This is a genomic window from Cypionkella sp. PAMC25878 (assembly GCF_058135695.1).
Map to the genome: position 1 here is coordinate 3,552,617 of NZ_CM176871.1, position 223,843 is coordinate 3,776,459.

A 223,843-nucleotide genomic window follows, 5' to 3' on the forward strand; every position below is an offset into this window, starting at 1 on the left:
AGGAGTTTAGCGCGCATTGGCAGGCGCGGGCTTTGAGTTTGGCGAATGGGCCGACGCTGGCTTATCGCGGGGTGAAAACCGCATTGCGGGCGTCGTTTGGCAATGATCTGGATCAGCAACTGGCGCTCGAGGCGCAGTTGCAGGGCGCTTGTGGGGCGACGGAAGATTTCCGCGAAGGCGTCGCGGCGTTTCTCGAGAAACGTGCGGCGAAGTTTCGCGGGGTTTAACGCCGCCCCGCCTTGCGGGTGGATAACAACAGGTTGGTTTCCGAGGTCAGCACACCGTCGATGTTGCGGATACGGTTGATCACCTCATCCAGTTCGATCAGAGTCTGCGTAGAAATCTCGGCGATCAGGCTCCATTTGCCATTGGTCGAATGCACCGCCATCACCGCAGGGATACCCGCCAGCCGCGCCATCACCTTTTCGCCACCCTTGCCCTCGATGATGATCATCATGAGCCCGCGCACCGGCGCTTCGGCGACATCCGAGCGGGTCAGCACGGTGAAACCCGCGATCTCGCCCTTGGCAGTCAACCGCTCCATCCGGGTTCGGACGGTGGCGCGCGACAGGCCCAAGCGTTCGGAAAGGTCGGACAAAGCCGCGCGGCCATCGCGGCGCAACTCGGCAATCAGGCGGGTATCGGTTTCGTCCAACATGGTCAATTTTCCTGCCATTATGCGAGGTGGATTATGCGGATCGCCATAAATATCTGTATGATTCGACGCAAGATGGAAAGAGTATCGCGCCAAAGGAGAATCTCATGCCCAACACCATTCTGATCGGTGCGCCGATTGACGAAGGCCAACGCCGTCCCGGTTGCGTAATGGGGCCGACCGCTTACCGCGTGGCGGGATTGGCGCAAGCCATCCGCGAATTGGGCCATGGCGTGGAAGATTGGGGCGATATGATGCTGCCCGCGTTGCAGGCGGTCAGATGCCCGAACCCGGCGGTGCACAGCTTGGCGGAAGTGCTGGGCTGGACCGAAGTGTTGGCCGATAAGGTGGACGATGCTTTGTCTCAGGGTGGTTTGCCGATCGTCTTGGGGGGCGATCATTCTTTGGCGTTGGGCTCGGTTGCAGGGGCTGCCAGCTTTGCCGCGCGGCAGGATCGTCCGCTGTTCCTGCTGTGGTTAGACGCCCATTCGGATTTTCACACTCCATTGACCACGCAAAGCGGCAATCTGCACGGAACACCTGTGGCCTATATCGCAGGTCGTGAGGGATTTGAGGCCTTCCCGCCCTTCCCCGCACCGGTCCCTGCAGCGCGGATTTGTCTTTATGGCATCCGCTCGGTTGATCCTGCCGAACATGCGGCACTGCTGAAACATGACATTGCGATCAATGACATGCGGGTGCTGGATGAACGCGGCATCGTGGCCCCCTTGCGCGAATTTCTGGATATGGTGCGCGATGCGGGCGGCATGCTGCATGTGTCTTTGGATGTAGATTTCCTCGATCCTTCGATTGCGCCCGCGGTGGGCACCACCGTTCCGGGCGGCACGACGTTCCGTGAGGCGCATCTGGTGATGGAGCTTTTGCACGAATCCGCACTGGTGACCTCGCTGGATCTGGTCGAGTTGAACCCGTTTCTCGATGAGCGTGGCCGCACCGCCAAACTGATGGTCGACTTGGTGGGCAGCCTGATGGGTCGCAAAGTCTTCGACCGTCCCACCCGGAGCTTCTGATGCGCCGCAATCTGCTGCAAGCCCCCGAAGCGGTGGTGATGATCCGCCCGCACGCTTTCCATTCCAACCCCGAAACCGCCGCCGATAATGCGTTTCAGCGTAAGGGCGACGGGGCGGCCAGCGTCCTTGCGGCTCGCGCTTTGGCCGAGTTTGATCTGTCGGTGAAAACCTTGCGCGATCAAGGCGTTGTGGTGCATGTGTTCGAGGATGACGGCAGCCGCGACACGCCGGATTCCGTCTTCCCGAACAACTGGTTTTCCACCCATATCGGCGGCCGTATCGCGATCTATCCGATGCATGCGGTGAACCGTCGTCGTGAGCGCCGCAGCGATGTGATTGAGATGCTGAAGGCGAAATATCGCGTGCAGGATGTGATAGATTACTCGGGGCTGGAGGCGGATGGGATTGCGCTGGAAGGCACCGGCGCGATGGTTTTGGACCATGTTGGCCGCATCGCCTATACGGTGAAATCCAACCGCGCCGATCCGGTGGCGCTCGAGCGGTTTTGCACACATTTTGGCTACGAGCCGATGGTGTTTGACGCGCATGACGAACAGGGCCGCGAAATTTACCACACCAATGTGCTGATGTGCATCGGCACCGAACTGGCGATGGTCGGGCTGGCGAGCGTGGTGAATCCGGCACGGCGGGTCGAGATTTCGCAGCGTCTGGCCGAGGGTGGGCGTGAAGTGATTGACCTGTCGCCCGCCGAAATCGCCGGTTTTGCCGGTAATGCGATTGAACTTTCCGGCACCCATGGCCGCTTTCTGGCTTTGTCGCGCACGGCTTTTGACAGCCTGACCCCGGTGAACCGCGACCGCATTGATGCGCTGCTGCCCTTGGTGCCGCTAGAGGTGCCCACTATCGAACTTGCCGGGGGATCGGTGCGCTGCATGATCGCTGGTATCCATCTGACACCTCGGAGCTAAGGAAGCCCCATGAACACGCCGTCGCATCAGGCCTATGTGCCCTTCGTCTCTGTCGATAACATGCTGAAACTGGTGCTGCATCTGGGGGTCGAGCGGGTTCTGCGCGACCTCGCCGCCGAGATTGAAGCCGATTTTCACCGCTGGCCGTTGTTCGACAAAACCCCGCGGGTGGCCAGCCATTCCGATGTCGGCGTGATCGAGTTGATGCCGACCTCGGATGGCGAAACCTATGGTTTTAAGTATGTCAACGGCCACCCCAGCAACATGAAGCAAGGCTTGCAAACCGTTACAGCCTTTGGACTTTTGGCCGATGTGGCGACGGGTTATCCGGTGCTGTTATCCGAGATGACCATCTTGACGGCTTTGCGCACGGCGGCGACGAGCGCGATGGCGGCGAAGTGGCTGGCTCCGGCTGGGTCGACTACGATGGCGCTGATTGGCAACGGCGCGCAGTCGGAATTTCAGGCTTTGGGCTTTAAAGCGATCTGCGGGATTACCGAGGTGCGGTTGTACGACATTGATCCCGCGGCGACGGCGAAATGTGCTTCGAATTTGGCGGGACGTGGTTTGAAGGTGGTGGCTTGTACGACGCCGGAAGATGCGATTTTGGGCGCGCAGATCATCACCACGGTGACCGCCGACAAGCAATATGCGACGATTTTGACGGATAATATGGTGGGTTCCGGCGTGCATATCAACGCAGTTGGCGGCGATTGCCCCGGCAAGACCGAGCTGCACAAGGATATCCTGCTGCGGTCTTCGATCTTCGTCGAATACCCCGAACAGACCCGGGTTGAGGGCGAGATTCAACAGCTTGCGCCCGATCATCCAGTGATCGAGTTGTGGCAGGTGATCAACGGTCAGGCCAAGGGGCGGACGGACGCGCGCGAGATCACGTTGTTTGACAGCGTTGGCTTTGCGGTCGAGGATTTCTCAGCTTTGCGGTATGTGCGCTCCAAACTGGCGGAAACCGGGCTGTTCACCCAGTTGGATATGATCGCCGATCCCGATGATCCGCGCGATCTGTTCGGAATGATCTTGCGCGCGGGCTAAGCGGGATCGCTGTAGCGGTGCCGCCTGCCCTGCCAATCGGTGATTTGGTAGGCGTCGCCTGTGGTCTCCACATAGCCTGGTCCAATTGGCACTTTGCCAAATCCGCCAGGAATATCCAGCACATAGGTCGGCAGGCCAATGCCGGACAGCCTGCCGCGCAAGGCGGCCATGATCGCCTGACCCGCCGCAATCGTGGTGCGGAAATGGCTGGTGCCACGGGCAAGATCGCAGTGATGCAGGTAATAGGGCGTCACGCGATGGCGCAGCAGAGTGCGGAACAGGCTTTCCAGCGTGGCGGCATCGTCGTTGATGCCTTTCAGCAAAACGGTTTGGGATAACAGCGGAATCCCGGCATCGGCGAGACGTTTCAGGGCAGCTTCAGCCGCTGGCGTGATTTCCTGCACGTGGTTGGTATGCAGCACGAGATAAGTGGTGGGGCGGGCGCGCAAAGCTTCGATCATCTCCGCCGTGATCCGTGCGGGGGCGACCACCGGCACGCGGGTGTGAAAGCGGATAATCTCGACATGCGGAATGGCGGATAGCCGCAGCATCAGCGCACTCAGGCGGCGCGGCGACAGCACCAAGGGGTCGCCGCCAGTCAAAATCACTTCCCAAATCGCGGGGGTGGCGGCGATATAGGCCAGCGCCGCTTCCAGATCGGCCTCGGGCAAGGCGCCTTCTTCGCCCACCGCCTCACGGCGGAAGCAGAAGCGACAATAGACCTCGCAGGTATGGGTGGCGGCGAGGATCACGCGATCCGGGTAGCGATGGGTCAGGCCGGGGGTGGGGCTGTACGTGGTGTCACCGATCGGGTCGTGCAGTTCCTCGGGGCGGATGGTTAACTCAGCCGTATCGGGCAGGAATTGGCGAGCGATTGGGTCATCGGCACGGATCATAGCTGCCTGCATCTCGGGCGAGACACGGATGCGAAAGGCCTCAGCGACCTGCTGCAAGGCATTGGCCTGATCGGCGGGGGCGAGCCCGGCCTCGATAAGATCTTCAACCCGCGTCAGGGCGCGCTGTGGCAGAATTGTCATTGTGGCCGCCTGCAAAACTCCAGCGGCGCTTATCCGCGCGCCGGGGCGGAATGGCAAGTCCGCCTAATGCAGCCGAAATTCGCCCACAACATTGCGCCATTCGCCCGGAGCAATCAGCTTGCGATGGGTGAATCGCACCGAATGCAGCGGCCCTTCGATCTGGCTTTGCCAAAACTCGATAAAGCCGAAAAGCTGCGGATAATCCGGGGCAAGATCATAGTCTTGCCAAGTGAAGCTATTGAGAACATTGCGATAATCTGGCATCCGGTAGTATAACTCTGCTGTTGTCAGCCCGTAACCTTTCAGCATCAATTCCGTCTCAGTGGCGTGCATGGGTTGCCTGCCTTTCCAAAGCCCACAAGCATATCCTGCGCTATACATATTAATTTTCAATAAAAACAGTATGTTATCACTCACACACCCCTGCTGCCAAAGCCATTTACGCACCTGCCTTGCACCCCAAATGCGGGATAGTGTAAGGTAGCGGCAACCATATCTAGACCCTATACAGGAAGGCGCGGCCCCAGTGACCGACACTCCGGAAACCCCTGAAACGGCAGACGAAAAACCGATCCGCATGCACCATGACGGGCCGCAGATCGACATCGCCGCCGAGATGAAAACCGCCTATCTCGATTACGCGATGAGCGTGATCGTGTCGCGGGCGATCCCTGACCTGCGCGATGGCTTGAAACCGGTGCATCGGCGGATTTTGTTCGCTATGCACGAAACCAACAACGGCCACGACAAGCCTTACCGCAAATCGGCGCGCCCGGTTGGCGATACGATGGGCAAATACCACCCGCACGGCGATTCTGCGATTTATGATGCGCTGGTGCGGATGGCGCAGCCGTTCTCGATGAGCCTGCCGCTGCTGGATGGGCAAGGCAACTTCGGCAGCATGGATGGCGATACCGCGGCGGCGATGCGCTATACTGAAGTGCGGATGGACAAGCCCGCGGCGTTCCTTTTGGCGGATATCGACAAAGACACCGTTGATTTCCAAGACAATTATGACGGCAAAGACCGTGAGCCCACCGTTCTGCCGGCACGCTTTCCCAACATGCTGGTCAATGGCGCGGGCGGTATTGCCGTGGGCATGGCCACCAACATTCCGCCGCATAACTTGGGCGAAGTGATTGACGGCACCTTGGCGATGATCGCCAATCCCGACATCAGCATTGAGCAGTTGATGGAGATCATCCCTGCCCCGGATTTCCCGACGGGGGCAACTATTTTAGGTAGGGCTGGCGCGCGCAAGGCCTATCTGGAGGGCCGTGGTTCGGTGATTATCCGCGCCAAAACCCGGATTGAGGAAATTCGGTCTGGCCGCTTTGCGATCATCATCGACGAGGTGCCCTATCAGGTCAACAAGGCCCGGATGATTGAGATTATCGCCGAGCAAGTGCGCGAGAAGAAGATCGAAGGCATCGCCCATGTGCAAGACGAATCCGACCGGATCGGCGTGCGGGTGGTGATTGAACTCAAGCGCGATGCGACGGCGGATGTGGTTTTGAACCAGCTCTATCGCTTCACGCCGATGCAAACCTCGTTCGGCTGCAACATGCTGGCGCTGAATGGCGGGCGGCCTGAACAGCTGACTTTGGCCGATTTCCTTAGACATTTCATAACCTTCCGCGAGGAAGTTGTGGCGCGCCGCACCGCCTATGAGTTGCGCCGCGCCCGTGAACGCAGCCATATCCTGTGCGGTCTGGCTGTTGCGGTTTCCAACGTCGATGAGGTCGTGGCAACCATCCGATCCTCCGCTGACCCGGCAGAAGCACGAGAACGGCTGATGACGCGGCGTTGGCCTGCGGGAGAAATCATCCCCTATATCAAGTTGATTGATGATCCCTCCCACCCGATCAACGACGATGGCACCTATAATCTGTCAGAACTACAAGCCCGCGCCATTCTGGATCTGCGCCTGCAACGCCTGACCGCGATGGGTGTGAAAGAGATCACCGACGAGTTGCAAGAACTGGCGGGTAAGATCAAGGATTACCTTGAGATTCTGGGCTCGCGCGAACGCATCATGGCGATCATCTCGGATGAATTGCGCGAAGTCCGCGCGATGTTTGCGGTGCCACGTCGCACCGAAATCGTCGACTGGGCCGGCGATATGGAAGACGAAGACCTGATCGAGCGCGAAGATATGGTCGTCACCATCACCTCTGGCGGCTATATCAAGCGCACCCCGCTGATCGAATTCCGCAGCCAGAACCGCGGCGGCAAGGGTTTGTCCTCGATGGCGACCAAAGAAGACGACGTTGTAACGACGCTTTTCGTCGCCAACACTCATACTAACCTCTTGTTCTTCACCACCGATGGCATGGTCTACAAGCTGAAAACCTGGCGGCTGCCCTTGGCAGGACGGACGGCGAAGGGTAAGGCGATGGTCAACATTTTGCCGATCACCCAAGGAGTTAGCATTGCGGCTTTGATGCCGGTGGATGCGCCGGAAGCCGAATGGGAAGACCTGCAAATCGTGTTTGCGACCAGCGACGGCGATGTGCGGCAGAACGATCTGTCGGATTTCACCAATGTGATGCGCAACGGCAAAATCGCGATGAAACTGCCCGAAGGCGTGTTCTTGGTGAACGCCGCGATTGCCGATGAGAACGACGATATCATGCTGGTCACCGCCTTGGGCCGCGCGATACGCTTCCCGACCACGGAAATCCGCGTGTTCAAATCGCGCGGCTCGACGGGTGTGCGCGGGATCCGGGTCGGCGCGGGCGACAAAGTAGTGTCGATGTCGATCATCCGGCATTTTGAGGCCGATCCGGCTGAACGCGAGGCTTACCTCAAGCAACGACGCTTGATGGCGGGTGCTGTAGATGAGGTTGAGGCAGATGACGACGAAGCAGCGGTAGAGGTGGGCCAGCTTTCCACCGAACGCTATGCTGAAATGTCTGCGGCCGAGGACCTGATCCTGACCATCACCACCTCTGGTTCCGGTAAGCTCAGCTCCAGCCATGATTATCCGGTGCGCGGGCGGGGCGGTATGGGCGTCAAAGCCATGGACGGTGCGATGCGTGGCGGGCCGCTGGTGGCCTCGTTCCCGGTCGATCTGTCAGACCAAATCATGCTTGCAACCTCCACGGGGCAATCCATCCGGGTGCCCGTTGATCAAATCTCATTCCGCTCGCGTTCCGCAGGCGGGGTGAAGGTATTCAACACCGGAAAAGGTGAAGAAGTGGTTTCCGTCGCACGGGTTGCAGAACAGGGCGATGAATAATCTTGAGGCGCGGCTGGCCGAACTGGCCGCGCTTCAGCAGACCAGCACCTACGGCGCACTGGCGCGCGATCTGGCGATTCCCGGCCCCGGCGCGATTGCCAAACTAACGCAAGCGCTTGAAATCCTGATGGAAACCGATGCCGCCGCAAACCAACCGTTGCGTGCGGCGCTCTGCGCGGGGCGGTTGGCGCAAGGCTTGCCCGCCCCCGGTTTTTTCGAGAAAGCCGCAAGTCTGGGATATGATCTGGGCGATAATCCCGCAGCATTTGTGCAACAGCATCGCCTGAAGCTTTGGGCGCGCCCCAAAAACTGACCGGTTCTCTGTGCATCAGCGCAGATCACAAGCGCGCTGATACCTATTTAATGCATAACTGCTGCAGGTTAAGCCCATTCAAATGCCGAAACCCAATATGGGGCTTGGCCCTAGCAAACGGATATCAGGATTAATCATGGATAAACTCTCTCCCTACGCCCCGCTGGTTGCCCGCATCTTGATCGGCGCACTGTTTTTGATCGCTGGCTTTGGCAAACTGAGCGACGTTGCCGGATTTGCAGGCTATATGGCCTCGGCTGGCCTGCCGACGATCTTGGCTTGGCCTGCGATTATTTTCGAATTGGCCTTGGGTGCGTCGATTGTTCTCGGCTTCCAGACCCGGATTATGGCGCTGCTGGGCGCTGGCTTCTGCATCGTCGCGGCTGTGTTGTATCACAACAACTTCGCGGACCAGAACCAAATGACCCACTTCTTGAAAAACTTCGCGATTGCAGGCGGTCTTCTGATGCTGTTCGCGCATGGCGCGGGCGCTGTGGCTGTCGACAAGCGCTAAATTTGGCGAAAATTGGCGGATGGGCCGGGGGAAACCCCGGCCCTTTTTCATTCCGGATTAACGGCTTGGCAAGGAATTTCTGCGTTTCTGATCGCGATCGGAGGCAGCATGAACATCTATCATTGCATGATCGAGCTGAAAGACGGCGCCCGCGCTTTGGCCTTTGCGGCGGCGGTTGAGGCTTGGATGAGCTATCTGCAAGCCCAAGGGTTGATCCTGAATTGGCGGTTGTTGCGGCGAAAATTCCGACTGGCCTCTGGGATGCATACCGATTTCCTGCTGGAAATTGACGTCGGTGGCTTGGCCGACCTCGATGCGGCTTTCGCAGCGCTCTCCACCCCGGATGAAGCCGCCGAGCGACGATATGACCACATGCATCAGATGATCGCGCAGATTGAGGTTGGGCTTTATCGCCGCTTCCCCGATGCAGCACAACGCGAACGCATTGCTCTGATCTAGTGTCGCCTTGATCTAGGCGGCGTGCAGGGCTACATCGCGCCTATGACACAAGAATTGCACATCATCGGCGGCGGCATGGCCGGATCAGAAGCGGCTTGGCAAGCGGCGGAACAAGGCGTGCGCGTGGTGATCCACGAGATGCGGCCTCAGGTGGGTACTTTCGCGCACCGGACCGGAAATTTTGCCGAAATGGTCTGCTCAAATTCGTTCCGCTCGGATGATGATGAACGCAATGCGGTCGGGCTTTTGCATTGGGAGATGCGAGCGGCCAATGGTTTGATCATGGCGATGGCCGAGACGCATCGTTTGCCCGCAGGCGGCGCGCTGGCGGTGGACCGTGACCCGTTTGCCGAGGCTGTGACGGCAAAGCTGAACGCGCATCCGCTGATTTCTTCCTCGTTTGAGGAAGTGACCGAACTGCCCGACGAAGGCAGTTGGATCATCGCCACCGGGCCGTTGACCTCTAGCGCCTTAGCGCAAAGCATTCGTGCCGCGACCGGGGCTGATGCTTTGGCGTTTTTCGATGCCATCGCGCCGATTGTCTATGCCGAGTCGGTGGATATGTCGCTGGCTTGGATGCAAAGTCGCTACGATAAGGGCGAGACGGTTGAAGAGCAGACCGCCTATATGAATTGCCCGATGACCAAGGACGAATACTACGCCTTCATCGACGCCCTGCTGGCCGCCGAGAAAACCGAATTCCATGAGGGCGAAACCGCAGGCTATTTCGACGGTTGCCTGCCGATTGAGGTGATGGCGGAACGCGGGCGTGAGACGTTGCGGTTTGGGCCGATGAAGCCGGTGGGGCTGACAAACCCGCATAACCCGATGAAGCCCTATGCCGTGGTGCAACTGCGCCGCGACAACAAACTCGGCACACTTTACAACATCGTCGGCTTTCAAACCAAGATGAAGTACGGCGCGCAAACCGCTGTTTTCAAAATGATTCCCGCGCTGCACAAAGCCAGTTTCGCCCGGTTGGGCGGCATCCACCGCAACACCTTCATCAACTCTCCCACCTTGCTGGATGATCAGATGCGGCTGAAATCGCGGCCCAATATCCGCTTTGCAGGCCAGATCACCGGGGTGGAAGGCTATGTCGAATCCTCGGCGATGGGTCTGCTGGCGGGCCGGATGGCCGCCGCCGAATTGCAGGGGCGGGTTTTACCGCCGCCGCCGCCCGACACTGCAATGGGCGCATTGATCACCCATATCACCGGCGGGGCCGAGGCGAAAACCTTCCAACCGATGAACGTCAACTTCGGGCTGTTTCCGCCGATTGACGCGCGCGGGGGCCGCAAGGGGCGCAAAGATCGCTACAAAGCCTACACCGACCGCGCGAAAGAATCGTTCACGGCATGGCTTTCGTAACCCGCTTCGCCCCCTCGCCCACCGGGCCGTTGCATCTGGGCCATGCCTATTCGGCGCTGCTGGCGCATGATATGGCGCGGGCAGAGGGCGGCAAATTTCTACTGCGGATCGAAGATATCGACCGCAGCCGCTGTCGGCCCGAGTGGGAACGCCAGATTTATGATGATTTGCAGTGGCTTGGCCTACGGTGGGATGCTGTGCCATTGCGCCAATCAGATCGCCGCGATACCTATCAGAAAGCGTTAGATGAGCTATGGGCGCTTGGTCTGATCTACCCTTGTATTTGCTCCCGCCGCGACATCGAGACAGCACAAGCTGCACCCCAAGAGGGCGCCAGCTTGCTTTTTGGGCTGGACGGTATGCCCTATCCTAGGACCTGTCGCAGCCGGATGGCCTACGAACGCCGCTTTCCTGAACAGTATCCAAGACCAACTAATACGACGCTTAGAATTGAACTCGATCGCGTCGCCGATTCGGTTTTTGAACATCGAACCAGCGGCGTGGGCAATGATTGGCAGAGTTATGCCTGCTACCATGAAACGGGAATTGGACCGCAGTTGACTCGTGGTCTTATTGAATTTTCAAGAGAAGAACTTGGAGTCTTTGTCGGCGACTTTGTGATCGCAGGCCGCGATACAAATACATCATATCACCTGTCTGTGGTGCTGGATGATGCAGCACAGGGCGTAACGCATGTGGTACGCGGAGCTGATTTAACAGAATATACGAAAATACATGCGCTTTTACAACGGCTTCTGGGTCTGCCCACCCCCATCTACCACCACCACCGCCTGATCCGTGATGATCAGGGCAAGCGTTTGGCCAAGCGCGACGACGCCCGCGCTTTGTCGAAATACCGGACAGAGGGCGCGACGCCCGCAGATATTCGCCGGATGGTCGGGCTATAGCGGCTCAGAAATCACCACGTCAACGCCATCTCGCACCGCCGTGTAAAAGCAACTGCGCCGATTGGTATGGCAGGCCGGACCCACTTGCGTCACCAGCGCTAACAGACAATCGCGGTCGCAATCAACCCGCAGCTCCACCAAACGCTGCACATGGCCGGAGGTTTCACCTTTCGCCCAAAAACTGGCTCGCGACCGCGACCAATAGGTCATCGCCCCCGTTTTCAGGGTGCGGGCCAGCGATTCCGCACTCATCCACGCCATCATCAGCACCTCGCCCGAGGCGTGATCCTGCGCGATGCAGGGAATCAGGCCGTTGGCATCGTAAGTCAGCGTTGTGGGGTCGAATTGCATCGGCTGCTCCTTGGCGAAGGCGTGCTGTCGGCTTATCTTGTGGGCAAGAAAAGGGGAAGCCATGAGCGACAGCGATCTCGTCAAACTCTACTCGGGGCGGATTTTGGCGCTGGCGGCCGAGATTCCGCATTTGGGCCGCCTGCCCGCCCCTACGGGAAGCGCGCGCAAACGCTCGCCGCTGTGTGGGTCAACCGTGACGGTTGATGTGGTGATGAAAGCGGGGCGGGTTGCGGATTTCGCCCAGGATGTGAAGGCCTGCGCGTTGGGCCAAGCGTCGGCTGCGATTTTAGGCGGGGTGATTCTGGGTCGCAGCCTTGCCGAGCTTATTGCCGCGCGCCAGATGCTGCTGGCGATGTTGAAAGACAATGGCCCGGTGCCTGCAGCACCGTTTGACGGTTACGAAGTATTAATCCCGGCGCGCGAATATAAGAATCGCCACGCCTCCATTCTTTTGGCGCTGGACGCCGCCTGCGAAGCTGCCGCCCAAGCAGAAGCCGCATAAAAAAACCGCCGCGCATCCCATCGGATGGCGGCGGAAAGTGGCGTTCTTTCACCAAGGCAGTGGCAGGGCAGCCACGCAGCGCATCACTTGGGGACAAATGCGCAGGCCCGGTTCAACAAGACCGCAGGCAGAACCTTCAAAGCGTGCCAGACATTCCCAATCCGGCGAAAAGCAGGGCAAACAGCGACACGACGCCAACGGCATCAGCGACAAGGCTGGTGTTGGAGCGTTTCAGGATTTCGATAATCTCGGTGAACATTGCGACCTCCGTTTGCTTGTTGCCATATTGTTCTCACACTCCTTACCACCTGTAAAGAACTTTATGGGAACATTTGTGAACTTAGGAGAACATAGCCCACGTGCGGTGCTTTGGTTCCCAGACCACAGACACAAGATTGTGAGGTTTCAGCCGACAGAAATCAGTTTTATCGCACGATCTTGATCAAGCAGCCACAAAAGCACTCGGGCAGCCTTGCCGCGCGGGCTGCTCAGATCGGGGTCAATCGCCAACAACGCCCGCGCGTCTGATTGTGCAACCGCCATTAACCCCGCTTGCCGCTCCAGATCCGCGACGCGAAAGCGCGGCAAGCCTGATTGCGCGGTGCCAATCAGATCACCCGCGCCGCGCATCGACAGGTCTTCTTCGGAGATGCGAAAGCCGTCCTCGGTATCACGGATCACTTTTAGCCGCCGCTCACCACTTTCCGAAAGCGGCGCTTGATAGACCAGCAAGCAGGTAGACTCCACGCTGCCGCGCCCGACCCTGCCGCGCAATTGGTGCAACTGCGCAAGGCCAAAGATTTCGGCGCGCTCGATCACCATGATCGAGGCATTCGGCACGTTCACCCCGACCTCGATCACCGTCGTGGCCACCAAAATCTTGGTCACCCCGCTGACAAACCGCGCCATCGCGGCGTCTTTTTCGGCCACCGGCATCTGGCCATGCACCAGCCCCACCACATCGCCCAAAGCCGCGCGCAGGGTTTCAAACCGCTCGACCGCGCTGGCGTAATCGACCAGTTCGGATTCCTCGACCAAAGGGCAGACCCAATAGGCCTGCCGCCCCTCGGCGACCGCACGGGCGAGGTGGTCCACCACCTCATCCATCCGCGCGCCGGAAATCATCACCGTCTTGATCGGCTTGCGCCCGGAGGGCTTTTCATCCAGCACCGAGACATCCATATCGCCGTAACTCGCCAGCGCCAGACTGCGCGGGATCGGCGTGGCGGTCATCACCAACACATCCGCCGCCTGCCCCTTCGCGCCCAGTTCCATGCGTTGTGCCACGCCAAAGCGATGCTGCTCATCGACCACGGCAAGGCGAAGATCTTGAAAATGCACATCCTTTTGAAACACCGCATGGGTGCCCAGCAGGATCTGGATTTGACCATCCTGCAATGCCGCCAGTTTGGCCGCACGATCTGCGCCCTTGTCGCGCCCGGTCAACAACTCCAACCGGATGCCTGCGGCTTCGGCCAAAGGCAGCAGGCCCTCACGGTGCTGGCGCGCCAAAATCTCGGTGGGCGCCATCAGCACGCCCTGCCCGCCCGCCTCAACCGCCGTCAGCAGCGCAAGGAAGGCCACCAAGGTTTTGCCCGAGCCGACATCGCCTTGCAGCAAGCGGTTCATCCGGAGCGGCTGGGCCATATCCTGCGTGATCTCGCCCACGGCGCGGGTTTGTGCCGCAGTCGGCGCATATGGCAGCGTGGCCAAGACTTTTGCGTGAAGCGCCCCGGTGCCGATACTTGCCACGCCGTTGCCCCTTCGCAGATGCGCTCGGGCCAGCGACAGGGTCAGTTGATGGGCAAAAAGTTCATCATAAGCAAGACGTTGCCGGGCGGGATGGGTGAACGCCAAGCCCGCTTGATCCTGCGGCGCATGGGCGGTTTCCAACGCCGTGCGCCAATCCGGCCATGCCTCACGCGCCTTCAGGTTGGGGTCGATCCACTCTGGCACCAGCGGAGCCCGTGCCAGCGCCGAGGCCGCAGCCTTGGCAACCTGCCGTTGGGTGACGCCAGCGGTCAGCGGATAGACCGGCTCAAACAGCGGCAGATCATCGGCTTCCTCGGGGCGCAAAACATGATCCGGGTGGACCATTTGCGCAATATTATCAAAGATTTCCACCTTTCCGGATACCAAGCGGCGCTGGCCAGTCGGCAGTAGTTTTTGCAGATAGTCGCCGCGCGCGTGGAAGAACACCAGTTGGAATTCCAGCGCCGCATCGCGCACCATCACCCGGTAGGGGCGGCCCTTTTGCCGGGGCGGGAAATGGCTGCCGACCTCAACCTCGACCGTCACCGTGCAGGGCGGCACCACATCGCGGAGTGAGGCTTTGCGGCTGCGGTCCACGGCGGAATGTGGCAGCAAAAACAGCAGGTCCTTCGGCTTTTCCACCCCCAACAGCGCAAAGGCCTGCGCGGTTTTCGGGCCGACGCCGTCCAAAGTCTCTAACCCGGCAAACAGCGGAAACAGAATTTCCGGGCGGCTCATGCCTGACCTATCAGGGTAAGCCATTGATCTTCATCAATCACCGTAACCCCATATTTTTCGGCATCTTTCGCCTTCGATCCCGCCCCTGGTCCGGCAATCAACAGATCGGTTTTGGCCGAGACCGAGCCCGCAACCTTCGCCCCTAAAGCCTCGGCCCGCGCTTTCGCTTCGGCCCGCGTCATCTTTTCCAGCGTGCCCGTGAACACCACGGTTTTCCCGGCGACCGGGCTGTCCACCGGCGCACGGGCTTGCACCGCTTGCACGTCAAGCTGCGCCACCAAAGCGTCAATCGCCGCGCGTTCCGAGCTGTTTTGAAATGCCGCCACCAGCGAACCCGCCAGCACCGCCCCCACTCCGTCAATCGAAATCAGTTCCGCCCATTCCGCGCTGCCCGGCAAAGCATGGGTGATCGCGGTCTCGAAGCCGTCCCATGTCGAATAATGTCGCGCAAGCAGGCTTGCCGCGGCCTCGCCGACATGGCGGATGCCAAGGCCAAAGATCAGCCGATCCAGCGGAATGGTGCGCTTGGCCTCAATCGCAGCAAGCAGCTTTTTCGCCGAAACTTCGCCAAATCCATCGCGATTCTTCAACCGTTTCAGACCATTGGCCGCATCCCGCGCCGCCAGCGTGAAAATATCGGCAGGGGTTTTCACCGGAAGATCTGCATCATGAAAAAACATTTCAATCTGCTTCGCGCCTAGGCCTTCGATGTCAAAAGCACCGCGCGCGACAAAATGCTTCAACCGCTCGACCGCTTGCGCGGGGCAGATCAGACCGCCCGTGCAGCGGCGCACCGCATCGCCGGGTTCGCGATGCGCGACCGAGCCACATTCCGGGCAAATGTCAGGAAAAACATAAGGTTGCGCATCATCGGGGCGACGCAGCAGATCGACATCGGCAATCTTCGGGATCACATCCCCCGCACGATACACCTGCACCCAATCGCCGACGCGAATATCGCGGCCCTCGCGGATCGGGTTGCCCTTGGCACCGCGCCCGGCGATGTAATCTTCGTTGTGCAGCGTCGCATTGGCGACCACGACGCCGCCGACAGTCACAGGTTGCAGCCGCGCCACAGGCGACAGCGCGCCAGTCCGACCCACCTGAATGTCAATCGCCTCCAGCCGGGTCCATGCCAGTTCCGCCGGGAATTTATGCGCAATCGCCCAGCGGGGGGTGGCGGAGCGGAACCCCAGCCGCGCTTGCAAGCCAAGATCGTTGACCTTGTAGACAACGCCGTCGATGTCATAGCCCAAAGTCGCCCGATTGGTCTCTATATGGCGATACTGCGTCAACATCTCATCGGGGCCTGCGCAAAGCACGGTGAGAGGATTTGTTTGAAATCCCAATTGGTTAAGTCGATCAATCGCGCCAAATTGGGTAGCTGCCAGCGGCGTTGACAAGGCCCCCCAAGCATAGGCGAAAAACCGCAACGGGCGCGCGGCGGTGATGCTGGCGTCCAGTTGCCGCAGACTGCCCGCTGCGGCATTGCGCGGATTGGCGAACAGTTTGTCGGTCTTTGCCGCCTGTCTTTGGTTCAAAGCGGCGAAATCGGCGTGGCTCATGTAAACCTCGCCGCGCACTTCCAAAAGCTGTGGGGCATCGGTCAGCTGCTGCGGAATATCCGCGATGGTGCGGGCATTCTCGGTGACATTCTCGCCAACCTCGCCATCGCCGCGTGTGGCCGCCTGCACCAGCACGCCATTTTCATAGCGCAAGGACAGCGACAGACCGTCAATTTTGGGCTCGGCGGTATAGGCCAAAGCGCTATCGCTGCCGAGATACTTGCGCACGCGTTCATCAAAATCGGCGATGTCGCTGTCTTCAAACGCATTCTCCAACGACAACATCCGAACCGCGTGCGCGACTTTGCCAAAGCCATCGGCCACGCCACTGCCGACCTGCTCGGACGGGCTATCGCTGCGTTTCAAGGCCGGAAACCGCGCCTCAAGCGCCAGATTCCGACGTTTCAGCCCATCAAACTCGGCGTCCGACATCTCGGGCGCATCCAGCGTATGATAGGCGCGGTTGGCCGCCGCAATCGCTTCAGCCAGCCGGGCGAGTTCCGCCCGAGCTTCGGCCTCGGTCAACTGCTCAAGATCCACCGCCATTGCCGCCCCCATTTCCGTTTCGCCCAAGTTATGCGGCGGGCCGGAAATGGGCAAGCGCAGGCAAAGGCTCGATCAAGCGCTGGCGGCGAGGCGCGGAGCCAAAGCTGGGCTCGGATCGCGCAGCACATAGCCGCGACCCCAGACAGTTTCGATGTAATTGGTGCCACCGGTCGCCTCTGCCAGCTTTTTGCGCAGCTTGCAGATGAAAACGTCGATGATCTTCAATTCAGGCTCGTCCATGCCGCCATAGAGATGATTGAGAAACATCTCTTTGGTCAGTGTGGTGCCTTTGCGCAACGAAAGCAGCTCCAACATCTGATATTCTTTGCCGGTCAGATGCACCGTCGAGCCTTCGACATCCACCGTCTTGGCATCAAGGTTCACATTGACCCGGCCGGTCTTGATCATCGACTGGCTGTGGCCTTTGGAGCGACGAATGATGGCATGAATGCGCGCCACCAATTCTTCGCGGTGGAACGGTTTGGTGAGGTAGTCATCGGCGCCAAAACCAAAGCCTTTGATCTTGTTCTCGGTATCGTCAGACCCCGAGAGAATCAAAATCGGCGTTTCGATTCGCGCAAGGCGGAGTTGCCGCAGCACCTCATGCCCGGACATATCTGGCAGGTTAAGATCCAAAAGAATCAGATCGTAATCATAAAGTTTCGCCAAATCGATGCCATCTTCACCCAAATCGGTGCAATAGACATTCAAGTTGGCGTGGGTCAGCATCAATTCGATACTACGGGATGTGGTGGGATCGTCCTCAACCAATAAGATTCGCATTCTGGGGGCTCCGGTCACAGGGTCTTGTTCGTTAATGACTTTGGCTGGCAATGGTTAACTACACGTTACTGTGACCATATGAATCCCAAAAACAATCTAAAGTTGTCGATACTTTTGAAGTGTTGTGACGCGCAGGGCTTTTTCGCCATGGGTTTCAACCGCTTGCCGCCAGAGCACGAATTCTTCTTCCGATAAGGCGTAGCGTTCCAAGGCTTCAGCCTCAGAAATCAGGCCGTAGATCACGGCCTTGACCACCACGACCTTGCGGCTGGCCACCCAACGTTGGGTGTCGGCCGGCGGTAAATCAGCGCGCGACAGGATGCTGCCGTCGGGCAGAGTGACCTGCCGGGGGCCGTCAACTTTCTTGAGATACATCTTGGGTTCCTCGTTCATACCAAGCCAGTTTGGCGGAACGGGCTTAAACAAGCGTAAAGCCGGGGGTTGAGAGTAGGTGGCATTTTCCTATATTGCGATCTAATGGCCTTAATGCCGCCCCATTCCCCGGAATTTTCGATGTTTGATCAGCCGCTGAACTCGCTTGGTTTCGCCAAGCCGCCCTCGGAGACCCGCGTGGTCGTCGCTATGTCTGGTGGCGTCGACAGTTCGGTCGTGGCCGCACAGCTGGCCGAGGAAGGCTATGACGTGGTCGGCGTCACCTTGCAGCTTTACGATCATGGCGCGGCACTGGCGAAAAAGGGCGCGTGCTGTGCCGGGCGCGACATACATGATGCGGCGCGGGTGGCGGAACTGATGGGGTTTCCGCATTATGTGTTGGATTACGAGAACACCTTTCGCGAGGCGGTGATTGAGGAGTTTGCCGACGCATATCTGGCGGGGGCGACTCCGGTGCCCTGTATCCGCTGCAATGAGCGGGTGAAGTTTAAGGATCTCCTCGCCACTGCGAAGGATTTGAACGCGGATTGTATGGCGACCGGGCATTATATTCAGCGCAAAGTTGGCGATGGGCCAGAGTTGCACATGGCAACGGATGCGAACCGGGATCAGAGCTATTTCCTGTTCTCAACCACGGTGGAGCAGTTGGCTTATCTGCGGTTCCCGTTGGGGCATTTGGGCTCAAAAGCCGAGACGCGGGCTTTGGCTGCGAAGTATGGGCTGTCGGTGGCGGATAAGCCGGACAGTCAGGATATTTGTTTCGTGCCGAATGGCAATTATGCGGCGGTGATTGAAAAGCTGAGGCCGGGATCAGCTGATCCGGGCGATATTGTCGATCAGGCGGGGCGCGTTCTGGGGCAGCATCGCGGGGTCATTCACTACACGATCGGGCAGCGCAAGGGGCTGGGGATTGGCGGGTTGGGTGATCCTTTGTATGTGGTGAAGCTGGACCCGGCTTTGCGGCAGGTGATTGTCGGGCCGAAGGAGGCTTTGTCGACGCGGGTGATACCGCTGCGCGAGATCAACTGGTTGGGGGATGAGCCGTTTGAAAGCCGCGATGAGTGGCATTTAAATGTGAAGGTGCGCTCGACGCGGCCACCTCGGCCCGCGGTGGTGCGGCCTATTTCCGCGACCGAGGCGATGGTGGAATTGCTCGATCCAGAGGATGGGGTGTCGCCGGGGCAGGCTTGTGTGTTTTATGCCCCTGAGGGCAGCCGGGTGTTTGGCGGCGGCTGGATTTGGCGGGGGCGGTGAGGGTCCCAACTCGGGACCATTGATAATATTGGGTTATTTCGGTGACACGGGTTCTTGGTTAACAAAATTTCTCAGTTTTCGCGCCTTTGGCTGGCCTTAGCCGGGGGTTTCACACCCCCGGACCCCTGTGGGATATTTTCGCCAAGATGAAAGCAATTTTAGATAAAGTTTAGCTACTTTGGCAGCACGGCGAGGACGGATTTTGCGGCCCGCAGGCCGGGGGGCTCGAAGCCCTGCCCCAAGCGCTGCATGGTGAGATGCATCGCTGCGTCTTGGCTGTGCGGGTTTTCCAGCAGGTTGAGCAGCGCCGGGGCGATCAGAGCGGCTCTGCAGTTTTCGCCGATGAATTCCGGGACGGTGCGGGTTTCTGAGACGAGGTTGACCAGCGTCACGGTGTCGATCAGCGCGGCGCGGCGCATCAGCCAGAGCGTGAGCGGATGCATGTCGTAGGCGATCACCATCGGGCAGCTGTTGGCCGCAAGTTCCAGCGAGACGGTGCCAGAGGCGGCAATCGCCACGTCTGCTGCAGCGAAGGCGGCGCGTTTCAGGGCGGGGTCGGTGATGATCTGTGGTTGGATCGGCCAAGTGGCGGTCAGGCTGCGGACCAGATCGGCGACGCCTCGGACGGTGGGCAGGGCGACGCGGGCGTTGGGGTGTTGGGCTTTGATCAGGGCGAGGACCTCGCCGATTACTGGGGCGAGGCGGGTGACTTCGCCTTTGCGCGAGCCGGGAAGCGTTAGGATCAGCGGGCCCTGGCCTGCGAGTTGGGCGGTTTCCGCTGGCGTGGCGAGGGGTTCTGACACCACCGGATGGCCGACGAAATCGCAACTCATACCTGCGGCGGTCATATAGGGCGGCTCGAACGGCAACAGGGCCAGAACGTGGTCGATGACTTTGGCCATTTTGGCGGCACGTCCCGGACGCCATGCCCAGACCGAAGGCGCGACGTAATGGATGGTGCGCAGCTTGGGGTTCGCCGCTTTGACGATTTTGGCGACGCGCAGACAGAAGTCGGGGGAGTCTATAGTGATCAAGGCGACGGGGCTGGCGGCGAGGGCGGCGGCGGCGGTCTCGCGGATACGGCGTTTGAGGTGGAAGTATTTCGGCAGCACTTCCGCGATGCCGATGATCGAGAGTTCTTCCATCGGGAACAGGCTGTTCAGCCCCTCGGCCTGCATCAAAGGGCCGCCAACGCCTTGAAAGCTCACCTCGGGGTGTAGAGTTTTCAGGCTTGCCATCAGGGCCGCGCCGAGGCGATCACCAGAGGGTTCGCCTGCGATCAAGAACAGCTTTAGCGCGCCCATAGCAACAGGCCGTTTGCCTGCGCTGCCGTGATCATTTGCGGCAAATCAAGGCAGATCACCGAGCCTGCTTGGAAGGCTATGCCGGACAGGCCCGCCTCCGTTGCAAGGCGGATGGTTTCGACGCCGATGGTGGGCAGATCAATGCGGCGGTCTTGGCCGGGTTTGGCGGCTTTATAGAACAGGCCGCCTTTCGGGCGCAGGCTGGCGGGGATTTGGCTGAGGCTGGTGAGCATGGCATCAGTGCCGGGCAGCGCCTCGACCGCGAGGCAGAGGCCAAGGGCCACGACGCAGCCTTGGCCTACATCGACGGCGCCGAGGGCGGCGGTGATGGTCGCGGCGCGGGCAGCGTCGGATTCGTGCTGCGGGGTGAGGGTTCCGGTGAGCACGCCTGCGGCGGGGAGGAGGGCGGGGGCGATGGCCTCGACGCCGACCACCTCAAAGCCCGCTTCCTCAAAGATCGCGATAACTGCGCGCAGGGTGGCGTCATCGCCTGCCTGCATGGCGGCGAGCAGGCGCGGCACCATTTGCGCGGTTTGCGGATCGAACAGTGAGGGGTCGAGGCGGGGACGTTGCACCGCGCCTGCAAAGATCACTTCGGTGATGCCTTGGTCTTCGAGCAGGCGCAGGAACAGAGCGAGGCGTTCGACGCGGAAGATTTGATCGACCTCTAGGCCCTCGGGCGCAAAACCGTCCAGCGCGCAGATCATCGGGTGATCCGGTAGGGCTGCGACCAAAGCCGCAGGCAGAGCGCCCTGCCCTGCGATGATCGCAAGCTTGCTCATTTCGGGGTCAGAAACGAGCGGTCGGTGGCGGACAGGATGAAATCGGTCATCTCACGCACGTAGTCGCTGTCAGTTTCATCGGCCAGACGGCGGGCGCGGTCGAGGAAAGAGCCCTCGCCCTGCGCCAAAGCCTGATAGGCGGCGCGCATGGCGGAGATGTCGCTGCGCTCGACGCCGCGACGTTTCAGGCCGACGAGGTTCAGGCCATCGAGCACGCCGCGCGGGCCTTGCACGAGGCCATAGGGCAGCACATCATTGGTGACCATGGTGACAGCGCCGATGATGGCCCCGCGCCCGATGCGCACCCATTGGTGGATGCCCGACAACCCACCAATGATCACATCATCGCCAATCTGGCAGTGCCCGGCGATGGCGACTTGGTTGGCGAGCACGATACGGTTGCCGAGCTGCGCATCATGGCCGATGTGCGAGCCTGTCATCAACAGGCAATCATCGCCGATGCGGGTGATGCCACCGCCACCCGCCGTGCCGGTGTTCAGGGTGGCGCCTTCGCGGATTTTGCAGCGCGCGCCGACGATCAGCCGGGTGCGTTCGCCGTTGAATTTCAGATCTTGCGGCACTTCGCCGACGCAGGCGAAGGGGAAGATTGTGGTGTCTTCGCCGATCTCCGTCCACCCCGTCACCACGGCATGGGATTTCACGGTGACGCCTTTGGCCAGAGTGACCTCGGCCCCGATCAACGCGAAAGGGCCGATGAAGCAATCGGGGCCAATCGTGGCACCTTCCTCGACAAAGGCCGATGGATGGACAAGGGCGGTTCCGTGGATGGCCATGCTCAGGCTTTCTTCGGCACGTCAAACATCGCCATGAATTCGGCCTCGCAGGCGAGTTCACCATCGACCATGGCGCGACCGGCGAATTTCCACACCCGACCGCCGCCGCGCAGGGCGGTGACATGGAGTTCCATCACATCGCCGGGCACGACTTTGCGGCGGAATTTCACCGCATCGACGCCCATGAAGAACACGGTGGCGTTTTTATCGACCAGGTCCATCGACAGGCCGACGAGGATGCCGCTTGTTTGCGCCATCGCCTCGATGATCATCACGCCGGGGAAGATCGGCATGCCGGGGAAATGGCCTTGGAATTGCGGCTCATTAAAGGTGACGTTCTTGATGCCGACGCAGGATTTGTTGGGGTAAATGTCGCGCACCTTATCGACCAAGAGGAAGGGATAGCGGTGCGGAATGATGCGCTGGATCAGCGCGAGGTCGGCGGACAGCGGGGCTGCGGGTTGGTCGGTCATGGGATCTCCGAGGGTGCGGCCCTCTTGGCGGGGCATGTGATCTGACTAGCGAAAACCGCCGGGTGAAACAAGCCTGCGGCCGTAAGGCTTAGGGCGCGGGGGTCGGAGGATTGGGTGGCGGGGGATTGGGTGGCGGGGGATTGGGAGCCGTTGGTTTGCTGCCGTCACCCAGTCTTGTGTCGATGCGGGCGATCACCTCTTTGGTGATGTCGATCGAACCGAGGCTGACCACGATGGCGGATTTATCCAAGATGGCGACTGCGCCGCGTTCCACCATGTAATCGCCCAAAATCGGGGCGACGGCCTGAAAGAACGCCTGCCTGTCCGCGTCACGTGACTTGGCAAGATCGGTGGATTTCAGGTCTTGAGCTTTGCGCAACTCATTGGCTTTATTGTCGAAAGCCTCTGCCAAGGGGCGGAAGTTTTGCGCGGTCATTGTGGCGCGCTTGGTGGTCAGGTCGCGTTCCTCAGCCTCAAGCGCCGCATCGATTTTGCGGTTTTCGGCCAGCAGAGCGGCGGATTCGGACTCGAATTTGGCCTGCAAAGCGCGGCCATATTGCGTGCCGAGATACAACTGATCCTGATCCAGCGTCACGATGGCGGTTTTTTGCACCACACTTTGCGCCGTTGAGGCCTGCGGGAACACGCCAAGCAGCAGCGCCAAAGCCAGCCCTGCCGCCTGCCGTTGCATCAGAATTTCGTCGCGATGGTCAGATCGAAGCTTTGTTCTTCGTCATAGCTTTCTTTCTTGATCGCATTCGAGAAGTTGAACCGCAGCGGGCCGATTGGCGTGGTCCACAGGATCGAAACACCGACGGCGGCGCGCAGATGGGCGCTGTCGTCTACGGCGTCGGGGTTGTTATCCAAGCCCCAGACCGAGCCCATGTCGTAGAACACGCCGCCGGTGATGCCATATTCTTCCGGCAGGCCCAGCGGGAACTCGGCCTCCAGCTTCATCGTGGCGTAGAAATTGCCGCCCAAGGCATCGCCTGCCGCCGTCCGCGGGCCGATGCCGTTGGTGTCAAAACCACGCATTTTGCCGTTAGCGAAATAGCGGTCGGTGACGCGGGTGTCATAGCCACCAAAGCTGTTGACCGCACCACCTTCAAACACCGCACGCAGCGTGACGTCTTCGTTGAAAACCTTGGTTTCAGCCACAGCCAACGCTGTGGTCTCAACGTATTTCGCATCGCCGCCCAGACCGACAAAATCCTGCCCGAAGCGGAACAACAGGCTGCTTTTCGGGTTCAGACCGGTGACGCGGTTGTCGAACGTGTAGCTATAGCCCAGACCCGAGCCGAATTCAGCGCCACGCTCGCCCTCGGCGATCAGCAACGCTGAGGTCGAAGTCACATCCTTCACGGTATCCTGAAACGCCTTATAGCGCAATTCCAGCCGCGACTGCTCGGACAGCGGGAATTCAAGCCCGGTGGTGATCCCGACAGCGCGGGTGTCATAGAGCGCGCTGGCGTTGTTGGTTTCGTTATACGAAGCACCCAGTTTCAGCTTCAGATCGCGGCCCAGCAAAGCCGGTTCCACAAACGAGATGCCGCTGTCTTTGGTATCCGAGGCGGTCGAGATATTGACCGCAAAAGCCTGCCCGCGCCCCAAGAAGTTGGTTTCCGAGAAGCCGAGGTTCAGACCCAAACCCGAGCTGGTGCCAAAGCTTGCGCCAAAGCTGATCGAGCCGGTGGGTTTTTCTTCGACATCGACGTTGACGACGATCTCATCCGGGTTGCTGCCGGGTTTGGCATCGACTTTGGCATCGGTGAAGAAGCCAAGCGCGCGGATGCGCTCGGCGGCCTGACGGATTTCGCGCGGGTTGAAGGGGTCGCCTTCGACGGTGCGGAACTGACGGCGCACCACTTGGTCGAGGGTTGTGGTATTGCCTTCAATATCAATGCGTTCAACGAAGACCTTCTGACCGCGCTTGATGACATATTCGACATCCAAAGTCTGGCCACGCTCATTGCGGATCAGACGCGGCTCGACGCTGACAAAGTTCAGCCCCTTGCGCAAAGCCAGATTTTCCATCCGGGCGATGTTGTTGTCGATGATCGAGGGCGAATAGGTGACGCCCGTGCGCATCTTTTGCACAGCGGCAAATTCGGCAGCATCGACGCCTTCAACCTCGGATACCGTGCTGACCTTGCCGATCTTCCAGCTTTGGCCTTCTTTGACGGTATAGGTCACAAAGGTCGCATCGCGTTCGCGTGACAACTGCCCGGTGGCATCCACCACTTGCACGTCGATATAACCACGCGACATATAGAAATCGCGCAGCATCTGCTTGTCGACTTGCAGCCGTTCCGGCACGAAAGTATCGGATTTGATCAACTGACGCAGGAAACCTGCTTGCTTGGTTTGCAGCACTTGCTTCAGGCGGCGATCGCTGAAAGAGCGGTTGCCGACAAAGGAAATGCCTTCGTTTTCAACGACTTTGCCTTCGGTGATCTCGAACACCAGATCGACGCGGTTGTCCGAGCGGCGGATGATTTTTGGATCAACCGTGGCGGCCAGACGGCCCTGCACCCGGTAGGCTTCCGAGATCTGTGCTGCATCTGCCTCAGCCTGCGCCGGATTGTAGACCAGCCGCGATTTCGATTTGACCAGTTCGGTCAGCTTTTCGTCTTTGACCAGTTTATTGCCCTGAAAATCGACAACATTCAGCATCGGCAGTTCTTTGACCTTGATCAACAGGGTGCTGCCCTGTGGCACAAGATCAACAGTTTCAAACAATCCCGAGGCAAAAATCCGTTGGTAGGCGTCATTCAACTGCCCGGCTTGCAAAGTCTCACCGCGGGCGATTCCCGCATATTTCAGGATCGTGGCGGCATCGACGCGCGCGTTGCCTTCCACGGTGACGCTGCTGAAGCTGTAGCTTTCGGCATGGGCAAGCGTGAGGAACGGTTCAGAAACCATTGCGCTGGAAAGCAGAATTGCAACAAGGGTTGGGCGCATGAGGCCTCGGAGCATCCCCTTGCGCGTGATACCTGCGCTTGCTGTTTCCCGCATGAGCCGCTCCTGAATGCACTAAATCCTGTGCATCTGACTACCTGTAACCGCAAGCAATGTCAAAAGGATGGCCGGGAAAATCGTAAGCAATGCGAGGATAATCTGGGCCGCAGTTTTGCGCCAAGATCAGCGGTGAAACAGCGCCGTGCCCAGGAAGGCACCTGCCAGCAGACCGACAACCACGGTGCCGACGGTGAACAGGCGGTCCCAGTTCAGCCAGACCAGCAGCGACAGGCCTTTGTAGCTTTTCATGACTGCTTGCATGGTCTTGCCCTTTCCGCATCAGATGATGGGGAAAATCTACGCCGGGAATGTGGCAGTACTGTGGCTGGTTGGGGGGGCCGGCGCTCTTTGCCCGGCCTTATTTGCAGGTTAAATCATTGCCCAAAGCGAAGAACATGAAGCTAAGCACCGCGACAAGGCCGATCAGCATCAGGATATTCATCACGGCAGGTGCCGGCGGGCGGCGGAACACAGCTTCATAGGCGAAGAACACCAGATGGCCGCCATCAAGCACCGGGATCGGGAACAGATTGAGCAGGCCAATGCCCAGCGACATCATGCCGAGATAGCCGACGAACTGCTCTAACCCTTGGCGGGCGGCGTCGCCCATCACCTCGGCCATACCGACCGGACCAGAGAGGTTGCAGGTGCTGATTTGGCCGGTGACGATGTGCCACAGCCCGGAAAGCGAGGATTTCGCAGTGAAATAAGCCTGATCGACGGCAAGGGTGACAGTTTCCCAAGGCCCCGGCTGGCGGGTTTGCGGCTGGAACAACATCCCACCCGACAGGCCGATCATCCAACGGGTTTCAAAGCCGCCGCCGTCTTTCGGCAGATCGCGGCGGTTGGGGGACAGGGTAATGTCGATGATCTGGCCTGCGCGCCAGATTTTCAGCGCGATGGGTTGGCCTGCACTGGCTTCAACCAAAGCGGGAAGCTGGCTGAAGGCGGTCACATCTTGGCCAGCGGCTTGGATGATCACATCGCCAACCTGAATGCCTGCATCGCCACCCGCGTTGCGCGGCATCACCGCACCGACCATCGGCAGGAACGGATGCGCGCCTTGCACGTCGAGCGTTTTGCCAGCGCGTTCAATGCTGTAGGTGACGGCAGCTGCGGGGGGCAGCGCGTTGGCGGTATTGGCGAAGGTTTCGATATCGGGGGTGGCGGTACCGTTCAGCGCCAGAATTTTATCGCCGGGTTGGATGGTCTCACCAACAAAGGGCGAGGCATTGACGTGGCCCACCACGGGGACTTCGGTAGCAACCCCGGTGTAGGTGATCAGGCCGATGAACACGATCAGCGCGAGGATGAAGTTGAAGACCGGCCCCGCGGCGACGGTGGCGGCACGCGCCCAAAGTGGTGCGCCAAACATGGTGTGGCGTTTTTCCTCGGGTGTCAGGCCCCCCAAAGCCGCCTGATCGGGGGCAGAGGCTGCATCCTTATCGCCAAGGAATTTCACATAGCCGCCAATCGGCAGCGCCGCGATCTGCCATCTGGTGCCGCGTTTATCGACCCGAGAATACACCACCGGGCCGAAGCCTAACGAGAACACCTCGGCATGGATGCCAGACCAGCGCCCGACGATGTAATGGCCGTATTCATGCACCGCGACGATCACCGCCACCGCGACGATGAAGAACAAGCCCGACCAAACCGCACCGCCAAATGACGCCGCAAAGCTGCTGAAATCCACGCTAGCTGCCCTTTACCATTTTCACCGCCTCGGCGGCCCTGATCCGTGCCAGATGATCCATTTGCAGCACATCCTCAAGGGTGAGGGCGGCGATTCCAAGGCTGCAATCTGACGAAACACGGTTAAGTGTAGCCTCAACTACGGCAGCCATCTGCATGAAGCCAAGCCCGCCTGCGATGAAATGATCCAAGGCGACCTCTTTGGCGGCGTTGAAGGCGGCCCCTGCCAGACCGCGTGTGGCCATCACCTCGCGCGCCAGACGCAGCGCAGGGAAGCGGGTCTCATCGGGCGCGCGGAAGGTCAGACCGCCCAAAGCGGCAAGGTCCAGACGCGCCACGGGCAGGGTTTGGCGATGGGGCCAGTGCAAGGCATAGCCGATCGGGTGGCGCATATCGGGCGCACCTAGGTGGGCCATCACCGCGCCGTCACGGAAACCGACCAGCGAGTGGATGATCGATTCGGGGTGAATGATCACCTCGATCTGCGCGGGATCTACGCCGAAAAACTCGCGCGTTTCAATGACTTCCAAGGCTTTGTTAAACATCGAAGCCGAGTCGATGGTGATGCGTGCGCCCATGCTCCAGTTCGGATGCGCCAAAGCTTCGGTCACGGTGGCATCGCAGAGGCGCTCCAGCGGCCAATCGCGCAACGCGCCACCCGAGGCGGTCAGGATGATGCGTTCTACCGCCGCCAGATCTTCGCCGACCAGCGCCTGAAAGATCGCGGAGTGCTCAGAATCCACCGGCAGCACCGTGGCTTCATTGGCCGCCGCCGTCGCCATCAGCAACTGACCAGCCGTCACCAAGCTTTCCTTATTCGCCAGCGCCAGCTTGCCGCCGTGACGCAAGGCGCGCATCCCCGGCACCAAACCAGCCGCGCCGACAATCGCGCTCATCACCCAATCGGCGGGGCGGTCGGCGGCGTCATGCACGGCCTGCGTGCCTGCGGCCACAGCAATGCCCGTGCCTGCCAAAGCGTCGCGCAGCGGGGCCAGGCAATCGTCAAAGGCCGTCACCGCGACTTCGGCGCGCAGGGCAATCGCCATCTGCGCCAGTCGCGCCACATTGCGCCCCCCTGTCAAAGCGACCGTGCGGTAGGCTTCCGCCCCGCCCTCGCGCATCAAAAGATCAAATGTGCTTTCCCCCACCGATCCGGTGGCACCAAAGACCGAAATCGAGCGCATCTAGCCCCCAATCGGCAGATCAAAGAAACGATTGCTGGTGAGGATCATCACCAGCACCATTGCCCCGGTCAACGCGTCAAAACGATCCAGCACGCCACCATGGCCGGGGATCAGGGCAGAGCTGTCTTTCGCGCCCACCCGGCGTTTCAGCCAGCTTTCCACAATATCCCCCATCTGGCCTGCGAAGGAAACAAAGGGAGACAACACAATCAGCCAGACGCTGCCGTGCCCGGCCACAACGAAGCAAGCGCCCAAAACTGCAGCGCCGATCCAGCCCGCAATGGTGCCAGACCATGTTTTCTTCGGGCTGATTGCGGGCCAGAATTTCGGCCCACCCAAGATACGGCCCGCAAAATAGCCCATCACATCCGAGACAATCACCACGCCCAGCAGCCACAGAAAGGCGATGGTGCCCTGCTCGTCGCGCAGCACGAACAAGCCGTGGCCCGAGACCAGAACCGCCACCGAAATCGCCGCGACTGCTTTTTGTTGGCGGCGCGGTGTGGCCATGAAAGCCAAGGGCACGAGGGGAAATACGATCCACGCCGAAACCGAGGGCCAACCCTCATCCGCGATCATGCAGAGGGCGGCAAGCGCGGCGATGGCCAGCGCGAGGCGGGGTTCAGCGGGCTGCGACAGCCGGGCGAGTTCCCAGATCATCACCGCCGTCAGCAGCGTGATCAGGATCAGGAACCACCACCCCCCCAGCCAAATCTCCACCGCGCCCACCGCCAGCATCACCGCCGCCGACAGCACGCGTGGCTTCAGATCGCCCCATTGCGCGGATTGCAGGCTCATGCCGTTGCCACGCCGCCGAAACGGCGGTCCCGATGGCCAAAGCGGGCAAGGATGGCGACCAACTCATCAATGGTGAAATCCGGCCACAGGGTTTCGGTGAATTCGTATTCGGCATAGGCGGCCTGCCATGGCAGGAAATTCGAGGTGCGGGTTTCTCCGCTGGTGCGGATCACCAGATCAGGGTCGGGGATATTGGCGGTATCAAGGTGCTGGCTGATCGTCGCGTCGGTGATCTGGGCCGGGTCAATGCGGCCAGCAGCCGCCTCGGCAGCAAGCGCGCGGATGGTGCGGGTGATCTCATCGCGGCCCCCGTAATTGATCGCCACGGTGAGGTTCAGCCGGGTGAGGCCAGCGGTGCGCGCCTCAATCCCGGTCATCAGGCGTTGCAATTTGGCGTCAAGCTTGCTGCGGTCGCCAATGAAGCGCATCCGCACGCCGTCAGCCGCCAGACGATCGGCCTCACGTTCGATGTAACGGGCGAAGATCGACATCAGGCCGAGGACTTCTTCGGTGGAGCGTTTCCAGTTCTCGGTGGAAAACGCGTAGATCGTCAGCCATTGGATGCCGATTTCGGGGGCGGCGCGGACGATTTGTTTGACCCGTTCGGCACCTTTGCGGTGACCGACCAGCCGGGGCCAGCCGCGATTGGTGGCCCAGCGGCCGTTCCCATCCATGATGATGGCGACATGCGCTGCCTCGCGGGTCTTTGTGTCGGATTTATCGCCCAAGGACCGCGCCCTACCTTGTGAAGTCGCCCGAATATGGGCTGGAAATTTGTACAGAATGTGGCGCGCAGTTGGCCTGCGCGCCAAGGCGTTAAACCTGCATGATCTCGGCTTGTTTGTGTTCCAGCGCACGATCGACGGCAAGGATGGCTTTGTCGGTGAGGTCTTGCACCTCATCCGACCACATCTTCTGGTCGTCCTCGCCCATGCCAGCGGCTTTGGCCTTTTTGATCTGGTCCATGCCATCGCGGCGCACGTTGCGGATCGAGACTTTGGTGTTCTCGGCATAGCCTGCGGCAACTTTGCTCAACTGCTTGCGGCGTTCTTCGTTCAGCTCCGGGATCGGCAGCCGGATCAGCGGGCCATCGGTCACCGGGTTGATGCCGATACCACTTTCGCGGATGGCTTTTTCGACCTTGGAAATCATCGCCTTATCCCAGACGTTGATCACCACCATGCGCGGTTCCGGCACGTTGACGGTGCCCAGCTGGTTGATCGGGGTCATTTGGCCGTAGGCATCGACCATGATCGGCTCGACGATCGAGGCCGAGGCGCGACCAGTGCGCAGCGAGGCAAATTCCACCTTCAGCGCGTTCATCGCACCGTCCATCCGGCGCTGGATGGCGTCGAGGTCAATTTCAAGATCGTCCGACATAGGGTCTTCCTTCGTGTCTTCGGCCCAAAGTGGTTGGGCTTTTGCCGTTCTATAACAGCAAGTGGTTTGGCAGGTATAGGGGTTTAGGCAGTGGCGGGGTGAACACCGCCCTACCCATGCACCCTTGTGTAGGTGCCCTGCCCCGCAAGGATGGTTTTGAAGCCACCGGGTTCGTCCAAGCTGAACACGATGATCGGCAGGTCGTTGTCGCGCGCCAAGGCGATGGCGGAAGCATCCATCACACCGAGGTGTTTTTGCAGCACTTCATCATAGGTCACGGTGTCGTAGCGCTTGGCGTCGGCGTGTTTCTTCGGGTCTTTGTCATAGACACCGTCAACCTTGGTGCCTTTGAAGATCGCTTGGCAGGCCATTTCATTGGCGCGCAGGGTGGCTGCGGTGTCGGTGGTGAAATACGGGTTGCCGGTGCCTGCGGCGAAGATGCAGACGCGCTTTTTCTCAAGGTGTCGCACGGCGCGGCGGCGGATGTAGGGCTCGCAGACCTGATCCATCGGGATGGCCGAGATGACGCGGGTAAAGACGCCGATGGATTCGAGTGCCGATTGCATGGCGAGGGCGTTCATCACCGTCGCCAACATGCCCATATAATCGGCGGTCGTCCGCTCCATGCCCTGAGCGCTGCCTGCCAGACCGCGGAAGATATTGCCGCCGCCGATCACCATGCAGATCTCGACCCCCAGATCGCGGACGGATTTTACTTCCTCGGCGATGCGTTGCACGGTGGGCGGATGCAGGCCATAGCCTTGGTCGCCCATCAGCGCCTCACCGGAGATTTTCAGCATGACCCGGTTGTAGGTCACTTTTGGCTCGCCGGGGTGAGACATGGGGTATCCTTAGGTTTAATAGCAGGAATGGATGGGCCGGATTGACTGGCGGCTAAAATGTCGCAAAACGGGGGCGGGTTCAACGGGGGAAGCGACATGGGGCGTCGCTTTGCTGCGCTAGCCGCTTGGGGGTTTCACACCCCCAAACCCCCGTGGGATATTTATGCCAATGTGAAAGGGCTGATGTGAGTTGTGATGTGAGCCGGATTTCGCGCGAGGCTCCGGTGTTGATTGCCGGACCTACGGCGAGTGGCAAATCCGCTTTGGCGCTGGAATTGGCGGCACGGGATGGCCGCATCATCGTCAATGCCGATGCGTTGCAGGTTTATGACTGCTGGCGGGTGTTGTCGGCGCGGCCATCGCGCGCGGATGAGGCGGTGGCGGAACACGCGCTTTATGGTCATGTCGGCCGCGATCAGGCCTATTCGGTGGGGCATTGGCTGCGGGAAGTGCAGGCGGTGCTGGATCGTCCGGTGGTGATTGTGGGCGGCACGGGCCTGTATTTCAGCGCTTTGACCGAAGGGTTGAGCGAGATACCCGCGACTCCGGTTGAAGTGCGCGCGCTGGCGGATCGGCGGTTGGCGGAGGAGGGGATTGCGGCCCTACTGGCCGAGTTGGACCCAGGTACTTCGGCGCGGATTGATCCGTTGAACCCCGCGCGGGTGCAGCGGGCTTGGGAGGTGCAGGCGAGCACCGGGCGGGGTTTGGCTGCGTGGCAGGACGCGACCGGGCCGGCGACCTTGCCGCTGGCCGGGGTGGAAGCGCTGGTGATCCGGCCCGATGTGGCTTGGCTCGATGCGCGAATCGCACGGCGGTTTGAGATCATGCTGGCCGAGGGCGCGCTGGACGAGGTGCGCGCGGCCCTGCCCCATTGGCAGCCCGTACAGGCTTGGGCGAAGGCGATTGGTGCGCCGGAGTTGGTGGCACATTTGCGCGGCCAGATCAGCTTGCGCGATGCCGCAGAGGCCGCGACTTTGGCAAGCCGCCAATATGCCAAGCGCCAGCGCACTTGGTTCCGGTCGCGGATGAAACACTGGCGCGAAATCACCCTGCCCTGAGCGCTTGATTTCCGCCCACAGAGTTCTCCACAGCTTTCCGCGCCCGCTGTGGATAACTTCCGCTGCCTGCCATCTTTTCGCTTGGGTTGTGTTGCAACCCTCGGTTACATGTTGGAAAAATACAAAAGCAGGCAGCGCATCATGAAGACCCCTCAACCCAAAACTGGCCCGAAAATTGACCCCAAAGCTGGCCCGAAGTCTGGTCCCGATACCGATCAAATGCGGTTGATCGCGATTCCACGTCTGGCGGCGGGCGGGCGCTGGCGGGTCGAGGCGATGCGGTCTTTGTCTGAGGGCTGTTTTCTGTGGTTCACCAAGGGTCAGGGCCGCATCACCATTGCAGGCCAGACCCGGGGCTATACCGCCAACAACGCGATCTACATTCCCCCCGGCGTGATGCATGGCTTTGAGGTTGGTCCGCAAGTGTTTGGCACAGCGGTATTTTTCGGCAAAAACTCCACCGTTACTTTGCCAGCGGAGCCGCTGCATCTGCGCATCCGTGAAGTGCATGCGCAGCAAGAGGTCAATGTCACGCTGGATATGATCCAGCGTGAGATGGACAGCGACACCCCTGCGCATGATCGCGCGACGCGGCATTATCTCGGGCTTTTGGGGGTGTGGATTGAGCGCCAAACCAGCAAAGCCAGCGCTGAAACCCCGCGCCCGGATGCGGCCAAGCGCTTGGTCGGGCGCTTCACCGCGCTGCTGGAGAAAGAATTTCGTCGCGGCAAGGGCGTGGGCGAATTGGCCTGCGATCTGGGTGTCACGGCCACTCATCTGACGCGCTGCTGTCGCGAGACCTGCGGGCGCTCGGCAATTGATCTGTTGCAGGATCGCCGGATCTTTGAGGCCCGCCGTCTGCTGGCGGAAACCGACATGGCGGTGGGGCAGATCGGAGCCAGCCTTGGCTTTACTTCGCCCGCCTATTTCACCCGCGCGTTTCAGCATCTGACCGGGTCTTCCCCCAGCGCTTTTCGCCGCGCGATTTGACCCAATCGACGCCTTTGGCGCGAAAGCTGTCGTGACTGCAACGATTCGTCCGCGATGGCGGACAATGTTCCGCGTGGGGCGGAAGTCATGGCACACTATGGTATGCCGGGGCGATGCCGGTTTTTGCAGCGGTTTGGGCACCGATTCCGGCAGGGCAATGTCGCTAACGTTACATGCAAGGGCGAATCCAGCCGTTGACGGATTGGCGGAAAAGGTGCCGAATAGGGGCGTGAGACGCATCAATGCCGTTGCGGAAGTTTCGGGTGCCCGTCGTGGGGAAGGGCCACCGAAAGCCGCATCGGTTCAAGCGCATCGCCAGATTAGAAACGGCCAAAAAAACGTAAAGGCTTTAGCCTTACAGGGAGATACCGATGACCGATACCCGCACCACCGAGCGCGCCTTGCACCCGGCTGCTTACATGCACGCGCAGGAAGTTCAGGACGGCAAGCTGAGCCGTCGTGAGTTTCTGTCGCGCACCACCGCTTTGGGCGTTTCCGCCGCTGCGGCTTATGGCCTGCTCGGGCTGTCTGCCCCCGCTAAGGCACAAGACGCCAAGGTTGGCGGCATTCTGCGCTGCGCCATGGAAGTCAAAGCCCAGAAAGACCCGCGCACCGCGGATTGGCCGCAGATCGCCAACATCTATCGCGGCTGGCTGGAATATCTGATCCAGTATAACGCTGACGGCACCTTCGAGGGTCGCCTGCTCGACAGCTGGGAAGCCAATGCGGATGCGACCGAATACACGCTGAAAGTCCGTCAGGGCGTCAAATGGAACAACGGCGACGCATTCACGGCTGATGACGTGGTGCGCATGTTCACCCGCTGGACCGATGGTTCGGTCGATGGAAACGCGATGGCGTCGCGCTTTGCCGGTCTGGTCGAGTCGGTGGCTGCGAAGAATGCCGATGGCACCGATAAGAAAGACGAAGCCGGCGCTGCCGTGATGATCAACAAGCTGCGCGATGGCGCTTTGGTCAAAGTGGATGACGCCACAGTCAAGCTGGTGATGTCGCAATCTGACATCGCCGTTGTAGCGAACCTTGCCGACTATCCGGCGGCTGTGGTGCACTCGTCCTATGTCGATGGCTCGGACCCGTCCACCAATGCGATCGGCACCGGGCCTTACATCCCGCAAGAAGTCTCGGTCGGCCAAAAGGTCGTGTTGGTGCGCGCGCCGAACCACACTTGGTGGGGTGGCACTGCTCCGCTTGACGAAGTGCATTACATCGACTTCGGCACCGACCCGTCTGCCATGGTGCAGCTTGCCGGTTCGGATGAGATCGACACCAACTACGAGACCACTGGCGACTTCATCGAGCAGATGGATGGTCTGGGTTGGAAGAAAATCGAAGCCGTTACCGCTTCGACCATCGTGGTGCGGATGAACTCGGCCAACGGCGATCTCTACAAGGACAAAGCCGTCCGGCAAGCGATCCAGAAAGCGGTTGATCCGAAGGTTGTGCTGGAGCTTGGCTATAACGGCCTGGGCACCACCGCAGAAAACCACCACGCCTGCCCGATCCACCCGGAATACGCCAAGATCCCGGCGCAAGTCATTGATCCGGCTGGTCTGATGCCTGCACTGACCGCTGCTGGCCTTGACAAGACCGAGTTCGAAATCATCTCGCTGGACGACGGTTTTGAAGCCGCCACCACCGATGCCGTCGCAGCCCAGCTGCGCGACGCCGGGGCGACGGTGAAGCGCACCGTGATGCCGGGCTCGACCTTCTGGAACGACTGGCAGAAATACCCGTTCTCCTCGACCACCTGGAACCACCGTCCGCTGGCCGTGCAGAACATGTCGCTGGCCTATACCTCGACCGGTTCGTGGAACGAATCCGGTATGGCGAACCCGGATTTCGACGCGGCAATGACCAAGGCTTTGGCGTTGGACAACGCTGACGCCCGCCGTGAAGTCATGGTGACACTGGAAACCATCCTGCAAGACGAAGGCTATATCATTCAGCCTTACTGGCGCTCGCTGTTCCGCCACGCCAAAGAAGGCGTGAATGTCGAGATGCATCCGTCGTTCGAGCATCACCACTACAAGTGGTCGCTGTCCTAAGCTGATACCGGTCCGGGCACCTCAGGTGCCCGGACCTTTTCGTCCCGACTACACTCGACCCGGACTTATAAAAGACTGAACGCAGGCAACAACGCACAGTCAGCGGCCCATCGTTTGGCGCATAGGGGAACCATTGATGTTGAAATTCGTGGCAAGGCGCTTAGGCGTCATGGTCTTGACTGCGCTGGCGCTGACCTTTGTCGTGTTCTACCTGACCAACCTGCCGCCGAATCTTGAGAAGCTGGCCCGCACCGAGGGCTCGGTTCGGATGACCGATCAGGCGGTGGCCTCTTGGATCGAAAACAACGGCCATGGTGGGTCGGTGTTTGGCCGCTATGCGCAGTGGCTTGGCGTCGCCCCCGGCTGGAAGCTAACCGATGGCAAGGGTGTCACGCGCGGCCGCTGCATCCAGAACAACGCGGACCCCGCCACCGCCGCCACATACTGCGGCGTGTTGCAGGGCGAATGGGGCTTTTCTACCGTGTTCAAGAAACCCGTGCTGGAATCTGTGCTGCAAAAGCTGGGCTCCACCGGTTGGCTGATGATGTGGGTGATGATCGTCATGGTCCCCGTCTCGCTGATCATGGGGGTGTTGTCGGGGATGCGCGAAGGCTCACGGCTTGACCGCAGCCTGTCGATTGTCGCCATCGCCACCACAGCCACACCGGAATATGTCTCGGGTGTGATCCTGGTGGCGATCTTCGCAAGCGCCACCGCAGGGATATCGCCGCTTCTGCATGAATGGGGCTGGATCAGCGGCAAGACGCTGTTCCTTGGCACCGCGACAAGCGCCATGGACAAGATCACCTTTTGGAACTTCGCTTTGCCGGTGCTGACCATCGCGCTTTATGGCATCGGCTATATCGCCCGGATGACCCGCGCCAGCATGACCGAGGTGATGACCCAGCAATACATCCGCACCGCGCGGCTGAAAGGTGTGCGGTTCCGCGATGTGGTGCTGAAGCACGCGTTGCGCAACGCTTTGATCGCGCCGTTCACCGTGATCATGCTGCAATTCCCGTGGCTGCTGAACGGCGTGGTGATCACCGAGGCTTTGTTCAACTACAAAGGCTTCGGCTGGACGCTGGTGCAAGCCGCTGGCAACAATGACATCGACCTGCTTCTCGGCTGTTCGGTGGTCGCGGTCCTCGTCGTTCTGGTCACACAGCTGATCTCCGACATTGGCTATGTATTCCTGAACCCCCGTATCCGGCTGGCATGAGGCAAGAATGAACACCGAACTGCTATCCTGGGGCCAGATCATTGCCCGCATCCTTCAGCAATTCCTGCCCGTCTGGATTGCGCTGATCATCACCTTCACCGTCTCGATCCGCTACAAACGCAAGCTGGGGCTTTACGGCAAATTGTTTGACAGCCCGGTGGGCATGATTGGCTTTATGCTGGTGATGTTCTGGGTCTATACCGCGATCTTCGCCGATGTCATCGTCACGATGGACCCGATTGCGCAATTTGGCCGGGTGAAAAACCCGTTGCCCGGCACGCCGCTGATTGATCCAAAACCCGGCCAATACGCCTACTTCCTGCTGGGCGGCGACCACCTTGCCCGCGATGTGTTCTCTCGCGTGGTGATGGGCGCGCGCCGGGTGCTGACGATTGCGCCAGCCGCCACCACCTTCGCCTTCATCATGGGGGTGACGTTGGGCCTGCCTGCGGGCTATTTCGGCGGCAAGCTCGACATCGCTTTGTCGTTCCTCGCCAACCTCGTGCTGGCCTTCCCGGTGATCTTGCTGTTCTACCTGCTGGTCACGCCGGAAATCCGCAACACGGGCATTCCGGTGGTGCTGGCGGCGGTGCTGTTCATCTTCCCGGTGATCTTCTTTTGCACCCTGTTCAACTCGCGCTTCTTCACCAACCCGCCGAAACGCAACCTCTATGTCGGCGTCACACTGGTGATCGGGCTCTGGGCCTATTTCGGCCTCGCCTTCAACTTGGACCCGTTGGGTGTGTGGTCGATGGACCCGAACCTGCTGAACGTCTTTGTCTCGGTGGTGTTCGTGAACTCGCCCACGGTGTTTCGCATCGTGCGCGGCATCGTGATGGATCTGAAAGCCCGCGATTACGTCGCCGCTGGCCAGACGAGGGGCGAGTCTGCGTGGTACATCATGCTTTGGGAAATCCTGCCCAACGCGCGGGGCCCTTTGATCGTCGATTTCTGCCTGCGGATCGGGTATACTACGATCCTGCTCGGGACCCTGGGTTTCTTCGGTCTGGGTGTGTCGCCGGAAAGTCCGGATTGGGGGTCCACCATTGACGATGGCCGCAAACTGTTGTCGCTCTACCTGCATCCCGCCATCACCCCTGCGCTTGCACTGATGAGCCTCGTGCTGGGTCTGAACCTGCTGGCCGATGGTCTGCGCGAAGAAAGCCTAAAGGACTGACCCTTTTGGTCATCCTCTGTGCTCAAATATCCTGGGGGTCCGGGGGCTAGCCCCCGGTCCTATCCCTCCCGTCAAAGCGAGGCTGCCATGACTGACACCACCTGGGATCCATCGAAACCGATACTTGAGATCGAAAACCTCTCGATCAGCTTTTTCACCAGGCTGCGCGAAATCCCGGCAGTGATGGATTTCTCCTGCTCAGTGATGGCGGGCGAGTCGATGGGCTTGGTGGGAGAGTCTGGGTGCGGCAAATCCACCGTCGCCTTGGCGGTGATGCGCGATCTGGGCAAGAACGGGCGGATTGTTGGTGGCACCATCAAATTCAAGGGCCGCGATCTGACCCATATGAACGACGAAGAGCTGCGCCACATTCGCGGCTCTGAAATCGCGATGATCTACCAAGAGCCGATGGCCTCGCTGAACCCCGCGATGAAGATCGGCGCGCAACTGGCCGAAGTGCCGATGATCCATCAGGGCATGGCCAAGGACGAGGCGTGGAAACTCGCGCGTCAAATCGTCGCCGATGTCCGCCTGCCCGACCCCGACCGCATCCTGCAAGCCTATCCGCACCAGCTTTCCGGCGGCCAGCAACAGCGCATCGTCATCGCGATGGCGCTGATGTCGAAACCCGCCCTTCTGATCCTCGATGAGCCGACCACCGCCTTGGATGTGACTGTTGAGGCCGGCATCGTCGATCTGGTCAAGGACTTGGGCCATAAATACGGCACCTCGATGCTGTTTATCTCCCACAACCTTGGCCTGATCCTCGACGTTTGTGATCGCCTCTGCGTGATGTATTCCGGCGAAGCGGTGGAAACCGGCAACGTGATCGAAGTCTTCGACAAGATGCGCCACCCCTATACCCAAGCCCTGTTCCGCTCGATCCCGCTGCCGGGGGCTGACAAAAACAGCCACCCCCTCGTCGCCATTCCTGGCAACTTCCCGCTGCCGCATGAGCGGCCAAAGGGCTGCAATTTCGGCCCACGCTGCGATTATTTCCAAGACGGCCGCTGCAACGCCGCCGAAGTGCCGATGTTCCCGGTGCCGGGCGATGACCGTCACGCCACCCGCTGTATCAAATGGACCGAGATCGACTGGGACGCCCCCATGACCTTGAAGGCCAGCAAGCCCAAGACCCCGATCGGCAAAGTCGTGCTGAAGATGGAGGATCTGAAGAAATACTATTCCGTCTCCTCGGGCGGCTTTGGCAGCGGCACGACAAAAGTGGTGAAGGCCAATGAAACCCTGTCGTTTGAGGCCCGCGAAGGCGAAACCCTCGCCATCGTCGGCGAATCTGGTTGCGGCAAATCCACCTTCGCCAAGGTGCTGATGGGGCTGGAAACCGCGACGTCGGGCTCGATCCTACTGTTCGATGAAAACGTGCAATCCACCCCGATCCAGCAGCGCAACACCGATACAGTGTCCTCGGTGCAGATGGTGTTCCAGAACCCGTTCGACACCCTGAACCCCTCGATGAATGTCGGCCGCCAGATCATCCGCGCCTTGGAGATTTTCAAGCAGGGCAAGTCGGACGAGGAACGCCACGCCCGGATGCTGGAACTGCTCGATCTGGTGAAACTCCCCCGCGCCTTTGCCGAGCGGATGCCGCGTCAGTTGTCGGGCGGGCAAAAGCAGCGCGTCGGCATCGCGCGGGCGTTTGCGGGCGGAGCCAAGGTTGTGGTCGCCGATGAACCTGTCAGCGCGCTTGATGTGTCGGTGCAAGCCGCCGTCACCGACCTTCTGATGGATATTCAGCGCGAGAACAAAACCACCCTCTTGTTCATCAGCCATGACCTTTCCATCGTGCGCTACCTGTCTGACCGGGTGATGGTGATGTATCTCGGCCATGTGGTGGAAATGGGCACCACCGATCAGGTGTTCCAGCCGCCCTACCACCCCTATACCGAGGCGTTGCTGTCCGCCGTGCCGATCGCCGACACCAAAGTCATCCGCAAACGCATCGTGCTGGAAGGCGATATTCCGTCGGCGATGAACCCGCCCCCCGGCTGCCCGTTCCAGACCCGCTGCCGCTGGAAATCTCAGGTGCCGGGTGGGCTGTGTGATATCGAGATGCCGCCGATGCGGACGCTGGAGGGCGGCCATCAGATCAAATGCCACCTGAGCGACGAATTGCTGGCCTCGATGGAGCCGGTGATCAAAATCGCGGCGGAGTGATTGAACGGAGCGGTGGGGTAAAACCCCACCCTACGCTGCTTTGGATCGGCTTTCGCGCCTCACCACGCGTGGATGCCTCCGGCGGGGATATTTAAACCAATGTGAAATGCTAAGCCATTCATCTTGGCTTAAATATCCCCTGCGGAGCGTTCTACGCGTAAACCAGCGCGGTGCTTACAAACTCGGCCCCGGCGCGATCTTGCTGCCGTCCGAGAATCGCGTCAGCCGGAAGCGCGTCAGATCGTGCACCTCGGTCTTGCCTGCCACCAGATCGGCCACCACCCGCCCCATGCCGGGGCCGATGCCAAAGCCGTGGCCGCTCATCCCTGTGGCGATCACAAGGCCGGGGATCGCCGCCACCCGATCGATGACGGGGACCACGTCGGGCATAGTGTCGATCATCCCAGCCCAGACGGCTTTCAGTTTCGGGCGACCCAATTCCGGCAGCGCTTTGGCGAAATTGTCCTGCACATCCGACAGGGCTTTCATATTCGGGCTTGGGTTCAACACGCGGAGACGTTCAAACGGTGATACCTGATCGGCCTGCCATTTGCGCCTTGTTCCCCAAGCGTCCGGGTAATCTTTCGGCGCCGCCGGGCGAAATTTGGTCGAGGTGAAATCTTTTTTCAAAACAGGAATATAGGCCCACATATGCCGGAAAGCATCCGGGCCGTTGAAGAAATCATGGCTGGCCCCCGGTGCAATCGTATAGCCGCCATCCAAACGGCGGCGGAAGGCAAAGCGATCATCCGCCACGTCACCGGCATAGACCTCGGGCATCGCTTCAGTCGCGGCCACGCTTGCCAGCACCGCCAGTTGCGGAATGGTCACGCCCTCGGCGCGCAGGAACAGCGACGACCACGCGCCGCCCGCCACCACCACCTGATCGCAGGCGATGCGGCCCTTTTCGGTATAGACCCCAGTGATGCGGCCCCCGGCCCGATCCAACCGCCGCACCGCACAACCTTCGATCAGTACCGCGCCGCGCGCCACGGCACCTTCCGCCAGCATTGGCACCGCCACCCAAGGCTCGGCCCGCGCATCGGAGGGCGTCAACAAGCCGCCAACCCATGGCGCTTCGGCACCTTTGATCGCCGCTTGCACCTGCCCCGGCGTCTGCATCATGGTGTCCAGACCGTGGGCTTTGGCATGAATAAGCCAATCGGCAAAACCCTGCATTTCGGCCTCGGATCGGGCGAGGTACATCACCCCTTCCTGTCGAAACCCCAAGCCCGCGCCGAACTCTTGCGACAGGGATTTCCAGATCCGCAGCGATTCGATCATGATCGGCAACTCGCCCAGATCGCGGCCTTGCTGCCTGATCCAACCCCAGTTGCGGCTGCTTTGCTCGCCGGCAATCCGGCCCTTTTCGCAGAGTACAACCTTCAATCCGGCCTCGGCCAGATGCCACGCCGTCATGACGCCAATCACACCACCGCCCAGCACCACCACATCGCAGGCGGCAGGTAACGCACTGGTAAAGCGTGGTTTATTGGCCTCGGAAATCGGAAATCGCATCAGGCGAGTTCCTTCAACAGGCCCTGCATAAAGCGCAATCCGGCGTCCCATTCCGACAATTCCAGATATTCATCGACCTGATGCGCTTGCGCGATATCGCCGGGGCCGCAGACCACCGCCGAATAGCCCGCCTCTTGGAATTGCCCGGCCTCGGTGCCGTAAGATACCACGCCAGTGCTGTTATCACCCGTGAGTTGCCGCACCAGATGTTCGGCAGCGCCGTCGATTTCAGGTTTCAACCCCGGCACGCCGAAAAACTTTTCCAGATGCACGCCAGCTTCAGGCCGCACGGCTTTCAGCGCTGCGTCCAAGCGGGCGGCTTCGGTCTCAAACTCAGCCGCCAACGCGTCAATATCCTCACCGGGAACCACCCGCATCTCGACGGCAAATGTGCAATCGCCAGCCGTGATGTTATGCGCGGTGCCGCCTGCAATCATGCCGACATGCAACGTGGTGAACGGCGGATAGAAGGTCGCAGCTACGGCGGAGGCCGGGCGGGCCTGAATTTCAGCGTTCTTGGCGTTGACCCAAGCGATCAGCCGCGCGCCCTCCATAATCGCCGAGACGCCGTAAGGCAGCAGCGAGCTATGCACCTCAAACCCCTTCACATGCACATGATAGCCGGTGCCGCCCTTGTGGCCGTGGATCAGCTTCATGCCGGAAGGCTCGCCGATCACCGCAGCTGAGGCTTGCGGCAACACCGCCTGCATCGCGGCGATCATCGGCGGAGCACCTGTGCAGCCGAGTTCCTCGTCATAAGACAGCGCCAGTTGCAAAGGACGGCTGACCCCTTGCTTTTGCGCGCGCACCAAAGCCCAGACCGATTGCGCCACATAGCCCTTCATGTCGCAGGTGCCGCGCCCGTAAAGCCGCCCGTCGCGTTCCGTCACCACCCAAGGGTCCGACGACCACGCCTGACCATCCACCGGAACCACATCGGAATGGCCCGACAGTACCACGCCGCCCGCTTCCCACGGCCCGACATGCGCGAACAAGGCGGCTTTCGTGCGATCTTCATTCCAATGCCGATGCGAGGCGATGTCATGGCTGGCGAGATAGCCTTCCAGCCAATCAATCAGATCGAGATTGCTGCCGCGACTCACCGTCGGGAAGCCGACGAGGTGGTCCAGCACTTGACGCGGCGTCAGTTCGATCATTTCTAGCCCCCATATGTTGTGGGCGAACGTGGCCTTGGCCACCGCCCCTGTCAATCCCAGCAAAATGCCGCCCCAACACTACAAATCGCCGGAAAAACAATCTGTATCGCGGCGAAAATTCAGGATTGATAGCTAAGGCGAAATCGTCAAGACTTGGCGTTACAACCGGAGGGGCATCGACCTACTTCGGACAAAAACAAAGAATAACAACGACCTGGGGAGTTACATATGCCCGATAGGGCCGCGCCCGTCCTTGATGTGAAGGGGCTGAAAACCGTATTCCGCACCCGTGGAGGCGAGATTCACGCCGTCAATGATGTCAGCTTCCATTTGGAACGCGGTGAACTTTTGGGCGTTGTCGGCGAAAGTGGTTCTGGCAAGTCGGTGACCATGATGTCGCTGATCGGTTTGCTGCCCTCGCCGCCCGCAGAAATCCGCTCAGGCTCGGTGATGTTGGGCGATCTTGATCTGCTAAAGATCACGCCGGAGCAGTTGCGCAATGTGCGCGGCGACAAGGTTGGCTTTATCTTTCAAGACCCGATGACCAGCCTGAACCCGGTGTTCAACATCGGCTTTCAGATTGCCGAACCCCTGCGCCGCCACATGGGGATGAACAAAGCGCAGGCCAAGGCGCGGGCGGTGGAGCTGCTGGAACTGGTTGGCATCCCTGATGCCGCCAAGCGCTTGGGCGATTATCCGCATCAGTTTTCCGGCGGCATGCGGCAGCGGGTGATGATTGCGATTGCGTTGGCCTGTGATCCTGATGTGTTGATCGCGGATGAGCCGACCACCGCGCTGGATGTAACGATTCAGGCGCAGATCCTTGAATTGGTGAAGGAGTTGCGAGTTAAACTCGGCATGGCGATCATCTGGATCACCCACGATCTGGGGGTGATTGCCGCCATCGCTGATCGGGTAATGGTGATGTATGGCGGGCAGATCGTCGAACAAGCCCCGGTGAAAGACCTGTTCGCCAATCCGCAGCACCCCTATACGCGGGCGCTTTTGAAAACCATTCCCTCGCTGACCGGGGTGCGCGAAAAGCGGTTGCAGGTGATCGAGGGCCAGCCGCCGATCATGACCACCGCCCCCAGTGCCTGCGCTTTCCGTGCGCGTTGCACCCATGCGTTTGACCGCTGCGAGGTGGAAAACCCCAAGCGCCACGGCATTGATCGGCTGCCCTTGGGCCAAGGCCATGATGTCGCCTGCCATTGGGTCGCAGCCCCCGTCCCAGCGGAGACTGCCCATGTTTGATGCCGCCACCGCACCGCTGGTTCAGGTTGACGGGCTGAAGATGTATTTCCCGATCTATTCCGGCATCCTGCGCCGCCATACCGGCAATGTGAAAGCCGTGGATGGGGTGTCGTTCGACATCCAAACCGGGGAGACCCTCGGTCTGGTGGGCGAATCCGGCTGCGGCAAATCCACCGTAGGCCGCGCGCTGTTGCGGCTCTATGAACCCACGGCGGGCGCTGTGGTGATTGAGGGCGAGGATATTGCCAAGCTTACGCCGGAAGCTTTGCGTCGCAAACGCCCGACGATGCAGATGGTGTTTCAAGACCCGCAGGCCAGCCTGAATCCAAGGATGACTTTGGCCGACATTATCTCGGAACCCTTGATCGAGCATACCAACTGGAACGCCGACCGCCGCCTTGAGCGGGTTTATGAGTTGATGGATGCGGTTGGTCTGAACCGCCGCTTTGCCAACCGCTTCCCGCATGAATTCTCGGGCGGTCAGCGTCAGCGCATCGGCATCGCCCGCGCTCTCGCCTTGAACCCGAAATTCATCGTCTGCGATGAACCTATCGCGGCGCTGGACGTTTCCATTCAGGCGCAAGTGGTCAACCTGCTGGAAGACCTGCAAGAAAAGCTGGGGCTGACCTATCTGTTCATCAGCCACGACCTTTCCATGGTCCGCCATATCGCCGACCGCGTGGCGGTGATGTATCTGGGCCGGATTGCCGAACTTAGCCCTCGCGATGCTTTGTTCGCCAAGCCGCTGCACCCCTATGCCGAGGCTTTGCTGTCAGCGGTGAATGAACCTGATCCTTCGCTGGCCCGCCGTCCCCGCATTATCCTCAAAGGTGATGTGCCCTCGCCAGCTCGGCCCCCGAAAGGCTGCAACTTTTCCACCCGTTGCCCAAAAGCCTTCGCGCGTTGCCACGAAGAAAAACCCGAATTGCAAGAGGTTGAACCGGGCCGCCACGTCGCCTGCTTCCTCTACGCCAGCCAAACCGGATCAACCGGAACACTTGAGGCCAAAGAGCACATTCAACAAGGAGAGTATAAATGAAGCTGAAAACAGCCCTTCTCGGGGCGGCCTGCGCGCTGTCTTTCGCGCCCGCCGCTTTCGCAGATCGTGGCACCGATGGCGAGGTGAAGTTCACCTTCCCGCAGGCGGTCTCGATCATGAACCCCTTCCTGTCCTCGGGCACCAAGGACGTCTATGCCGCGTCCCTCGTGCTGGAACCGCTGGCGGGCTTTGACGCCGATGGCGTTATCATCCCGAAACTTGTCACCGAAATCCCAACACTGGAAAACGGCGGCATCTCGGCCGATCTGACCAGCATCACTTGGAAGCTGCTGCCCGATCTGAAATGGTCGGATGGCTCGCCCGTCACCGCCGATGACGCCGTGTTCACCGCCGCTTATTGCATGGACCCGGCAGGCGGCTGCGCGCAGCTTTCCAAGTTCGACGGCGTGGCGAAGGTAGAGGCTGTCGATGCCTCGACCGTGAAAGTCACCTTCACCGGGCCAAAACCGAACCCCTACACCGCTTTCGTGGGCGCGCTGTCGCCGATCCTGCAAAAGGCACAATTCGCGGCTTGCCAAGGTGCTGCTGCCCCGACCTGCACCGATCCGAACAACATGCCCATCGGCACTGGCCCGTTCAAAGTCACCGGCTTTACCGTCAATGACACCGTGACCTTGGCGATGAACGAAAACTACCGCGATCCGGCGAAACCCGCGTTTGCCTCGGCTGTGATCAAAGGCGGCGGCGATGCTGAAGGTTCGGCACGCGCCGTGATGGAAACCGGCGAGTTCGACTACGCCTGGAACACCCAAATTCCGCCCGACAGCCAAGCCTCGATGACCGCCGCTGGTAAAGGTGAGTTCGTGGTGGCCTTCGGCACGCTGGTCGAGCGCATCGAGATGAACATGACCGACCCCGATCCGGCATTGCCGGAGGGCGAGCGTGCGACCGCAAAGCACCCCCACCCGATCCTGTCTGATATCAAGGTGCGCACCGCTTTGTCGAAAGCCATCGACCGTCAGATCCTGTCGGATGTCGGCTATGGCGCAGGCGGCAAGCCGACCTGCAACGTGGTCCCCGCGCCGGATGCTTGGGCCTCGGACAACACCGGCTGCATCGCGCAAGACATGGAAGGCGCGAAGAAACTGCTGGATGAGGCAGGCTGGGTTCCCGGTGCCGATGGCATCCGTGAGAAAGACGGCAAGAAGCTGCACATCCTCTATCAATCCACCGTCAACCCGATTCGCCAAGACTTCCAAGCCTTGGTCAAAGACTGGTGGACCGAGCTGGGTGTGGATGTTGAGCTGAAAGCCATCGACCCGTCGGTGTTCTTCGGCGGTGATGCGGGCTCGCCCGACACGTTCCAGAAGTTCTATGCCGATGTTGAGATGTATGCCAACAACTCGGACGGCACCGATCCGGAAACCTATCTCTCGCAATACCAATGCGTGAACGCGCCTTCGCCTGAGAACCAATGGCAGGGTGAGAACATGAACCGCTACTGTGACCCGGCCTATGATGCCAAGGTCAAGGTTCTGACCACCACGGTTGATGTGGCCGAGCGTCAGAAAATCGCCAAGGAACTCAACGACATGGTGACGAAAGACTCGATGACCGTGATCCCGTTGGTGCACCGCGGCACCTTGTCGGCCCATTCCAACACCCTTGGCGGCGTGAAAATCAACGCTTGGGATTCGGAAATGTGGAACGTCGCAGACTGGTTCCGCGTGAAGTAAATGCCTTTTGGCGGGGCCAGTGATTGGCCCCGCCACCTTGGTGCATTTGCTGCAAACTTCTCTGCTCACCCCTCCCCTAAGATCTGACCAAAGGCGTCGCCGCGTATGCTCACCTTCACGCTCCGCAGGTTATTACTGGCCATCCCGACGCTTTTCGTCATCTCTTTGGTGATCTTTCTGCTGGTCGATCTCGCCCCCGGCTCGCCGATGTCGGAAATCCCGCTGACCGTCCCGCCCGACGTGCGCCGCAAAATGATTGAGGCGTTGGGCGCCGATCAGCCCGTGTTCGTGCGCTATGTGCTGTGGCTGCGGCAGTTCTTTTGGGTGGAACCTGCCACTTTGTTCGACGGTTGGTTCGGCACCAACTGGGCGGGCGGTGAGCAACGCATCCTGTCGTGGCAATCGCGCGCGCCGGTGTTCACCATCATCGGCCAGCGCATCCCGCAGACCCTGACCGTGATCGGCACCGCTTATCTTGTCGGCATTCTGATCGCTCTGCCGATCGGCATCTATTCTGCCTACCGTCAATATTCGCTGTTCGACCAGTTGGGCACGCTGTTCGCGATGATTGGCTTTTCGGTGCCGACGTTCTTTTCCGGCACCCTGATCATCATCATCTTCGCCGTCACTTTGGGTTGGTTTCCGACCAAGTATGACACCAACCTGCATGTCACTGACTGGGCGAGTTTCGTCAAGCAACTGCAACAAATGGCGATGCCGGTGATGACTTTGGGTCTGGCGAATGCCGCCGTGATCAGCCGCTATATGCGATCATCTATGCTCGACAATATGGGGATGGATTACGTCCGCACTGCGCGGGCCAAGGGCATGTCTGAACGCGTCGTGGTGCTGAAACATGTGCTGCGCAACTCTATGATCCCGGTGGTCACGGTGATCGCTTTGGGCATCCCCTCGATTTTCGGCGGCGCGATTATCACCGAAAACCTATTCGGCGTGAACGGCATCGGCGCCGCGCTGATCGGCGCGATCCATGCCTCTGACCTGCCAATGGTGCAAACCCTCGCCTTCATCTTCGCCGTGCTGATCGTCAGCTTCAACCTGATTGCCGATGTGCTTTACGGCTTGCTCGACCCAAGGATTCGCTATGACTGAGGTGATCACCGCCATCGAGAAACCCGAAAGTGCGCTGCGCGCGATCTGGCACCAATTTCGCACCCACAAGGGCGCGGTGTTCGGCCTTATCGTGCTGTCCTTGCTGATCATCGCCGTGGTGATCGGCCCCTACCTGTGGCACCCCGAGAAGCTGACCGTGGTTGAGGCGCTGAAATCCAAGAACAAGGGCCCCAGCCTGCGCTTCCCGCTTGGCACCGATCAGTTAGGCCGCGACATGCTGCAAAGGATGATTGCAGCGGGCAAAGTTTCGTTGGCCGTGGGCTTTGTCGCCATGATGATCGCCATCATTTTCGGCACCTTGATCGGCGTGCTGGCAGGCTACTACCGCCGCTTGGACGGGCCGCTGATGCGGCTGACCGATATGTTCCTCGCTCTGCCCTTGGTGCCGCTGCTGCTGGTGATCATGATGCTGTTCCGCGACCGCACCGCGAGCATCCTTGGCCCGGAACTCGGCGCGTTTACCCTGATCGTGTTCGCCATCGGCATCACCTCATGGATGCAAGCCGCCCGCATCGTGCGCGGCGAGGTGTTGGCGCTGAAGGAACGCGAATATGTCCTCGCCGCGCGCTCCATCGGTTCGGCTTCAAGACGCATCATCACAAGGCACATCCTGCCCAACGTCGTCTCGCCGGTGATGGTCGCCGCCACCTTGGGCATTGCTGAGGCAATCATCACCGAATCCGTACTGTCCTTCCTTGGCCTCGGCTTCCCGCCAGATTTCCCAACATGGGGCCGGTTGCTGTTCGATGGGCTCAGCTACATGCAGGTCTACCCCGAGCGGGTGATCTGGCCCGGCCTTGCGATCTCGTTGACGGTGCTCTCGGTGAACTATATCGGAGACGGATTGCGCGACGCTTTGGACCCGCGCATCCGGGGGCGCTGATATTCTATGAAGTTACTGTTGATCCACACTGGCGGCACCATTGGCATGGTGGCGACGCCGACAGGTTTCGCCCCCGCTGAAGGCGTGATTGAGGCCGCCTTGGCCGATCTGGGCGCAAGCCATGTCACGCTGCTGCCCTTGCTGCCGCTGATTGATTCTTCGCAAGCGACGCCCGCCGATTGGAACCGCATCGCGGCAGAGATCTTCGACAATCACAATGATTACAACGGCTTCATCGTCACCCATGGCACGGATACGCTTGCTTTCACCGCAAGTGCGCTCTGCTTTGCGCTGGCAGGCCTGAAGCGTCCGGTGATCCTGACCGGGGCGATGCGCCCGCTGACGGTGGAGAAATCGGACGGGGTGCAAAACCTGTCAGACGCGCTGAAAGCCGCCGAAACCGCCCCGCCCGGCATCTGGGTGCAGTTCTCAGGCCAACTGCTGCACGGCGCGAGGGTCCGCAAAGCCCATAGCTCTGCGCTGGATGCTTTCACCGCCAGCCGCAGCGCGGTCCCGCCGCTGCAACCCGGGAAAACCCCCAGCTTCACCGCCTACAAGCCCGCCGAGACCGGCATTCTCAGCATGGCCCCCGGCCAGTCCGAAGCGTACCTCGCTCATGCCCTAACCACCCTCGATGCCGTGGTGCTGCGGGTGTTCGGCGCGGGCACCATTCCCGAAACCCCCGCCCTGCGCGCAGGCCTACTCGCCGCGCAAGCCCGCAACACGCCCGTAATCGCAATCAGCCAATCCCCCAAGGGCGGCATCGCTTTGGGCACCTATGCCGCTGGAAATCTGCTGCTGGAGGCGGGTGTGATCGACGGCCGCGATATGACCCCCGAGGCCGCCTATACCAAACTTGCACATGTGCTGAGCCTGCCTGCAGACCAGCGCCAAGCCGCCCTCGCCCGCACGCTCTGCGGTGAGGTCAGTGCATCCCGGCCTTGATCCGCCGGAGCGCGCCCCAAACCGCCAGCACCACCAAGGGCGTCAGCACCGCCATCGCCACGCCCTTGGACACCCCCAAACCCTCGATCAGCGGATAGGCGACATAACCCGCCAAAGACACTGCGTAATAGCTGATCGCCACCACGCTCAATCCCTCAACGGTATGCTGCAAGCGCAGGGCCAGATCCGCGCGCCTATCCATGCTTTCCAGCAGCTTCTGGTTCTGCGCCGAACGCTCGACATCGACCCGCGTGCGCAGCAATTCCGCCGCCCGTTGCGCCCGCTCGGCCATCGAGCCCAGCCGCGCCTCGGCAGATTTCACCGTCCGCATCGCCGGATCATAGCGCCGCATCATGAACTCGCCAAAGGTTTGCCGTCCCTGCACGCGCTCCTCACGCAGGGCCGAAATCCGCTGGTTCACAATCGCCTCATAGGCCCCGGTCGCGCCGAACCGGAAGCTATGCTGCACCGCCAGAGACTCCAATTCCGCCGAAATCGCCAGCAATTCATGCAAAGCCGCTTCCGCAGGCCGCGACACCCCGTCCAAGCCTGAAACCAAAGCTGACAGCCGTGGATCCAAAGCGTTCAGCCGCCCCGTCAGCCCGCGCGCCCGCATCAGCCCCAGCATCGACATGGCGCGATAGGTCTCAACCTCGCACAAACGCTGCACAATCCGGCCAATCCGCCGCGCACCCGCCTCGGGGCGCACGAATACCGCAAACCGCATATTCCCCGCCGGATCAATCCGAAAATCCCCGGCAATCAGGGCCGCACCATCCACCACCCGCGCCACCGCAAGGCTTTCGGGCACAAACCATTCCTCTAACTTGGCGAGCATGGCGGCCTCGTCCTCCATTATCTCCACCCGGATCAGCACCGCCGCCACCCGCTTGCCGGGGGCCGCCTCAACCCAATCCTCAGGAAAAACCTCCATCTCGGCAGGGTCAAACGCCCGCGCCGACAGCACTGGCGTGAAGGCGGAATAGGTGACGAACTCGGTATGGCTCTCCCATTTCACATCCGCCCGCCCCAAAGGCCCCGAGAAATGCGTCGCATCGGGCTGCGGATGCGCCGATCCATTGCGGTCCAGCAGGGCGAGCAAATGCGCGCGGTCTGCCCCCCGGTCGCGGTTTTGCGCCTCAACGGGTTCCTTGATCGCGATATAGGCCGCCACGCAGGGCGCAGCCAATGCCGGGAAAGGACGCGCGTGCAACTCGTTGACCAAAGCATAGCGCAGGGGGTGATCGGTCGTCATAGTTAAACCTTACGTCAGTAGAGGTGACCCATTTGGGCGCGTCGGCGCCGCGAGGGCCAGCATTTTCGCAGAATACCGGGGTATGCACCCACGCTGTTGCAGAAAAGCAAAACCCCGGCACAAAGGCCGGGGCTTCATGGGTAGGGTGCATGCTTGCACGCACCTTGCTCAATCAATCATCGGCAACAACGCGTCCAACGACTTCTTCGCATCACCATAGAACATCCGGGTGTTCTCTTTATAGAACAATGGGTTCTCGATCCCCGAATAGCCGGTGCCTTGGCCCCGCTTGCTGACAAACACCTGCTTTGCCTTCCAGCATTCCAACACCGGCATCCCGGCGATGGGGCTATTGGGATCTTCCTGCGCCGCCGGGTTAACGATGTCATTCGAGCCAATCACGATCGCCACATCCGTCGTCGGGAAATCCTCGTTGATCTCGTCCATCTCCATGACGATATCGTAAGGCACCTTCGCTTCGGCCAAGAGCACGTTCATATGCCCCGGCAAACGCCCCGCAACCGGGTGAATGGCAAAGCGCACGGTCTTGCCCGCCGCCCGCAGCTTCCGCGTCAACTCGCTGACCGATTGCTGCGCCTGCGCCACCGCCATGCCGTACCCCGGAATGATGATGATGCTGTCCGCATCGTTCAAAGCCGCCGCAACCCCTTCGGCATCAATCGCCACCTGTTCGCCGGTGACTTCCATCGCCGGGCCCGTGGTGCCGCCAAAGCCGCCCAAGATCACCGAAATGAACGAACGGTTCATCGCCTTGCACATGATGTAGCTCAGGATCGCACCCGAGGAACCCACCAAGGCCCCCACCACGATCAGCAAATCGTTCGACAGCGAGAACCCAATCGCCGCCGCCGCCCAGCCGGAATAGCTGTTCAGCATCGACACCACGACCGGCATATCCGCGCCGCCGATGCCCATGATCAAATGATAGCCGATGAACAGCGCAGCCACGGTCATGCCCAGCAGCGCAAAAGTCGATCCGGTTTGCAGGTAAACCACCAGCAGCACCAGCGAGACAATCGCCGCCGTGGCGTTCAGCAGATGCCCGCCCGGCAGCTTTTTCGCCTTGCCATCGACCTTGCCCGCCAGCTTGCCAAAGGCCACCACCGAGCCGGTAAAGGTCACCGCCCCGATGAACACGCCCAAGAACGTTTCCACCCGCAGGATCGACACCTCGACCCCGGATTTATGCGCGATGACCGCCGCAAAACCATCCAGCAACGCCCGTGCAGCCTCATCCAAGCCACCAACCCGCACCATCTCGATATGGGTGTTATAGCCGATGAACACCGCAGCCAAACCAACCAGCGAGTGCATCGCGGCGACCAACTGCGGCATCTCGGTCATCTGCACGCGCTGCGCGACAACCCAGCCAATAGCCCCCCCCGCGGCGATCATAACCAATGAGATCAGCCAGTTACTCGCACCCGGCCCGTACAACGTCGCCGCAACCGCCAGCGCCATGCCGACAATGCCATACCAAACCGCGCGCTTCGCACTTTCCTGCCCCGACAACCCGCCGAGCGATTGAATGAACAAAACGGCTGCGACCACATAGGCCGCCGTGGTGAATCCATATTCCATGACTTCCGCGCTCCCTTACGACTTCTGGAACATGGCAAGCATGCGCCGGGTGACCATAAAGCCACCGAAAATGTTGATCCCCGCCATGAACACCGCAAGCGCGCCCAGCACCATCACCAGCCAGCTGCCCGAGCCGATTTGCATCAGCGCGCCCAAGATGATGATGGATGAAATCGCATTGGTGATCGCCATCAGCGGCGTGTGCAAGCTGTGCGAAACGTTCCAGATCACCTGAACGCCGACATAAACCGACAGCACGAACACGATAAAATGCGACATAAAGGCGGCAGGCGCATACAGCCCGGCGAGCAGGATCAACCCGCCGCCGATCACCAACATGCCAACCTGAGAGCGAGTCTGCGCCTTGAACGCCACGACCTCTGCGGCGCGCTTTTCATCATGGGTCAATTCCTTGACCTTTTCCTTCGGCTTTTGCACCGCAATCGCCGCGATTTTCGGCGGCGGTGGCGGGAAGGTGATCTCGTGATCTTTGGCGACAGTCGCGCCCCGGATCACGTCATCACCCATATTGTGATCAATCACACCGTCTTTCTTTGGTGTAAGATCGGTCAGCATGTGCCTGATATTGGTGGAGTAAAGCGTCGAGGCCTGTGCGGCCATCCGGCTGGGGAAATCGGTGTAGCCAACAATCGTCACACCGTTATCCGACACGATCTTCTGATCCATCACCGTCAGATCACAGTTGCCGCCCCGCTCGGCGGCCAAATCCACCACGACCGAACCCGGCTTCATCATCGCCACCATATCGGCGGTCCACAGCTTCGGCGCAGGCCGTCCGGGGATCAGCGCGGTGGTGATCACGATATCCATCTCAGGTGCCAACTCACGAAATTTCGCCAGTTGCTTGGCCGCAAACGCGGGGCTGGAGGGGGCCGCATAGCCGCCCGTCGCCGCGCCATCCGGCAATTCGCTGGCATCAAACTCCAGATAGACAAACGAAGCGCCCATCGACTCGATCTGCTCGGCCACTTCTGGGCGCACGTCAAACGCATGCACAATCGCGCCCAAAGACACCGAGGTGCCAATCGCCGCCAACCCCGCCACGCCCGCGCCCACAACCAGCACCTTCGCCGGGGGCACCTTGCCCGCCGCCGTCACCTGCCCGGTGAAAAACCGCCCGAAATTCGAGCCCGCCTCGATCACCGCGCGATAGCCCGCGATGTTGGCCATCGACGACAAAGCGTCCATCTTCTGGGCGCGCGAAATCCGCGGCACCATATCCATCGCCACCACGGTTGCACCGCGCGCCTTGACGATTTCCAAGAGCTCCGGGTTCTGCGCTGGCCAGAACATCGAGATCAGCGTCTGGCCCTCGCGCAAAGCCTGCGCCTCGGCAATTTCCGGCCCGCGCACCTTCACCAGCACGTCGGCGGCGGCAACCACATCGGCAGCCGAGGCGAGAACCTCAACCCCTGCCTTGGCATAAAGCGCGTCGGAAAACCCCGCCTTCGTCCCCGCCCCGGCCTGAATGACGCATGTGTGCCCCAGTTTCACCAGTTGCAGCGCCGAATCCGGGGTCATCGCCACCCGGTTCTCGCCTGCAAAAATCTCGCTCAACGCACCTATTTTCACTGTGTTCCCCCGTAGTTTGCGCGGTTCAAGGAGCAACCGTGACCGCCAAATCCTTGCCGAGCCTTAACATTGCAGGCCCAGAGATCAACGTCTGATTGCCGCTTCCGGTGAAAAACCTGTCGGCAATGGGCGATTGCGGCGCGAAAACCCACGGGCGCACGAGCGTGCAGGTCGATTTTTCCACGCGAAGCGAGAAGCGCAGACATTTTTCCCGCCCTCTGGTTAAGCTCACAAAATCAACGGCATAGGTATCAGAATCATTGATAGCGCAAACATGCTCGGTCCAGGTGGCGAGCGCCCGTCCGCAAATCATTTCAAGCTTGAAATTTCAACCGTTCCCAGCTATTGCTTCGCGCAAAGCAAACTTGCAACCTGCCCGCACAGGAGCCGCCATGACCGATTTCGCCGCCACCAAAGCCCAGTTCCAACTGCCTGCGGGTATGATCTATCTGGACGGCAACTCGCTGGGGCCACTGCCGCGCGCCACAGCCGCACGGGTGGCGCAAACGGTCACCGCCGAATGGGGCGAGATGCTGATCACCGCTTGGAACAAAGCCGCGTGGATGGACAAACCGATGCGCGTCGGCGACCGCATCGCGCGCCTGATCGGGGCCGAGGCTGGCCATGTGGTGATGGGCGACACCCTGTCAATCAAGGTCTATCAGGCGCTTGCCTCGTGTTTGGAGATGAACCCGACCCGGAAAGTGATCCTGTCGGACACCGGCAACTTCCCCTCTGATCTCTACATGGCCGAGGGCCTCTGCCGCACCTTGGGCAACGGCTACACGCTGAAAACCGTCGCCCCCGAGGACGTTCTGGACGCAATCGACGACAGCGTGGCCGTCACCATGATCACCGAAGTCGATTACCGCACCGGACGCCGTCACGACATGGCCGCGATCACCGCCCGCGCCCACCAGCATGGCGCGCTCACCATCTGGGATCTGGCGCACTCCGCAGGGGCCTTCCAAGTCGAACTGGCCAAATGCAACGCCGACTTCGCGGTCGGCTGCACCTATAAATACCTCAACTCCGGCCCCGGCGGCCCGGCGTTTATCTACGTCGCCCCCCGTCATGCCGACACCGCCCGCCCCGCCCTATCCGGCTGGCAAGGCCACGCCGCCCCCTTCGCCTTCGATCTCGACTACCGCCCCGCGACGGGGGCCGAGCGGATGCGCGTCGGCACTCCGCCGATCCTGCAACTCGCTGCCCTAGAGGCCTCGCTGGATATCTGGGACACGGTGGATATGCAGGACCTGCGGGCAGCCTCTCTCAAACTACAAGACCAATACATCGCAGGCATTGAAGCCGCCTGCCCCAGCCTGACCCTCGCCACGCCCCGCAACCACCAAGATCGCGGCAGCCAAGTCTCGTTCCGCCACCCGGAAGGCTACGCCATCATGCAAGCCATGATCGCGCGCGGCGTGATCGGTGACTTCCGCGCCCCCGACATCATCCGCTGCGGCTTCACCCCCTTGTTCATCGACGAAGCCGACGTGGCAAAAGCCATCGCCATAATCGCCGACATCATGCAAAACAACCTCTGGGACCGCCCAGACTACAAAACCCGCGCGAAAGTCACCTGATGCCTTCGGCTTTCATCTTGGCAAAAATATCCCCGCCGGAGGCTCCCCGGCCCATCGCCGAAGCCTCCGGCGGGGATATTTTGACCAATGTGAGAGCCACAAGTGCAGCCCTCTGCCGCCCCGCTGGCTGGATCGCCCAGTGGCGCACCATTGGCAATCTTTCGGTGCTGAACTGCCAAACTCATTCCTGCGCCTGACGCCCCATTCGGGGAAAACCCAAATGACAGGAGAGAATGACCATGACCCCCAATCCAAAATCTGGCGATCCCAAATCCACCGACGAAAAATCCGGCTGCCCGATACATCCGGCCCCCTACAACCCGGCAACCGAAGGCGCGCAAATGTCGTTCGACGGGAGGATGTCCTACGGCGACTATCTGCACATCGACCAGATCCTATCCGCCCAGCGGCAACTGACCCCGGCGCATGACGAGATGTTGTTCATCATCCAGCACCAAACCTCCGAGCTCTGGATGAAGCTGGCGCTGCACGAGTTGAACGCCGCCCGCCAAACCATCGCCGCAGGCCGCGCGCCGGAAGCGTTCAAGATGCTCGCCCGGATTTCCCGGATTTTTGAGCAGTTGAACAACGCTTGGGACGTGCTGCGCACCATGACGCCGTCGGATTACACCACGTTCCGCGAAGGTTTGGGGCAGTCGTCGGGGTTTCAGAGCTGGCAATACCGCCTGATCGAATACGCCGTCGGCAACCGCAACCTGGCGATGCTGAAACCGCACGCCCACCGCGCCGACCTCACCGCCCTGTTGGAAGCCGAACTCGCCCGCCCCAGCCTGTACGACGAAGCCCTGCGCCACCTCGCTCGCGCGGGCCTGCCGGTGCCCGAAGACGTGCTGAACCGCGATCTGCGCCAGCCTTGGGTGGTGCATGAAGGTGTGCAGCGGGTGTGGGAAACCGTCTACCGCGATCCCACGCAATACTGGCAGGCCTATGAACTGGCCGAGAAACTGGTCGATTTCGAAGATTATTTCCGCCGCTGGCGCTTCAATCATGTGACCACGGTTGAACGCGTCATCGGGTTGAAACGCGGTACAGGTGGCACTGGCGGCGTGAGTTACCTGCGCCGGATGCTGGATGTAGAGCTGTTCCCCGAACTCTGGCATCTGCGCACGACTCTGTAACGGCGCACCATATGCTCGAGCCTGTGGCGCGGCCCTGATGCAAGCCATCCCACGACCTTGTGATTATACATATATTGGAAACAAGGGCTTTGACCTTGCTTTTCAGCTCCACTAGCGTCTTTACAAGAGAATCTGGGCGGCACCTCTCTGCCGCCCCATTTTGTGATAGGCTGACGGATGCGTTTTTTGACGGTTAAACTTCTGGCAGCGACAGCTTTGTCGCTGACACTCGCGGCCTGCGTGCCGGGCACAACCCTTCCCGGAGCGCCCGCCGCTGTCGCACAAGCCCCGGTGCCAACCGACAATGCGCTGCATTATGCGGGCGTCAGCGATGACGGCATAACTGTGCCGACGGTGCCGGTCGAGAAAGTGCCGCCGGAATTCCAGGTGCAGCAGGTCGATTATACCAGCGCCGAAGCGGTCGGCACCATCATCATCGCGCCGTCAGAGCGCCACCTCTATTATGTCAACGGCAAGAACACCGCGCTGCGCTACGGCATCGCTGTCGGTCGGGCGGGCTTCCAATGGGCAGGCGTCGCCAATATCACCAGCCGCACGCATTGGCCGAAATGGACGCCGCCGCCAGAAATGATCGACCGTCACCCCGAGCTTGCGAAATGGGAAAAGGGCCAGCCCGGCGGGCCGACCAACCCGTTGGGCGCGCGGGCTTTGTATCTGACCACCAATGGGGTGGATTACGGCTACCGCATCCACGGCACACCGGAATGGTTTTCGATCGGCAAAAACGCCTCGTCCGGCTGTATCCGCATGATCAACCAAGACGTGATGGATCTCTACAACCGCGTGCAGGATGGCGCCAAGGTTGTGGTGCTGAACGCCGACGGCAGCTATCCCGACAAACTGAAACTGCCGCCGCCTGCGCCGAAAAAGAAAAAACCAGCACCCGCCCCGGTTGAGGCCGTGGCCCCCGTGCTGAGCGCGACCCCAACCATGCTGCCGGGTGCCACGACCTTGCCCGCAGCACCTGCGGCGACGATTGCCCCGGCTGAGGCATCGCCTGCCGCAACCATGGCCCCGGATGCGACCATGGCTCCCGCCGCGACGATGGCCCCTGCGGCAGCGACCACCGCTCCGGCGGCAACTGCTCCGGTGGTTACAGCGCCAGATGCAACCGCTCCCGTGGCGACAGCGCCAGCAGTGACCGCTCCGGCAGCGACAACCGCGCCTGCGGTGACGGCTCCAGCCCCTGCCGTCTGCGCCGTGCCCTTGGTCAACGGCCTCTGCCCACAGCCGTAAGCGGAACACCCCAGCCAACAAAAAAACCCGCCTCAGACTGAGGCGGGTTTTTTCATGCTTAGATTTCCGACAGGCTCACAACCACTTATCGTAATCGCTGACCAGCAGATGCGCCGGCGCGACGTCTTCCTCAATATCGGCAAAGCGCCCAATCGGTTCGCGGAACACGTTGTCGGTGACATCGTCATTGACGGTGGAAACCTCGCCAATCAACACATCACCGCCTTCGCCCCAGAACGCATGCCAATCGCCCGGCATCAACGTCACAGATTCCCCCGGCGCGAGTTTCAGCTTGTCGCCCGGCTTGTAAGGCCGCTCAATCCCATCGCAGCGCACCAGCCCACCGCGATCCGCCGCCCAGTTGCCCGCATCATCCGATCCGTAGAGCTCAACCACCAAAGTCGCACCGCCCCGGTTGATGATATCCTCGGCTTTGATGACATGGGTGTGCATCGGCGACAGCTGGTCCTGCCGCGAAATCAATAGCTTCTCAGCATAACACATGCCGCCGCCACGTTGCAGATCGGCCAGCGAGCCATTGCGCAGGGTGAACAGAAACAGCCCCATCTGGTCAAACCGACCTTGGCCATAATCGGTGATATCCCAGCCGCAGCGCCCGTCAATCACCCGCGATGCAATCGGTTTATTGGCCTTGAACTCACCCGGCGACCAGTTGGCAAACGGCGGCAAGACAAAGCCATACTGGCGCACCATATCCTCTGCCCCAGCCATAATCTCATTGATACGCGACCGCTTCATCTTCACCCTCCCAAGAATCTGCCCGCAGTATACCGCCAATGTTTGCGCCAACAACGGCAAACCGGGCGCGGAATTCGCGCGAATTCCGGCACGATTTTCGCGCGAAAATCGCCTACGTTAAACGCCGGATCGGTTCATTGTTGCAGAAAATCACAAACTGCCCGGCATTTTCCACCACCGGAAATCCCCGCCGCTTGGCTTCGCTCAGAAATGCCTCACGTCCAATGTAACGCTCGACATCGCGCACCTTGCGCCGAATGATCGCGCCACTCGCCGCAGCTTGCGAGCCAAAAAGCTCCAAGAAAAACTGCTGCGCACTGATCGGAGGCAAAGCGGACATGCAAACATCCTGCCGCGCTTTGGTTAATAAATCCTAAACGCCTATCCCCGCGCCGCCCAAGCCCTGACAGCATCGCCAAACGCGGTGAACAAAGGCCGCGACACCGGATCATTCGCTGCATTCCACTCCGGGTGCCACTGCACCGACAGCGTAAACCCCGGCGCGCCCTGCACATACAAAGCCTCCGGCGTGCCATCCGGTGCCACCCCGTCAATCACAATCCGGCCGCCCACCCGCGCCACACCCTGCCCGTGCAGCGTGTTGGTCATCACTTCGGACGCCCCCATCAGCCGCGCAAACACCCCGCCTTCGGTGAATTTCACCACATGGCGATGCGCGAACACCTCCTCCATCGTGCCATCCGGCGGCATCCGGTGGTTCAAACGCCCCGGCAGATCGCGGATCTCGGGGTAAAGCGAGCCGCCCATTGCGACATTGACCTCTTGAAACCCCCGGCACACACCCAAAAACGGCTGGCCACTTTCAACACAAGCCCGGATCAGCGGCAAAGTGATCGCATCGCGCCCGCGGTCAAAGGCGCCATGCGCCGGAGTTTCCGGCTCGCCATATTCATCGGGATGCACATTGGGCCGCCCGCCGGTCAACAAAAACCCATCACAGACCGCCATCAGATCAGCGACCGAGACAAACCTAGGATCAGCCGGCACGATAAGCGGCACACAGCCCGCCACCTCCGCCACCGCTTCCGAGTTGATGTGCCCGGCGGCATGCACCTCATAGCGCTCGTTCATGGTATGGGCGTTGCCGATGATCCCGACAACGGGGCGGCGCGCGGCATTTGACGTAGCGGAGGGCATGACGGGCCTGCATTGCAATTTCACCCTATCATAGCAGCGCCCCCGGCAGGGTGAAGGCCGAAACTCCCCGCAACCGGGCTCCATCCGCAAATCCGCGTGATTTTTCAGCAGACCGCCCGAAACCGCAGCACAACAGCCATCCGCCACAACCGGAATCTATAGTTTCAACCCAAGCCCATCCCCGGCAGAATGTCGCAAACAGGCTGGACCGCCGCAGCCCGCGCCCCTAGACAGAGCCAAACGCCCCTCCGGGCAATCCCGCTGCAGGACGCCAGACCATGCCCCGCCCGCCCACCGCGCCGCTGATTGGCGTTGCCTTCATGCTGGGGCGATGGCCAGCCTGCCTTTCATCGACGTGTTCGCCAAGTTCCTCGGCCAGCAAGGCGTGCCGGTGCTGCAAATCGTCTGGGCCCGGCTCAGCGTCGGCGCGCTGGTGGCCCTGCCCTTCGCGCTCAGCCATCGCGGCCCAAAAGGCCTGATCCCCGACCGCCCAGCCTATCACGGATTGCGTGCCACCTTCCTGATCCTCGCCACCTTCTGCTTCTTTCTATCGCTGAAATTCCTGCCCATCGCCGATGCGCTGGCGATCTTCTTTGTGCAGCCGCTGGTGGTCACCGTTCTGTCGGCGCTGGTGCTGAAAGAAGCCGTGCCGCGCAACCGCTGGGCCGCCGTCGCCGTGGGCTTTATCGGCACGCTGATCATCATCCGCCCCGGCTTTGTCGCGCTGAACCCCGGCAGCCTTTTGGCCCTCGCCGCAGGCACCTTCCTTGCGATCTATTTCGTGATGACCCGCCACATCTCGGGCCGCGCCCCAGCCATGGTCACCACCTTCCAAACCAATGCGGTGGGTGCGGTGTTTCTCAGCCTCGCGATGCCCTTCATCTGGCACACTCCAACGCCCGGCCAATGGCTGATGTGCGCAGGCCTCGGCGCCATCGCTACCTTCGGCCACTACCTGATCGTGCGCGCCTATGATTATTCCGAGGCCTCACTGCTGGCCCCACTGGCCTACACCGAGATGGTGGTCGCCACCGCCGTCGGCTGGTATTTCTTCGGCGATTTCCCCGATGCCCTGACCTTCCTCGGCGTCGCCGTGCTGATCGCCTGCGCGCTGTACATCACAATGACCGAGCGTAACCGAGTCACTCCCGACGCGATAGAGCAGCCATAGTTACCTCATGTAATGCATAAAGATAAATCCGCAAGATATTGATATTTAAAACAATATCAATACCAAAAAAACCGCCCCGGCTTTCACATTGGCGCAAATACCCAGACCGGAATGCCAAAGCATTCCGGTTAGCAGGTGGCGCACCTCCCCGCAAACACCCCCGCTAAAATCCAATCCCACAGCAGCGCAGCCTCTGCCACATGCTCAAACCTGCGCCGCCAAATCCAACCAATACCGCCGCATCCAGTCCGCACTCACCGCATCCGCCAGCTTCTCCACCCCCGGTCGCAGACTGCCCGCGACAGGCTCCGCCACGCCCAAAGCCGCGCAAATCCGCGCCACCTCTGCCACCGGGTCAGTGTAGGGGGGGACTACCTTTGTCATCTCAAGTGAAAAGAGCCCACGGCTACCCAAGCCATTGATAACGACAGATATAAAGGCGGCAAAAGCTGACGGTGGCCGTGTGTGGCGATGAAAGATGGTGGGTGAAAATGCGGGGAAACTGTGCATCTAGCGCGCAGAATCTTTCATTGTGCTGGCAGAGTCCGCGCATTGCCTAGCACCCGGCTAACATTCAATGAAATAAGGGGATTGGCGGGAATGGGCGGCTGCAAACTTGATGGCACAGGCGCGCATGAGGGAGGCTTAGCAGCGGCGACTGGCACCCCAAGGTCGGAAATTCGTGCCGACCTTGGGGTGCCAGTTCCGACCTTGGGCAAGCCATTGAATAGGCTTAATAAAAACGCACTACCTTGCGAGCGATAAATTTAGTGAGGTCGGAACAGGCCAAGCGTTAGAAATTCAACCAAGCGCCGCGTTTCTAACGCCCAGCGGCCAGTTGGAAATCAGCAGTTCGGCCCGATCACTGCCGTCGCCAGTTCGGTTGGCGATGCTGTAAGTGGTCGTCACCGCCTCGATATGGAAGGCGGCGAATATCTCGCGGATTTCGGGCACATCGTTGATCGAGAGGATGAACCGACCTTGGATGTGGCCGAGCTGGTCGGCCATGCGCGCGAAGCAGGCGCGGTCGAACATCGCCTTGCTGTAGGGGGGGACTACCTTTGTCATCTCAAGTGAAAAGAGCCCACGGCTACCCAAGCCATTGATAACGACAGATATAAAGGCGGCAAAAGCTGACGGTGGCCGTGTGTGGCGATGAAAGATGGTGGGTGAAAATGCGGGGAAACTGTGCATCTAGCGCGCAGAATCTTTCATTGTGCTGGCAGAGTCCGCGCATTGCCTAGCACCCGGCTAACATTCAATGAAATAAGGGGATTGGCGGGAATGGGCGGCTGCAAACTTGATGGCACAGGCGCGCATGAGGGAGGCTTAGCAGCGGCGACTGGCACCCCAAGGTCGGAAATTCGTGCCGACCTTGGGGTGCCAGTTCCGACCTTGGGCAAGCCATTGAATAGGCTTAATAAAAACGCACTACCTTGCGAGCGATAAATTTAGTGAGGTCGGAACAGGCCAAGCGTTAGAAATTCAACCAAGCGCCGCGTTTCTAACGCCCAGCGGCCAGTTGGAAATCAGCAGTTCGGCCCGATCACTGCCGTCGCCAGTTCGGTTGGCGATGCTGTAAGTGGTCGTCACCGCCTCGATATGGAAGGCGGCGAATATCTCGCGGATTTCGGGCACATCGTTGATCGAGAGGATGAACCGACCTTGGATGTGGCCGAGCTGGTCGGCCATGCGCGCGAAGCAGGCGCGGTCGAACATCGCCTTGCCGTAGTCCGTTTCGCAACCCCAATAGGGTGGGTCGCAATAAAACAGCGTGCCCGGCCCGTCGTATCTGCGGATGAAGTCAGACCAGTCCAAACACTCGATCACAACGCCAGAGAGGCGGCTGTGCAGGTCTTCGAGCATCGGCTCCAAAGTGGTCAGGTTGAAGCGGCTGGGGCGGTCTTTTGACACGCCGAAGTTGCGGCCTGAAACCTTGCCGCCGAAAGCTGTGCGCTGGAGGTAAAGGAAGCGCGCGGCGCGTTCGAGATCGGTTAGGGTTTCCGGGTTTGTATCGACCAAGCGGTTGAACTCAGCCCGCGTGGTCAACTGGAACCGCAGCACCTCGAGAAATTGCGGATAGTGGCGCTGAAGAATTCGGAAAAGGTTCGCAACATCCCGACCAAAGTCATTAATCACCTCGGCCTTGGGGCGCTGGGTTCTGCGCAGGAAAATGCCCCCCATGCCGACGAATGGCTCTGCATAAGTGGTGCAAGGCGTGGCGTCGATAACCGCGCATATGCGCTTCGCCAGATTGCGTTTTCCGCCCAGCCAAGGGGCGACGGGGGTTGTCGGTTCGACGTTGGTCAAGGGCACGTTCATGTCTGTCCTGCATGATTTGGGTTACCCAGAACATAGCAGGAACAGTAGATCATGTCAGCCAAGAAGCGGTGTGCAAATACTCAGCGCCGGAAGTCGAACAACACACTTCCTGTGCGGCCGTTGTCCAGCTTGAATGCCCCGTGTTGCTGCAGTTGGATATTATCCCAAGTCACGAGAATTGTCCCCTTAGCTCCGTCCGAGCAGTTCATCGGGAAAGTTCTGCGCACGGGAACAGGTTGGCCAGCAGGTCCGTTCTCAAATACGCTGCGGCAGCTCCATCCGGCGGGGCTTGCAATGTCCAAGGTTATCGTCGTCCCGGCGGCGGCGGGGCTAACATCCATCAGCACAGAGAGCGGCTCACCATTACTTAACTGACCTTGGCCGCCGATCTGACCACCACACCCTGATACTATTGCCAAAGCGATTACGGGGAGCGTTGAACGAAGAATATGACGTGACATGGATAACCTTTCAGGGTGTTCGGCAAAAATAGATGACACGACCGATGATGCGCAGATGATCAAGGCGTTCGGCTGGGATGGTCTCGATGGGATATGCAGGATTGTCCGAGGCCAATTCGATCATGCCGTCTAGGCGTCGACGTATGCGTTTTACCAGCAAATCATCGCCGATACCGATCACAGTGATGTAGCCGTTGGATACCTCACGCTGACTGTGGTCCACGATAAGTAATGATCCGTCTGGAATGGTTGGCGTCATGCTGTCGCCGCGCGCTTTGATCACGGTGCAGTGATCTGGTGATGCGCCCTTGTCGCGCAAAAACTGACGGTCGAAGGCGATGACATCAATCTGGTGCTCCGCTTGCAAAGCTACTCCAGGGCCAGCTGAGGCGCTTATTTCATAGCGCGGCAAGCGTATGAAATCTACACGTTCAAGATCGCTGATTGCTGGATCGGTCTTACTGACCGGCTTTGATGCCCCCTCGTAGGTCGCGACGATAGTTCCGTCAGCCCGGCGCACCTTTGTGCCTACTCGTGGATCAATATCTTGAGCAATACGCCCTGTCAGGACAAAAACAATATCTGCTCCAATATCCCCAATTTTCACCAAATAATCAGAGGTCGGCGCGCTTCCCTTCTCGTAAAGCCGTTGCGACCCCTTTGAAACGCCTGTTTTTGCGGCAAAATCCACAAGGGTGTAGCCGAGCCTCTCACGTTCAGACCGAATCCTGCCCCCCCTGTCAATATCTTGATTTTTTGGCGTTGACGAAATCAATATCTTAACCTAACTTCACTGTATGCAGCCGCCTGTTAGCCGCTGCTGTTGTCCATGTGTCACCAATAAAAAGCGGGTGTTCGCGCACCCGCCTTCCACTGGAGGAATTCCAATGAACCAACGCCCGAGCCCGGCGCTGGACTGGCCCGGCATTGTCGCCGAGCTCCACCGCCGGGGTATGACCCTGACTGAACTTGCCCGCCGGAGTGGCCTTCACGCTGCCGTCTGTCGGCAGGTCAAAGATCGCACCAACTACAAGGGCCAGAAGGTCATTGCTGAGTTCCTCGAGTTGAAACCCGAGGCGCTCTGGCCCGACCGCTATCCCAAGGGAAAACCTCGTATTCTCGATACCAACAAATATCCGCCAATGGCGAGTCAAAAAGCACAACCGGACGCTGACAAGAGGGCCGCAGCATGACCCTCCGTTTGTCAGTAAACCGCTGCGGCTTTGACATGAATTCGGGCGAATTGCGCGATGCGATTGCCGACCTGACCCGCACGGCTGGCGAGATCGGCGAGGTAATCGGCATGATCAACGCGAGCGTCTCTGCCCCTCCGGCAGCGGTTCGTGCTCGTGCATCCGCTCTTCGTATCCATCGTGGCTGGCTGATCGATCAGGCCGAACTGCTAAAGGCCAAGCTGCGGCAGTGCGAAGATCGTGCCCGCCAACAGTTGATCCGTCGCGCCATCGATAGTCGTACTGTGACGCTGCTTCCCAGTCCCTACGCATCGCAAATCAAGGCCCGCGAAGAACGGGCGGTGCTGTGATGGGTGAGGTTTTGCAGCTGCGCGTCCCAGCCATCAAACTCGGGCATGACGACGTGATCCTCGTGCCACGTGAAACCAACACGGAAACCGCGCGGGCGGTGCTGGCGCGACCCGACCAGCATACCGAAAGCATGATGCGCGCCGCATGTATCTGGCTGCGCGACAATAGCGACTGGGTCGATCAAGAGCGGGCGCGGCATGTCTTGAAGGTGCTGGACCGCCAAAAGATCGAAGATGCCTGCTGGGCACGTGAGAAGCGCGAAATGTACGTCATCGGCCTGTTTGCTTTGGTCTGCGTGATCGGGATTTCGGTCTTTGACGCGGCATGGGGCCAGCATCTGGCGGCGGGGTTGGCGCGATGAAAATGACACCGCAGCAAGCTCATCTTCAAATGCTGATTTTTCAGCAAATTACGGGTGAATTTGATGGCGGGCCGCAGTGGCCCCATGGACGCCCTCAAACGTGGGATGACGTCGTCGCCGTCCTGTCGAGATGCCTCGAAATTGCCCAGTCGAACGAGGAATTTGGCCTGAGTTTCCCCCTGGGGATGGCCTTACCAACCTAAAATAACAATGGCACTGCGCGGCCAACGCGCAGGCATTAATTCGTGTTTACAGGCACCTGAATGAACAACTTACTCTGTCTTCCCCTCGATCAGATCGAGGTCCCGTCCGACCGTGCGCGGGATTTTGACCCGACATGGGCGGAAGCCTTGGCCGCGATCATTGCAAAGCAAGGATTGCAGCATCCGATCCGTGTTCGAATGATTGGCAACACCTACCGCCTCATCGCAGGCCGGGTACGCCTTGAAGCCTACCGCCTGCTCAACCTTCACGAAATCGCCGCAACGCTTTCGCTTGCTAAATCAGACGACGAGGCACGTTTGGAGGAGGTGATGGAAAACCTCGGGCGGGCGGAACCCATCGCTCTGGATCATTGCCATCACCTTTACGAATTGAAGCAAGTCTGGGAGCGGATGTATCCCCAAGCCAAGCGCGGTGGCGATCATGGGAACCAGCATACGGGAGGCAAACTGCCAACTTGGCAGTTTGGCACGGACGGTCAGAAAGCCCCGGAGGTATTCGGTTTTGCGGAGGTGACAGCGCATAAGATCGGACTGTCGTGGCGCTCGATTATGCGTGGTGTCAAAATCTGGTCCGACCTGACGCCCGACAGCCGCCAGCGGCTTGCAGGCACGTCTTGGGCGGAAAAGCAGTCGGAACTTGTGCTGCTCTCCGGCGAAAAGCCCAAACGGCAAGCAGAAATCCTCGACAAGCTGTTGGCGCAAAATGCCCGTGTTTCCTCGGTGGCCGATGCGATGGGGCTGCTCAACAATGGCGTCATCTTTGATGACATTGAGCGCAAATTCCTGACGGCCAACAAGGTTTTCGGGAAGTTGGCCGATCCGGTGCTTGATCGCCTTATCGCCGCCAACGAAGAGCGCATCGTCGCGTCCTTGCAGCGTCAGGGCCGCATCTGATGGCCCGGCACCGCGACCCTTTGACAAAAGACCTGTTCAGTTGGCAGCCGCCTAAGGTGGCAGTTGGCTATGGTCCTGATGTTGCTGGGCGCGGTGCCTTGGAAAACAAGATTGCGCGGCTGATTTCGCGTGCGCTGCGCGATGCCAGAGCAGAGGGGCGACTGGACCGCGCTGATATTGCAGGCCGCATGTCGCTGTATCTGGGGCGCACGGTTTCAGAGGCAATGTTGAACAAATGGTCGTCAGAAGGCTCTGAAGATCACCGTATTCCACTGGATGCGTTCATCGCCCTTGTTGATGCCACAGGCGCGCAGGATTTGCTGGGCTTTGTGCCGGGTGAGTTCGGGCTGACCGTCATTGAAAGCGAATACGCTGAAATGATCGAAGAGCAGCTATTGGACGAGCATATCGAAGAAATGCAGTCGCGCAGGCAAGTGCTTTCAGCGCGTCGGAAGGTGCGGAAATGACGCAGGTTTTCTTCACAGCGCGCGAGCTGGCCGAGATCGCCACCAAGCGTGGGGTTATCGCCTTCCCACAAAGCGAACGCGGCGTTCGAATTTACGCGGATCGAGAGGGATGGAGTGATCTACCACCGAACCTTTGCCGCAAACGGGTAGGAACGGCTGGCGGCGGTGGGCGCGAATATCATCAATCGCTGCTGCCATTTGAATTGCAGCAGGCCTTGGCCAGCAGAGATATGAAAGTGCATCGGGCTGCAGAAATCCTGCAGCGTCAGGAATCTGACGGTCGTAAGCTCGCAGCCCTGAAAACCGCCTCGCTCTCGGCCAATCAGCGCGGGGTGATGGAGGCGCGGTCGCAGGTTCTGCTCGCGATTGAAGCCTATCAAAACATTGACAATAAATCGCGCCCATCGGCGGTCCGCGATTTTGACTTGGCGCAGAAAGAATTTCGTCACTGGCTCACTGATCCCGAGATGTTCGGTCTGTCTGACGCAGTGCTGAAAATGGCCAATGACCGATCCAAAGGTGATGGCTTGATCAGCACTCGCACCATCCAGCGTTGGTTTGCAGCCCGTGAGGCACGCGGCGTTGCGGGTCTTGCTCCGGTCGTCAGTAAAGAAGCCGATCCCGTGCCTCCGGGTTTTGTGGATTTCCTGAAGCACTATGCCATCGGCTCCAAACCACACGCGACCGAGGCGCTCGCCGCCTATCTGGACACCAAACCACCGTTTCCGCTGACCATTGATCAGGTGCGCCACACTCTGAAGGTCAAGCTGAACGACATCGAAAAGAACGTCGGTCGTGAAGGATTGCTGACGCTGCGGTCGCGCATGGCCTACATCCAGCGGACGACCGAGGGCCTTTGGCCGACCACGATTTACACTGCCGATGGCAAAACTTTTGACGCCGAAATCGCCGATCCGGTCAGCGGCAACGCTATCCGCCCGGAAATCACCTCGGTGCTGGACGTCGCCACCCGCAAATGTGTCGGCATCGCGATCTCGCGCAAGGAAAACGTCATAGCGGTGGTTGAGGCGCTGCGTCGGTCCTGCACCAGCAACGGCATTTGTGCCATTTTCTACACGGATCGTGGTCCGGGATACAAAAACAAGACGGTTGACGGCGATGTTGGCGGGTTGATGGGTCGTCTCAGCATCACCAAAATGCACGCCCTGCCTTACAATTCGCAGGCGAAGGGCATCATCGAACGCTTCAACGGCACCTGTTGGAACCCGCTGGCCCGCCGTCTCCCCACCTACATCGGCGAGACGATGGATAAGCAGGCCGGAAACGCAATCCACAAGCTGACCCGTTCGGAAATCAAGCAGTTCGGTCGATCCAACAGCCTGCCGACGTGGGAACATTTCCTTGCGATGTGCGAACAGACGGTCGCGGAATACAACGATGCGCCGCACAGCGGCCTGCCGAAGATCGAAGATCCTGCCACAGGCAAGATGCGGCATATGTCGCCCAATGAATGCTGGGCCTCGCATGTCGCATCCGGATTTGAGCCGGTCATGGTTGACACCGACGAGGAAGATGACCTGTTCCGACCCTACGAGGTGCGGATTTGCCGCCGTGCCTTGGTTGAGTGGAACAAAAACCAGTATTTTCACATCGATCTCGAGGCTTGGCACAGCCGCAAGGTTTGGGTCGGCTATGATCTGCATCAAGCCGACAAGGTTTGGGTGCGTGAGTTCGAGGAAGAGGATGGTCAGCCGGGTCGCTTGATCTGTGTGGCCGAATTCTCGGGCAACAAAGAGCGTTACATCCCGCAAACCTATCAGCGCGAGGCTGAAGAGAAGCGTGTCAAAGGTCAGCTGAAGCGCGTCGACAAGAAGCGCCAGCAGATCATTGAGCAGTTGGATGATGACCGCCTGATTGATCTTGGCGTCGTCATGCCGATGCCGTTCCTCACGCCGGAGCCGGAGCTGGCCGAGATGGCGCGCCCGATGCACTTCCCGAAACCGAAGGCAGTGCCGCGCGCGCAGCACCCCGATGTCGAACTGGCATTTGATGTGCTGGCCGACCCGTCGAAGCTCACCAGTGGGCGGCGTCAGCTTTTGCTGGAGCTAACGGCGGGCCGGGCGGGGCGTGAACTTTTGAGAATATCAGGCGTGGACCTTGCCATGTTGGACGACCTGCTGAGGTCCGCCGCCTGATCACTGACGAGCAGTAGAAGAGAGGACAGACTACATGAGACCGACCTTTGTTGAAACCAGAAACTACCTCGAGTTCATCGGGGCTATGACCGCAATGCAGGCGCGTGGCGCGGATGAATGCCTTTTCGTCATCGTTGATGGAGAGCCGGGCTTGGGCAAAACTACCATTTTGCAACGATGGGCTGCAATGGAAACCTGCGTCTATTTGCGCGCAAAGACCGAGTGGAAGCCCTATTGGATGCTGGGCGAACTGCTTGTGGGGCTCGGCGTCCAAAAAGTACCAAACGGCTATGAAAATCGTTTCCGCGCCTGCATCGGCGCGCTGGGTGAACGGCGGTTGGCTGCTCAAACAAGCCGTCAGCAATTTGCCATCATCATCGACGAAGCCGATCACGTCTCATCCAAGGGCTCGTTGATCGAAAACCTGCGCGATCTGACTGATTTGACGCATGTGCCCTTCGTCCTCGTTGGCATGGGCAGTATCCGGGACAACCTCACAAAGCACCCGGCGACGGCGAGTCGCGTCAGTCGCTATGTGAAATTTCAACCGGCTGATCTTGACGGCGTTTCGCAATTTCTCGCCGCCAAATGCGAGATTCCGGTGGCTCCAGATTTGGCGGCTTTCGTCACTCAGGCCACGCGTGGTTTCAATCGCGAAATTCTCGAAGCGATCCGAGCAATCGAACGGTTTGGCCAGCGCAATGCACCGGAAGAGCCGAAGGGCCTGACCTTGCGCGAAATGGCCGGGCAACTGCTGTCCAATGACCGCAAGGGTCGTGAAATCTTTGTGCCGGGGCGCTGAGATGAAAGAGGCAAGGGTTCAAACGGAGATTATTGCTGCAACAAAATGCGCATGTCTCAACATCGACGAACTGACCACGGCTTTAGGCTATCATCGCTGTTTTTTGGTGCGGTCTCTGTCTGGCATGGTTCTTCGCGGTATCGTGGAACGGCGCGAAAAGGGTTGTTACTCCGCCACGAAATTCGGGCTCGACCTACTGGAAAAGCACGGTTTCATACCCTTCGGGTCGCCAACCACAAAGAGGGCAAGCCGTGCGCCCGTGCGGGGCACTTTGCGTCAGCGGGCTTGGAACGTCATGCGTATCCAATCACCGTTCACAGTTCGCGGCGTTGCGGCTTTAGCGTCGAAGGATAGGTCTGGTGCCGAACATAGCCTCTATAAATGGTTTAGCGCCTTAGAGGCGGCAGGCTACATCCGCCGCGAACCCCGCAGAGACCCGTCTGAAGTTCATGGTAGCAACGGCTTGCTGCGTTTTCGACTGGTGCAAAATACCGGCATGGCCGCGCCAATCCACAGCGTAGAGCATGGCTGCATCCGCGACCCGAATACCGGGAAGGATACGCCATGCAAAAAGTAGCGCTTGGCCTTGATCTTCCCGATCCTGAGTGGGTGCAGCTGCTGCGCTCGGAGGTCGATGTAAAGCGCCGCAGCATTGCAGCAGTCGCCCGTGACATCGACATGCCACGCCCTTCGCTTTCGATGCTGTTGGCGGGCACATATCCGGCTGGGCTCGACAAGGTTTCAGCGAAATACGCCGCAAAGGTTGTCTCGCTGTTTCGTGGTCAGGTTCTTTGCCCCCACCTCCGCACCGGCATCGGCATCGACGTCTGCAAGCGCCACGCAGCAGCGCCGATGATGATGTCCAGCCCGGACCAACTGAAATTCTGGGCGGCATGCCGCGCGTGCCCCCTCAACCCCTTCACCCCCATCAAAAAGGAGGCCTGAAATGGCAGCTGACTTCATTATCACTGGCGACCATCCGACCCATATGCTCGACAGCAAGGGGCGCGCGGTGCCTGTCGCCAACGTCAAAGACGCGGACAAGCTGATCTCGCAAACCGTCGATAAAATCCACGGCTTTGCCGATGATTTGAACGGTCAGGTTGAGCGGTTCAAGGGCCACACCTATGACGACGTCTACACCACGGTCGCGCTTCTGGCCGAGCAGTATGGCGTCAAGCGCGGCGGCGAGAAGGGTAATATCACCCTGACCAGCTTTGACGGCCTGAAGCGCGTCAGAATCAGCATCGCAGATCAGGTGGCATTTGGCCCCCAGCTGCAAATCGCCAAGCAACTGGTCGATCAATACATTGAGGAATTCCGGGACCGTATCCCCGATGAAATCATGCCGCTGCTGACCCATGCTTTTCACATGGAAAAGCCCGGCGTGGTAAATTCTGACGCTGTTTACGGGCTGCAAAACCTCAAGATTGACCATCCGGTCTGGGAACAGGCGATGCGCGCGATCACCGACAGTCGGGTGCTGATCGGGTCTAAATCCTACGTCGTGATCGAACGTCGAGCCGACTATGGCGCGGCTTGGAAGCAGGTCACCATCAATCTGGCGAAAGCCTGATGACCATGCAAATCCCGTTTCACACCTCGCGCGGCACGGTTGATCTGGCGATGCTTCGACCAGGTGATTTTGCCGGTTCGATGATCGCCGAGGCGCTCTCCAAGATCAACCGCTTCACCGGCCAAAGCCGCTTGCCTTGGTCGGTGGCGGCGCATTCGGTGCTGGTGGAGGCGCTGTGCCCCACCAAGGCGCTGAAAGGTTGGGCGTTGCTGCACGACGCGCATGAAGCTTTCCTCGGCGACATCTCGACGCCTGCCTTGGAGCTGATCTGTGCTTCCGGCAGCCCGGTCGCGGTCCAGAACGCGATCAACAATGCCAAGGGCCGCGTGGATAGGGCAATCGGTGCGGCGTGGTCTTGCGCCCCGCAACCGATGAGCTTGGAAATCCGCCGCGCTGACTGGATCGCGCTGCAAGCCGAGCGGCTTTACTTTTTCGGCGAGCCGCTCCCGGCAGAACTGACCGACGAAGAGCGCCGGGACGCTACCAATGGTGCGGCCCTCATTCAAAGCCTGCCGCACGGCTCGGATTGGCTATGGGCAGCCCGCACATGGCTCCATCGCGCGCAACAACTCGAAATCGACGGGCTGCTGACGCTGCCCAGCGAGACTACCCCGTCCAGCACATCGCTGGCCGGATAATCCCCAGGAGGAACCTATGGGCACTGTCAATAAAGGCAATATTATCCGCGAAATCGCCGCCAAGAGCCGCGTCCCCGAGGCCGTGGTCAAGGATGCGATTGAGCAGTTTCTTGATGAAATCACCGCGCGTGCCGAAGCGGGCGATACCATCTCGCTGATCGGCTTCGGCAAGTTTCAGGTGAAGGCGCGCCCGGCGCGTACGGGGCGTAACCCGGCAACCGGCGTTCCGATGGAAATCCGCGAAAGCCGCAAACTGACCTTCAAGCCATCCCCGAAAAAGGTGGCCTGAAATGTCGTCCGATATCACCGACGACTTCGTGAAGCGGGTTCGCGAGCGCGCCGACGTGCCGCGCGTGCGCTCGAGTGAAGTCAGGAAAATCATTGAAGCGATGACTGCGTTGGGGGCAGAGACCGCCGCGCCGATATTCCCGACCGAGGTTACCTGAAATGCGAAACCCCGCCCGGATCAAACCGGGCGGCGGTCGGTGCGGCGTGGTGGCCGTGTCCTGATGAGCAGCCCGGAGGCAGAGATGAGCTATATGTTGCGTGACCGCCCGGATGGGCAATTTGAGATCGTGCTTTCGCGGCCGATCCTCGTCGGCATTTTCCCCGAAAAGGATGTGGCATCGCGGGTGATGTTCTTCCTTCAGGAAGATGAAGTTGAGCTGGTTGAGGATGGCCCGGCGTCCTTCGGTCAGGCCCTGCGTGATGCGGCTGCGGCTGAAGGCGAGACGCAGGCTGCGCTTCTGGAGGTGGTGGAGGCGGTAATGGCCTCCCCCCTGACGCTTTTGCCTGCGGTTGTGGCAAAGCCGAAAGTGGCGGTCGTGAAGGCGCGTGCGGTAGCACCCATGATCGTTTCGCCCCCTATGACGGAGGCCCAACTGGAAGAGGCTTTCACGCGCATCGTGAGCGGCGAAAAGGTCAGCGAGATCGCCCCCAGCTTCGGCTTGACTACGGGTCAGTTGCGGTCGGTCTGGGGCCAGCAATGCCGCGCATTGCAAAAGCATCTGGCGGACGGCGGTCAGATCGCGTGCAAAATGTGCCGCACGCCATTCGTGCCGTCAATTTCTCACCCCGACACCTGCGCGCGGTGCAGCCGTGACTGATCGCGAGTTGTTATTGGAGGAGTCCGTGCGCCGTCTGGTCAAGGCGGGGCGCTTGGCCTTATCCAGCATATCAAACCCTTGGCTTCAGAAGGATTTGGCAGCGGCGATTGAGTTTGCCCGCCCTAAATCAGCAGCCCCCAGCGCAGTTAAGGTGCAAGAATGACAGATTTCGATTCAGGATACTTCTGCCTTCACTCGGAAAGCGCAGGGGAGCTGAAGTCGTTCAGCGCGGGATCACGGTCGGGCCTGCATACTCTGAAACTGGAGGTCACATTCAGCTCTGCTGTTGAAATGGGATATGCCATTGAGGCACTGGACAGGCTTCAGGGCGCGATCAAAGCACTCCGCGCCGCAAAAACAAAACGGCCACGCCTTCTGGCACTTCCGGCACCGGAGGGCCGCGCATGAACAGCACCGCCATAATCAACATCGCCAAGGCCCAGCTGGACATGGTCGAGGACGATTATCGCGCCATGCTTGCCCGCGTGACGGGTAGGGCTAGTTTGCGCGTCATGACCGAGCGTCAGAAACTTGACGTTCTTGACGAATTGAAGCGCCTCGGTTTCCGCGTAAAATCGGGTGGGCGCAAACTGCCCGCCTCGGTGAAGCCCTATGTGCGGTTGATCCATGCGCTGTGGAAATCCTGCTATCAGTTGGGTGTGATCGAAGATGCATCGCGCCCGGCGCTGCGGGCATTCTGCAAGCGGTTCGTGGCATTTGGCGATGCTTCCGTCGCGGTCGATCCTGACATGCTGGATTATGCGCAGGCCACGCCGATCATCGAAGCATTGAAAAAGATGGAACAGCGCGGCAAAGCCAAGAGGCGAGCCGATGGATAAGGCAATTCCTGACGTCCAAATCCGGCGCGCTTGGCTGGATCTGTCGATGAGCTCGGCCGAGGCTGCGAGGTCGGTTGGTCTGTCGCGGGTCGGGCTATGGGCGCGCGCCAAAAAATTGCAACTGCCAGCACGCCCGGAAGGTCGGCGGGAAGTCATCCCCCGCGAAATGCTCGCGCCACTCTGGCAGGCTAATGTGCGAGTTGCGGATATTGCCGCGCTTTATGGCTGTCCAGATGCGAGTGTTAGTCAAAGCGCCCGGCGCTACGGGCTGCCGAAGCGCTCGAAGGGCAAACACCACCCCATTTCGCTGGATGCCTACCGCCAGCAGTTGCTGGGCCAGATTATGGCCCGCGATGCAGCCACGGAAGTCACCGCTCGCAGCACCTTCGGTATGAGGTTTGCAGCGGAATGACACAGCAGCTGCCCATCAATGCTGACGCTTTGCCGATGTCGCTGGTCGATGTCGCGGAAACGCTTGGCATGCGGGTGGCGCTTGCATTGATCCAGCACTTCGGCGGGCTGGAGGTGAAGTTTCCGGTTGCACCCAAGGCCGACCATCCCGTCATTTTGGCTCTTGGTGAAACCGATGCGCTTGCGCTATGCCAGTTCCTGTCGGGGAACCAGATCTACGTCCCCCATGCCCGTGCGCCAAAATCGGTGCGGGCCGACGTGATGCGGATGGAAGCGCGCGGCATGGATCGCGCTTCGATTGCGCGGGCTTTGGGCGTCTCTACCCGACACGTTCGTCGGGTGGCAAATCGCCGCGATGATAACCGCCAACCCGATCTTTTTTCAGAATAATCATCAGACCGGACCTGATGTCCGGGCAACTCGCACCCCACGCGCGAGGCATACCCCGATCATAGCGCTTTCCCTCTGATCAAGGTTGCCCACCCGTGTCCTACACCTTCAAAAAGCCCGCCCGTTCGGTCAATCGTGTTTTCGTGCATTGCTCGGCATCCGACAATCCCGCCCATGACAACGTCGCCACGATGGATGCATGGCATAAAGAACGGGGTTGGTCCGGCGTCGGCTATCACTATTTCATCCGCAAAGATGGCACGCTCGAACTCGGCCGCGATATCGAGAAAATCCCGGCTGCTCAGGAAAGTAACAACGTCGGCACCATTGCGATCTGTTTGCATGGCCTGTCGGTCGAAAAGTTCACTGAGGCTCAATTTGCCACTTTGAGGGGGCTCTGCCACCAGATCAATGCGGCCTATCAGGGGCGTGTGTCCTTCCACGGCCATTGCGAAGTCGCCGCCAAGGCCTGCCCGGTCTACAGCTACCGCGATGTTTTGGAACTGAGCAGCAAGGGCATGTTGCCAACGGTCGCGTTCGCCAGCTTCGCCAAACAACTGGCCATTCCGACACTTGACGGGCACGGGATCGAGGTGCTGGAAACCAAACTGGCTTCCCTTCTATTGGGCAACAAGGGTGACCTGGTTACCGATTTGCAGCAATCTCTCTCGCGCTTGGGCTATTTCGCCGGGGCTTTTGATGGTGATTTCGGCGCGCGCACGCGGGCGGCGGTCTTGGCTTTTCAAGCCGACAACCATCTGATTGCTGACGGCGTGTTTGGCGCATTGTCGCGTGAGGCGATGCTGGTCGCCAAGCGCCGTGTCATTGCGCCGCAGCGCGCTATGGCCACGCTGGCCAGCCTGTCGGCGGGTGGTAGCCGGATCGCCAGCGCGTCGATTGCCAACGCGGTCGTCGGCACGCTGGTCGGCGGCGGCGGCGCGATTGCCGTCATCGATCAGCTCACCGGCGCTGTGTCGCAGATCACCGGGCAATCGGACGCGATTCAAAAGCTGTTTGCGGATCACGGGTTGATCGGCGGCTGCGTGATCCTTGCAGCGGGCATCTTCATCGCTTGGCAATCGTGGCGTGTGGGTCAAGCGCGGGTGGAAGACCACCGCAACGGCAAGACGGCCTGAAGGCCGCTATCGAGCAGAAAGGCTCTTAAGTGACTGATATTTCGCAATTCGTAGAGCGGCTGCAAAATGCCCATCAGCGGTTAGACCTGCATGATGGGCGTATCAACCGGCTGGAAGTCAATACCGCCGAGGAGAAGGTGCGTGCAGTGAACATCGAAAAGTCGCTCACGAAAATTCAGGACGGCATTACTTGGGTCATTCGCTTGGTTGCGGGCGCACTGATCTTGGCCGCTCTGACCTTTGCACTGAAGGGTGGATTTCAATGACGCCGCGTGAAGACGCCCGCCGCAAAGCGCGCGGCGATTACATCTATCGCCGGATGACCGGTTCCACGATCTCGATTGCTTATGGCATCAGCGAAGCGACCTTCGGGCGTTGGAAGAAAGCTGCCAAGGATGACGGCGATGATTGGGATAAGGCGCGCACCGCCTCGGTGATCGCCGGTGAAGGCATTGAGACCGTGGTGTCTTCGGTTGTCGAAGACTTCATGATCATGGCGCAATCCCTGCTGGATGACATCCGCGACAATCCCGAACTCAACACCGCAGCCAAAGTTCAGCACTTGGTGGCGCTGGCTGACGCGATGACCAAGATGACGTCGGCTGCGCGCAAGCTGGCTCCGAAAATCTCCGAGCTTGGTGTCGCCCAGGATGTGATGGGGCACTTGCTGGAGTTCGTGCGTCAGAATTTCCCGCAGCACGCCGCTGCGATCTTGGAGATCATCGAACCTTTCGGTGAACGTTTGGCTGGGCTTTACACGTCATGAAGCGTCCGCAGCTGAAGGCGGCTGTCAGCAAGAAGGATTTCAAAGATCGCCTCGCCGCCATGGCAGGCGATTTTTCCCGCTGGATTGAACTCAGCGTCGATGACTTCCCCGCCGATGCCGCCGCCAAAGCTGAACGGTTGCGCCGCGTGCGCGCTGAAGATGGTTTCCAGTATTTCTTGGAAACCTATCTGCCGCATTATGTTCGCGGCGAGCATAGTTTGTTTCACAAGCATATTTTCGCCCGCGTGCCGGAAATCCTCGCCAGCAAGAAGGGCGTGCGGGATCTGTTCATAGCCCCGCGTGGTTCGTCCAAATCGACCCACCTGTCGTTAGGTTTTGCGCTCTATTGCATCGTGCTCGGCAAGACCCGCTATTGCCTTGAGGTCTGCGATGTTTATGCGCAGGCGGCACTGCTGATTGAGGCGCTGAAGGCCGAACTCACCACCAACCCGCGCCTGAGCCATGATTTTCCTGACGCTTGTGGGCAAGGCCGCGTGTGGCGTGAGGGTGAAATCGTCACCCGCACCCACATCCGCGTCGAAGGCTTGGGTGCTTTGCAGAAGATCCGAGGCAGACGGCATGGTCCATATCGCCCCGATCTGATGTTTTTCGATGATCTGGAAAACGACGAGGCGGTGCGCAACCCGGATCAGCGCAAAAAGCTGGAAACATGGATTTCAAGGGCGGCGCTGAAGGTCGGCCCGCCCGATGGGTCTATGCATGTGATCTGGGTTGGCACCGTGCTGCATTTCGACGCGGTGCTGGTGCGCGCCGCCAAATCGCCAGTTTGGCGGGTGACCGAGTTCCAAGCCGTGGTCAAATGGCCGGATCGCATGGACCTTTGGGACCAATTTGAAGAGGCTTACAACAACGACGGCGAAGAAGCCGCCACCGCCTTCTATCACGCCAATCAGGCGGAAATGGACGCGGGCGCTGTCGTCAACTGGCCCGGCATCCAGTCCCTCTTGTTCCTGATGCTGGAGCGCGCGGCCTCGCACGATGCTTTCCAGACCGAATACCAGAACAAGCCGCTGAGTGAGGGAAACCCCTTCGGCAAGCTGACATATTGGGTCCAGCCGATGCGTGAATGGGTGCATTTCGGCGCGATCGACCCGTCGCTGGGCAAAAAGGGCAATGGCCGCGATCCGTCAGCAATCCTGATTGGCGGCATGGATCGGCTGACCGGTAAGATGGATGTGGTGGAGGCATCTATCCGCAAGCGCCTGCCGGACATCATCATTTCTGACACTATCAAAATGCAGCGCGATTATCGGTGCCTGCTTTGGTTCGTGGAATCGGTGCAGTTCCAAGAGTTTCTGCGCACCACGCTGATGATCGAGGCGGCAAAGCAGGGCGTCGGCATCTCGGCAATCCCGATCATCCCGAACAGCGACAAGAACCTGCGCATCGAACGGCTGCAGCCGCCGATCTCGGCCGGGCTGATCCGGCTGCATCCGACACAGCAAACCCTGATCGACCAGTTGCAGCAATGGCCGAATGCCGATCACGACGACGGCCCAGATGCGCTCGACATGCTTTGGCAGAATGCCCTGCTCTATTCGGGCGGGGCTTCGGCGGGCGGCGGCGGGCATCTGTTGACGGCTAATGACAGCGCGCGCGATTCATACGGAGATTACAGGCTATGAGCCGCAAGAAAGACCGCCGCAACGCCGCTTTTGCTGCAGGTACATCCCGCACGAATTTGCCGGTTGAAGCCCGCACGATGATCGCCAACGCGACCAACGACATCACCATCCCGTTTTTCAACGGGGCTTTGCAGCATGCCGACGATACGCTGATCAAGCGCGGCGGCGGCAAAGGCCTGAAGATCTATGACGAGGTGGCACAAGACCCCCATGCCGGGGCGATGCTGCAAAAGCGCCGCTCCAGCCTGACGGCGCGGGAATGGGCCGTTACTGCCGCCTCCGATTCCGAACTGGATCAACAGGCGGTCGAGGTGGTGCGCGAAATCCTGGCATCGATCCCGTTTGACCGGATTTGCGAAGACCTGCTTGATGCAACCTTGAAGGGCTTTGCGATCTCGGAAGTGGTCTGGGCGCGCAAGGGCAATCGGATTGTGCCCGCCCAGGTCAAATCGCACGATCAGCGCCGCTTTGCGTTCGGGCAGGACTGGCGACCGCGCTTGCTCACCTGGGCAAACATGCGCGACGGTATCGAATTGCCGGAACGCAAGTTCATCGTTCACCGGCATGGCGTCAAAGGCAACAATCCCTATGGCCTCGGGGTCGGTTCTCGGTTGTTCTGGCCGGTGCTGTTTAAGCGTGAAGGGGTGGCGTTCTGGCTGCACTTTCTCGACAAGTTCGCTGGGCCCACGGTCATTGGGAAAACACCCTATGGCACGATCAGCGAAGAACAGCGCCGCTTGCTCAATTCTCTGACGTCGATCCGCACCAGTTCGGCGATCACCGTGCCCATCGGCACCGACGTATCCTTCCTTGAGGCCGCACGGGGCGGCTCGGTGAGCTATCAGGAATTCCTCAGTTATTGGGATAAGCAGATTTCGATCTGCGTCACCGGCGAGACGCTGACCACCGATATAGGAAAATCGGGATCAAAGGCGGCGTCAGAAACCCATGCCGACATGCTCGACATGCTGGTCGACAGCGATGCTGATTTGCTGACCGACAGCCTGAGTGACACGCTGATCCGATGGATCGTCGAGTATAACGTGCCCGGCGCTGGCGTGCCGAAGGTCAGCCGGGAGCGTCAGGAAAGTGCGACCGCGCGCGCTGCCGCCCGCAAGGCGATGGCCGAAGCGGAAGCCGCCGAGGTTGATACGCTGGTCGCGATTCTGACTTTGGCCGCGCGCATCGAGGACGACGCCCAAGCGCGCGAGTTCCTTATGGGCTTCGAGGTTGTCACCCGTATGGCCGAAGCCTCAATCGACCAACTGGTGATCGCACGTAGGGCGTTTGCCTCCGCTACACCGTCGCGCGGGGCAAAACCGCCCGCAGGCTCAGTCGATAATCCCGCAGCCTTTGCCGACGGCTCAAAAAAAAACTCCCGCAGCATGATCATTGCTGCTTTGCCGCCGAGGACGGGCCAGTTGATCTGATCACCGACCAGCTGGTTCAGAAGACCAAGCGCCTCTTTGGCAAGCGCATCGAGGCGATCCGTCAGGCGGTCACCGCCGACACTCTTGATCAGGCGCGCACCAACCTTGTGACCTTGGCGGCGAGCTGGACGCCCGATGCGCTGGCAAAGCAGCTGTCAGAAGCGATGGAGCTTGCCGCCTATTCCGGGCGCGAAGCCGCGTTTCAGGATGGCGAGGCTTCTGCAAGTTTTGCAGCGACGGCCGTCAGCCTGACCTTCCGCGAACAGGTCGATTTCCTACGGCAAAAACGTCCGACGCCGAGCAAAGGATGGCTCGACACGCTGCAAGGCAACCATGATCGGTCCTTCGTCATCGCGGGTGCAACGGATGTGGCGATGCTTGAGGAGTTTCAGGATGCGCTGGCGGGTCATGCTGCCAATGGCGGTCGGGTTGAAGATTTCGCTGCTGATTTTGACCGCCTTGTCGAAAAGTATGGCTGGGATTATCGCGGCGAGCGCGATTGGCGCATCCGCACGATTTTCGAGACGAACATGCGCACCAGCTTCATGGCCGGTCGCCTGAAGCAGATGCGCGACCCGGATGTGGTGAAGCTGCGCCCATTTTGGCAGTATGTCCATGCCGATAGCCGCATTCCGGTGACGCCGCGCAAGCTGCACACTGATTGGAATGGCCTCGTTTTGCGCTGGGATGATCCGTGGTGGGATACCCATTTCCCGCCGAATGACTGGCTGTGCAGCTGTGGCGTGAAGTCGCTGTCGCGCGGCGATCTGCGCCGCCTTGGCAAAGATGGCCCCGATGAAGCCCCGCGTGATGCGGTGATGCCGGTGATCGACCCCGCCTCTAGGCAGATGATCATGCAGCCCGCCGGAATCGGATATGGTTGGGATTACATGCCCGGCAATCTGTGGGAACGTGGCTTGGTGCCATCCGCGCTGATCGACGAGGCGGGTGGTGCCGCTCCTGGTCTGCGCCAGTTGGTGTCCATCGACACGCCGGAGCCGATTGCCGACCTGCTTGCGCGCGCACGACCAACCGCCGCCATGCTCTTGCCCCCGGATTTGCCGGTCGAAGACTATGTGACGGCCTTCCTGAAGCCTTTCGGCGCGGAGATCGGCCGGGGTGTGCTGTTCACCGATGCGGCGGGCGTGCGGATGCCGATTTCGGATCAAATGTTGCGGACCCGCGATGGCGAATTCAAGGCCCTGAAGCGCGGGCGCGAAATCTATGCGGCGCTGATGGCCGAGATAATCCTTGATCCCGACGAAATCTGGATAGGCCTGATCGAAAAGGCCAACCCGGCAAACCGGGCTGCATCGGATATCTGGCTGGATCGGCGCTACATTCGGGCTTACCCGGATTTGGGCTTTATGGCCGCATTCCAGATCGGTCGGAAATGGTGGGAAGAAACCACGGTTTATCCCACAGCAGGGTCAACCGGTGAGCCGTTCAAAGGGCTTGATGTGCGCCGTGGTGGCAAGCTGATCTGGAAAAGAAAATGACGGCCCAAGGTGATTTGGACCGTCATGTCGGGGAGCTCCCAGGAGGATCACCACTCGCCGCGTTGCCGACACAATTAAAATAGGCCAAAACCAAGGGAATTTCAAGATGGCAGGCGTGACCTTCACGGTTGAGATTGATGAACTGGCGGCCCGCGAGCGGATCAGCGATCTGGTTGATCGCATGGAAAATCCGACGCCGTTCTACAAAGCGGTCGGCGAGCACCTGGTCAACTCGGCCAAGTCGAACTTTGACCGTGAAGCCGCGCCTGATGGTACATCTTGGCAGCCATTGCGGCCATCGACCCTGCAACGTCGGATTAAGCTGGGACAGACTTCGACCAAAATCCTCACTGTATCAAAGCGCCTTAGCGCATCGATCCGTTATCAGATCGAGGATGGTGGCGTCAGAATCGGTTCGCCGGTCGAATACGCTGGCGTTCATCAGCTTGGTGCGGCGCAAGGTGCGTTCGGGGCGTTCATGGGCAAAGACAAGCTGGGCCGGGATCATTTCCATCACTTGCCATGGGGAGACATCCCGGCGCGACCGTATATCGGGGTGTCGGAAGCTGACGAGGCCGAGATCATTGAATTGGCAGATGCATGGCTTGGCGAGGCGTAAATCGGGGCTGCGATAAGCGCGCCACAGGGCGCGGGCGGCAATGCTTGTGCGGCAATCCCCCGCGCACAGGGCAATACCCCCGTTAACCCCCCGTTAGAAACGCGCTGTGCCCATGTTCGGGCTTGACCGACCGCCCGCGTCTGTCATCCTGTTGCCAAAGCTGCAAAAAGAAACATTCTGCCCGGACCTCGTGTCCGGGCGTTTTGCTTCGCGCGACCCTGCATGGTTGATCCAGTAACCGCTGGATGGACCGATGCCCCCCAAACCCCTGACTGCCCGTATTGAGGTTTTCCGCCCCGGCACTTTTACGCCGATGCAGGGCGCTGCCCTGACCTATTCTGCCGCCGATTTGCGCGCTGTCGCGGATGCCTATGACTTTGAGAACGCCCCCGTGCCGGTTGTCGTAGGTCACCCGACCACCGACGCGCCCGCCTATGGCTGGGTGCAGTCGTTTGACTTCGATACCGCCAAGGATCGTCTGTTCGCCAATGTCGGCGAGATCGACCCGGCATTTTCCGATGCGGTGAAGGCTGGTCGCTACAAAAAGGTCAGCATGTCATTCTTCCCGCCGACAGCAGCGGCAAACCCGGTGCCCGGCACTTGGTATCCCAAGCACGTCGGTTTTCTCGGTGGTGCCGCCCCGGCCGTCGCTGGCCTGAAGAATGTGGCCTTCGCGCAATCGGCTGATGTCGTCACCTTTGCCGCCGCCTTCGGCGAGCGTGGGTTTGAGGAAACCGCCAGCCTGTTTCGGGCAATCCGCGAGTTCCTGATTGAGAAATTCGGCATGGAAGACGCTGACAAGGCGCTGCCCGGTTATCGCATTGAATGGCTTGGCGACATGGAAATCACCGGCCAAGACGGTCGCGTCGGCTTCACCGCTCCCGTCGTCATTCCCCCCAAACCTAAGGAGCCTGCTGTGACCCAGCCCAATCCCGCCTTCGCCGCGCGCGAGGCTGACTTTGCCACCCGCGAAGCCAATTTGCTGGCCCGCGAGGCAGAAATTGCCCAATCCGAAAACGCCACCTTCGCCGAAAACCTCGTCACCGATGGTCGTTTGCTGCCCGTGCTGAAGGACAAGCTGATCGCTGTCTTGAACGTGCTGCCCGGTCATGCCGCTGTCAGCTTTGCCGAGGGTGGCGAGAAGCTGACCCCCGGTGCGGCTCTGCGCCAGATCCTGTCGGAACAGCCGAAGATCGTCAACTTCGGCGAAGTCGATTTGTCCAATGCGCCCCCGCAAGTCGGCGAAGCTGCGTTTTCGGCTGACGGTCAGGCCGTCGATAGCGCCGGGCTCGAGCTGCATGCCAAGGCGGTTCGCTTCCAAGCCGAGCATCCCGGCACCGCATATCTCGCCGCCGTGCGCGCCGTTTCCTGACCCGCAACCCCCGAGGAACCCATGCAGTTTTATCAAGAAGTCCTGACGGTCACCGTCGTCTCCACCGGCCTTTTCAACGCCTATGACCTGATCGGCTTTGATGGCGCAAAAGTCACCGCCGATGACGCCCTCGTGCTGGGTGGCGCGAAAAGCCCCAGCACCGAAATCGGTCAACCGACCGGGATCATCGCGTTGGGCGTACTGTGCGTCAAAGCGGTGGGCGCAATCACCCTTGGTGCGCGCGTCATGTCTGCCGCTGCCGGTGGCGTGAAGGTCGTCGGTGCCACGCCCGCCAATCCCATCGGTCGCGCGCTCACTGCCGCAGCCGACGGCGAATTCGTCACCGTTCTCAAACTTAGCTAAGGAAGAACCCCTATGGCTCCCGTAAATACCCGGACCGCCGCCGTCATCGACCCGATCTTGTCGACCCACGCGCGCGGTTATCGCAATGCCGATTTTGTCGCGCAGTTCTTGTTCCCGCGCGTGACGATCCCCAACCGCTCGATGCGCATCATCCGGTTTGGCAAAGAAGCCTTCCGCATGCTGAACACCAAGCGTGCGCCCGGCGCTGATAAAAAGCGTGTGCAATATGGCTATGCCTCCGACGGTGTTTCACTGACCCAAGACGCTCTGGAGGGCGTCGTGCCGTTCGAGCACCAAGAGGAAGCCGCTGGCGTGCCGGGCATCGACTTGGGCTCTGCAGCGATCAACATGGTGATGGATGCCATCGATCTCGGCCTTGAATATGATTGCGCCACCATGGCGCGCAACGTCGCGAACTATGACGCCAACCACAAACTGACCCTCGCTGGTGCGGCGAAGTGGTCGGACGGCACCTCGGACCCGGCGGCGGACATCACCAACGCCAACGAGGCGATCCGTGGCTCCATCGGGCGCTACGCCAACACCTTGACGCTCGGCCCGAAGGTGTTCAACGCGCTGTGCCGCCACCCGAAGGTCAAAGACCAGTTCAAGTACACCTCGAAAGAAAGCATCACGGCTGAAATGCTGGCGGCGTTCTTCAACTTGAAAAAGGTGGTCGTCGGCACCGCTGTTTACCTGCCCGAGACGGCGGACGACTCGGTGATGGCAACCGACATCTGGGGCTTGGATGCGATCCTCGCCTATGTGCCGATGGCCGGTGACACCTATCAAGTGCCGTCCTATGGCTACACCTACGAGCTGAAGGGCTATCCGCACGTCGAAGTGCCCTACGCCGAGCGCAACAACGACAGCTGGATTTACCCGATCAAAGCCGAGCGCCGCGCCTACATCACCGGCGCTGAGGGTGGCTTCCTGTTCACGGGGGCTTCAGTCTGATGGATGACCGGATCGAAGTTACCCTGAGTTCACCGACCAAGGTGGACCTGCGCGTCCTAATGGCCGGTGTTCAGTCGGTTTCGGCGGCTGAGCTCGAGCTTCTCAAAGAGGCGGGTGTGATCGTGTCGCTTGCTCCTGTCGCTGACGTTGCACCTGATCAGCCGGCTGCGGCGTCTTTCGACCAGGACGCCTTTGAGGCTGCTGTCGTTGCCGAGGCGGGCAAGCTCGTGCAACCCTTCAAGTCTGCCGTTGAAGACCTTCAAGCCGAGGCAAGACAACTGGTGATCGACGTCGAAACGTTGACCATGGCGCGGGACGAAGCGGACGCCAAAGCGGTTGAACTTCTGTCGCGCCTTGATGAAACCGGCAAGCTGCTCACCGCCGAGCGTCAGAATTCTGCCGATCTGGCCGAAAAGCTGACGGTTGCCGAGGCCGACATCGCCGCTTTGCAGGCAGCACCTGCTGTCATCGTGAATACCCCCGTCGCCAAGACCGCCAGCAAAAAGGGCGCAGCGATTAGCTGATCGTTCAACGACAGCACCTTGGCTGGGGCCGTTGTCCCCTTCGGTCCCAGCCACTTTCCCCCAAACGTCAAAGGCAGGTATCTGATGGATAGTCTTCAAGTCGGCGATGCGTTGGCCGCTTCCGTTCAAAAGACCGCAAATCGGGTCACGCTGGAGGGAATGCTCGCGAAGGTCGAAAAGGAAGAATTCTTCAATCCGTCGGCGATGCCCCACCTCACGATTTGCGTGATCGTGTTGCAGAACGGTTTTTCGCTGGTTGGCAAAAGCGCGCCAGCCGACGCTGGCAACTTTGACGCCGAAGTCGGTCGCCGTTTCGCCCGCGAAGATGCGATCCGCCAGATGTGGCCGCTTGAAGGTTATGCCCTGCGCGAGCGCCTTTCGGCTGTCAACGCATCCGCAGAGGCGACCGAATGAGGTTCTTCATCTTCGATTTTAGCCACATCGATAGGATCATTATCCGGCTGTTCAGCTTTCTGAGCAGCTGGATCGCCTCAATGCGCGCGGCCTACCGCCTACGCATCGCGCCGAACGTCGGCTATTTTCGGGCGCGCTGGTTGGCGCATGCCTTGAACGGCCGTCGGGTTGGCGGTGTGGCTTGCGATGGCGAACTCGGCTCTCCGGCCGTGTGCAGCTTGGTGGGCTGATATGACCTATGCATCCCTCAGTGACCTGATTGATCGGGCGGGCGCGGACGAAATCCGCCAAACCGCTGACCGCGACCGTGATGGCACACCGGATGCGCCGGTTGTCGATGCGGCGCTGATGCACGCGGACAATATCGTCAACGGTTACGTTCGCACGAAATACACCCTGCCGCTGTCATCGACCCCGCCGATTTTGCGCACCTGGGCGGTTTCCATCGCACGGCATTTTCTTCACCGCAACGGCCCGCCGGAATATGTCACCGCCGATTATAAGGACGCGATCAGTGGGTTGAAGGATGTGGCGCGCGGTCTGGTGGCGCTGCCTGATGCGTCAGGAACTGAACCCACCCCGACCTCGGGCAGCTTTCTGTCGGATGTGCCATCGCCCCATTTCTCTGGTTTGAGGGACTGGCTGTGCTGAACATCCTGTATCAACGCCTGCTCGACAGCGGGAAATTCATCTCGGTTGGCATCTCCGAAGATGTTGAGGCCATCGCGGGCCGCGCCACCGCCGCCGATGACGGCGCGCTGTTTGTGGTGCCTTACCGCGAACGGGCGATGGCTCCACGCTATGCGACCGGCGGTCATATGCAAAAGGTCGATGCGCAATTCCTCGTCGCGATGGTGTTTCGCCAGCATGGCGATCCGCGCGGCATCGAGCGCGCCCTGCGGTTCGATGCCCTGAAAAACGAGGTCGAACAGACCCTCGCAGGCTGGTCACCCGCCGAAGGGGGCGATCCGTGTTCGCTCACCAGTGGCGAAGGCTCGGGCCTGCCCAATGGCGTCAGCCTTTACATCCAAACGTGGCAAACCAGCCGCTATCTGATCGGAGCCCAACCATGAACACCCCCGACCATCCCCTGCCCACTTCGGGCGGCAGCTACATTCGCAACGCCGATGGCTCGCTGACCCGTGTCGATGAGGAAGGCAACCCGATTGTCGAAGAGGCCGAAGCTGAAGCCGTCGCAACCGCTCCGGTTGAGGCTGCACCCACAAAGCCCGCCCGCTCTGCCCGTGTCGCTGACCCGGCTTTGACCGAAAAGGAAGTCTGATATGTTCATGCGGCTCCAAGCCCTTCTGGTGAAGCCTGAGACGGTTTACGGCACCGACCCGGTCCCAACCGGCGCTGCCAACGCGATCCTTGGGCAGAACGTCAAGATCAACCCGATGAAGGGTACGGACGTAAAACGCGACTATGATCGGCCATATTTCGCCGCCGATGCGACGGTGCCGGTCGGCTTGCACATGTCGATCTCGTTTGAGGTTGAACTGAAAGGCTCTGGTGTCGCGGGCACGCCCCCGGCTTTCGGTCCTTTGATCCGCGCCTGCAAATGGGCGCAGGTGATCAACGGCGTCATTTCGGTGACCTACACCCCGCATTCTGGGGTGCAAGAAAGTTGCACGATCTATTGGTACCTGGACGGCCAGCTTTACAAGTTGGTCGGGGCGCGTGGCACCTTCACTTACAAGTTGAATGCGCAGGGCATCGTCGTGCTGGCCTTCGAGATGACAGGTCTCTGGGCTGCACCCACAGCGGTGGCAATCCCAACCGTCACGCTGGGCACGCAACTGACCCAAATCCCACAGGTCGCAACCTCGGCCAATACCCCGACCTTTACCTTTGGCGGCATATCGCTCGTCCTGCGCAGCTTCACCTTCGACGCGGGCGCGGAGGTTAAGCCGAGGTTCTTGATCGGGTCGGAATCGATCATCATCACCGATGCCAAAGAGTCGATTAAGTTCACCATCGAGACCCCGGCGCTTGGCACCTTCAACCCAGTTGCACTGGCAGCAGCGGCAAGCACGGCCGCAATCGTGCTGGTCCACGGCACTGGGGCGGGCAAGATCTGCACGCTCAATATGCCGGCTGTTCAGATCCAGCGTCCTGAAGGGCTCGATGATCAGGACGGCATCGTCGAAAACACCCTCGCTGGCGTGCCGCTGCCCGTCGCCGCCGCTGGCAACGACCAAGCGTCTCTGGCTTTTACCTAAGGATCGCCCCATGAAAATTGTCAAAAACCGCCCGTTTAAGGCCACTGTAAAAGTGGTTTATCCCGGTGACGCTGCCGCTGACGACAGCTTTGTCGGTCACTTTGTGGCGCTGGATCGTGGGGCTCTGAAGGAGCTGAAGCTCGGTACTGTCGAGGGCGAAGATGCTTACATCGACAAGATGTTCACCGGCTGGGAAGGGCTGGTCGACAGCACTGACGCACCTTTCGATGTCAACGCGGAAAATCGGGCGGCCCTGCTGAGCGACATGGCCGTGCGTCGGGCCATCATTGACACTTATGCGCAGGAGCTCGCGGGCCTGCGCCGGGGAAACTGATCTGGGCGGGTGCCGGTTGGGCGCGCGGTGATTTCGCCCACGACAAACGCGGCCCCACAGATCAGGACCGTCTGGCCGAATCCGCCCGCGCTTTTGGCCTGACGATTGAAACCGACGATGCCGTGCACGCCGATGGGCTTTGGGAGGATCATTTGCCGGGGTGGCAGGCGTGGTGTGCGGTGTCGAGCCAATGGCGCAGCATCCCGCTTTCTGGGCCCGGCGGGGCGAAAGTGATCTGGGTCGGCCTCGACTATGGCGCTGCCCGCGATGGGCTCGATCTCGCCGGACTGACCATAACGCCCGAGACTTGGGCAGATGTGCGCGCCATCGAGGGCGGCGCTATTGAGGAGCTAAACCGCCGTGGGTGACATGCGCGTTAGTATGTTTGTCGAGCTTAAAGCCGCCGCCGCGCGTGCTGAAGCCGCTGGCCTGCGCGGTGAAATCGAAAAACTGGGTGCGGGTGCAACGGCGGCGGGTCAAGCCACAGGGCGCGGTGCGGCTGGTATCACCCAGCTCGCCGCGGCCTCGACCTCGGCTACATCGGCGGTAGCGCAGCAGACCACCGCCTTGCAACAGATGATCGCGGTTTCCACCGGCTTGGCATCGGCCACGCAATCCAGTGTGGCGGCCGAGCTGGCACACGGTCGCGCCCTTGACGAGACCCGTGCGCGGTTTGATCCGCTATTTGCAGCCAGCCGTCGTTACGAGCAGGAACTGCTGGCAATTGCGGATGCGGAGCGTGACGGCGCGCTGACAGCCACTGGTGCTGCTCAAGCGCGGGCGCGGGCGGCGCAAAGCATGTCTCCGGTTTTGGCGGGCGTCTCAAGGAACGCAGGCAGCGCCGCACAGTCGGTCGCCCAGCTTGGTTTCCAGTTCAACGACATTGGTGTCATGCTCGCAGCGGGTCAAAACCCGTTGATGCTGGCGGTGCAGCAAGGCACCCAGATCACCCAAGTGTTCGATTCGATGAAGGCGAAGGGCGAGCCCGTGGGCAAATCCCTGAAAGCCGCTCTTTTGGGGATGCTGTCGCCGATGAACCTCGTGACGATGGGGGCCATTGCGCTAGGCGCAGTGGTGGTTTCCGCGCTTGTCGGCATGGTGGGCGAGGCCAAAAGCGCAGAAGACGCCATTGAAGACCTCACCAAATCGGCTGGCGCGTTTTCTCAGATTGCCGGTCGCAGTGTTACCGACGTCACCAAGGATTTTGGTGGGCTGAACGCGGAGATCGTCAGGTTGCAGGAAAACCTGACGGCGCTCGCCCGCATTAAAGCGTTGCAGGATCTGGGGGCCACGACGGCCGCGCTGAAGGACGAGTTGGCGGCAGGCTGGAATTCGACCGAAAAAGGTAATGTCGGCGATCTGCTTGGCGTCAAGCAGGTCCGCACCCGCGCGACGGGCGGCGAGGGTTACATTGATCCTGCCATCCAGCGGTTTCAGCAAGGGCTAACTGCTCTCGGCACTGCCGATGGCACGCGCAGCCAACTCGCAGCGGTTCAGGCGCTCAAGGCGGAACTGGTCGCAGCCGCAGGCAGCATCGGTCAGATGACCGGGGCGCAGGCCTCCTACTATGAAAAGCTGCTGCAGACGGAGGCTGCGGTTAATCGCATTGCAGCAGCCGAGGCGGAACAGAACCGCCAGCGCATTGAGCTTGAGCGTGCGGCGGGGATCGAAAACGACCGCATGGGTGGCCCGACCGCCCTTGATCGGCTGAAACGCGATCCGGCTGCGGATGCACGGGCGCGGTTGCAGGCAGCGGCGGCACGGCAGTCAGCTGCCGAATCCATCGCTGCAGCCGAGCGCGAAAATGCGCTGGCCGAAGCCAAGCTGCGTTATGGAGCGCAAAGCGTCCAGGTGCGGGCTGTTGAAGCGCAGCAAATCCGCGCCGCCGTTGAGGCGGAAATTCAGCGGCTCAACATCGCGCGGCAAGGCGATCAAGCCATTGATATGCGAGCGGCGGCTGAGAGTCAGATCGCACTGATTGAGCGGCAGCGCCAAGCTGATGCAAAGACCGCAGCAACGACCTTGCTTACGTCCCTGCAGCAAGAGGCAGAGATCGTCAAACTGACGGCTAAATATGGCGCAGACAGCCTTGAGGTCGCTTATGCTCGGGCTGGTGCCGAGCGTGAGGCACAGGTGGCGCTGCTGGCCTCGCAGGGTATCGCGGGCACCCAAGCCGATGAATTGATGCAGGCATGGGACGCGGCGCGCGGCATTGCCTCGGTCAATATGGCTGCGGGAATCGGTGCGGCCTCTGCACAGGCTCAGATGTTGGCTGCGAACCTTGGGATATCGCTGCAACATGCTATTGGCTTGCTGGGTCTTGCGTCAAAGCGACCTACAGCAGTCACTGGATCATCGCGCTACACCTTTGGCGGTGTCGGCGCGGTTGGTGTCAACGGCAGTGGTGGCCTTGGCTTTGGCGATTTGTCCGACCTTCCTGGGCGTTATGAGCCGCCGCCAATCATTAGCGGCGGCGCTGGCAAAACGGGTGGCGGCGGCGGTGGCAAGAAGGCCGAGACCGACAGCGTTCTTGAACTGATCCGGGCTGAAGAGCGCGAGCTGGCCGTGCTGCGCGAGACGGACCCGGTGAAGCGTGAGCTGCTGGAAAAGTCCAAACAGCTTACGGATGCAACGCCGAAGCAGAGGGCGGAGCTTGAGGCGCTGATCCGCACGCGCATGGCCGAAAAAACCGCTCTGGATGCGGTGAAGCAGGCAGAGGACGAGCTGAAATCCACCATGAAATCCGCCTTCACCGGCTGGATCACCGGCGCACACAGCTTCAAGGATGCGCTTGGCCAGATCATCGGCAAAATGGCCGAAATGGCTGCAAGTTCGGCCTTTGATATGATCTTTTCCGGGTCTGGGGGCAAAGGCGGTGGCGGGTGGCTTGGCAACCTGGTGGGCTCGATCTTTGGCGGCGCGCCCAAGAAAGCCGATGGCGGGCGGATTGGCGGTGTTGGTGGCCCGCGTGAGGACAACCACCTGATCGCGGTCTCAACCGGGGAATACATCGTCAACGCCGCTGCTACCGCTAATGCCCTACCTCTGCTGGAGGCGATCAACGCGGGCGTGCCGATTGGCAGCTTGATCGACTTCATCGGCGCCAATCGTCCTCGGGCCTTTGCGGATGGCGGCGGAATCGGTGTCGGATCATCGGCCCCGATGTCGTGGCGCGCGTCCAGTGCCGCGTCGTCTAACGCAGACGGCAGTGATGCGACCGGGTCAGGGTCTGGCAAGCGGGTGTTGGAGCAGCACATCCATATCCATGGGGCCACGGGCAATGCCGAAATCCGTCAGATGGTGGCCGAGGGCGTTCAATACGGCATCGAGTTGCATGACCGCGAGATTTTGCCCACCCGTGTGATGGACGTGATCGACAATCAACGTGTGCAAGGGCGTTAAGAAATGGCCGTCAGTTTTCCCCTCGATACCGCGACCTTCTTTGATCAGCTGCTGATCAAGAGCCTCAAATTCGACTGTCCTGAGCTGGTCGAAATGAACACCACGGGCGGCGGCGAGTTGCTGCGCGCCGATCTCGCCCCGATGCTCTGGACCGGCGATGTGCGGCTTGGCACGATGCTGCTGACAGAAGCGGCAATGGCGCAGGGTCTGTTGGATTTGTTGCGCGGGCCAGCGCGGTCGTTTTATGCCTATGACACCCGCCGCCCAGCCCCCTTGCTGGACCCGACCGGCAGTATTCTGGGTGCATCGGCCCCCACTCTGCATACCGTCGGGGCCAACAACCGCGACATCCGCCTGCAAAGTTTGCCCATCGGTTACAAACTGAGCCGTGGCGACTATCTGGCTTTTGATTACAGCACATCTCCCGTGCGCCGTGCATTGCACCGGGTGTTCACAGCCTCGGTGACGACGGCAAGCACGGGCATCACCCCGACCTTTGAAATCACCCCCCCTCTGCGCGCAGGGGCTGCTGTCGGTGCAGCGGTGACGTTGATCAAAGCGGCCTGCAAGGCGGTGATTGTCCCAAGCTCAATCGACACCGGCACCACGTCCAAAACCGTCAACGATGGCATGGCGTTCAAGTTTCAACAGAGTCTGAGGTAGCGATGCGGTCTTACACAGCAGCCGAGCTGACCTACCTGCAAGCCCGCGACGAATGGAAAGCGCGCGCGCTGTTCTGGGTGCGCCCCCGCGACCGGGCGACGGGACTGCGGGCGGGCATTGGGTTTTGGACGGGCGAAGAAGACGCGACCTTCACCATTGGTGGCGAGGCGCGGCTATATCTCGGTGGTGGCGCGCTCAAAGGCGTCGACCCGATTGTGATGCAGGCGGGCCTCGTGGTGCGGATGCAGCGTGTGGCACTGTCGCCGCTGTTCGACGAGGTCAACCTGCTTTTACGCGGCATGGATGCTTGGCGCGCGCCCGCCGAGATCCACCGCGCTTTCTTCAACCCCACGACCGGCGCGCTGATCGCCACGCCGAAACGGCTGTGGAAGGGCGTGATCGACAAGGCTCCGATTCAGACGGCGGCGATTGGCGGCGAAAGCAAGGTCGATATTACGCTCGCCAGTGCGGCGGAAAGCTTGACGCATGGCATGACGCTGACCCGCAGTGACGCAGTGCAAAGCCAGCGCGGCGGGGATCGGTTCTACCGCTACAAGGATGTGACAGGCGGCGTCAAAACCTCGTGGGGCGAGATTAAGGCGGGGGGGCCGCCTCCACCGCCCCGGCCGCCCATGAAGCCGGCGAAGGGGAGCGACCGATGAGACGTCCTGACTGGAAATCCCGCCTGATCGACCATGTCGGTGCATGCGCGCAACTGCCGTTTGAATACGGCCAGCACGATTGCGCGCTGTTCGCCGCCGGGTGCGTCAACGCGATGACGGACGTTGATCTCGCGGCGAAATGGCGCGGCAAATACACCACGTTAAAGGGCGGCTTAACGGCCCTGAAACGCGCAGGTTTTGCCGATCATCTGGCCTTTGCCGCTGTCCATTTTGAAGAGATCGCGCCTGCCTTCGCCGCTCCCGGTGATCTGGCGGTCATTGAAGGCCCAGAGGGTGCTGTGCTTGGCGTTGTCCAAGGCGAAGGGGTTTATGTTTTGACGCAGTCTCGCATGGGCATGCTGCCTCTCACGCATGCTCGCGCCGCGTATCGGGTGCCATGATGCGCTATTTCCTGACGCTTTATTGGGCTTTATTGGCCTATTTTCTGACGGTATCTGAAGCCTCGGCAGGACCCGTGTTCTTTGCGGCCCTATCGGCCGGGGCGGGTTTTGGTGCTGCGGTCAGCGCCACTGCGCTTGGTGGATTTCTGTCCACCGTTGCGGGAAGGCTGCTGTCATCCGTCGCGCTGAGCGCCTTGCAGCGCGCCTTGGGGCCAAAAACCAAGCAGAACGCCTCTGGCATCACCACGTCATCAACCGCCACTGGCGGCACCAACCCGGTAGGTTTCGTGCTGGGGTCTTACGCGACAGCCGGTGATGCGGTCGCGCCGCCGATGACGCATGGCAAGGTCGACAAAACTCCGAATGCTTACCTCACTTATGTGATCGCTTTGGGCGATGTCGCGGGCCAAACCCTTGAACGGGTGGCGATCAATGGAGCGTGGGTGGATATCGCTGCCACCGTGAATGGCGATTACGGCAATGATCTGACGGGCATCTATGCGAGCTATGCTTGGGTCAAATACTATGACGGTTCGCAGACTGTCGCCGATCCGATGTTGCTGGCCAAATATGGCAGCTATCCCGAGCGGCCCTGGCTGTCCGATATGATCGGCACCGGCATTCCTTATGTGATTTTCACCTTCCGGTATAACCGCGAGGTCTTCACCGAATTCCCGGCCGTTCTCGTCCAGTGCGGCGGTATCAAGCTCTACGATCCGCGCAAAGACAGCACCATCGGCGGCTCTGGCGCGCACCGCTGGGGCCAACCCGCCACCTATCAGTCAAGCGTCAACCCGATTGTGATGGCTTACAATATCAGCCGGGGCATCGATATTGCAGGTTTGGGCGTCTGGGGCGGCGAGATCGAGGCGGTCGATCTGCCGAACGCCTCTTGGTTTTCGGGGATGAACACCTGCGACATCACGGCGGGCACACCTGCGGTGGCGCAGTATCGTGCGGGCTATGAGGTCCGGGTCGATATGGAACCTGCGGCGGTGATGGAGGAGCTGCTGAAGGGCTGCGCGGGTCAGATCGCCGAGGTTGGCGGCGAGTTCAAGGTCCGTGTCGGTGGGCCGGGTATGCCGGTGATGTTCCTGACGGACGACGATATCGTCGTCAGCAAAGCCCAAGACTATGATCCCTTTCCGCAAGCCGATGGCCGTCAGAACGGCATTGACGCCAAATACCCCGATCCGGCAGTGATGTGGGTCGCGAAAAGTGCGCCCCCGCGCTACAACGCGGCATGGGAATTGGAAGACGGTGAGCGCCGTGTCGCCAGCCTTGATCTGCCCGCCTGTCCATACCCGGACCAAGTGCAGCGGATCATGGACGCCTATATCGCCGACGAGCGCCGATTCCGTCGCCACAACATGACCCTGCCGCCTGATGCCGCGATTTTGGAACCGCTGGATGTGATCAGCTGGACCTCGGCGCGCAACAGCTACACCGCCAAGCAGTTCGACCTGTCGCAGCTGGCCGATGACGTAAATACGGCGCTGCAACGGGTTTCTGTGCGCGAGGTCAATGCGGCGGACTTCGTCTTCACCGGCAGCCTGATCCCGGCACCGACGCCGTCGCCCAGTCCGGTCACCCCAGCCGCACAGACGCTCGCCTCATGGGATGTACAGCCGCTCTCGGTCGGCGATGGCACTGGCACCGCACGGAAGCCGGGCATCGTGATGACCTGGTCTGCCATTGATATGGATGCCGTCGAGGCCGTGCAGTATCAGGTGCGTGTCAAAGACACCGGGATCATCGTCAAGATCGGCACAGTGGCCGATGTGGCGGGCGGGCGCATTCCACTGACCGAGGCGATTGTGCAGGGTGTCACCTATCAGGCGCGGGGCATGCCTGTGGCACCGGGTCGGGCCACCACCTGGACGGCTTGGGTCGATGTGATCGCGCCTTCGGTGGGAATATCTTCGGCAGATTTGTCGACGGCCCTGAATGCCACAATCAACAATGTTGTCGGCGCGGCCGCTGCGGCGCAGGCCGAACTGGACCAGCTGACAGCGGGGCTTGTCACTGATGTGAACGGCGCTTTGGCGTCCATTGAGGCACGCACGAAAGCAGGCCTTAAAGGCTGGCTTTTGGACCCGATCTTCTCACGCTGGACTTCTGGAAACTTGACAGCTGCGAATTGGTTTTCTCGGGCAGGAACTGCGACTTATGCAACAAAAGTGGCGGGCCTGTTCGGTTCGGCCATGTCGGTTGTAACGCCTTCTGGATCGGCGGTTGTGACCATCATTGCGCGCAGTGATGCCGGGATGCAGGGCGCAAATCCTGACGATCCTTTCTTGGTGCTTTCAGCAATCGTGGACTTCACCGCCGGGGATTTGACGCTTGGCGCTTTGCGGCTCGAATGGTCGTCAGACGGCACGAGCTGGACGCGCGGCGATATGCTGGGCGCGGCGGTTCCATTCGGCTATTTCACGCAGCACGGATTGACCCTAAACCCCGGCATCTTGCAGAGCCTGGAGGTTTTGGTGAAGCGCCCTGCCGGGACGTTCGCTTACGTTCGGCTTGTCCTTGCGGTGAAGGCAGGCTCCGGCACAGAGGCGCATCAATCGGTCTGGCATTTGCTGCAAGTTCGCGCAGCGGCGCAGGCAGATATTGACGCCGGGCAACTCTACACTGTCGCCAGCGCGACTGTTGGCGCAACGCAAACCGTGCGGGGGATTGGCGCGGCAGTAACGGCGGTAAATACCGCCATCACGTCGCAGGTTGGCGGCGTTCGATCTGATCTTGCGACAAACTACCTTACCGCCACAGACACGAATTCAGCCATTGCGGCGGTGAAAACCGAGCTTTCCGCAAGCATTCAGCCGTATCAAACGCAAAAGCTCCACTCTGATTTTCGGTTTGGCGATTTCTATTGGGCGGCAAACTACACGCAGTCGGTGGCGACATTGCCCGCCGCGCAGTATCCATCCGTCGCATATCCAGAGGTAACGCTGCCCGCTGTCGCCGGGCTTGGCATGGTGTTGCAAGCTGGCCTTTACACGGCATATCGCAACATGAGCGAGCGGACGCACCGCCCCTTCGTGCCGGGCCAGAAAATGCGCTTCCGCATGAAGATGCGCCTCACCACCAACCCCATGACGGGCCTTCACTCGACGCGGCTATTCTTCGCCATGACAGACAGCGCTGGGGCGCATCTGGGCCTAGGATCTATGGTGGCCGACTTCACGTCTACAGTTGTGGCAAACGGATGGGTTGTCAAAGAGGTTGTCTTTGAGCCTGCGACCCTCAAGGGCGCTTACGCAGCGACGGGCGCGAGCTGGCGCATGATGGTGCAGCTTTCCGGCATGAATAGCGCCGTGCAGCAGGTGGAATGGATTGAGATTGAGGACATAACGACCGACACAAGCTTGCAGGCGGCCATCACTGCAATTCAGGCCGTCGATGTGTCGGCGCTGACTGGCACGGCCCTTGCGACACTCCTTACACAGCTTGGTGTTTCCGCTGGTGGCAGTTCGGCATGGATAACATCGCAAACCTCTGCGGTTGCGACCCTGAACGGCAATGCTGCAGCCAGCTACAGCCTGCGAATCGGTGCGGGCGGCGCTTCGGCTGGGTTTGAGATCGTCGCCACGGACAACCCGGTCAGCGGCCCGGCGTCCACCGTGAAGATGTCAGCCAAGCACGTCGACATTTTGGCCTCGTCGGTGCGGATTTCTGACAGTGGCAATATCTATCCCGACTTCGACATGCTGGACCCGCTTTTCTACAGCACGACAGATGGCGCCGTGTTCACCTTTGTTGGTACCGCCATAGCGACACTTGGGCGGCAGTTCCTCAATATCGCGTCCAATGCAGCTGCGAAATCGGTTGATACCGGCTGGTTTGCGGTGGAGCCAAACACGGAATATCTGGTCTCCGGGGCTGCATTCCTTGCATCATCGGCGGCAGGTCAAGGCACGGCAACGCTGACCATTGAGACAGGCCTTGTTGACGCAGCCGGGGCCGTTTCGGTGGTGACGTCGAATGTGGTGCAGGCCAGAACAGATCTGAATTATGCCGGGCTTTTGTCCAGTATCAGCCTCCTCGTCGGCGCAACTGCGCGACGTGCGCGATTCAAGCTGACGCGCGCTGCTGGCGGCTCCGGCGCTGCTCGGGCGGGTGGCCTCAAGGTTCAGAAGAAATCGGGCGCATCGCTTTTGGTGGATGGGCTGTTTGCCGTCACTGGCATGGCGATCTTTGGTGGGGCCTTGCAATCCACTGGCTATGTCGCAGGCGTATCCGGCTGGCGCGTCACGGACGCGGGCGCAGCCGAGTTCAACAATCTGGTCGTGCGGCAAGATATGATCGCTGCGGGTGCCGTCGGACGGAAAGCATTTATTACGCGCCGCGCGTCTCTCGCGATCACTTCGACCAACTCGGCTTCACCTGACACCGTGGGTCCAGCGGTAGCCTTTGAACCGGCAGCGTACATCAACGGTTCGGACGGCCAACCGACTAACCCGGTCATGGTGACACTGACCTATGACACCGTCGTGGGTGTGGTCGGCAGTTTACCGGGTTTGTTTTATGTGCTGCGGCGCAGGTTGATTGCTGGACCGGGTGCATGGGTTGTCATGGACACAGGGAATCTGACGCTTGTGAATCAGAACATAATGCGGCTGGTGGATCGGGATGGCTTTATGAGCACCGGATTCCTTGCAAGTCCACTATACGAATACGGAATTGCGGCGTGGAGAACTGTAAGTGGAACAGCGGTTACGTCGCTGGAAAATCTTATCTGCACCTTCGAACAACTCAATAGGGTGTCGTGATGAAGGTCTTTGCGGCCATCATGCTGTGCCTTCTGCCCACCGTTTCTTCTGCCGAGCCTGACCGGGTTTCAATTCTTTTCGGGTCAAACCACATCGGCGCAGAGATTCCGTTTGAGGAAAGTAATCCCGGCGTTTTCCTGACATGGGAAGGCTCTCGGATTGATTGGTCAGGTGGAATTTATCGCAACAGCTTCGGCAGGCTCTCCCTCTCGGCCACCGCAGCCTTACCGCTTATCCGCTGGAAAAGTGGCGAACTCGCAGCCTTCGCAGGCGTGGCACTTTACCCCGGCGATGGCCGCACATTTGCCATCCACGCAGGCGACCTCGTGCCCATGGGCGGGCTGCAACTGCGCCAGGGACATGCCTTCCTGCAGATCATCCCCAGCGACGGCAGAACCGTCGATGCCATCGTGACCTTTGGCGCGACCTTCCCCCTCGACCAAAAGCGTTAGGAAATCCCGCAAATGACCGATCTCATCGTTATAAACCCCGGCTCCGATCTCGTTTTTAACGGCGTTCTGACGGATGAGGCAGGGCCAATCAATATCACCGGAGCGACCCTGTCGGTGTTTGAGCCCCCACCCGTCTTGGCAGCGCAGGTGACGTTGACCGTCACCGATGCGGCGGCTGGGGCGTTCATCTGCACCGTCAAATGGTCGGAGGACTTTCCGCGCGACATCATCATGCCTTTGCGCCTGATGCTGACCCAAGCTGGAATTGCGACCGCTTGGCCCGCCATCAAACTGCGGGTGCAATCGTGAGCAACCTCTCAATCACACCGCGCTACGCAGTCTTGACCATACAGCGGGAGGCTGGCCCGGCACTGGTGCTTCAGGCACTCGCCCGCCCGCAGATCGTGCTGGCGGCGGTCGGCGTGCAGGGGCCGCCGGGTGACGGCGAGCGCCTCATCTACACCCAAGCCGCGCCCGCTTCCGTCTGGACCATAAATCACAACTTTGGCCACCGAGTCGCTGTCACCGCCTATTCTGTGGGCGGCGTGGAAATCGAAGGTGAAGTTGTCTCAACCTCCCTCAATCAGACACAGATTTTGTTCGTCATACCGACCGCCGGTTTCGCGGTCGTCACATAAGGAGCGCCTCAAATGGCAAAAGCAGTTCTCGTCGATCTGGATTTCGGCGGTGTGGCCAAGGTTACAAATCTCCCCAATCCCACCGCGACCGGCGATGCAGTCACAAAGGGCTATGTTGACAGCGCGGTCGAGGGACTGGCGTGGAAGGACTCTGTGCGGGTCGCCACGCAGGGCAACATCAACCTGTCAGCACCCGGTGCAACCATCGACGGTATCGCGATGGCGGTTAATGATCGATTTCTGCCGCGTGCGCAGACGGCAGGTGCCGAGAACGGCATCTACATTTGGAACGGCGCGGCCACTCCGGCGACCCGCGCGCTGGACGCCAACACATTCCCAGAACTCGAACAGGCGGTCACCACTGTTGAGGAGGGAACCTCCGCAGCGGCGACGTTCCGTCAAACAGCGGTTAACGGCACCATCGGCTCCACGACGGTCACGTGGGTGGCGTTTGGCACATCTGCGCCTGCGGCCACCGAAACAACCTCGGGCATTGCCGAGATGGCCACGCAGGCCGAAACCGATGCTGGCACGGATGACCAGCGCTTTGTCCCTCCGCAGAAACTTGCGAACTGGTCGGGTCGCGCCAAACGATATGCGGCCACCTTTGGCGATGGGTCGGCCACCTCCTACGTCATCACCCACAATCTCAACAGTCTGGATGTGGTGACCACCGTCCGCGAAACAGGCGGTTCTATCCGCGAGGTGATTTGCGAGGTGCAGTATACCTCGGCCAATTCGATCACCTTGCTGTTCGCTGCCCCGCCCGCTCTGAACGGCTTGCGCGCAATCGTGGTGGGCTAAATGGCCAAGCCAGTCCTATCCACGCTCGACTTCCAAGGGTCCGCAAAAGCAGTAAATCTGCCGACGCCTACAAATTCAGGAGACGCGGCGAACAAGGCCTATGTCGATGCTGGCCGCGCGCCCGAAACCACCCTCTTTTACAACACCGGCGGGTGGCAGACTTACACCATCCCCGCCGGAGCGAAATCGCTGCGGATCAGCGCGCTCGGGCCGGGCGGTAACGGCGGCACAGGCTTCTCGCGCGCGGCGGGCAATCCCGCTGGCGGTGGCGGAGGTGGGGGCGGCGGTGCGATTTCCAATGTGGATGTGCTGGTGTCAAAGATCGCACAGGCCACGTTGAGCGTTTTCTCCGGCAACCCGTCGGGCGGCAACATCAGCTACGTTTGCATCGCCGAAGATACCTCTGCACAAGCAATCCTTTGCCGAGCTGCGGGTGGGGCCAATGGCGGCAACGGAACGGCGGCGGCGGGCGGTGCCGCCGGTGCTGCTGGCGCTGTGCCCACTGCGGCCAACCAACCTCTTGCTCAACTCGGCACGAGCGGGATGGCGCAGGGCCAAGCTGGCGGCGTTGGTGGCGCGCAGACAGGTGGCAACGGCTCTGCGATCACGTTTGGCGGGCAAGGTGGAACGACCAGCGGCGGCTCTGGTGGCGGTGGCTGCACCACGACTGACTTCCGGGGTGGCCAACTGACCGGCGGTCCGATTGTAGCCTCGCAGAACGGTGGCGCGCTCGACGGTGGGGCTGGTATCAACGGCATCGCCTACCCGGATCGCAGCATGTGGCATGGCGGCATGGGCGGCGGGTCGAACAACGACGGCACAGGTGGCAAGGGCGGTGACGGGTCCATCGGCTCAGGTGGCGGAGGTGGCGGGGCCGGTGTGACGGGCGGAGCTGGCGGCGCAGGCGGTCCCGGCTTCGTGATGATCACGGCGATTTTTTGAGGGACATGGCGATGACCATTCGGCACGGCCACGAAATCCGGCATTTCGGAACACTCACTCTCGATCTGTGCTGTAAGGCAGTCGAAGTCGGGGAAACCCGTCAGCGGCTCACCAAGGGCGAGTTCGCGATTGTCGAATTGCTGACCCGCCGACCGGGCGCGCTGTTCTCGCGCCAGCAAATGATGGATGCGATGTATGGCGACAGCGCGGGCTATTACACCGAGCGCACCGTCGATAGCCACATCAAGCGCATCCGCAAGCAAGGCGTACCGGGGATCATTTGCCACTATGGATCGGGCTATTGCTGGGAGGATCGTGTGATTGTCCAGCGGGGTCGGTCCGCGTCTGGTATCCGCGAAAAGGTGGTCATAGCGCCAAGGGCGTGCAGCCACTGTGGCGCACCGATTTCTAGGGAAGTCTGACGCTCGGATGATCACCGCAATCTTCTAACGCTCCGCAAAGATTTCCGCGCCAAAGGCTATGCTATTCCGCGCCAAAGATCGCGTCGCGCCACAGTCAGCCGACAAACTGTCATATTCAATCCGCAACGGGGCAATGCCCTGCGCCGCAAACCAGTGCAGCCAAGCATCATCGTAGCCCTCAAGCTCCGCCACCCTCGCCCGGATCCGCGCAAAATCATACTGCGGCTGTTGCGATGGTGAAAGCCGCTCCAATTCCACCCCGTCCGGCCCGATATGCCACAACCCGGTCTGCTCGGCTTTGATCAACGACACCGCCTGCGCCAGTTTGTCCGCGCGGGTCAGATGCACAAACAGCACCTCGCCAAACGCCGCCCGCAGCCGTGCGCGGTCCGAAGCCAGCCCCGGATAAACCGCGTCAATCACCCGCAACACATCGCCCAGATTCTCCCGCATCAACCGCAAGCCAAACACTCCGGTCTGCCCCGAACCCGCCTTGATCGCAGCGGCCAAATACGCCGCACCATAAGCCGCGTCGCTCAGATCACCACGCTCCGGCAAGTCCCAAGCCCGTGCCCAAACCGGGTCCACATCGCGCATAAAAAACGAATCCGGCGCGCCCGCCGCTTTCGTCGCCGCCAACACATCACACAGCAACGTGCTGCCACTGCGCGGCGTGCCACAGATGATATAGCTTTTCACCAGAACTTGCCTCTCTCTGCAGGCTCCCAGATACGCCGCCAGCCTGACAGTTGAAGACCTGCATCGCTGCCCGGAAAAACCAACTCCAGGAGTTGCTCTTTTAGAAATACTCCCGCCGGAGGCTCGCCCATGACGTCAAAACCCCTCGCTCCGCAGCCATCGCCCGGCAGCGCGGCTGAGCGCCGCCTCGATGGCGGCCGAGGCCGCCCCGCCGTCTCAAACACCCGCTCAGGTCTTTGAGAACCGCAACACCCCCGCCATCCGGTCGCCGCCGCCAGCATCCGAAGGGTGCGCCACCCCGTTCATCACCAAAACCTCAGCGAAATCAAATGGCGACATCCCCGCAATGCAGGCCACATTGACGCCAAACTGTCCGGGGTCCGACCTGCGCTGATGATGGGTATAGATGCCGCAGGTCTTGCAGAAATAATGCCGCGCCACCTTGGTGTTGAACTGGTAAAGGCTCAAATTTTCCTCGCCCTGCACAAACACAATCTCGCCAACCTGCGCCGAGACCACAACCGCCCCGCGCATTCGGCACAGCGAACAATCACAGCGCCGCGCGCTGGCAACCCCATCGCTCAGCCGCAGCCGAAACTGCACCGCCCCGCAATGGCAGGCCGCATCCAACATCCCGCCCGCTTCATGCGTCATCGCACCAACTCCCCTTGCGTGCCAACAGGTTAGAGCGGTTGAGGATTCTCAGAAATCGAAAAACGCGGCCCCGCACGCCCCGCGACCGCATTTTTCGACCCCTGTGCTTTCCGTGAAACCCAAAGCCGCCCAGCCCGACACAATAAAACCAAAGCCCTCAATCTCGCCAGCATTTGCTCTTTGTCAAATACTCCCCGCGGAGCGGCCTCCCTCAATGCCAATCGCAAGGCCACAAACCCGCCCTCCGGCAGCGCGGTCGAGCGCCCCCTCGATGGGGGCCGAGACCGCCCCCGGTTCAGGTCACGCCCAGCAAAGGTTAAGACTATGTGAACGACCCAAGGCTAACCCCTTGAAATCCCATACGCACAAACCTGTCCACGCGTGGACAGCCCTCAAACCCCGGCCCCCGCCGCAACCACCCGCGCCGCTGCCGCCAAGGCCCCGCCCCCATGCGGGATATCCAAAGCGATCATCCCGGCCTCCATCACTGCCAGCGCCCCCAAAGTCATATGGGCGTTCACATGCCCCATATGCGCCACCCGCAGAAAACCGTGATAAGCCGGGTCCGAGCTCGGAGCCATGCCAAGCCCGATCCCCAAAGTCACCCCGGCGCGGTGCTCGCACCATTCCCGCAGCCGCGTCGCATGGGGTGCGCCAAACCGCGCCGCCGTCACCGACCGCCCGCGATCCGCAGGATCGGCCACGTTCATCCCGATCGCCGGATTTCCCGCCGCCCAACAGTCAAACGCCGCCCAAACCGTCCGCGCCAGACAATCATGCCGCGCCCAGACCGCAGCCAGCCCCTCCTCGCCAATCATCGTCAAAGCCTCGCGCAGCCCATAAAGATGATGCGTCGGGGCGGTGCCGTTCCACAGCTGCCAGAACTCCTCACCATCCGCGCGCGGGGTCCAATCCCAGTACGGCGTGCGCAAATCCGCGCCCACAGTCCGCGCCCGCGCCTTATCCGAGAACCAGATGAACCCCATCCCCGGCGGTGTCATCAGCCCCTTCTGGCTCGCCGCCACCGTGACATCGACACCCCAATCATCCATCCGGTACTCATCACAGCCCAGCGACGCGATGCAATCCACCGCCAACAGCGCGCCATGCCCGGCGCCATCCATCACCGCTCGCAACGCCGCAATATCCGTCCGAATGGTCGAGGCCGTATCCACCTGCGTCGTCAGCACCGCCTTGATCCGGCCCGCCTTATCCGCCCGCAGCACCGCCTCCACACGCGCCATATCGACCGGTGTGGATTTGCCGAAGTCCAGCACTTCCACATCAATCCCCATCGCCCGCGCCGAATTCGCCCAGCTGAGCCCAAACTGCCCGGTCGCCAACACCAACGCCTTCTCGCCGCGCGAAAACATATTGGCGTTCGCCGCCTCCCAGACCGCATGGCCATTGCCGATATAGGCCGCAACCGAAGCTTTGGTCCCCGCCAGCGCCTTCAGATCGGGCCAAAGCGAGGCCACCAGATCATACAAAGCCCCCTCATAGATGTTCGGCGCCGCCCGGTGCATCGCGGCCAACACCCGGTCGGGCATCACGGAAGGGCCCGGAATGGCAAGGTAAGGACGGCCGTTGGCTAGGGTCATGTCAGGCTCCAAATACAAACCTGACATGGCTACCCGGACCGATATGCCGCGTCAATCGCCAGCGGCAACGCCCCGCCCGCAGCCGCAGCTACGCTTGCCCTCACCGCCTGCGCAAGCTAGACCAAACCAGCCATTCGCAATCGAAAGTGCCTGTCTTGACCAAAACCAATCCCAGTCAGCATGGGCCCAGCCTGCTCCGGCGATTTTGGTCAAGCTATATCCATCAGCACATATGGGGCATCCTGCTGTGTCTCTTGCTGATGATCATCGAGGGCAGCGCGCTTGGCGGCCTATCTTACCTGCTGAAACCGCTGTTTGACGTGGTGTTCACCCCGGGGGGCGAGGCGGCGCTCTATGGCGTCGGCTTTGCGATTTTTGGCCTGTTTGCCACCCGCGCCTTCACCGTGGTGGTGTCGCGCACGCTGATCTGGTCGATCTCGCAGCGGGTTTCTGCGGCAATGCAATCCGACCTTTTGCGCCATATCCTGACACTGGACGCGCCGTTCTTTCAAACCAACCCGCCCGGCGTGCTGATCGAGCGCGTACAGGGCGACACAGGTGCGGTGCAAGGCATCTGGAGCGCCTTGGTCACCGGCATTGGCCGCGATCTTTTGGGGCTGGTCACATTGCTGGCCGTGGCAGTCTCGATTGATCTGCGCTGGACACTGGCAGCGCTGATCGGCGCACCCTTGCTGATCCTGCCCGCCGCGATGTTGCAGCGCTATGTCCGGCGCAAATCAAATGAGTTGCGCGATCAGGCAGGCCAGCGCGCCACAAGGTTGGACGAGATTTTTCACGGCATCAATGCGGTCAAGCTGAACCGGATGGAAGATTACCAAACCGGACGCTTCCGCACGGTGTTGAAGTCGATCCGCCGCGCCGAGGTACGCTCGATCTTCGCGCGCAGCCTGATGCCGGGGATGATTGATCTGGTCACGGGCCTTGGCTTTTTCGCTGTGCTGCTGATGGCGGGGGATGAGATTTCCTCCGGCCAACGCACCACCGGCGATTTCATGTCGTTCTTCACCGCGATGTCGCTGACCTTCCAACCGCTGCGCCGCCTGGGTGAGATGTCTGGCACCTGGCAAGTCGCCTCCGCCAGTCTGGAGCGGATCTACGCGCTGTTTGACGCCCGCCCCGCCTATCCCCGCCCCGCAGTCAGCCTTGCGCTGCCCGCCCCCGGGGCGCCGGAAATCCGCTTCGAGGACGTCAGCTTCGCGCATGGCGACCAAGCCGTGCTGCGCGGTCTTTCGTTCACCGCCGAGGCGGGCAAGACCACAGCGCTGGTCGGCTCGTCTGGGGCAGGCAAGAGTACGGTGTTCCACCTGCTGACTGGCCTTTTGGAACCCGCCAGTGGCCTCATCCGCATCGGCGGTGTGGCCGCTTCTGGCCTCGCTTTGGCCGATCAACGCGCGCTGTTTGCCACCGTGACGCAAGACTCGGCGCTGTTTGATGAGACTTTGGCAGAGAACATCGCTTTGGGCCGCATAGTCGCGCCCGATGCGTTGGACGCCGCCCTGCGCGCCGCCCATGTCGCGGATTTTCTGGTCTTGCTGGCGCGCGGCGTTGATACCCCGGTCGGCCCGCGCGGCTCTGCCCTGTCGGGCGGCCAGCGTCAGCGCGTGGCGATCGCCCGCGCTTTGGTGCAGGATGCGCCGGTTCTGCTGCTGGATGAGGCCACCTCGGCCTTGGATGCGCAATCCGAGTCCATCGTGGCCGAAGCCCTCGCGCTTGGCAGCCAAGGCCGCACCACTTTGGTGATCGCCCACCGCCTCGCCACCGTCCGAGATGCCGACAAAATCGTGGTGATGGACCATGGCAGGGTTGCGGAAACCGGCACACATGACCAACTTCTGGCACAGGGCGGGCTTTATGCCGGGCTCTACCGCTTGCAATTCAAGGACTAACCTATGTTGGGCGAAACCGCCGCCGACCGTCGCGTCTATACCGTCACCGGGGCGGATCGGCTGACCTTCCTGCAAGGCATGGTCAGCAATGACGTGCTGCCTTTGGCGCGCGGCGATGGCATGGTTTGGGCGGCGCTGTTGACGCCGCAAGGCAAGTACCTCGCCGATTTCCTGCTGGTGGCGCAAGGCGACCGCCTGCTGTTGGACATCAAAGACAGCATTGCCGAGACCACAATCCGCCGCCTCTCGATGTACCGCCTGCGCGCCGATGTGCAGTTTGCGGCCACCGAACTGAGTGTGACGCGCGGCTTGGGTGAGGCCCAAGCGGATGCCCTCTCCGACCCGCGCCACCCCGCCCTCGGCTGGCGTGCTTACGGACCCTCAGGCACCGCCCCCAGCATCGACTGGGACGCCATCCGCGTCGCCCATTGCATCCCCGAAACTGGCATCGAGCTGGTCCCCGACGACAGCTACCTGCTGGAATCCGGCTTTGAACGCCTGCACGGCGTCGATTTCCGCAAAGGCTGCTATGTCGGCCAAGAAGTCACCGCCCGGATGAAGCACAAGACCGAGCTGAAAAAGGGCCTGATCACCGTCAGCATTGAGGGCGAGGCCCCGGCAGGCACGCCGATCCTGCAAGGCGAGAAACCCGCAGGCACTTTGTTCACGCAAAGCCAAGGCCGCGCCATTGCCTACCTGCGCTTTGATCGCGCCGAAAACCTCACCGCACGCAGCGCCAAAATCTCGCTATAAAATCCTGCCCTGAGGTCATCCTCTGTGCTCAAATATCCCCGCCGGAGGCACCTTAGGCCACAGCCAGCGTCCAAGCCTCAACCCGCCAACGCCGCATAATCCGTTGCCACCCGGCTCCAAGTCGCTTCCGAATTGGCCACCAGCAACACCCCAGCCCTGCGCGCCAGATCATACGCGGCACCATCCAGAAACCGCGCCACGCCGCCCGCCGCCTGCACCGCCAGCACGCCTGCGGCATGGTCCCAGGGATGCGGCTGGGGCCCCGAGATCACAAACTCGACATGCCCCTGCGCCATCAGCCGATACTCATGGCACGAACAGCGCAAACTGGTCACGCGGCCATAAGATAACCCCGCCAGCACCGCCGCCCGCTTTCGATCCGCCGCAAACAGCCCCACCGGAATGAAGCCGCACATCTGCGCCGGATCGCTGACCCCAGACACCGCCAACACCTGCGCCCGCCCATCCGCCTGTACGAACCGCGCAGGCCCGCCCGCCCTCACCTCAACCCAATCATCCAGCAAAGGATCATACAGCAGCCCATATTGCGTCACGCCGTCCTGCACCGCCACCGCGATCATGCCAAAGGTCGAGATGCCCTTGGCGAAGTTCCACGTGCCATCGACCGGATCGACGATCACCTGCCACCCCGCACCCGCCATCGCAGCGCGAAGGCTTGGATCAGCCGCAACCGCTTCTTCGCCCAGCACGCGCGCCTCTGGCCAAGTTTCTGCCAAAATCGCCCCAATCAAAGCCTCGGCTTCGGTATCTGCCACCGTCACCAGATCGGCAAAATCGGTTTTCTGAGAAATCTGATCCGCGCCCAAGGTCCGAAATCGCGGCAACACCGCCGCCTTGCCCGCCGCCCGCACCGCTTGCAAAATCACATCCATCGCAGCCCCCAAAACAAAAGGCCGCCCCAAAAGGACGGCCCCAAATCCTTCACCAAACAATCGCCAGACCTTACGCCCGCTCAGAATATTCCATCAACTCGGTATGCACGATGATATCTTCATCCGGGCCGATGAACGGCGGGATCATGATGCGCACGCCGTTGTCCAAGATCGCGGGCTTGAAGCTGTTCGCCGCGGTCTGGCCCTTTTGCACAGGCTCGGTATCGACCACCTTGCAGCGCACCTTCTGCGGCAGGCTGACGTTCAGCGGCTCTTCGCCGTAATAGTTCACCGTCGCCATCATGCCATCTTGCAAGAAGGGGCGACGGTCGCCCAGCAATTCGGCATCAATTTCAACTTGCTCGTAAGTCTCAGAGTCCATGAACACCAAGCGGCCGTCGGTCTCATACAGAAACTGCTGGTCCTTATTCTCCAACTCGACCCTTTCAACCTTGTCTTCCGAACGGAACCGCTCGTTCAACTTGCGGCCATCGCGCAGGTTTTTCAGCTCTACCTGAGCGAAAGCGCCACCCTTACCCGGTTTGACATGGTTGACCTTGACCGCAGCCCAAAGTCCGCCGTCATGCTCCATGATGAAGCCCGGTTTGATTTCGTTTCCGTTGATCTTCGGCATTTGTGGTAAAACCTTATCAAAAGGTTGAAGTTAAAGAAGCGCCCCCTATATAGCGTGTTACGTTTGCAAGCAAGACGACTAGATACGGTAGATACTCTCGACAGCCATGCTGTTAGCGCATGACAGATATGCGAAAGTTGGCCCCCCGAATCGTTATCAAAACGTTACAAGCGCGGAAGTTACGGAAATACAAGAGCAAGAAAAAAGGACGATGTGATGTTGGATACGGTTGACAGCACAGCCTTCAACTTTGAGCAAGGCCAGCGGGCGCGCAAGCTTTTTGCGGCGGTGGTTTTGGCTGCTTTGGATGATGCCATTGCAGATGACAAGAAATATGGCAACGGCCCCGATCAAATCGCCCGTTGGGCACGTTCGCGCGATGGCCGCGAGGTGTTGTCCTGTTCGGGCATTGACCCGAACGAACGGGTGGTCAAAGGGCTGATGGAATTTGTCTCGAAGGGCGTGCGCACCTCGGTTGCGCTGTCGCGCGAAGAATCCGAGCGCCGTCACGCGCTGGAGCTGGAGCATGCAGAAGCGGCGTAAGCCGTCTCTGCCTTAAGAATACAAAAACGCGCCTTTTGGCGCGTTTTTTATTTAGCATCATTGGGTTGCGGTCAGCCCCAGCCTATTCAAACTTGGCCCGCTCAACCTGAGCCTATTCAAACTCTTGCGCCGCCAGCGCCCGTGCGATTTCCGCCCGCACCAGCTTGCGAATATTCCGGGTGATCCGCTCGCCCATTTTGCCCGCCAGCTCTTCGCGCAGCATGTCGCGCACCAATTCGCGCAGCACATCTTCGTCAAACCGCATCGCCTGATCGAACGAGTCGTCGTCCGCCGCATCCGGCTCGGCAAGTGCTGCCAGCACGCTGGCTTCGGCGGCATCGGCCCAGACCGGATCAGGCTCTACCGTGCCGTGCAGCGGGGCCGCGGCGGCCTCAGCCTCATCGTCTTGCGCGATCTCATCTTCTTGCGCCCAAGCCGGAGTTTGCGCAGGGGCCGCCGTCTCAGCCGCGTGATATACAAAGTGATCATGCGGCTCAGCGCCCGCGTCATCCGACGCCAGCGGCTCATCCACCAACACGTCATCGGCAGGCAGTGACCATGGATTGGCTGAAGCCATATCCGGTTGCGGCGCAGAGTCACCGATTTCCGCTTCCCAATCATCCGGGCTTGCATCCACGGCAGCACCAACGCTGGCAACGACATCGCCCAAACCACTGCGCGGCGCATCCATCAGGTTTGAGCGCGGCACCGCCACGAACATCGGCAGCGGCTCGGCCACAGGATCGGGCAGGTCCGCCTCGGTCTGCACCACCCGCAACGCCGGGGTCAGGATCAGCTTATCCCCCGCAGCAGCCGCCAGCTTTGGGGTGGGCCGCATGTCATCCGACACCAGCCTGCGGATAGAGGACAACACATCCTCAATCTCGGTCGAACTCAACGGCTCTGACATCAACGGCGCCCTACGCATTTCAAACTCAGCTATTCATCGTCAGTCTAGCGACAGAAGCCACGCATGACAAGGAATTGGCGCATTACCGAGAACGATCAAGCGGATAGACTGCCGACGAGTTTAACGAAAACGGCCCCCGCACCGCATCCGGGCAGGGGCCGCTTACACCTTAAGCAGATCTGAAACGGCTCAGTTGCCGATTTTTTCCAGGATCTTGTCCAGCCGCTTGCCGCGCGTCGAGGTCAGCGGGGCTTTCTTCACGGCGTTGTAATAGGCTTCTGGATCGTAGGTGGTGATGCCAAGGTTCAACTGATCCGCCGTCAACTGCCCCATGGTGGACAGCAGCTGATAGACGCCAACATAGCGGCTGGCTTCCGATTGCAGCTTGTCGGCGCGCGCGCTGAGCAGTTCCTGCTCGGCGTCGAGCACGTCCAAAGTGGTGCGCGCGCCCAAAGTGGCTTCCTCGCGCACGCCGTCAAACGCCTTTTGCGCCGCCGTCACCTGCAAACCCCCGGCTTGGATCGAGGCCTGCTGCACGATCACATTCGACCATGCATTGCCGACGGCTTCCGACACTTCGACCACCGCCTGCAACTGCGCCGCAGACGAGGCCTCTTTGCCCGCCAAGGCTTTCCGATACAAAGCCGAGCGTTCGCCGCCCTGATAGATTGTGTCGCTGAACCTGATGCCAGCCACGGTATTGCCCGAGCCCGACTGCCAATCCTCGTTGACCGTCAGAGAGCTGCTGACCGTCGGCAGGAAGGCGGCTTCGGCAATTTTGACCTGAATGTCCGAGATTTTCACCTCATGCCCGGCCTGTTTGATCACCGGATGGTTGCGCACCGCAACCGCGCGTGCGGCTTCTTCGGATTTGGCGGCAAACGGCAGTTTCGGCAGGCCAGCCAGCTTGCCGGGGTAATGGCCAATCGTCGCTTTGTAGCGCTCCCGCGCGGCTTCCAGCGCGCCTTGCGCCGCAGCCAGACCCGATTGCGCCGCCGCCCTGCGCGCTTCGGCCAAGGACACATCGGTCAGCGTGACTTCGCCCACATCAAAGCGGTCTTTTGCCGCCTGCAATTCTTGGCTGATCAGCCGCACGTTGGATTCGCGCAATGCCACGATTTCCGCCTGCAAGCGCATGTCGACATAGGCCGAAACTGCGGCCAACAACACTTGTTGCTCGACATTCACCAAAGCTTCGCGCGTCGACAGCACACTTTCCCGCGCCACATCGACCGCCATCTTGCCGCGCCCGCCCGCATAGATCAGGAAGGTCGCACTCAGCTGCGCCGAGGCATCGGTGGATGCGGTATAAAACGGCCCGCGCGTGCCAAAGCGGTCGGTAGAAAAGGCGTAATCCAGCTTGGTCCATGTCGCCTGCGTCGCAAAGCTGATCACCGGACGCAGCTGCGCCAAAGCCACCGCAGCGCTTTCATCCGCGGCCCGCAGCACCGCTTGGTTTTTATCCAGCAGATGCGAGGTTTTATAGGCCGAGATCAGCGCATCCGCCAAAGTCTCGGACCGCGCGGCGGGGGCCGCCACCATCGCCGCCGTCACCGCCACTGCTGCCCAGAACTTCTGCATCACGACCTCATATATAGCTGCGCGTTTTGCGCTTGTTGTCAGCGGCCAGACCCGGTCCGGCCGCCACGTCTATTGTTCACAGCGCAAAGGCCGCAGCCTTGGCAAATCCCGGCAAGATCGGCGCCGTGGCGTTAAATGAAAACCGCCACGTCACCCGGCCCTCTGCCTTATGCCCAATCTTCACCGATCCCAGCGCGCCCTGCATGAAGATCGCGGCAATCCGACCGCCTTCGGCGAGTTGCGCAAGCAGGGCCTCGGGCACATCCTGCACCCCGCCTTCGATCAGGATCACATCATACGACCCCGCCGAGCCCGCCTCCAGCGGTCCCGTGACGACCGAGACATTGCCCGCGCCCAAAGTCGCCTGCGCCGCACCCGCCAGCCCTGCATCAGATTCAACCATCACCACCGAGGCCAACATCCGCCCCAGCACCGCAGCGCCATAGCCCAAACCACCCGCGATATACAAAGCGCGATCGGTGGGTTGCACGTCCAGCGCGTCCAGCATCTTGGCCAAAGTGCGGGCTTCCACCATCACCCGACCCGCGCCAATCTCAAGGTTTTCCCCGACATACGCCGCCTCGGATTTTGAGTGCGGCACATAGGCCTCGCGCGGCACCGCAAGCATCGCTGCGATAATCGGAAATTTTGTGACATCGGAGGGGCGCACCTGAGTGTCGACCATCATCACGCGGCGGGCAGAAAAATCGCTCATATGGCTAAACTCACCAGTCTAGATTGCGTCTCTTTTGTCTTGCCACATCTGACCCGACAGAGCAACGCCCCATCGCATCCGCGCATAGATTGTGACGGGGTGTTGCCCGTTAGACTGCGGGTGCGCCGCTAAATTTGGCACCCGCCCAAGTTGCCGCCCGTGTCCCCAACTCTTTGAATTTCACAGTTGCAGCCTCCAATTTGCCCCGCCAAACCGGATCAGGCTGCTGGCCTTTGGTCACCTCGAAGAACACCTGCAACAGACACGCAATCGCAAACGGCTCAATCAGCGCCGCTTTCACCGCCCAAGCGAACAGAATGGCAAACACAAATCCGCCCGCCGACCATGATCCGGGGATCAGATAAACCACCACAGCCGCCGGGGCCAGCATCACCAGAAACACCACGAACGACAGCCCATAGCTGAACAGGGTCAGCCAAGCCGCATTGATCAACAAGGGCTTGGCGTTCTGCGCGTAAAGCACCAAACCATCCTGCGCCGAGGCCCAAGGATTTTCGGCGCGCGTCTTGATCCCATGCGCCAAAATCACCTCATCGACCAGCCCGACCGAGACTTTCAGGTAGGCGCGCACCACCCCCATCATCTGATCAACCCCGGGGATCGGTAGGATATTCAGGATGCCTTGGATCAGCCCAGTGATCACCCCGACCACGCCTTTGATCAACCGATCCAGCGCAAAAAGCGCCGAGGCTTCGCCAAACCGCGCCTTCACCACCGCCGTCGCGTGTTCAATCTGCTCGCGCCCGCCCGGCACCTGCCCGCCCTGCATGATCTCGACCATCACCGCGATGTGGCCCGCCTTCACGATGTAAAGAATGTAGTCGCGCAGGAAAAACAGCACCCCCGCCGTCGCCGCAAAGCCAAACAACCCGCCGTAAAAGGTCGAATTGATCTGAAAATCGCCATCGCCAAACGCGCCGACACCCCAACCAATCCCCGCCCCCGTGCCCGTCGCCAGAATGAACGCTGCCGAGATGCCAAAATACACGATCACTCGGAACAGCACAAAAGGTGCTGTCTTGCGCATCAGGCCAAGCGCCTGCGTCATCGAAAAATCCCACATATCCGTCTCCAAATGAACTGCCTAAAACCGGGCCAGAATTTGCCGAGCAGGCCTGCAATGCAAGGAAATTTATCGACGGCTGTTTCAAAGAAATTTTTCCGGTAAGCCCGGATCGCAACCCATGATTAACCCATCCGGCTGCATCCTCTCCCTGCACAGCCGCAACAGGAGAATCCGATGCAAAACCTCAGCCCCGCCGATGAACTCTGCGAAATCCGCGCCGCCGTCGCGCGCCTGCAGGCGCGCGAGGCCAGCCTTTGCGCCGTGTTACAACAAGCTGCGCAAAACCCATCGCAGCCTATCCCGCGCCCCGGCTGGCCGATCCGGCGCGAAGCCGCCCTGCACTAAGCCCCGTCGCGCAGCCGGAACCGCTGGATTTTGCCAGTCTGCGTCTTCGGCAAAGCCTGCACGAACTGCACGGAACGCGGATATTTATAGGGCGCAATCACTCGTTTGACGTGATCTTGCAGCGCCTTCACCATCAAAGCATCGCCCACACGGCCCTGCGCCAGCACCACATGCGCTTCGACAATTTGGCCGCGCTCTTCATCCGCCCGCCCGATCACCGCGCATTCCAGCACATCGGGATGCGACAGCAGTGCCGCCTCTACCTCTGGCCCGGCAATGTTATAGCCCGCCGAGATGATCATATCATCCGAGCGCGCGGCAAAATGAAACCGCCCGTCCTCGTCCTGCCAAAAGCTGTCCCCGGTCAGGTTCCAGCCGTCCTTCACGTATTTCGCCTGCCGATCATCCGCCAGATAGCGACACCCGGTCGGCCCGCGCACCGCCAGCCGCCCCACTTCGCCGCGCGGCAGTTCTGCCATATCGGGTCCCACAATCCGCGCTTCATAGCCGTTCACCGGACGCCCGGTGCAGCCCGGCCGATGATCCTCAAACCGATTGGTCAGGAAAATATGCAGCATCTCGGTGGCGCCAATGCCATCCAGCATCGGTTTGCCGGTCTTCGCCATCCATTCTTCATAGACCGGCGCAGGCAGAGTCTCCCCCGCAGAAACCGCCGCGCGCAAAGAGGACAAATCCGCCCCCTCCGCCATCGCCTTCAACATCACCCGATACGCCGTCGGCGCGGTAAAACACACCGTCGCCTTATGAGTCTGGATCAACTCAATCATATTGCCCGGCGTCGCCTGCTCCAACAGCGCCGCAGCAGCACCAAACCGCAACGGAAACACAGCCAGCCCGCCCAGCCCAAAGGTAAACGCCAACGGCGGGCTGCCCACAAACACATCCTCCGGCGTGACGTTCAGCACTTCCTTCGCATAACCATCCGCGATGATCAGAATATCCCGGTGAAACGCCATCGCGCCCTTCGGCTCTCCGGTGGTGCCAGAGGTAAACCCAATCAGCGCCACATCATCGCGCCCGACCGGCGGCGGGCTAAACCGCACCGATTTTGACAAAGCCGCGCGATCCAACTCCGCATCGTGGTTCGCCGTGCCATCAAACCCCACCACGGTTTTCAGAAAGCCCGAGGTCTTGGCGCAACTGACCAGTTCCTCCATCAGCCGCGTGTCGCACAGCGCCAAAGCGATCTCGGCCTTATCGACAATCTGCGCGAGCTCGCCCGCCCGCAGCATCGGCATGGTATTGACCACCACCGCGCCCGCCTTGGTAGCCGCCAGCCAGCACGCCACCATCGCCGGGTTATTGGCGGATCGAATAAGCACACGATTACCGGGCTTTACGCCGTAATCTTCAACCAACACATGAGCCAGGCGGTTCGACCAATCGGTCAGTTCTTTATAGGTGCGTTGCCGCCCGTTGCCGATCAACGCCGTGTTGTCCCCAAAGCCCTTTTCGACCATTTTATCGGTCAACTCAACAGCAGCATTCAGATATTCGGGGTAGTCAAAACCTTCCAACAGAAACTCGGGCTGCTGATCGAGGCGCGGCAGCCGATCCCGCGTGAACGTATCGCTATGTCCTGACGGCCCGAGTTTTGAGTGTTCGGACATCACATACCCTCCGGGATAACAGCCGTTGCCTCAATCTCAACTTTCGCGCGATCCTCGACCAAAGCCACCACCTGCACCAACGCCATCGCCGGATAGTGCCGCCCGATCACGTCTTTATAGACCGCGCCCAAGCCCTTCAGATTGCTGAGATATTCATTCTTGTCGGTGACATACCAGGTCAAACGTACAAGATGCTCTGGCTTGGCCCCGGCACAGGCCAGCACCTCAGCAATGCCCCGCAAAGCCGCTTCAACCTGGCCTACGAAATCATCGGTTTCAAACTCTTGATCCGCGTTCCAACCGATCAGCCCGCCAGTGAACACCATCCGCCCCGAGGCGGCCATGCCATTGGCATAGCCCCGCGCCGGCTTCCAGTTTTTCGGGTGCAAAACCTCATGACTCATGCCGCGTCCTCCATATATGCCACCAGCCGCGCCCGCATCGCGTCGGGCCAAGCCGCCGATTTCATGCCGTCAATCCACACCAAAGTCAGCGCCACCCGCAGCCGCAATTCCGCGCCCATATGGCCCTCGATCATAAGGCTGATCGAAGATCGCCCCAACTTCTCAACCCCAAGCGAAAACAACACCTTATCGCCCAGACGCGAGGGGGCGACAAACTCCGCCGCAAGCGCCACAGTTGGCACGCCATTATCCGCCCCCCGATGCATCGAGGCAAAACTGCGCCCGACCACATCGTTGAAAAAGTTCTCAACGACCGAGTTGGTCATCTCAAAATAGCGCGGATAAAACACGATCCCGGCCGGGTCGCAGTGGTTGAACTCAATCTGAATTTCGCGGGTGTATGTCATCCCAAAATACTCCGCGCGATCACGATGCGCTGCACATCTGACGCGCCCTCATAAATCCGCAACGCCCTGATTTCGCGGTACAAAGCCTCCACCGCGAAACCATGCCGCACGCCGTCGCCACCATGCAGTTGCACCGCCATGTCGATGACTTTTTGCGCTGCTTCGGTGGCATACAGCTTGGCCATCGCGGCTTCCCTGCTGACCCGCGCCGCGCCCTGATCCTTCACCCAAGCCGCCCGGTAAATCAGCAAGGCACTGGCATCCACCTGCAACGCCATATCCGCCAAATGCCCCTGCACCATCTGCAACTCGCTCAAGGCGGCGCCCTGAATCCGCCGCGATTGCACCCGTGCCAAAGCCTCATCCAGCGCCCTGCGTGCAAAGCCCAAAGCCGCCGCGCCAACGGTGGAGCGGAACACATCGAGCACCGACATCGCGATCTTAAAGCCATCCCCCGCCCGCCCAATCAGCGCGGTTTCCGGCAACATCACATCGCGCAAAGCCAGATGCGCCAAAGGATGCGGTGCGATCACCTCAATCCGCTCCACCACAGACAGCCCCGGCGTATCCGCAGGCAGCAAAAACGCCGACAACCCTTTCGCACCCGGAGCCTCGCCCGTGCGCGCAATGATCACATAGACATCGGCAATCCCGCCGTTCGAGATATAGGTTTTCTCGCCGTTCAACAGCCAGCCCTGCGGCCCCAGAACCGCCGTCGTGGAGGTCGCCGCCACATCCGACCCCGACGCAGGCTCAGTCAACGCAAAGCCGGAAATCGCCGTCCCCGCCCGCGTCCGCACCAGCCATTCGCGCTGTAGGTCTGAGCCGAACAGCGACACCGCCCCCATGCCAAGTCCCTGCATCGCAAAGGTAAAATCTGCCAGCCCATCATGCCGCGCCAAAGTCTCGCGGATCAGGCACAGGCTCCGCACGTCCAGCTTTTCGCCTAGCGCAGCCCCCGAGTGCTGCAACCATCCGCCCGCCCCCAGCATCGCCACCAGCCCCCGGCAAGCCGCATCGACATCGCCATGATCGACGGGCAGATGCGCCCCTGCCCAAGCCTCCAAAGCCACCACCAACGCCCGGTGGCGGTCTTCAAAAAACGGCCAGCTTAGGAAACTCTGATCCGACATAGCTCATCCTCTGCGCTCAAATATCCCGGGGTCCGGGGCAGCGCCCCGGGGCTTGCAGCAAGCGCCTTAATTCCCCGCGAAAACCGGCTTTTCCTTAGCTACAAACGCTCGATAAGCGCGCTCAAAATCTTTCGTCTGCATACAGATCGCCTGCGCCTGCGCTTCCGCCTCTATCGCCGTCAGCAGCCCCATATCCCATTCCTGAAGCAGTTGCGTCTTGGTCACGCCATGCGCAAAGCACGGTCCCGCCGCCAAGCGCCGCGCCAGAACCAGCGCCTCGGCTTCCAACGCATCCGCCCCGTGCAAAGCGTTCCAGAACCCCCAGCGTTCACCCTCGGCAGCCGTCATCACCCGGCCAGTATAGAGCAATTCCGCCGCCCGCCCCTGCCCGATGATCCGTGGCAGCATCGCACAAGCCCCCATATCGCAGCCCGCCAGTCCCACCCGGGTGAACAGAAATGCGCATTTCGCTTCCGGCGTCGCCAGCCGCAGATCAGCCGCCATCGCAAGGATCGCCCCCGCTCCGACAGCCACGCCATCCACCGCCGCAATCACCGGTTTCCCGCAGGAAATCATCGCCTTAACCAGATCCCCGGTCATCCGGGTGAACGCCAGCAAGTCTTTCATCGGCAGCCCGATCAGCGGCCCGATGATGTCATGCACATCGCCGCCCGAGCAGAAATTGCCGCCATTGGACGCGAAAACCACCACATCGACATCCTCGGCATAAACCAGATCGCGGAACAGATCGCGCAACTCGGCATAGCTCTCAAACGTCAAGGGGTTCTTGCGCTCGGGCCGGTTCAGCCGCAGCACCGCCACCCGGTCGGTGACTTCCCACAGAAAATGCGCAGGCTTAAAATCCGCCAGTTTCATGCCTTAGCCATCCTTTTCAAAATCTCGGTCAGCGCGTCCAAATCCGCCTCGGTCAGCCCAGAAAACATCCGATCCACCGCGCGCTCATGATCCGCCGCCAACCCCTCAAAATCCGCCAAACCGCGTGGCGTCAGCGCCACAAACACCGTGCGGCGGTCCTGATCGCTTTGGGTCCGCAGAACGAGGCCGTCTTTTTCCAGCCGGTCCACCACCGCCGTCGCATTGCCATTCGAGACCAGCAGCATCCGCGACAATTCACTCATCGTCACACCATCGCGCCGCCGATACAGCGCCGCCAGCACGTCAAAACGCGGCAACGTGGTGTCGTGCTTCACCCGCAAAAACTCGCGCAGATGCGACTCCGAGGCCCGAGTCACCCCCAGCATCCGGATCCACATCTTCAGACGGCGTTTCGACAACTCGCTCACAATTCGCCCCCCGCAATGGTTAACGCCTGCCCGTTCACGCCCTCCGACCCCGCCCCACAGAGAAACAACGCCATCGCGGTGACTTCCGAGGGCGCAATCAGCCGCCCCTGCGGGTTCATTCCGGCCAAAACCGCCCGCGCCTCGACCAAGGTTTTCCCGGTCTTCTCGGCAATCACCTCAACCGAGTGATCCGTCATCGGCGTATCCAGAAAGCCCGGACAGATCGCATTCACCGTCACCGGGCGCTTGGCGATTTCCAAAGCCAAAGAACGGGTTAGCCCAATCACCCCATGTTTTGCCGCAGCATAAGGGGCCACTTTGGCATAGCCCTTCAGCCCCGCCGTGGACGCGACCGAGATCAGCCGCCCCCAGCCCGGCATCTGGTTCAGCCCGTCGCGCAGGGTCAAAAACACCCCCGTCAGGTTCACCGCCAGCATCGCATTCCATTGCTTCAGCGAGGTTTTCGCCATTACCGTCGAATCCGCCGCCCCGGCATTGGCGATCACCACATCGCAAGCCCCGGCGGCGGCAAACATCGCCCGCACCGAGGCTTCATCGGTCACATCCGCCTGCACCGCCCGTAACCCCGGCGCGCGGGCAACCACCGCCTGCAACGCCTCCAGCCTGCGCCCCGCGATCACCACTTCCGCCCCCGCCTGCGCAAAGCCCAGCGCGAGATTTTCTCCCGCACCCGAGCCGCCCCCGGTGATCAGAACGCGTTTGCCTGCGAGTGTCATACCCGGCCCGTTCATACCCGTATTGTGCCTTCCGATTTCTGCACCAAGCGCCGTGCCTGATCACGTCCGGCAAGGTAAGGCTTCGGCCATTCGGTGCCCGTATCGCCCAAGGCCACCGACTGATGCAAAGTCCAATAGGGGTCGGCCAGATGCGCCCGCGCGAGGCAGACCAGATCGGCACGACCGGCCAGCAGGATCTGGTTCACCTGATCAGCCTCGGTGATATTGCCCACCGCCATCGTCGCCAGTCCGGCCTCATTCTTGATGCGATCCGAGAACGGCGTCTGGAACATCCGGCCATAAATCGGCTTGGCCTCGGTTGAGGTCTGCCCCGCCGATACGTCAATAATATCAGCGCCTTCTGCCGCGAACATCTGGGCTATCTGCACAGCTTCCGCGGGCGTCACCCCGCCCTCTGCCCAGTCATGCGCAGAAATCCTGACCGACATCGGTTTATGCCCCGGCCAATAGCGTCGCATCTCGCGGAACACTTCCAGCGGATAACGCATCCGGTTTTCCAAGCTGCCGCCGTATTCATCTTCCCGCACATTCGACAATGGCGAGATGAAGGACGAGATCAAATACCCATGCGCTGCATGCAGCTCGATCATGTCGAAATCCGCGCCCTCGGCCATTTCCGTGGCCTTGATGAACTGACGCAACACCGCGTCCATATCGTCACGGTCCATCGCCTTCGGCACCTGATTGCCCGCCTGCCACGGGATCGCCGAAGCCGACAGCAGCGGCCAATTCCCCGACACCAACGGTGCATCCGCATCCGCCCAGCCGACCTGAGTCGAGCCTTTGCGGCCCGAATGGCCAATCTGGCAGCAGGTCTTGGCTTTGGTCTCGGCATGGATGAAATCGTTGATCCGCTTCCACGCCAATTCGTGCTTCGGCGTATAAAGCCCGGTGCACCCCGGCGTGATCCGGCCATTGGCGGAAACGCAGGTCATCTCGGTATACACCAGCCCAGCGCCGCCCTTGGCGCGCTCGGCGTAATGCACGAAATGCCAATCGGTGGGCACGCCTTCGACCGCGCGATACTGCGCCATCGGCGACACCACCACGCGGTTTTCCAGCGTCATGCCGCGCAGCTGGAACGGCGTGAACATCGGCGCGCGGCCCGGCGCGCCACCATATTGCGCCGCAAACCAATCCTCAGCACTACGCAGCCAAGCCGGATCACGCATCCGCAAATTCTCGTGGCTGATCCGCTGCGATCGGGTCAGCAGCGAATAGGCAAACTGCGGCGCGGGCATGTCCAGATAACGCTCGACCTCCTCAAACCACTCCAGCGAATTGCGCGCCGCCGATTGCAGCCGCAACACTTCCACGCGGCGTTCGGCCTGATAGCGCTCAAATGCCGCCTGCATCGTCGGTTCCGAGTGCAGGTATTCCGCCAAAGCAATCGCACTATCGAACGCCAGCCGCGACCCCGACCCAATCGAGAAATGCCCCGTCGCCGCCGCATCGCCCATCAGCACGACATTCTCGTGATACCACTGCTGGCAAATCACCCGCGGGAACTGCATCCACACCGCCGAGCCGCGCAAATGCGCTGCATTCGACATCAGATCATGGCCGCCCAAATGCCGTTCAAAGATCTTGCGGCAAGTCTCAACGGTTTCCTCTTTGGTCATCGTCTCAAAGCCCCACAACTCCCATGTGTCGGGATGGCATTCGACGATGAAGGTCGCGGTATCCTTGTCAAACTGGTAGACATGCGCCCAGACCCAGCCGTATTCGGTCTTCTCGAAGATGAAACTAAAGGCGTCGTCGAACTTGGCATGGGTGCCAAGCCAAACGAACTTGCACTTACGCACATCAATATCTGGCTTGAACACATCCGCATATTCGCGGCGCACGAGGCTGTTGATGCCATCCGTCGCCACCACCAGATCATAGTCTTTGCGGTATTCTTCGGCTGACTTGAACTCGGCCTCAAACCGCAGATCGACGCCCAACTCCCGCGCCCTTGCCTGCAGCAAGATCAGCAGCGCTTTCCGCCCAATCCCCGCAAAGCCATGCCCGCCCGAAACGGTCCGCACGCCGTTATGCACGACCGCAATGTCGTCCCAATAGGCGAATTGGCTGCGAATGGCCTCAGTGCTGACCGGATCATTCTTCCCCATCCGCCCCAGCGCGTCATCCGACAGCACCACGCCCCAGCCGAAGGTGTCATTGGCCTTGTTGCGCTCCATCACCACAACCTCGTGGCTGGCATCCCGCAACTTCATCGAGATCGCAAAATACAAGCCCGCCGGACCACCGCCCAAACACAGAACCTTCATGGCAACCCCTCCAATGCGTTTGGTTCAGCCTGCCATCACGGCAAAACAATTTCAAGCTTGAAATTTCTCGCTTGAAATTTTCCGCCCACCCCGCATAGTGCAATCATGGAAAACCTGATCCTCACCCAGCACCCATTCTGGCTGCACATCGCGCTGAACCGCCCCGCGGCGAAGAACGCGCTGAACACCGCGACGCTTGCGGCTTTGGCCCACGCGCTGACCCAAGCCGCCACCGATCCCAATATCCGCGCCGTCCTCCTTTCCGGCACCGAAGGCAATTTCGCCGCCGGAGCCGACATCACCGAAATTGAAACCAAAACCACCGCCGAGGCCGCCCTAGACCCCCGCAAAGCCCATTGGGCCACCATCCGCGCCTTCCCAAAACCGCTGATCGCCGCCATTGACGGCTTCGCGCTTGGAGGAGGCTTAGAACTCGCCCTGATGGCCGACCTGATCATCCTCGGCGAGACCGCCAAACTCGGCCTGCCCGAAACCAACCTCGGCCTGATCCCCGGTGCGGGCGGCACCCAGCGCCTGCTCGCCCTGATAGGTCGCGCCCGCGCCTCCCGCATGATCCTGACGGGTGAGATCATCGACGCCCAAACCGCCCACCAATGGGGCATCGCCGCCTATCTCGCTACAGGTTCCGCCCTGCCGGATGCCACCACCCTCGCCAGCAAAATTGCCCTCCGCGCCCCCCTCGCGCTACAAGCCGCCAAAGCCGCCCTTGTCGCAGGCGATGAAGCCCCCCGCGCCTTCGCCCTTGAACGTGCAGGTTTCGAATCCCTAATGGATACCACCGACAAAGCCGAAGGCATCTGCGCCTTCCGCGACAAACGCAAACCCAGTTTCACAGGCGCATGATGCCCCCCAACACCAGCCCCAAAATCGGCATCATCGGTCTCGGCACAATGGGCTTAGGGATCGCGCAAATCTTTGTACAGGCTGGTTTTTTCACCGTCGCCACCGATGCCCAGCCGCCTGCCCGCGCCAGTGCCCGTCAACGCATGTCCGACGCCCTGAACGCCCGCGTCACTGCCGGAAAGCTCACCCCAGAGGCCCGCGATGCGACGCTGTCCAATCTGCACATCACCGCAAGCCTCGCCGAGCTCGCGCCCTGCGATCTGGTGATCGAGGCCATCATCGAGCGCCTCGATGCCAAACAGGTGCTGTTCAGCGAACTCGAAACCATCCTGGCGCCCAATGCCATCCTCGCCACCAACACCTCATCGATTCCTGTCGCCGCCATAGCCAGCACCGCGCAACACCCAAACCGCATCCTCGCCCTACACTTCTTCAATCCGCCCACCGCGATGAAGCTGGTCGAACTCGCACCCCACGCGGGCACCTCGACAGCAGCCCTGACCCTCGCCCGCGAAATCACCGAGGCCGCAGGCAAAACCGTGATCCAATGCCCCGACCGCCCCGGTTTCATCGTCAACCGCTGTGCGCGACCCTATTACGGCGAAGCCCTCGCCCTGCTGGAAGAAGGCCACCCGGCGGAAGAAATCGACGCCGCGATGATGGCCGCCGGATACCGCCTCGGCCCCTTCGCATTGATTGATCTGATCGGCGCTGACATCAACCTTGCGGCCACCGAGGGCCTCAGCGCGGCTATGCAAAACCACCCCCGCTACCACGTCTTCGCAGCCCTCAAAGCCCAAGTCGCCAGCGGAAACTTAGGCCGCAAATCCGGCCAAGGCTTCCTATACCCCGCGCAAACCACTGCAAAAGCCAACCCCGAAATCGCCCTTCGCATTGAGGCAACTCTAATAAACGAAGCCGCATGGCTGCTCAATGAAGGCGGCACCACGCCCGAAGGCATCGACACCGCAATGAAATTGGGCCTCAACTTCCCGCGCGGCCCGTTCGTTGCCCTAGCCCTTCACACAACCCCAAAAGTCGTCACCACCCTACAATCCCTCGCAGCAAAAGCCCCCGAGGCGCTGAAACCCCGCTACGCCCCCGCCCCACATCTCATCCGGTGATCCCCATGTCTGACACCTATTTCCTCTACCATTCCATCGGCATGTATCCTGGCAAAACCGCCGATCTCGCCCATGCGATGACCGAATTTGCCGGGGTCTGGGGCAAGCCAGATGACAGCCAATGGGCCTATGCGCTAGGCAAACGCCAGAATTTCATCGATCGCTGGCGTGCGATCCTGAACGCCCCGGCGCAGTCGATCACCGCCACCGAAAACGTCACCGCCGCCTTCCATGCGTTGCTGACCTCATTGCCTCAATCTCACCTTAAAGGTCGCAAAGTGCTGGTCGGAGCCGATTGCTTCCCCTCCAACCACTTCCTGTTGAATGGCATGGCCGAGAAATACGGTTTCACCCTGCACACCGTGCCCCTGCGCCAAGGCATGGGCTATGTCGAAGATGAAGACTTTATCGAAGCATGGACCCCAGACGTTGGCCTCGCCTTACTGACATGGGTGTCCTCACTTACCTCGCACCGTATTGATCTCAAACGCATGGTCGCCCACGGTCGCCGCATGGGCAGCCTGATCGGCACCGATATCACCCAAGCCGCAGGCCTGATCCCCTATGACGTGATGGCCCCCGAGGTCGATTTCACCGTCAGCACGTCCCTGAAGTGGATGTGTGGCACCCCCGGCGCAGGTATCCTATATGTCAGCCCCCGCCTGACCCCGCATTGCCACCCCGAGCAGCGCGGCTGGTTCAGCCAATCCAACCCGTTCAACTGGGACATCACCGCGTTCCAATACGCCCCCGACATTCGGCGCTACGACAGTGGCACTCCCGGCACGATGGCCGCCCTCGCCAGCCTGCCCGCGTTGGACTGGCACGCCACCCAAGACCAAAGCGCGCTCCTGGCCCACAACCGCCAACTGACCGCCCGCCTCATTGAGGCCGCCGACGCGCTCAACCTCACCTTACTCACCCCCCGCGCGCCCGAAAAACGCGGCGGCTCGATCATGCTGCGCCTGCCCGACAGTCATAACGCCGCCGAAGTGGTCAACAAACTGCGCGCCCAAGGCATCACCACCGATGCCCGCAGCCAAACCCTGCGGCTCTCTCCCGGCAACCTGACCACGCTGGCAGGCACCGAAACCCTGATCGCTGCGCTGACAAATCTGCTGCGCCCTTAACCATTCGCCTTGGCAGAAATACTCCCGCCGGAGGCTTCGGCATCAAAGCGAAAGCCTCCGCTGGATTGCGTTTCTATCGCATTCATCTTGGCTCAAATATCCCCGCCGGCGGCATCGGCCCTTACCGCGAAAGCCCCCGGCGCAGAACAAACCGCATCCGCCAAAGCCTTAACAAACCCTAAACGTCTAAAACCACTCCATTGAAAAACAACAATTTTCCAAACGGTCCCAACGCGGGACCGCGTCATTCTTTCCCGTTGCCCGACTCTGCTGGCCAGCCTACCCTGCGCCCATTCATTCCCGGAGGACACCATGACCGCACCCCTAGGCTTCGACACCCTTGCCATCCACGCAGGCACCGCCCCCGACCCCGCCACCGGCGCGCGGCAGGTTCCGATCTATCAAACCACCGCTTACGTTTTCCGCGACGCCGAGCACGCCCGCAAACTTTTCGGCCTGCAGGAAGTCGGCTACATCTACTCCCGCCTGACCAACCCCACCGTCTCGGCGCTGGCCGACCGGGTCTGCGCCCTAGAAGGCGGTGCCGGGGCAATCTGCTGCTCCTCGGGCCATGCAGCCCAAATCATGGCGCTGTTCCCGCTGATGGGCCCCGGCCTGAACATCGTCGCCTCGTCACGGCTCTACGGTGGCACGATCACCCAGTTCAGCCAGACCATCAAACGCTTCGGCTGGTCGGCAAAATTCGTGGACACCGATGATCTGCTCGCCGTCGAACACGCGATTGATGAGAACACCCGCGCGATCTTTTGCGAGACCATCGCCAATCCCGGCGGCTATGTCTCTGACCTCGACGCACTCGCCCGTATCGCGGATCAAGCTGGTATCCCCCTGATCGTCGACAACACCACCGCCACGCCTTACCTCTGCAAACCCATCGAGCATGGCGCCACCCTCGTGGTCCATTCGGCCACCAAATACCTGACCGGCAACGGCACCGTGACGGGCGGGGTCGTGGTCGACTCGGGCAAATTCGACTGGTCGGCGAGCGATAAATTCCCCAGCCTCAGCCAACCCGAACCCGCCTATCACGGCCTGACCTTCCATGCGGCACTGGGCGCGATGGCCTTCACCTTCCACTCCATCGCCGTCGGCCTGCGCGATCTGGGTATGACGATGAACCCACAAGGCGCGCATTACACACTGATGGGGATCGAAACCCTTGGCCTGCGGATGCAGCGCCATGTTGAGAATGCCAAGATCGTCGCGGAATATCTGGAGCAAGACCCTCGGGTAGAGTTCGTGACCTATGCCGGGCTACATTCCTCGCCCTACCGCAAACGCGCGGAGTCGATGACCCCGAAAGGCGCGGGGGCCTTGTTCACCTTCGCGGTGAAGGGCGGCTATGATGCCTGCGTCAAGCTGGTGGACAGTGTGAAACTGTTCAGCCATGTCGCCAACCTTGGCGATACCCGCAGCCTGATCATCCATCCGGCCTCGACCACCCACAGCCAGTTGGACGACGAGGCAAAAATCCGTTCGGGGGCCGCGCCGAACGTGGTGCGGCTGTCGATCGGGATCGAGGATGTGAAGGATATCATCGCCGATCTGGATCAGGCCTTGGCGGCGGCTACGTCGTAAAAACCGGCAAGCCCAGACCGCTATCCAGTCCGGGCTTGCTCTTTTTGAAATACTCCCGCCGGAGGCTTCTGAGGCTAATGTCGGACGCCTCCGGCGGGAATATTTAGGCCAATGTGAAACGCAAGATCACTCGATGATCTCATAGGTGATCGTCACCGAAGCCGTCATTCCGATCTGGCCTGAAGCCACGGGAACCGGAGACGCCGCTTTGGCTTCATCGCGGAACATCGGCATCGGCGCGCCGTAGCCTGCGCTTTCGGTGATCGTCTCGATCTTGCCCAGTTTCACCCCAGCCGCCCCTGCAAGCAGTTCAGCGCGTGCTTTCGCATCGGCGACGGCGGCTTTGCGGGCTTCATCTTGCGCGGGGCGCGGGGCCGCGAGATCGAAGGTGATGCCGTTCAGCGTGTTCGCGCCATCGGTGATGCTGGCATCCAGCACGGTGCCCAAGGTGTCCAATGCGCGCACTCGCACGCTCAGCATATTTGAGGCCACATAGCCTGCGATTTTCGGGGTTTGGCCCGCATCATAGCCGACCCAGTTCGGGTTCAGCGACAGGTTCGAGGTTTGAAGATCGCGGTCTTCGATCCCCGCCGATTTAAGCCGATCCATCACGGTTTGCAGCGCCTTCGAATTGGCCGCCATTGCTTCGGCCGCTGAAGCGCCATCGGTTGTGACCCCAAGTGAGATCGTCGCCATATCGGGCGTGACTTGCACTGTGCCCTCACCTGTCACGGTGATCACATTATCGGCAAGTGCCGGAGCCGCAATCGGCAAGACAAGAGCAGCAGACAGCAGCAGGGCATTAAGAACACGCATGGGAACCTCCAAATGTTATGCGTCTTAGGTGTAATGCTATGACGTTGACCGCAAGCCATTCCTTGGCGGCACGCCTGCCTTTTTCTTTCCTTCGGCAAAAAGCTGCTATAGGAAGGGCAAAACCAGCCGTAGAGCGTTTCCGGCGGTGCCCCCAATGTGCTAGACCCGTGAAATGAAACCAGCTTTTGCACTCGACTTCCGGGATGAAACCATCAGCTTGCTGCACCGCTCTGGCGGTGGTTGGCAGTTGGTGGGGGCTGTTCCGCTTGACACGCCCGATCTGACCGAGGCTTTGGGCTATCTGCGCGCCACAGCCCTTGGCCTGTCGCCACGCGGGATGACCACCAAGCTGGTGATCCCGAATGACCAGGTCCTGTACCTGACCGTCCATGCACCGGGGCCGGATGAGGCCACGCGCCACGCGCAGGTTGTGGCGGCGCTTGAAGGCCGCACGCCCTATGATGTCGCCGATCTGGCGTTTGATTACACCGGCTCCGGGCCAGAGGTGCAGGTGGCGGTGATCGCCAAAGAGACCTTGGCCGAGGCGGAAGGTTTTGCCGCCGAGCATCGCCTAAACCCGATTGCCTTCGTCGCGGCCCCCGAGCCCGACAGCTTTGCGGCAGAGCCTTGGTTTGGCCTGTCGTCGCTGGCCCCTTCGCTGATCCCGAAAGGCGCAAAGGTCGAGCGCGACGGTCGCCCGGTGATGATCGTGGCGCGCAGCTTTGGCGCTGCGGCGCAAGTGGTCGAAGCTGTTGTTGAGACGCCGGTTGAAGCGCTCGCACCGATACTGCAGAATGCGCCAGAGTCTGAGGTTGTGAGTGAGCCTGAGGTTTTGGAGCCAGTGGTTGCGGAACCTGTGGCTGTGGTTGAGCCGGAAGTTGTGGTTGAACCGGAAGCTGTCATCACACCAGACGATCTGTCCGAGACGGAAATTAGCCCCGAGCCCGAAGATCTGCTTGCGGCGGAGGCTGTGTTAGCCCCCGAAGCCTATGTTGCAGCCGCCGATGATATCCCGCCTGCAGCGGTTGCGGCGGAAGAAACTTGGCGGCCTGCCGATTATGCGTCGCGCGCCGCCTATGAAGATGACGCGCCGCATATGCCATCGCGGCCCGCCTCGCCACTAGATGACGACAATGCATTGATTGCGGCCCTCGCCGATACGCTGTCGGCGCCGATCCCGCAGCCTGCGCCACCATCCCCCGCTCCGCCTGCGCCGCGCAAGCCGGTGGTCGAGGTGGAAGAAGCGCCGATGGCTTTGGACGTCTCTGATGATGCGGCTGAGGCTGATGAGGTCGAGCCGCAGGGCGCTGATGCGATCCGGGCCGCGATTTCGGCCAAGGCGGCACGGGTGATTGATCCGATCATCGCCGATGATTTGCCGCCGATGCCTGCGGCTGCGGCTTTGGGTGCGTTCTCCAGCCGCCGTCAGGGCAATGAGACGCTGCTGAACAAAGCCCCGGCGCTCGGGGCGGCAAAAGCTGGAGTGCCGCGCCCGACCGCTGCAAAGCCGCTGGCTGCGATTCAAGGCTTTGGGGCGCAAGGCTTGGAGACGCAAGGACCGGGGATCGCGCGCGCGCCAATCGCAAAACCGGATCTGGCGGCGAAACCGACAAAGCCCGGCAAACCCGGTTTGCGCGGTCTGTCGGCTTTGGTCTCGGGCTCAAGTGCCGCTGCGACCAAACCCCGCACCAAGGTCGCGATCCCTTCAGCCCTGCCGCCGCTGAAATCCACCGATGCTGCGGGTGCAGGCCTGCCCAAGCCGCAAGTGACGCGCCCCGCCGCGGCTCGCGGCCCCGGTGGCTTTGCGGCCCGCGAACCGGTGCGCGGCAAACCGCGTTATCTTGGGCTGCTGCTGACGGTGGTCTTGCTGTTCCTGTTGGCGATGATTGCGGCTTGGTCTTCCTATTCGCTTGGCGCTTGGAACACCGGGGCAGAAGCGCCGGTGCAGGTTGGCGCGGACAATCCAGACGGCACGGACGTTCCTGCGGCAGAGATGCCGGATGCCAATGATGAGATGTTGGCCGATATGCAGGACCCGGCAGAGTTGTCGGATACCGCTTCGGCCAGCGATCCAGCCGTGCCTTCGGTTGAAGGCGCAGTGGCCTCGCCCGATGCGGCGGATTTGAGTGGCCCCAGCGCCGAGCCTGCGCCGGCGCTGGATGTCGCCGCTGAGACCACAGCCCCTGTGAACCCGACGGCTGGCACCGATGATGAGATTTTCCTCGCCTCGATGGATGCCGCACCCCTGCCGCCCGATCCGCTGTCGCTGGTGCAACCACTGGCGCAGGGCGACCAGATGCCCGCCGCACAGCCTGCGCCGCCGCCGTTTGGCACGGTGTATCAGTTTGAAGCCAATGGCGCGATCACGCCAACGCCCGAGGGGATCATCACGCCCGAGGGCGTTTTTCTACGGGCGGGCAAGCCGTCTCGGGTGCCAACCGCGCGCACCGAAGCGGTGATCGCGGCGGCGGCGGCGACAAACCCAACGGTTGCAGCAGCAGCCCAGCCCGATGCGGCGGCGCCCCCCGCAGCTGCGCCGCCTGTTTATGCTGATCCCGCCTTGGCGGGCAAAAAGCCAAAAACCCGGCCCGCGGGGCTGACGCCGCCCGCTGCAGCCGGTCAGGGCGCCTTGGCACCCGAGGTCGATAGCCGCTTTGCTGGGCTGCGCCCAACCGCCCGCCCCAGCAGCATCCTGTCGGCGGGACGCCAAGCGCAGCAAGCCTCGGCTGCTGCGTCGCTGACCGCACAGGCCGAAGCGCTGAACCAAGAGGCGGCCTTAACCAGCGGGTCGAAGCTGGCAGTGGCGATCAGCCGCAAGCCTGCCGCGCGCCCGCGTGACCTGAGCCGCGCCGTGGAAGCCGCTGTCGCAGCCGTCGCCCGTGAACCGCAGCCTGAGCCAGAACCCGCCGCAGAGCCGCAGCCGCGATTGGCGGCGGTTCCCGATAAGAATTCCAGCGCCGAAGCTGATGGCGAGCCGGATGTGGTTTCGGCAGCACCGAAAATCCCGACCAAGGCGACGGTAGCAAAGCAGGCGACGTTCAAGAATGCGATCAACCTGTCAAAGTTGAACCTGATCGGGGTTTATGGCACGCAATCAAAGCGTTACGCTTTGGTGCGCACAGCCGCAGGGCGCTATAAGAAGGTCCGTGTCGGGGATACGATTGACGGCGGCGGCCGCGTCGCTGCGATCACCGCCACCGAAGTGCGCTATCAAAAAGGCGGCCGTCTGGTGGCCTTGGCGATGCCCAAGGGCTAGGCGATTTGCGGTTTGCTTGAACGACACTGCGCGCCAAGACCTGCGCGCAGCGTGATGGTTCTGCGTCAGATAGACCCAAACCGCCTTAATCAGCCAGCCGTCAGCACGCCTCGATCAATCTGATCCTGCTCGATGCTTTCGAACAAGGCCCGGAAATTGCCCTCGCCAAAGCCATCATCGCCTTTGCGCTGAATGAACTCGAAGAATATCGGCCCGATCACGGTTTTTGAGAAGATTTGCAGCAGGATGCGGGTCTCGCCACCATCGACCACGCCCTCACCATCAATCAGAATGCCATATTTCGCCATCGCCTCCAGCGGTTCCTGATGACCTACCACGCGGGTTTTCGACAGCTCATAATAGGCGGTCGGCGGCTTCGGCATAAACTTCAACCCGCGTGCGGCGATCTCATCGGTGGCGGCGTAAATATCCTGCGCGCCGACCGCGATATGCTGGATGCCTTCGCCGTTGTAACGCTTCAGATATTCGACAATCTGCCCGGTCTCACCGCGATCTTCGTTGATCGGGATGCGAATACGCCCGCAGGCAGAAGTCAGCGCGCGGCTGAACAGGCCAGAGTGTTTGCCCGCGATGTCAAAGAAGCGGATCTGCTTAAAGCCGAAGATTCTGCCATAGAAATCAAACCACTTGTCCATATTACCCTTGTGGACATTATGGGTGAGGTGATCGAGATAGTAAAAGCCGACACCCTTGGGCTGATGATCGGTGAAGGTGAAATCCTTGTAGGGGTTCGCCGCGCCATATTGATCGACGAAATAGATCAATGAGCCGCCGATACCAACAATCGCCGGAACCTCCAGCGTCTTCGCGCCCTCAAACGGCACGGCCCCATTGGCCACCGCATGGGCAAACGCCTGCTTCGCATCGACCACCCGCCAGCCCATCGAGGGCGCGCAGGGGCCATGCTGATCGACAAAATTGCGGCCATGGCTGCCGGGTTCGTCGTTCAGGATATAGGTGATGTCGCCCTGCTGCCACAACTCGATCGCTTTGATGTTGTGCCGCGCAGTCAAGCTGTAGCCCATGCGGGTGAACAAATCGCGCAACTCTTGCGGATTTGGGTGGGCGAATTCGACAAACTCCATACCATCGGTGCCAGCCGGGTTAGCGGCGCTGATGCTGGCTTTTGCGGCGGAATGCGGAAACGGTCCCATGGCGTGCCTCTTTTGACTGCGTTTCGTCATAATAACGCATTAGTGACACGCTGTTTGCGCGTAGTTGGATTGTATTGTGGCAATCGGCGCGCGATACACGCGGGATATATGAATTTGACGCGAGAAACCCGCATGCTGGACGCTATCGACTCACGTCTGCTGGCCGAGATACAGGTCAATGCGATGCTGACGGCGCAAGAACTGGGCGAGCGGTTGAACCTGTCGCCCAGCCAAGCCGCGCGGCGCAGGCAGCGGTTGGAGGCCGAGGGTTTTGTGGTGGGTTATGCGGCGCGGCTGTCGCCCGCCAAGGTTGGGCTGACGGTGCAGGCCTTTGTGCAGGTGCAGATGGCAACCCATTCGCCCGATGCCGCGCGCAGTTTTGGTACACTGGTGTCCACCTGCCCCGAGATTGTCTCGGCTTGGACGCTGACCGGCGAGGCCGACTACCTGCTGCGGGTCTGGTGCGCCGATCTGCCGGATCTGAACCGAGTGATCCACACGCTTTTGCTGCCGCATCCAGCGGTGGCGCGGGTGCAAAGCCAGATTGTGATGGACCAATTCAAGGCCGATGCCCCGCTGCCAACTTAAAGCTGTTGCCGAGCTAAATGTGTTGCTGATGTAAAGCCCCTGCCAATCTGAAAGTGCGTGATGGAAAGTTTTCTGCTGCAAGCCTCAATCTACCTTGGTGCCGCCGTTTGCGTGGTGCCTTTGGCGGTGCGCTTGGGCTTGGGCTCGGTGCTGGGCTATCTGGCGGCCGGGATACTGATGGGTCCAATTCTGGGCATTGCAGGTGCCGAGACCGCCGATCTGCAGCATTTTGCCGAGTTCGGCGTGGTGCTGATGCTGTTCCTGATCGGGCTGGAGCTCGAGCCGAAATCTTTGTGGGAGATGCGGCACAAACTGCTGGGCATGGGCGGCGCACAGGTGGTTCTGACCACGGGCAGCGTGGCTATCGGCTTGATTTGGTTCGGAGTTACGCCTGCGGTGGCTTTGGTTCTCGGCATGATGGCTTCACTGTCATCCACCGCCATCGTGCTGCAAACCCTGTCTGAAAAGAACCTGATGCGCACCATGGGCGGGCGCTCGGCTTTCTCGGTTTTGCTCACCCAGGATATGGCAGTGATCCCGATGCTGGCGATCATTCCGCTTCTGGCGCTGCCGGAAATGGTTAGCACAACCGCCGAGGTCTACGGCGTCAGCAATCCGCAGGAATTGGTCGAACAGGCCGCAACCTCACAACTGATCACCACGGTGCAATCGCTGCCGGGTTGGGGCGCGGGTCTGCTGACCTTGGCGATTGTCGCGGGGATCGTGCTCGCGGGCCATTATCTGAGCCGTCCGATTTTCCGCTTTGTCCACGCCGCCAAACTGCCCGAGATGAGCACATTTATCAGCCTGCTGATGGTGCTGGGCATCGCGTTTCTGATGATGCTGGTGGGGCTTTCCCCGGCTTTGGGCACCTTTGTGGCCGGCGTGGTTCTGGCGAACTCGGAATTCCGGCATCAGCTGGAAGCTGATCTCAAACCGTTCAAAGGACTGCTGCTGGGGCTGTTCTTTATGACCGTCGGCGTCGGCATCAACTTCAAAATGCTGGCGCGCGAGCCGATGATGGTGCTGGGGCTAACCCTTGCGCTGATGCTGCTGAAGGCGCTGATTCTGGTGGCGATTTCGCTGGTGTTCAAGCTGAAGCGGCAAGACCGTTGGCTGTTTTCGCTCAGCTTGGCGCAGGGCGGCGAGTTCGGTTTTCTGATCGTCAGCTTTGCGCGCTCCGAAAGCGCGTTGCCCTTGGCGGCTGGCCAAATGGGGCTGCTGGTGATCAGCCTGTCGATGCTGCTGACGCCCCTACTGTTCATCGGTTACGACTGGTTGACCGCGCGTTTTGCCCACCGCACGCCAGATCAAGCCCCCGATGAGATTGACGAAAAAGGTCAGGTGATTATCGCCGGGATCGGGCGGTTCGGCCAAGTGGTCAATCGGCTGGTGCGCACCTCTGGCATTCCAACGGTGGTGCTCGACAACGATATGACCACGATTGAAACCATGCGCAAATTCGGCGTGAAGGGCTTTTTCGGTGATCCAGCGCGGCCCGAATTGCTCGAAGCGGCGGGTCTGTCAGAGGCGCAGGTGATCGTCATCGCGGTGGATGATCACGATACCGCCACGCGGATCGTGCGCTATGCCAGATCACGTCGCCCCGATATTCACATCGTTGCGCGGGCGCGGGATCGTGTGCATGTCTATGAGCTGTATCAGGCCGGTGCCAATGACATCGTGCGCGAAACCTTCGACAGCTCAATCCGGGCCGGGCGATATGTGCTTGAAAACATGGGATTTTCCGAATACGAGGCTGCGAAAGTCTCTCAGGCTTATTTCCGTGTCGATAGGGGGGCGATGCGCGATCTGGCCGAAGTCTGGGTGCCCGGCCAGCCCACCCATTTGAACGACGCCTATATCGCGCGTGCCAAACAGCTCGACCGCGATCTGGAAATTGCGCTGATGGAGGAGTTACACGAGGTCAAACCGATGGCTGCAGAGGAACCCGCCGAGGTGATGGAGGCCATGCTGTTCCCCGATATGGATGAGCCACGCGACAGACTGGCAGAGCAATAAAAAAGGCGGCCCGAAGACCGCCTTTTCCGAAATTTCAAACCAGATCAGGCAGCGCGGCCAATCAGCACATCGCCGACCTTCTTCTGCGCACCAGCTTCATCAACGCCAGAGACGGCGGCAACTTCACGGGTCAAACGCTCCAGTGCCGCCTCATACAGCTGACGCTCAGAATAAGACTGCTCGCGCTGATCATCGCTGCGATGCAGGTCGCGCACGACTTCGGCAATCGCCATCAGATCGCCCGAGTTGATCTTCTGTTCATATTCCTGCGCCCGACGTGACCACATCGCACGTTTAACCCGGGCCTTGCCCTTCAGGGTATCCAGCGCTTTCGTGACCAGATCCGGCGAAGACAGCGAGCGCATGCCCACATCCGTGGCCTTATGGGTCGGAACCCGCAATGTCATCTTGTCTTTTTCAAAGGAAATCACGAACAGTTCCAACACGAACCCAGCGATCTCTTGTTCTTCAATCGAGATGATGCGGCCAACGCCATGGGCAGGATACACAACGAACTCATTCGGACGAAAATCAGGCTTCTTCGATTTGGTCATTCAGTCGCTTCCTCGAGCAGGAGTCTGTTCCGCAAAAAATATGACCGCTCCGGGAAATCACCCCGAACAACGGCTTCTATTTTCGGCTAGATTTTCACCCCAAGCGGGCAGCTTTGAGGTTTGTGCAGGCATCCGTGTTTATTTGTAACTTCTGTATAACACAAAAATGCACTGATTCCAACCACCGCAGCAGATCAACGCATGCGCTTTACCCATTGGAATCACGGTATTTTCCGGGTTGTACCTGATTCGTGACGCCTGCTATACCGAATCAGCAATGCATCATTGGCTCAGTTGCCCTGCCCCGGCGCTTCCGAGAAATACTTCTCACGCTTGTCCGTTTCGCCATCGCGGTCTTCGTATCCCGGCATCGGGTCTTTTTTGGTGACGATCACCGGCCACATTTCGGAATATTTACGATTGAAGGTGACCCAAGCGTCCATATCCGGCTCGGTATCCGGGCGGATTGCGTCGGCCGGGCATTCCGGCTCGCACACACCACAGTCGATGCACTCATCCGGGTGGATAACCAGCATGTTCTCGCCTTCATAGAAGCAATCCACCGGGCAAACTTCGACGCAATCGGTGTATTTGCACGCAATGCAGTTGTCGATCACAACGTAGGTCATGGGGCAGGCTCCTGTTTCAGCGTCGCCTTACTACGAAAGCTGGCGCGATCATTCAAGCGGTGCATCGGCGGTTGGTGCAAGATCGTGATAAAGCGCTTGGGCTTCTTGGGCTGGGCCCCGACGTTCCGACAGCGCCAGCACGCGGACCACCCGCAGACTGCGGCCCTGCGAAAAAGTCAGCGTATCACCTTCCATAACGCTATGCCCCGGCTTTTTGCAGCGCTGCCCGTTCAGCCGCAGATGGCCGCTTTCGATCACTTGAGCGGCAAGCTCCCTATTCTTGAAGAACCGTGCCGCGAAAAGCCATTTGTCCAGCCGAAGTTTCGGCTGAACATCTTTTTGTGGTTTTGCCCCCGGCCCGGCCAATCAGATCCCGAAGATCAGAGCTTGGCCTTCAACGCCATCAAAGCGGCGAAGGGATTGTCGGGATCAATCGGCTTTTCAGCGCGCGGTGGGCGCTGTTCGTAGGTTTTTGGCTTGGTGTCGCGGTCATTGGGCTTGCCGCCATGCGGTTTGTTGCCCTTGTAGCCTTCGCGCTTTTCGCCCTCACGGCGCGGGCCACGATCAGACTGAGCAGGCTTGTCGCCTTCAACGCGCGGCGCGCGATCAGCACGGGGTCCACGCTCGCCAGCTGGCGCATCGCCTTCCTTCTTCGGGCCGCGATCAGGCCGAGGCCCACGATCCGGGCGCGGTCCACGCTCAGCCGCAGGCGCATCGCCTTCTTTGCGGGGCGCGCGCTCAGGACGCGCGGGGCGTTCCGGGCGGGGGCGTGGTTTTGGTGCCCAAGTGAAGGTATAGAACGACTCCATCTCTGGCACCGCTTCCGGGTCGGGCTGCACGAATGCCGATTCGCCTTCGGGGATCGGCTGCACCGGGGCGTCAGGATCAACTGCCACCGGGATCGGTGCCGCCTTGACCTTGGCGCGCTCGGCCTTTTCGCCCTTGTAGCCCAAACCGCCCATCAGATCGTTGAACTGCTCCAGCGTCATGCCGGTGATCGACAGCATATCCGGCGTCGCTTCAAACCCCGCGCGGCTGTCTTTGGTGCGCAGGATATCGGCCAAACGCTCCAGCATATCAATGCGGATCGCCCGCGCGCCTGCCGGGTGATAGCCCGCAAGCGTGTAGTGCATCTTCGGCACTGCCGGGATGTTCGGTATCGTCACCAGACCCGGAGGCGGGCTTTCGGGGAATTCATCCAAGCCGTTCCACAAAGACCACAGCACCAGCCGCAGCCGGGTCGGCGCGGGTTTCAGCAGTGCGGGCAGGAACACGGTGAACTGACCAAAGCGCACGCCATGCTTGCGCAACGCGCCGCGGGCTTCCTGATCCAGCTCTTTGACTTCATTGGCGATGTTTTCGCGCGGAATCACGCCCAGACCTTCGGCCAAGCGGAACGCAAAGCCGCGTGCCAGCCCGGTCAGGGTTTCATCGCGGCCCATCGCCAGCAAAGGCTCGAAGTTCGCGGCGACCTTGCGGTCGATGAAATGCTGCAAACGACGGCGCACCTTGTCGGCGACATCCGGGCCAGCTTCTTCATCGACAAACGCTTCGACGCCGGGGCGCGCGGGTTCAGCGCCCTTGATCAGCTTGCCCATCGCTTGGGTGCCCCACATCAGGCCGCCCTGCTCGGTGAAATCCAGTTCGGTGTCGGGTGCGTTATAAAAACGATCCGCCCGCAGATGGAATTCCGGCTTGAGCGCCGCGAAGGCCGCTTGCCGCAGCGTTGCCGCCTCTTCATTGGAAGTGGTCGCATCCTGACGGAAACGGAACCCCTCAAGACGGCCGACGAACTCGCCTGCAACCGTCACTTCGCCTTTGTCATTCACCTCGGCCACGAGGGTCTCCTTCTGCTTCAACCGCCGCAACAGCACAGACGTGCGCCGGTCAACAAATCGTTGCGTCAAGGCGCTGTGCAATGCGTCTGACAATCGGTCTTCTACAGCGCGAGTCTCGGCGCGCCAATGGCTTTCGTTCTCAACCCAGCCCTTGCGTTGCGCAACATAGGTCCAGGTGCGGATATAGGCCAGCCGTTTCGAGATGGTATCGATGTCGCCACCGGCTTTATCTATCCGCGCGATGGCCTTTTCCAGCCAATCCGATGGGATGCGGGTTTGCGCAAGGCCGCGCCCGGTCAGGAAATCGAAAATTCGCGCGAGCAAAGTGAAATGCTCATTGCCCGAAGCATTGCGGAAATCGGGGATGCGACAGACCTCCCACAGCAGTTTGATGCGCTGCGGGGTGTTCAGCTTTTCGCGCACCTCGGGCAGTTCCGACAGATATTTCAGCGCCAGAACATCATCGGCATCGCGGGCGCGGGCCAGCCATTTGTTCTGCGTCGGGGCTTCCAGTGAGCGCACCAGCCGTTCAACGCTGCCGAACTCCAGATCATGATTGCGCCATTCCAGCTTGCGCACCGGGTCAAAGCGATGCTCTTGGATCGCCTCAACGGTTTCCTCGTCCATCGGGCGCACCTCGCCCGTCACCCCGAACGTGCCGTTCTCTTGATAGCGCCCCGCCCGCCCGGCAATCTGCGCGAGCTCCTGCGGATACAAAGCCCGCATCCGCCGCCCGTCAAACTTCGACGTTGCCGCAAAAGCGATATGCTTGATGTCCAGATTTAGCCCCATGCCAATCGCATCGGTCGCCACCAGATAATCGACATCGCCGTTCTGATACAATGCCACCTGCGCATTGCGGGTGCGCGGGCTCAGTGCGCCCATCACCACAGCACAACCGCCTTTGGTCCGCCGGATCAACTCAGCAATCGCATAGACGTTTTCTACAGAAAACCCAACGATTGCAGAACGTTCCTGCATCCGGCTGATCTTTTTCGACCCGGTATAGGTCAGTTCTGAAAACCGCTCGCGCTTGATAAACTGCACATTCTTGATCAGCCCCGCGATGGCCGGACGCATGGTTTCTGCGCCCAGAAACAGCGTCTCATGCAGCCCCCGCGCCCGCAGCAGACGGTCGGTGAACACATGGCCGCGCTCAGGGTCAGCACAGAGTTGAATCTCATCCACCGCCACGAAATCTGCGCCCATATCCTGCGGCATCGCCTCAACCGTGCAGACCCAATACTGCGCGCGGTCGGGCACGATGCGTTCTTCGCCCGTCACCAGTGCCACCACTGATGGCCCGCGCGAGGCTACAATCCGGTCATAAACCTCGCGCGCCAGCAGACGCAGCGGCAGGCCGATGACCCCAGTGCGATGTCCCAGCATCCGCTCTATCGCGTAATGGGTTTTTCCGGTGTTGGTCGGCCCAAGCACCGCCGTCACCTGTCCGGCAGCCATCATCTCTTTGGCCCTGCCCTATAGGTCTTTGCCCTGAAGCTCGGTTTCAATCCGGCTTACAGCTTCCACCACCCCCGGCGCATGGGGGTCGATCTTCAGCACCGCCTGATAGACCTCCAACGCCTGCGTGGGCTTGCCGAGTTCCTCAAAGATCGAGCCCAAGCCCGAAAGAGCGCCAAAATGCCGAGGATTCAGCGTCAGCACATGGCCAATATCGGCAATCGCCGGACCAAACTGCCCAAGTTGATAATAGGCGGTTGCCCGCGCATTCCAGCCTTCGGCAAAATCCGGCGCATGATCAACCAGCGCCGTCAGGTGCTGCACCGCCACGTCAGGTTGACCGTTCGCCATCGCATCCTTGCCGCGCTGCAACAGCAAATCCATCGCAGGCGAGCCGGATTTCGACCATTCCATCCAGATATCAGATTCGATCTGTTCCGCTTCCGCCGCATCCGCCTTTTGCAGACGGGCGAAAAGGCCATCCAGTTTGTCGGTTTGTGCTGCAACCGGCAGGCATGACAGAAAAACCAGCATAAATGCCGCAACGATACGATTGTGTAACGAATGATGCGCTTTCATAAGGGTATAGGTAACGCAACGGGCAGGGAATTCCAGCCCTGCCTGCACAGATCGGAGAATGTGATGAGCGATGTGATCTCGACCGCCGTGGCGGCTTTGGCGAAAAAGCTGCCGAATGGCTTTGATGGCGTGGCTAAGTTTGTGCTGGTGGGCGAAGGCGCGATTATGGTCGACCCGAACGGCGCGCGGGCGGGAGATGAAGAGGCGGATGTGACGCTGATCGCCGAGCCGGAAGTGTTTCAAGCCATGCTGGCAGGCGAGATCAACCCGACCACCGCGTTTATGACCGGCAAGCTGAAAGTCGAAGGCAGCATGGGCCTTGCCATGCAACTCGGCGCGGCGATGTCGTGAGCGAGGCTCCGCTTTACGACATTGCCGAAGGGCCTGCGGGCGGGCGCGGCTTTTGGTTGACCGCCGCGGATGGCGTGCGGTTGCGCGTGGGTCTGTGGACGCATGATGGCGCGCAAGGTACCGTGCTTTTGTTGCCGGGGCGGACCGAGTATGTCGAGAAGTATGGCCGTGCAGCGGGCGATCTGCGCGCGCGCGGCTTTGCGACTTTAGTGATTGATTGGCGTGGTCAGGGTCTCGCCGACCGCGGCTTTGACGATCCGATGAGCGGTCATGTCGGTGATTTCGCTGAATATCAGCTTGATTTTGACGAGATGGTTAGCTTCGCCCGCACCCAGGGCCTGCCCGAACCGTATTACATGATGGCCCATTCGATGGGCGGCTGCATTGGCCTGCGGTCGTTGATACGCGGCGCGCCGGTGAAGGCTGCCGCATTCTCGGCCCCAATGTGGGGGATTCTCATCGCCGCTTGGATGCGGCCGATGGCCGTGGCGCTGACCACCGCTTCACGCTGGTTCAAGTTTGACGACCGCTATGCACCGGGAACCGGGGCGAAATCCTATGTGCTGACCGCCCCCTTCACCGGCAATTCGCTGACCACCGATGCCGAGATGTGGGATTACATGCGCCGACAAGCGCTGGCGCATCCCGAACTGAGCCTCGGCGGCCCAAGCCTTGGCTGGCTGAAAGCGGCGCTGACCGAGTGTCACGCACTGACCCTGCTGCCTTCGCCGAAAGTGCCAACCATCACCGCGCTTGGTGCACAAGAAAAGATTGTCGATACCGCGCCGATTCACGCCCGGATGGCAATCTGGCCAGACGGGAGGTTGGATATTTACCCCGGCAGTGAACATGAAGTTCTGATGGAACGCGCAGCATCGCGCAGCCGATTTTTCGATACTTCAACGGCGCTTTATCTGAAACATCGCTGATCCAATACCCGGATTTCGTCAAAGTAATCGTGGTCTTAGCCTCACAGGGTAATCTGCGTGAACCCATCGCGCAGGGCTTTGGACCACGCTTCGGACATCGCGCGGAAACTTTCGTCCCCCGCTTCAATCCGGCGCTTGCGGCTAACCCGGCAAGCGTCTTTCTCGATCACGCACAGATCCAGCGGCATCCCAACGGAAAGGTTCGAGCGCAGGGTTGAATCCATCGACAGCAGCACGGCCTTTTCGGCATCCGCCAGCGAGGTTGCAGGCTTCACCACCCGGTCCAGAATCGGTTTGCCATATTTATGCTCACCGATTTGCAGGAACGGCGTGTCTTCGGTGGCTTCGATGAAATTGCCCTCAGGGTAGATCAGGAACAGCCGCATCGCCCCGCCCCGACGCTGTGCGGCGACGATCATGCTGGCCGAAGCGCTTTGCTTCATCGTCGCCATCTTCTCATCAATCTCTTGCCGCACGCTGGACAGCGTATTGCCAATGATCAACGCGACCTTCAGCATGGTCGGCGCTTTCATGATTGAGGTGGTCTCAGACGCGTCCGGATCGTCAATCGCCTCACGCAGGCGTGCGAGGGTGGTTTGCGTCACCGACAGCGACCCGGCAGTGACGATGGAGATCACCCGTTCACCCGGTTCTTCAAAATGGAACATCTTGCGATAGGTCGCGATGTTGTCCAAGCCCGCGTTGGTGCGGGTATCCGACAGCAACACCATGCCCGCATTCAACAAAAGTCCGACGCAATAGGTCATGGCACACTCCGATTCAAGTCGGGGGAACCTATTGCTCCTGCGTCTGGACCGCAACCGTCACTGACAAGATTTCCGAACCCGAGCCGCGTGAAATCCCCCGAATCGGCGCTGCATCTTGTGCGTCTAAGCCCGATCCCAGCCGGATATAGCGATCATCCGGGCAGCAGCGGTTCGCCGGATCAAAACCGATCCAGCCGATGCCTGCGATATATAACTCACCCCAAGCATGCGCCGCTTCGTGATCCATGCCGTCTTGCCCCGATTGCAGATAACCCGAGACGTAGCGCGCCGGAATTCCCGCCGCTCTGGCTGCAGAAATCAACGCCTGCGCGTGATCCTGACACACGCCTTCGCCTTGCGCCAAAGCCTCTGCCGCCGTGGTCCGCGCGCGGGTAGAGCCGGGTTTGTAGGCGATTGCATCCGAAATCGCATCGGTCAGATCGTGGCAGCCTGACAGCGGCGTATCGGCGGTCACAATAATCTGCGCCAGTTCCGCCAAGGCTGCATCAGCGAAGGTCGCTTCAGTTCCGCGCAGATAGGCCTCTGGTGGCACCAGCTCTTTATGACCGCGCAAAATCCCGGCCAAATCGGTGGTCAACACCCGCCCCGACACCCGCACCTCGATCTCATCCACCGGGCCCGCCACCGTCCAGCCCTGCACCCAATCGCCCGCGCCATCGCGAAACGCACTGCCCAACTCGCCGCCGGTCATCGTCACCGACCAATCTAGCACCTTTTGGCCGTCAAATTTCGACGGCATCAAGCGATGGCTTTGCACCACGCCGCGCACCGGGCGGTCATAGCGATACACCGTGACATGTTCGACGCTGAGCAACATTATTGCATATCCCCCGAGAGATAAGAATTGTGGATGATCGCGCCCAAGCCCGCCGCCTCACCGATAAAGCGGGTCAGAAACTCGTGCAGACCTTCTTCAAAAATCTGCTCGGTCGACTGATTCTCCAGATCATGCAGCAGCCGCGCCGCCACCGATTGCGCCTCGGTTTCGCGGCCATAAAGTTTCGCCAGACGGGTCAAATGGTTGTTCACCCCCGCCATACAGGTGATCAAACTGCGCGGGCATTGCGGGTTCAAAATCAGGAAATGCGCGATCTTGCCAGAGGTGATCTCACCGCCGTAAGCCCAATGAAACGCCCGATTTGCCGACATTGCGCGCAACAGCATCGACCATTGATCATTGTCGAGGCCGCTTCCGACGTAATCGGCGCGTGGCAGCAGAACGTAATACTTCACATCCATCAGGCGCGCGGTGCTATCGCCACGTTCCAGATAATAGCCGATATTCAATACGTTATAGCCATCGTTGCGCAGCTGGGTTGCATCAATCGCGCCGCGCACCATCGCCGTATGACGCGTCACCCAATCGGTCAGACGCGAGAGTTCATGCGGCGTGGTCTGCGCCGAAAGCTGGCGCAGTTCCTGAAACGCGGTGTTCAGCGCATCCCAGACTTGCGTGGTCAAAGCCGTGCGGATGATGCGGGCATTCTCGCGCGCATTGGTGATGCAGGACGCAACCGAGTTCGGGTTGTCGCGGTCGAAAAACAGATAGCTCTCGATCTGCGACTGCATAGGCGCGCCGTATTTCGCGGCATAGCCATTGGCGTTACCCGAGGCCCGCAGCAAACTGTCCCAATCGTTGCGATATCCCTGCGCGGTGGGCAGCAGGGATATCCGCGCCCCCACTTCCAGCAGACGCGCGGCGGTTTCAGCCCGTTCCATATTGCGGGCGATCCAATAAAGGTTGTCAGCGGTTCTTGAAAGCATGATCTACTCCGCCAATACCCAAGTGTCTTTGACGCCGCCGCCTTGGGAGGAATTCACCACCAGCGAGCCTTCGCGCAAAGCCACCCGCGTCAGCCCCCCCGGCACCAGTTCAATGCGTTCGCCGACGAGGCAATAGGGGCGCAGATCGACGTGACGCGGCGCGATGCCTTCTTCAACAAAGGTGGGCGTGGTAGACAGCGCCAAGGTCGGCTGGGCGATATAGTTCCCCGGATTGGCAAGGATCAAACCACGGAAATCCTCTACCTGCTGCTTAGTCGATTTCGGCCCCACCAACATGCCATAGCCGCCCGAGCCGTGAACTTCCTTCACCACCAGCTCATGCAGGTTCTCGGTGACATATTTCAGATCCGACGCCTCGCCGCATTTCCATGTCGGTACGTTGCTCAGGATCGGTTCTTCGCCCAGATAAAACCTAATCATTTCCGGAACATAGGTGTATACCGCCTTGTCATCGGCCACCCCCGCCCCCGGTGCCGAGCAAATCGACACCCCGCCAGAGCGATACACATCCATCAGCCCTGGCACGCCCAGCATGGAATCGGGGCGGAAGCACAAAGGGTCGATGTAGTCATCATCCAAGCGGCGGTAGATCACATCAACGCGCTTTGGGCCTTCGGTGGTGCGCATATAGACAAACGCGCCGTCAACGAACAAATCCTGGCCCTCGACCAGTTCAACGCCCATCAGATCGGCGAGGAAGCTGTGCTCGTAATAGGCCGAATTGAAATGCCCCGGCGTCAGGATCACCACGGTCGGCTCGCGATCACATTTGGCGGGCGCGACGGAGGCAAGCGTGCGGCGCAGTTTATCGGGGTAGCTGTCGATCGGCTCAATGCGGTTTTCACGGAACAGGTCGGGGAACATCCGCATCATCATTTCGCGGCTCTCCAGCATATAGCTGACCCCGGACGGTGTGCGGCAGTTGTCCTCCAAGACATAAAACTCGCCCGGTCCGGTCCGCACGATGTCGATGCCAACGATATGGGAATACACGCCTTTTGGCGGGATAAAGCCGCAGACGGCCTTCTCATAGGCCGCATTTTGATAGACCAGCTTGCGCGGAATGCGGCCCGCTCGCACGATCTCACCGCGGCCATAGACATCGACCAGAAACGCGTTCAAAGCCCGCGCGCGCTGCTTGATACCGCGTTCCAGCTTGGCCCATTCATTGGCGGTGAACACGCGGGGGAACATATCAAACGGGATCAAGCGATCCGGGTCGCCGCCCTCTCCATACACCGCAAAGGTGATACCGATGCGGCGAAACAAAGCCTCAGCTTCCGCCTGCTTGGCCAGCCGGATATCGGCCGGCATATCCGCACTCCAGCCTTCCAAACCGGCATAAGGCGGGCGCACCGCGTTATTCTGGAACATTTCGTTGAAATAAGGGGTCATGCCGTGCCGCCTTTTCGTGCTGATTAACCCAAGTAAAGGCTGCCGCGTTTGCGCCGTAAAGGGCAGAAGATTGAAAGCGCTTCGATTTTCACATATCCGCCCGAAATAACCGCAATATGCCGCCTAAATTATAGGCAAACCGCTTTGCTCACCTTTCCGCGCGCCGCCTTGCACAACGCCCCCTTTGCCCCCTAGATACATCCAACAAGCAAAGAGGTTCCCATGTCGCTTCCCCAAATGCTCCCCTTGGCCCGCCCCGGCCAACAACGCCCGGTTTTTGACGCCCGCAGTGGTTCAAACACATTCGGCGATCTGCCCGATTGGGATCTCAGCGACCTTTACCCTGCCCCCGATGCGCCGGAATTGACGCGCGATATGGCGTGGCTGGACAAGGCTTGCGCTGATTTTGCCGCCAAGTATGAGGGCAAACTGGCGGGTCTGAGCGCCGTCGAACTGCTGGCCTGTGTGACGGAGTATGAGGCGATTGACGTGATCGCGGGCCGGATCGGGTCTTATGCGGGGCTGCGCTATTATCAGAATACGATGGATTCAGAGCGCGCCAAATTCATGGCCGATGTGCAGGACAACATCACCAATTTCACCACGCCTTTGGTGTTTTTCAGCCTTGAGTTCAACCGCTTGGACGACGATCTTCTGGCAAAACTAACCTCCGAGAACGCAGACCTAGCCCGCTACAATCCGGTGTTCGCCCGCATGCGCGCCATGCGCCCGCATCAGTTGTCCGATGAGATGGAGAAATACCTGCACGACGCCTCGGTTGTCGGTGCCTCAGCTTGGAATAAGCTGTTCGATGAAACCATGGCAGGCCTGATGTTCACCGTGGCAGGTGAGGAAGAGGACCTCAACCTTGAAGCCACGCTGAACCTGCTGACCGATGCCGATCGCGCCAAGCGCGAGGCCGCTAGCCATGCTCTCGCCGCCGTCTTTGACAAACATATCAAGCTGTTCGCCCGCGTTCACAACACCTTGGCGAAGGAAAAAGAAATCGAAGATCGCTGGCGCAAGATGCCCAGCCCACAATATTCGCGCCACCTTGCCAACCATGTCGAACCCGAAGTGGTTGAGGCTTTGCGCAATGCCGTTGTCGCCGCCTACCCCAAGCTCAGCCACCGCTATTACAAACTGAAAGCCAAGTGGATGGGCCTTGACCGTCTGCAAACCTGGGACCGTAACGCACCACTGCTGACCGAAGCGCCGCGTTTGGTGAACTGGGCCGAGGCCACGGAAACCGTGCTCTCCGCCTATGCCGCTTTCGATCCCCGCATGGCCGAAATCGCCAAGCCGTTCTTTACCGATGGCTGGATTGATGCGGGCGTCAAACCCGGCAAGGCTCCGGGGGCGTTTGCGCATCCGACCGTCACCACAGTGCATCCTTACGTTATGCTGAACTACCTCGGCAAACCGCGCGATGTGATGACGCTGGCGCATGAATTGGGCCACGGGGTACATCAGGTGCTGGCAGCGGGTCAGGGCGAACTGCTCTCCTCGACCCCCCTCACCCTTGCAGAAACCGCATCGGTGTTCGGCGAGATGCTAACCTTCCGCAAACTACTCGACGGCGCGAAAACGCCTTCCGAGCGCAAAACCCTGCTCGCGGGCAAGGTGGAAGACATGATCAACACCGTGGTGCGCCAGATCGCGTTCTACGATTTCGAATGTAAACTCCACGCCGCGCGGGCGGAAGGCGAGTTGACGCCGGACGACATCAACGCACTCTGGATGTCAGTGCAGGCGCAGTCTTTGGGCGAAGTGTTTGATTTCGCAGATGGATATGAAACCTTCTGGGCCTATATCCCGCATTTTGTCCACTCGCCGTTCTACGTCTATGCCTATGCGTTTGGCGATGGGTTGGTGAATGCACTCTATGCCGCCTATGCCGATGGCCTGCCGGACTTCCAAGAGAAATACTTCGAGATGCTGAAAGCGGGCGGCTCGAAGCACCACAAGGAACTGTTGGCCCCGTTTGGGCTGGACGCGAGCGATCCAAAATTCTGGGATAAGGGCTTGTCGATGATCGCGGGCTTTATTGATGAATTGGAAGCGATGGAAGACTAACGCTGCGCAAAGTAGCCTGTTGCTGCAATCTTGGCCAAAACGTCTTCGCCAAGGCTTGGGGATTTCAGCGACAGGCAGTTTTGCTTGTAAAACCAATAGAGAAATTCTGCATATGGCCAGTCACGGGCCTCGGCACGGGCGATGGCGGCATCAAAATCATGCCTGCTGCGCACAACTTCGGTGCAATGGTGAAAATCCGCCTGCCCGCAGGTGATCACTGGGCGGTCATGCACCATGGCCTCAATCCCGACGGCAGAGTTGATCGTGACCACAAGCGCACAGGCATCCAGAATATCGTGGACATTGGCATAGCTGATCTGAAGCCGCGCGTCTTTTTGGCTTTGACGTACCAGCCATCCAAATGTGTCAAAATTAATGTCCATCGGATGCGGTTTCACGATGATTGGACGCGGATCCGCGCGAGATAACAAGGCTTTGATCATCCGTCGCATCGTGACGTAAAGCGCCTCAGTGACGCCGCGATGGCTTTCGGTTTGCAGAAATACGGCGATGCAGCCGTGCGGCAAAGGCAGCTTTTCAACAGGCTGATCATATCGCGATTTGCGCTTGGCGGCGGTGGTGGCATAGAGGTCTGCCTGAAATTGTTTCGCCGCGAAACAATCAATCTCCGCCGCGTCAAACTGTTCAGCTGCAATCGACGACAGATAGCGGGTGCCGACCGGATCAAGATAGTAATAAGGCGCGATATAGGCGGAGCCGAAGTTCAGCGCCCTTGGGTGCTGGATTTCACCGCGATCAAAAATATGGAATGCCTGATCCGCGTCGATTTGCGCCAATGCGGTGTCGCGGTTGTGGGGTCGCAATTCACAGACAGCACCCAGCGGCGTCAGCGCCTGCATAAGCGGGCCATAAGCCTGCCTGCGCTCCCAAGCAGAGTCCAGCAGCCGTTTTGGCACATGGAAGCTGAGTGGGAACGCGGTGGGTATGCTCACAGGGTGATCTCAACCCCAACCTTGAACACGGTGTCGATCATGGCTTGGGTGCCGCGGATGAATTCCAGTGGGCAGGGATAGGCGACGCCGTCGCGCACCGAGCGGCCAAACGCCTCGACTTGCAGCACATAATGGTTCGCGGTTGGGAAGCGTTCGGTGATCACCTTGTTGCCGTTCTGGTGCAATTCAATCTCGGCAATATCGTTGTAATTGGCGTTGAACGGGCCGCCATCCAGCCGGATCATGCCTTTGTCGCCTTGGAAGGTCACCACTTGCCGATTGTAAAGCCGCATCGAGGTGATCGACTCGTAGGTGAAGCGGCCATGCGGGCCGTCCATGATGCCCGACACTTGCGCGAAGGTATCGACGCCATTCTCAAGGATCAGCCGCGCGGCAATATCAACGGGTTCTGATCCGGTGACAAAGCGCGCCGAGCCAAAGGTATAGACGCCGATATCGCGCAACGAGCCGCCGCCCGCTTCGGGCCGGTTGCGGATGTTTTCCATATCGGTCAGGCAATAGGTGAAGGCGGCATCAACATGGCGCAGGGTGCCGATCTCGCCAGCCTCAAGCCATTTTTTCGCCAACTGCCACTGCGGATGATGCACGATCATATAGGCTTCTGCCGCAAGCAAGCCCGAGGCATCCCGCGCGGCGATGATCTGATCGATCTCAGACGCCTGCATCGCGATCGGCTTTTCGGTCAGCACATGTTTACCCGCCGCCAGCGCTTTCAGCGTCCATTCGACATGCAAATGGTTCGGCAGTGGCACATAAACCGCGTCAATCGTGGGGTCGGCGAGCAGTGCCTCGTAAGTCGAGTGGATCTTCAAACCGGGGCAAAACGCCTGAAACCCGGCAGCTTTTTCTGGGCTAGAGGTTGCCAAAGCCGCCAGCTCCGCGCCTTTTGCCGCATGAATAGCCGGAGCCATCTGCTCTTTGGCGAAATTCGCCGCCCCCAAAATACCCCAACGCACTGGCTTCATCTCATCAATCCCCTATGCTTCGCGGCGAAACTAGCGGGCCTGACATGTTAGCGCAATCGCTTAGGCCTCGGGGGTGGCGTCTTCCACAGCTTTGCGCGGTTTTTTGATGAACGTATAGCCGAGTGCCGCAAGATAGGCGCAATCGACCAAGGCCAGCGTGATCCAAGGATAGGTTAGCAAGGCCGCAACAAGCGCGACAAAGGTCAGCAGCACAAAGCTGACATTCTCAGCATAAATCGTGGCACGCTTGAACGACGGGGTGCGAAACCGCCCCACCATCAGCGCGCCCACCAAGGCCATCCAAAGGGCGACCAACCCGGTGGCATGGGGGGCACCGTCGCCCAGCGCGAAGGCCAGAAACATCGGCAGCATCACCAATAGCGCTCCAGCCGGAGAAGGAACACCTTGGAAGCTATTGGAATCGTTGTCAGGCTGGCGATTGCCGATATTGAAGCGGGCAAGCCGCAAAAGGCAGGCCACGGCGTAAATCAGACAGGCGATCCAGCCCTCGGCACGCATGCCCTGCAAGGCCCAAAGATAAGTGATCAGCGCCGGAGCCACTCCGAAATTCACCAAATCGCAGAGGCTGTCGAGTTCAGCCCCCATATCGGATTCGCTTTTCAAAAACCGCGCAAGGCGGCCATCAAGCCCGTCCATCACCGCCGCCGCGATGATCAGGGCGACGGCCAGACCAAACCGCCCCTCAATCGCAAAGCGCACCGCCGTTAGCCCCGCACACAGCGCCGCCACGGTCATAAAATTTGGGATCAACTGCACGATATGCAGTTTTTTGCGCGGACGTCGCCCGGTTTTTTCCGACTGCGGTTCGGCTGACTGCGGTTCGGCGGGCACCTTCATTCCCGCACTGCCGCGCGGCGCAGCATATCGCGGTCCAATTCGGCCAGCACGGTTTCGCCGCCGACCATGGTTTGCCCCAAAGCCACCAGCGGCTCGACCCCATCCGGCAAATAAACATCCAGGCGAGAGCCAAAACGGATCAGGCCGAAACGCTCACCCGTGCGCAAGGACTGGCCTTCCGACACAAACGGCACGATGCGACGGGCGACAAGGCCCGCGATCTGTACCACGATCAGCTGGCGGCCATCGGGAAGCTCCAACAGCAGGCTATTCCGCTCATTGTCTTCTGACGCTTTATCCAGCGAAGCGTTGAGGAATTTACCCGGACGATACGCCATTTTGGCAATGCGTGCGGCAATCGGCGCGCGGTTCACATGGCAATTGAACACCGACATGAACACCGAAACCCGCGTCAAAGCATCATTGCCCGCGCCCAGCTCCGGCGGCGGCACTGCGCGTTCAATCAAGCTGACAACGCCATCTGCAGGCGAAACGATCAGGCCGCGCCCTTGCGGCACCGAGCGCTTGGGGTCGCGGAAAAAGTAATAGCACCAGACGGTTGCGCCAACGCCGAGCCAACCCAACGGATCCCATATCCAAAACAGCACCAGCGTGATGACGGCGAAGATGCCGACAAACTTATAGCCCTCGCGGTGCATCGGTTTCAGAAAGGTTTCCAGCATGGTCATAGGGTGGCCCTTTTATGGCGCATCAGTTTGATCCAGCTGTTTAGCCTTTGCGCAAGCGTGGCGCAACCTTTGGGCGCAAGATGCGCCCAAAGGAATATCTTAGGCCGGTATCACCATGCCCTTGCCAACGGCCAAAGACCGCATCCGCTCCTGCAGCTTTTCAAACGCACGCACTTCGATCTGGCGAATACGCTCGCGGCTGACACCATAGATTTCCGACAGCTCTTCCAGCGTGATCGGGGTTTCCGACAACCGGCGCTTCATCAGCACGTCTTTTTCACGATCATTCAGCGCCGACATCGCCTGATGCAGCAGGTCCATCCGAATGTCGAATTCGTCGCGCGCCTCGTAATCGCCGGCCTGATCGCTGTCTTCATCTTCCAGCCAATCCTGCCACTGCGTCGTGCCTTCACCGTCCGAACCAACAGTTGCGTTCAGCGAAGCATCACCGCCGGACAGACGCCGATTCATATCGACGACTTCATGCTCCGACACGTTCAGATCGGTGGCAATGCGGGTGACGTTTTCAGGCCGCAGATCGCCTTCTTCCAGCGCGCCGACCTTGGCTTTGGCTTTGCGCAGGTTGAAAAACAGCTTTTTCTGCGCGGATGTCGTGCCCAGCTTCACCAAAGACCACGAGCGCAGGATATATTCTTGGATGCTGGCCCGGATCCACCACATCGCGTAAGTGGCCAGCCGGAAGCCTTTTTCCGGATCAAAGCGTTTGACCGCCTGCATCAGACCGACATTGGCTTCGGAAATCACTTCCGCCTGCGGCAGACCGTAGCCGCGATAGCCCATGGCAATTTTGGCCGCCAAACGCAGGTGGCTGGTGACCATGCGGTGCGCGGCCGGGCTGTCTTGGTGATCGACCCAGCGCTTGGCCAGCATGTATTCTTCTTCGGGTTCCAGCAGCGGAAACTTGCGGATTTCCTGCATATAACGGTTCAGCCCCTGTTCCGGGCTGGGGGCTGGCAGATTTGCATAGGTGCTCATGTTTGACGCTCCCTCATTCGCCCGGTGCAGTTTCGCCCCCGGGGCAGTCGAATTTATGTATGCCAGATGCAGGCTTCAAGCATCTTACACACAACTTCTTTAACGAAAGATGGTTCCACTTCCGTCGTAGCGGAAGGTTTGTAACATTCCGGTCACGGGAATGTTAGATCAGATGCACTTTGGTCATCCTCTGTGCTCAAATATCCCCGCCGGAGGCATACTCGGCACGCTAAGGAAGCCTCCGGCGGGGATATTTGAGCCAATGTGAACGGATCAGAGTTCAGACTTGCCCTTTGCGGAGCGCCGCCAGCAGCCCCTCTAGATCAGCGGGCAAAGGCGAGGTGAATTCCAGCATTTCGCCTGTCACCGGATGCGCGAAGCCAAGGGTCGCCGCGTGCAGGGCTTGGCGTGGGAAGCTGTTGCCCATTTCCGCCACTTCCGGCCCGAACAGTTTGGGCGAGACTTTTTTCTTGCCGCCATAGGTCTGATCGCCGACCAAACCATGGCCCGCATAGGCCATATGAACGCGGATCTGATGGGTGCGCCCAGTTTCCAGCCAGCACTCCATCAGCGCAGCCCCGCCCTTAAAATCCTCCATCACCCGCGCGCGGGTCACCGCATGGCGACCCGAGTTCCATACCACGGCTTGGCGTTGGCGGTCGGCTTTATGACGCTCCAGATGGGTGGCGATTTTCAGGATGCCACCGGCCTCGAACGTGATGCCCTTCAGGCCGCGGATGCGCGGATCATAGGCCGAGGGCACCCCATTCACCACCGCCAGATAACGGCGGTTCACCGTATGGGCCTCAAACTGCGCAGCAAGCCCATGATGCGCGCGGTCGGATTTCGCCACCACCAAGAGGCCGGTGGTGTCTTTGTCGATGCGGTGCACGATGCCGGGGCGCCGTTCGCCACCAATACCCGACAGCGTGTCGCCGCAGTGATGCAGCAAAGCGTTGACCAAGGTGCCCGAGGGCGTACCGGGGGCGGGATGCACCACCATGCCTGCAGGCTTGTCGATCACGATCAGATCGCCATCCTCCCAGATCACCGACAGCGGAATATCTTCCGGCAAGGTCGCCACATCCACCGCAGGCGCAAGGATCAGCGTATAGACCTCGCCCTCTTTTACCTTGGTCTTGGGGTTGGTCACTGCCACGCCATTCCGCAAAACATCGCCTTCGTCGATCATCTTCATCAAACGCGAGCGGGATAGGGCAGCTTCCTCTGGCACCGCCGCCGCAAGCGCCTTATCAAGACGAGGGGCCGCGTCTTCGCCAATCACGATGATCAGACGGTTGCCCGCCACATCGCCATCCACAGCGTCTTCGTCTTCATAAGGGCTCGCCATGTCTGACACTCCGATCGAGCCGGGCTTGCCGCCCTCGCTCCGCTTGTTGAAAGTTCTGGTGATCGTGCTGATGATCACCATGATTGGCGGTGTCATAACCGTGGTCGGCCTGCTTGTCACCCGTATGCCGAACGCAAACAGCCTGAGCCCTGCCCTGCCGGCAAGCTTGCAAATGCCCGCCGGGGCCACGGCGCAGGCGATCACCATGGCCCCCGGCTGGATCGGCGTTGTCACCACCGACAACCGCATCCTGATTTTCACGCCGCAAGGCACGTTGCAGCAAGAGATCGCCGTAGCGCCAATTCCCACGCCATAAACCAAGCTTTGTCTTGACCAGATACAGCCAGTGATCTTTGCTGAACCAGACCGAGTTTGAGGATGCCCGCGCGATGAAGATGTTGCGGTTTTTAATGCCGGGCCCCGATGCAGCTGCGCAAATCAGCACTCAATTACAGATGCTTACGGCGGTCGAACCCACACGTCTGCTTAGTACCTCAATAGCGTTTGCGCTGATGGCACTGTTTCTGCCGCCGTGGCTGGTGCTGGCGGCGCTGGGGGCGGATATGGCGCTAGAGGGGCTGAACCTTCAACTGATGCGCGCGCTTGATCCAAGCAGCCAGCCGCGCCGCTATCTCGCCGCCGTGACCACTGTGTTTCTGACCGAGACATTTTACGTTTTGGGTTGCGTGTTGATCTGGCAGCAAGATACCGAATTTGCCAAAGCGGCGGCTGCGGGCCTGCTCAGCATGACGTTGTTTCAACTCAGCACGGTGCGCGCGATTCATATGCCCTTCGGCATCGCAGGTTTGACTGCGGCAACCCTCACCGCCCTCATTGGTAACGGATTTTACTGGCTGGAGAAACAGGATTGGCTGGGCTTTGCCGTCTCTTCGATAGCTCTGCTTGCTGCAATTTATTATGGCTTGGGGGCGATGCGCTCCAATCATGCGCTGCATGTGGAAATCAGCAGTCGCGGCATCAGGGCGGATGCCGCCAACCGCGCCAAGGGCCGGTTTCTGGCGCAGATGAGCCACGAATTGCGCACGCCGCTCAACGCCATTGTTGGTATGGGCGAGGCGGAACTGCTGCACACGCCCAGTCCTGCCACGCAGGCGCGGATGCACACTCTGGTCAGCTCGGCGCTGGATCTGGCAGCGATCCTTGATGACATTTTGCAAATGGCTGCGATTGAGGAAAATCAACTGCCGCTCCGCCCCGTCACCGCCAGACCGAAAGAGGTGATCGAGGCAACGGTGGCGCTGTTCCAGCCGGTCTTTGCCAAAGCCGGACTTTGGCTGCGGCTAGAGTTTACCGCCCCTCGCCTGCCCGATGGCCGCCTTACCCCTGATCTGCCAGAGACCGCCGAGTTTGATCCGCAGCGCTTGCGGCAATGCCTGTCAAACCTTTTGTCGAATGCGTTGAAGTTCACCGAAACCGGCGGTGCGACGTTGCGGGTCTGCTACCGCGCACAACTTTTGCCCCACGCGAGCCAAGCCATTGCTGGTCAGTTGCAGATTGATGTTTCGGACACTGGCAAGGGCATTCCCGCGCATGAACGCGACCTCGTGTTTCAACCCTTCCAACGTGGTGCGGGCGCGCATAGCGGCACCGGCCTTGGGCTGGCGATCAGTCGCAGCATCGCCCAGCAAATGCAGGGCGATCTGGTGCATTTGCCCAGCCAGATCGGCGCACTGTTCCGGCTCAGCGTGATGATCCGCCCGGTCACGACTCCCACGCAGCTGTCTGCGTATGCGGCCAATCTGTCTGGGCATCGAATTTTAGTGGTGGATGACATCGCCACCAACCGCTTGGTTGCCGCGACCTATCTGCGCGGGATGGCGGTCAACGTCGATGAGGTTGCAAGCGGTGCCGCAGCCCTGCAAGCCATCGCAACACAGCGCCCAGATCTGGTGCTGCTGGATCTGCACATGCCCGGCCTGTCCGGCATCGAGACTCTGGCCGCGATCCGCGCCTTGCCGGGGCCGCATTTGCCGGTGGTGGCGATGACGGCGGATGCCTCTGCCGCCGACCGCGCGCTGTATCTCTCTGCAGGCTTGGACGGTTATCTGACCAAACCGCTGACGATGCAGGCACTGCGACTTGGCCTTGCCAAACACCTGACACGCCCTGCCCCCTTGGCATAGCGGACGCCTGTTTGCGACATCGCTGGTCGTCCCGGGCGGGACGCCACCGCTTTGTCGGCGTCAACTGCGCCAAACAAGCAGGAGAATCGACATGATGGGTGATCTGGGTGCGCGCGACGCCACCGAACTGGCGGGGATGGTGGCATCGGGGCAAGTCACGCCCACCGAACTGCTCGACGCAGCCCTTGCCGCCGTCGAGGCCCGCAACCCCGCGATCAACGCTGTGGTGCTGGTGCAAGAAACCGCCGCCCGCCGCGCCATTGCCAATGGCCTGCCGCGCGGGCCGTTCCGCGGCGTGCCGTTCCTGCTGAAAGACCTTGGTTGCGAGGCGGTGGATTTCCCCGGCCACAACGGCTCTCGCCTGCTGATGAATACCACCTACGCCCGCGATTCCGCGATATGGGAGCGTATCCGGGGCACGGGCGTGGTTAACTTTGGCCGCTCCACCAGCCCCGAGGGCGGTGTTGGCACCGTCACCGAAGCCGCCGTCTATGGTGGCCCGACCCGCAACCCGTGGAATCTGGATCACACCTCGGGCGGATCCTCTGGCGGGGCGGGCGCTGCGGTAGCGGCGGGGATCGTGGCGTTTGCGCATGGCTCGGATGGCGGCGGATCGGTGCGTATTCCGGCCTCCAGTTGCGGGCTGTTCGGCTTCAAATCCACCCGCGCCCGGCTGCCCGATGGCCCCTATTCCGGCGAAGGCTGGGCTGGCATGGCGATTGATGGCTTTCTGACCCGCTCGGTGCGCGATACCGCAATCATGCTGGACGCCTGCGAAGGCCCTGACCTTGGCGCGCCTTATGTTGCCCCACCGCTTGCCCACGGCCATGCCGCCGCGATCAGCCGCCCGCCGCGCCGCCTGCGCATCGCACTCTGCGACACCACCTTCACAGGCGAGGCGATTGATCCAGAAGTGGCGCAAGCTGTACGCGACACCGCGAAACTGCTGGAAAGCCTCGGCCATCATGTTGAACCCGGTCGCCCCAGCGCCGATGTCGAGATGATGATGCGGGCTTGGACCGATATTGTCGGTGTCGGCACCGCTTTGTCGATCCAGAAGGCGCTGAACGGGCGTGATCTGACGCCCGATCTGGTCGAAGGTATCGGTCGTTCCGCCTGCGCCTATGCCGCCACCCTGCCCCCCACCCGCTATCTGGAGGCCGTCGGCGAGATTCACAGCTTCGGCCGCCAGATGGCCTCATACTTTGCCAGTGGCCCCGACATTCTGCTGTCCGCCACCCTTGCCGAGCCGCCCGCCCGCGTCGGCCGCTATCATCACAACCGCGACGACTATGTGAATTACCGCGTAGGCCCCGGCGGCATCTTCTCCTATTCGCCGTTTTGCGCGGTGTTCAACGCCAGCGGTCAGCCTGCGGCTTCACTGCCTTTGGCACAGTCGGCCAGCGGTTTGCCAATCGGCATCCACCTCGCGGCTCCCTACGGCAATGATGAAGAACTAATCGCACTCTGTGCCGAAATCGAATCTGCCGCACCTTGGACAGCCCGCCGCGCGGCAATGGCTTAAGCCGCGCCTAAGCGTTGCCAAGCCTAAGCCTTTGCGCGCGTTATCATCCTGCCGTGTGCTTAGGCAGTTGCACAACCTAAGCGGCAACTGCCTAGTCTTTCGGCACCTCGAGCGAAGTTTATGTTGCGCCCGCGCGTCCCGGCTGCACAATATGATCAAAACCAACGGGAGCGAGTCACCTTGAGCCAAACCAACGCCGTCGAGGCCCGCAATGCCGTCAAAGCCTTCGGAGAAGGCGATAACTCCGTCCGCGCACTGAACGATGTGTCTGTCGAAATCCGCAAGGGTGAGTTTTTCACCCTGCTCGGGCCGTCCGGCTGCGGCAAAACCACCCTTCTGCGCCTGATCGCCGGGTTTGAGATGCCAACCTCTGGCACCATCCTGCTCGATGGCCAAGACATCACCTACCTGCCGCCAAACAAGCGCCCAGTGAACACGGTGTTTCAAAGCTATGCTTTGTTCCCGCATCTGACCGTGGCGCAAAACGTCGGCTTCGGTCTGCAAATGCAGGGCCGCCCCGCCGCCGAGGTGAAAGAAACCACGGCGCGGATGCTGGCTTTGGTCAAACTAGAGCCGATGGCCAACCGCAAAACCAGCCAGCTTTCCGGCGGCCAGCAACAGCGCGTTGCCCTCGCCCGCGCGCTGGCACCGCAGCCGAAAGTGCTGCTGCTGGACGAACCCCTGTCGGCGCTTGACCTTAAGCTGCGCAAGGAAATGCAGATTGAGTTGAAGCGGCTGCAAACCGAGACCGGCATCACCTTTGTGTTCGTGACGCATGATCAGGAAGAAGCCCTGACGATGTCCGACCGCGTCGGCGTGATGTCGGCGGGCAAATTGCAGCAGGTCGGCGCGCCAAAAGACATCTATACCCGCCCGGTCAACCGCTTTGTCGCAAGCTTCATCGGTGAGACCAACTTCCTCAGCGCCACCGCGGAACCCGGCGCAGCACGTCTGGCCACCGGTGCTGTTGTCGAGATGCCGGGGCTTGCCCGCTCTGGCCCGGTCACCGTAACCGTCCGCCCGGAACAAGTCCGCCTTGTCGATGCGTCCGAACCGGGAGCCATCGCCGCCACCGTCAAAAACCTCGTCTATTTTGGCACCGACACCCATTGCTACCTTGCGCTGCAAGACGGATCAGAGTTGGTCGCCCGCCTGCAAAGCCCAGCCACCGGTGAGGTTGGCTTGCAACAGGGCCAACAGGTCGGTGTGCGGTTTACCCCCGGTGCCGCCCAGATCGTGGAGGATTGAATGAGCGCCGCTGAAAAAGCCCAAGCCGCGCAATCCACCCGCAATGGCTGGCTGCTCTCAACCCCGGCGCTGGTGATCCTGACGCTGTTCGCAGTGGGCCCCTTGATGATCGTGGCGGTGTATTCCTTCCTCGCCCCCGGCCAATACGGCAATGTCGAATGGCAGTTCTCGTTGGACGGCTGGCGCGGCATCCTGTGGACCAAGGACATCTTTGACGACACTTACGGGCTGGCCGATGCCAATGTGACGATCTTCTGGCGCTCGATCAGACTGTCGGTGCTGACCACAATGCTGACCTTCGCGGTGGGCTTTCCAACGGCTTGGTTCATCGCCACCCGTCCCACCAAATCGCGAGCTTTGTGGTTATTTCTGATTACCATTCCGTTTTGGACCAACCTGTTGATCCGCACCTATGCGATCAACGAGGTGATCCGCAATGAAGGCCTGCTGAACACTCTGCTGCTGAAACTCGGCGTGATCTCGGCGCCGATCCAGCTGCTGTATACCGATACCGCCGTGTTCATCGGCATGGCCTATGTCTATCTGCCGCTGATGGTGCTGCCCTTGTTCGCGGCCATCGACCGCTTTGACATGAAACTGCTGGAAGCAGCCTATGACCTTTACGCCAGCCGGATGCAGGTGCTGCGCCGGGTGATCTTGCCGATTGTGAAACCGGGGATCATCGCGGGCTCGATTCTGGTGTTCGTGCCATCTTTGGGCGCTTACGTAACTCCCCGCGTGCTCGGCGGTGGCAAGCAGATGATGATCGGCAACTTTATTGATTTGCAATTCGGTCAGGGCCGCAACTGGCCACTGGGTGCTGCGCTGTCCCTGACGCTGCTGGTGATCGTGACAGCCGCCCTGCTGATCTATGTGAAATACGCAAACCGGGATACCGCTCATGGCCACTAAAACCTTCTCAGTCGCCAAACTGCCCGGCTTCACCACCACCGCCGTGCTGGTGTTCATAGCGCTGTATCTGCCGATCTTCACGCTGGTGGCGTATTCCTTCAACGCCAGCCAATCGGTTGCGGTCTGGGGCGGGTTTTCCTTGGATTGGTATACCAAGGCGTGGAACAATGATCAGGTCAAGGACGCCACCATGCGCTCTTTGATCATCGCGGTTTCTGCCGCCGTGATGTCCACCGCCGTCGCCACGATGGCGGCTTTGGGCACCACCCGGCGCAAGGCGTTCAAGGGCCAAACCTTCATCTATGTGATGATCAACCAGCCGCTGATGGTGCCGGAAATCGTCACCGCTGTTTCCCTGCTGATCTTTTTCGGTATGATCAAACAGGCGACGGGTATTCAAGGCATCGGCTATGTGATCTTCGCCCATGCCGCCTTCTGCATCCCCTTCGCCTATCTGCCGATCCGCGCCCGGCTTGAGGGCATGGATCTGACGCTGGAAACCGCAGCCGCCGACCTTTACGCCTCGCCTTGGCAGACCTTCCGCCATGTCACCCTGCCCTTGCTGCTGCCCGGCGTGATCGCAGGCGCGATGCTGGCCTTCGTGATCAGCCTTGATGACGTGGTGATCACCGAATTCGTTAAATCCGGCGGGCAAGACACGCTGCCGACCTATATGCTTGGCCAAATGCGCCGTCAGCTGACCCCTGAAATCAACGCGATTTCCTCGATGCTGCTGGCGTTGACCGTCGTGCTGCTGACCGCGTTCTTCCTGCTGACCCGCAAAAACGATTGACCCCAAACATCGGAGCCTCCCCCGTATGAAAAAGTCCGCTCTTACCCTCACTTTGCTGCTGACCACCGCGCTGCCGGCCCTCGCGGAAGGCCAGTTAAACCTGTTCAACTGGGGTGATTACACCTCGCCGGAACTGCTGGAAAAGTTTGAAAAAGAGACGGGGATCAAGGTCACCGTCACCGATTACGACAGCAATGACACAGCACTTGCGAAAGTCTCGGCAGGTGGCAGCGGTTTTGACCTTGTGGTCCCCTCGGCGCATTTCGTGCAGATCTATGTCGAGAAAGGCCTGATCCAAAAGCTCGACCTGACCCGCCTGCCGCACCACGGCAACATCGCGCCCGAGTGGATGGATGTGGAATGGGACAAGGGCCGCAACTATACGATTCCATGGCAATGGGGCACCACCGGGATTTCGGTGGATACCTCGGTCTACAAGGGCGATCCGAACACGTCAGAGCTGTTCCTGAATCCGCCAGATGAGCTGAAGGGCAAGATCAACGTCGTGCCCGAGATGAACGAGGTTGTTGGCCTTGCGGTGATGTGGGCGGGCGGCAAGCCCTGCACCGAGGACGTCGCCGTGCTGAAAAAGGCGCATGACGCGCTGATGAACGGCAAGCAATACTGGACCTCGATGGATTACGGCACCACCGAACATATGGCCAATGGCGATTGGGCGGCATCGGTGAACTGGTCGGGTGAAACCTTCCGCTCGCGGCTGAAAAACCCCAACGTGGTCTATGGTTATCCGAAAGAGGGCTACCCTTTGTGGATGGACTCGGTGGCACTTTTGACCGACGCTCAGAACGTCGATGAGGCCTATAAATTCCTCGACTTCATCAGCCTGCCGGAAAATGCCGCCCTGATATCGGCCTTCGCGCGCTACCCCAATGGCATCACCGGCTCACAAGAGTTCATGCCCGCAGACATGGCAACCGCGCCCGAGGTCAATATCCCGGCCGAGTTCAAAGCGGCGGGGCATTTCATGCCAGCGTGCTCTGGCAAGGCGCTGGAATACATGACGGCGATCTGGACCGATTTGCAGAAATAACACGAGACTGAAACCAAGGGAGACGACAATGACAAAAACAAGCGTGGCGAAAAAACTTTTCTCAGCCACCCTTCTGTTGCTCGCCAGCACCTCGCTGGCCTCGGCTGAAGGCACATTGCAACTGTTCAACTGGGGCGATTACACCAGCCCCGAACTGCTGGCGAAGTTTGAAAAAGAAACCGGCATCAAGGTGACGGTCACCGATTACGACAGCAACGACACTGCACTGGCCAAGATTGAGGCCGGCGCTTCGGGCTTCGATCTGGTGGTGCCTTCGGCCAACTATGTGCCGATTTTCGCCGAAAAGGGCCTGATCCAAGAGCTTGATCTGACCAAGATACCGCATCACAGCAATATCGCGCCGGAATGGATGGACGTGCCTTACGATCCGGGCCGCAAATTCACCATTCCGTGGCAGTGGGGCACCACCGGCATGGCAGTGAACCAGAAAGCCTATTCCGGCGATGTGAACACCAGCGCGATCTTCTTGGACCCGCCGCCCGAACTGGTCGGCAAGGTCAACGTGACGCCCGAGATGAACGACGTGCTGGCGCTGGCGACGATGTATATGGGCGGCGAGCCCTGTTCTGAAGACGCTGAGCTGATGAAAAAGGTCCGCGACAAGCTGCTGGAGGCCAAGCCGAAATGGGGCTCGATGGACTATGGCATGACCGAGAAAATGTCGAGCAATGACGTGATGGCGTCGGAATACTGGAACGGCGCGATCTTCCGCGTGCGTCTGGCGAACCCGGATGTGAAATATGGTTACCCGAAAGAGGGCTATATCAAGTGGATGGATCAGGTGGCGCTGCTGACAGACGCCAAGAACGTCGAGGAGGCCTATAAGTTCCTTGATTTCATCAGCTTGCCGGAAAATGCCGCGCTGATTTCCAGCTATGCCCGCTATGCCAACGGCATAACAGGGTCTGAGGCTTTCATGCCCGAAGACATGAAAACCGCACCGGAAATCTTGATCCCAGCCGAGTTCCAGGCGGCGGGGCATTTCCTGCCCGCCTGCACCGGCAAGGCACAAGACTATATCACCGCAATCTGGACCGAACTTCAAAAGTAACCCGCGTGATCTGAGAGTGATGCGGGGGTGCACAACCCCCGCATTCCTGTTTCAAGCGCTTGCGCGCAAGAATGGAGAGGGCTTTCCGCCCCCTCCAAACCTCCCCCCGCATATCGCCTTGGGGTAGTTGAGCCAGAGGATGACCAAATTGGCATTGCATGAGTTGTCAGCCTCCGAGCTGTCGCGGATGATCGCTGCCCGCAAGGTGGCCCCCTCTGAAGTGATGGCAGCACACCTCGACCAGATCGCAGCGGTTAATCCTGCGGTGAACGCGGTGATTTCGCTGCGGGACCGCGATGAATTGCTGGCTGAGGCAAAGCGCGCCGATGATGCTACGCCCGCAGGCTGGCTGCACGGCCTGCCGCTGGCGGTGAAAGATCTCTGTGCCACCAAGGGCTTGCGCACCACCTATGGCTCACCGCTGTTTGCCGATTTCATCCCGGCAAAGGACGATCTTCTCGCCGCCCGGATGCGCGCGGCGGGCGCGATCTTCATCGGCAAAACCAACACGCCGGAATGGGGCCATGGCAGCCATTCCTTCAACCCGGTGCATGGCGTCACCCGAAATCCCTATGACCTGGCCGTCACGGCTGGCGGTTCTTCGGGCGGTGCTGCCGCAGCACTGGCCGCGCGGATGGTGCCAGTGGCGGATGGCTCGGACATGATGGGATCTTTGCGTAACCCGGCGGCGTTCTGCAATGTCTACGGTTTCCGCCCGACGTGGGGTCTCGTGCCCGGAGACGCCGAGGGCGACACGCATCTGGCCACATTGGCCACCGAAGGCCCGATGGCGCGCACGGTTGAGGACGTGGCAAATCTGCTGACGGTGCAGGCCGGGGTTAACCCAGAAGTGCCGTTTGGCCGCGCGGGCAGCAATTTCGCCAGCCAGCTTGCCACCGACCTGAAAGGCAAACGCATCTCGTGGCTTGGTGATTGGGGTGGCGCGTATCAGTTCGAGCCGGGGATTCTCGACCTCTGCGAAGCCGGCCTGCGCGTGTTCACCGAACGGGGTGCCAAAGTCGAAGCCATTGCCGCGCCCTTCCCTGCTGAGAAGCTGTGGCAGGCGTGGACCACCCTGCGCGCCATGCTGAACGCGGGTGGCATGAAGCCACTTTACGACGATCCGGCCAAGCGCCTGCAGTTGAAGCCCGAAACCATCTGGGAAATCGAGCAAGGTCGCGATCTGACTGCCCAAGCGGTCTATGAGGCCAGCACGATCCGCAGCCGCTACTACGCCCATATGGCCCGCCTGTTCAGCAAATATGACGCCGTTATTCTGCCGACCGCCCAAGTCTGGCCGTTCCCGGTCGAGGGACGCTGGCCGCAAAGCATCAATGGCGTCGCGATGGACACCTATCACCGCTGGATGGAGGTGGTGATCCCGGTCAGCCTGATCGGCCTGCCCGCGCTGAACGTGCCGGTCGGGTTTGGCGCCAATGGCCTGCCGATGGGGATGACGATTGCGGGTCCCGTTGGCGCGGATGCCAAGATCCTCGCGATGGGCCAAGACTATCATCTGGCCACCGATTGGCCCGGCAAGCGTCCGCCTGAGCTATAGAATCCGCCGCCGCAGGAAGCCCAGAATATCCGCCTGCACCTGCGGCGATGCCTGATCCAGACTGTTGACGCAGATGAACAAAGCATCCTGCCGCGCCTCTGCTTCGGCGATCTTCTCGCGCACGCGCTGCGGTTTGTCGACATCAGCGCGGAAATAGACGGTGTTATCGGAAGCGGCAATCGTGGCCGTTCTCGCTGCGAGTTCCAGATGATTGGCCAAACTCGCCGGGTTAAACTGGCTGCCATGCCGGAAGCGCGGCACCATATTCGCCTCGATCACACCCGGATGTGCCGCCTCAAACCCCTGGAAGGTCGAGCGACGCAAGGGATGCGGCGTGTGGCCGATGCTGAAAAACTGCAGGCCCGCGCCTACAAGCCGCGCCGCGCGCAACTGTTGCAGCTTAAATCCCACCGGCTGCCAATTCTTGCCCCTACCATTCAGCCGCCCCACCGCCAGCTGCAGCCATGGCACCAAACCATAGGCCCGCGTCATCCAATGGCCGCGCAGCACAGGCCCGATTTCGGTAAAGAAATCCGCAGGCTGCACCGCGCGGATCAAGAAGAAATCATCGTTCAGGTAGATATACCGTTCCGCCAGATCGGGGATGCGATAGAGCGCCGTCTCAATCGTGCGGCCCGAGAATATCGGCAACAAAGCCTCATGCCCGCGATAGATCACCTTATGGTCAACGATCTTGATCCGCTCCCGCATCACCGGGTCAGCCCACAATTCTTGCACCACGCGCGGCACTTGCCCGTCGGTGACGATATGAATTTGGCGCAGCCACGGCGCAAACTTCAGCAAAGCGCTCAGACTAAACCGGATTTCATCGCGGCTCGCAAAACGCGTCGCCTCCACGCCCGCCGCTCCAAACCCCGGATCATAGGCGCGGCGCTTGGCGACATGGGCGGGGTCTTCGCCATCGACCCATGTCAGCACTGCATCAATCGGCTGGCTCACAGCACCGCCCTCAGCCGCTCCGGAATAATCACCACCGGCGGCCCCGGCAGTTTCGCGGGCTTATTCCACGCCAAAGGCCTGCGCACCCAAGTCATCCGCCGCCGGGCACTGTCAAACAAAGGCTCGCCCTCCACCGGAGTCGCCGCCTCGACCATGCGAAACAGCACCTCACGCCGCTGCATATGCGGGCCCCAACCCGCCGCGATCAGGTTGGGATCATTCGCCCGCCCCATCGCGGTCTCATAATCAATCATACCGAAATGGAACATGAACAGGTCCGGATGAATGTGGAAATTCCGCCGCTTGACCCGATGCAGACCCGCGCCCCATGTCACGGGCTTGAACGCCAACACCGGCTTGGTATAGGCGTTTGAGACCACCGCCACCCGCCTTTGCGCCAGAAACGGCTGCGCAGGGTCAATCGCAGGCTCGGATTTCAAATCCTGCACCACATCCAAGCCCAAGCCGGAAAGCGTCGAGGTCCGCGCCTGATGGCCCTGAATGAACGCGTTCAAACTGGCGTGCCGCGCCGGGTCAGCCACCAGAAACTCATCGACATCTGTGGCGATCACCGCATCGTAATCATAGCGCCACAGCGTGCGCGCAAGATCGGAAATCGCGCGCGAACGGTTATGCTCCATCACCACCCGCCGCATCGGAGTGTTGCTGATTTCTGCCGCCCAATCGCGGTGGCGCAGGTGCAGAAAGTTCACGCCCTCAAAGCCTTGCGGGATTGTCTCATCCAAGCCGTCGATGATCACAAACAGCGATTGCCGCCCGAAATTGCCGCCGTAATAGTCGATCCATTTGCGCAGAAAGATCCGGTCATTGCGCACCGTGGTGATGCAGGCGACCTTCACGAGCGGGGCTGGCACAACATTTTCTGACACGGGTTTCTCCAGCTTGAGGTAGGCTCGGCTTTACCGCAAGGCTGCACAAACCGCAACTTGACCCGCCCCAGCGGCGCGAAACCCAGCCTAGGCCCGCGCCAAAACCGCCACCCGCTCGCGCAACTCATCCCTGATAGCCCCTTCGCGCGGCGCGTCCCGCAAAGTCGTCAGCAGCGCGGGCGCAGGCAAAGGCCGCCCGCCGCCACCCCAACTTAAAGCCCGCAACACTGCCTGCGCCGCCTCGGGCAACAGATCGGGTACCGCTTGCCCCGACAACTCCGCCCACAGCAAAGTCCAGCACCGCCCCACCGACCACGGATTATAGCCGCCGCCGCCCAGCAACATCAGCCGAGGCGCCAGTCCCTTGATCGCCCGAAGCGCCTCGACATAGGCATTGTTCGACAAAGCCAGCCGCGACAACGGATCCTCCAGCAACGCATCCGCACCCGCCTGCAGCACGATCACCTGCGGCGCAAACCATTGCAAACGTGGTAAAATCATCTCATGCAAAACCATGCGCGCCTCGCTGTCGTTATACTGCGCAGGCACCGGCAGATTGACGCAATTTCCCGCTGCCACCCCCAAGGCCCCGGTAAATGGCCAACGCGCGTCCTCATGCACCGAGATCAGCAGCACCTCGGGCACGCCCGCAAAGGCAAATTCAACCCCATCGCAATGATGCGCGTCCAGATCAACATAAGCTACCCGCAACCCCATCCGGCGCAACGCCATGATCGCCAGCACGGGATCATTCAGATAGCAAAAGCCATTGGCGCGGTCGGGCAGCCCATGATGCGTGCCGCCGCCCGGCACATGTACGGCACCGCCCCCCGCCAATAATTCCGACGCCAGCAACACCCCACCTGCGCCCGTCGCCGGACGGCGGTAAATCTGCGGAAAGATCGGATTGGACAGAGTGCCAAGGTGATGCCGCGCCATTGCCGCCGCGTCGATCTCCCCCGCCTCTGCCGCCTGCAAGGCCGCGATATATTCCGCCGTGTGAAACGCCATCAGTGCCGCAGGTTTGGCGCGCGGGCTGGCGCGATAGCGCCCCTCCAGCCAGCCCAAAGCCCGCGCCAGATCCATCACAGTGGACACCCTCGGCACTCGCAAGGGATGCGCGCCACCATAGCTGGACCCGCGATAAATCTCTGATCCGATGAACACTGCAGCAGTCACTGCCATTCCCGCCTTTTTGACTGCCGTTACCGAATTGTAACGTTTTTGTAACAGATTTTGACTGAGGAAGTCGTTGCAATGCTATGCAAATCTTAAACAATATGCGATAGATGCTCTTGAATGCGGCTCTGAAGAACCGCAACTTTATAACGTACGAGTGAAGGCCGATGCAGATGAACCAAACCCTTGCCATAACGCCTCTGGACGAGGTCATACCGTCGCCGTTGCAATATGGCGCGATTTGCTGGCGGATGCACCGTGGCAAGGTAGAGGTGCTGTTGATCAGCAGCCGCGACACCGGCCGCTGGGTGGTCCCCAAGGGCTGGCCGATGGACAAACGTTCCCCGGCTGAGGCTGCGCAGCAAGAGGCGTGGGAAGAAGCCGGGGTGCTCGGTGAGATTGCCGAAACCACGATCGGTCAGTTCAACTACGTCAAATTGCTGTCGCCCAACCGCAGTTGCGAATGTGTCGTGCAGGTGTTTGCGTTGCGCGTCTCCGAAATAGTCGACAAATTCCCCGAGCGCAAAGAGCGTCGCCGCAAGTGGTTTGCCGCCGAAAAAGCCGCCCGCAGGGTGAATGAGCCGCAACTGCGTCGGTTGCTGATGGGCCTCAGCGCCAATTTCTCTGTCGAACCGCCAGAGCTTATGGTCGAGCAAGCGCTTGCAACGGCTTGAAAAGCGGCGCAGCCTGCTTAGGTAAAGACCCTCTCCCGTTTTGGCCAAGGCATGATCCACTATTCCCTTCGTTGCAGCAATGCCCACAGTTTTGACAGCTGGTTTCAGTCTGCTGGGGCCTATGAAAGCTTACTTGGTGCGGGGCGGATCAGTTGCCCGATCTGCGGCGATAGCGCGGTCGAGAAAACCCTGATGGCCCCCGCCGTGCGCCCTGCCCGCAAAGCAGGCGAGGCTCCGGCCAAACCCAAACTCAGCGAGCCCGCAACCGAACTGGAAGCCGCCATGGCCGAGTTGCGCCGTCAGGTTGAGGCCAACTCGGAATATGTCGGGCTGAACTTCGCCGCTGAAGCCCGCCGCATGCATGACGGCGATATCGACCAGCGCGCGATTTATGGTGAGGCCAAACCCGCCGAGGCCCGCGCTTTGATCGAAGACGGCGTGCACGTGGCCCCCTTGCCCTTCATGCCGCCCCGAAAGGCCAACTGATGACCACCCTGATCACCGGAGCAACCCGAGGCATCGGTCGCGCCCTGATGCTGCATTATCAAGCGGCGGGTGCCGTGGTGATCGGCACCGCCCGCAACCCGACGCCGGGGCTGACCACGTTAGACGTGACCGATCCCGCGGGCCAGCGCGCCTTGGGGCAAAGCATTGAAACGCTTGATCTTTTGATCTGCAACGCAGGCGTTTATCCAGATCGCGGCCAGCGGCTGGATGACGGCTATGCGCCCGCATTATGGGCCGAGGGCTTTAACACCAATGTCGTCGGCGTGTTCCTGACCATCCAGTCCCTGCTGCCTGCCTTGCGCAGAACGGGCGGCAAAATCGCAATCATTTCCTCGCAAATGGCGTCGGACACCACCGCGCCCGGCGGCAGCTATATCTACCGCGCCTCAAAGGCCGCCGCGCTGAACCTTGGCCGCAACCTTGCCAGTGATCTGAAACCGCAAGGGATCGCGGTGGGCATCTATCACCCCGGCTGGGTGCAAACCGAGATGGGCGGCGCGGGCGCGGATATCACCGAAGCCCAATCCGCGCAGGGCTTGGCTGCCCGGTTTGCCGCCTTGTCACTGGCGACAACCGGGTGTTTTGAGACCTGGGACGGCCAGGCGCATCCGTTCTGAGTGGAAGCCGAAATTCATAGAAAGCCGAATTTCATTGGGGGCTAGCCCCCAAACCCCCAGAGTATTTCGAAAAGAGCAAATGCTCAGATCTGCTTCTGAGGCATTTGCACGCGCAAACCGTCCAGCGCATCACTGACCTTGATCTGGCAGGTCAGACGCGACGTTACCGGATCGGGATTCCATGCGAAATCCAGCATATCCTCTTCCATCGCATCCTTCTTCGGCAGTTTGTCCACCCAAGCCGGATCAATATAAACATGGCAGGTCGAACAAGCGCAGGCCCCGCCGCAATCGGCTTCGATGCCCGGAATGCCGTTGTCACGCGCACCTTCCATCACCGTCAGGCCGTTCGAGACATTGACCACATGTTCCTTGCCACCAAATTCGACGTAAACGATTTTCGCCATGCTGCTTTCCCTGTTTCTCGTGCCCAACGGCTCTGCCGCCGACATAGGCCAAAGCCACGGCATTTGCCAGTGCAGCACCGTCACAGTTCGGTGCAATTCCGTCACCACCCCCGATCACCCGCAGCCCCCCTCGCCCCAAGCCGCTTTGCACAGCCCCAATTTGCGGTTAAGCTTCGCCGCAACACGACCCGGAGCAACCGGGGGACAATACGGGCATGGCATGATTTTTCGTCTGATTTTTGGCTGTGCTGTGATTTTGGCTGGCTGTACCCAGCAGGTCTCGGTGACCGCCCCCGTCGTCGGCAATCTTGGCATTGACCTTGTGCGGCTGAAGGAAGGTGAGCGTCCGCCGCACACCGAAGGCGCGTGCTGGGCGAAAGACACCACCCCCGCCGTGATTGAAACCACCACGGAGCAGCTTGTCGTTACTGATGAGCAGCGCGATGCGCTGGGCAAAGTGACCTCGCCCGCCACCTATCAGACCAAAACCCATCAGCGCCTGCTGCAAGACCATGAAGAGGTCTGGTTCCGCGCGCCATGCCCGCAGGATATGACGGTGAATTTCGTGGCCACCCTGCAACGTGCGCTGAAAGCACGCGGGCTCTATATGGCCCCAGTGACGGGCGTGATGGACGCCACCACCGCCGAGGCGATCCGGCAATTCCAAGCCGATCGTGGCCTCGACAGCCCAGAACTTTCGCTTTCCGCCGCCAAAGAGCTTGGCATCATCGCAACGGATGTCTCAAAAATATGACGCTTTCAGCCACCCAATCCCGCTACGAGGCCGAAGTAGTACGGCAATGGTCTGCGCATCCTGCCGATGGCGCGCATGATCTGGGCCATCTGCGCCGCGTCTGGGCGCGCGCCAAATTGATCGCTATGGATGAGCCGTGTGATCTGGAGATCCTACTAGCAGCCTGCATCTTCCACGATCTGGTCAACCTGCCGAAATCCCATCCCGAGCGCGCCCGTGCCTCAACGCTATCTGCCGAGGCCGCCTGCCATTTCCTGCGCTTGGATGCTTTCCCCGAGGCCAAACTCTCGGCCGTCGGCCATGCCATTGCCGCGCATAGCTTTTCCGCCGCCATCACCCCGATGACCACCGAGGCCCGCGTGCTGCAAGACGCGGATCGGCTGGAGGCTTTGGGCGCCATCGGTATTGCCCGGATGTTTCATGTTTCGGGGGCTATGGGCGGCGGTTTGTTTGATGCCGAAGACCCGATGGCGCTGCAGCGTCCACGCGATGACCGTGCCTATGCGCTCGATCATATTGAGACCAAACTGCTGAAACTGGTCGATACCATGCAAACTGCCCCCGGCCGCGCCATGGCCATAGAGCGCGCCGATTGGATGCTGTCGTTCCGCACCCGCCTGCTGTTTGAGATCGGCTAGACCATGCGGACCCAGCTCTCGCTGCGCTTCGTGTTGATCTTGGTGCTCACCGCCGCCGCCACCATCGCCTTGCTGACCATGTTCGAGGCGATGATCCGTGCCCAACTCAGTTTTGGCACGGCCCTTGTCGTCGTGCTGCCGCTGCTGGTCGCCGCGCGGTCATGTGGCAACAGTTGGGTCACTCACCACCAAACACCCGCCGGGATCAAACCAATGCTGGCCTATGGCGCGTGGCTTGCCCTGCTCGCCCTGATTGTCTTCCTGCTGCACAGCATCGCCCTGCGGCTCTGGATCGGGCAAGACCCTGCCGAGACGGCGCGGATGCTGGCCCATAGCCCGCTGACGATCCTCACTGTCGCAGCCCTTGCCTATGCCACCTGCGCTTTGATCACCTGCACCGGTTTTGCCTTAGGCGCACGCGCCCAAGCCCGGCTGCTGCCGCGCAGATAAAAAGGCGGCAGGTTTCCCCGCCGCCCCTCATCGCAAAGTCTAAGCGCTTACTCGACCGACAGCGCCACGAACCGCGGATCACCCTCGCGCCGCACCAAGAGCAGGATCGACTTGCGCCCCGCCGCTTTCGCCTCGGACAAACGGTCTTGCAGATCGCTGATGCTGATCACCTTCTGCTGCCCTGCCTCAACAATCACATCTCCCGGCGTAACGCCTTTCTCAGACGCCTCAGACGCACCATCGACATGCGTCACCGCAAGCCCGGTCGCCCCAGCAGGCAGCTTCAGATCCTTGGCCACCTGATCATCCACCGGCACCAAGGTCAGCCCCAGCACTTCGGCCTTTTGCGGCTCGACCGGAGTGTCCTTCTGCGCCGCAGGTACAGGCTTGCCGGCCTCATCGGTTTCACGACGCCCCAGCTTGATCTGCAAGGTCTGCTGCTTGCCATCGCGCAGCACCACGGCAGGCACTTCCTCGCCAATCGGGCTATCCGCCACCGTCCGCGTCAGGCTGCGCACATCGGTGATTTCCTTGCCGTTGAAGCTCAAGATCACATCGCCCGCCAGCATCCCGCTGGCTTTCGCCGGGCCCTCCGGCACATCGGTGATCAAGGCACCCTTGGCATCGGTCAGACCCATCGCTTCGGCCACATCCGGCGTGACATCTTGGATGCGCACGCCCAACCAGCCGCGCCGGGTCTCGCCATACTGCTTCAACTGATCCACAACATGCGACACCACATTGGAGCCCATCGAGAAGCCAATGCCAATCGAGCCACCCGTCGGCGACAGAATGGCTGTGTTCACACCAATCACCTGACCGTCCATATTAAACAGCGGCCCGCCCGAGTTGCCCTTGTTGATCGCCGCATCGGTCTGGATGAAATCGTCATAAGCGCCGTTCAACTCGCGCCCGCGTGCCGAGACGATCCCGGCCGAGACCGAGAACCCCTGCCCCAGCGGGTTGCCCATCGCCATCACCCAGTCACCGACCCGCATCGCATCCGAATTGCCAAAGGCCACAAACGGCAGCGGCTCGGGGCTTTCAACCTTCAGCACCGCGATGTCGGTTTTCAAATCGGTGCCAACCAGCTTGGCTTTCAGCTTCTTGCCCGAGAAGAACTCAATCTCAATGTCATCCGCGCCCTCAATGACGTGGTTGTTGGTCACGATATAGCCGTCAGCCGAGATCACAAAACCCGAACCCAAGGCCTCCGAGCGTTGCGGCTCGTTGCCACCTTGGCCGTTCTGGTCCATGAAATCTTTGAAGAAATCCTCAAACGGTGAACCCGGCGGCACCATCGGCCCGCCATCTGTGGCCGAAGCCACCATCGACGAGGTGGTGATGTTGACGACCGAAGGGCTGATCTGTTGCGCCAGATCGGCGAAGCTATCCGGCGCGCCAAACGCCAGCGCCTGATGCGCAGGCCCAGCGGCCAGTGCCAGTGAGAGGCCCAGCCCAAGGGCCAGCATCAACCGGGGACGCTTGGGGGTGGCGATGGCTGGAACCGTCAGCGCACGCCCAGTCAAAACATTACGGGCATTAGAAAGTTGAAGCACGTCCGAACTCCTTTTCGTAGTGCGGGGCGCGATCCACATCGCCCGCCGCATCGGATCACATCCGCATATTCATTTACGGGCCAAAATGCGCAATGCAAACCAGATCGCGCCGCCTCAACCCTGCGTGAATGAATTTGTCACCTGCGTGAGCCCGAGTGCAAGCGCCATCGGCACATTGCGCCAATCCTCGCCACAACGCAAAAGGGCCAGCGCAGACGCCAGCCCTTTCAAGTCGATCTGTCGCAGGCCGCGCTTACGGTTCTGCCGCAGGCGCAGCCGGGGCGGCAGGAGCCGCAACCGGCGGCTTCTCGCTGCGCAGATATTCAAAGAACTCGCTGTCCGGCTGCATCACCATCGACGAATTGCCCGCCTGCAACGCCCGTTCATACGAGGTCAAAGACCGGGTAAACGCGAAGAACTCCGGGTCTTTGCCAAAGGCTTCGGCATAGATCGCGTTGCGCTTTGCATCTGCCTCACCGCGGATCACTTCGGCCTCTTTGCTGGCCTGCGAGACGATCTCAACCTTCGAGCGTTCCGCCGCAGCCCGCACCCGCTGTGCCGCCTCGTTACCACGACCAATCTCGTCTGCCGCTTCGCGATCCCGCTCGGCCCGCATCCGCGCAAAGGTGGCTTCAAGGTTCTGTTCCGGCAGATCGGTGCGCGTCAGCCGCACGTCGATCACATCGACCCCAAGCCCTGCCGCTTTGGCGCGCGAATTGTCACGGATCTGGTTCATCAGCGAGGTGCGGTCTTCGGACAGCACCTTCTGGCTGTTCACCCCACCCAAAACCTCACGGATTTCGGCGTTGATGATCTTGTCAAGGTTGCTGCGCGCAGCCTCAATACCACCCGAACCCACGGCCCGGCGGAACGCTTCCAGATCAACGATCCGCCAGCGCGCAAACGCATCGACCACCAAGCGGCGATCATCCAGCGGTGTGACTTCCAAAGGCTGCGTCGGCAGGCCAAGGATGCGGTCGTCGTAACGGTAAACCTCCTGCACGAAGGGGATTTTGAAGCCCAGTCCGGGCTTGTCCACCACTTGCTTCACTTCACCAAACTGCAAAACCAGCACTTTTTCACGCTCGTCGACGATGAACACCGACGACAACAGCAAGGCCCCTGCAAGGATCAGGCCGGGAAGAATATAGATCGCACGCATCAGTTCGACCCTCCGGTTGGGGTTGCAGGTTTGGTCAGACCCTCCAGCGGCAGATAGGGCAACACACCCTGCCCGTCTTTGCCCGAGACGCCATCCAGGATCACCTTGTTCATCCCGCCCAGCACTTTCTCCATCGTTTCCAGATACATCCGCTTGCGCGTCACTTCCGGGGCCTTGATATATTCGGCGTAGATCGACGAGAAGCGGCTTGCTTCCCCTTCGGCGTTGTTCACCACCTGCGCCTGATAACCACGCGCATCTTCCAACAACTGCGCCGCTTGCCCGCGTGAGGCCGCGCCAATCGTGTTGGCATAAGCGTCGGCTTCTTTTTCCAGACGGTCGCGCTCTTGCTGCGCCGCCTGCACTTTGCGGAAGCTGTCGATGACTTCGCGCGGCGGGTCGGCCTTGTCAAAGTTCACCCGGATCACGTTGATCCCGGCATCATAGCTGTTCAGCGTGCCTTGAATCGCCGTCATCACTTCCGAGGCGATCACGCCCCGGTCGCGGTTCAACACCGGAGACAGTTCCGAGCGCGCAATGATATCGCGCATCGCAGATTCGGAAACCGCGCGGATGGTGTCCTCAGGATCGGCGAGGTTGAACAGGAACTTCGACGGATCAGCGATGTTCCAGACCACCTGAAACTCGATATCGACGATGTTCTGATCGCGGGTCAGCATCAGACCGTTATCCAACTCGCCCGCCACGCCATTGCCAATATCAGTGGTGCGCTGCTTGCGCGCCTCAACGATTTCCGCCGTCATCACCGGCCAAGGCGCGAAATGCAGGCCTTCCTCGGTCACGCCACTGAACTTGCCCAGCATCAGCGTCACCGCTTGTTCTTCCGGCTTCACCGAATAGGCCGAGGCATAAACCCAGACGCCCAGCGCCACAATCGCGCCCAAAGCCAAGCCTTGCTTGGTGAACATCGCCCCACCCGGCCCGCCCGCGCCCGCAGGCCCACGACCATTGCCACCACCGCGCCCGCCCATCAGCACGCGCAGATGTTCCTGGCCTTTCTTCATCAGTTCATCAATTTCGGGCATCTGCGGACCCTCGCCCGGTTTGCGCCCACCCGGACGCTGCCCCGGACGGTCGCCCTCTGGCCGCTGGCCATTCCGGTCATCCCCACCAGAACCGCCATTTCCGCCCCAAGGGCCGCCACTACCCGCCATTGATCAACCTTTCGTTTTTTACGTTGCTGCTGAATTGGGCATGAATGACGCGGAAATCAAGCAGATAGACCGCGAAAATTGCCGCATCAGACCACTCTTACCGGCTTTCGCATCGTCACAAGTTCTTCCGACACCGTCGGATGCACCGCCACCGTGCGATCAAAATCCGCCTTCGAAGCACCCATCTTGATCGCAATCGCCGCCAGCTGGATCATCTCCCCCGCGCCCGCGCCCACGATATGGCAGCCCAAAACCCGCTGCGACGCCTGATCCACCACCAGCTTCATCAACACCCGATCCTGCCGACCCGCGAACAGGCTTTTCATCGGCCGGAAGCTGGCTGAAAAAATCTCAATCGGCCCATTCCCCTTGGCGGCTTCTTCCGAAAGCCCCACGGTGCCCAGTTCCGGCTGGGTAAACACCGCCGAGGCCACCAGTTCGTGATCGGCCTTGGTCGGCACACCCCTGAAAACCGTGTCGGCAAAAGCATGGCCCTCGCGGATCGCCACTGGCGTCAGGTTAATCCGGTCCGTGACATCGCCCACCGCATAGATCGACGGCACAGCGGTCTGCGACCACTCATCGACCGAAATCTGCCCGCGCGCGCCAAGGTCAACGCCCAAAGCCTCCAGCCCCATACCGCCCGAATTAGGCTTCCGCCCGGTAGCATACATCACCAGATCAACCTCGCGCGCCTTGCCATCGGTGCCCTGCGCGACGATGCCGTCCGCCCCCTGCTCCAGCCGCGCCACATCGACACCGCATTGAATATCAATCCCGCGCGCGCCCATCGCCGCCGCCACCAATCCCCGCGCCTCATCATCAAAGCCGCGCAAGATCGACGCCCCGCGATACATCATCGTCACCTGCACGCCCAAACCATGCAGGATACAGGCGAACTCGCTGGCGATATAGCCCCCGCCAACCACCAGCGCCCGCTTCGGCAAAGCCGGAAGGTGGAACATCTCATTCGAGGTCACCGCCAACTCACCGCCCGGCACCGCTGGCACAAAAGGCCGCCCGCCCGTGGCAATCAGAATATGCTTGACGCTGAACTCCTCACCCGAGGCCAACCGCACCCGATGCGGATCGACCACCACCGCGCGGGCATCATAGATCGTCACCCCGGCATTCAGCAGCGTGCTGCGATACGCGCCCTCCAGCCGATCCAATTCCTTGTCCAGCGTGCCGCGAAACCGCGTCCAGTCGAACGCGCCGACCTGCACATCCCAGCCGTAAGCCCGCGCATCCTGCACTTCCTCAGGATATTCCGAGGCAAACACCATCAGCTTCTTCGGCACACAGCCCCGGATCACACAGGTCCCGCCCATCCGGCTTTCCTCGGCCAGCGCCACCTTCGCGCCACCCTCCGCAGAAGCAATCCGCGCCGCCCGCACCCCGCCCGAGCCACCACCGATGACGAAAAGATCGTAGTCGAACACGTTATTCCCCCAGATCAGCGAAGATATTGTCCGTCGGTGCAAACAAAATCCGCTCGTCCGTCTCAGACCCCGAGTTGATATCGCGCACCGTCACTCTGCCATCGCCGTGGCCAATGATCACGATGTCACAGATATCTATGAACAGCCCGTTTTCAACCACACCCGGAATTTGGTTCAACACCAAGGCCAACTGACGCGGATTGCCGATCCGCTTCAGATGCAGATCGAGGATGTAATTGCTCTCGTCTGTCACCAGCGGGCGGTCGCCATTCATTCGCAGGGTCACATCGCGCGCCAGCACATCCATCGACACCAGCATTTCCTCGACCAAAGCCTTAGAGGTCTGCCAGCCGAACGGAATGATCTCAATCGGCAGCGGAAACGCCCCCAACTGCTGCACTTCCTTCGCCGCATCGGCGATCACGATCATCAGATCGGATGCCGTCGCCACGATCTTCTCCTGCAGCAACGCCGCCCCGCCGCCCTTGATCAGCGCAAGGTTCTGGTCAAACTCATCCGCACCATCAATCGTCACGTCGAGCCACTTCGCCTCATCCAGCGAGGTGACATGAATCCCCACCTGCCGCGCCAACTCGGCGGTGCGGGTCGAGGTCGGCACTCCGACAATCTTCAACCCCTCCTCACGCACGCGCTCGCCCAGACAGCGCACCATCCATGCGGCGGTCGATCCGGTGCCTAAGCCCACCTTCATACCGCTTTCAATGAAATCCACCGCCCGTTTGGCGGCAACGAATTTGGCTTTGTCGATGGGGGAAAGATCGGCTGGCATGTGATTTCCTCAGTCTGATGCGCCCATTGGGCCGCGGGCTGCTTGGGCTGTTGCGCCCTTATAGGCAAACCCGCCCGACGGGGCGAGAGGGGAATCACTTGGCCCTTGACAGACTCGCCCGCAAAGCTACATTGCGAATAATTCTCAATGTCAGAAAGCCGCCATGAACTCCCTCTTCGATCTGCGCAACGACTGGAAGCAACCGCGCGGCGATGCCGCCCTCGCTGACGTCCACCGCTCGGTGCAACTGCCGAAAGGCACATGGCGCCGCTTCGCCGCTTTCCTCGGCCCCGGCTATATGGTGGCGGTGGGCTATATGGACCCCGGCAACTGGGCGACCTCGCTCGCGGGTGGCTCCAAATTCGGCTACACCCTGCTGGTGGTGGCGCTGATTTCCAACCTGATGGCGATCGTGCTGCAATCGCTCTGCGCCCGCCTCGCCATCGCCTCGGGTCGTGATCTGGCGCAAGCCTGCCGCGACGCCTTCCCGCGCTTTGTTTCAATCCCGCTCTGGCTCGCCGCAGAAATCGCCATCATCGCCACCGACATTGCCGAGGTGATCGGCACCGCCATCGGTCTGAACCTGCTGTTCGGCATCCCGCTCGAACTCGGCGTGCTGATCACCGCCCTCGACGTGTTCCTGATCCTCTGGCTGCAAACCAAAGGCTTCCGCTGGCTGGAGGCCTTCATCATCACGCTTCTGGGCGTGATCGCCGTCTGCTTTGGGCTCCAGATCGCGATGGCCGATCCCGATTGGGCAGGCGTGATCAAAGGCTTCGCCCCCACCACCGAGATTCTGCGCAACCCAGAAATGCTCTATCTTGCGCTGGGTATCCTCGGGGCCACCGTGATGCCGCACAACCTCTACCTGCACTCCGCCATCGTGCAGACCCGCGATTACGGCGACAGCATCGAGGAAAAACGGGAGGCGCTGAAATTCGCCACCATCGACAGCACCGTCGCTCTTTGCTTCGCGCTGTTGATCAACGCCTCGATCCTGATCCTCGCCGCCGCCTCGTTCCATGCCACAGGCCAGACCGAGGTCGCAGAACTCGGCGACGCCCACCAACTGCTCGGCCCATTGCTCGGCTCTGGCATCGCGCCCTCCCTATTCGCCATCGCCCTCTTGGCCTGTGGTTTAAACTCAACCGTCACCGCCACCCTCGCAGGTCAAGCCGTGATGGAAGGCTTCCTGCAAATCCGGCTGCCGCCATGGCTGCGCCGCCTGATCACCCGCGCCATCGCCATCATCCCCGCCGCCGGAGTGACTCTCTATTACGGCAGCGCGGGCACCGGGCGATTGCTCATCCTCACCCAAGTCATCCTGTCGCTGCAACTTTCCTTCGCCGTGGTGCCCTTGGTGATGTTCACCGCCAACCGCGCCAAAATGGGTGCGCTCGCCGCCCCACGCTGGCTGGTGGCGCTGGCCATCCTGATCGCCGTGGTGATCATCGCGCTGAACGCCAAACTGCTGTGGGATTTCATCAGCTAGCCCACAGCCAAATTGCTAAAACTTATCTAAAATTTGCTTTCATCTTGGCGAAAATATCCCACGGGGGTGCGGGGGTGTGAAACCCCCGCGAACCTTTGGGCAGAACGCCCCGTATCAGAACCGCCGCCGCCGCTGCACACCAAAAAGTGTCGGTTTTCGCATGGTATCCCTCCCGCCTTCCGCCATACTGCGGCGAAATGAGGAGCCCGCGATGTATGTTCTGCACCACACACCCGACTCGGCAGCCCTGATCGTCCGATTGGTGCTAGAGGAGCTCGGCCTGCCCTACCAGATCGCCTCGCTCGACCGCGAAGGCGGCGCGCTCGACAGCCCCAGCTACCGTAAACTGCAACCCCTGGGCAAAATCCCCGCGCTGGAAACCCCCGATGGCACCATGTTTGAAACCGCCGCGATCCTGCTGCATCTGTCCGAAATCACTGGCAAGCTCGCGCCCGCTCCGAACACGCCCGAACGCGGCCAATTCCTGAAATGGCTGTTCTTCACCTCCAGCAACCTGCACCCAACTGCGATGGTCTACTACTACCCGCATCGCGTCGCAGGCCCGGAAAACGCCGACGCCGCCAAGGCGCAAGCCGCTGCGACCCTGAAATCGCTGGTAAAGACCCTTGATGACATGGTCGCCCTAGAGGCCCCCGACTGGCTCTCAACCGCCCCTTCCATCCTTGGCTATTACATCGCCGTGCTGATGCGTTGGCTGTTCGAGCCGTGCCCCGCAACCGACTATCCCGCCTTGCACAAAATCCTGCTCGCCTTGGAGACCCGCCCCGCAGCCATTGCTTGCGCGCAGGCCGAAGGCTTGGGCGACATGATGTTCTCGAACCCCTATTGATCGGACCGCCCCTATGTTCCTCTCCGTTTTCGACATGTTCAAAGTCGGCGTCGGCCCGTCCTCGTCGCACACCATGGGGCCAATGGTTGCCGCCGCTCGCTTTCTCGATCTGATGCGCACCTCGCCGTTCAAATTCGGCGGCGTCAAAGCCTCGTTGCACGGCAGCCTCGCCTTCACCGGCATCGGTCACGCCACCGATCGCGCCACCATTTTGGGCCTCGCAGGCTTCCACCCCGCCACCTATGACGCCGCGAAAGCCGAAACCACCCTTGCGGCGATCAGCGAGACGCACACCATCCACGCAGACGGCCTGCCGCCTTTGCACTTCAATCCCAAAGCCGACCTGACCTTTGATTACGGCCCAGCTTTGCCGGGCCACGCCAATGGCATGGTGCTGAAAGCCACCGACGCCCAAGGCGACGTGATCTTGCAGGAAACCTACTATTCCATCGGCGGCGGCTTCGTGCTGAGTGCTGGTGAGTTGACGGAGGCAGGCGCTGGCAAAGCCAAGACCAAAGCCGACGTGCCCTACCCTTTTGAAACGGGTGACGAAATGATGGCGATGGCAAAGGCGTCTGGCCTCTCCATCGCGCAAATGAAACTCGCCAACGAACTGAAATTCCGCTCCAAAGCCGAGATCGACCAAGGCATCGCCCGACTGTGGCAAGTGATGAACGACTGCATCTCGCGCGGCATGGAGGGCACCGGCATCCTGCCGGGTGGCCTAAAAGTCCGCCGCCGTGCCAAAGGCATCCACGACGCTTTGCTGGCTGAACGCGGGTTGAACATGACCGCGCCCCACACCATCAACGACTGGATGAGCCTCTATGCGATGGCGGTAAACGAAGAAAACGCCGCCGGCGGCCAAGTCGTCACCGCCCCCACCAACGGGGCTGCTGGCGTATTGCCTGCCGTGCTGCGCTATTACCTTGACCACGTCCCCGGCGCTTCCACCTCGAAAATCGCCGAATTCCTGCTGACCGCCTCCGCCATCGGCGGCCTCTGCAAACACAACGCCAGCATCTCGGGTGCGGAATGTGGTTGCCAAGCCGAAGTAGGCTCCGCCGCCGCAATGGCCTCCGCCGCCCTTGCCGCCGTTTTGGGTGGCACGGTGATGCAAGTCGAGAACGCCGCCGAAATCGCGCTGGAGCATCACCTCGGCATGACCTGTGATCCCGTCGCTGGCCTCGTGCAGGTGCCTTGCATCGAGCGCAACGGTCTGGGTGCGATCAAAGCCGTCTCCGCCGCCTCCCTCGCCCTGCGCGGCGACGGCGAGCATCTGGTGTCACTGGATGTCTGCATCGAGACCATGCGCCAAACCGGCAATGACATGCATGAGAAGTACAAAGAAACCTCGCTGGGTGGCCTTGCTGTCAACGTGCCAAACTGCTGAGAAGGTGATCTGGTAGAGCCGCAAAGCGGCAAGAGTTTTCCCTTCCCCCGGCTTCCCGCCGGGATGAAGGGGCTGCCGCCGCGATAAGATTGAGACCCTGCGCTTGGGGTTCGGGAAGTTATTGAGTATTTTCAAAAGAGCAACTCCCAGACCCGCAGCGCCATCCATAGTCGTTTTCAGACAGGACGCATCCCGCTCGCCCGTCTAGCGATAACGCATGACAAACGACCGCATCCTTCCCGGCATCCTGTTAATGCTCGCCTTTTGTGTGCTGGCCCCGTTGCTCGACACCGCCTCAAAACTTGCCACCGCCGCGATCCCGGTCGGTCAAATCACCACCGCGCGTTTTCTAGTGCAAGGGGCGCTGATGCTGCCCATTGCTTTGCTGATGCGGCTGCCTTTGCGTATCTCGCCCAAAACCACCGCGCTGATCACTCTGCGCGCGGTCTTTCTGATCGCCTCGACCTACGGCTTTGTCGCAGGCGTGCAAGTCATGCCGATCGCCGATGCCCTCGCCATCGTGTTCATCGAGCCGTTCATCCTGCTGATCCTCGGCTATGTCCTGTTCGGCAACCCGGTCGGCCCCCGCCGCATCGCAGCTTCTGTCGTGGGATTTGCAGGCGCGCTCTTGGTGATCCAGCCCTCGCTGACCCATTACGGCACAGCCGCACTTTACCCGCTGGTCTCGGCGTTCTGCTTTGCCTTCTACATGCTGATCACCCAGGCCATCGCCACTGGGATGCATCCCGTGACCCAACAGTTGCACACCTCGATCGCTGGCAGCCTGCTCTGCCTGCCCGTGATGCTGTGGGCCAATGGCACTGGCATCACCGAACTTGATCCCGTCATGCCGCAGGGTCTGAACTGGCTTTGGCTGTTCGGCGTCGGCTTTTGGGCGGCGGCAAGCCATATGTGCATGACCGTGGCACTGAAATGCGCCCCCGCCTCCACCCTCGCGCCCTTGCACTATCTGGAGATCGTCACCGCAGTGACCCTCGGCTATCTGGTGTTCGGTGATTTCCCCAATGCGCTGACTTGGGCAGGCATCGTGATCATCGTCGCCTCTGGCCTTTACATCATCCACCGCGAGCGGATCACGCTACACCAAGCCCGTTCAGTGCTGCCGCCAGAGATTTGATCGGCAAGATCACCAACATCTTCTGCGCCGAGAACCGCAACTCCACCGGGCCTGACACCTCATTCGAGGTGCCAATCATCCCATCCGGGGCGAAATCCAAACCCTGCAACGGCCAGCGCAGCCCTTCGCTTTCCCCCGTCACCTGCGCCATCGGGAACAGCGAGAACCGCGAGCCCAGCGGCAAATTCAACTGCATCTGCAAAGGCGCCAAAAAGATCACATCCTGCGGCGACAGCACCAGACAGCGCTGATCGGGCGCGCGCACCAAAGCGTTCAGCACCGCCAAGCCATGATCCAGCCGCGCCCCTGCGAATCCGATCCCCAGCACGAACGGTGCCCGGATCGAGCGCAGAGCCTTGTCAAAATCGGTGGTTATTTGTTCGGCAATCGGAAACAACCGCCCCGCCAGCCGCGCCTGCGCTGCAGCACTGATCGAATCGAAGTCGCCAATCACCGCTTCAGGCTCCACCCCCAGCGCCAAAAGCCGGTCCGCCCCGCCATCAGCCCCAACAATCCTTGGGGCTAACCGCAGCGCACGGGTAAGCTGCGCTTTGCCGAACGGCCCACCGCCCGCCAAAGTTACCCCCTGCAAAGAGTCGACAATCACCTGCATAATCCCGATACTGTTCTTCTAATTGCGGCACAAACCCCGTGCGGTGAACACAATCAATCCTTCAAATTACCCTGTTCTGTCCACGGAATTGAACAAAGCGCAGTGCAGGTTGGCGACGTGAACTTTGTAAAGGCGGCATCCCGATGATCGGTGCAAGTAAAATTCTTACCGTTTCTTACGGAACTTTCAGCTGCACGCTGGAAGGGTTCGATGAGCCTTTCAACACCATGAAGGCCATCGCCGAATATTTCCGTGATCTCGCCGCCGAAGACCGCTATTTTGGCGCCGAACCGCCCACCCCCGATGCCGCCATGCTGCACCGCATTGCCGAGCGCGAAATCCAGCGCCGGGTTGAGGCGAAAATCCAAGACAATGGCGTGATCCTGCGGGCTGGTGATACCGAAGCGCCTGCGCTCGCCGCCCCGATTGTTGCCCCCCCCATCTCCCCCCCGACAGTCACCGCTGCCGCGAACCTGGATGCCAATGGCGAATCCGTCGCCGAACGCCTGTCCCGCCTGCGCGCCGCCCAATCCGCTCCGATGGCTGCCGAACCCACCATTCACCACATCGCCGAAGCCGCCGCTATCGCCGACGACAGCTATAGCGAAGACCAACATTCCGACGACATTCTGGCCAATATTGCCGCTTTGGCAGCGCCTGAAGCTCCCTCGGAAACCCCTGTCGAAGCGGATACAACCGAGCCGCGCTACGCTCTCGAACCCGGCGATCTGATCGCCGCAGAAATCACGCCTGATCACCAAGATGCATCAGAATCCGAGATCGAGCCGCAAGATCTTGCCGACCTCGCCGCGTTGGATGCGCCACGCCCCAACGCCGCCCCCCTGGATACCGCAGCAGACACCAGCGCAGCTTTGCCCGCAGCCCAAGAGAGCTATGACGAAGACCCTGCCTTGCAGAACGACGGCTCCGCCGATCTTGCCGCCGCCTTCGCAGATGATCTGCCCGCAGCCGAAAGCCTGATCACCACCGAAAGCCTGATCGCTGTCGAAGACCCGGTGATCGAAGATTTTGCAGCGGCTGTGCAAGACGCGCCCGCCGCCGAAGACTATGACGACGAAATCCTCGCTGATCTGCTGCCCGAACACGATCCGATTGCCGAAGCGGCGGCCTATGCCGATGAAGACATGTTGGCCTCACTTGGCGCTCTGATCGCCGAGAACGATCTAATCCAGCCCGAAACTGATGCAGTCGCACCCATATCAGAGCCGCTGATCGCGGTTTCCGATGCAGTATCTGAAGACACCCTGTCAGAAGACGCACTGCCAGAAGCTGTTGATGCAGCAGAAGACGATGCGGAAGATGACATCCTGCTCGCCAGCCTGCCCACAGCCGCAGAAGTCAGCCCCGAAATCTCTGTCGCCCCGGAAATCCAACCGGAACCAGAAACCCAAGCCGCCGCGGCAGCTTTCCCAGAAACCGCCCGCGAACCCGGCGAGAAAATCCAGCGGGCCCGCGCCCGTGTAATCAAAATCCGCCGCGCCGATGCACCGCGCGCACCCGAAACTGCTCAAGCCGAACCTGCTCAAACCGCACCGCAAACCTCGCTGCTGTCCCCCGAGGCCGAGGCAGCACTACAAGCCGAACTCGCCGCGCTTGAGGCCGAGATCCCGGCAGCATCCGCCCCAGTGCGCCCGACCCGCCCCGTGCGTCACCTGACGCCGCGCCCGATTGAAACCAGCTTTGACGACGACGATCATCTCGCCGCCGCCCTGGCCGATGCGCCTGTCGCTGACGCGCCAGCCGCAGAAATGCTGCCAGAGATCACCCCCGCAGCGGATGCCGTCGCGGCACTGCTGGCCTCCACCACGCCCGCAGAAGTCGAAACACCTACTGAATCCGAAGCCCAACCGCAGCCGGCGCATCACGCCGAAGGTCGCAAACTGCTAGAAACCGAATCGGATGACGATGCCGTCACCCGGCTGATGGCCGCCACCAACTCCGTGATGGACGACGAAGAAAGCCGCCGCCGCCACTCGGCGATCTCGCATCTGAAAGCCGCCGTCGCCGCGACTGAGGCCGAACGCCAGATCAAAGCCGCCAACCCCGGTCGCCAACAACCCGATCGCCAAGACATCTATCGCCACGATCTGGAAAGCGTTGTCCGCCCCAAGCCCGCCGACAGCAGCATCGAAACCCGCGCCGCAGCCAATGCCGAACGCCTGACGCCGCTGGTTCTCGTCTCCGAACAGCGCATTGATCGCGCCAAACCCGCCGCCGCCCCCTTTGTGGCCACTGCCGCCTTTGTGGCCCCCGCGATCCTGACGCCCTCGGCCCCGGCCAGCCCGCGCGTGGTGATGCCGGTGCGCCCGCGCCGCGTCAGTGGTGCCGCCAGCATGGCCGCGATGCAAGCGATGCCCGATGAAGACAGCCTGATCGGCGACGCAACTGACGATCTGGACGACGAAGACCTGCTCGCCGCCGAAGATGAGGGCAATTTCTTCGCCGAGGGCCAAAACTTCGCCGATTTCGCCGAGAAACTTGGCGCAAATTCCTTGGCCGAACTTCTGGAAGCCTCAGCTGTCTACTGCACGCAAGTGCTGGGCCGCCCGAACTTCAGCCGCCCCCTTGTGATACGCCAGCTAGACTCCCTGATCGACGAACCAGATCACCAACGCGAAGACTGTCTGCGCGCTTTCGGCACCCTGCTGCGGCAAGGTCGCATCGCGAAAATTAAGCGTGGCCAATTTGCCATGACTGAGCGTTCGCCCTTGCTGGCGGAAGCGCTTCGCTTTACCGCCTAAGCCAAGAGAACAGGGCCGAGGCTGCCACTCGCGCCCCACAAAACAGCCGGAACATTGGGGAATGTTCCGGCTGTTTTCATGTCTGATCAGAGTTTACGATCAATAGGGGCGTCAGGCGCGGGGTTAGCCTCAGGATCGGGCTGGCCCACCCCCAAAAACACCGATTTGAACGGCAATATCCACGCCACGCCCAAAAACAGATAGGCCGGAACCTCAGCCCAGATTGGCAATCGATCAATCTTGTCGATCAGATTGACCGCCACCACGACATAAATCGGCATCCCCACCAGAAGGATCAGCAAAGACCACCGCTTACGGGCCTTGTAACTCAGCGCCATCGCCATCTCCTGAAACCAAAACGCCCCCTGCACGACAGCAGGGGGCGTGGTGTAAGCTAAACCGCAAGATCAATCCGCAAAGGGATCGGTCACCAGAATCGTATCGTCCCGCTCAGGCGAGGTCGACAGCAGCGCCACCGGACATTGGATCAATTCCTCAATCCGCCGCACATATTTGATCGCAGCCCCCGGCAGATCGGCCCAAGACCGCGCGCCTGCGGTGTTCTCGCTCCAACCTTCCATTTCCTCATAGATCGGCGTGCAACGGGCCTGCTGATCGGCAGCGGTCGGCAAATAATCCAGCCGCACCCCATCCAGATCATAGCCCACACAAATCTTCAGCACCGGGAAACCATCCAGCACATCCAACTTGGTCAGCGCAATCCCCGACACGCCTGACGTTGCACAGGTCTGCCGCACCAACACCGCATCAAACCAGCCGCAACGCCGCTTACGCCCGGTCACGGTGCCAAATTCATGGCCCCGCTCGCCCAAACGCGCGCCATCGGCATCGAACAGCTCTGCCGGGAACGGGCCTTCACCGACCCTGGTCGTATAGGCCTTCACGATGCCCAACACGAAATCAATCGCCGTCGGCCCTAACCCCGTGCCCGTCGCCGCCTGCCCCGCAATCACGTTGGATGAGGTCACAAACGGATAAGTCCCGAAATCAATATCCAGCAACGCCCCCTGTGCGCCCTCGAACAAAATCCGTTTTCCGGCCTTGCGCGCCTCGGTCAGCACCTTCCACACCGGTTTCGCATAGGGCAAAACCTGCGGCGCAATCGCGCGCAATGCGTCAAGCAGCGCCGCGCGGTCAATCGGCGCGATCCCCAGCCCCCGACGCAAGGCATCATGGTGGCCCATCAAACGATCCACCCGCGTCGCCAACGTCGTCTCATCCGCCAGATCGGCCACCCGAATGGCGCGCCGACCCACCTTATCCTCATAAGCCGGGCCAATGCCGCGCCCAGTGGTGCCAATCTTAGCCACCCCGGTCTGGCCCTCGCGCGCCCGGTCCAACTCGCCATGAACCGGCAAGATCAGCGACGCATTCTCGGCAAGCATCAGATTTTCAGGTGTAATATCAACGCCCTGCCCGCGCAGTTTTTCAATCTCGGTCACCAGATGCCACGGATCAACCACCACGCCGTTGCCAATGACCGACAGCTTGCCGCCGCGCACAATCCCCGAGGGCAGCAGCGACAGCTTATAAACCTTGCCATCAATTACCAGCGTATGCCCGGCGTTATGCCCGCCCTGAAAACGCGCAATCACATCGGCCCGCTCTGAGAGCCAGTCGACGATTTTCCCCTTACCTTCGTCGCCCCACTGGGCTCCGACGACAACAACATTGGCCACGGCATATCCTTCGCGTTTTGGAAAAACCGCGCGACCTATAGCGACACCTGCACCGCGATGAAACCGCTAAATCACGCGGGCGGCTGGACAGACCGCCGCAGATACGCCACCAAAGACCAAACGAGGGGGAAAACATGGGCATTATCCTGCGCTGGCTTGGGGCATTCATCCTGCTATCGGCCACCTACAACCCAACCCAAATCAACTTCACCCGCTGGGCCGAGGCAAACTGGCAGACCCAAATGCCGCTGACCATCCTGCTCGGCCTGCTGCTCGGCGTCGGCTACATGATCTACATCGGTGCCACCCTGCGCTCGATCGGCGCCTTCGGCATCATTCTGGTTGGTGCCATCGTGGCCGCCCTCGTCTGGGTGCTGATCGACTACCAAATCCTCACCCTGCAAAACCCCTCCCTCAACCTGTGGCTCGGCATCTTCGCCCTCTCGGTCGTCCTAGGCATCGGTCTGTCGTGGAGCATCATCCGCCAGCGGCTGTCGGGCCAAGCCACGGTGGACGAGGTGCAGGAATAATGCTGCTCTACATCACCCTTGGCACCAACGATATCGCCCGCGCCAAACGCTTTTACGACGCCACCCTCGCCCCCATAGGCCTGCATTTCATGGGCGAGTTTGACAGTGAAATTGGCTACGGCCCCACCGGCGCAGCAAGCCCCCTCGTCTGGATCAACCCGCCCTATGACGGCAACCCCGCCACCGTCGGCAACGGCTCGATGCCCGCCTTCGCAGCCCAAACCCGCGCCGCCGTCGATGCCTTCCACAAAGCCGCCCTCAGCCACGGCGGCCGCGACGAAGGCACCCCCGGCCTGCGCTACAGCCCGAATTTCTACAGCTGCTACGTCCGCGACCCCGACGGCAACAAACTCTCCGCCGTCTGCACTGCGCCAGAATAGCGCCCCGCCACAACCATTCACATTGGCTTAATTATCCCCGCCGGAGGCTTCCCACATCAATGTCGCATGCCTCCGGCGACCGGATTGCAAGCAATCCGTTTGGATATTTGAGCGCAGAGGATGACCAAGAGCCGCCGAAGGGCTTGCACGCCTGACTGCATCCGCCTAGATAGACCGCGACCTCTTAGAAAGCCCCGCCCGTATGGAAAACGTCGTTCTCACCGTCCACCTCATCCTCGCTTTGCTGTTGATCGGCGTGGTGCTGTTGCAACGGTCGGAAGGTGGCGGCCTTGGCATGGGCTCGTCGGGGGGCGCAATCTCTGGCCGCGCGGCGGCCACGGCTTTGGGCAAAGTGACGTGGGTACTGGCTGCGATGTTCATCGTCACCTCGATCACCATGACCATCCTCGCCTCGCGCTCTGCCTCGACCGCTTCGGTGATCGACCAGATCGGTGCCGAGCAACCCGCCGTGAAAGCCCCGGCTCCGGCACTCCCCGCAGGCGGCGATCTGCTGCCACCATCCAACGATGGCACCCCGGCAGCCCCACCGGCCGCCACCGCACCCGCAGCGCCTCCGGCAACCCCGGATGCTGCGGCTCCGGCTACCCCGGCACCTGCTCCGGCAGAACCTCCGGCCTCGAACTAACACCAACTGTTGCAGCGCAACACCGCCAACCGACAGCATCTAGCGGTCGGGTTGCGCTCTCGCTTTGCTTAAGCTATTGCTCAACTCCCGTGATGCTGTGATTCCAAAGCTGCGAATCAGAGCCGTTTTAACCAAATTCACGGGGGCCCCCACATGGCACGCTATATTTTCATCACCGGCGGCGTGGTGTCCTCGCTCGGCAAAGGCCTCGCCTCCGCCGCCCTTGGCGCGCTGTTGCAAGCCCGTGGCTACACGGTGCGCCTGCGCAAACTCGACCCCTACCTGAACGTCGATCCCGGCACGATGAGCCCGTTTGAACATGGCGAGGTTTTCGTCACCGATGACGGCGCCGAAACCGACCTCGACCTCGGCCATTACGAGCGGTTCACCGGGGTGTCCGCCCGCCAGACCGACTCCATTTCCTCCGGCCGCATCTACTCCAACGTCTTGGAGAAAGAACGCCGCGGCGATTACCTTGGCAAAACCATCCAGGTCATCCCGCACGTCACCAATGAAATCAAAGACTTCCTGCGCATCGGCGACGCCGAAGTCGATTTCATGCTCTGCGAAATCGGCGGCACCGTCGGCGATATCGAAGGCTTGCCGTTCTTCGAGAGCATCCGCCAGTTCATCCACGAACGCCCGCGCGGACAATCCATCCTGATGCACCTCACCCTGCTGCCCTACCTTGCGGCCAGCGGCGAGCTGAAAACCAAACCCACCCAGCACTCGGTCAAAGAGCTGCAATCCATCGGCCTCGCCCCTGACGTGCTGGTCTGCCGCTCTGAACACCCGATCCCGGATCGCGAGCTGGAAAAGATCGCCCTGTTCTGCAACGTCCGCAAAGAACACGTCATCCCGGCCTATGATCTGAAAACCATCTACGAAGCCCCGCTTGCCTACCACCGCGCCGGCCTCGATCAAGCCGTGCTGGACGCCTTCGGCATCACCCCCGCGCCCAAGCCCAACCTCGCCCGCTGGATCGACGTGATGGACCGTCTGACCCATGCCGAAGGCCAGGTCCGCGTCGCCATCGTCGGCAAGTACACCCAGCTCGAAGACGCCTACAAATCCATCGCCGAGGCCCTCACCCACGGCGGCATGGCCAACCGCACCCGCGTCAAAGCCGAATGGATCGACGCCGAAATCTTTGAACGCGAAGACCCCGCGCCCTATCTTGAAAACTTCCACGCCATCCTCGTCCCCGGCGGCTTTGGCGAGCGCGGCACCGAAGGCAAAATCAAAGCCGCCCAGTTCGCCCGCGAAAAGAAAATCCCCTATCTCGGCATCTGCCTCGGCATGCAAATGGCGGTGATCGAAGCCGCCCGCAACCTCGCAGGTGTGGCCAACGCAGGCTCGGAAGAATTCGACGTCGAGGCCGGCGCCAAACGCTTCACCCCCGTCGTCTACCACCTGAAAGAGTGGATCCAAGGCAACCACGTCGTCGCCCGCAAAACCACCGACGACAAAGGCGGCACCATGCGGCTCGGCGCCTACACCGCCGCCCTCACCCCCGGCAGCCACGTCGCCCAAATCTACGGCACCACCACGATCGAGGAACGCCACCGCCACCGCTACGAGGTCGATGCCAAATACATCACCGAGCTGGAAAAATGCGGCCTGATCTTCAGCGGCATGAGCCCCGACGGCCGCCTGCCCGAGATCGTCGAGGTCAAAGACCACCCATGGTTCATCGGCGTGCAATTCCACCCGGAATTGAAATCCAAGCCGTTCGCGCCACATCCGTTGTTTGCGGATTTCGTGCGGGCTGCCAAGGAAGTTGAGCGGTTAGTGTGAGGGTGTGGGCTACGCACTTTTACGTGCGTAGCATTAGAGTTACTCTACGCCGTCACTTAATGGATAGTTCTTAAAAATACTCGCGGAAGGTGTCCGAATTTCGAACCAGTTATGACTGAGAACGTCGGCTTTTATTCTATCCAATGCCGCTTGGTCGGGAACCATATAGTCCCAACCAGGAAGTCCGGTATCTTTCCTAACGACCATTGCACTTAGCAAAGGTAAACCGTTTGCTTCGCAAAATCGGTAGATGTGCCGAACAGGCTTTATGGCTTGCCTTCCAGCAGTTTGATCTGAAAAACCCATTAGCTTGCCCAATTTCCCATAAGTGATAACGCCGGGACCAAGGCGTTCAAGGTCGACGCTTGAGCTAATTTCCTCTTTCGTCAGCTCCAGCTTAAATTGCACATACGCAGTCAATATTTGCCAAGCCTGCTGCGCTCTAGCATAAGTTCTTGCGCCATCTTCAAATTTTCGAAATTCCGGCATTTTAAGCTCCCGCTGATCAATATGGATCATTTGCTCAAATTAGATCAAATGATCTGAATGTTCAAGGCCTTTCTACTGTGCCGCTTCAGCACTCTTCCAAACAGTAGAGTGAGGTTCAGCCGCCAAGTTCACACAAAGTCGCGCAAAGGTTATCGAAAACTACCCCTCCCCCAAAACCCGTTGCACAATCCCCGGCTCCTTGGCGATCAGCGCCAGCAGCACCCGCGCCGGGCCGTCCGGTTTGCGCCGCCCCTGCTCCCAATTCAACAACGTCGCCTTCTTCACCCCAATCGAACGCGCAAACTCCGCCTGCGACAACCCCGTCCGCGCCGTAGGGTGGGTTTCCAACCCACCATCCACGCGCCAAGGTGGGTTAAAAAACCACCCTACCCCTCACACCATCTCCACCCGCAACCTTTTCCCCACCGCCTTCGCATACTTCCGCAAGGTCTCAACCGAGGGCGACACCCGCCCGCCCTCCAGCCGTGCAATCGCCGATTGCGTTGTGCCCATCCGCTCCGCCAAAGCCTCTTGCGTCAGCCCCGCCGCAGCCCGCGCCGAGATCATCGCCTCAATCACCGAATACTCCGCATCCGCCTCGGCATAGGCGGCCGCATATGCGGGATCAGCCATGAATTTCGCATGTAGGTCCGCCAGTTTGGTCATGTCATCCTCGATTTCATTCGGCTCAGCGCAAGGTCCATCGCCCGCTTCGGCGTCTTTTGCGCCTTCTTCTCAAACACATGCAGCACCAGCACCCGCCGCCCGGTCAGCGTCACATAAATCCCCCGCGCGATGCCTTCGCTTGCACTCACCCGCAATTCCCACAGCTTGCCGTCCAGATGCTTCACATGCGGCTCATGCATCCGCTCCAATCCATAGCCTTCAATCATCGCCAAAAGTCGCATCAGCTTGGCCCGTAGCCCATCCGGCAAAGCTTCTATCTCATCATCAACACCATCATGTGTTTCCACCGACCATTGCATTTCCGCTATATACCCTTTTCGCTATATCCAATCAAGCCCTCCCGCCAACTCTCCCGCATCATCCTTAACCAACCGCTAACGCCGACCTTGCCCGAAGCCTCCGCCACGCCTATCCTGACCTGAACAACCCCGGTGCCCATATGCCCCGCCTAGCCCTCGCCCTCGCCCTGCTCGCCACCCAAGCCGCAGCCGATCCGCTGGCGGGCAAAAGCTACATCATCCAGCTGTCCTCGACCCAATACAGCTCGGGCTATGGCGAGTATCTGTTGCCGCCCTTGGCCAAGGTGATGGCGCAATCGGGCCTGAAAGCGAAAAACGGTCCCGGCGCCGATCTGGTGGTGAATGTCGAACCCGACTCGGATGTGGGCCGTTGGGTCGGCACGGGCGCAAACCGGGTCTGGCTGTACACGATTTCCGCCACCGTCGGCATCTCGCCCGAAGCCTACGAGATCCCCTACAAAGGCACCCCGGCCTTCGGCATCACCGCCACCCTGCAAACCCCAAACCCCGATCGGCAGGATGAGATGGACTGCCTGATCACCCTCGCCGCCCGCACCGCGCTGAAGAACTACCGCCACAGCGGGATATTCAAAACCGACGGCAGTTCTTGCCTGCGGAAATAGCCGAAAACCTTAACAAATCCTTAAATCCGCCACCCCATCCCCTTGAAATCACACGACTAAAAAAGGTCCCGAGTTGGGACCTTGCGCAAATCCCCTTCCCCCGCCGAAATTCCCGCCCTATAAACCCGCATGCTCAGCTATCAACACCTGTTCCATGCCGGAAACCTCGCCGATGTCCAGAAGCACGCGCTGCTGGCCGTCATGCTCGATTACCTCACCCAAAAAGACAAACCGCTGACCTATATCGAGACTCACGCGGGCCGGGGTCTCTATGATCTGGGGGCGGATGAGGCGCTGAAAACCGGGGAGGCCGCGGCAGGCATCGCCATCGCCGAGGCGTGGTTCCCGCCCCTGCACCCCTACCGCAACCGCCTCAACGAGGTCCGCGCCAGCTACGGCCCGATGGCCTATCCCGGCTCCCCCCTGATCGCAGCCCTCTCCCTGCGTGACCAAGACACCATCCATCTGGCGGAACTGCACCCGCAAGAACACCAACACCTGCGCCACGCTCTGAACCCGTGGAGCGCACATATCTACCAGAAAGATGGCTTCGATCTCGCCCTCGCCATCACGCCCCCCACCCCGCGCCGCGGCTTGATGCTGATCGACCCCAGCTACGAGGTGAAGGCCGATTACGACGCCATCCCCAAGCACATCGCCAACATCAACCGCAAATGGAACGTCGGGATCATCGCTTTGTGGTATCCACTTTTGACCGGTGGCCCGCATGGCTCAATGCTGAAAGCCCTCGAAGCGCAGTTCCCCGATGCGCTGCGCACGGAAGTCCGCTTCCCTCCGGCGCGGGAGGGGCATCGGATGGAAGGCTCGGGCATGTTCATCCTCAATCCGCCTTACGGTCTGGCCGAAGAAGCCGCCCGGATTGAGGCGCATTTCAAGGCACTATAAAGGTCAGATTTCTCAAAGGCTGGAATCTTCAAATGCTGGAATTTCACACTCTCGATGTGTTCACCGAAACCCCATTCGCGGGCAACCCGCTCGCCGTGGTCCTCAACGCCGACACCCTGCCCCCCGCCGAAATGCAGATCATCGCGCGCGAGTTCAACCTGTCCGAGACAATCTTCGTTCAAGCGCCGCAAAACCCCGCCCACACCGCCCGCGTCCGCATCTTCTTTCCCACCGCTGAAATCCCCTTTGCGGGCCATCCCACGATCGGCTGTGCTATCCATCTCGCCTGCGCCAGACACACGGGCGATTTCGAAACCCTGATCACCCTTGAAGAAGAAGCAGGCCTCGTCCCCGTTACCGTCATCCGCCACGGCAACCATATTGAGGCCGAATTCGTAGCCCCGGTGCTGCCCTTCCCGGTGAAAACTGACCTGTCGGTTGATCTGATCGCCGCCAGCCTTGGCCTCACCTCCGCCCAGATCGGCTTTGCCAACCACCGCCCCGCCACCCATCAAGGTGGCCCGCGCTTCCTTTATGTCCCCATCGACACCCTCGCCACCCTCGGCCAAGCCATACCGCATGAGCCGCATTGGTCCGTGCTGATGGCCTTGGCGGACGTGGACAGCGCCTATCTCTATACGCCCGGCGCCGCCGCCACTGATGCGACCTGCGATTACCAAGCCCGGATGTTCTCGCCCACCGCAGGTATCGCCGAAGACCCCGCCACCGGGTCAGCCAGCGCTATTCTGGCCTCGCAGCTTTGGCGCACCGGCGTGATCCCCTTGGGCAGCACAAGCTTGACCCTACGCCAAGGCGTCGAGATGGGGCGCCCCTCCAGCATCGGCCTGACCATTGAGGCCAGCACAAAAGGCCTCATCGCCGTCCGCATCAAAGGCAGCGCAGTGCCGATCAGTTCGGGAAAAATCCGCCGCCCGTAACCGCTTCGTGCGCTTCAGGGCCAGCAACGCCACTTGGCAAGGCCAGAGCACCCGCCTATCCTGCCTGCATGTTCGCAGAAATCCTCCGCAGCCTTCTGGCTCCCGCCCCGCCCCGCATGGCCGACCCCGACGCGCGGTTGGCGCTTGCTGCCCTGTTGGTCAGGGTCGCCAAAACCGACGGGCTCTATGCCGTTGAAGAGGTTGAGCGGATTGAGAAAATCCTGATGGCCCGCAATGGCCTCGACCCGTTTGAGGCAGCCGCCCTGCGCGCCAAAGCCGAGGATTTCGAGCAGCAAGCCCCCGATACCGTCCGCTTCACCCGCGCCCTCAAAGCCGCCGTGCCCCTAGAAGATCGCGCCGGATTGGTTGAGGCCCTGTGGTCAGTTGCCCTCGCCGATGGCCAACGCGATGCATCAGAAGATCAGCAAATGCGCCTGCTCGCCAGCCTATTGGGCCTTTCGGACGTCGAATCCGCGCAAGCCCGCCAGAAAGCCGCCCGCACATGATCGCGAGCCTTGGCATGTATGACCGCCCGGAAACCGCCGCCGCCAATGATCGGCTCTGGGCCAATATCCGCGACGGTTTGCGCGCCGAAGGTATCCAAGCCCCCGACGCTTTGACCCGAGGCGAGCACGCCTACTGGGATGCGTGGCAATCGTCCGATCTGGTGTTCTCACAAACCTGCGGTTTTCCATTCCGCGCCAAATTGCACAACCACGTCACCCTGATCGGCACGCCGGATTATGGCCTGCCCGGCTGCCCGCCCGGCCATTACAACTCGGTGTTCGTTGCCCGCAAAGACGACCCGCGCAGCACCCTCAACGAATTTTCCGACGCGCCCTTCGCCTATAACGAAGACCTCAGCCAATCCGGCTGGGCAGCACCGCAAAACCACGCGGCTACCCACGGCCTGCATTTCCCGCCCAGCCTGCAAACCGACGGCCACCGACTATCTGCGCTTGCCGTGGCAGACTCCCGCGCCGACATCGCCGCGATTGATGCGCTGACATGGGAATTGTTGTCCCAATACGAGCCCTTCGCCGCCCGCCTGAAAGAAATAGCCCGCACCCAGCCGCCAACCCCGGTGCTGCCCTATATCACCGCCAAAACAAACGATGCAGCAGTTTTTTTCCGCATCACCGCAACCGCGATTGCCGCCCTCAGCGCGGCAGATAAGGCCACATTGCACCTGAAAGGCCTGATCGCGATCCCGGCCAGCGCTTATCTTGCGGTGCCTACGCCTGCCTCACCTGAACAGATTGCGCACAACCTTTAGGCAAAACGCCCAAGCACACGCCAAAATGCGCTGCAAAACCCGTTGCAATGGCACCAATTCTGCGGCCTATTCAATCACCTGCCCTCATCTAAGGCCCCCAAGTGAACGAATCTGCCGATACACCCGTCATCGCGATCCACGATTTACACAAAAGCTATGGCGCGCTTGAGGTGTTGAAAGGCGTCGATCTGATCGCCCCGCGCGGGCATGTCGTCTCGTTGATCGGCTCGTCGGGTTCTGGCAAATCCACGCTCTTGCGCTGCTGCAACCTCTTGGAAGACAGCCAACAGGGCGAGATCCGCTTTGAAGGCGAACCGGTGCGCTGGAAGGGCCAAGGGCTTGGCCGCCACCCGGCTGATCGCGCACAAGTCACAAGGATGCGCACCAATCTTTCCATGGTGTTTCAACAGTTTAACCTGTGGTCGCATATGACCATCCTGCAAAACGTCATGGAAGCCCCGGTGACGGTGATGAAGCGTGACCCTAAAGAGGTCGAAGCGAAGGCCCGCGAATACCTCGCCAAGGTTGGAATTGCCGACAAAGCCGATGCTTGGCCCGCGATGCTGTCCGGCGGCCAACAACAACGTGCCGCCATCGCCCGCGCCTTGTGCATGGAACCCCGCGCTTTGCTGTTTGACGAGCCGACCTCTGCCCTTGACCCCGAACTGGAGCAAGAGGTGATCCGTGTGATCAAGGCGCTGGCCGAGGAAGGCCGCACGATGATCCTCGTCACTCATGATATGAAGCTGGCCGCCGACGTGTCCGATCACGTCATCTTCCTGCACCTCGGAAAAATCGAAGAACAGGGCCCGCCGTCCGAGCTGTTCGGCAACCCCAAGACCGACCGTCTGCGTGGATTTCTCTCCGCAGGCGCGCATTAAGACCAAAAACACCAAACCAAAAACCAACTGGGAGACTCCAATGAAAAAACTGCTTCTCGCCACCGCCCTCATGGCCCTATCGGCAGGCTTTGCCTCGGCTGACGTGGTGCGCTTGGCCACCGAGGGCGCTTACCCTCCGTTCAACTTCATCGACGACAAGGGCGAAGTCGCGGGCTTTGAGCGCGAGTTTGGCGATGAGGTCTGCAAGCGGGCCGCGTTGGAATGTACTTGGACCACCAATGAATGGGACAGCATCATTCCCAACCTGCAATCGGGCAACTACGACGTGATCATCGCCGGCATGTCGATCACCGATGAACGCTCCAAGGTCATCACCTTCTCGGACAACTACTACCCGCCAGCCGCTTCGGCCTATCTTGCCGCCTCGGCGGATGCCGATGTGAAAACCGGCATTGTCTCGGCGCAAGTCGGCACCATCCAAGCCGCTTATGTGGCTGAATCCGGTGCCACCCTCTTGGAATTCCCCACCCCGGATGAAACCGTCGCCGCCGTGCGCAATGGTGAGGCTGCGGCTGTGTTCGCCGACAAAGACTACCTGCGTCCCTTCGCGACCGAGTCCAATGGCGCTTTGGTCTTCGTCGGCGAAGATATCTCCATCGGTGGCGGCGTCGGACTTGGTCTGCGCCAATCGGATACCGAGTTGAAAGGCAAACTCGACACCGCGATCAAAGCGATGAAAGCCGATGGTTCGCTGAACGCGTTGATTGAGAAGTATTTCGGCCCGGAAGGCTTGAAATTCTAATCACTCAAACGCCCTCCGGTGCAAATCGGGGGGCTTTTTCCGCCCCATCGGACCGATATTGATGTTCGCAGTTTGCGCCACCCCCAAAGCGATTGAGGGCCTGACTTGGGCCATGTGCTACCTGACCTCGGGCAAGCACCTTGATTTCTATTGGTCTTTTGTCACCGTGCTGCTGCTGCTGGCGATCACCGCCCCGGTCGCGATGGCCTTGGGCTTTGGTGGGGCGATGGCCGCGCGCAGCCAGATCGCGCCGCTGCGTTGGATCGGCAAAGCCTATACCGCGATGGTGCGCGGCGTGCCCGACATCGTGTATTTCCTGTTCTTCGTGATCGCGCTGGACCAAGGCATCGAATACCTCAACCACCTGCGCGTCTGTGAAGATCTGTCGCAACCAGTGTTCCGAGGCCTCGAATTCCACGTCTGCGCCGAAGCCAAAGTCCCCCCCGCGACCGCATCACCCTTCATGTTCCAAGCCTACAGCTTTGGCCTTGCGGTGATCACCTTCGCCATCGTGTTCGGTGCCTTCGTCGCCAATGTAATATATGGCGCGATGCAGGCCGTGCCCCATGCCCAGCTGGAAACCGCCGAGGCCTACGGGATGTCGCACGGCCAAGTCTTCCGCCGCGTGCTGGTGCCACAAATGTGGACCTACGCGCTGCCGGGCCTGACCAACCTGTGGATGATCCTGATCAAAGCCACGCCGTTGCTGTTCCTGCTCTCGGTCAAGGATATCGTCTACTACGCCCGCGAGCTGGGCGGCACCAAGACCCAAGCCTATGACTACCCGCACGCCGATTGGCGGCTGTATTACTTCCTTGGCCTGTTGGTGTTCTATCTTCTGATGACCAAGCTCTCGGAAATCGTGCTGACCCGCATCTCCAACCGCCTGTCCAAAGGCCAAGCCACCGCCGCAGGCGAAGCCATGCGAAAGGCCGCGATATGAGCTGCTGGGAAACCTTCACCGACTACGCGCTGCGCTCGATCGGTATCGGTGCAAAGCTGTTGCCGAAGACCGATTTCACCATTTGCCAACAATTCACTCTGATCGGCTCCGGCCTGATCTGGAACGTCTATTTCGGCGCTTTGGCGCTGCTGTTCGGCTTCTTCCTCGCCAATGCCCTCGCCTTGGCCCGCATCGCCCACAACCCCTTCATCCGCAAACCCGCCGAATGGTTCGTCTTCGTCTTCCGCGGCTCGCCCCTGTTCATCCAGTTCTTCCTCGCCTACGAAATGCTCGTGATGCTGCCGCGCACGGGTATCGAGATATTCGGCCTGACCCTAACCTCATCCTGGCTGACCAAAGCTTGGGCGGGTGCGCTGATCGTGTTGTTCCTCAACACCGCCGCCTATTCCGCCGAGATTTTCTACGGCGCCCTGCGTTCCATTCCCAAGGGCGACCTAGAGGCGGCGGAAGCCTATGGCATCACCGGTTTCGCCAAATTCCGTCGCATCCAATGGCCGACCATGCTGCGCCTCGCTTGGCCCAGTTACACCAACGAGGCGATTTTCCTGTTTCAGTCTACGACGTTGGTGTTTTTCTCGGGCTTCCCCGCGCTCAGCCAACAGGGCGACGCGCTCTACTACGCCAATTACTTCGCCGACAAAACCTTCAACCCGTTCATCCCTTATCCCATCGTCGCCTTCTACTTCGTGTTGCTGACCTTGGCGGTGATCTGGCTGTTTGGCCGCATCAATGCTCATCTCAACCGCCACCTGCCGCAAAACATCCGCAACAGAATTCGCTTGCGTCCTCAGCTTATCCGATAGTAACCTACATTTGATCAAATTGCGGGACTGCTATCGTGGCAGCCGCCGGGATCACAAAAAAGGATAGGATCAAGGGCATGATCTGATCTGTCCGCTGGCCATTGCGGCAAGTGTGGGCGGCTTCGTGCCTTCCTGATGTGTAATGATGAAAGACTGGCTGAGAAAGCATCCTGACGTGCGCACGATTCGTGTGGCGGCGGTGGATTTGAATGGGCAAGCCCGGGGCAAACGCGTGCCTGCGCGCTTTGCCGACAACGTGGTCAAGAACGGCACGCGCTTCCCGTTTTCCGTGCTGAACCTCGACATCTGGGGCGAAGATATTGACGACAGCCCGCTGGTGTTCGAACAGGGCGACCAAGACGGCATCCTGAAGCCGACCGAGCGCGGCTTCATGCCGATGCCATGGCTGGAAGCCCCCACCGCTTTGCTGCCGATCTGGATGTTCCGCGAAAACGGCACCCCCTATGAAGGCGATCCCCGCCACGCCCTGCGCGCTGTGGTGGATCGGTTCAAAGCCCGGGGCCTGACCCCGGTTTGCGCGATCGAGTTGGAATTCTTCCTGATCGACGATAGCGGCAAAACCCTGCAAGCCCCCGCCTCACCGCGTTCCGGCAAGGTGCGAAAAGCCGCAGAAACCCTGTCAATCCGGGCACTTGACGCTTTTGACACTTTCTTCACCGACCTCTACGACGCCTGTGAAGCGATGGACATTCCCGCCGACACCACAACCTCGGAAACCGGCTTGGGTCAGTTCGAGGTCAACCTGATGCACTGCGACGACGCCCTGCGCGCCGCCGACGATGCATGGTTGTTCAAGATGCTGGTCAAGGGCTTGGCGCGCCGCCACGGCTTTGCGGCCTCGTTCATGGCAAAGCCCTACCCCGAATATTCCGGCTCCGGCCTGCACACCCATTTCAGCGTGATCGATGAAAAGGGCGACAACGTTTTCGACAGCGGTGGCCCGAAAGGCACCGCAATGATGAAAAACGCCGTCGCAGGCTGTCTCAATGCAATGCACGATTCCACGCTGATTTTCGCGCCGCACCAGAACTCGTATGAGCGTCTGGTACCGGGCAAACACGCCCCCACTGCCATCGCTTGGGGCTATGAAAACCGCACCGCCGCGATCCGCATCCCGGCAGGCAACCCCGCCGCGCGCCGCATCGAACACCGCGTCGCGGGCGGCGATGTGAACCCCTATCTGATGCTCGCCGCGATCTTGGGTGCGGCGTTGGACGGCATCGAGAATCAGATGGAGCCGCCCAGCCCGATTGTCGGCAACGCTTACGCCGTTGAAGGCCTTGCGCAGATCCCGACCAGTTGGGAAGCCGCGATTGACGCGATGGAGCAATCCGAAATCGTCGCGCGCTTCATCCACCCCGAGCTGATCAAGAACCTGATCTCGACCAAACGGCAAGAGCATCACTACATCGGCGAACTCACCGACGCCGAGCGCATCGAGCTTTACCTCGACACGGTCTAAGCCGGAATTCGCGCGAATTCCGTCCACGATTTCCGCGCGGAAATCGCCTTGCTCCTAGCGTTTGATCAAACCCTTTCAGCATCCCCCTTGACCGACCGGGGGGGTGCTGCGCTACCCTCGCCTTACCTAACGTGGACAGCACATGCTTATCGGAATCCTGCAAACCGGCCTTGCCCCTGACGCGCTTGTCGAAACCTCCGGCGACTACCCGGATATGTTCGCGCGCCTGCTGGCGGGAAACGGCTTTAGCTTCCGCACTTACCGCGTGGTTGAGGGTGAATTTCCGGCCTCGGTTAAAGAGTGCGAAGGCTGGCTGATCACCGGCTCACGCCACGGCGCCTATGAAGATCATGCTTGGATTCCGCCATTGGAGGTCTTCATCCGAGATGTCTACGCCGCCCATGTCCCGATGGTTGGTATCTGCTTTGGCCACCAGATCATCGCCCAAGCGATGGGCGGCAAGGTCGAACGTTACGCAGGCGGATGGGCTGTCGGTGCCACCGATTACGATTTCAACGGCCAGCACCTCACGCTGAACGCGTGGCACCGTGACCAAGTCACCGAAAAGCCCGCCAATGCCACGGTTCTGGCAACAAACGATTTTTGCACCAACGCAGCACTCATCTATGATGATCGGATGCTGACCGTGCAAGCCCATCCTGAATTTCGCCCTGAATTCATTGATGGATTAATGCAAACTCGGGGCAAAGGTCTGGTCCCCGACGAGGTCATGGCGGCAGCCGCAGACCGGCTGTCAGACCCGATGCAAGACCAGACGATGGCGGCGCAGATCGCTGCTTTCTTCAAGGCCAAAAGACCCTAAGTCCCCAGCCTCGCCGGGGAATAACCCGACAACCAACAGTGTGAAAAAATGTCCAAATGGACCGACCAACTGCCAGAGGCAGCCCGCAACTACATCGGTGACCGCCGGGTGGATGAAGTCGAATGTGTGATCGGTGACATCGCAGGCGTGGCGCGCGGCAAAGCGATGCCAGCGGCGAAATTCGCCTATCAAGCCAACTACTTCCTGCCCAATTCGATCTTCCTGCAAACCATCACCGGCGAGTGGGCCGACAACCCGTTCGACGCTTTCACCGAGCCGGATATGATTCTGGAGCCCGATTTCACCACCGCCACCGCCGCCCCCTGGACAGCCGATGTGACGCTGCAAGTCATCCACGACGCCAAGGACCAAGACGGCAACCTCGTGCCCTTCGCGCCGCGCAACGTGCTGCGCCGGATCATGGACCTGTATGCCGCGCAAGGCTGGACCCCGGTTGTGGCACCCGAGATGGAGTTTTTCCTGACCGCCCGCAACATCGACCCCAACCAGCCAGTGATCCCGCCGATGGGCCGCTCGGGCCGCAGGGCTGCGGGCAAGCAAGCCTATAGCCTCTCGGCGATTGACGAATACGGCAAGGTGATCGACGACATCTATGACTTCGCCGAGGCGCAAGGTTTAGAGATTGATGGCATCCTGCAAGAAGGCGGCGCGGGCCAGATCGAGCTCAACCTCGCCCACGGTGACCCGATCCGTCTGGCCGATGATGTGTTTTTCTTCAAGCGCCTGATCCGCGAAGCCGCCCTGCGCCACGATTGTTTCGCCACTTTCATGGCCAAACCCATCGCAGGCGAACCGGGCTCGGCGATGCATATCCACACTTCGGTGGTCGATAGCAAAACCGGCAAGAACATCTTTTCCGACAAAAAGGGCGGCGAGACAGAACATTTCCTGCATTTCATCGCCGGGATGCAGAACCACCTGACCGGGGCCATCGCTTTGCTGGCCCCCTATGTGAACAGCTATCGCCGCTATGTGCCGGATTTTGCAGCCCCGATTAACCTTGAATGGGGCCGCGACAACCGCACCACAGGTATCCGCATCCCGATCAGCAGCCCCGCTGGCCGTCGCGTCGAAAACCGCCTGCCGGGGATGGATTGCAACCCCTACCTTGGCATCGCCGCCACCTTGGCCTGCGGCTATCTTGGCCTGATGGAAAAGAAAAACCCGCGCCCGGAATTCTCCGGTTCCGCCTATATCGACAGCGACGATATTCCGGTCAACCTGGGCGATGCGCTTGACCTGTTGGAAGAAGACAAAGCTTTGTGCGAGGTGATGGGCCCAGAATTCGTCGCGGTTTACGATTCTGTAAAGCGCAATGAATACAAAGAGTTCCTGCAAGTCATCAGCCCTTGGGAACGCGAACACCTGCTGTTGAACGTGTAAGATGAACCTTCTGCACGCCAATGATCAGACGGGGGCCTACCCCCCGTCTTACTACGCCGCCACCCGCACCAATCTCGCCCCTTTCCCGCCCCTGCAAGGCGAGACCCGCGCCGACGTTTGCATCGTCGGCGGCGGCTATACCGGCCTGTCCGCAGCGCTGCATCTGGCCGAAAAGGGCTATGATGTGCTGCTGCTGGAAGCCCATAAACTCGGCTTCGGCGCCTCAGGGCGCAATGGCGGGCAAGTCGGCTCCGGCCAGCGCCAAGATCAGGATTGGATCGAGAAGGCAGTGGGGGGGCAAGCCGCCCATAAACTATGGGATTTAGCTGAAGAATCAAAGGATTTGGTGAAAAACCTCATCCAAACGCATAACATGCCCGTCAGCTTCCACTCCGGCATCGCCCACGCCTGTTGGACAGAGGCACAGGTCCGCGACAGCCATGCCTATGCCGAAAAACTTTACCGTGACTACGGCTACAACCACCTAGAACCGCTGGACCGCGCAGGCATCCAAGCCCTGATCGGCTCCAAGGTCTACAAAGGCGGCGAGATCGACCATGACGCGGGCCACCTGCACCCGTTGAACTACGCGCTTGGCCTTGCCGCTGCCGCCGCCAAATCCGGCGCGCGGTTGCACGAACTCTCGGAAGTCACCCAGATCGACCACGGCGCGCAGCCCGTTGTTCACACCGCCCAAGGCCGTGTTCACGCCAAACAGTTAATCCTTGCGGGCAACGGCTATCTCGGCAATCTCGCGCCGAAAGTCGCGGCAAAAGTCATGCCGATCAACAACTTCATCCTCGCCACCGAACCCTTGGGCGACCTTGCCAAAGACATCCTGTCGCAACCCATAGCCGTCGCCGACACCAAATTCGTCGTCAACTATTGGCGTCTGTCGGAAGACAACCGCCTGCTGTTTGGCGGTGGTGAATCCTATGGCTATCGCTTCCCCGACCTGATCAAAACCGTGTCGAAACCGATGCTTCAGGTCTATCCGCAACTCAAAGGCACCAAGATCGACTACGCTTGGGGCGGCACCCTCGCCATCACCATGAACCGGATGCCCTGCTTCACCCGGCCCTATCCCAACACCCTCTCCGCCTCTGGCTATTCCGGTCACGGCGTCGCGATGGCCACCCTTGCGGGTAAAATCCTCGCCGAAGCTACCGCAGCGCAATCCGAGCGTTTCGATCTGATGGCCAGCCTGCCGCAACCGCGCTTCCCCGGCGGTGCGGCTTTGCGCTGGCCGATGCTGGTGCTGGCGATGACGTGGTATAGCATGCGCGACCGCCTCGGCCTATAAGCGATTTCATCTCCAAAGACCGCCCCCCGCAGCGGGGCTGTGTTGCCAAGTCTCTGTTGCAAAGCAAAATCTGCCTGACAAATAGGCGGATTTCGCCCGAAGCCCGCGATTGTCACTAGCCTGTCACAGACCTTACGTTTAAAGCTTTCCTGAAGAAGAGTTTAAGGAAAGCTGTGATCATGGCTGCTGACGGACAAACCCGCGCCCCGCAAACCTACGACGCCGAACCGATCCCGGAAGCCGCACGCGCCGAGATTGAACGGCTGCTCAGCTCGGGCGACCTGTTCCGCTACACCGCCGCCGAAGGCGCGCCGGTAGCCCTGTTGGAACAGGAATTTGCCGACCTTCTGGGCAGCAAATACGCCCTCGCCGTCGCCTCGTGTTCCGCCGCCCTATTCCTTGCAATCAAAGCGCTGGACCTGCCGCGCGGCGCAAACATCCTGATCCCCGCCTTCACCTTCGCCGCCGTCCCCTCTGCCGTCGTCCATGCCGATTGCACCCCGGTTCTGGTTGAGGTTGGCGAGAATTACCGCGTCGATATGGTGGATTTCGCCGCCAAACTTGACGATGCAGCCGCCGTTCTGATCAGCCACATGCGCGGCCATACCAGCGATATGGACGCGATCATGGCCCTCTGCGATGCCAAGCGCATCCCGGTGATCGAAGACGCCGCCCACTCTTTGGGCACCACTTGGAACGGCAAGAATATCGGCACCATTGGCAAGGTCGGTTGCTTCAGCTTCCAATCCTACAAGCTGGTCAACGCAGGCGAAGGTGGCATCCTGATCACCGATGATCCCGAGATTGCCGCCCGCTGCGTGATCATGTCGGGCGCCTATGAGCAGAACTGGAAGAAGCATCCCGGCATGCAGAACAGCTACATGCTGTGGCAAAACAAGTTGCCGCTCTACAACATGCGGATGCAGAACCTCTCCGCCGCCGTGATCCGCCCGCAACTGCCCGAAGTCGCCACCCGCGTCGCCAAGGGCCGCGCTGGGCATGACCGAGTCGCGGACCAGCTGAACGCCAGCCCGTTCCTGACCGTGCCACCCGCCCTGCCGCCTGAACAGCGCGCGCCCGACTCGATCCAGTTTAACCTCGGCGGGGATTGGACCGACGCGCAGGCTTTCGCCTTCCAAGCCCATGCCAAACAGCGCGGCGTCTCGGTGCAGATCTTTGGTCTGACCGAAGGCAATGCCCGCGCGTTCTGGAACTGGGAATTCCTTGGCCCCGCCCCCGATCTGCCGCAGACCCGTGCGATGTTGATGCGCGCCTGCGACGTCCGCCTGCCAACCCGGCTGACCGAGGCTGAACTCGATTACATCGCCGAGGCGCTGATCCATGCCGCCGCGACGGTGAAAGCCCCGGCCAAAACCGCCGCCATCGCCTCCGCGTAACCGCCACAGATAAATCCGCGCGGCGACTGCATTTTTCCCCTTGCAGCCGCCGCGCCGCTCGCTTATCTCACCGCCATCCGACGGTTGCGGGCGTAGCTCAGGGGTAGAGCATAACCTTGCCAAGGTTAGGGTCGTGAGTTCGAATCTCATCGCCCGCTCCATCGGAAATCCAAAAACCTGCATGAAAAAAGCGCCCTTTCGGGCGCTTTTTGCTGTCTTGATATAAGGTTCCACGCCGCCCCGGCCTTGAGCCGGGGCGGCGTGGAGGGTTGCCTCACCGCATCCGCAAACCGCCCGCATCAAACCGGAACGCCCGTGGCGCGTCAGGGGTCAGATACACCGCTTCATCCACCGCGAAATCCTGCTCGCCAAACTGCCGCACCGTCAGCAGGCCATGCGGTTCCGCGCGCACATAGATCAGCGTCTCGCTGCCCAGCTTTTCGACATGGCTGATCCGCCCGGCAATCACCCCTGCATCGCGTGAGATTGCCAGATGCTCGGGCCGTACACCCACCGTCTCGCCCTGCTCGCCCAAAGCCTGCGCCTTCAGGAAGTTCATCTTCGGGCTGCCGATAAAGCCCGCCACGAAAGCATTGTCGGGATCGTTATAGAGATCCATCGGCCGCCCAACTTGTTCGACCCGCCCCGCATTCAGCACCACGATCTTATCGGCCAAGGTCATCGCCTCGACCTGATCATGCGTCACATAGACCATGGTGGCCTTCAACTCGCGGTGCAGCCGCGCAATCTCGATCCGCGTGTTCACCCGCAACGCCGCATCCAAATTCGACAACGGCTCGTCGAACAGGAACAGCTTCGGCGTGCGCACAATCGCGCGGCCAATCGCCACCCGCTGGCGCTGCCCGCCCGACAACTCGGCAGGGCGGCGATCCAGCAGCGCATCCAGCGACAGCATGCCACTCGCCCGCGCCACACTTTGCGCCACCTGCGCCGCCGTTGACCCCGCCTGCTTCAGCCCCAGCCCCATATTGTCGCGCACCGTCAGATGCGGGTAAAGCGCGTAGGATTGGAACACCATGGCGATCTCGCGCTTGCTGGGCGGGGTGTTGTTCACCGAAACCCCGTCGATTTTGATCTCACCTCCGCTGGAGTCCTCCAGCCCCGCGATGATCCGCAGCAGCGTCGATTTCCCACAGCCCGAGGGGCCGACGAACACGCAGAACTCGCCGTCTTCCACCGTCAAATTGACGCCCTTGATTACGTCTGTCGCACCAAAGCTTTTGGTAACATTGGAAAGGGTCAGATTGCCCATTTCAGGCTCCTAGCTTGACAGGTTGGCCGGATCGCACGCTTTCGTCCGCCGCAAGGCAGATCGCCAAAGATTGCACCGCGTCATTCATATGCCGGGTCAGATCGAGGTTTTCATTGATCGCGCGGGCAACGTAAGCGGCCTCACGGTCACACAACTCTTGATGCCCCGGCTCGTCCGCCATCGAAATATCGGTGTCCCCCGTTGCCACCTTATGCACCCGCAACAGCGAGGTTTTGGTGTGGGTGTCGATATCGTCCGAGCGCGCAGACTCCGGCATCCTGATCGAAACCGCGCCATTCGGGCTGACCACATCTTTGACGAAAAACGCCGTGTCCGACATCATCGGGCCCCAACCCGCCTCATACCATCCCAGCGAGCCATCAGCGAAAATCACCTGAAAATGCCCGTAGTTATACATATCTGGCGCGATATCCTGCGACAGCCGCAGCCCCATGCCGCGCACCTCAACAGGCTGCGCATCGGTGATCTGGCACATCACATCGACATAATGCACGCCGCAATCGACAATCGGCGGCGTGGTCTGCATCAGCGCCTTGTGCACCTCCCATGTCGGGCCCGAGGATTGCTGATTGAGGTTGAGACGGAACACATACGGCCCGCCCAACGCCCGCGCCTCGGCGATCAGCCGGATCCAACTCGGATGATGCCGCAGGATGTAGCCGACCACCACCTTGCGCCCCGTCTCAACCGCCATCGCCTGCACCCGCCGCGCGTCGGCCACGGTGGTGGCCAGCGGTTTTTCGACAAACACATCCGCCCCCGCAGCCATAGCCGCACAAGCATACTCGGCGTGACTGTCGGAATAGGTCGCCACACAAACCAGATCGGGCTTTAGTGCCGCCAAAGCCTGCGCATAATCGGTCAGCAGCGGATAGCCCTGCAACTCGGCAGGCAGATCGACCTTCGAGCGGTTCACCAACCCGATAATCTCAAACGCCGGGTCGTTGTGATAGGCAAGCGCATGGCTGCGGCCCATATTGCCGAGGCCCGCGACGAGAACTTTGATGGTCATTGAACAGGTCCCTATTTAACTGCGCCAGCGGTGATGCCGCGAATAAGTTGGCGCGAGAAGATCAAATACAGCACCAGCACTGGCAGAATTGCCAAACTCAGCGCCGCCAGCACCGCGTTCCAGTCCGTCACAAACTGGCCAATGAACACCTGACTGCCCAAAGTGATGGTTTTGGTGCTTTCCGCAGGCGCTAGGATCAACGGAAACCACAGATCGTTCCAGATCGGGATCATGGTAAACACCGCCACCGTCGCCATCGCCGGCCGGATCAGCGGCAGCACCAGCCGGAAGAAGATGCGATACTCCGACAGCCCATCAATCCGCCCGGCATTTTTCAGATCATCCGACACCTGCCGCATGAATTCCGACAGGATGAACACCGCCAAAGGCAGGCCCTGCGCGGTATAAACCAGCACCAGCGAGGTCAGCGTATTGACCAGCCCGCTGGCCACCATCAGCTGCAAGATCGCGACCGTGCCCAGCCGGATCGGGATCATAATGCCCAACGCCAGATACAGGCCCACCATGGTATTGGCCTTGAAACGGTACTCCGAAAGTGCAAACGCCGCCATCGCGCCAAACAGCAGCACGAAGAACAGACTGCCCACCGTCACCGTCATCGAGTTCAGGAAATACTGAAAGAAATCGCCCTGTTTCAGCACGGTTTTGAAACCGACCCAATCCAAAGTCTCGGCATTCGGCAAGGCCAAAGGATGCGCAAAGATCGCCTTGCGGGATTTGAACGCGTTGATCACAATCACAAAAACCGGGAACAGCGCGATCAGCGTGTAGGTGATCAGCACGGCATGGGCGGCCACGCTGCGGGCGGGAGAATGGCGTGAGACGGACATCGCGGCCCCCTTAAAACTGATAGCGGCGCAGCCGCGTTTGGATGGCGAACAGATAGATGCAGACGCCGATCAGGATGATGAAGAACATCGCGGTGGCAATCGTCGCCCCCATGTTCTGATCGCCCAGCTGCAACTGAAAGCCGAAGAAGGTGCGATAGAGGAACGTGCCCAGAATATCGGTGGCAAAATTCGGCCCCGCCAGCGCGCCTTGCGCCGAATAGATCAGATCGAAGGCGTTGAAATTGCCGACAAATGTCAGGATAGAAATAATCCCGATGCTCGGCAGGATCAGCGGCAGCTTGATCTTCCAGAACTGCGACGCCCCGGTGACGCCGTCCATCTCAGCAGCCTCAATCACCTCCTCGGGGATGCTCAAAAGCGCCGCATAAATCAGCATCATCGGAATACCGACAAACTGCCAAACCGAGATCAGCGCCAAGGTGGTCAGCGCATAGGCCTCTTTCCCAAGCCACGGCGCGAACAGGGATTTCAGCCCCACCGCGTTCAGCAAATCCGGCGCCACGCCCCAGATCGGCGACAGCATCAGCTTCCAGACAAAACCCACCACAACGAAACTCAAGATCGTCGGGATGAAAATCGCCGTGCGGTAAAACGCAGCCCCACGCAGCCGCGGGTTCGACAAGATCGCCGCCAGCAAAATCCCAATCGGGTTCTGCACCAGCATATGCACGATGAAGAACCAGGTGTTATTGCCCAAAGCATTCCAGAAACTCGCCGACCAGCGCGGATCACCGAACAGCGTGCGGAAATTCCCCAAGCCGTTGAACTGCGACACCCGATCCACCTTGGTGAACAAAGACAGGTTCAGCGTCGCGAACAAGGGGATGATCATGATGGCGGTGTAGACCAGCACAGCGGGCGCCAGAAACACCAGAATATGCCAGCGGAAGGGTTTGCGGTCGGACATGCGTTCGGCCTTTGCGTTTGCAGGATGCGCGCCAAGCAGGGGTCCGGGGGGCGCTGTAGCCCCCCGGCGTTTTCAATCAAGCGCAGGCTTACTTGGCCTTCTGCGGCGCGTACCAGCTGGCCAAGCCCTCTTGCAGACGGGCCGCAGCAGCTTCCGGCGTCTCGGTGCTTTTGATCACGTTGGCCGAGGCGTTCCAGGTCTCATTCTCGAGGTTCGGCGTGCCACGCGACAAGATCTGATAGGTCGAGCGGATCGACGATTGGCACTTGCTGCGCCACGAGACGAACTCTTGCGCCAGCGGATCTTCCATCGCAACCGGGGTCGAGTTCAGGCTAAAGAAGCCCGGCAGCGCGTTGGCATACATCGTGGCGAACTCGGGCGAGCCCACCCATTCCAAGAACTTCTTGGTTTCATCGGGATGCGCGGTTTTCGCATTCATCCCCAGCGCGATATCGGTGTGATCTGAGATATAGCAGGTATCGCCTGCCGCTTGCACCGGCGGCGGGAATGCCCCCATTTTGAACGTCGCTTGCTTATTGAAGCCCGAGATTTCCCACGAACCCGCCGGATAGATCGCAGCGCGGCCCAAGGTGAACAGGTTCTGGCTGTCAGGATAGGTTTGCGCTTCAAACCCGTCGCCGAGATAATCCTTCCAGCGCGCAAGCTCGGTGAACGGGGCCACCCAATCGGCATCGGTCAGCTTCTGCGTGCCTGCGATCAGCGCCAAACGGCCTTCCTCACCCTTCCAGTAATTCGGCCCGATGTTGTTATAGCCCATCGTCGCGGCTTCCCACTGGTCGTTGGTGCCCATCGCCATCGGGATATAGGTGCCATCGGCCTTGATCTTGTCCAGCGCCGCGAAGAACTCGTCACGCGTGGTCGGCACTGCAATGCCAAGTGCATCAAACGCGTCTTTGTTGTAGATGAAACCGTGGATCACCGAAGCCATCGGCACGCAGAACGTCGCCGCCCCATCATCCGTCTGCCAAGCCGATTTAGCCACCGGCGAGAAATTCGCCATCGCCGCCAAGCTGGTCAGGTCCGCCAGATTGCCCTTCTTGTAAAGTTCCAGCGAGGCATCAAACGGACGGCAGGTCACCAGATCGCCCGCCGATCCCGCATCCAACTTCGAGTTCAGCACCGCATTGTATTCCGCCGGAGCCGTCGGCGCGAATACCACTTTGATACCGGGATTGGCGGCCTCAAACGCCGGAATGATGGTGTCTTGCCAGATCAGCACATCGTCATTGCGCCAGGATTCGATGGTCAGCGTCACATCCTCGGCATAGGCCGCACTTGCCAGCAGAGTGCTGGCCAGCAGAGCGCCGATCAGTTTGGTCTTGGTCATGGGAATCTCCCTTTGTTGGTTAAAATCACCGGCTTCAGTTGCCGTTTTTATCGCTGCGTGCGATCGCCGCGCGCAGATTTCCTTTGGTCTCGCTCAATAAAGCCAGCGCCGTCTCTGGCGCCTGCCCCAATGCAATCAGCACCGCGGATTTCACCGCACCCTGCCCCATCACCAAGGCCTGCGCTGCCAGCAGTTCATCCACCGCCGCGATCCGCGCCACCATCGTGGCCGCCCGCGCGCGCAGCTTGTCATTATCCGCCACCAGCCCAACCATCATGCCATCATGCACTTGGCCCAAGCGTATTCCCATCAGCGTTGACATCATATTCAACGCCACCTTCTGCGCCGTCCCAGCCCCCATCCGGGTCGAGCCTGCAATCACTTCTGGCGGTGTTGGCAAACAAATCGCCACATCGGCATGGTCAAACAGCTTGGCCCCAACCGCATTGGCAATCCCGATCACCGTAGCCCCGCGCGCCCGCGCCGCCTTGGCCACAGCCAGAGCATAAGGCGTGCCACCCGAAGCCGTCACCGCAATCACCACATCCCCCGCGCGCAAAATCTCTGCCGCCCGCATGCCTTCATCCGCATCATCCTCGGTATCGCCCGGCATCCGCGCATCTACTGGCAAACCACCCGCCATCAAAAGCAGCACCCGGTCCGCCGCGACACCAAACGTCCCGCCCAGTTCCAGCCCATCGGCCACCGCCATCAGTGCCGAAGACCCCGCCCCGGCATAGACCAAGCGGCCATCGCCTTGCAAAGCCTGCGCCATCAGCACCGCCGCGGCCTCAATCTGCGGCAAAGCCGAGCTGACCGCTTGCACAGCAGAGGCCTGAGCCGCCAACAAATGCCCCAACACCGCCACACCGGGTAGCGTGTCCAAGCCGATTGCGGCAGGATGCAGAAGTTCCGTTACAGGCAGCGTCATCCGAATCTCCCTCGATCCTGCCATGAGATACCTATTCAATACCTCTTGTCCAATAAAATCTTCTAAGTCCGATAAATTCACGCTCTATCCGCTTTTTCTACTCATTTATGAAAATAAAACCGTTGCATTTTTTTAAAGGTATCATAATGGTATCTGAATGGCACAGATAGAATCCCTCTTGATCGGCCCCCTGCTGATCGGTATCGACGGCGGCGGCACTTCCTGTCGGGCCGCCCTGTTGGCAGGCCCAAACACCCGATATGACGTGGTCTTAGGCCCAGCCAATGTCTCCACCGATTTTGACGCAGCGCTGGCCACCATCAACGCCGCTTTGGCGCAACTGGCCGAGCGCGCGGGCCTGAGCATGGCCGATCTCTCCACCGCCACCGCCCATCTCGGCCTTGCCGGGGTGATGAGCCCCGCCATCGCCGCCCGGGTCGCCGCCCACCTGCCCTTCGCCCATGTCACCGTCACCGACGACCGCCCCACCACAATCGCCGGAGCGCTGGGCGAAGCCGACGGCGCGCTGGCCGCCATCGGCACCGGATCGTTCATCGGGCGGCAGGTCGCAGGCAAAATCCACGGTGTCGGCGGCTGGGGCTTTTACATCGGCGATCAAGCCTCGGGCGCATGGCTTTTGCGCCGCTGCCTTGAGGAAGTCATGCTGGCGGTGGACGGCTTCGCCGCCCACACCGACCTCAGCCGCGCTATCCTGAAAGAACATGGCGATGATCCGGGGCAAATCGTGATGTTCTCGCTGAACTCGCAGCCCTCCGACTATGCCCGCCTCGCCCGCGATGTCGTCGCCGCCGCCGAAGCGGGCGATCCGCTCGGTGCGCGCCTGATGCAAGAAGGGGCCGCCTATATCCGCAAGGCACTCAAAGTCGTCGGCTGGAACCCCACCGAAGCCCTCTGCCTCACCGGCGGCCTCGGCCCCGCCTATGCCCACTGGCTAGACCTGCCCACCATTGCCGCCAAAGGCACGGCGCTGGACGGTGCGCTTGCACTGGCCGCCCGCGCATCGGGGGCGGCACGATGAACGTCGCCGAATTTCTCAGCCCGCAACTTTGGCTCAATCCCGCCGCAGGCCCGCTCTATGTGCAACTGCGCAAGCGCTTGGAAAGCGGCATCGAAAGCGGTTTTCTCGCCCCCGACACGCTTTTGCCACCCGAACGCGAGATCGCCGCGCTCACCGACACCTCCCGCGTCACCGTGCGTAAGGCGATTGCCGATCTGGTCGACAAGGGCATTGTCCTGCAAAAGCAAGGCTCTGGCAGCTACATCGCCCCCCGCCAAAGCCGGGTGCAGCAATCCCTGTCGCGCCTGACCTCGTTCACCGAAGACATGGCCCGGCGCGGCCTGACCTCTGAATCCCGCTGGTTGGAACGCGGCCTGTTCCTGCCCACCCCAGAAGAAGTCATGGCGCTTGGCCTTGCCGCCCAAGACCGCGTCGCCCGGCTGGAACGCGTCCGCACTATTGACGGCCAGCCGATGGCCATCGAGCGCGCCTCGCTGTCCACCAGCATCCTACCCGACCCCGCCTCGGTTGAACGCTCGCTCTACGCCACCCTCACCGCGCGCGGCCACCGCCCAGTGCGCGCCGTACAACGCATTTCCGCCGCCAATCTGGGCAAGCGCGACGCTGATCTGCTGCATGTGCCCGTGGGCGCTGCTGGCCTGCGCATTGAGCGGATTTCCTACCTCGCCAGCGGCGCGGTGGTCGAGTTCACCCGCTCGATCTATCGCGGCGATGCCTATGATTTTGCAGCCGAACTTCAAATCGGCCCCGAAGACGAAGGACCAAGCGCATGACCAACCTTGAAACCCACATGGCACGCGAAGTGGCCGAAATCCCCGAAGCCACCCAGCGCTTTCTGACTGAAAGCGCCGCCCAAATCCAAGCCGCCGCTGCAGCGATGCGCCAAGCCAACCCCCAGCTGATCGTCACCGTCGCACGCGGCTCGTCGGATCACGCCGCCACCTACCTGAAATACGCCGTCGAACTCTTGGCAGGCATCCCGGTCGCCTCGGTCGGCCCCTCGATCGCCTCAATCTACGGCCGCCCACTGCACTTGGCCAATGCCGCCTGCATCGGCATTTCGCAATCCGGCAAAAGCCCCGACATCGTGGCAATGACCGAAGCCGCCCGCGCCGGTGGTGCCCTCACCATCGCCATCACCAACTTCGCCGATGCCCCAATGGCGCAAGCCGCCGCGCATTGCCTGCCCCTCGCCGCAGGCGAGGAGAAAAGCGTCGCCGCCACCAAAACCTTCGTCAGTTCTGTGGTCGCAGGCCTTGCGCTGCTGGCCGAGTGGCAAAACGACGCCGACCTGCGCACAGCCGTCGCCGACCTGCCCCGCGCCTTCGCCGAGGCGCTTAAACAAGACTGGTCCGCCCTCTCCAATCGCCTCTCGCGCGCGCAACAAGCCTTCGTGCTAGGCCGTGGCCCCGGCTTTGCCATCGCCTCCGAAGTGGCGCTAAAGTTCAAGGAAACCTGCGGCCTCCACGCCGAAGGCTATTCCGCAGCCGAAGTCCTGCACGGCCCCTCCGCCATCGTGCAAGAACGCTTCCCCGTCCTCGCCCTCGCCGTCGAAGACGCCGCCCTGCCGCAAATCACCGCCACAGCCGAGCGTCTTGCCGCCCAAGGTGCCGATGTCTTCCTCACCGGAGCAACCGCCGCAGGCTGCACCACCCTGCCCGCCGCCCGCGGCCTGCACCCCCTCGTCGCCCCCCTCGTCACCGGCGTCAGCTTTTACCACTTTGTCGAACAACTCGCCCGCCGCCGCGGTTTCGACCCCGACACCCCGCCGCATCTGCGCAAAGTGACGAAAACGCTATGACCCGCCTGATCCTCACCGCCCCGCAAGTGTTCGACGGCACCGAAATGCGGCCCGATCATGCCGTGGTGATCGAGGCAGGCGAGATCGCCGCCCTCCTGCCCATCACCCAAGCCCCCGACGGCCCACGCCAAACTCTCAGCGGCACCCTCGCCCCCGGCCTGATTGATCTGCAAGTCAACGGTGGTGCGGGGATCATGCTCGACGGCACCGCCACCGTCCAAAGCATCGCCACCATCTGCGCCGCCCACGCCCGCCTTGGCGCGACGGGTATCTTGCCCACCCTGATCACCGACACGCCCGCCGCCACCACCGCCGTGATCGCCGCAGGCATCGCCGCCGCAAAGGCCAAAACCCCCGGCTTTCTCGGCCTGCATCTTGAAGGCCCCCACCTCGACCCCAAACGCCAAGGTGCCCACGACCCCGCGCTGATCCGCCCAATGACCGACGCCGATCTGGCCGAACTCTGCGCCGCCGCCGCCCAGCTTCCCGCCCTGATGCTGACCCTCGCCCCCGCCTCGGTCACGCTCGCCCAAATCACAAAACTGACCCAAGCCGGAGCGATAATCTCCCTCGGCCACACCGAATCCACCTACGACCAAGCCACCGCCGCCACCAAAGCCGGTGCGGCTTGCGTCACCCATCTGTTCAACGCCATGTCGCAACTCGGCAACCGCGAGCCCGGCCTTGTTGGTGCGGTGCTGTCTGGCACCCTGCACGCCGGGATCATCGCCGACGGCCTGCACGTCCACCCCGCCACCCTGCGCACGGCCCTCGCCGCCCGGCCAGACGGGCTGTTCCTCGTCTCTGACGCGATGGCGGTCGCGGGCACTGACCTCACCGAATTCACCCTCGGACACCGCAAAATCCTACGCCAAAACGGCCGCCTTCTGCTCGCCGATGGCACCCTCGCCGGAGCCGACCTCAGCCTGCCGCAAGCCGTGGCCTTCCTGATCACCCAACTCGGCCAAGCCCCCACCCGCGCGCTGGCCATGGCCACCAGCATCCCCTCCCGCCTGATCGGTGCAAGCGCCGGTCAACTCCGCCCCGGCACCCCAGCCGATCTGGTGCATTTCGATGCCAACTGGGGCCTCAACGGCGTCTGGAAAAACGGCACACGTCTCTCACCAAACCCCGCGCAAATTTCCGCTGAATTAGCCCTTGCACCGCCCCCCACACCTCGCTAAATACCCCTCACGGAGTGCGGGCGTAGCTCAGGGGTAGAGCATAACCTTGCCAAGGTTAGGGTCGTGAGTTCGAATCTCATCGCCCGCTCCAGTATCAAAAAGGCCGCTCACCCGAGCGGCCTTTTTGGTTTTTACAGGCCCGATTTGATCGCGCTCAATCCTGCCACTCCATCGCGGTAAACCCTTCACGAAACGCAAACCGCTCCAGATGCTTATCAATCACCGATTTTGCATCCGCCCGCCAATCATCGACCACCTCGGCAAACCGCACCTCAAACGCCTCCGCCGTGGCACGCACCTCGGCCACGCCCAAAGTAAACGGAAGCCGCCCAGAGGTTTCATCAAAACTGACCTCAATCTTATGAGCAAAATGCTTGCACAACTGCTGCAAGTATTTCGAGGCGTTCGGCGTGGCAAAGGTTCCAACAAACTGCATCACAGTGCTTTATCTGACTGTTTCACTCAGAATACACACCCACAACCCCGCCAACCACAACCCGCAGCCGCCAAAACCCGATAAACCCCTTGCACCCCCCGCCCATATCCCCTATCTCACCCAAACATTGAGGCGGGTGGGCAGGCAGGCTATGCGCTGGATTGCAAATCCATGTAGATCGGTTCGATTCCGATACCCGCCTCCATAGGTTCCCCGAAATCCTGACACTTTATCAAAGCGGTGGGCGCTCGGGGCGCGGGCGAAACACTGGCAGCGCCCAGTCAAAGCGAATGGCCAGAACCCGGATCAGGCAAGCCGCCGTCAATCCCACCGCCATCGCCGCATCGCGCGAAAAACCAAGCGCAATCAGCCCGACAAACAGCACCGCGCCCACTGCCGAGGCCGATACATAGATTTCCCGCCGCAGCAGAATCGACGGCTCTTGTCCCAGCAAATCGCGGATAATGCCGCCGAAGGCCGCCGTGATCACCCCCATCACCACCGCAACCAGCGGTCCCGCCCCCGCATCCAACCCCTTGCTGGTGCCGGCAATCGTCACCAAAGCCATGCCGAACGCATCGAGATACAGCACCACCCGGTAGCGCGACCCCAGCAGATGCGCGCCAAAATGCACCAGCGCCGCAACCGCCAGACAGACCGCAACCGGGGCCGGATCAATCACCCAGAACACCGGAACGCCCAGCAGCAGGTCGCGCAAGGTGCCACCGCCCACCCCTGTCACTACCCCAAGCCACAGAAATCCCACGATATCCATCTGCTTGCGCGACGCGACCAGCGCCCCCGTCACCGCAAAAACCGCCGCCGCCGCCAAATCCAGCATGCGCTGAATCGACGCCTGCCAGATCTGCGCCTGCGCCAACTGATCCTGAAACAACTGAGCAATATCTGTCACGGTCGGGCTTTCCTGATTGCGCTGTCGCGGTTCATCCTGCGGCACGGGCCGCGCCATCATCCTGGCAGTTGTCGCCAAGGCGATACGCCTGAGACTTTGGTTTAGGCCGGCACGGCACGCAAGGCCACTGCTCTGCCGCCAAAGCTTTAATCAACAATCCCCAAGTAAAAGAATCAGGTTTACAATCCCTACCGTTTCGCTAGGTTATCGCAGCAAGCCTTTCGACATACGGTGTCCCTCGTGATCGTCTGCCACTGCCAAACCATCTCGGACCATGACATCCGCGCCGCCGTCGATTGGATGCGCGCGTCCGATCCCGACACCATCATCACGCCGGGAAAAATCTATCATGCCTTGGGCAAACGCGCCGACTGCGGCGGCTGTATGCCCTTGTTCCTTGACACGATGCGACAATCTGCGAATTTCGGGGTTGTGTCGGCGGTGGCGTCTGGCCATCAGATGCCGAATTTGCGCAGCGTGAAAGGAATGTCCGATGAAGGGCGACCCCAAAGTCATCGAGTATCTCAACGCGGCGCTGCGCTCTGAACTGACCGCCGTCAGCCAGTATTGGCTGCATTACCGTCTGCAAGATGATTGGGGCCTGGGCCATCTGGCCGCGAAAAGCCGGGCCGAAAGCATCGAAGAGATGCACCACGCTGACAGGCTGATCACCCGGATCATCTTTCTTGAAGGCCATCCGAACCTGCAAAAGCTCGACTCCCTGCGCATCGGCCAAACTCCGCGCGAAACGCTGGAAGCCGATCTTGCCGCCGAGCATGAGGCCCGCACCCTCTATATCGAGGCGCGGCGCTACTGCGATCAGGTCGGCGATTTCGTCACCCGCGCGCTGTTTGACGAATTGACCGCAGACGAGGAAGGCCACATCGACTTTCTGGAAACTCAGCTTGGTTTGCTGGGCCGTCTGGGCGAAGAAAAATACGCCATGCTCAACGCCAAACCCGCCGATCAGGCCGAATAAACGCACGAAGGGGAGGCGTGTTCCGCCTCCCCTCCCCAACGCAAAACCCGCACAACGGTTAACAAGGTCTGAACAAGCCCCGCTTAACCCCTTGATTTTCCACAGACAGACAGCCTGTCCACACGCGGACAGCTCACGCCCAGTCCAGCACCACCTTGCCCGACTGCCCGGATCTCATCACCTCAAACCCGGTCTGAAACTCATCCATCCCAAAACGGTGGGTGATGACTTTTCGCACATCCAGCCCATTCTCCAGCATCGCGATCATCTTGTACCAGGTCTCAAAAATCTCACGCCCGTAGACACCCTTGATCGTGATCGCCTTGAACACGATCCGGCTCCAATCCACCGGAGATTTCCCCGGCGGAATCCCCAACATCGCGATCTTGCCGCCCATCACCATGGCCTCAATCATCTGATCCAAGCCGCGCTGATTGCCCGACATCTCCATGCCAACATCAAAGCCCTGCACGATCTTCAACCGCGCCATCACATCCTTCAAATCCTCGGAAGCCACATTCACCGGCGTCACATCCGCCACTTCCGCCGCCAGCTTCAACCGCGCCGGATTAATATCCGTGATCACCACGTGCCGCGCCCCAACATGCCGCGCCACCGCCGCTGCCATGATCCCGATCGGCCCCGCCCCGGTGATCAAAACATCCTCGCCGACCAGATCAAAACTCAAGGCCGTATGCACCGCATTGCCCAGCGGATCGAGGATCGCGCCAATCTCATCATCAATGCTATCCGGTAAAGGCACCACATTGAACGCAGGCAGCCGCAGATATTCCGCGAACGCCCCCGGCTCGTTCACCCCAATCCCGCGCGTCGCCGGATCAAGATGGAACTTCCCCGCCCGCGACTGGCGAGACAACTTCCCGATCAAATGCCCCTCGCCCGAACAACGCTGACCAATCGCCAGCCCCTCAACCAAAGTCCCCTTTGCCACGATCTCGCCAGCAAACTCATGCCCGGTCACAAGGCCAACAGGCACCGTCCGAGCCGCCCATTCATCCCAGTTCCAGATGTGAATATCGGTGCCGCAGATCCCGGTCTTCTTCACCTTGATCAACACATCCTCCGGCCCAATCTCGGGCACGGCACGCTCTTGCATCCAAAGCCCAACTTCCGCCTTCGCCTTGACCAAAGCCTTCATCGGATCGCCCTCACTTCCCTACCCGCCGCCTCAAACGCCGCCAGCGCAAAATCCAAATCATCCACGGTTAGCGCAGCGTTCATCTGCGTCCTTATCCGCGCCCCACCATGCGGCACCACCGGATAGAAAAACGCCGAAACCATCACCCCGCGCGCATCCAGCGCCCGCGCAAAACTCTGCGCAAGCGGCGCATCGCCCAACATGACCGGCACAATCGGATGCTCACCGGGCAGCAGACGGAAGCCAATCGCCTCCAACCCCGCTCGCCAATAGGCGGCATTGTGGAACAACTGCGCGCGCAGATCATCCGCGCCCTCCACAATATCCAATGCCACAAGTGCCGCCCCAACCACCGCAGGCGGCAAGGCATTAGAGAACAAATATGGCCGCGCCCGCTGCCTGAGCAAATCAACCATTGGCTGCGGTCCGGCGATATAGCCGCCCAAAGCCCCGCCAAGCGCCTTGCCCAAAGTCCCGGTCAACACGTCAACCTTCACCCCGGCATGAAACGGCGTCCCCCGCCCCTGCGGCCCCATGAACCCGGTGGCATGGCAATCATCCACCATGGTCAACGCGCCGTATTTCTCGGCCAAAGCCGCAATCGCGGGCAAGTTGGCGAGGGTGCCGTCCATCGAAAACACACCATCGGTCGCAATCATGATAAACCGCGCACCATCCCTCACGGCGGTCGCAAGCTGCACCTCAAGATCGACCATGTCGTTATTGGCAAAGCGATAGCGCTTGGCCTTGCACAGCCGCACGCCGTCAATGATCGAGGCGTGGTTAAGGCTGTCCGAGACAATCGCATCCGCCTCGCCCAACAGCGGCTCAAACAGCCCGCCATTGGCGTCAAAACAGGCGGCAAACAGGATCGAATCTTCCATCCCGAGGTAATCCGCAATCCGCGTCTCCAACTGGCGATGCAAATCTTGCGTCCCACAAATGAAGCGCACCGAGGCCATGCCATAGCCGTGGCTGTCCATCGCCGCCTTGGCAGCCTGCACCAGCCGAGGATCATCCGCCAAGCCCAGATAATTGTTGGCGCAAAGGTTGAGCATCTCGCGCCCCGCCACCCGCACCCGCGCGCCTTGCCCCCCCTCAATCAACCGCTCCCGTTTCATCAGCCCATCGGCCTCAATCCCGGCAAGCGTAGTGCGCAAATGGTTTAGAAAGCCTGTATCTGTCATGGCAGAATTTCCTCCAACTTAACGGATATAACCGCAGACCAAAGTGAAAGTCAACATAACGGAAATCCGTCCGCTCAACCGGATTCCATTTCACATTGGCCTAAATATCCTGGGGGTGCGGGGGCTAGCCCCCGCCCGCCTCAACTATCCTGCACGATCAGCAAAGCCCGCGCAGCACCCGCCTCGGCCGCAATCGCATGATCGCGGTCCGCCGGATAACGCGCGGTATCGCCCGGCCCCAACACCTGCTCATCCTCACCCGAGCGCACCCGGATCTGGCCTTCGATCACCGTCAGATGCTCGCGGCAGCCCGCAGAATGTGGCTCGGATTCCAGCAAGCCATTGGCAGCCAAGCGCAAATCATACACCTCATGCTCGCCCACCGCATCGGCAGGCGACAGGATACGGATGGAAACCCCAACACCACGGCCGCCGATCACCGGAGCAGCACCCGCGCGGATCACTTCGATCCCCACCTCAGGCCGCCCCTCCAAAAGCCCGGCGAAATCCACCTGCAAGGCCTGCGTCAGGTTCCACAAGGTCGCCACGGTCGGCGAGGATTCCCCCCGCTCAATCTGGCTGACCATGGATCGGCTGACCCCGGATAGCTTGGCCACGGCATCAAGGCTCAGCCCACGCGCCTTGCGCGCCTCACGCAACGAGGCCGCCAACCTGTCATGGATATCAGACCTCGGATTCATCGTGCTACCCTGCCTAGACAGAAGCCATCCGTCAACGCCCCAGCCCACACCACGCCGATTTCCGCGCGGAAATCGTGCCGGAATTCGCGCGAATTCCGCCCCCCCGTCACGCTGCCGGGCTCAGGTGCCGCAATAGGTGACATAGCGGCCAAACCCCGTCGGTGCGGGCAGGGTGAACCCCTCGCGCCCCGCTTCCGTCGCAAACGGATCGCGCACCTGCACCAACAGCGCCTGAAACGGTGCCAGATCGCCCAAAGTCGCCGCCTCCAGTGCAGCCTCCACCAGATGATTGCGCGGAATAACGGCTGGGTTTACCGCCAACATCGCGACCGCCGCGTCCTCCTGCAGCCGTGCACGCCAGCGTGGCAGCCAAGCTTTGATTGCCGCGCCATCTTCGAACAAGGACAAAAGGGCGGCCTCATCCTCCACCGCCCCCGCCAGACGCCGAAACGCCAGCGTCCAATCAACCCCTTGGATCGCCAGCAGAAAATCATCCGCCAGCGCGCCGTCGCCCGCATCTTCGCCGAGCAACCCCAGCTTGGCCCGCATCACCGCGACCCATTCCGCCCGATAAATCTCCGCGATCCCCTCCAGCCGCGCGTTCGCCAGATCGACCGCGCGCTCGGCATCCACATCGAAAAACGGCAGCAAAGTCTCGGCCAGACGCGCCAGATTCCAGCCCAGAATCAGCGGCTGATTGGCATAGGCATAGCGCCCCTGCCGATCAATCGAGGAAAACACCGTCCCCGGCGCATAGGCCTCCATGAACGCGCAGGGCCCATAGTCAATCGTCTCGCCCGACAGCGCCATATTATCAGTGTTCATCACGCCATGGATGAAGCCCACCCCCATCCATTGCGCGATCAACCGCGCTTGCGCCGCCACAACCGCATCGAACAGTCCCAGCGCGCCCTCCACCCCCGGATAATGCCGCGCGATGGTATAATCCAACAAGGCCCGCAGCTTATCCACCTCGCCGCGCGCGTGGAAAAATTGAAACGTGCCGACCCGGATGTGGCTGGCCGCCACCCGCGCCACCACCGCCCCCGGCAACGGCCCCGCTTCGCGCAAAACCTGTCCCCCCGTCGTCACCACCGCCAGCGACCGAGTCGTGGGAATCCGCAACGCCGCCATCGCCTCGGAAATCAGATATTCCCGCAGCATCGGCCCCAGCGCCGCCTTGCCATCGCCGCCGCGCGAAAACGGCGTGCGGCCGGAGCCTTTCAGCTGCAAATCCCAGCGCCGCCCGTCTGACCCAAGGAACTCGCCCAGCAGATGCGCCCGCCCGTCGCCCAAACTGGGCGAGAACCCGCCAAACTGATGCCCGGCATAGGCCAAAGCCGCAGGTTCAGCGCCCTCCGGCACCACAGCACCGGAGAACCAGCCTGCCGGATCCTCGATCATCAGGCCCAATTCCGCCGCCAGCGGCTCATTCAGCACCACCAGCGCGGGCGCAGGCGCCACATCCGGCGCTTGCCGCAGATATGTGCCGGGCAGATCGCGCAAATAGGAATTGTCAAACTGGATCATCGCGGGGCTCCTTTGCCACAGATATGGCCTGCCCGCTCGGCTCGGACAAGGCAACACATCAGATGCCCTGCGCGCTGTTCGCATCATAATATTGAGAAGACATTGGCAATTTTGGGAAATTGGTCGGGGCGAGAGGATTTGAACCCCCGGCCCTCTGGTCCCAAACCAGATGCGCTACCAGACTGCGCTACGCCCCGACTGCCAGCCTCATAACGCGCTTTATCGGGATTGAAAAGTCGCTAAAGCACTTCTAGCCGTGTCAAAGCCATTTGATTTGCAAATCAGCGAAACGGCTTACTCGTCCGAACAACGCCACGCCGCGACAGATTGATCCAAAGCCGCGCTGCGCAGCACCACCCCCGGCGCAATCCCCATCCGCTTGGCCAAGCCTGCGTTGATCTCCAACACCACGGCCACGCCCGCGCCGCCATCAATCGGCGTCTCGTCCATCGGCACGGCGTCGCTATGGACTGCCGTCACCAGCCCAGAGGCATCGGCGAACACCATATCCAACGGCAACAAGGTGTTTTTCATCCAGAAATAGGCGTGTTTCGGCTGCTCATAAACAAACAGCATCCCCGCCGAAGCGGGCATCTTTTCGCGAAACATCAAGCCCTGACTGCGCTCTGCCTCGGAATCGGCGATTTCCACCGAAAACCGCTGCACGCCCGAGGGCCCGCGCAGCTCAACGGTATCAGGGGCGCAACCCGCATGGGCAGCCCCCCCAAACACCAAAGCCAACACGATCAGAGATGAACCGCCGCTTCCCATGACAACACCTGCACCGCCATACGCCCACGTTTGCCTTCAACGATGCGCAGGCAGACCGCCTCGCCCGCTGAAAGATCGGCAAAACCGGAATGGCGCAGCACTTCGACATGCACGAAAACATCTTCGTTGCGGCCAAACACATTGGCAAAGCCAAAGCCTTTGCCCTTGTCGAACCACTTCACCCGCGCCGGTTCCATCGGCAGGATCGCGATTTCTTCCGGCGTTGTATGCTCGGTATCTTCCCCCAAGGGAAACACCGACCCAGCCGGAGGTTCGATCTTCACGACCTCCACCGCTTGCACACCCCGTTGGGTTTGTTGCACTTTTACCGTGATCCCGGCGCCATCAGCGACCGAGCTTTGCCCATAATTCCGCAGCACATTGGCATGGAGCAATATATCCCCAGAGTGTCCCTCTGCGACTATAAAGCCAAAACCCTTGGCTGGATCGAACCACTTCACGAGGCCGTGCAGAATTTGCACGTCCATTTCTTCATCATTCATAGAAGGCCGTTTCCCCAGATAAAGCCCCTTAAGGCCTAGTCATGCGGTCATATTCCCCGGCGTTGCAAGTGCTATTTTTTCTGCATTTATGCACAGATCATTTCACGCTTCGTGAAATTTACGGGTTAAGGCGCAAAATTTCCCACGGTTTATCAATAGCTTGACGTGACCATCGAAAGCGATCATGCAACCTGAAGTTGCCGTCAGCCCAGAACTCCATCTCTAAAGGAACAATGCGGAAGCCGCCCCAGAACGGCGGGCGTGTGGGATT

235 protein-coding genes, 4 tRNA genes and 1 other RNA gene (2 of these 240 cut by a window edge) are annotated in these 223,843 nt (G+C 60.6%); 139 read left to right on the forward strand and 101 right to left on the reverse strand.

Annotation, left to right across the window (positions count from 1 at the left end; translation table 11 throughout):
• Positions 1-227: the final stretch of an enoyl-CoA hydratase-related protein gene (locus ACS5RD_RS17370; protein WP_489928429.1), read on the forward strand. Its footprint begins 541 nt before the window's first position; the window shows 227 of its 768 coding nt (coding positions 542-768); its start codon lies off the left edge, out of view; it ends in the stop codon at positions 225-227.
• Here ACS5RD_RS17370 and ACS5RD_RS17375 read toward each other — a convergent pair.
• Positions 224-655, reverse strand: coding sequence for an Lrp/AsnC family transcriptional regulator (locus ACS5RD_RS17375; protein WP_054004709.1), 432 nt, complete (start codon positions 653-655; stop codon positions 224-226). The two genes, ACS5RD_RS17370 and ACS5RD_RS17375, sit on opposite strands and share 4 nt — an antisense overlap.
• Before the next feature lie 107 nt (positions 656-762).
• Between ACS5RD_RS17375 and rocF the strand changes: the two genes are divergently transcribed.
• The 3 genes from rocF to ocd are packed head-to-tail and all read left to right on the forward strand — an operon-like array spanning position 763 to position 3,668.
• Positions 763-1,686: an arginase gene (gene rocF, locus ACS5RD_RS17380; protein ID WP_489928430.1), complete on the forward strand. Its 924-nt coding sequence runs from the start codon at positions 763-765 to the stop codon at positions 1,684-1,686.
• Positions 1,686-2,615: a citrulline utilization hydrolase CtlX gene (gene ctlX, locus ACS5RD_RS17385; RefSeq protein ID WP_489928431.1), complete on the forward strand. Its 930-nt coding sequence runs from the start codon at positions 1,686-1,688 to the stop codon at positions 2,613-2,615. Before rocF ends, ctlX begins: the two co-directional genes overlap by 1 nt.
• Before the next feature lie 9 nt (positions 2,616-2,624).
• Positions 2,625-3,668 (forward strand): ornithine cyclodeaminase, encoded by a 1,044-nt coding sequence (ocd, locus tag ACS5RD_RS17390; RefSeq protein WP_489928432.1) that lies wholly within the window; start codon positions 2,625-2,627, stop codon positions 3,666-3,668.
• On the opposite strand, the gene ACS5RD_RS17395 is transcribed toward ocd, so the two are convergent.
• Positions 3,665-4,705, reverse strand: coding sequence for a lysine-2,3-aminomutase-like protein (locus tag ACS5RD_RS17395; protein WP_489928433.1), 1,041 nt, complete (start codon positions 4,703-4,705; stop codon positions 3,665-3,667). The two genes, ocd and ACS5RD_RS17395, sit on opposite strands and share 4 nt — an antisense overlap.
• A 63-nt stretch (positions 4,706-4,768) precedes the next feature.
• Positions 4,769-5,038: an usg protein gene (locus tag ACS5RD_RS17400; protein WP_054004711.1), complete on the reverse strand. Its 270-nt coding sequence runs from the start codon at positions 5,036-5,038 to the stop codon at positions 4,769-4,771.
• Positions 5,039-5,231: 193 nt separating this feature from the next.
• Here ACS5RD_RS17400 and gyrA point away from each other — a divergent pair, with 193 nt between their 5' ends.
• The 6 genes from gyrA (at position 5,232) to gluQRS (ending at position 11,511) form a co-directional block, all read left to right on the forward strand.
• The gene (gyrA, locus tag ACS5RD_RS17405; protein ID WP_054004563.1) at positions 5,232-7,946 is read left to right on the forward strand and encodes a DNA gyrase subunit A; all 2,715 of its coding nucleotides are present in this window, start codon (positions 5,232-5,234) and stop codon (positions 7,944-7,946) included.
• Positions 7,939-8,259, forward strand: a complete 321-nt coding sequence (locus tag ACS5RD_RS17410) for a hypothetical protein (protein ID WP_054004564.1) — start codon at positions 7,939-7,941, stop codon at positions 8,257-8,259. The genes gyrA and ACS5RD_RS17410 overlap by 8 nt, the downstream gene beginning before the upstream one ends.
• 136 nt (positions 8,260-8,395) lie before the next feature.
• The gene (locus ACS5RD_RS17415; protein ID WP_489928434.1) at positions 8,396-8,773 is read left to right on the forward strand and encodes a DoxX family protein; all 378 of its coding nucleotides are present in this window, start codon (positions 8,396-8,398) and stop codon (positions 8,771-8,773) included.
• A gap of 108 nt (positions 8,774-8,881) precedes the next feature.
• Positions 8,882-9,232: a DUF6614 family protein gene (locus tag ACS5RD_RS17420; RefSeq protein ID WP_489928435.1), complete on the forward strand. Its 351-nt coding sequence runs from the start codon at positions 8,882-8,884 to the stop codon at positions 9,230-9,232.
• A gap of 42 nt (positions 9,233-9,274) precedes the next feature.
• Positions 9,275-10,603 (forward strand): methylenetetrahydrofolate--tRNA-(uracil(54)-C(5))-methyltransferase (FADH(2)-oxidizing) TrmFO, encoded by a 1,329-nt coding sequence (gene trmFO / locus ACS5RD_RS17425; protein ID WP_054004566.1) that lies wholly within the window; start codon positions 9,275-9,277, stop codon positions 10,601-10,603.
• Positions 10,591-11,511 carry a tRNA glutamyl-Q(34) synthetase GluQRS gene (gene gluQRS, locus ACS5RD_RS17430; RefSeq protein WP_489928436.1) on the forward strand — a complete coding sequence of 307 codons (921 nt, stop codon included), beginning with the start codon at positions 10,591-10,593 and terminating at the stop codon, positions 11,509-11,511. Before trmFO ends, gluQRS begins: the two co-directional genes overlap by 13 nt.
• Here the strand turns inward: gluQRS and hisI are convergent.
• The gene (hisI, locus tag ACS5RD_RS17435) at positions 11,506-11,862 is read right to left on the reverse strand and encodes a phosphoribosyl-AMP cyclohydrolase (RefSeq protein WP_054004568.1); all 357 of its coding nucleotides are present in this window, start codon (positions 11,860-11,862) and stop codon (positions 11,506-11,508) included. The genes gluQRS and hisI overlap by 6 nt on opposite strands.
• 61 nt (positions 11,863-11,923) lie before the next feature.
• Between hisI and ACS5RD_RS17440 the strand changes: the two genes are divergently transcribed.
• Entirely contained in the window at positions 11,924-12,364 is a 441-nt protein-coding gene (locus tag ACS5RD_RS17440; protein WP_054004569.1) for an iron-sulfur cluster assembly scaffold protein, read from the forward strand.
• 136 nt (positions 12,365-12,500) lie between these two features.
• Here ACS5RD_RS17440 and ACS5RD_RS17445 read toward each other — a convergent pair whose 3' ends face one another.
• The 5 genes from ACS5RD_RS17445 to sciP form a co-directional block, all read right to left on the reverse strand.
• A complete protein-coding gene (locus ACS5RD_RS17445) occupies positions 12,501-12,623 on the reverse strand; it encodes a hypothetical protein (protein WP_268871764.1) in 123 nt (40 codons plus the stop codon).
• 146 nt (positions 12,624-12,769) lie between these two features.
• Complete coding sequence (recG, locus tag ACS5RD_RS17450) at positions 12,770-14,854, reverse strand: ATP-dependent DNA helicase RecG (RefSeq protein WP_489928437.1); 2,085 nt, start codon at positions 14,852-14,854, stop codon at positions 12,770-12,772.
• On the reverse strand, positions 14,851-16,965 hold the full coding sequence (gene ligA, locus ACS5RD_RS17455) for an NAD-dependent DNA ligase LigA (protein WP_489928438.1): 2,115 nt from the start codon (positions 16,963-16,965) through the stop codon (positions 14,851-14,853). Before ligA ends, recG begins: the two co-directional genes overlap by 4 nt.
• A 72-nt stretch (positions 16,966-17,037) precedes the next feature.
• Positions 17,038-17,748 carry a response regulator transcription factor CtrA gene (gene ctrA / locus ACS5RD_RS17460; protein ID WP_054004572.1) on the reverse strand — a complete coding sequence of 237 codons (711 nt, stop codon included), beginning with the start codon at positions 17,746-17,748 and terminating at the stop codon, positions 17,038-17,040.
• A 96-nt stretch (positions 17,749-17,844) separates the two neighbouring features.
• Complete coding sequence (gene sciP / locus ACS5RD_RS17465; RefSeq protein ID WP_426031640.1) at positions 17,845-18,123, reverse strand: CtrA inhibitor SciP; 279 nt, start codon at positions 18,121-18,123, stop codon at positions 17,845-17,847.
• 138 nt (positions 18,124-18,261) lie between these two features.
• Here sciP and mnmA point away from each other — a divergent pair, with 138 nt between their 5' ends.
• Positions 18,262-19,395, forward strand: coding sequence for a tRNA 2-thiouridine(34) synthase MnmA (mnmA, locus tag ACS5RD_RS17470; protein WP_489928439.1), 1,134 nt, complete (start codon positions 18,262-18,264; stop codon positions 19,393-19,395).
• 173 nt (positions 19,396-19,568) lie between these two features.
• Here the strand turns inward: mnmA and lpxB are convergent, their stop codons facing one another.
• The 13 genes from lpxB to pyrH form a co-directional block, all read right to left on the reverse strand.
• Positions 19,569-20,699: a lipid-A-disaccharide synthase gene (gene lpxB / locus ACS5RD_RS17475; protein ID WP_489928440.1), complete on the reverse strand. Its 1,131-nt coding sequence runs from the start codon at positions 20,697-20,699 to the stop codon at positions 19,569-19,571.
• On the reverse strand, positions 20,687-21,481 hold the full coding sequence (locus ACS5RD_RS17480; RefSeq protein WP_489928441.1) for an LpxI family protein: 795 nt from the start codon (positions 21,479-21,481) through the stop codon (positions 20,687-20,689). Before ACS5RD_RS17480 ends, lpxB begins: the two co-directional genes overlap by 13 nt.
• Positions 21,478-22,275 (reverse strand): acyl-ACP--UDP-N-acetylglucosamine O-acyltransferase, encoded by a 798-nt coding sequence (gene lpxA / locus ACS5RD_RS17485; protein ID WP_489928442.1) that lies wholly within the window; start codon positions 22,273-22,275, stop codon positions 21,478-21,480. Before lpxA ends, ACS5RD_RS17480 begins: the two co-directional genes overlap by 4 nt.
• Positions 22,276-22,277: 2 nt before the next feature.
• A complete protein-coding gene (gene fabZ, locus ACS5RD_RS17490) occupies positions 22,278-22,748 on the reverse strand; it encodes a 3-hydroxyacyl-ACP dehydratase FabZ (RefSeq protein ID WP_054004576.1) in 471 nt (156 codons plus the stop codon).
• 88 nt (positions 22,749-22,836) lie between these two features.
• On the reverse strand, positions 22,837-23,439 hold the full coding sequence (locus tag ACS5RD_RS17495) for an OmpH/Skp family outer membrane protein (protein ID WP_489928443.1): 603 nt from the start codon (positions 23,437-23,439) through the stop codon (positions 22,837-22,839).
• Positions 23,439-25,763, reverse strand: a complete 2,325-nt coding sequence (gene bamA, locus ACS5RD_RS17500; RefSeq protein ID WP_489928444.1) for an outer membrane protein assembly factor BamA — start codon at positions 25,761-25,763, stop codon at positions 23,439-23,441. Before bamA ends, ACS5RD_RS17495 begins: the two co-directional genes overlap by 1 nt.
• Before the next feature lie 126 nt (positions 25,764-25,889).
• Entirely contained in the window at positions 25,890-26,027 is a 138-nt protein-coding gene (locus ACS5RD_RS17505) for a hypothetical protein (protein ID WP_202905541.1), read from the reverse strand.
• Between the two features lie 97 nt (positions 26,028-26,124).
• Entirely contained in the window at positions 26,125-27,462 is a 1,338-nt protein-coding gene (gene rseP / locus ACS5RD_RS17510; RefSeq protein WP_489928445.1) for an RIP metalloprotease RseP, read from the reverse strand.
• A 1-nt stretch (position 27,463) separates the two neighbouring features.
• Positions 27,464-28,645, reverse strand: coding sequence for a 1-deoxy-D-xylulose-5-phosphate reductoisomerase (gene dxr, locus ACS5RD_RS17515; protein WP_489928446.1), 1,182 nt, complete (start codon positions 28,643-28,645; stop codon positions 27,464-27,466).
• The gene (locus ACS5RD_RS17520) at positions 28,646-29,443 is read right to left on the reverse strand and encodes a phosphatidate cytidylyltransferase (protein ID WP_489928447.1); all 798 of its coding nucleotides are present in this window, start codon (positions 29,441-29,443) and stop codon (positions 28,646-28,648) included.
• Positions 29,440-30,117 carry a polyprenyl diphosphate synthase gene (gene uppS, locus ACS5RD_RS17525; protein ID WP_235815501.1) on the reverse strand — a complete coding sequence of 226 codons (678 nt, stop codon included), beginning with the start codon at positions 30,115-30,117 and terminating at the stop codon, positions 29,440-29,442. The genes ACS5RD_RS17520 and uppS overlap by 4 nt, the downstream gene beginning before the upstream one ends.
• 142 nt (positions 30,118-30,259) lie before the next feature.
• Positions 30,260-30,823: a ribosome recycling factor gene (frr, locus tag ACS5RD_RS17530; RefSeq protein ID WP_489928448.1), complete on the reverse strand. Its 564-nt coding sequence runs from the start codon at positions 30,821-30,823 to the stop codon at positions 30,260-30,262.
• Between the two features lie 110 nt (positions 30,824-30,933).
• On the reverse strand, positions 30,934-31,665 hold the full coding sequence (gene pyrH, locus ACS5RD_RS17535) for a UMP kinase (RefSeq protein ID WP_054004584.1): 732 nt from the start codon (positions 31,663-31,665) through the stop codon (positions 30,934-30,936).
• A gap of 197 nt (positions 31,666-31,862) precedes the next feature.
• Between pyrH and miaA the strand changes: the two genes are divergently transcribed.
• The 6 genes from miaA (at position 31,863) to ACS5RD_RS17565 (ending at position 40,353) form a co-directional block, all read left to right on the forward strand.
• A complete protein-coding gene (miaA, locus tag ACS5RD_RS17540) occupies positions 31,863-32,723 on the forward strand; it encodes a tRNA (adenosine(37)-N6)-dimethylallyltransferase MiaA (RefSeq protein ID WP_489928449.1) in 861 nt (286 codons plus the stop codon).
• Between the two features lie 141 nt (positions 32,724-32,864).
• A complete protein-coding gene (locus ACS5RD_RS17545; RefSeq protein ID WP_489928450.1) occupies positions 32,865-33,713 on the forward strand; it encodes a helix-turn-helix domain-containing protein in 849 nt (282 codons plus the stop codon).
• A gap of 371 nt (positions 33,714-34,084) precedes the next feature.
• Positions 34,085-35,779 carry an ABC transporter substrate-binding protein gene (locus ACS5RD_RS17550; protein WP_489928451.1) on the forward strand — a complete coding sequence of 565 codons (1,695 nt, stop codon included), beginning with the start codon at positions 34,085-34,087 and terminating at the stop codon, positions 35,777-35,779.
• 136 nt (positions 35,780-35,915) lie between these two features.
• Positions 35,916-37,001 (forward strand): ABC transporter permease, encoded by a 1,086-nt coding sequence (locus ACS5RD_RS17555; RefSeq protein ID WP_054004587.1) that lies wholly within the window; start codon positions 35,916-35,918, stop codon positions 36,999-37,001.
• A 7-nt stretch (positions 37,002-37,008) separates the two neighbouring features.
• Positions 37,009-38,178 carry an ABC transporter permease gene (locus ACS5RD_RS17560; RefSeq protein ID WP_489928452.1) on the forward strand — a complete coding sequence of 390 codons (1,170 nt, stop codon included), beginning with the start codon at positions 37,009-37,011 and terminating at the stop codon, positions 38,176-38,178.
• Positions 38,179-38,265: 87 nt separating this feature from the next.
• Positions 38,266-40,353, forward strand: coding sequence for a dipeptide ABC transporter ATP-binding protein (locus ACS5RD_RS17565; RefSeq protein ID WP_489928453.1), 2,088 nt, complete (start codon positions 38,266-38,268; stop codon positions 40,351-40,353).
• A 174-nt stretch (positions 40,354-40,527) separates the two neighbouring features.
• Here the strand turns inward: ACS5RD_RS17565 and ACS5RD_RS17570 are convergent, their stop codons facing one another.
• Both ACS5RD_RS17570 and argE read right to left on the reverse strand, forming a co-directional pair.
• The gene (locus tag ACS5RD_RS17570; RefSeq protein ID WP_489928454.1) at positions 40,528-41,871 is read right to left on the reverse strand and encodes an NAD(P)/FAD-dependent oxidoreductase; all 1,344 of its coding nucleotides are present in this window, start codon (positions 41,869-41,871) and stop codon (positions 40,528-40,530) included.
• The gene (gene argE, locus ACS5RD_RS17575; protein WP_489928455.1) at positions 41,871-43,028 is read right to left on the reverse strand and encodes an acetylornithine deacetylase; all 1,158 of its coding nucleotides are present in this window, start codon (positions 43,026-43,028) and stop codon (positions 41,871-41,873) included. Before argE ends, ACS5RD_RS17570 begins: the two co-directional genes overlap by 1 nt.
• 228 nt (positions 43,029-43,256) lie before the next feature.
• Here argE and ACS5RD_RS17580 point away from each other — a divergent pair, with 228 nt between their 5' ends.
• The 6 genes from ACS5RD_RS17580 to ACS5RD_RS17605 all read left to right on the forward strand — a co-directional run bounded on the left by ACS5RD_RS17580 (position 43,257) and on the right by ACS5RD_RS17605 (position 49,980).
• Positions 43,257-44,282: an ABC transporter ATP-binding protein gene (locus ACS5RD_RS17580; RefSeq protein ID WP_489928456.1), complete on the forward strand. Its 1,026-nt coding sequence runs from the start codon at positions 43,257-43,259 to the stop codon at positions 44,280-44,282.
• Complete coding sequence (locus ACS5RD_RS17585; protein WP_489928457.1) at positions 44,275-45,321, forward strand: ABC transporter ATP-binding protein; 1,047 nt, start codon at positions 44,275-44,277, stop codon at positions 45,319-45,321. The genes ACS5RD_RS17580 and ACS5RD_RS17585 overlap by 8 nt, the downstream gene beginning before the upstream one ends.
• Positions 45,318-47,018 (forward strand): peptide ABC transporter substrate-binding protein, encoded by a 1,701-nt coding sequence (locus tag ACS5RD_RS17590; RefSeq protein WP_054004593.1) that lies wholly within the window; start codon positions 45,318-45,320, stop codon positions 47,016-47,018. Before ACS5RD_RS17585 ends, ACS5RD_RS17590 begins: the two co-directional genes overlap by 4 nt.
• Before the next feature lie 105 nt (positions 47,019-47,123).
• The gene (locus ACS5RD_RS17595; protein ID WP_054004594.1) at positions 47,124-48,131 is read left to right on the forward strand and encodes an ABC transporter permease; all 1,008 of its coding nucleotides are present in this window, start codon (positions 47,124-47,126) and stop codon (positions 48,129-48,131) included.
• On the forward strand, positions 48,124-49,035 hold the full coding sequence (locus ACS5RD_RS17600; RefSeq protein ID WP_054004595.1) for an ABC transporter permease: 912 nt from the start codon (positions 48,124-48,126) through the stop codon (positions 49,033-49,035). Before ACS5RD_RS17595 ends, ACS5RD_RS17600 begins: the two co-directional genes overlap by 8 nt.
• Positions 49,036-49,041: 6 nt before the next feature.
• Positions 49,042-49,980 carry an asparaginase gene (locus ACS5RD_RS17605; RefSeq protein ID WP_489928458.1) on the forward strand — a complete coding sequence of 313 codons (939 nt, stop codon included), beginning with the start codon at positions 49,042-49,044 and terminating at the stop codon, positions 49,978-49,980.
• On the opposite strand, the gene ACS5RD_RS17610 is transcribed toward ACS5RD_RS17605, so the two are convergent.
• The 4 genes from ACS5RD_RS17610 to ACS5RD_RS17625 all read right to left on the reverse strand — a co-directional run bounded on the left by ACS5RD_RS17610 (position 49,961) and on the right by ACS5RD_RS17625 (position 54,743).
• Positions 49,961-51,235, reverse strand: coding sequence for a DUF3422 family protein (locus ACS5RD_RS17610; protein ID WP_489928459.1), 1,275 nt, complete (start codon positions 51,233-51,235; stop codon positions 49,961-49,963). The two genes, ACS5RD_RS17605 and ACS5RD_RS17610, sit on opposite strands and share 20 nt — an antisense overlap.
• 168 nt (positions 51,236-51,403) lie before the next feature.
• Entirely contained in the window at positions 51,404-52,837 is a 1,434-nt protein-coding gene (locus ACS5RD_RS17615) for an NAD(P)(+) transhydrogenase (Re/Si-specific) subunit beta (RefSeq protein ID WP_489928460.1), read from the reverse strand.
• Between the two features lie 15 nt (positions 52,838-52,852).
• Complete coding sequence (locus ACS5RD_RS17620) at positions 52,853-54,430, reverse strand: Re/Si-specific NAD(P)(+) transhydrogenase subunit alpha (RefSeq protein WP_489928461.1); 1,578 nt, start codon at positions 54,428-54,430, stop codon at positions 52,853-52,855.
• A 25-nt stretch (positions 54,431-54,455) separates the two neighbouring features.
• Entirely contained in the window at positions 54,456-54,743 is a 288-nt protein-coding gene (locus ACS5RD_RS17625) for a hypothetical protein (protein WP_489928462.1), read from the reverse strand.
• A 79-nt stretch (positions 54,744-54,822) separates the two neighbouring features.
• Here ACS5RD_RS17625 and kynU point away from each other — a divergent pair, with 79 nt between their 5' ends.
• From kynU to ACS5RD_RS17640, 3 genes are all read left to right on the forward strand, one after another.
• Complete coding sequence (kynU, locus tag ACS5RD_RS17630; protein ID WP_489928463.1) at positions 54,823-56,016, forward strand: kynureninase; 1,194 nt, start codon at positions 54,823-54,825, stop codon at positions 56,014-56,016.
• Positions 56,017-56,357: 341 nt separating this feature from the next.
• Positions 56,358-57,155, forward strand: coding sequence for a tryptophan 2,3-dioxygenase (gene kynA, locus ACS5RD_RS17635; RefSeq protein ID WP_054004717.1), 798 nt, complete (start codon positions 56,358-56,360; stop codon positions 57,153-57,155).
• Positions 57,156-57,332: 177 nt separating this feature from the next.
• Positions 57,333-58,412: a L,D-transpeptidase gene (locus tag ACS5RD_RS17640; protein WP_489928464.1), complete on the forward strand. Its 1,080-nt coding sequence runs from the start codon at positions 57,333-57,335 to the stop codon at positions 58,410-58,412.
• 75 nt (positions 58,413-58,487) lie between these two features.
• Here ACS5RD_RS17640 and ACS5RD_RS17645 read toward each other — a convergent pair whose 3' ends face one another.
• The 3 genes from ACS5RD_RS17645 to ACS5RD_RS17655 all read right to left on the reverse strand — a co-directional run bounded on the left by ACS5RD_RS17645 (position 58,488) and on the right by ACS5RD_RS17655 (position 60,329).
• Positions 58,488-59,171: a D-lyxose/D-mannose family sugar isomerase gene (locus ACS5RD_RS17645; protein WP_489928465.1), complete on the reverse strand. Its 684-nt coding sequence runs from the start codon at positions 59,169-59,171 to the stop codon at positions 58,488-58,490.
• Positions 59,172-59,283: 112 nt separating this feature from the next.
• Positions 59,284-59,511, reverse strand: a complete 228-nt coding sequence (locus ACS5RD_RS17650) for an N-(5'-phosphoribosyl)anthranilate isomerase (protein WP_489928466.1) — start codon at positions 59,509-59,511, stop codon at positions 59,284-59,286.
• A 41-nt stretch (positions 59,512-59,552) separates the two neighbouring features.
• Complete coding sequence (locus ACS5RD_RS17655; protein ID WP_489928467.1) at positions 59,553-60,329, reverse strand: gamma-glutamyl-gamma-aminobutyrate hydrolase family protein; 777 nt, start codon at positions 60,327-60,329, stop codon at positions 59,553-59,555.
• A 331-nt stretch (positions 60,330-60,660) separates the two neighbouring features.
• On the opposite strand from ACS5RD_RS17655, the gene ACS5RD_RS17660 reads away from it, so the two are divergent.
• Positions 60,661-61,500: a DMT family transporter gene (locus ACS5RD_RS17660; protein WP_489928468.1), complete on the forward strand. Its 840-nt coding sequence runs from the start codon at positions 60,661-60,663 to the stop codon at positions 61,498-61,500.
• A gap of 204 nt (positions 61,501-61,704) precedes the next feature.
• Here the strand turns inward: ACS5RD_RS17660 and ACS5RD_RS17665 are convergent, their stop codons facing one another.
• From ACS5RD_RS17665 to ACS5RD_RS17680, 4 genes are all read right to left on the reverse strand, one after another.
• Complete coding sequence (locus ACS5RD_RS17665; RefSeq protein WP_489928469.1) at positions 61,705-61,884, reverse strand: Stf0 family sulfotransferase; 180 nt, start codon at positions 61,882-61,884, stop codon at positions 61,705-61,707.
• Between the two features lie 417 nt (positions 61,885-62,301).
• Positions 62,302-62,568: a hypothetical protein gene (locus tag ACS5RD_RS17670; RefSeq protein WP_489928470.1), complete on the reverse strand. Its 267-nt coding sequence runs from the start codon at positions 62,566-62,568 to the stop codon at positions 62,302-62,304.
• Between the two features lie 417 nt (positions 62,569-62,985).
• Positions 62,986-63,822 (reverse strand): DNA adenine methylase, encoded by an 837-nt coding sequence (locus ACS5RD_RS17675; RefSeq protein WP_489928471.1) that lies wholly within the window; start codon positions 63,820-63,822, stop codon positions 62,986-62,988.
• Positions 63,823-64,293: 471 nt separating this feature from the next.
• Positions 64,294-65,058, reverse strand: coding sequence for an XRE family transcriptional regulator (locus ACS5RD_RS17680; protein WP_489928472.1), 765 nt, complete (start codon positions 65,056-65,058; stop codon positions 64,294-64,296).
• Positions 65,059-65,170: 112 nt separating this feature from the next.
• Between ACS5RD_RS17680 and ACS5RD_RS17685 the strand changes: the two genes are divergently transcribed.
• The 50 genes from ACS5RD_RS17685 (at position 65,171) to ACS5RD_RS17930 (ending at position 102,134) form a co-directional block, all read left to right on the forward strand.
• On the forward strand, positions 65,171-65,476 hold the full coding sequence (locus ACS5RD_RS17685; RefSeq protein ID WP_489928473.1) for a helix-turn-helix domain-containing protein: 306 nt from the start codon (positions 65,171-65,173) through the stop codon (positions 65,474-65,476).
• Positions 65,473-65,826, forward strand: a complete 354-nt coding sequence (locus tag ACS5RD_RS17690) for a hypothetical protein (RefSeq protein ID WP_489928474.1) — start codon at positions 65,473-65,475, stop codon at positions 65,824-65,826. Before ACS5RD_RS17685 ends, ACS5RD_RS17690 begins: the two co-directional genes overlap by 4 nt.
• Positions 65,826-66,188, forward strand: a complete 363-nt coding sequence (locus ACS5RD_RS17695) for a hypothetical protein (RefSeq protein ID WP_489928475.1) — start codon at positions 65,826-65,828, stop codon at positions 66,186-66,188. Before ACS5RD_RS17690 ends, ACS5RD_RS17695 begins: the two co-directional genes overlap by 1 nt.
• Entirely contained in the window at positions 66,185-66,391 is a 207-nt protein-coding gene (locus ACS5RD_RS17700) for a hypothetical protein (protein ID WP_489928476.1), read from the forward strand. Before ACS5RD_RS17695 ends, ACS5RD_RS17700 begins: the two co-directional genes overlap by 4 nt.
• Positions 66,392-66,451: 60 nt before the next feature.
• Complete coding sequence (locus ACS5RD_RS17705) at positions 66,452-67,306, forward strand: ParB/RepB/Spo0J family partition protein (RefSeq protein WP_489928477.1); 855 nt, start codon at positions 66,452-66,454, stop codon at positions 67,304-67,306.
• Entirely contained in the window at positions 67,306-67,773 is a 468-nt protein-coding gene (locus ACS5RD_RS17710; RefSeq protein ID WP_489928478.1) for a hypothetical protein, read from the forward strand. The genes ACS5RD_RS17705 and ACS5RD_RS17710 overlap by 1 nt, the downstream gene beginning before the upstream one ends.
• The gene (locus tag ACS5RD_RS17715) at positions 67,770-69,929 is read left to right on the forward strand and encodes a Mu transposase C-terminal domain-containing protein (protein WP_489928479.1); all 2,160 of its coding nucleotides are present in this window, start codon (positions 67,770-67,772) and stop codon (positions 69,927-69,929) included. The genes ACS5RD_RS17710 and ACS5RD_RS17715 overlap by 4 nt, the downstream gene beginning before the upstream one ends.
• A 34-nt stretch (positions 69,930-69,963) precedes the next feature.
• Complete coding sequence (locus ACS5RD_RS17720) at positions 69,964-70,731, forward strand: AAA family ATPase (RefSeq protein WP_489928480.1); 768 nt, start codon at positions 69,964-69,966, stop codon at positions 70,729-70,731.
• A gap of 1 nt (position 70,732) precedes the next feature.
• Complete coding sequence (locus ACS5RD_RS17725) at positions 70,733-71,308, forward strand: hypothetical protein (protein ID WP_489928481.1); 576 nt, start codon at positions 70,733-70,735, stop codon at positions 71,306-71,308.
• Positions 71,296-71,676, forward strand: a complete 381-nt coding sequence (locus tag ACS5RD_RS17730; protein WP_489928482.1) for a hypothetical protein — start codon at positions 71,296-71,298, stop codon at positions 71,674-71,676. The genes ACS5RD_RS17725 and ACS5RD_RS17730 overlap by 13 nt, the downstream gene beginning before the upstream one ends.
• A gap of 1 nt (position 71,677) precedes the next feature.
• Positions 71,678-72,307, forward strand: coding sequence for a DUF3164 family protein (locus ACS5RD_RS17735; RefSeq protein WP_489928483.1), 630 nt, complete (start codon positions 71,678-71,680; stop codon positions 72,305-72,307).
• On the forward strand, positions 72,307-72,945 hold the full coding sequence (locus tag ACS5RD_RS17740; RefSeq protein ID WP_489928484.1) for a hypothetical protein: 639 nt from the start codon (positions 72,307-72,309) through the stop codon (positions 72,943-72,945). The genes ACS5RD_RS17735 and ACS5RD_RS17740 overlap by 1 nt, the downstream gene beginning before the upstream one ends.
• A 16-nt stretch (positions 72,946-72,961) precedes the next feature.
• Positions 72,962-73,234, forward strand: a complete 273-nt coding sequence (locus ACS5RD_RS17745) for an HU family DNA-binding protein (protein WP_489928485.1) — start codon at positions 72,962-72,964, stop codon at positions 73,232-73,234.
• Between the two features lies 1 nt (position 73,235).
• Positions 73,236-73,391, forward strand: a complete 156-nt coding sequence (locus tag ACS5RD_RS17750; protein ID WP_489928486.1) for a hypothetical protein — start codon at positions 73,236-73,238, stop codon at positions 73,389-73,391.
• Between the two features lies 1 nt (position 73,392).
• Positions 73,393-73,468: hammerhead ribozyme type II (locus tag ACS5RD_RS17755), an RNA gene on the forward strand.
• Between the two features lie 7 nt (positions 73,469-73,475).
• Positions 73,476-74,051 (forward strand): hypothetical protein, encoded by a 576-nt coding sequence (locus tag ACS5RD_RS17760; protein ID WP_489928487.1) that lies wholly within the window; start codon positions 73,476-73,478, stop codon positions 74,049-74,051.
• Positions 74,052-74,210: 159 nt separating this feature from the next.
• The gene (locus ACS5RD_RS17765) at positions 74,211-74,459 is read left to right on the forward strand and encodes a hypothetical protein (RefSeq protein WP_489928488.1); all 249 of its coding nucleotides are present in this window, start codon (positions 74,211-74,213) and stop codon (positions 74,457-74,459) included.
• The gene (locus tag ACS5RD_RS17770; RefSeq protein WP_489928489.1) at positions 74,456-74,890 is read left to right on the forward strand and encodes a phage protein GemA/Gp16 family protein; all 435 of its coding nucleotides are present in this window, start codon (positions 74,456-74,458) and stop codon (positions 74,888-74,890) included. Before ACS5RD_RS17765 ends, ACS5RD_RS17770 begins: the two co-directional genes overlap by 4 nt.
• Complete coding sequence (locus ACS5RD_RS17775) at positions 74,883-75,302, forward strand: hypothetical protein (RefSeq protein WP_489928490.1); 420 nt, start codon at positions 74,883-74,885, stop codon at positions 75,300-75,302. Before ACS5RD_RS17770 ends, ACS5RD_RS17775 begins: the two co-directional genes overlap by 8 nt.
• The gene (locus tag ACS5RD_RS17780; protein WP_489928491.1) at positions 75,299-75,691 is read left to right on the forward strand and encodes a Mor transcription activator family protein; all 393 of its coding nucleotides are present in this window, start codon (positions 75,299-75,301) and stop codon (positions 75,689-75,691) included. The genes ACS5RD_RS17775 and ACS5RD_RS17780 overlap by 4 nt, the downstream gene beginning before the upstream one ends.
• Positions 75,692-75,786: 95 nt before the next feature.
• Entirely contained in the window at positions 75,787-76,827 is a 1,041-nt protein-coding gene (locus ACS5RD_RS17785) for a peptidoglycan recognition protein family protein (RefSeq protein ID WP_489928492.1), read from the forward strand.
• A 29-nt stretch (positions 76,828-76,856) separates the two neighbouring features.
• Complete coding sequence (locus ACS5RD_RS17790; protein ID WP_489928493.1) at positions 76,857-77,093, forward strand: hemolysin XhlA family protein; 237 nt, start codon at positions 76,857-76,859, stop codon at positions 77,091-77,093.
• On the forward strand, positions 77,090-77,593 hold the full coding sequence (locus tag ACS5RD_RS17795; protein WP_489928494.1) for a DUF1804 family protein: 504 nt from the start codon (positions 77,090-77,092) through the stop codon (positions 77,591-77,593). The genes ACS5RD_RS17790 and ACS5RD_RS17795 overlap by 4 nt, the downstream gene beginning before the upstream one ends.
• Complete coding sequence (terL, locus tag ACS5RD_RS17800; RefSeq protein ID WP_489928495.1) at positions 77,590-79,239, forward strand: phage terminase large subunit; 1,650 nt, start codon at positions 77,590-77,592, stop codon at positions 79,237-79,239. The genes ACS5RD_RS17795 and terL overlap by 4 nt, the downstream gene beginning before the upstream one ends.
• The gene (locus ACS5RD_RS17805; RefSeq protein ID WP_489928496.1) at positions 79,236-80,669 is read left to right on the forward strand and encodes a phage portal protein family protein; all 1,434 of its coding nucleotides are present in this window, start codon (positions 79,236-79,238) and stop codon (positions 80,667-80,669) included. Before terL ends, ACS5RD_RS17805 begins: the two co-directional genes overlap by 4 nt.
• 107 nt (positions 80,670-80,776) lie before the next feature.
• Complete coding sequence (locus tag ACS5RD_RS17810) at positions 80,777-82,168, forward strand: PBECR2 nuclease fold domain-containing protein (protein WP_489928497.1); 1,392 nt, start codon at positions 80,777-80,779, stop codon at positions 82,166-82,168.
• A 106-nt stretch (positions 82,169-82,274) separates the two neighbouring features.
• Entirely contained in the window at positions 82,275-82,787 is a 513-nt protein-coding gene (locus tag ACS5RD_RS17815; RefSeq protein ID WP_489928498.1) for a phage virion morphogenesis protein, read from the forward strand.
• Between the two features lie 253 nt (positions 82,788-83,040).
• On the forward strand, positions 83,041-84,159 hold the full coding sequence (locus ACS5RD_RS17820; RefSeq protein ID WP_489928499.1) for a hypothetical protein: 1,119 nt from the start codon (positions 83,041-83,043) through the stop codon (positions 84,157-84,159).
• 21 nt (positions 84,160-84,180) lie between these two features.
• Positions 84,181-84,522, forward strand: a complete 342-nt coding sequence (locus tag ACS5RD_RS17825; RefSeq protein ID WP_489928500.1) for a capsid cement protein — start codon at positions 84,181-84,183, stop codon at positions 84,520-84,522.
• 12 nt (positions 84,523-84,534) lie between these two features.
• Positions 84,535-85,479 (forward strand): major capsid protein, encoded by a 945-nt coding sequence (locus ACS5RD_RS17830; protein ID WP_489928501.1) that lies wholly within the window; start codon positions 84,535-84,537, stop codon positions 85,477-85,479.
• On the forward strand, positions 85,479-86,003 hold the full coding sequence (locus tag ACS5RD_RS17835) for a hypothetical protein (protein WP_489928502.1): 525 nt from the start codon (positions 85,479-85,481) through the stop codon (positions 86,001-86,003). The genes ACS5RD_RS17830 and ACS5RD_RS17835 overlap by 1 nt, the downstream gene beginning before the upstream one ends.
• An 84-nt stretch (positions 86,004-86,087) precedes the next feature.
• A complete protein-coding gene (locus ACS5RD_RS17840; protein WP_489928503.1) occupies positions 86,088-86,417 on the forward strand; it encodes a Gp49 family protein in 330 nt (109 codons plus the stop codon).
• Entirely contained in the window at positions 86,414-86,647 is a 234-nt protein-coding gene (locus tag ACS5RD_RS17845; RefSeq protein WP_489928504.1) for a hypothetical protein, read from the forward strand. Before ACS5RD_RS17840 ends, ACS5RD_RS17845 begins: the two co-directional genes overlap by 4 nt.
• Before the next feature lies 1 nt (position 86,648).
• A complete protein-coding gene (locus ACS5RD_RS17850; protein ID WP_489928505.1) occupies positions 86,649-87,068 on the forward strand; it encodes a gp436 family protein in 420 nt (139 codons plus the stop codon).
• Positions 87,062-87,490 carry a phage tail terminator protein gene (locus ACS5RD_RS17855; RefSeq protein WP_489928506.1) on the forward strand — a complete coding sequence of 143 codons (429 nt, stop codon included), beginning with the start codon at positions 87,062-87,064 and terminating at the stop codon, positions 87,488-87,490. The genes ACS5RD_RS17850 and ACS5RD_RS17855 overlap by 7 nt, the downstream gene beginning before the upstream one ends.
• Positions 87,487-87,699: a hypothetical protein gene (locus ACS5RD_RS17860; protein ID WP_489928507.1), complete on the forward strand. Its 213-nt coding sequence runs from the start codon at positions 87,487-87,489 to the stop codon at positions 87,697-87,699. The genes ACS5RD_RS17855 and ACS5RD_RS17860 overlap by 4 nt, the downstream gene beginning before the upstream one ends.
• A gap of 1 nt (position 87,700) precedes the next feature.
• Complete coding sequence (locus ACS5RD_RS17865) at positions 87,701-88,639, forward strand: phage tail tube protein (protein WP_489928508.1); 939 nt, start codon at positions 87,701-87,703, stop codon at positions 88,637-88,639.
• A 10-nt stretch (positions 88,640-88,649) separates the two neighbouring features.
• Positions 88,650-88,973 (forward strand): hypothetical protein, encoded by a 324-nt coding sequence (locus tag ACS5RD_RS17870; RefSeq protein WP_489928509.1) that lies wholly within the window; start codon positions 88,650-88,652, stop codon positions 88,971-88,973.
• Positions 88,974-89,095: 122 nt separating this feature from the next.
• Positions 89,096-89,341 (forward strand): DUF1799 domain-containing protein, encoded by a 246-nt coding sequence (locus tag ACS5RD_RS17875; RefSeq protein ID WP_489928510.1) that lies wholly within the window; start codon positions 89,096-89,098, stop codon positions 89,339-89,341.
• A 1-nt stretch (position 89,342) separates the two neighbouring features.
• Positions 89,343-92,375, forward strand: a complete 3,033-nt coding sequence (locus ACS5RD_RS17880; RefSeq protein ID WP_489928511.1) for a phage tail length tape measure family protein — start codon at positions 89,343-89,345, stop codon at positions 92,373-92,375.
• A gap of 3 nt (positions 92,376-92,378) precedes the next feature.
• Positions 92,379-93,038 carry a hypothetical protein gene (locus ACS5RD_RS17885; RefSeq protein ID WP_489928512.1) on the forward strand — a complete coding sequence of 220 codons (660 nt, stop codon included), beginning with the start codon at positions 92,379-92,381 and terminating at the stop codon, positions 93,036-93,038.
• 2 nt (positions 93,039-93,040) lie between these two features.
• A complete protein-coding gene (locus ACS5RD_RS17890) occupies positions 93,041-93,700 on the forward strand; it encodes a hypothetical protein (RefSeq protein ID WP_489928513.1) in 660 nt (219 codons plus the stop codon).
• Positions 93,697-94,101 carry a DUF6950 family protein gene (locus ACS5RD_RS17895; protein ID WP_489928514.1) on the forward strand — a complete coding sequence of 135 codons (405 nt, stop codon included), beginning with the start codon at positions 93,697-93,699 and terminating at the stop codon, positions 94,099-94,101. Before ACS5RD_RS17890 ends, ACS5RD_RS17895 begins: the two co-directional genes overlap by 4 nt.
• Positions 94,101-98,876: a phage tail protein gene (locus ACS5RD_RS17900; RefSeq protein ID WP_489928515.1), complete on the forward strand. Its 4,776-nt coding sequence runs from the start codon at positions 94,101-94,103 to the stop codon at positions 98,874-98,876. The genes ACS5RD_RS17895 and ACS5RD_RS17900 overlap by 1 nt, the downstream gene beginning before the upstream one ends.
• Positions 98,876-99,328, forward strand: a complete 453-nt coding sequence (locus ACS5RD_RS17905; RefSeq protein ID WP_489928516.1) for a hypothetical protein — start codon at positions 98,876-98,878, stop codon at positions 99,326-99,328. Before ACS5RD_RS17900 ends, ACS5RD_RS17905 begins: the two co-directional genes overlap by 1 nt.
• A 12-nt stretch (positions 99,329-99,340) precedes the next feature.
• Positions 99,341-99,637: a hypothetical protein gene (locus tag ACS5RD_RS17910; RefSeq protein WP_489928517.1), complete on the forward strand. Its 297-nt coding sequence runs from the start codon at positions 99,341-99,343 to the stop codon at positions 99,635-99,637.
• A complete protein-coding gene (locus tag ACS5RD_RS17915) occupies positions 99,634-99,966 on the forward strand; it encodes a hypothetical protein (RefSeq protein ID WP_489928518.1) in 333 nt (110 codons plus the stop codon). The genes ACS5RD_RS17910 and ACS5RD_RS17915 overlap by 4 nt, the downstream gene beginning before the upstream one ends.
• Before the next feature lie 12 nt (positions 99,967-99,978).
• Positions 99,979-100,770 (forward strand): hypothetical protein, encoded by a 792-nt coding sequence (locus tag ACS5RD_RS17920; RefSeq protein WP_489928519.1) that lies wholly within the window; start codon positions 99,979-99,981, stop codon positions 100,768-100,770.
• Positions 100,771-101,712: a hypothetical protein gene (locus ACS5RD_RS17925; RefSeq protein WP_489928520.1), complete on the forward strand. Its 942-nt coding sequence runs from the start codon at positions 100,771-100,773 to the stop codon at positions 101,710-101,712.
• Positions 101,713-101,723: 11 nt separating this feature from the next.
• Positions 101,724-102,134 carry a winged helix-turn-helix domain-containing protein gene (locus ACS5RD_RS17930; protein WP_489928521.1) on the forward strand — a complete coding sequence of 137 codons (411 nt, stop codon included), beginning with the start codon at positions 101,724-101,726 and terminating at the stop codon, positions 102,132-102,134.
• A gap of 24 nt (positions 102,135-102,158) precedes the next feature.
• Here the strand turns inward: ACS5RD_RS17930 and ACS5RD_RS17935 are convergent, their stop codons facing one another.
• The 3 genes from ACS5RD_RS17935 to ACS5RD_RS17945 all read right to left on the reverse strand — a co-directional run bounded on the left by ACS5RD_RS17935 (position 102,159) and on the right by ACS5RD_RS17945 (position 105,088).
• Positions 102,159-102,833 carry a Stf0 family sulfotransferase gene (locus tag ACS5RD_RS17935; protein ID WP_489928522.1) on the reverse strand — a complete coding sequence of 225 codons (675 nt, stop codon included), beginning with the start codon at positions 102,831-102,833 and terminating at the stop codon, positions 102,159-102,161.
• 228 nt (positions 102,834-103,061) lie between these two features.
• Positions 103,062-103,487, reverse strand: a complete 426-nt coding sequence (locus ACS5RD_RS17940; protein ID WP_489928523.1) for a GFA family protein — start codon at positions 103,485-103,487, stop codon at positions 103,062-103,064.
• Between the two features lie 392 nt (positions 103,488-103,879).
• A complete protein-coding gene (locus tag ACS5RD_RS17945; protein ID WP_489928524.1) occupies positions 103,880-105,088 on the reverse strand; it encodes a pyridoxal-phosphate-dependent aminotransferase family protein in 1,209 nt (402 codons plus the stop codon).
• Between the two features lie 155 nt (positions 105,089-105,243).
• Between ACS5RD_RS17945 and ACS5RD_RS17950 the strand changes: the two genes are divergently transcribed.
• Both ACS5RD_RS17950 and ygfZ read left to right on the forward strand, forming a co-directional pair.
• The gene (locus ACS5RD_RS17950; protein WP_489928525.1) at positions 105,244-106,995 is read left to right on the forward strand and encodes an ABC transporter ATP-binding protein; all 1,752 of its coding nucleotides are present in this window, start codon (positions 105,244-105,246) and stop codon (positions 106,993-106,995) included.
• Between the two features lie 3 nt (positions 106,996-106,998).
• Positions 106,999-107,748 (forward strand): CAF17-like 4Fe-4S cluster assembly/insertion protein YgfZ, encoded by a 750-nt coding sequence (gene ygfZ, locus ACS5RD_RS17955; protein WP_489928526.1) that lies wholly within the window; start codon positions 106,999-107,001, stop codon positions 107,746-107,748.
• Between the two features lie 77 nt (positions 107,749-107,825).
• Here ygfZ and ACS5RD_RS17960 read toward each other — a convergent pair whose 3' ends face one another.
• Both ACS5RD_RS17960 and efp read right to left on the reverse strand, forming a co-directional pair.
• On the reverse strand, positions 107,826-108,641 hold the full coding sequence (locus tag ACS5RD_RS17960) for an inositol monophosphatase family protein (protein ID WP_489928527.1): 816 nt from the start codon (positions 108,639-108,641) through the stop codon (positions 107,826-107,828).
• Between the two features lie 70 nt (positions 108,642-108,711).
• Entirely contained in the window at positions 108,712-109,275 is a 564-nt protein-coding gene (efp, locus tag ACS5RD_RS17965) for an elongation factor P (RefSeq protein ID WP_054004611.1), read from the reverse strand.
• A 216-nt stretch (positions 109,276-109,491) separates the two neighbouring features.
• Here efp and ACS5RD_RS17970 point away from each other — a divergent pair, with 216 nt between their 5' ends.
• Positions 109,492-109,818: a DUF6280 family protein gene (locus ACS5RD_RS17970; protein ID WP_054004612.1), complete on the forward strand. Its 327-nt coding sequence runs from the start codon at positions 109,492-109,494 to the stop codon at positions 109,816-109,818.
• A gap of 112 nt (positions 109,819-109,930) precedes the next feature.
• On the opposite strand, the gene ACS5RD_RS17975 is transcribed toward ACS5RD_RS17970, so the two are convergent.
• The 4 genes from ACS5RD_RS17975 to ACS5RD_RS17990 all read right to left on the reverse strand — a co-directional run bounded on the left by ACS5RD_RS17975 (position 109,931) and on the right by ACS5RD_RS17990 (position 114,108).
• A complete protein-coding gene (locus ACS5RD_RS17975; protein ID WP_489928528.1) occupies positions 109,931-110,728 on the reverse strand; it encodes a hypothetical protein in 798 nt (265 codons plus the stop codon).
• Positions 110,729-110,917: 189 nt separating this feature from the next.
• Positions 110,918-112,309, reverse strand: coding sequence for a TolC family outer membrane protein (locus ACS5RD_RS17980; RefSeq protein WP_489928529.1), 1,392 nt, complete (start codon positions 112,307-112,309; stop codon positions 110,918-110,920).
• 76 nt (positions 112,310-112,385) lie between these two features.
• On the reverse strand, positions 112,386-113,024 hold the full coding sequence (locus ACS5RD_RS17985) for a protein-L-isoaspartate O-methyltransferase family protein (RefSeq protein WP_489928530.1): 639 nt from the start codon (positions 113,022-113,024) through the stop codon (positions 112,386-112,388).
• A 109-nt stretch (positions 113,025-113,133) separates the two neighbouring features.
• Positions 113,134-114,108, reverse strand: a complete 975-nt coding sequence (locus ACS5RD_RS17990; RefSeq protein WP_489928531.1) for a hypothetical protein — start codon at positions 114,106-114,108, stop codon at positions 113,134-113,136.
• A gap of 177 nt (positions 114,109-114,285) precedes the next feature.
• On the opposite strand from ACS5RD_RS17990, the gene ACS5RD_RS17995 reads away from it, so the two are divergent.
• Positions 114,286-114,456, forward strand: a complete 171-nt coding sequence (locus ACS5RD_RS17995; RefSeq protein ID WP_489928532.1) for a hypothetical protein — start codon at positions 114,286-114,288, stop codon at positions 114,454-114,456.
• Here ACS5RD_RS17995 and ACS5RD_RS18000 read toward each other — a convergent pair.
• The 8 genes from ACS5RD_RS18000 to ACS5RD_RS18035 all read right to left on the reverse strand — a co-directional run bounded on the left by ACS5RD_RS18000 (position 114,453) and on the right by ACS5RD_RS18035 (position 122,366).
• Positions 114,453-116,087, reverse strand: a complete 1,635-nt coding sequence (locus tag ACS5RD_RS18000; protein ID WP_489928533.1) for an AMP-binding protein — start codon at positions 116,085-116,087, stop codon at positions 114,453-114,455. The genes ACS5RD_RS17995 and ACS5RD_RS18000 overlap by 4 nt on opposite strands.
• On the reverse strand, positions 116,087-116,491 hold the full coding sequence (locus ACS5RD_RS18005) for a RidA family protein (RefSeq protein WP_054004617.1): 405 nt from the start codon (positions 116,489-116,491) through the stop codon (positions 116,087-116,089). Before ACS5RD_RS18005 ends, ACS5RD_RS18000 begins: the two co-directional genes overlap by 1 nt.
• Positions 116,488-116,898 carry an acyl-CoA thioesterase gene (locus tag ACS5RD_RS18010; RefSeq protein ID WP_489928534.1) on the reverse strand — a complete coding sequence of 137 codons (411 nt, stop codon included), beginning with the start codon at positions 116,896-116,898 and terminating at the stop codon, positions 116,488-116,490. The genes ACS5RD_RS18005 and ACS5RD_RS18010 overlap by 4 nt, the downstream gene beginning before the upstream one ends.
• Positions 116,895-118,031: an acyl-CoA dehydrogenase family protein gene (locus ACS5RD_RS18015; RefSeq protein ID WP_489928535.1), complete on the reverse strand. Its 1,137-nt coding sequence runs from the start codon at positions 118,029-118,031 to the stop codon at positions 116,895-116,897. The genes ACS5RD_RS18010 and ACS5RD_RS18015 overlap by 4 nt, the downstream gene beginning before the upstream one ends.
• A 66-nt stretch (positions 118,032-118,097) precedes the next feature.
• Positions 118,098-118,907 (reverse strand): enoyl-CoA hydratase family protein, encoded by an 810-nt coding sequence (locus ACS5RD_RS18020; protein WP_489928536.1) that lies wholly within the window; start codon positions 118,905-118,907, stop codon positions 118,098-118,100.
• Positions 118,904-119,335, reverse strand: a complete 432-nt coding sequence (locus ACS5RD_RS18025) for a MarR family winged helix-turn-helix transcriptional regulator (RefSeq protein ID WP_328287131.1) — start codon at positions 119,333-119,335, stop codon at positions 118,904-118,906. The genes ACS5RD_RS18020 and ACS5RD_RS18025 overlap by 4 nt, the downstream gene beginning before the upstream one ends.
• Positions 119,332-120,072, reverse strand: a complete 741-nt coding sequence (locus ACS5RD_RS18030; protein WP_489928537.1) for an SDR family NAD(P)-dependent oxidoreductase — start codon at positions 120,070-120,072, stop codon at positions 119,332-119,334. Before ACS5RD_RS18030 ends, ACS5RD_RS18025 begins: the two co-directional genes overlap by 4 nt.
• An 11-nt stretch (positions 120,073-120,083) precedes the next feature.
• Positions 120,084-122,366: a bifunctional salicylyl-CoA 5-hydroxylase/oxidoreductase gene (locus tag ACS5RD_RS18035; protein WP_489928538.1), complete on the reverse strand. Its 2,283-nt coding sequence runs from the start codon at positions 122,364-122,366 to the stop codon at positions 120,084-120,086.
• Between the two features lie 105 nt (positions 122,367-122,471).
• On the opposite strand from ACS5RD_RS18035, the gene ACS5RD_RS18040 reads away from it, so the two are divergent.
• From ACS5RD_RS18040 to ACS5RD_RS18055, 4 genes are all read left to right on the forward strand, one after another.
• Positions 122,472-123,230: an enoyl-CoA hydratase-related protein gene (locus ACS5RD_RS18040; protein WP_489928539.1), complete on the forward strand. Its 759-nt coding sequence runs from the start codon at positions 122,472-122,474 to the stop codon at positions 123,228-123,230.
• Positions 123,230-124,354: a 3-hydroxyacyl-CoA dehydrogenase gene (locus ACS5RD_RS18045; protein ID WP_489928540.1), complete on the forward strand. Its 1,125-nt coding sequence runs from the start codon at positions 123,230-123,232 to the stop codon at positions 124,352-124,354. The genes ACS5RD_RS18040 and ACS5RD_RS18045 overlap by 1 nt, the downstream gene beginning before the upstream one ends.
• A 5-nt stretch (positions 124,355-124,359) precedes the next feature.
• A complete protein-coding gene (locus tag ACS5RD_RS18050; RefSeq protein ID WP_489928541.1) occupies positions 124,360-125,484 on the forward strand; it encodes an aminotransferase class V-fold PLP-dependent enzyme in 1,125 nt (374 codons plus the stop codon).
• Between the two features lie 312 nt (positions 125,485-125,796).
• Positions 125,797-127,083: an O-acetylhomoserine aminocarboxypropyltransferase/cysteine synthase family protein gene (locus tag ACS5RD_RS18055; protein ID WP_489928542.1), complete on the forward strand. Its 1,287-nt coding sequence runs from the start codon at positions 125,797-125,799 to the stop codon at positions 127,081-127,083.
• Positions 127,084-127,209: 126 nt separating this feature from the next.
• Here the strand turns inward: ACS5RD_RS18055 and ACS5RD_RS18060 are convergent, their stop codons facing one another.
• Complete coding sequence (locus ACS5RD_RS18060; RefSeq protein WP_489928543.1) at positions 127,210-127,899, reverse strand: SIMPL domain-containing protein; 690 nt, start codon at positions 127,897-127,899, stop codon at positions 127,210-127,212.
• A gap of 172 nt (positions 127,900-128,071) precedes the next feature.
• Here ACS5RD_RS18060 and ACS5RD_RS18065 point away from each other — a divergent pair, with 172 nt between their 5' ends.
• Positions 128,072-131,155 (forward strand): hypothetical protein, encoded by a 3,084-nt coding sequence (locus tag ACS5RD_RS18065; RefSeq protein WP_489928544.1) that lies wholly within the window; start codon positions 128,072-128,074, stop codon positions 131,153-131,155.
• A gap of 89 nt (positions 131,156-131,244) precedes the next feature.
• On the opposite strand, the gene hppD is transcribed toward ACS5RD_RS18065, so the two are convergent.
• Positions 131,245-132,330, reverse strand: a complete 1,086-nt coding sequence (gene hppD, locus ACS5RD_RS18070) for a 4-hydroxyphenylpyruvate dioxygenase (RefSeq protein ID WP_489928545.1) — start codon at positions 132,328-132,330, stop codon at positions 131,245-131,247.
• Between the two features lie 132 nt (positions 132,331-132,462).
• On the opposite strand from hppD, the gene ACS5RD_RS18075 reads away from it, so the two are divergent.
• Together ACS5RD_RS18075 and ACS5RD_RS18080 are read left to right on the forward strand one after the other, a co-directional pair.
• Positions 132,463-132,918 carry an Lrp/AsnC family transcriptional regulator gene (locus ACS5RD_RS18075; protein WP_054004722.1) on the forward strand — a complete coding sequence of 152 codons (456 nt, stop codon included), beginning with the start codon at positions 132,463-132,465 and terminating at the stop codon, positions 132,916-132,918.
• Between the two features lie 60 nt (positions 132,919-132,978).
• Complete coding sequence (locus ACS5RD_RS18080; RefSeq protein WP_489928546.1) at positions 132,979-134,940, forward strand: cation:proton antiporter domain-containing protein; 1,962 nt, start codon at positions 132,979-132,981, stop codon at positions 134,938-134,940.
• 44 nt (positions 134,941-134,984) lie between these two features.
• On the opposite strand, the gene ACS5RD_RS18085 is transcribed toward ACS5RD_RS18080, so the two are convergent.
• From ACS5RD_RS18085 to ACS5RD_RS18105, 5 genes are all read right to left on the reverse strand, one after another.
• Positions 134,985-135,494, reverse strand: coding sequence for a CarD family transcriptional regulator (locus ACS5RD_RS18085; protein ID WP_054004630.1), 510 nt, complete (start codon positions 135,492-135,494; stop codon positions 134,985-134,987).
• Between the two features lie 290 nt (positions 135,495-135,784).
• Positions 135,785-136,123, reverse strand: coding sequence for a ferredoxin FdxA (gene fdxA, locus ACS5RD_RS18090; protein WP_054004631.1), 339 nt, complete (start codon positions 136,121-136,123; stop codon positions 135,785-135,787).
• 48 nt (positions 136,124-136,171) lie between these two features.
• On the reverse strand, positions 136,172-136,489 hold the full coding sequence (locus ACS5RD_RS18095; RefSeq protein WP_489928547.1) for an RNA-binding S4 domain-containing protein: 318 nt from the start codon (positions 136,487-136,489) through the stop codon (positions 136,172-136,174).
• A 14-nt stretch (positions 136,490-136,503) separates the two neighbouring features.
• A complete protein-coding gene (locus ACS5RD_RS18100; RefSeq protein WP_489928548.1) occupies positions 136,504-139,425 on the reverse strand; it encodes a helicase-related protein in 2,922 nt (973 codons plus the stop codon).
• Between the two features lie 15 nt (positions 139,426-139,440).
• A complete protein-coding gene (locus ACS5RD_RS18105) occupies positions 139,441-139,956 on the reverse strand; it encodes a tetratricopeptide repeat protein (protein ID WP_489928549.1) in 516 nt (171 codons plus the stop codon).
• 108 nt (positions 139,957-140,064) lie between these two features.
• Here ACS5RD_RS18105 and ACS5RD_RS18110 point away from each other — a divergent pair, with 108 nt between their 5' ends.
• The gene (locus tag ACS5RD_RS18110) at positions 140,065-140,352 is read left to right on the forward strand and encodes an SCP2 sterol-binding domain-containing protein (protein ID WP_489928550.1); all 288 of its coding nucleotides are present in this window, start codon (positions 140,065-140,067) and stop codon (positions 140,350-140,352) included.
• Positions 140,349-141,281, forward strand: a complete 933-nt coding sequence (locus ACS5RD_RS18115; protein ID WP_489928551.1) for an alpha/beta fold hydrolase — start codon at positions 140,349-140,351, stop codon at positions 141,279-141,281. Before ACS5RD_RS18110 ends, ACS5RD_RS18115 begins: the two co-directional genes overlap by 4 nt.
• Positions 141,282-141,322: 41 nt before the next feature.
• Here ACS5RD_RS18115 and ACS5RD_RS18120 read toward each other — a convergent pair whose 3' ends face one another.
• Genes ACS5RD_RS18120 through ACS5RD_RS18135 form a run of 4 tightly spaced genes read right to left on the reverse strand, consistent with a single transcriptional unit; the run spans position 141,323 to position 145,249 of the window.
• On the reverse strand, positions 141,323-142,048 hold the full coding sequence (locus tag ACS5RD_RS18120) for a proteasome-type protease (RefSeq protein ID WP_054004637.1): 726 nt from the start codon (positions 142,046-142,048) through the stop codon (positions 141,323-141,325).
• 28 nt (positions 142,049-142,076) lie between these two features.
• Positions 142,077-142,886, reverse strand: coding sequence for a transglutaminase family protein (locus tag ACS5RD_RS18125; protein ID WP_489928552.1), 810 nt, complete (start codon positions 142,884-142,886; stop codon positions 142,077-142,079).
• Positions 142,886-143,833, reverse strand: a complete 948-nt coding sequence (locus ACS5RD_RS18130) for an alpha-E domain-containing protein (RefSeq protein ID WP_054004639.1) — start codon at positions 143,831-143,833, stop codon at positions 142,886-142,888. Before ACS5RD_RS18130 ends, ACS5RD_RS18125 begins: the two co-directional genes overlap by 1 nt.
• A 3-nt stretch (positions 143,834-143,836) precedes the next feature.
• A complete protein-coding gene (locus tag ACS5RD_RS18135) occupies positions 143,837-145,249 on the reverse strand; it encodes a circularly permuted type 2 ATP-grasp protein (protein ID WP_054004640.1) in 1,413 nt (470 codons plus the stop codon).
• A gap of 222 nt (positions 145,250-145,471) precedes the next feature.
• Here ACS5RD_RS18135 and ACS5RD_RS18140 point away from each other — a divergent pair, with 222 nt between their 5' ends.
• Positions 145,472-147,325, forward strand: a complete 1,854-nt coding sequence (locus ACS5RD_RS18140) for a M3 family oligoendopeptidase (RefSeq protein WP_489928553.1) — start codon at positions 145,472-145,474, stop codon at positions 147,323-147,325.
• Here ACS5RD_RS18140 and ACS5RD_RS18145 read toward each other — a convergent pair.
• From ACS5RD_RS18145 to ACS5RD_RS18170, 6 genes are all read right to left on the reverse strand, one after another.
• On the reverse strand, positions 147,322-148,278 hold the full coding sequence (locus ACS5RD_RS18145) for a capsular polysaccharide export protein, LipB/KpsS family (protein ID WP_489928554.1): 957 nt from the start codon (positions 148,276-148,278) through the stop codon (positions 147,322-147,324). The two genes, ACS5RD_RS18140 and ACS5RD_RS18145, sit on opposite strands and share 4 nt — an antisense overlap.
• On the reverse strand, positions 148,275-149,264 hold the full coding sequence (locus tag ACS5RD_RS18150) for a Gfo/Idh/MocA family protein (RefSeq protein ID WP_489928555.1): 990 nt from the start codon (positions 149,262-149,264) through the stop codon (positions 148,275-148,277). Before ACS5RD_RS18150 ends, ACS5RD_RS18145 begins: the two co-directional genes overlap by 4 nt.
• A gap of 60 nt (positions 149,265-149,324) precedes the next feature.
• A complete protein-coding gene (pssA, locus tag ACS5RD_RS18155) occupies positions 149,325-150,122 on the reverse strand; it encodes a CDP-diacylglycerol--serine O-phosphatidyltransferase (RefSeq protein ID WP_489928556.1) in 798 nt (265 codons plus the stop codon).
• Positions 150,119-150,811: a phosphatidylserine decarboxylase gene (locus ACS5RD_RS18160; protein ID WP_054004644.1), complete on the reverse strand. Its 693-nt coding sequence runs from the start codon at positions 150,809-150,811 to the stop codon at positions 150,119-150,121. The genes pssA and ACS5RD_RS18160 overlap by 4 nt, the downstream gene beginning before the upstream one ends.
• A gap of 99 nt (positions 150,812-150,910) precedes the next feature.
• The gene (gene rpoH, locus ACS5RD_RS18165; protein WP_489928557.1) at positions 150,911-151,807 is read right to left on the reverse strand and encodes an RNA polymerase sigma factor RpoH; all 897 of its coding nucleotides are present in this window, start codon (positions 151,805-151,807) and stop codon (positions 150,911-150,913) included.
• A gap of 280 nt (positions 151,808-152,087) precedes the next feature.
• Positions 152,088-153,158 (reverse strand): RluA family pseudouridine synthase, encoded by a 1,071-nt coding sequence (locus ACS5RD_RS18170; protein WP_489928558.1) that lies wholly within the window; start codon positions 153,156-153,158, stop codon positions 152,088-152,090.
• Between ACS5RD_RS18170 and ACS5RD_RS18175 the strand changes: the two genes are divergently transcribed.
• The 9 genes from ACS5RD_RS18175 to ACS5RD_RS18215 all read left to right on the forward strand — a co-directional run bounded on the left by ACS5RD_RS18175 (position 153,157) and on the right by ACS5RD_RS18215 (position 163,461).
• The gene (locus ACS5RD_RS18175; RefSeq protein WP_054004646.1) at positions 153,157-153,474 is read left to right on the forward strand and encodes a DUF6476 family protein; all 318 of its coding nucleotides are present in this window, start codon (positions 153,157-153,159) and stop codon (positions 153,472-153,474) included. The genes ACS5RD_RS18170 and ACS5RD_RS18175 overlap by 2 nt on opposite strands.
• A gap of 196 nt (positions 153,475-153,670) precedes the next feature.
• Positions 153,671-155,302: a response regulator gene (locus tag ACS5RD_RS18180; protein WP_489928559.1), complete on the forward strand. Its 1,632-nt coding sequence runs from the start codon at positions 153,671-153,673 to the stop codon at positions 155,300-155,302.
• Positions 155,303-155,393: 91 nt separating this feature from the next.
• Complete coding sequence (locus tag ACS5RD_RS18185; RefSeq protein WP_489928560.1) at positions 155,394-156,827, forward strand: amidase; 1,434 nt, start codon at positions 155,394-155,396, stop codon at positions 156,825-156,827.
• Positions 156,828-157,007: 180 nt separating this feature from the next.
• Positions 157,008-158,075, forward strand: a complete 1,068-nt coding sequence (locus tag ACS5RD_RS18190; RefSeq protein ID WP_489928561.1) for an ABC transporter ATP-binding protein — start codon at positions 157,008-157,010, stop codon at positions 158,073-158,075.
• Positions 158,076-158,987, forward strand: coding sequence for an ABC transporter permease (locus tag ACS5RD_RS18195; protein WP_489928562.1), 912 nt, complete (start codon positions 158,076-158,078; stop codon positions 158,985-158,987). It begins immediately after the preceding gene.
• The gene (locus ACS5RD_RS18200) at positions 158,977-159,780 is read left to right on the forward strand and encodes an ABC transporter permease (protein ID WP_489928563.1); all 804 of its coding nucleotides are present in this window, start codon (positions 158,977-158,979) and stop codon (positions 159,778-159,780) included. The genes ACS5RD_RS18195 and ACS5RD_RS18200 overlap by 11 nt, the downstream gene beginning before the upstream one ends.
• Before the next feature lie 25 nt (positions 159,781-159,805).
• A complete protein-coding gene (locus ACS5RD_RS18205) occupies positions 159,806-160,831 on the forward strand; it encodes an extracellular solute-binding protein (protein WP_489928564.1) in 1,026 nt (341 codons plus the stop codon).
• A 28-nt stretch (positions 160,832-160,859) separates the two neighbouring features.
• A complete protein-coding gene (locus ACS5RD_RS18210) occupies positions 160,860-161,903 on the forward strand; it encodes an extracellular solute-binding protein (RefSeq protein ID WP_489928565.1) in 1,044 nt (347 codons plus the stop codon).
• Positions 161,904-162,051: 148 nt separating this feature from the next.
• Positions 162,052-163,461, forward strand: a complete 1,410-nt coding sequence (locus tag ACS5RD_RS18215; RefSeq protein ID WP_489931404.1) for an amidase — start codon at positions 162,052-162,054, stop codon at positions 163,459-163,461.
• Here ACS5RD_RS18215 and ACS5RD_RS18220 read toward each other — a convergent pair.
• The 3 genes from ACS5RD_RS18220 to ACS5RD_RS18230 all read right to left on the reverse strand — a co-directional run bounded on the left by ACS5RD_RS18220 (position 163,456) and on the right by ACS5RD_RS18230 (position 166,496).
• Positions 163,456-164,421: a Stealth CR1 domain-containing protein gene (locus ACS5RD_RS18220; protein WP_489928566.1), complete on the reverse strand. Its 966-nt coding sequence runs from the start codon at positions 164,419-164,421 to the stop codon at positions 163,456-163,458. The genes ACS5RD_RS18215 and ACS5RD_RS18220 overlap by 6 nt on opposite strands.
• Positions 164,418-165,311, reverse strand: coding sequence for a glycosyltransferase family protein (locus tag ACS5RD_RS18225; RefSeq protein WP_489928567.1), 894 nt, complete (start codon positions 165,309-165,311; stop codon positions 164,418-164,420). Before ACS5RD_RS18225 ends, ACS5RD_RS18220 begins: the two co-directional genes overlap by 4 nt.
• 87 nt (positions 165,312-165,398) lie before the next feature.
• Entirely contained in the window at positions 165,399-166,496 is a 1,098-nt protein-coding gene (locus tag ACS5RD_RS18230; RefSeq protein WP_489928568.1) for an acetoin utilization protein AcuC, read from the reverse strand.
• 167 nt (positions 166,497-166,663) lie between these two features.
• Here ACS5RD_RS18230 and ACS5RD_RS18235 point away from each other — a divergent pair, with 167 nt between their 5' ends.
• From ACS5RD_RS18235 to ACS5RD_RS18245, 3 genes are read left to right on the forward strand one after another with little or no spacing between them, the layout of a single operon-like run.
• Positions 166,664-167,164, forward strand: a complete 501-nt coding sequence (locus tag ACS5RD_RS18235; protein WP_489928569.1) for an NUDIX hydrolase — start codon at positions 166,664-166,666, stop codon at positions 167,162-167,164.
• 51 nt (positions 167,165-167,215) lie between these two features.
• Positions 167,216-167,650 (forward strand): DUF1178 family protein, encoded by a 435-nt coding sequence (locus tag ACS5RD_RS18240; RefSeq protein WP_489928570.1) that lies wholly within the window; start codon positions 167,216-167,218, stop codon positions 167,648-167,650.
• On the forward strand, positions 167,650-168,288 hold the full coding sequence (locus ACS5RD_RS18245; protein WP_489928571.1) for an SDR family NAD(P)-dependent oxidoreductase: 639 nt from the start codon (positions 167,650-167,652) through the stop codon (positions 168,286-168,288). The genes ACS5RD_RS18240 and ACS5RD_RS18245 overlap by 1 nt, the downstream gene beginning before the upstream one ends.
• Before the next feature lie 83 nt (positions 168,289-168,371).
• Here the strand turns inward: ACS5RD_RS18245 and ACS5RD_RS18250 are convergent, their stop codons facing one another.
• Positions 168,372-168,695, reverse strand: a complete 324-nt coding sequence (locus ACS5RD_RS18250; RefSeq protein ID WP_054004658.1) for a 2Fe-2S iron-sulfur cluster-binding protein — start codon at positions 168,693-168,695, stop codon at positions 168,372-168,374.
• Here ACS5RD_RS18250 and ACS5RD_RS18255 point away from each other — a divergent pair.
• Genes ACS5RD_RS18255 through ACS5RD_RS18265 form a run of 3 tightly spaced genes read left to right on the forward strand, consistent with a single transcriptional unit; the run spans position 168,694 to position 170,537 of the window.
• Entirely contained in the window at positions 168,694-169,449 is a 756-nt protein-coding gene (locus ACS5RD_RS18255) for a peptidoglycan-binding domain-containing protein (protein WP_489928572.1), read from the forward strand. The genes ACS5RD_RS18250 and ACS5RD_RS18255 overlap by 2 nt on opposite strands.
• Positions 169,446-170,087 carry an HD domain-containing protein gene (locus ACS5RD_RS18260; RefSeq protein WP_054004660.1) on the forward strand — a complete coding sequence of 214 codons (642 nt, stop codon included), beginning with the start codon at positions 169,446-169,448 and terminating at the stop codon, positions 170,085-170,087. Before ACS5RD_RS18255 ends, ACS5RD_RS18260 begins: the two co-directional genes overlap by 4 nt.
• A 3-nt stretch (positions 170,088-170,090) precedes the next feature.
• The gene (locus ACS5RD_RS18265; RefSeq protein WP_489928573.1) at positions 170,091-170,537 is read left to right on the forward strand and encodes a hypothetical protein; all 447 of its coding nucleotides are present in this window, start codon (positions 170,091-170,093) and stop codon (positions 170,535-170,537) included.
• 47 nt (positions 170,538-170,584) lie between these two features.
• Here ACS5RD_RS18265 and ACS5RD_RS18270 read toward each other — a convergent pair whose 3' ends face one another.
• From ACS5RD_RS18270 to rpiA, 5 genes are all read right to left on the reverse strand, one after another.
• Entirely contained in the window at positions 170,585-172,009 is a 1,425-nt protein-coding gene (locus ACS5RD_RS18270) for a Do family serine endopeptidase (RefSeq protein ID WP_489931405.1), read from the reverse strand.
• A gap of 340 nt (positions 172,010-172,349) precedes the next feature.
• Positions 172,350-173,258, reverse strand: coding sequence for a protease modulator HflC (hflC, locus tag ACS5RD_RS18275; protein ID WP_489928574.1), 909 nt, complete (start codon positions 173,256-173,258; stop codon positions 172,350-172,352).
• Entirely contained in the window at positions 173,258-174,433 is a 1,176-nt protein-coding gene (gene hflK / locus ACS5RD_RS18280) for an FtsH protease activity modulator HflK (protein ID WP_054004663.1), read from the reverse strand. The genes hflC and hflK overlap by 1 nt, the downstream gene beginning before the upstream one ends.
• Before the next feature lie 86 nt (positions 174,434-174,519).
• Positions 174,520-175,875 carry a glutathione-disulfide reductase gene (gene gor, locus ACS5RD_RS18285; protein ID WP_489928575.1) on the reverse strand — a complete coding sequence of 452 codons (1,356 nt, stop codon included), beginning with the start codon at positions 175,873-175,875 and terminating at the stop codon, positions 174,520-174,522.
• Between the two features lies 1 nt (position 175,876).
• Positions 175,877-176,665: a ribose-5-phosphate isomerase RpiA gene (rpiA, locus tag ACS5RD_RS18290; protein ID WP_054004665.1), complete on the reverse strand. Its 789-nt coding sequence runs from the start codon at positions 176,663-176,665 to the stop codon at positions 175,877-175,879.
• A gap of 163 nt (positions 176,666-176,828) precedes the next feature.
• Between rpiA and ACS5RD_RS18295 the strand changes: the two genes are divergently transcribed.
• The 4 genes from ACS5RD_RS18295 to ACS5RD_RS18310 all read left to right on the forward strand — a co-directional run bounded on the left by ACS5RD_RS18295 (position 176,829) and on the right by ACS5RD_RS18310 (position 181,538).
• Positions 176,829-178,157, forward strand: a complete 1,329-nt coding sequence (locus ACS5RD_RS18295) for an Nramp family divalent metal transporter (RefSeq protein WP_489928576.1) — start codon at positions 176,829-176,831, stop codon at positions 178,155-178,157.
• A 211-nt stretch (positions 178,158-178,368) separates the two neighbouring features.
• Positions 178,369-179,007, forward strand: coding sequence for a glutathione S-transferase family protein (locus ACS5RD_RS18300; protein ID WP_489928577.1), 639 nt, complete (start codon positions 178,369-178,371; stop codon positions 179,005-179,007).
• 13 nt (positions 179,008-179,020) lie between these two features.
• Positions 179,021-180,400: an L-serine ammonia-lyase gene (locus tag ACS5RD_RS18305; protein ID WP_489928578.1), complete on the forward strand. Its 1,380-nt coding sequence runs from the start codon at positions 179,021-179,023 to the stop codon at positions 180,398-180,400.
• A gap of 217 nt (positions 180,401-180,617) precedes the next feature.
• Entirely contained in the window at positions 180,618-181,538 is a 921-nt protein-coding gene (locus ACS5RD_RS18310; RefSeq protein ID WP_489928579.1) for a DMT family transporter, read from the forward strand.
• Here the strand turns inward: ACS5RD_RS18310 and ACS5RD_RS18315 are convergent.
• Complete coding sequence (locus tag ACS5RD_RS18315; protein WP_489928580.1) at positions 181,495-182,151, reverse strand: thiamine diphosphokinase; 657 nt, start codon at positions 182,149-182,151, stop codon at positions 181,495-181,497. The genes ACS5RD_RS18310 and ACS5RD_RS18315 overlap by 44 nt on opposite strands.
• Before the next feature lie 143 nt (positions 182,152-182,294).
• On the opposite strand from ACS5RD_RS18315, the gene ACS5RD_RS18320 reads away from it, so the two are divergent.
• Positions 182,295-184,913 (forward strand): hypothetical protein, encoded by a 2,619-nt coding sequence (locus ACS5RD_RS18320; RefSeq protein ID WP_489928581.1) that lies wholly within the window; start codon positions 182,295-182,297, stop codon positions 184,911-184,913.
• An 86-nt stretch (positions 184,914-184,999) separates the two neighbouring features.
• On the opposite strand, the gene ACS5RD_RS18325 is transcribed toward ACS5RD_RS18320, so the two are convergent.
• Together ACS5RD_RS18325 and ACS5RD_RS18330 are read right to left on the reverse strand one after the other, a co-directional pair.
• Complete coding sequence (locus ACS5RD_RS18325) at positions 185,000-185,251, reverse strand: DUF2842 domain-containing protein (protein ID WP_489928582.1); 252 nt, start codon at positions 185,249-185,251, stop codon at positions 185,000-185,002.
• Positions 185,252-185,320: 69 nt separating this feature from the next.
• Entirely contained in the window at positions 185,321-186,613 is a 1,293-nt protein-coding gene (locus ACS5RD_RS18330; protein WP_489928583.1) for an adenylosuccinate synthase, read from the reverse strand.
• 134 nt (positions 186,614-186,747) lie between these two features.
• Here ACS5RD_RS18330 and ACS5RD_RS18335 point away from each other — a divergent pair, with 134 nt between their 5' ends.
• From ACS5RD_RS18335 to pyrG, 4 genes are all read left to right on the forward strand, one after another.
• On the forward strand, positions 186,748-187,143 hold the full coding sequence (locus tag ACS5RD_RS18335; protein ID WP_054004673.1) for a DUF6524 family protein: 396 nt from the start codon (positions 186,748-186,750) through the stop codon (positions 187,141-187,143).
• A complete protein-coding gene (locus tag ACS5RD_RS18340) occupies positions 187,143-187,523 on the forward strand; it encodes a VOC family protein (protein WP_489928584.1) in 381 nt (126 codons plus the stop codon). Before ACS5RD_RS18335 ends, ACS5RD_RS18340 begins: the two co-directional genes overlap by 1 nt.
• Before the next feature lie 202 nt (positions 187,524-187,725).
• Positions 187,726-188,169, forward strand: coding sequence for a preprotein translocase subunit SecG (gene secG / locus ACS5RD_RS18345; RefSeq protein WP_054004675.1), 444 nt, complete (start codon positions 187,726-187,728; stop codon positions 188,167-188,169).
• A gap of 153 nt (positions 188,170-188,322) precedes the next feature.
• A complete protein-coding gene (pyrG, locus tag ACS5RD_RS18350) occupies positions 188,323-189,966 on the forward strand; it encodes a CTP synthase (RefSeq protein WP_489928585.1) in 1,644 nt (547 codons plus the stop codon).
• Between the two features lie 39 nt (positions 189,967-190,005).
• On the opposite strand, the gene ACS5RD_RS18355 is transcribed toward pyrG, so the two are convergent.
• The 4 genes from ACS5RD_RS18355 to ACS5RD_RS18370 all read right to left on the reverse strand — a co-directional run bounded on the left by ACS5RD_RS18355 (position 190,006) and on the right by ACS5RD_RS18370 (position 191,441).
• Complete coding sequence (locus ACS5RD_RS18355) at positions 190,006-190,485, reverse strand: hypothetical protein (protein WP_489928586.1); 480 nt, start codon at positions 190,483-190,485, stop codon at positions 190,006-190,008.
• 129 nt (positions 190,486-190,614) lie between these two features.
• Positions 190,615-190,803 (reverse strand): helix-turn-helix domain-containing protein, encoded by a 189-nt coding sequence (locus tag ACS5RD_RS18360; RefSeq protein ID WP_489928587.1) that lies wholly within the window; start codon positions 190,801-190,803, stop codon positions 190,615-190,617.
• A 45-nt stretch (positions 190,804-190,848) separates the two neighbouring features.
• Positions 190,849-191,121, reverse strand: coding sequence for a helix-turn-helix domain-containing protein (locus ACS5RD_RS18365; RefSeq protein ID WP_489928588.1), 273 nt, complete (start codon positions 191,119-191,121; stop codon positions 190,849-190,851).
• Positions 191,118-191,441 (reverse strand): type II toxin-antitoxin system RelE/ParE family toxin, encoded by a 324-nt coding sequence (locus ACS5RD_RS18370; protein ID WP_489928589.1) that lies wholly within the window; start codon positions 191,439-191,441, stop codon positions 191,118-191,120. The genes ACS5RD_RS18365 and ACS5RD_RS18370 overlap by 4 nt, the downstream gene beginning before the upstream one ends.
• Positions 191,442-191,581: 140 nt before the next feature.
• Here ACS5RD_RS18370 and ACS5RD_RS18375 point away from each other — a divergent pair, with 140 nt between their 5' ends.
• The 15 genes from ACS5RD_RS18375 (at position 191,582) to ACS5RD_RS18445 (ending at position 205,166) form a co-directional block, all read left to right on the forward strand.
• On the forward strand, positions 191,582-192,064 hold the full coding sequence (locus ACS5RD_RS18375) for a hypothetical protein (protein WP_489928590.1): 483 nt from the start codon (positions 191,582-191,584) through the stop codon (positions 192,062-192,064).
• A gap of 129 nt (positions 192,065-192,193) precedes the next feature.
• Complete coding sequence (rlmJ, locus tag ACS5RD_RS18380) at positions 192,194-192,970, forward strand: 23S rRNA (adenine(2030)-N(6))-methyltransferase RlmJ (protein WP_489928591.1); 777 nt, start codon at positions 192,194-192,196, stop codon at positions 192,968-192,970.
• 32 nt (positions 192,971-193,002) lie between these two features.
• Positions 193,003-193,908 (forward strand): PhzF family phenazine biosynthesis protein, encoded by a 906-nt coding sequence (locus ACS5RD_RS18385; protein ID WP_489928592.1) that lies wholly within the window; start codon positions 193,003-193,005, stop codon positions 193,906-193,908.
• Between the two features lie 68 nt (positions 193,909-193,976).
• Positions 193,977-194,414 carry a tellurite resistance TerB family protein gene (locus ACS5RD_RS18390; protein ID WP_489928593.1) on the forward strand — a complete coding sequence of 146 codons (438 nt, stop codon included), beginning with the start codon at positions 193,977-193,979 and terminating at the stop codon, positions 194,412-194,414.
• Complete coding sequence (locus ACS5RD_RS18395; protein WP_489928594.1) at positions 194,411-195,184, forward strand: phosphate/phosphite/phosphonate ABC transporter substrate-binding protein; 774 nt, start codon at positions 194,411-194,413, stop codon at positions 195,182-195,184. The genes ACS5RD_RS18390 and ACS5RD_RS18395 overlap by 4 nt, the downstream gene beginning before the upstream one ends.
• A gap of 101 nt (positions 195,185-195,285) precedes the next feature.
• A complete protein-coding gene (locus ACS5RD_RS18400; RefSeq protein ID WP_489928595.1) occupies positions 195,286-196,065 on the forward strand; it encodes an ABC transporter ATP-binding protein in 780 nt (259 codons plus the stop codon).
• A 40-nt stretch (positions 196,066-196,105) separates the two neighbouring features.
• Positions 196,106-196,828, forward strand: a complete 723-nt coding sequence (locus tag ACS5RD_RS18405; RefSeq protein ID WP_054004685.1) for a transporter substrate-binding domain-containing protein — start codon at positions 196,106-196,108, stop codon at positions 196,826-196,828.
• A 61-nt stretch (positions 196,829-196,889) separates the two neighbouring features.
• Positions 196,890-197,771 carry an ABC transporter permease gene (locus ACS5RD_RS18410; protein ID WP_054004729.1) on the forward strand — a complete coding sequence of 294 codons (882 nt, stop codon included), beginning with the start codon at positions 196,890-196,892 and terminating at the stop codon, positions 197,769-197,771.
• Positions 197,768-198,595: an ABC transporter permease gene (locus ACS5RD_RS18415; protein WP_489928596.1), complete on the forward strand. Its 828-nt coding sequence runs from the start codon at positions 197,768-197,770 to the stop codon at positions 198,593-198,595. Before ACS5RD_RS18410 ends, ACS5RD_RS18415 begins: the two co-directional genes overlap by 4 nt.
• A 145-nt stretch (positions 198,596-198,740) precedes the next feature.
• Positions 198,741-200,078, forward strand: a complete 1,338-nt coding sequence (locus ACS5RD_RS18420; RefSeq protein WP_489928597.1) for a glutamine synthetase family protein — start codon at positions 198,741-198,743, stop codon at positions 200,076-200,078.
• A 142-nt stretch (positions 200,079-200,220) separates the two neighbouring features.
• Entirely contained in the window at positions 200,221-200,901 is a 681-nt protein-coding gene (locus tag ACS5RD_RS18425) for a type 1 glutamine amidotransferase (protein WP_489928598.1), read from the forward strand.
• Positions 200,902-200,949: 48 nt separating this feature from the next.
• Positions 200,950-202,305: a glutamine synthetase family protein gene (locus tag ACS5RD_RS18430; protein ID WP_489928599.1), complete on the forward strand. Its 1,356-nt coding sequence runs from the start codon at positions 200,950-200,952 to the stop codon at positions 202,303-202,305.
• A 1-nt stretch (position 202,306) separates the two neighbouring features.
• Complete coding sequence (locus ACS5RD_RS18435; RefSeq protein ID WP_489928600.1) at positions 202,307-203,608, forward strand: NAD(P)/FAD-dependent oxidoreductase; 1,302 nt, start codon at positions 202,307-202,309, stop codon at positions 203,606-203,608.
• Between the two features lie 179 nt (positions 203,609-203,787).
• A complete protein-coding gene (locus ACS5RD_RS18440; protein ID WP_489928601.1) occupies positions 203,788-205,005 on the forward strand; it encodes a DegT/DnrJ/EryC1/StrS family aminotransferase in 1,218 nt (405 codons plus the stop codon).
• 86 nt (positions 205,006-205,091) lie between these two features.
• A tRNA-Gly gene (locus tag ACS5RD_RS18445) sits at positions 205,092-205,166 on the forward strand.
• A gap of 113 nt (positions 205,167-205,279) precedes the next feature.
• Here ACS5RD_RS18445 and ACS5RD_RS18450 read toward each other — a convergent pair.
• From ACS5RD_RS18450 to ACS5RD_RS18475, 6 genes are all read right to left on the reverse strand, one after another.
• The gene (locus ACS5RD_RS18450; RefSeq protein ID WP_054004691.1) at positions 205,280-206,278 is read right to left on the reverse strand and encodes an ABC transporter ATP-binding protein; all 999 of its coding nucleotides are present in this window, start codon (positions 206,276-206,278) and stop codon (positions 205,280-205,282) included.
• 1 nt (position 206,279) lies between these two features.
• Complete coding sequence (locus tag ACS5RD_RS18455) at positions 206,280-207,311, reverse strand: Gfo/Idh/MocA family protein (RefSeq protein ID WP_489928602.1); 1,032 nt, start codon at positions 207,309-207,311, stop codon at positions 206,280-206,282.
• An 11-nt stretch (positions 207,312-207,322) separates the two neighbouring features.
• Complete coding sequence (locus tag ACS5RD_RS18460; RefSeq protein WP_054004692.1) at positions 207,323-208,162, reverse strand: carbohydrate ABC transporter permease; 840 nt, start codon at positions 208,160-208,162, stop codon at positions 207,323-207,325.
• A 10-nt stretch (positions 208,163-208,172) separates the two neighbouring features.
• Positions 208,173-209,090 carry a carbohydrate ABC transporter permease gene (locus ACS5RD_RS18465; RefSeq protein ID WP_054004693.1) on the reverse strand — a complete coding sequence of 306 codons (918 nt, stop codon included), beginning with the start codon at positions 209,088-209,090 and terminating at the stop codon, positions 208,173-208,175.
• 88 nt (positions 209,091-209,178) lie between these two features.
• Positions 209,179-210,438: an ABC transporter substrate-binding protein gene (locus ACS5RD_RS18470; protein WP_489928603.1), complete on the reverse strand. Its 1,260-nt coding sequence runs from the start codon at positions 210,436-210,438 to the stop codon at positions 209,179-209,181.
• A 34-nt stretch (positions 210,439-210,472) separates the two neighbouring features.
• Positions 210,473-211,369 carry an N-acetylmuramic acid 6-phosphate etherase gene (locus ACS5RD_RS18475; protein ID WP_489928604.1) on the reverse strand — a complete coding sequence of 299 codons (897 nt, stop codon included), beginning with the start codon at positions 211,367-211,369 and terminating at the stop codon, positions 210,473-210,475.
• Positions 211,370-211,526: 157 nt separating this feature from the next.
• Between ACS5RD_RS18475 and ACS5RD_RS18480 the strand changes: the two genes are divergently transcribed.
• The 5 genes from ACS5RD_RS18480 (at position 211,527) to ACS5RD_RS18500 (ending at position 215,484) form a co-directional block, all read left to right on the forward strand.
• The gene (locus ACS5RD_RS18480) at positions 211,527-212,408 is read left to right on the forward strand and encodes a glucosamine kinase nucleotide-binding domain-containing protein (protein WP_489928605.1); all 882 of its coding nucleotides are present in this window, start codon (positions 211,527-211,529) and stop codon (positions 212,406-212,408) included.
• Positions 212,405-213,181, forward strand: coding sequence for a GntR family transcriptional regulator (locus ACS5RD_RS18485; protein WP_489928606.1), 777 nt, complete (start codon positions 212,405-212,407; stop codon positions 213,179-213,181). The genes ACS5RD_RS18480 and ACS5RD_RS18485 overlap by 4 nt, the downstream gene beginning before the upstream one ends.
• Positions 213,178-214,209: an SIS domain-containing protein gene (locus ACS5RD_RS18490; RefSeq protein WP_489928607.1), complete on the forward strand. Its 1,032-nt coding sequence runs from the start codon at positions 213,178-213,180 to the stop codon at positions 214,207-214,209. Before ACS5RD_RS18485 ends, ACS5RD_RS18490 begins: the two co-directional genes overlap by 4 nt.
• Positions 214,206-215,393: an N-acetylglucosamine-6-phosphate deacetylase gene (gene nagA, locus ACS5RD_RS18495; RefSeq protein ID WP_489928608.1), complete on the forward strand. Its 1,188-nt coding sequence runs from the start codon at positions 214,206-214,208 to the stop codon at positions 215,391-215,393. Before ACS5RD_RS18490 ends, nagA begins: the two co-directional genes overlap by 4 nt.
• A gap of 16 nt (positions 215,394-215,409) precedes the next feature.
• Positions 215,410-215,484 (forward strand) — tRNA-Gly (locus ACS5RD_RS18500).
• A 63-nt stretch (positions 215,485-215,547) separates the two neighbouring features.
• Here the strand turns inward: ACS5RD_RS18500 and ACS5RD_RS18505 are convergent.
• The gene (locus ACS5RD_RS18505) at positions 215,548-215,829 is read right to left on the reverse strand and encodes a DUF2218 domain-containing protein (RefSeq protein ID WP_489928609.1); all 282 of its coding nucleotides are present in this window, start codon (positions 215,827-215,829) and stop codon (positions 215,548-215,550) included.
• A 131-nt stretch (positions 215,830-215,960) separates the two neighbouring features.
• Here ACS5RD_RS18505 and ACS5RD_RS18510 point away from each other — a divergent pair.
• Positions 215,961-216,034 (forward strand) — tRNA-Cys (locus tag ACS5RD_RS18510).
• A 27-nt stretch (positions 216,035-216,061) separates the two neighbouring features.
• Here the strand turns inward: ACS5RD_RS18510 and ACS5RD_RS18515 are convergent.
• The gene (locus ACS5RD_RS18515; protein ID WP_489928610.1) at positions 216,062-216,742 is read right to left on the reverse strand and encodes a trimeric intracellular cation channel family protein; all 681 of its coding nucleotides are present in this window, start codon (positions 216,740-216,742) and stop codon (positions 216,062-216,064) included.
• A gap of 240 nt (positions 216,743-216,982) precedes the next feature.
• Here ACS5RD_RS18515 and ACS5RD_RS18520 point away from each other — a divergent pair, with 240 nt between their 5' ends.
• Both ACS5RD_RS18520 and bfr read left to right on the forward strand, forming a co-directional pair.
• On the forward strand, positions 216,983-217,288 hold the full coding sequence (locus tag ACS5RD_RS18520; protein WP_489931406.1) for a (2Fe-2S)-binding protein: 306 nt from the start codon (positions 216,983-216,985) through the stop codon (positions 217,286-217,288).
• Positions 217,236-217,721: a bacterioferritin gene (gene bfr / locus ACS5RD_RS18525; RefSeq protein WP_489928611.1), complete on the forward strand. Its 486-nt coding sequence runs from the start codon at positions 217,236-217,238 to the stop codon at positions 217,719-217,721. The genes ACS5RD_RS18520 and bfr overlap by 53 nt, the downstream gene beginning before the upstream one ends.
• Positions 217,722-217,854: 133 nt before the next feature.
• Here bfr and tdh read toward each other — a convergent pair whose 3' ends face one another.
• From tdh to pdxH, 8 genes are all read right to left on the reverse strand, one after another.
• Positions 217,855-218,880 carry an L-threonine 3-dehydrogenase gene (gene tdh / locus ACS5RD_RS18530; RefSeq protein WP_489928612.1) on the reverse strand — a complete coding sequence of 342 codons (1,026 nt, stop codon included), beginning with the start codon at positions 218,878-218,880 and terminating at the stop codon, positions 217,855-217,857.
• A complete protein-coding gene (locus ACS5RD_RS18535; protein WP_489928613.1) occupies positions 218,877-220,067 on the reverse strand; it encodes a glycine C-acetyltransferase in 1,191 nt (396 codons plus the stop codon). Before ACS5RD_RS18535 ends, tdh begins: the two co-directional genes overlap by 4 nt.
• 140 nt (positions 220,068-220,207) lie before the next feature.
• Complete coding sequence (locus tag ACS5RD_RS18540) at positions 220,208-220,768, reverse strand: helix-turn-helix domain-containing protein (RefSeq protein ID WP_054007902.1); 561 nt, start codon at positions 220,766-220,768, stop codon at positions 220,208-220,210.
• A 120-nt stretch (positions 220,769-220,888) separates the two neighbouring features.
• Positions 220,889-222,298 carry a protein adenylyltransferase SelO gene (locus tag ACS5RD_RS18545; protein WP_489928614.1) on the reverse strand — a complete coding sequence of 470 codons (1,410 nt, stop codon included), beginning with the start codon at positions 222,296-222,298 and terminating at the stop codon, positions 220,889-220,891.
• A gap of 120 nt (positions 222,299-222,418) precedes the next feature.
• Positions 222,419-222,495 (reverse strand) — tRNA-Pro (locus ACS5RD_RS18550).
• 97 nt (positions 222,496-222,592) lie between these two features.
• Positions 222,593-223,069: a DUF192 domain-containing protein gene (locus ACS5RD_RS18555; protein ID WP_489928615.1), complete on the reverse strand. Its 477-nt coding sequence runs from the start codon at positions 223,067-223,069 to the stop codon at positions 222,593-222,595.
• Positions 223,045-223,572: a cold-shock protein gene (locus ACS5RD_RS18560; RefSeq protein WP_489928616.1), complete on the reverse strand. Its 528-nt coding sequence runs from the start codon at positions 223,570-223,572 to the stop codon at positions 223,045-223,047. The genes ACS5RD_RS18555 and ACS5RD_RS18560 overlap by 25 nt, the downstream gene beginning before the upstream one ends.
• A 118-nt stretch (positions 223,573-223,690) precedes the next feature.
• On the reverse strand, positions 223,691-223,843 hold the 3' end of the coding sequence (gene pdxH, locus ACS5RD_RS18565; RefSeq protein WP_489928617.1) for a pyridoxamine 5'-phosphate oxidase. 450 nt of this gene lie beyond the right edge of the window; only the last 153 of its 603 coding nucleotides appear in the window; the start codon falls outside the window, past its right edge; its stop codon occupies positions 223,691-223,693.

Excerpts from the sequence above, each read along its gene's own strand:
- ACS5RD_RS18410 (WP_054004729.1), top strand. The coding sequence starts at position 196,890 with ATGTTCGCAGTTTGCGCCACCCCCAAAGCGATTGAGGGCCTGACTTGG.
- ACS5RD_RS17615 (WP_489928460.1), bottom strand. The coding sequence starts at position 52,837 with ATGGAATATGGATTCACCACGGCGGCCTATGTGGTCGCAGCCGTTTTG.
- ACS5RD_RS17565 (WP_489928453.1), top strand. The coding sequence starts at position 38,266 with ATGACTGACACCACCTGGGATCCATCGAAACCGATACTTGAGATCGAA.
- uppS (WP_235815501.1), bottom strand. The coding sequence starts at position 30,117 with ATGGATGGGAACGGCCGCTGGGCCACCAATCGCGGCTGGCCCCGGCTG.
- ACS5RD_RS17840 (WP_489928503.1), top strand. The coding sequence starts at position 86,088 with ATGGATAGTCTTCAAGTCGGCGATGCGTTGGCCGCTTCCGTTCAAAAG.
- rpiA (WP_054004665.1), bottom strand. The coding sequence starts at position 176,665 with ATGCCAGCCGATCTTTCCCCCATCGACAAAGCCAAATTCGTTGCCGCC.
- ACS5RD_RS17440 (WP_054004569.1), top strand. The coding sequence starts at position 11,924 with ATGAGCGACAGCGATCTCGTCAAACTCTACTCGGGGCGGATTTTGGCG.
- ACS5RD_RS17410 (WP_054004564.1), top strand. The coding sequence starts at position 7,939 with ATGAATAATCTTGAGGCGCGGCTGGCCGAACTGGCCGCGCTTCAGCAG.
- ACS5RD_RS18105 (WP_489928549.1), bottom strand. The coding sequence starts at position 139,956 with ATGCTGGTTTTTCTGTCATGCCTGCCGGTTGCAGCACAAACCGACAAA.
- ACS5RD_RS17595 (WP_054004594.1), top strand. The coding sequence starts at position 47,124 with ATGCTCACCTTCACGCTCCGCAGGTTATTACTGGCCATCCCGACGCTT.
- ACS5RD_RS17700 (WP_489928476.1), top strand. The coding sequence starts at position 66,185 with ATGAAAATGACACCGCAGCAAGCTCATCTTCAAATGCTGATTTTTCAG.
- ACS5RD_RS17420 (WP_489928435.1), top strand. The coding sequence starts at position 8,882 with ATGAACATCTATCATTGCATGATCGAGCTGAAAGACGGCGCCCGCGCT.
- ACS5RD_RS18035 (WP_489928538.1), bottom strand. The coding sequence starts at position 122,366 with ATGAAGGTTCTGTGTTTGGGCGGTGGTCCGGCGGGCTTGTATTTTGCG.
- ACS5RD_RS17560 (WP_489928452.1), top strand. The coding sequence starts at position 37,009 with ATGAACACCGAACTGCTATCCTGGGGCCAGATCATTGCCCGCATCCTT.
- ACS5RD_RS18120 (WP_054004637.1), bottom strand. The coding sequence starts at position 142,048 with ATGACCTATTGCGTCGGACTTTTGTTGAATGCGGGCATGGTGTTGCTG.
- ctlX (WP_489928431.1), top strand. The coding sequence starts at position 1,686 with ATGCGCCGCAATCTGCTGCAAGCCCCCGAAGCGGTGGTGATGATCCGC.
- ACS5RD_RS18465 (WP_054004693.1), bottom strand. The coding sequence starts at position 209,090 with ATGTCCGACCGCAAACCCTTCCGCTGGCATATTCTGGTGTTTCTGGCG.
- ACS5RD_RS18230 (WP_489928568.1), bottom strand. The coding sequence starts at position 166,496 with ATGGCAGTGACTGCTGCAGTGTTCATCGGATCAGAGATTTATCGCGGG.
- ACS5RD_RS17655 (WP_489928467.1), bottom strand. The coding sequence starts at position 60,329 with ATGCCCTCCGCTACGTCAAATGCCGCGCGCCGCCCCGTTGTCGGGATC.
- argE (WP_489928455.1), bottom strand. The coding sequence starts at position 43,028 with ATGATCGAACTGACGCCGCGTCAAGTGCTGGACCACCTCGTCGGCTTC.
- ACS5RD_RS17645 (WP_489928465.1), bottom strand. The coding sequence starts at position 59,171 with ATGAAGCGGTCGCGTATCAATGAGATTATGGCTGGGGCAGAGGATATG.
- ACS5RD_RS17860 (WP_489928507.1), top strand. The coding sequence starts at position 87,487 with ATGAACACCCCCGACCATCCCCTGCCCACTTCGGGCGGCAGCTACATT.
- ACS5RD_RS17505 (WP_202905541.1), bottom strand. The coding sequence starts at position 26,027 with ATGCAAGCAGTCATGAAAAGCTACAAAGGCCTGTCGCTGCTGGTCTGG.
- ACS5RD_RS17625 (WP_489928462.1), bottom strand. The coding sequence starts at position 54,743 with ATGATTTGCGGACGGGCGCTCGCCACCTGGACCGAGCATGTTTGCGCT.
- ACS5RD_RS18055 (WP_489928542.1), top strand. The coding sequence starts at position 125,797 with ATGACCGCACCCCTAGGCTTCGACACCCTTGCCATCCACGCAGGCACC.
- gluQRS (WP_489928436.1), top strand. The coding sequence starts at position 10,591 with ATGGCTTTCGTAACCCGCTTCGCCCCCTCGCCCACCGGGCCGTTGCAT.
- hppD (WP_489928545.1), bottom strand. The coding sequence starts at position 132,330 with ATGGGACCGTTTCCGCATTCCGCCGCAAAAGCCAGCATCAGCGCCGCT.
- rpoH (WP_489928557.1), bottom strand. The coding sequence starts at position 151,807 with ATGAGCACCTATGCAAATCTGCCAGCCCCCAGCCCGGAACAGGGGCTG.
- fdxA (WP_054004631.1), bottom strand. The coding sequence starts at position 136,123 with ATGACCTACGTTGTGATCGACAACTGCATTGCGTGCAAATACACCGAT.
- ACS5RD_RS17640 (WP_489928464.1), top strand. The coding sequence starts at position 57,333 with ATGCGTTTTTTGACGGTTAAACTTCTGGCAGCGACAGCTTTGTCGCTG.
- ACS5RD_RS18045 (WP_489928540.1), top strand. The coding sequence starts at position 123,230 with ATGCCCCCCAACACCAGCCCCAAAATCGGCATCATCGGTCTCGGCACA.
- ACS5RD_RS17600 (WP_054004595.1), top strand. The coding sequence starts at position 48,124 with ATGACTGAGGTGATCACCGCCATCGAGAAACCCGAAAGTGCGCTGCGC.
- ACS5RD_RS18355 (WP_489928586.1), bottom strand. The coding sequence starts at position 190,485 with ATGATCCATATTGATCAGCGGGAGCTTAAAATGCCGGAATTTCGAAAA.
- ACS5RD_RS18435 (WP_489928600.1), top strand. The coding sequence starts at position 202,307 with ATGAACCTTCTGCACGCCAATGATCAGACGGGGGCCTACCCCCCGTCT.
- ACS5RD_RS18455 (WP_489928602.1), bottom strand. The coding sequence starts at position 207,311 with ATGACCATCAAAGTTCTCGTCGCGGGCCTCGGCAATATGGGCCGCAGC.
- ACS5RD_RS17975 (WP_489928528.1), bottom strand. The coding sequence starts at position 110,728 with ATGTCAGAGCCGTTGAGTTCGACCGAGATTGAGGATGTGTTGTCCTCT.
- ACS5RD_RS17445 (WP_268871764.1), bottom strand. The coding sequence starts at position 12,623 with ATGTTCACCGAGATTATCGAAATCCTGAAACGCTCCAACACCAGCCTT.
- ygfZ (WP_489928526.1), top strand. The coding sequence starts at position 106,999 with ATGTTGGGCGAAACCGCCGCCGACCGTCGCGTCTATACCGTCACCGGG.
- rlmJ (WP_489928591.1), top strand. The coding sequence starts at position 192,194 with ATGCTCAGCTATCAACACCTGTTCCATGCCGGAAACCTCGCCGATGTC.
- bfr (WP_489928611.1), top strand. The coding sequence starts at position 217,236 with ATGAAGGGCGACCCCAAAGTCATCGAGTATCTCAACGCGGCGCTGCGC.
- lpxB (WP_489928440.1), bottom strand. The coding sequence starts at position 20,699 with ATGGGCGCGCTAAAGCTGTTCTTGATCGCAGGCGAACCCTCTGGTGAT.
- ACS5RD_RS17940 (WP_489928523.1), bottom strand. The coding sequence starts at position 103,487 with ATGACGCATGAAGCGGGCGGGATGTTGGATGCGGCCTGCCATTGCGGG.
- ACS5RD_RS18300 (WP_489928577.1), top strand. The coding sequence starts at position 178,369 with ATGTATGTTCTGCACCACACACCCGACTCGGCAGCCCTGATCGTCCGA.
- ACS5RD_RS18005 (WP_054004617.1), bottom strand. The coding sequence starts at position 116,491 with ATGAGTCATGAGGTTTTGCACCCGAAAAACTGGAAGCCGGCGCGGGGC.
- ACS5RD_RS18050 (WP_489928541.1), top strand. The coding sequence starts at position 124,360 with ATGTCTGACACCTATTTCCTCTACCATTCCATCGGCATGTATCCTGGC.
- ACS5RD_RS17845 (WP_489928504.1), top strand. The coding sequence starts at position 86,414 with ATGAGGTTCTTCATCTTCGATTTTAGCCACATCGATAGGATCATTATC.
- ACS5RD_RS17740 (WP_489928484.1), top strand. The coding sequence starts at position 72,307 with ATGACCATGCAAATCCCGTTTCACACCTCGCGCGGCACGGTTGATCTG.
- ACS5RD_RS17725 (WP_489928481.1), top strand. The coding sequence starts at position 70,733 with ATGAAAGAGGCAAGGGTTCAAACGGAGATTATTGCTGCAACAAAATGC.
- ACS5RD_RS17720 (WP_489928480.1), top strand. The coding sequence starts at position 69,964 with ATGAGACCGACCTTTGTTGAAACCAGAAACTACCTCGAGTTCATCGGG.
- recG (WP_489928437.1), bottom strand. The coding sequence starts at position 14,854 with ATGAGCCGCCCGGAAATTCTGTTTCCGCTGTTTGCCGGGTTAGAGACT.
- ACS5RD_RS18195 (WP_489928562.1), top strand. The coding sequence starts at position 158,076 with ATGAGCGCCGCTGAAAAAGCCCAAGCCGCGCAATCCACCCGCAATGGC.
- ACS5RD_RS17660 (WP_489928468.1), top strand. The coding sequence starts at position 60,661 with ATGGCCAGCCTGCCTTTCATCGACGTGTTCGCCAAGTTCCTCGGCCAG.
- ACS5RD_RS18310 (WP_489928579.1), top strand. The coding sequence starts at position 180,618 with ATGACAAACGACCGCATCCTTCCCGGCATCCTGTTAATGCTCGCCTTT.
- ACS5RD_RS18340 (WP_489928584.1), top strand. The coding sequence starts at position 187,143 with ATGCTGCTCTACATCACCCTTGGCACCAACGATATCGCCCGCGCCAAA.
- ACS5RD_RS18535 (WP_489928613.1), bottom strand. The coding sequence starts at position 220,067 with ATGACAGATACAGGCTTTCTAAACCATTTGCGCACTACGCTTGCCGGG.
- ACS5RD_RS17910 (WP_489928517.1), top strand. The coding sequence starts at position 99,341 with ATGACCGATCTCATCGTTATAAACCCCGGCTCCGATCTCGTTTTTAAC.
- ACS5RD_RS17685 (WP_489928473.1), top strand. The coding sequence starts at position 65,171 with ATGAACCAACGCCCGAGCCCGGCGCTGGACTGGCCCGGCATTGTCGCC.
- ACS5RD_RS18205 (WP_489928564.1), top strand. The coding sequence starts at position 159,806 with ATGAAAAAGTCCGCTCTTACCCTCACTTTGCTGCTGACCACCGCGCTG.
- ACS5RD_RS18485 (WP_489928606.1), top strand. The coding sequence starts at position 212,405 with ATGAACGTCGCCGAATTTCTCAGCCCGCAACTTTGGCTCAATCCCGCC.
- ACS5RD_RS17730 (WP_489928482.1), top strand. The coding sequence starts at position 71,296 with ATGCAAAAAGTAGCGCTTGGCCTTGATCTTCCCGATCCTGAGTGGGTG.
- ACS5RD_RS17735 (WP_489928483.1), top strand. The coding sequence starts at position 71,678 with ATGGCAGCTGACTTCATTATCACTGGCGACCATCCGACCCATATGCTC.
- ACS5RD_RS17570 (WP_489928454.1), bottom strand. The coding sequence starts at position 41,871 with ATGCGATTTCCGATTTCCGAGGCCAATAAACCACGCTTTACCAGTGCG.
- dxr (WP_489928446.1), bottom strand. The coding sequence starts at position 28,645 with ATGCGCTCGATTTCGGTCTTTGGTGCCACCGGATCGGTGGGGGAAAGC.
- ACS5RD_RS18185 (WP_489928560.1), top strand. The coding sequence starts at position 155,394 with ATGATGGGTGATCTGGGTGCGCGCGACGCCACCGAACTGGCGGGGATG.
- ACS5RD_RS18320 (WP_489928581.1), top strand. The coding sequence starts at position 182,295 with ATGATCGGTGCAAGTAAAATTCTTACCGTTTCTTACGGAACTTTCAGC.
- ACS5RD_RS18450 (WP_054004691.1), bottom strand. The coding sequence starts at position 206,278 with ATGGGCAATCTGACCCTTTCCAATGTTACCAAAAGCTTTGGTGCGACA.
- ACS5RD_RS17795 (WP_489928494.1), top strand. The coding sequence starts at position 77,090 with ATGACGCCGCGTGAAGACGCCCGCCGCAAAGCGCGCGGCGATTACATC.
- ACS5RD_RS17590 (WP_054004593.1), top strand. The coding sequence starts at position 45,318 with ATGAAGCTGAAAACAGCCCTTCTCGGGGCGGCCTGCGCGCTGTCTTTC.
- ACS5RD_RS18255 (WP_489928572.1), top strand. The coding sequence starts at position 168,694 with ATGCTGCTTTCCCTGTTTCTCGTGCCCAACGGCTCTGCCGCCGACATA.
- ACS5RD_RS18150 (WP_489928555.1), bottom strand. The coding sequence starts at position 149,264 with ATGAAGCCAGTGCGTTGGGGTATTTTGGGGGCGGCGAATTTCGCCAAA.
- ACS5RD_RS18505 (WP_489928609.1), bottom strand. The coding sequence starts at position 215,829 with ATGCAGTTTGTTGGAACCTTTGCCACGCCGAACGCCTCGAAATACTTG.
- ACS5RD_RS17815 (WP_489928498.1), top strand. The coding sequence starts at position 82,275 with ATGGCAGGCGTGACCTTCACGGTTGAGATTGATGAACTGGCGGCCCGC.
- rocF (WP_489928430.1), top strand. The coding sequence starts at position 763 with ATGCCCAACACCATTCTGATCGGTGCGCCGATTGACGAAGGCCAACGC.
- ligA (WP_489928438.1), bottom strand. The coding sequence starts at position 16,965 with ATGGCGGTGGATCTTGAGCAGTTGACCGAGGCCGAAGCTCGGGCGGAA.
- ACS5RD_RS17930 (WP_489928521.1), top strand. The coding sequence starts at position 101,724 with ATGACCATTCGGCACGGCCACGAAATCCGGCATTTCGGAACACTCACT.
- ACS5RD_RS17690 (WP_489928474.1), top strand. The coding sequence starts at position 65,473 with ATGACCCTCCGTTTGTCAGTAAACCGCTGCGGCTTTGACATGAATTCG.
- ACS5RD_RS17670 (WP_489928470.1), bottom strand. The coding sequence starts at position 62,568 with ATGACAAAGGTAGTCCCCCCCTACAGCAAGGCGATGTTCGACCGCGCC.
- bamA (WP_489928444.1), bottom strand. The coding sequence starts at position 25,763 with ATGCGGGAAACAGCAAGCGCAGGTATCACGCGCAAGGGGATGCTCCGA.
- ACS5RD_RS17710 (WP_489928478.1), top strand. The coding sequence starts at position 67,306 with ATGGCCCGGCACCGCGACCCTTTGACAAAAGACCTGTTCAGTTGGCAG.
- ACS5RD_RS18440 (WP_489928601.1), top strand. The coding sequence starts at position 203,788 with ATGGCTGCTGACGGACAAACCCGCGCCCCGCAAACCTACGACGCCGAA.
- ACS5RD_RS18385 (WP_489928592.1), top strand. The coding sequence starts at position 193,003 with ATGCTGGAATTTCACACTCTCGATGTGTTCACCGAAACCCCATTCGCG.
- ACS5RD_RS18390 (WP_489928593.1), top strand. The coding sequence starts at position 193,977 with ATGTTCGCAGAAATCCTCCGCAGCCTTCTGGCTCCCGCCCCGCCCCGC.
- ACS5RD_RS18075 (WP_054004722.1), top strand. The coding sequence starts at position 132,463 with ATGCTGGACGCTATCGACTCACGTCTGCTGGCCGAGATACAGGTCAAT.
- ACS5RD_RS17890 (WP_489928513.1), top strand. The coding sequence starts at position 93,041 with ATGCGGTCTTACACAGCAGCCGAGCTGACCTACCTGCAAGCCCGCGAC.
- ACS5RD_RS18250 (WP_054004658.1), bottom strand. The coding sequence starts at position 168,695 with ATGGCGAAAATCGTTTACGTCGAATTTGGTGGCAAGGAACATGTGGTC.
- ACS5RD_RS17960 (WP_489928527.1), bottom strand. The coding sequence starts at position 108,641 with ATGGATGTGATTTTGCAAGCGGTGCGGGCGGCGGGCAAGGCGGCGGTG.
- ACS5RD_RS18000 (WP_489928533.1), bottom strand. The coding sequence starts at position 116,087 with ATGTCCGAACACTCAAAACTCGGGCCGTCAGGACATAGCGATACGTTC.
- ACS5RD_RS17400 (WP_054004711.1), bottom strand. The coding sequence starts at position 5,038 with ATGCACGCCACTGAGACGGAATTGATGCTGAAAGGTTACGGGCTGACA.
- ACS5RD_RS18425 (WP_489928598.1), top strand. The coding sequence starts at position 200,221 with ATGCTTATCGGAATCCTGCAAACCGGCCTTGCCCCTGACGCGCTTGTC.
- ACS5RD_RS18015 (WP_489928535.1), bottom strand. The coding sequence starts at position 118,031 with ATGTCGGATCAGAGTTTCCTAAGCTGGCCGTTTTTTGAAGACCGCCAC.
- ACS5RD_RS17550 (WP_489928451.1), top strand. The coding sequence starts at position 34,085 with ATGACCGATACCCGCACCACCGAGCGCGCCTTGCACCCGGCTGCTTAC.
- pssA (WP_489928556.1), bottom strand. The coding sequence starts at position 150,122 with ATGAAGGTGCCCGCCGAACCGCAGTCAGCCGAACCGCAGTCGGAAAAA.
- ctrA (WP_054004572.1), bottom strand. The coding sequence starts at position 17,748 with ATGCGAATCTTATTGGTTGAGGACGATCCCACCACATCCCGTAGTATC.
- ACS5RD_RS18100 (WP_489928548.1), bottom strand. The coding sequence starts at position 139,425 with ATGATGGCTGCCGGACAGGTGACGGCGGTGCTTGGGCCGACCAACACC.
- ocd (WP_489928432.1), top strand. The coding sequence starts at position 2,625 with ATGAACACGCCGTCGCATCAGGCCTATGTGCCCTTCGTCTCTGTCGAT.
- ACS5RD_RS17925 (WP_489928520.1), top strand. The coding sequence starts at position 100,771 with ATGGCCAAGCCAGTCCTATCCACGCTCGACTTCCAAGGGTCCGCAAAA.
- ACS5RD_RS17705 (WP_489928477.1), top strand. The coding sequence starts at position 66,452 with ATGAACAACTTACTCTGTCTTCCCCTCGATCAGATCGAGGTCCCGTCC.
- ACS5RD_RS18020 (WP_489928536.1), bottom strand. The coding sequence starts at position 118,907 with ATGAAACTGGCGGATTTTAAGCCTGCGCATTTTCTGTGGGAAGTCACC.
- ACS5RD_RS17945 (WP_489928524.1), bottom strand. The coding sequence starts at position 105,088 with ATGACCCTAGCCAACGGCCGTCCTTACCTTGCCATTCCGGGCCCTTCC.
- ACS5RD_RS18030 (WP_489928537.1), bottom strand. The coding sequence starts at position 120,072 with ATGACACTCGCAGGCAAACGCGTTCTGATCACCGGGGGCGGCTCGGGT.
- ACS5RD_RS18420 (WP_489928597.1), top strand. The coding sequence starts at position 198,741 with ATGAAAGACTGGCTGAGAAAGCATCCTGACGTGCGCACGATTCGTGTG.
- ACS5RD_RS18210 (WP_489928565.1), top strand. The coding sequence starts at position 160,860 with ATGACAAAAACAAGCGTGGCGAAAAAACTTTTCTCAGCCACCCTTCTG.
- ACS5RD_RS17775 (WP_489928490.1), top strand. The coding sequence starts at position 74,883 with ATGGATAAGGCAATTCCTGACGTCCAAATCCGGCGCGCTTGGCTGGAT.
- pyrH (WP_054004584.1), bottom strand. The coding sequence starts at position 31,665 with ATGTCTCACCCCGGCGAGCCAAAAGTGACCTACAACCGGGTCATGCTG.
- ACS5RD_RS17750 (WP_489928486.1), top strand. The coding sequence starts at position 73,236 with ATGTCGTCCGATATCACCGACGACTTCGTGAAGCGGGTTCGCGAGCGC.
- nagA (WP_489928608.1), top strand. The coding sequence starts at position 214,206 with ATGACCCGCCTGATCCTCACCGCCCCGCAAGTGTTCGACGGCACCGAA.
- ACS5RD_RS18245 (WP_489928571.1), top strand. The coding sequence starts at position 167,650 with ATGACCACCCTGATCACCGGAGCAACCCGAGGCATCGGTCGCGCCCTG.
- ACS5RD_RS18395 (WP_489928594.1), top strand. The coding sequence starts at position 194,411 with ATGATCGCGAGCCTTGGCATGTATGACCGCCCGGAAACCGCCGCCGCC.
- ACS5RD_RS17580 (WP_489928456.1), top strand. The coding sequence starts at position 43,257 with ATGCCCGATAGGGCCGCGCCCGTCCTTGATGTGAAGGGGCTGAAAACC.
- ACS5RD_RS17885 (WP_489928512.1), top strand. The coding sequence starts at position 92,379 with ATGGCCGTCAGTTTTCCCCTCGATACCGCGACCTTCTTTGATCAGCTG.
- efp (WP_054004611.1), bottom strand. The coding sequence starts at position 109,275 with ATGCCGAAGATCAACGGAAACGAAATCAAACCGGGCTTCATCATGGAG.
- pyrG (WP_489928585.1), top strand. The coding sequence starts at position 188,323 with ATGGCACGCTATATTTTCATCACCGGCGGCGTGGTGTCCTCGCTCGGC.
- trmFO (WP_054004566.1), top strand. The coding sequence starts at position 9,275 with ATGACACAAGAATTGCACATCATCGGCGGCGGCATGGCCGGATCAGAA.
- mnmA (WP_489928439.1), top strand. The coding sequence starts at position 18,262 with ATGTTTGATCAGCCGCTGAACTCGCTTGGTTTCGCCAAGCCGCCCTCG.
- ACS5RD_RS17780 (WP_489928491.1), top strand. The coding sequence starts at position 75,299 with ATGACACAGCAGCTGCCCATCAATGCTGACGCTTTGCCGATGTCGCTG.
- ACS5RD_RS17585 (WP_489928457.1), top strand. The coding sequence starts at position 44,275 with ATGTTTGATGCCGCCACCGCACCGCTGGTTCAGGTTGACGGGCTGAAG.
- hflK (WP_054004663.1), bottom strand. The coding sequence starts at position 174,433 with ATGGCGGGTAGTGGCGGCCCTTGGGGCGGAAATGGCGGTTCTGGTGGG.
- ACS5RD_RS18240 (WP_489928570.1), top strand. The coding sequence starts at position 167,216 with ATGATCCACTATTCCCTTCGTTGCAGCAATGCCCACAGTTTTGACAGC.
- ACS5RD_RS17745 (WP_489928485.1), top strand. The coding sequence starts at position 72,962 with ATGGGCACTGTCAATAAAGGCAATATTATCCGCGAAATCGCCGCCAAG.
- hflC (WP_489928574.1), bottom strand. The coding sequence starts at position 173,258 with ATGCGTGCGATCTATATTCTTCCCGGCCTGATCCTTGCAGGGGCCTTG.
- ACS5RD_RS18305 (WP_489928578.1), top strand. The coding sequence starts at position 179,021 with ATGTTCCTCTCCGTTTTCGACATGTTCAAAGTCGGCGTCGGCCCGTCC.
- tdh (WP_489928612.1), bottom strand. The coding sequence starts at position 218,880 with ATGAAGGCTTTGGTCAAGGCGAAGGCGGAAGTTGGGCTTTGGATGCAA.
- ACS5RD_RS18125 (WP_489928552.1), bottom strand. The coding sequence starts at position 142,886 with ATGTTGCTCAGCGTCGAACATGTCACGGTGTATCGCTATGACCGCCCG.
- ACS5RD_RS17920 (WP_489928519.1), top strand. The coding sequence starts at position 99,979 with ATGGCAAAAGCAGTTCTCGTCGATCTGGATTTCGGCGGTGTGGCCAAG.
- ACS5RD_RS17760 (WP_489928487.1), top strand. The coding sequence starts at position 73,476 with ATGAGCTATATGTTGCGTGACCGCCCGGATGGGCAATTTGAGATCGTG.
- ACS5RD_RS18060 (WP_489928543.1), bottom strand. The coding sequence starts at position 127,899 with ATGCGTGTTCTTAATGCCCTGCTGCTGTCTGCTGCTCTTGTCTTGCCG.
- ACS5RD_RS18415 (WP_489928596.1), top strand. The coding sequence starts at position 197,768 with ATGAGCTGCTGGGAAACCTTCACCGACTACGCGCTGCGCTCGATCGGT.
- ACS5RD_RS17395 (WP_489928433.1), bottom strand. The coding sequence starts at position 4,705 with ATGACAATTCTGCCACAGCGCGCCCTGACGCGGGTTGAAGATCTTATC.
- ACS5RD_RS18370 (WP_489928589.1), bottom strand. The coding sequence starts at position 191,441 with ATGCAATGGTCGGTGGAAACACATGATGGTGTTGATGATGAGATAGAA.
- ACS5RD_RS18200 (WP_489928563.1), top strand. The coding sequence starts at position 158,977 with ATGGCCACTAAAACCTTCTCAGTCGCCAAACTGCCCGGCTTCACCACC.
- ACS5RD_RS18135 (WP_054004640.1), bottom strand. The coding sequence starts at position 145,249 with ATGACCCCTTATTTCAACGAAATGTTCCAGAATAACGCGGTGCGCCCG.
- ACS5RD_RS18540 (WP_054007902.1), bottom strand. The coding sequence starts at position 220,768 with ATGAATCCGAGGTCTGATATCCATGACAGGTTGGCGGCCTCGTTGCGT.
- lpxA (WP_489928442.1), bottom strand. The coding sequence starts at position 22,275 with ATGGCCATCCACGGAACCGCCCTTGTCCATCCATCGGCCTTTGTCGAG.
- fabZ (WP_054004576.1), bottom strand. The coding sequence starts at position 22,748 with ATGACCGACCAACCCGCAGCCCCGCTGTCCGCCGACCTCGCGCTGATC.
- ACS5RD_RS18170 (WP_489928558.1), bottom strand. The coding sequence starts at position 153,158 with ATGGCGAGCCCTTATGAAGACGAAGACGCTGTGGATGGCGATGTGGCG.
- ACS5RD_RS18555 (WP_489928615.1), bottom strand. The coding sequence starts at position 223,069 with ATGGGAAGCGGCGGTTCATCTCTGATCGTGTTGGCTTTGGTGTTTGGG.
- ACS5RD_RS18560 (WP_489928616.1), bottom strand. The coding sequence starts at position 223,572 with ATGAATGATGAAGAAATGGACGTGCAAATTCTGCACGGCCTCGTGAAG.
- ACS5RD_RS18470 (WP_489928603.1), bottom strand. The coding sequence starts at position 210,438 with ATGACCAAGACCAAACTGATCGGCGCTCTGCTGGCCAGCACTCTGCTG.
- hisI (WP_054004568.1), bottom strand. The coding sequence starts at position 11,862 with ATGCAATTCGACCCCACAACGCTGACTTACGATGCCAACGGCCTGATT.
- ACS5RD_RS17805 (WP_489928496.1), top strand. The coding sequence starts at position 79,236 with ATGAGCCGCAAGAAAGACCGCCGCAACGCCGCTTTTGCTGCAGGTACA.
- ACS5RD_RS18180 (WP_489928559.1), top strand. The coding sequence starts at position 153,671 with ATGGCACTGTTTCTGCCGCCGTGGCTGGTGCTGGCGGCGCTGGGGGCG.
- ACS5RD_RS17900 (WP_489928515.1), top strand. The coding sequence starts at position 94,101 with ATGCGCTATTTCCTGACGCTTTATTGGGCTTTATTGGCCTATTTTCTG.
- ACS5RD_RS17610 (WP_489928459.1), bottom strand. The coding sequence starts at position 51,235 with ATGACGACCGATCACCCCCTGCGCTATGCTTTGGTCAACGAGTTGCAC.
- ACS5RD_RS17830 (WP_489928501.1), top strand. The coding sequence starts at position 84,535 with ATGGCTCCCGTAAATACCCGGACCGCCGCCGTCATCGACCCGATCTTG.
- ACS5RD_RS18460 (WP_054004692.1), bottom strand. The coding sequence starts at position 208,162 with ATGTCCGTCTCACGCCATTCTCCCGCCCGCAGCGTGGCCGCCCATGCC.
- ACS5RD_RS18545 (WP_489928614.1), bottom strand. The coding sequence starts at position 222,298 with ATGATCCAGTTTGACAATTCCTATTTGCGCGATCTGCCCGGCACATAT.
- ACS5RD_RS17555 (WP_054004587.1), top strand. The coding sequence starts at position 35,916 with ATGTTGAAATTCGTGGCAAGGCGCTTAGGCGTCATGGTCTTGACTGCG.
- ACS5RD_RS18295 (WP_489928576.1), top strand. The coding sequence starts at position 176,829 with ATGAACTCCCTCTTCGATCTGCGCAACGACTGGAAGCAACCGCGCGGC.
- ACS5RD_RS17545 (WP_489928450.1), top strand. The coding sequence starts at position 32,865 with ATGAAGACCCCTCAACCCAAAACTGGCCCGAAAATTGACCCCAAAGCT.
- ACS5RD_RS17665 (WP_489928469.1), bottom strand. The coding sequence starts at position 61,884 with ATGACAAAGGTAGTCCCCCCCTACACTGACCCGGTGGCAGAGGTGGCG.
- ACS5RD_RS17765 (WP_489928488.1), top strand. The coding sequence starts at position 74,211 with ATGACAGATTTCGATTCAGGATACTTCTGCCTTCACTCGGAAAGCGCA.
- ACS5RD_RS17695 (WP_489928475.1), top strand. The coding sequence starts at position 65,826 with ATGGGTGAGGTTTTGCAGCTGCGCGTCCCAGCCATCAAACTCGGGCAT.
- sciP (WP_426031640.1), bottom strand. The coding sequence starts at position 18,123 with ATGTATCTCAAGAAAGTTGACGGCCCCCGGCAGGTCACTCTGCCCGAC.
- ACS5RD_RS17480 (WP_489928441.1), bottom strand. The coding sequence starts at position 21,481 with ATGAGCAAGCTTGCGATCATCGCAGGGCAGGGCGCTCTGCCTGCGGCT.
- frr (WP_489928448.1), bottom strand. The coding sequence starts at position 30,823 with ATGTCGGACGATCTTGAAATTGACCTCGACGCCATCCAGCGCCGGATG.
- ACS5RD_RS17980 (WP_489928529.1), bottom strand. The coding sequence starts at position 112,309 with ATGCAGAAGTTCTGGGCAGCAGTGGCGGTGACGGCGGCGATGGTGGCG.
- ACS5RD_RS17770 (WP_489928489.1), top strand. The coding sequence starts at position 74,456 with ATGAACAGCACCGCCATAATCAACATCGCCAAGGCCCAGCTGGACATG.
- ACS5RD_RS18130 (WP_054004639.1), bottom strand. The coding sequence starts at position 143,833 with ATGCTTTCAAGAACCGCTGACAACCTTTATTGGATCGCCCGCAATATG.
- ACS5RD_RS17995 (WP_489928532.1), top strand. The coding sequence starts at position 114,286 with ATGCAAAACCTCAGCCCCGCCGATGAACTCTGCGAAATCCGCGCCGCC.
- ACS5RD_RS18375 (WP_489928590.1), top strand. The coding sequence starts at position 191,582 with ATGCCCCGCCTAGCCCTCGCCCTCGCCCTGCTCGCCACCCAAGCCGCA.
- kynU (WP_489928463.1), top strand. The coding sequence starts at position 54,823 with ATGACCGATTTCGCCGCCACCAAAGCCCAGTTCCAACTGCCTGCGGGT.
- ACS5RD_RS18010 (WP_489928534.1), bottom strand. The coding sequence starts at position 116,898 with ATGACATACACCCGCGAAATTCAGATTGAGTTCAACCACTGCGACCCG.
- ACS5RD_RS17895 (WP_489928514.1), top strand. The coding sequence starts at position 93,697 with ATGAGACGTCCTGACTGGAAATCCCGCCTGATCGACCATGTCGGTGCA.
- ACS5RD_RS18270 (WP_489931405.1), bottom strand. The coding sequence starts at position 172,009 with ATGCTGGCCCTTGGGCTGGGCCTCTCACTGGCACTGGCCGCTGGGCCT.
- ACS5RD_RS17605 (WP_489928458.1), top strand. The coding sequence starts at position 49,042 with ATGAAGTTACTGTTGATCCACACTGGCGGCACCATTGGCATGGTGGCG.
- ACS5RD_RS18085 (WP_054004630.1), bottom strand. The coding sequence starts at position 135,494 with ATGACCAAATCGAAGAAGCCTGATTTTCGTCCGAATGAGTTCGTTGTG.
- ACS5RD_RS17880 (WP_489928511.1), top strand. The coding sequence starts at position 89,343 with ATGCGCGTTAGTATGTTTGTCGAGCTTAAAGCCGCCGCCGCGCGTGCT.
- ACS5RD_RS18335 (WP_054004673.1), top strand. The coding sequence starts at position 186,748 with ATGGGCATTATCCTGCGCTGGCTTGGGGCATTCATCCTGCTATCGGCC.
- ACS5RD_RS18040 (WP_489928539.1), top strand. The coding sequence starts at position 122,472 with ATGGAAAACCTGATCCTCACCCAGCACCCATTCTGGCTGCACATCGCG.
- ACS5RD_RS17415 (WP_489928434.1), top strand. The coding sequence starts at position 8,396 with ATGGATAAACTCTCTCCCTACGCCCCGCTGGTTGCCCGCATCTTGATC.
- ACS5RD_RS17985 (WP_489928530.1), bottom strand. The coding sequence starts at position 113,024 with ATGAGCGATTTTTCTGCCCGCCGCGTGATGATGGTCGACACTCAGGTG.
- ACS5RD_RS17970 (WP_054004612.1), top strand. The coding sequence starts at position 109,492 with ATGTTGGATACGGTTGACAGCACAGCCTTCAACTTTGAGCAAGGCCAG.
- ACS5RD_RS18365 (WP_489928588.1), bottom strand. The coding sequence starts at position 191,121 with ATGACCAAACTGGCGGACCTACATGCGAAATTCATGGCTGATCCCGCA.
- ACS5RD_RS18490 (WP_489928607.1), top strand. The coding sequence starts at position 213,178 with ATGACCAACCTTGAAACCCACATGGCACGCGAAGTGGCCGAAATCCCC.
- ACS5RD_RS18480 (WP_489928605.1), top strand. The coding sequence starts at position 211,527 with ATGGCACAGATAGAATCCCTCTTGATCGGCCCCCTGCTGATCGGTATC.
- secG (WP_054004675.1), top strand. The coding sequence starts at position 187,726 with ATGGAAAACGTCGTTCTCACCGTCCACCTCATCCTCGCTTTGCTGTTG.
- ACS5RD_RS18080 (WP_489928546.1), top strand. The coding sequence starts at position 132,979 with ATGGAAAGTTTTCTGCTGCAAGCCTCAATCTACCTTGGTGCCGCCGTT.
- ACS5RD_RS18140 (WP_489928553.1), top strand. The coding sequence starts at position 145,472 with ATGTCGCTTCCCCAAATGCTCCCCTTGGCCCGCCCCGGCCAACAACGC.
- ACS5RD_RS18175 (WP_054004646.1), top strand. The coding sequence starts at position 153,157 with ATGTCTGACACTCCGATCGAGCCGGGCTTGCCGCCCTCGCTCCGCTTG.
- ACS5RD_RS17820 (WP_489928499.1), top strand. The coding sequence starts at position 83,041 with ATGCCCCCCAAACCCCTGACTGCCCGTATTGAGGTTTTCCGCCCCGGC.
- ACS5RD_RS18315 (WP_489928580.1), bottom strand. The coding sequence starts at position 182,151 with ATGCAGGTGATTGTCGACTCTTTGCAGGGGGTAACTTTGGCGGGCGGT.
- ACS5RD_RS18265 (WP_489928573.1), top strand. The coding sequence starts at position 170,091 with ATGCGGACCCAGCTCTCGCTGCGCTTCGTGTTGATCTTGGTGCTCACC.
- ACS5RD_RS17495 (WP_489928443.1), bottom strand. The coding sequence starts at position 23,439 with ATGCAACGGCAGGCGGCAGGGCTGGCTTTGGCGCTGCTGCTTGGCGTG.
- ACS5RD_RS18160 (WP_054004644.1), bottom strand. The coding sequence starts at position 150,811 with ATGACCATGCTGGAAACCTTTCTGAAACCGATGCACCGCGAGGGCTAT.
- ACS5RD_RS17865 (WP_489928508.1), top strand. The coding sequence starts at position 87,701 with ATGTTCATGCGGCTCCAAGCCCTTCTGGTGAAGCCTGAGACGGTTTAC.
- ACS5RD_RS18260 (WP_054004660.1), top strand. The coding sequence starts at position 169,446 with ATGACGCTTTCAGCCACCCAATCCCGCTACGAGGCCGAAGTAGTACGG.
- ACS5RD_RS17990 (WP_489928531.1), bottom strand. The coding sequence starts at position 114,108 with ATGTGGGATTTTTCGATGACGCAGGCGCTTGGCCTGATGCGCAAGACA.
- ACS5RD_RS17850 (WP_489928505.1), top strand. The coding sequence starts at position 86,649 with ATGACCTATGCATCCCTCAGTGACCTGATTGATCGGGCGGGCGCGGAC.
- ACS5RD_RS17870 (WP_489928509.1), top strand. The coding sequence starts at position 88,650 with ATGAAAATTGTCAAAAACCGCCCGTTTAAGGCCACTGTAAAAGTGGTT.
- ACS5RD_RS18235 (WP_489928569.1), top strand. The coding sequence starts at position 166,664 with ATGAACCAAACCCTTGCCATAACGCCTCTGGACGAGGTCATACCGTCG.
- ACS5RD_RS17650 (WP_489928466.1), bottom strand. The coding sequence starts at position 59,511 with ATGTCCGCTTTGCCTCCGATCAGTGCGCAGCAGTTTTTCTTGGAGCTT.
- ACS5RD_RS17835 (WP_489928502.1), top strand. The coding sequence starts at position 85,479 with ATGGATGACCGGATCGAAGTTACCCTGAGTTCACCGACCAAGGTGGAC.
- ACS5RD_RS17715 (WP_489928479.1), top strand. The coding sequence starts at position 67,770 with ATGACGCAGGTTTTCTTCACAGCGCGCGAGCTGGCCGAGATCGCCACC.
- ACS5RD_RS18430 (WP_489928599.1), top strand. The coding sequence starts at position 200,950 with ATGTCCAAATGGACCGACCAACTGCCAGAGGCAGCCCGCAACTACATC.
- ACS5RD_RS17905 (WP_489928516.1), top strand. The coding sequence starts at position 98,876 with ATGAAGGTCTTTGCGGCCATCATGCTGTGCCTTCTGCCCACCGTTTCT.
- ACS5RD_RS18110 (WP_489928550.1), top strand. The coding sequence starts at position 140,065 with ATGAGCGATGTGATCTCGACCGCCGTGGCGGCTTTGGCGAAAAAGCTG.
- ACS5RD_RS17825 (WP_489928500.1), top strand. The coding sequence starts at position 84,181 with ATGCAGTTTTATCAAGAAGTCCTGACGGTCACCGTCGTCTCCACCGGC.
- ACS5RD_RS18325 (WP_489928582.1), bottom strand. The coding sequence starts at position 185,251 with ATGGCGCTGAGTTACAAGGCCCGTAAGCGGTGGTCTTTGCTGATCCTT.
- kynA (WP_054004717.1), top strand. The coding sequence starts at position 56,358 with ATGTCGTTCGACGGGAGGATGTCCTACGGCGACTATCTGCACATCGAC.
- ACS5RD_RS18065 (WP_489928544.1), top strand. The coding sequence starts at position 128,072 with ATGAAACCAGCTTTTGCACTCGACTTCCGGGATGAAACCATCAGCTTG.
- ACS5RD_RS17520 (WP_489928447.1), bottom strand. The coding sequence starts at position 29,443 with ATGAGCCTGCAATCCGCGCAATGGGGCGATCTGAAGCCACGCGTGCTG.
- terL (WP_489928495.1), top strand. The coding sequence starts at position 77,590 with ATGAAGCGTCCGCAGCTGAAGGCGGCTGTCAGCAAGAAGGATTTCAAA.
- ACS5RD_RS17675 (WP_489928471.1), bottom strand. The coding sequence starts at position 63,822 with ATGAACGTGCCCTTGACCAACGTCGAACCGACAACCCCCGTCGCCCCT.
- ACS5RD_RS18405 (WP_054004685.1), top strand. The coding sequence starts at position 196,106 with ATGAAAAAACTGCTTCTCGCCACCGCCCTCATGGCCCTATCGGCAGGC.
- ACS5RD_RS18475 (WP_489928604.1), bottom strand. The coding sequence starts at position 211,369 with ATGACGCTGCCTGTAACGGAACTTCTGCATCCTGCCGCAATCGGCTTG.